The organism is Bradyrhizobium sp. 76 (genome assembly GCF_023073025.1).
Taxonomy (GTDB): domain Bacteria; phylum Pseudomonadota; class Alphaproteobacteria; order Rhizobiales; family Xanthobacteraceae; genus Bradyrhizobium.
This window is the reverse complement of the sequence record NZ_JADPIS010000102.1, coordinates 56615-279396: the sequence shown is the minus strand read 5'-3', so window position 1 is coordinate 279396 and position 222782 is coordinate 56615. Positions and strand designations below refer to the sequence as shown.

Here is a 222782-nt window from a genome sequence, read left to right as displayed (position 1 = left end):
GATCCTGACCGGCATCGCCTCATTGCTGATCGTCGCGATCTACCCGTTCATGAAGCGCATCACCTGGTGGCCGCAGATCGTGCTCGGGCTCGCGTTCTCCTGGGGCGCCTTGATGGGATTTGCCGTCACCTTCGGGCGCATCGACGTCACCGCGCTCGTGCTCTATGCCGGCGCGATTTCCTGGGTGATCGGCTATGACACGATCTATGCGCATCAGGACGCCGAGGACGATGCGCTGATCGGCATCAAGTCCACCGCGCGCCTGTTCGGTGCGCATACGCACCAGGCGCTGATCCTGTTCTACGGCCTGGCGGTGCTGCTGATCGGCGTGGCGCTGGCGTCGGGCGATGCGCGCTGGCCGGCTTGGCTCGGACTTGTGGCCTTCGCCGTGCATCTGGCCTCGCAGATCGCGCGGCTGAATATCAGCGACGGCGAACTCTGCAAGCGCCTGTTCTATTCGAACCGCGACGCGGGGCTGTTGTTGTTTGCGGGCTTATTGGCCGACGCGGTGATGCGGGCGGCTTAACTCCGCGCGATGATCTCGCGCTCATCGCGATGCACCGACAATTCCCGTGCGACACCGGTGCGGCGGCGCATCAGAAATTTCGGACGGCGGTCGCGGATCGCGTTGGCGCGGCGGCGGCGCGGCGCGGGCCTGCGTGCGCCTTCGTCCAGCTGCGGAAGCGCGAACAGCTCGCTCCAGATCGCCCAGGCCTCAACGAGTTCGTCGCCATCGGCGCTGACCAGCAGCGGAATGGAGAGCGAGGGATCGCGATGCACCAGGACGAGGGTCTGGGCCTCGTCGTTACCGCGCAGCGCGACGCCGATGAAGTCGCTGACGCGGACGTTGATCGCCATCTGCATGCCGCGGACGGCACGGCGCAGCACGACACGTTCGCGATGAAGCTCGATCTGCCGGACATAACCGTCGGCGCGCGGATCATGCGCATCGAAGCGGACCGGAAGGGAAAGGGGGTCGAGCCGCAGGGAGCGGCTCGACCCGGCGGGAGCGATCCCGCTTGTTGCTGTTTGACGCCTCACGGCTTTAGTTCTCCCCGCCGGGATTATGTTCCCGGTCGATGTGAGGACCTTAGCGCGAGCCTTTCCGAAACCGCTTAAAAAGGCTGGTTAATCCAACCTCACCGCCGCTCATGATTGACAAGACCTTGGCACGCATGATTGACGAGACGTTGCGCGCAAGCTGCGAATCTGAGCTTTTGGTGGGCTGAAAATGCTTGAAGTCCGCGCGATCAGGGCACATCTGTGGGTTCCGGTCCCGCAGCCCGCCCCAACAGGATTTCGTTTGTGAACCCTTCACCAAGCTCGACGCTTTCGCCCAAGGATTCGTCCACAGCCGGTCGCGACCTGTTCGATCAGTCTGCGCTCTCCGATCTCGCGCAGCGGCTGGTGGAGGCTGCCCGGCGCGCCGGCGCGGATGCGGCCGATGCGGTCGCCGTGCGCGGCGTCTCGCAAGGCGTCGAGGTCCGCGACGGCCGGGTCGAGGAATCTGAACGTTCCGAGGGTGACGATGTCGGCTTGCGCGTGCTGGTCGGCCGGCGCCAGGCGGTGGTCTCGACCAACGACGCCAGCGGCGATGCCGTGACCAAGCTTGCCGAGCGAGCGGTTGCGATGGCGCGTGTTGCACCCGACGACAAATATGTCGGCCTTGCCGATCCCGCACTGCTCGCGCGCGACTTCCCCGATCTCGATCTGCTCGACCCCGACGTGCCCGCGACCTCGGAACTCGAGCGCCGCGCGCTCGAAGCCGAGGCTGCGGCGCTCGGTGTGAAGGGCGTGACCAAATCCGGCGGCGCCTCGGCCTCCGCCGGCATGGGCGGCATGGTGCTCGTCACCAGCACCGGCTTCCACGGTTCTTATCTACGGTCCAGCCAGGGCATCTCCGCCACCGCCATTGTCGGCGACGGCACAGGCATGGAGCGCGACTACGATTTCACCTCGGCGCCGCATGGTGCCGACCTCTTGTCGCCGGAGATCGTCGGCCGTTCCGCGGGCGAGCGCACCGTGGCGCGCGCCAATCCGCGCAAGGTCGAGACCTGCAAGGTGCCTGTGGTGTTCGATCCGCGCGTCGCGGGCTCGCTGGTCGGTCATGTCGTCGGCGCCATCAATGGCGCTTCGATCGCGCGCAAGACCAGCTTCCTGAAGGACAAGCTCGGCCAGCAGCTGTTCGCCAAGAACATCCGCATCATCGACGATCCCCTGCGCAAACGCGGCCTGCGCTCGCAGACGTTCGACGCCGAAGGCGTTGCCGTGAAGAAGATCGCGCTGATCGACGAAGGCGTGCTGACGACGTGGCTGCTCGATTGCGCCACCGCGCGTGAGCTCGGTCTCACCACCACCGGCCACGCCCATCGCGGCGTCTCCTCCTCGCCGTCGCCGGGGCCGTATAATCTGCACCTTGAACCCGGCACGCCCACCCCGGCCGAGCTGATCTCCGACATCAAGCAGGGTTTCTACGTCACCGATTTGATCGGCTCGGGCGTCAACGGCGTGACCGGCGATTACAGCCGCGGCGCCTCCGGCTTCTGGATCGAGAACGGCGAGCTCACTTATCCCGTGAGCGAGGTGACGATCGCCGGCCATCTGTTCGAGATATTCAAGTCGATGCAGCCGGCGAACAATCTCGAGTTCCGCTACGGCGTCAATGCGCCGACGGTGCGCATCGAGGGTTTGACGCTTGGCGGACGTTGACGCGAACGCAACAGGCGAAGCCATCCTGACGCGCGACGCGGCGCTGCTGCAAGAGACGGTGCGGGAGGCGGGCGCACTCGCGCAGTCGATGTTCCGCACCGAGCTGAAGAAGTGGACCAAGGGCGCGTCCTCGCCGGTCTCGGAAGCCGACATTGCCGTCAACGATCTCCTGGAAGCTCGCCTGCGCGCGGCGACGCCCGACTATGGCTGGCTGTCGGAGGAGAGCGCCGACGACGAGGTGCGGCTGTCGCGGCGACTGACCTGGATCGTCGATCCCATCGACGGCACCCGCAATTACCTCAACGGCCATGACGAATGGTGCGTCAGCGTCGCGCTGGTCGAGGACGCCTCGCCGGTGCTGGCCGCGGTGTTCGCACCGACGAGCGATGAGTTCTTCTTCGCCGCCCGCGGCCGGGGCACGACCCTCAATGAGGTGCCGGTGCGGGCGACGGCGGGATCCGAGCTCGACTTCTCGCGGGTCGCGGGTCCGAAGCCCCTTGTTGAGCGCCTGAAGCCGTCACTGGGCGAGATCAAGCTGCATCCGCGAATCGGTTCGCTCGCGCTGCGTCTGTGCCGGGTCTCCCATGGCGCGCTGGATGCGGCTTTTGCGGGCGGCAACAGTCATGATTGGGACCTTGCGGCGGCGGATTTGATCGTGCAGGAAGCCGATGGTAGGATGAGCGATCTCTCCGGAGATCCCATCCTCTATAACCGCCGGCAAGTCACGCATGGGGTGCTGGTGGCAGCGGGTCGCGATCGTCATGCGAACATTGTCTCGCATTTTCGAAACCGCCCCTTGCCGTGAAGCGCTTTCTCGTGCTTGTCGAACACTGCTTTGCCGGGCAGCCCGTTAGGAACAGAACCGATGCCAGATAGTGCCCCGCAACAACTGCTCCACCTCGTCGTCGGCGGCGAGCTCGTCGATCTCGAGCACAACACCTTCAAGAACCTCGACGACGTCGAGATCGTCGGCCTCTATCCGAACTATGCGACCGCCCACGCCGCCTGGCGCGCCAAGGCGCAGAGCACGGTCGACAACGCGCAGATGCGCTATTTCATCGTCCATCTCCACCGGCTGCTCGACCCGAATCAAGAACCGGCGCGTTGAAAAAGCTGCTTCGCAATACGCTGAGGAGCAGCTTCGTCCAGCGTGCCGTCGGAATCCTGGCGGCCGAATATCTGCGTCTGGTCTGGCGGACGAACACATTCACGTTCGATCCGCCTGACGTCTATGACCGCGTCGAACCGCAGATCCCGGCGATCTTCGCGTTTTGGCACGGCCAGCATTTCCTCACCCCCTTCATCAAGAACAAGGACTGGTACAAGGCCAGGGTCCTGATCTCCCGTCACCGCGACGGCGAGTTCAACGCGATTGCCGCCGAGCGGCTCGGCATCGGCACCATCCGCGGGTCCGGCGACCATGGCGGCGCGTTTCACCGCAAAGGCGGGGTCGGTGCCTTCAAGGAAATGGTGCGGACGCTCCAGGACGGTTGTAATGTCGCGCTGACCGCCGACGTCCCCAAGCGCTCGCGCGTGGCCGGGCTCGGCATCATCATGCTGGCACGGGAATCGGGGCGGCCGATCATGCCTTTTGCGATGGCGACCAGCCGCTTCGTCCGGCTCCAGAACTGGGACCGCACCACCATCAACCTGCCGTTCGGGCGGGGCGCGTTGGTCGGCATCAAGGAAATCCACGTTCCGCCGGATGCGAACGCCGCCACCATGGAAGCGCTGCGGCTCGAGCTGGAGGAGACCTTGAACGAGGCGACTCGCCGCGCCTATGCGCAACTCGGCCGGCCGGGACCTGCAGATGCCTAAATCGCTGCCCGGCTCGCTGCCGTTGACGCTGCGGATGTACCGGCGCCTGGCGCGCGGCCTGGTGCCGCTCGCGCCTGTGCTGATCAAGCGGCGCCTGAAGCAGGGCAAGGAAGATCCCGCGCGCGTCGGCGAACGGCGCGGCCTGTCCCGGGACGTGCGGCCGCACGGTCCGCTGGTCTGGATTCACGGCGCCAGCGTCGGCGAGGTCCTCGCCGCGGCGGCATTGATCGAGCGCTTGCGCGATCTGAACCTGCGCATTCTGCTCACCTCGGGCACGGTCACGTCGGCCGCCATTGTCGCAAAGCGCTTTCCACCCGACGTCATCCATCAATACGTGCCGTATGATTCCCCGCGTTATGTCGCGCGCTTCCTCGATCATTGGAAGCCGTCGCTGGCGCTGTTCATCGAATCCGATCTGTGGCCGAACCTGATCCTGGCCGGCGCCGCGCGCCGCGTGCCGATGGTGCTGATCAACGGGCGGATGTCGCCGCGCTCGTTCCCGCGCTGGCGCCGCATGCAAGGCACCATCTCGGCGCTGTTGTCGCGGTTCGACATTTGTCTGGCGCAGTCGAAGACCGATGCCGAGCGCTTCTCGGCGCTCGGCGGCCGCGACGTCGTCACCACGGGCAATCTCAAGCTCGACGTGCCGGCTCCGCCGGCCGATCTCGCCAAGCTCGAACGGCTGCTGGCGATGACGCGCGGGCGTCCGATCATCGTGGCGGCCTCGACCCATCCGGGCGAGGAGGAGATGCTGGTGGCGGCGCATCGCAGCCTCAGCGGTTTCTTCCCGCAGCTCTTGACCGTGATCGTGCCGCGCCATCCGGATCGCGGCTCCTCGATCACGGGCCTGATCACGGCGTCCGGCCTGAAGCCGGCCCTGCGCTCGCGCGACGAGCTGCCGACGGCGGCCACCGACGTTTATGTCGCCGACACCATGGGCGAGCTCGGACTGTTCTATCGCCTCTCGGACATCGTGTTCATGGGGGGATCGCTGATCCACCATGGCGGCCAGAATCCGATCGAGGCGATCAAGCTCGGCGCGGCCATCGTCCATGGTCCGCACGTCTTCAATTTCGCCGACGTCTACGAGGCGCTCGATCACAGCGGCGGCGCGCGCCAGGCCGACACCCAGGAGCTGCTGATCAAGCAACTCGGCCAGCTGCTTGCCGATCCCGCCCTGCGCCAGAAGATACAGCGATCGGGCGCCGGCGTGGTCGAGGATCTCGGCGGCGCACTCAATCGCACCATGACCGCGCTCGAGCCTTATCTTCTGCAGTTGCGGATCGAGATGGGGGCCGCCAATGCGTGAGCCGGCCTTCTGGTACCGGCCACGTTCCCTCGAATCCTACGCATTGGGGCCGCTGGGTGCGCTCTATGGCGCGATCACGGAACGGCGGATGCTGCGCGAGGGCGTCGATGCCGGCATCCCCGTGATCTGCGTCGGCAACTACCATGTCGGCGGCGCCGGCAAGACGCCGACCGTGCTGGCGCTGACGAAGCTCCTGCGCGAGCTCGGCGAGACGCCGGTGGTGCTCAGCCGTGGCTATGGCGGCAGCCTCAAGGGCCCGGTGATGGTCGACCGCATGCGTCACACCGCGTCCGACATCGGCGACGAGCCGCTGATGATGGCGCGCGACATCCCTGTTGCAGTTGCGCGCGACCGCCTCGACGGCGTCGTGCTGGCGAAGTCCCAAGGTGCCACCGTGATCCTGATGGACGACGGTTTCCAGAACCCGCGTCTTCTAAAGGACACCTCGCTGATCGTGATCGACAGCGAACGCGGCCTCGGCAATGGCAAGGTGTTTCCGGCCGGTCCGCTGCGTGCGCCGCTGAAGGCGCAGCTCGCGCGCACCGACGCGCTGGTCCTGATCGGCGGTGGCCGTGCCGCCGACGATGTCGCGGCCGAGCTTGCCAGGCGCAACAAGCCGGTGCTGCGCGCGCGGCTGAAACCCGACGCCGGGTCGATCGCAAGACTGTTGGGCAAGCCGGTGTTCGCGTTCGCCGGCATCGGCGATCCCGAACGGTTTTTTCGCACGTTGCGCGCCAGCGGTATCGAGGTCGCGGCTACGCGGGCCTTCGCCGATCATCACATGTTTTCGAACGACGAGATCGCAACCCTCGCCGCGGAGGCGCAGCGCGAGCAGCAAACATTGGTGACGACGGAAAAGGATCTCGCCCGTCTGCACGGCCGCGAAGGCGTGCCCGATGGTATCGTGCCGTTTGCCGTCCAGCTCGAGTTCGACGACCCGGCTGCGCTCCGGCAATTGATCAGCGATCATCTCTACACGGCGCGCGAGCGGCGCTTTTCAAGGCGCTGAAACCCACTGTCGTCCTGTCAGGGCGACGAGGACATTCAGGCGCCATTCATCGCAAGCTCCTATCGTTTTCAGACGATCAGGAGAATGCGATGAAGTTGCTGCTTGCCGCCTCACGCCTGCGGCTTGGGCGCGCCCGGGTAATGCCGCTCGAGCACGGCGGCGGGCGTGGCGTAGGCTTCCTGCAAATCCACGCTCCAGTATTTCAACTCGTCGAGCGGGATCCGCGTATCGGTGATCGCGCAGCGCACGAAAGTCCCCGGCGAGATCACGCGGAAATCGCCGTCGAGATACTGCACCTGGGCTTCGCCATGGCCCGAGGGGCCGAACTTGTTCAGCACGGTCGAAAGTCTCCGTGGAAGGCCGCTCCGGGATCACATGGGAGGGCACGATGTGTTGGACGGGATGTAGCATAGATAGGGTGGCTTGTCCGCCCGGTAAACCCACCGGTTTGTGATGTTTTGGCGCCGTTTCCGCGTGATAGTGCTGGAGCGAAGGATCCAACGGCAAAGTTCGATGCGCCTTCCGTTCACCGCCCTGTTCCTGACGTTGCTGATGTCGGCCGCGCAAGCGTCGCCGGCGCCGCAGCCGGTCGAGATTCCGCTGGCGTCCGGCGTGCTGCATGCGCAGCTCTACAAGCCTGAAGGCACCGGGCCGTTTCCGACCGTGATCGCGCTGCACGGCTGCGGCGGGCTCGGTGGCCATTCCGATTCCGTCCTGCCGCGCTATCGCGAATGGGCCGAGCGGCTGCTCAAGTCCGGTAACGCCGTCCTGCTTCCTGACAGCTACGGCTCGCGCGAGCTCGGGCCGCAATGCCGCGTCAAGGAGATCCACGTCAAGGCGCGGCGCGAACGCGTCACCGACATCGCGGCGTCGCGCGCCTGGTTGATGCGGCAGAGTTGGGTTGCGCGCGACCGCGTCAGCCTGATGGGATGGGCCAATGGCGCCAGCGCGCTGCTCTGGGCCGTGCGTCCGCAGAGCCTTGCGCGCGAGGTGGGTCCCGATTTCCGCGCCGCGATCGCGTTCTATCCGGACTGCAGGATTTCCGCAGGGCTAGGGTGGAGCACACGGGTGCCGACGCTGGTGCTGATCGGCGGCAATGACGACGTCTCGTCGCCGCCGGCCTGCCGCCAGATGGTCGATGGTGCGCATGGCCGCAGCGCGCTCGCGCGCATCGTGGTCTATCCCGGCGCCTATCACGATTTCGACCGCGCCAACACGCCGCTGCATGCGGCTGCCGGCAGCCTTGATGCCGCCGCGCCCGAGCACGGCCATCTCGGCACCGATGCGGCAGCGCGCGCGGAGTCGCAGAAGGAAGTCGCGGAGTGGCTGGCGCGGTAGGCTTGGGATGAGGGCTCGCCGCGCCGTAGCTCGTGAGAGCGAAGGCGGGGCCGCCCGAGGGAACAACAGCGGACAGCCCCGCATCGACCACCGCCCTGCACGGAGAATGGCCGACAGTGAATCTACGGATCGCGCGCCGTGGTGGTTTCAACCCGTGACGACGCCATCATTCGACCACGATATCGATTAAACGCAATCCCATGCGCAACCGCTTCGTCCTGTTCTCCTCCGCCCTGATCGTCTTCACCGTCGCGGTCTTCCTGTTCGAAGCCCATCTGTTCGAAGCCCATGCCGGCGCGCCAATGCGTGCGCCGGAACATTGCGGCTTCTGGACCACGATCGACGCGGGCTTGTCCTGCCGGTAGGCGGACTGCTGCCACACCGTCATTGCGAGCGCAGCGAAGCAATCCAGAGTCCCACCGCGGAAAGATTCTGGATTGCTTCGCTGCGCTCGCAATGACGAGGTTGGCGCTGCACGCGCATGCCACACACTCACTGTCATCGCCCGGCTTGACCGGGCGATCCAGTACACCGAGGCGGCTGTGATTCATGGAGAAGCCGCGGCGTACTGGATTCCCCGCTCCATTGCGCAATTGCGCACAAGGCGGGGAATGACGGCGAGGGTGGCGCGACGCCCTCCGCCTCAGAACAAATTCCCCTGATCCACCGGCTTGCCCACGCGCTTCGGCGCGGGCTTGGAATCCTGCGTCGCCGCCCTGGCTTGCGATGGCGCGCGCTTCGCTGCAGCCGCCGGCCGATCCGCATCCGCGATCGCACCCACACGGCCATCCGCAAACTCGATCTCGACCCTTGCACCAGGCCCGATCGCGTCCGCTGAATGCAGGGGATGGCCGGCCTCGTCGCGCACCAGCGCAAAGCCGCGCGCGAGCACGCCGCGATAGGACAAGGCGGAGAGCAGCTTGCCGCTGTTCTCGACGCGGGCATCGAGCCGCTGCAACAGCGTCACCAGCGCGCGGCCCGCGCGCTCGGCCAGACGATGCGTGCGCTCGCGCTGGCGCGCAATCGCGTTGCGCTGCGCCTGCGCATTGGAGAGCTTTGAGGCGCGCAAGCGCACCTCCAGCCCGGCAAAGCGGTCGCGTCGCCGCCGCAGCAGCGAGCGCGTGGACAGCCCGAGCCGCTCGCCGCACACCGTGAGGCGATGATCGGCCTGCGAGATCTGGCCATGCAGCACCCGCAGCGTCAGCTTGGCGCTCGCGGCGGTGAACCTTCGGAAATGCGCGTGGGTGTTGGCCTTGAGGCAGCGGGGCAGGGACGCACCCGCCGAATCCAGCCGCTGCCGCGGGATCGCCAGCAAATCGCCGGCGGCCGGCAGCGCGCGCGCGGCCGCACGCAACTCGCTGCGGCGGCTCTCCTGGCCGCGTTGCCAGCAGGACCGGGTGCGTCGCCCGAGATCGCCGACCTCGACAAACAGATCGCTGCGCACCGGCACGGCCATCTCGGCCGCCGCCGTCGGCGTCGGCGCGCGCTTGTCGGCGACGAAATCGATCAGCGTGATGTCGGTCTCGTGCCCGACGGCGGAGATCAGCGGAATCATGCTCTCGGCGGCTGCCCGCACCACGATCTCCTCGTTGAACGACCACAGATCCTCCAGCGAGCCGCCGCCGCGCGCGACGATCAGCACGTCGGGCCGCGGAATCTTGCCGCCCTCCGGCAGCGCATTGAAGCCGCGGATCGCGGCCGCGACCTGCTCGGCCGAGCCTTCGCCCTGCACCTTGACCGGCCACACCAGCACGTGGCGGGGAAAGCGGTCCTCCAGCCGATGCAGGATGTCGCGGATCACGGCGCCGGTCGGCGAGGTCACCACGCCGATCACCTCCGGCAGCCACGGCAGCAGCTGCTTGCGCGCCTCGTCGAACAGGCCTTCGGCGGCGAGCTTCCGCTTGCGCTCCTCCATCAGCGCCATCAGGGCGCCGATGCCGGCCGGCTCCAGCGCCTCGATCACGATCTGGTATTTCGAGGAGCCCGGATAGGTCGTGAGCTTGCCGGTGGCGATGACCTCGAGCCCCTCCTGGGGCTTGAAGCGCATGCGGCCGTGCACGCCCTTCCAGATCACCGCCTCGATCTTGGCGCTCTCGTCCTTGAGCGCGAAATAGCAATGGCCGGAGGAATGGGCGCCGCGGAAGCCGGAGATCTCGCCGCGGACCCGGACATGGCCATAGGTGTCCTCGACCGTCCGCTTCAGGGACTGCGAGAGCTCGGAAACGGTGAATTCGGGGGTGTTGAGCAGAGGCTCTGCAGTCGGCATCGGCAAACGATTCGGCATTTTGGGGTCAGACCCGACGTTAAGGATTTTCGCAGCGCGGCGCCAATCCGGGGATTGATCAAAAGAGTACTCTGTATTATAGAGTTCTCTATACTTAATCGATTTGAGGGGAGTAGATCATGGCAATCCGACTGCTACGCGGCGTTTTGAGCGGACTGAAATGGGCCTTGTGTGCGGTCGGCGGTGTCGCGCTGATCCTGGCCGCGATGATTGCAACGCCGCTGGAGCGACCGCCGGAGATGCGATCGGTCTCCGACTCCGCCAAGGGCATCGACTGGTCCACGCTGCCGGCCTTGGAGCGCTTTCAGGCCCGCGACGGCACCTGGATCGGTTTCCGCCACTACGCCCCCATTGGAGCCGCGACGGGCCGTGGCGCGATCTTCATCCACGGCTCCTCCGGCTCCAGCGGCACGGTCAATCATGCCCTGACTTATGCGATCGCCTCGCGCGGGGTGGAGACCTGGGCGCTCGACATCCGCGGCCATGGCGGCTCCGGCACGCGCGGCGACATCGGCCATGTCGGCCAGCTCGAGGACGACCTCGTCGACTTCGTCGCCGAGCTGCGCAAGAGCGCGCCGGAGCTGCCGATCACTTTGATCGGCCATTCCGCCGGCGCCGGCTTCTCGCTGCGCGTCGCCGCGACACCGATCATGCAGGACATGTTCGTCCGCACGGTGCTGCTGGCGCCCTACCTCGGCTATGACGCGCCGACCAACAAGCCGCGTGCCGGCGGCTGGGCCAATTTCGACCTGCCGCGCTTTCTTGGGCTCGCCACCCTGCGCAAGCTCGGCATCGACTGCTGCGCGCAGCTTCCGGTGCTCGCTCTCGCCGTGCCGGCGAGTTCGGCAAAGTATCTCGTCTCCACCTATTCCGACCGCCTGACGCGCAATTTCGGCACGCGCGGCTATCGCGTCGATCTTCCGGCGGTAACGCATCCGATCACGATCTTCGGCGGCGCCGAGGACGAGATGATGATCTCGGATAAATACGCGGAGACCGTGCAGGCCATCAAACCGTCGGTCGACGTCAAGATCATCGACGGCATCAACCACATGGGCATCGTCACCAACCCGAAGGCGATCTCGATCATCGCCGAGGATGTGGCAACGCGCGGGGCAGGGCAGTCATGATCGACAGCAAGGAGGCGTCCGCAGCGCTGGCCGATATCGACGACATCGTCCAGCGCGTGAAGCAATCGCAGCTCTACGAGCTGGCGAGCCATGCTGCCGTCTGGTGGGGCGTCCTGGTGTTCGCGGGCAATCTCGCGACCTGGCTCTGGCCGGTCTATGCCGTCTACGCCTGGGTTGCCGTGGATGTTGTCGGCGTTGTCGGTATGGTTGTGCTCCGCCTGGTCAATCCGCCGCGCCACTCCCATGGTCGCGGCTTCGACATCAGACTGCTTCTGCTGTTCCTGCTGTTCTTCGCCTTCGGCTATCTCTGCACCAACGTGCTCGGTCATTTCGGTCCGCGCCAGCTGGGCACGTTCTGGCCGCTCTACTTCATGCTGTTCTATTCGCTGGCGGGTCTCTGGTTCGGCTATGCCTTCATTGCGATCGGTCTAGGCATCTCCGCGCTGACGCTGATCGGCTATTTCTACATCGGCGAGGCTTTTCCGCTCTGGATGGCCTTCGTCAATGGCGCCGGCCTGATCCTCGGCGGCTTCTGGATGCGGCGGATCTGATGGCCGATCTCGACGACATCATCCATCAGCCACTGCGGCTGAAGATCATGGCGGCTTTGAACGCGCTGCCTGCGACGGCAGGTCTGGAATTCTCCCGACTGAAAAAGCTCACCGGCGCGACCGACGGCAATCTCGGCGCGCATATCGAGACGCTGGCCAAGGCCGGCTACGTCTCGGTGGAAAAAGCCTTCGTCGGCAAGAAGCCGCAGACCACGGTGACGGCGACGGCCGCCGGCCGCGGCGCGTTTGCGCGGCATGTCGCGACGCTGCAGGAGATCATTGCGGGGAAGCAGGGGTAGGCCGTCGGCCAAGCCGTACCGTCGGGCGGCACCACGAACTAACGACGTCGGCATCGAAAGGAGTAGCGAGCTTGCGTTTCGCGTCGGGTCTTTTCCGTAGCGAGAGTCTTCATTTTGCCAGACGTCTCTGCGAACCCTTGTCCGGTGCGCGCTATGCCGAGGGCTCCGCGCCTCGCCCCGTTGCTCCACCGAGCCCGATGGCAACTCACTCGATCGCGTCCTTGAGAAGCAGTAATACTTGAGGGGGGGGACTGCCCGTACTCTCACATAACTTGCTCATCGCTTGCATCGTCGATAGTTATTTCGGCCACGGGTTGCCTGGCACTGTCGTTTCTTTGCCAAGCTTTCAAGAGCGCTGAGGCCTTTCTACGAGTCGCGCGCGGACGACCTGCGTTTGCCAACACTTCCAAACGCGAGAATGCCTCTCCCTTATCGAGGAAAAGTCCGACGACATCGTCGCGCAGCGGATGGGTTACGCCCGTGTCTGAGCTGCTTTGCCAACCGCGCATTGCCTGGAGAGCACTTAAAAAGCCCCCATCGTCACGAGTTGCTGCAGCGATATACTGCCTCGCAATGGACGCGTTGCCGAGCTGAACCCAGCAATAGAGTGCGTCCAAGGGGCTCGGCAGGGTGATTATCCTCTTCACACCGAACGTTTCGTATCGTCGGGTGATGAATATTACAGATTCATCAAGCGCCTCACGGCTGAGCCATTGGTTTTCAGGGTAGGATCTGTTGCCCTTCGGTAGGCCGTGGGCAAAGCCCAGATCGCGGACCAAATGGGACAGCCAATTGATGGCTTTCCCTCTGGTTACGATGTCGGAGAAATTCGACGGCTTATTCTTCTCCACCAAATGAACTGCTTTGCGCCAGAGTTCACTCCTCCCAAATTCCTGGATGCCCACGGTCTCGACCGCCAACTCGTCCATTGTCAGCGCAAATGCCCAAGCCATGCCATCTGCTTCGGACGTCGAAAGTGAGCCCGCGGGTTGATCCAAAAGTCGATCCAGCAGTAGGTCAACGAAGTGCCCTCTTCGTTCATGCTCTCGCTTTAGCAACTCTAACAGGAACGCCTTGGCTCTTCCTCCGCTGGTCGCGCATGCTTTGCGAAATGAGACAAGATCGCCATCCTTCAGCGCGTATGATGGTGCTTCAAAGGCAAAATATTGCCGCCAGTGGCTCGGACTTCCCAATCTGTGTTTGGCTTCGAAATTTCCCAGCTCGTCACGCGTAAAGTCAAAGACCTTTCGCTTACTCTCATCATCAAATGCGAACGAACCCACGCCGGGGAGAAAGCTATTGATACCAGAGATATATGCGCGGCTTGCCCAGCCATGCTTCTCCATCAGCATTGATAGAGATTGAGCCATTTCGCCAGGCTGGGTGTCTCCGGCGCGGCCCCCGTCGCGATATGCACCGACATTTTGAAGATACTCGCGAGTCCAGGTATACAGCTCGTACGATTTGAGTTTCAGCAATTGCAGCCACAGAAAATCGCAGAAGTCCGACTCGAGTGGCAGCAGAGGCCAGCTTAAGGCAACGGCATCGAATAGCCGGGCGACGTCCCGCGGTGTTGCTAGAAAAGTACCACCCCAAACATCAAAGAACAGATGCTGCCGGTACTCTGCATCGCGGTCTCCCTGAATCCTCTCAAACTCCTTAGGAAAAGCTTGCTTGAGTTTCCTCTTGAGGGCCCTTCGGAGAGCGAAAGGCTCTTGCGGCGGGATGTGAATGACTTCCTGAAGTATCTTTTCGGTATAGCGACGGCCATCCTCAACCTGCAACGTATGGCGGACCTGTTCCGACAACACGTTGGAGTCGTAGCAGATCAGGTACGTGATGCAGGGAAAATCGGCCACCTTTTGCACCATGCGTAAGACCTCTACAGCCTCTTCAGGAGGCAGACGATCCACGTCGTCAATGACGACGGTAAACCTGATTTCCGGATGCGTTCGCCGCAGCTCTCTCAGCCCTTGAACGATTTCGGCCTTCAGTTTTTCGAGCGGGACCGCATTTCCGAAGAACGGTATAAGCCTATCAAGCCCCTTGAGCCCTATTGCCGCCAGTGCAGTGGTGCCGCTCGGATCTAGCGATGCGGCGCCGCCAACAGGTCCCGCTAACGCTCCGATATATCTCCCGTACTTCCGAATAGACTTAGACAATTTTGTTCGGGCGCGGCGCAGTTGCCAGGACGTGAAAGACGACCCGAATTCGGATGATTCTTCGATCCTATCGATCTCGGTCGCCAGCAAACTAAAGAACGCGGCAATAAGCGCGCTTTTGTCGCCGATGAGCCACGGCTCGAAGCGAAGCACACGTTGCCCTGAGATTCTCTCCAGCCGCTCGCTTATAAAATTGACGAATGTGGATTTTCCGCTTCCCCATGAGCCTTCAATGCCGAGCGCGTATCCGTCGCCGCGAACCATAGTCGCGAGCGTATTGGACAATCGAGCAATGGTTTCATTGAGCCCAAACTCGTCATCATCTATCGAGACAAGGGCCTTGTTGCCGGTTAGGGGCGGGCGCGATGCTTGCACGCTTTGGGCATCCATCAACAATCTCGGACGTCAGACCGACAACTTAAACGATCACCCGAGGCTACGGCTTTGCCTACCGTGAGTCACGCCCAAATGACCTGCCAGACGACGGCATTGCTGCGGCGCGCTCGTAGCTTCAATGACCGAGCCAACCATCAGTTCAGCTAAGGGCTTCTCCTCACTGCCAAATCGCGCCATCATCGCTCGATTACGGTTTACGGTGACAGTGCACTAAACCATGTCGACTGACGCTTTGGCTTTTGAAGTTAGTTCGCGCTTGCTTGATCGACTCGGGCGCTAATTGAAAACGCCTGTTTCCTGCCAGTGTCCACATAGAAGGCAACTCCCCGCGCTGGTCACCGTCTCAGTTTCACATTGATCGCAGCGCATAAGAAATCCGTCGGAGGCCTTCGTTGCGATGCGAGCACTGTGCGCTTGCGCGAATTCGTGAGCCTGCTCAATCAACATGCGCCATGTGTCGTCGTTCTTAAATTCGGCCGACAGGTCTATCCCAAGATGCTCTTCGGCGAACCCCAGCGCGAAGCTTAGGGCGTTGCCCACGATGATTTTCGCCTCCGCTTCTGAAGCGTGCCACTCATAATGTTCGATAGCGTTCCGCGTCGTGCGGAGAGCGAGAAGGCTCGTTTTATCTGTTTCTGAGAAGGTAACATTGCATAATGTAGTCAGGCGGCTGACGGCAGTTTCTGGGGTAACAGTAAGAGCCTGAAGGCTACGAAACTTATCGACGTTTTGCCAAATGAACGCGGGATGTTCGCGGCGCAGGCGCTCTTTCAGCAACAGTTCGATTGTGTGAGCTGCATTAGTAATGGCGTGTTTGAGTCTAGCGTGGTCGGAGGTCATATCGCCCCAAGCCATTAACTCCACGGCCCGCTTAAGGGAGTCCCTAGCGTTGCTGAGAAGGTCAAACTGTATGGGGCCTTTTGCACTCATCGTCGCGAGGCCACTGCGGGAGCAGACTTTATCTGCCTAAACGGGCCGCAGCAAAAATGAATCGCCGATTCCAAAGACGTCCTATTCGTTGCCTCTCGACCTCTGTTCGTTCGGTGTTCAATTCGGATTACGGTGGCAGTGCTGTCACATAATTCCATCAAACTCGTCGCTCATTGTTGAATGCCATATTCAGCCATCCTTGCGGCGTGTGTCTCCGGATCGAGCAAATTGTATGCTCGCATCATCATACCCAGAAAATCCTTCACATCGTTGAAGTAATTTCTGAATGCTGACTTTACTTCTTCGACGTTTCTGGCGCCCACTAAGACGATGTTGTCTTCCGGAAATTCCTTCTCAAGTTCAAGCAGCCTGGAAGACGCCTCCAATTCCAGGTCGAACTGATAAAGTTTAAATCCGTTCTTCTTGCCGATATGCAAGATGATATGGTCTGCCTCTATATGGTCTCCAACCCAATCGTTGATCACCAAATTGACAAGCATATGCATCACACCAATTTCGCCATTTAGCTTCTCGAACGCGGCATACAATTCTTTGTTGCTTAGATCTGCAAACAATCGTGGTGGGCATTCCTCCAGGGTCCTAGCAAGCATCTCGCTGGCTAGCCGAAATAACTCGACATAGCGTCGGTCGCCACGATCGAATTTTGGCTCATGCTCAGTGACCTCAGTTACGACCTCGACGGCTGTAGACCATGCATGTTGAATGCTCGTTCGGTACTGAATTTCAATGAGAAGGCCGTCGCACCTCGGATTCCCCTTTTTTGACTTGGATCTGTGTTCGTAGATGTCGTGGATACCACGGTAGCCGCGATCCGAAGGTCTCTCTATGTAGTTGTATTTATCTTTCTCGTTTTTGCGGATGTGCTTGAATTTTGCATGATGGACCTTGGAACGAAATTCGTGGAGCATTTTGATACTAGGAAATATCAACCGGCAACCAGCCACGTCATCCATGCGAGCAAGCTGCATCCCGTCATGGCGAGACAGTTTGTCGATAATCGTTGAGCGGCGCTTCAATCGTTGCGCCACCTGCACATCCAAGTCCTTAGCTCTGGCCCGCAAGAGCGATTGAAACGAGTTGATCACATCGCGATGGGCCATCCTCCACGATTCTAGAATAGCCGCATGTCCTCGCTCCAACTTACCGCCTCGGAGCGCTTCGCCAGCGCGATTAATCGCACCCTTTGAGCCCCAATGGGGAAATTCTTCCTGCTTCGCCATGGTCTTTAATGCTGCCTCAACAGACCCGCTTTCGGTCCACTGCCGGAGCACATCGAGGGGGACGCGTTCTCCGTGTGGGAGGCGCGTTATAAACCTGTGGTCATGTGTATTCAAAGTGATAGCTCTCCTCGCGGGAAGGAGCGGCGATGTCGACAGATGCTGGCTCACGTGGGCGAGGCGCCAGCCGCGGTGTCTGTGTGATTTCGGGATAATAGCATTATGCACCTGTTTTGCCCGACGCATCAAGCCGAATTACGGGGGATATACGGTAACAGTGCACTAAACGGCGCCAACTGACGCTTTGGCTTTGGAATTTGATGCACTGTCACCCGTAATTCTGCGCAGTCATTCCGGGCGTCGCGAAAGCGGTGAGCTCGAACCCCGCGAACCACCAAAAATGCCGTTCAAATGGATTGCAGTTCGTGCTCCGCGCCCCGGAATGACGGGGAGTTCGGGCCGTTTCCCCTTGAGCCCCACCCCGATTCATGCGACCTCCGCCCCCAGCAAAACCCCTCATTTCGAGCCTTCGATGCACATTCTCCTGCTTGGTTCCGGCGGCCGCGAACATGCCCTGGCGTGGAAGATCGCAGCCTCTCCCCTGGTGACCAAATTCTGGTGCGCGCCGGGCAATGCCGGGATCGCGCGCGAGGCGGAGTGCGTGGCGCTCGATGTCGCCGACCATGCCGCCGTGATCGCCTTCTGCAAAAAGAATGCGGTCGAGCTCGTGGTGGTCGGCCCGGAGACGCCTCTGGCGGCCGGTATCGTCGATGACCTCACCGTCGCCGGCATCAAGGCGTTCGGGCCGAACAGGATCCCCGCCCAGCTCGAAAGCTCCAAGGGTTTTACCAAGGCGCTCTGCACCGAATTCGGTATTCCGACCGGCGCCTACAAGCGATTCACCAATGCCGCCGATGCGCGTGCTTACGTCCAGAGCCAGGGCGCGCCGATCGTGGTCAAGGCCGACGGCCTTGCCGCCGGCAAGGGCGTCGTCGTCGCCAAGACCGTGCGCGAGGCCGAGGACGCCATCGCCATGATGTTCGAGGGCGCCTTTGGCGAGGCCGGCGCCGAGGTCGTGATCGAGGAGTTTTTGCCGGGCCGCGAGATCAGCTTCTTCGCGCTGTGCGACGGCGAGACCGCCATTCCGCTGGCGTCCGCCCAGGACCACAAGCGCGTGTTCGACCATGACGTCGGCCCGAACACCGGCGGCATGGGCGCCTATTCGCCGACGCCGCTGGTGACGCCGGCGATCCACGACGCGATCATGGCCAAGATCATTCTGCCGACGGTATCAGGCATGAAGCAGCGCGGCACGCCGTTCCGCGGCATCCTCTATGCCGGGATCATGCTGACGACGCAGGGCCCGAAACTGTTCGAGTTCAACGTGCGCTTCGGCGATCCCGAGTGCCAGGTGCTGATGCTCAGGATGATGTCGGACATCGTGCCGGCCTTCCTCGCCGCCTGCGACGGGCAGTTGAAGAACTTTGACCTCCGCTGGCATCCGGAGGCCGCGCTCACGGTGGTGATGGCGGCGAAGGGCTATCCCGGCGACTATCAGAAAGGCACGCGGATCGAGGGGCTCGACGCCGCCGCCAAGGTCGAGACCGCCGAGATCTTCCACGCCGGCACGGTCGAGAAGGACGGCGCCATCCTCGCCAATGGCGGCCGCGTGCTCAATGTCTGCGCGCTCGGCAAGACCGTGACGGAGGCGCAGGTGCGCGCCTATCAGGCCGTCGACCGCATCATCTGGCCGGAAGGTTTTTGCCGCCGCGACATCGGCTGGCAGGCGGTGGACGCCGAGAAGTCCCGAGGCTGACAGGCTTTTTTCGCACGCGCGCGCAATTTCGGCCCGCGCCGTCGGCACTCCGAAATTGTGTAGGCGGCTGTTGAACTTAGCTACTGTGCATGGGGTTGTTTTTCGACTTTTTGTTTTGGGGCACCTCAAGACCGAGCAGATCCCGCGCTGACAGATAAGGATGCAGAAGATGTCCGATCTCGCCGACCTCTATCCCGGCTTCGCCTCCGAATGGATCAACACCTCCTTCGGCCGCATCTTCGCCCGCGTCGGCGGCAAGGGACCGCCGCTGCTGCTGCTGCACGGCTTCTCCGAGACCAACGTGATGTGGCACCGCGTCGCGCCGCAACTGGCCGACCAGTTCACGCTGATCATCGCCGATCTGCCCGGCTATGGCTGGTCCGACATGCCCGAGAGCGATGCGCTGCACATCCCCTACAGCAAGCGGGCGATGGCGAAGGCCATGGTCGAGGCGATGGAGCAACTCGGCCACGTGCACTTCGCGCTCGCCGGCCACGATCGCGGCGGCCGCGTCTCGTACCGGTTGGCGCTCGATCATCCTGGCCGGCTGTCGAAGCTCGCCGTGCTCGATATCCTGCCGACCTATAATTACTGGGAGCGGATGAACCGCGCCTACGCGCTGAAGATCTATCACTGGACGTTTCTGGCGCAGCCCGCGCCATTGCCGGAGACGCTGATCGCGAGCAATGGCGAGTTCTTCCTGCGCTTCAAGATGGCGAGCCAGACCGGGTCGAAGACGTTGGAGGCCATCGACGCGCGCGCGCTCGAACATTACATCGCCCCGTTCCGCGATCCCGCCCGCGTGCACGCGATGTGCGAGGATTATCGCGCCGGCGCCTATTTCGACTACGATCTCGACAAGGCCGATTTCGAGGCCGGCAAGAAGATCACCATTCCGATGCTGGCGCTGTGGGGCAATGCCGGCGTGGCGCAAGCCGCCGCCACCCCGCTCGATGTCTGGAAGCAATGGGCCACCAACGTCGCTGGCATGCCGGTGGATTCCGGACACTTCCTCACCGAAGAGAACCCCGATGTCACCGCCAAGGCGTTGCGCGAGTTCTTCTCGGTCTAGGCCCCGCTGTTCGCCACACACTCAACTGTCATCGCCCGCGAAGGCGGGCGATCCAGTACTCCGAGGCGGTCATGATTGAGTCGGCAGGCCTCGGCGTACTGGATGCCCCGCCTTCGCGGGGCATGACGGCGGAGTGTGGAGCAATCAGCGCCGCTCCCGAAAGAAGTCCTTGAGCAGCCGCGCCGCTTCGCTTTCGCCAACCCCGGAATAGACATCCGGAACGTGATGGCAGGTCGGCTGCGTGAAGAACCGCACGCCTGATTCAACCGCGCCGCCCTTGGGGTCGGCGGCGCCGTAATACAGGCGCCTCACCCTTGCAAACGAGATCGCGCCCGCACACATGGTGCACGGCTCCAGCGTCACGTACAGGTCGCAGTCGACCAGGCGCTCGCTGCCGATCTTTTTGGCCGCCTCGCGCAGCGCAACGATCTCGGCATGAGCCGTGGGGTCGTAGTCCGTCAGCGTCCGGTTCGCCGCGGTGGCGATGACCTCGTAATTGCGGACCACGACGCATCCGATCGGAACTTCGCCCGCCTTTCCGGCGTTTTCGGCCGTTTTGAGCGCCAAATCCATGAAAGAGGGGGCTTTCAAGCCTCGTATCATCCCGAGAAACCTGCTAGTAGCTGCGCCTTCAGCAGAAGTGCTTACCGATTTTGCCTGAGCATGCGGCTCGAGACGAGCGCGCACAATGCTTTCTGGCCACCCCCTGAGTGAGATTATTCATGCCTCGCGACAGCGACAAAGACAACGATTCCCGCGGCCGGCGTGATCGCGGCCCGGCCAAGGGCGGCCCCGCCAAGGGCCGCTCCGGCAAGCCACGCGGACCCGACAAGAAGTTCGCCAAGCGCGGCCCTGCCGGGGACAAAGGCGACGCCCGCCCGCCCCGCGGCGACCGCGACAGCCGTCCCTTCCGCCGCCGCGAGGAGGGCGATGCCCCGCGCCGCGACTTCAGCGACCGCCCGAAGTTCAATCGCGAAGACCGGCCGCGCCAAGACCGGCCGCGTGAAGACCGGCCGCGCGGCGAGGATCGTGGCGAGCGCAGCTTCAAGCCGCGTGGCGATCGTCCCTTCAAGCCGCGTGAAGACCGTCCGTTTTCCGATCGTCCGTCGCGCGACGGCGAGAAGCGCCCGTTCAAGCCCCGTGGCGACCGCCCATTTTCTGATCGCCCCTCGCGCGATGGCGACAAGCGGCCGTTCAAGCCGCGCGGTGATCGCCCGTCCTATGGGCGTGATGACCGTCCGCCGCGCAGGGATCGCGACGATTCCCGTCCGGCCGGCCGAACCGGTGACGCGAAGTTTGGCGACAAGCGACCTTACGCGCCGCGTGGCGACCGTCCAGAACGCAAGTTCGACGGCGAGCGGAAGTTTTCGCGCGGCGCACCGGACCGCAATCGCAGCGAGCGCAGCGATTCGAAACCCTGGCAGAAGCGCGATGCGGCCCCGCGCGGCGACCGGCCGCCGCGCAAGGACTTCAGCAAGGGTCCGCGCAAGGATTTCGGCGGCAGCGACCGCGGTCAGGACAAGCCCTGGCAGAAGCGCGATGATCGGCAAGGCGGCGGCGACGACCGTCCCCGCTTTTCGCGTTCGCGCGACGATCGTCCATCGGGTGATCGTCCGTTCCGCGAGCGGCCCAAATTCGATCGTCCCAAGTTCGATCGTCCGCGCGATGATCGTCCGAGGTTCGATCGCGGCGGCGATCGCCCGAAATTCGATCGTCCGCGCGAGCGTTCCGAGGGCCGTTCCGACTGGCACGAGCATCCCCGCAGCGAAGCGCCTTCCGGCGATCGTCCACGTCGCGAAAACGAGGATGAGAGCAGGATCTTCGAGAAACGTCCGGCCTTCGGTGGTCGCGGCGCCTATCGCGAGCGCGATCGTGATTCCGAGCGGCGGCCGCGCCGCGAGGAAGAGGTCAAGCCGAAGAAGGCCGGCGAGCGTATCGCCAAGGTGCTGTCGCGTGCGGGCCTCGCCTCGCGCCGCGATGCCGAGGAGATGGTCACGCAGGGCCGCGTCAGCGTCAACGGCCGCGTCATCAACTCGCCGGCGCTCGATATCACCTCGAACGATGTCGTCACCATCGACGGCAAGCCGTTGCCGGAGCGCGAGCGCACGCGGCTGTTCCTCTATCACAAGCCGCGCGGCCTGATGACGACGCATGACGATCCCGAGGGACGTCCGACCGTGTTCGACAATCTGCCCGACGGTCTGCCGCGGCTGATCAGTGTCGGCCGGCTCGACTTCAACACCGAAGGCCTGCTGCTGCTCACCAATGATGGCGGGCTCGCGCGCACGCTCGAGCTGCCGGACACCGGCTGGCTGCGCCGCTACCGTGTCCGCGCCCATGGCGACGTCACGCAGGCGCAGCTCGACGAGCTGAAGAACGGCATCGAGATCGAGGGCATCAAATACGGTCCGATCGACGCCACGCTGGAGCGTGACCAGGGCGCCAATGTCTGGCTGGTTTTCGCGATCCGCGAGGGCAAGAACCGCGAAGTGCGCAACGTCTGCGCTCATCTGGGACTCGAGGTGAACCGGCTGATCCGGGTCTCCTACGGCCCGTTCCAGCTCGGCGAGGTCCCCGAAGGCCAGGTCGAGGAGATCAAGTCCCGCGTGCTGCGCGACCAGCTCGGCGAAAAGATCATCGAGAAATCGGGCGCGCAGTTCGACGTGCCGCAGAAATCTGCCTCGCATGAGGGAGACGACGCGCCGCGCGAGAAGAAGCCGGCGACCAAGCGCGGCGTGATCAACGACCGCAAGGGCCGCCGCGTGCTGGTGCAACGCACCGGGAGCGAGGAAGCGCGCGAGCGCAACGAGGCTGAGGCGAGCGGCTACGGCCCGCCGCGCCGTCCCAAGCGCGGCTACCACGGCAAACGCGATCTGGCGCCGAAGGAGGACTGACGTTGCGCGTCGTCGGCGGTCGCTTGAAGGGGCGCAATCTGGCCTCACCGTCCTCGCGCGACATCCGCCCCACGGCGGACCGCCTGCGCGAGTCCGTGTTCAACATCCTCGTGCACGCCTATGACGATCCGATTGCGGATGCGCGCGTGCTCGATCTCTTCGCCGGCACCGGCGCGCTCGGCATCGAAGCGTCGTCACGCGGCGCGAAATTCGTGCTGTTCGTCGACAACGGCGCGGAAGCGCGCGCCCTGCTGCGGAATAATGTCGAGACGCTGGGCTTGGGTGGCGTGACAAAAGTCTATCGCCGCGATGCGACCGATCTTGGTCCTGCGCATCCGGTCGAGCCGTTCTCGCTGGTGTTTCTCGATCCGCCCTATGGCAAAGGGTTTGCGGAGAAGGCGCTTGCGAGCTTGCGCGACGGCGGCTGGCTGACGCCGGGCGCGCTGCTCGTCGTGGAAGAGGCAAAGGTTGCGCAGTTCGTCACGCCGGAGGGCTTCGAGGAATTGGAGCGGCGCGCTTATGACGACACGGAGTTCGTGTTTTTGAAGCGGCCGTAATTTCGAACGTTACCTCCGCCCGAACAGCTTCTCGACATCCGACAGCTTCAGCTCGACATAGGTCGGGCGGCCGTGATTGCACTGGCCGGAGTTCGGCGTGTCCTCCATCTCGCGGAGCAGGGCGTTCATCTCCTCCGGCCGCAGCCTTCGGCCGGCGCGCACCGAGCCGTGGCAGGCCATGGTGGCGGCGACGTGCATCAGGCGGCGCTCCAGAGGCAGCGCCTCGTCCCACTCAGCCATGTGCTCGGAAAGATCGCGCAAGAGCCCGCCGGCGTTGGTCTTGCCGAGCAGCGACGGCGTCTCGCGCACCGCCACCGCGCCGGGGCCGAAGGATTCGATTGCAAGGCCGAACGACGCCAGCTCCTCGCTGCGCTCGAGCAGGCGCTCCACCGTGGCCTCATCCATCTCGACGATTTCCGGGATCAGCAGGATCTGCCGCTGCACGCCGTTCTCCGCCAGCGAGGCCTTCAGCCGCTCGTAGACGATGCGTTCATGCGCGGCGTGCTGGTCGACGATGATTAAGCCATCGCGGGTCTGCGAGACGATATAGGTCTCGTGGATCTGGGTGCGCGCAGCGCCGAGCGGGCGGTCGACCAGATCACTGACCGGCTGGGATTCGATCCGCACGTCCGCGCTGGGTGCGCCGACGTCGAACGCCGCTTGGGCGCGTTCGGTAAATGCCGGCACGGCGGAGCCGTCGAATGACGGCATCGGCGCGACCGGGGCGGATGGCGACGCCCGCCAGTCCCAGCTTGCCGGGCGCGGCGTGAATGCGGGGCGGAACGACGACAGCGCACTTTCGCCGCTATTGGCCGCCGTACGCCGGCCCTCCCGTGCAAGCCCTTCCTTCAATCCGTGCACGATCAGCGCGCGGACGAGGCCGGCGTTGCGAAACCGCACCTCGGTCTTGGCCGGATGCACGTTGGCGTCGACCTCGCGCGGATCGAGCGTGACGAACAGCGCCAGTACCGGATGGCGGTCGCGCGGCAGATAGTCGGCATAGGCCCCGCGCACTGCCCCTAGGATCAGCTTGTCGCGCACCGGGCGGCCGTTGACGAAGAGATATTGCCCGAGCGCGTTGGCTTTGGTCAGCGCCGGCGCTGCGGCATAGCCAGCGACCACCACGCCCTCGCGCTCGGCATGGACCTCGATGGCATGGCTGCGGAACTCTGCCCCCAGAATGTCGCCGAGACGGGTCAGGCGACCGGCGACGCCGGGCAGCGCCGCAGCCCAGGTCACCGGCGCGCGCTCTTCGCCCGCGAGCGTGAAGGCGATTTCGGGCCGCGCCATCGCGAGGCGCCGCACCACCTCACGGATCGCTTCCGCCTCGGTCCGGTCGGTCTTCAAGAACTTCAGCCGCGCCGGCGTCGCGTAGAAGAGGTCATTGACCTCCACGCGCGTGCCGTGGGCCAGCGCCGCCGGCATGATCTCGGATTTCTCGCCGCCCTCGACATTGAGCGCCCAGGCGTGCGGCTCGCTGGCGTGCCGCGTGGTGATGGCGAGCCGCGCCACGGAGCCGATCGAGGGCAGTGCTTCGCCGCGGAATCCGAGCGTGCGGATCTGCAGCAAGTCCTCGTCGTCGAGCTTGGAGGTGGCGTGACGCTCGACCGCCAGTGACAGGTCCTTGGCGGTCATGCCGCCGCCGTCGTCGGTGATGCCGATCCGCCGGCGCCCGCCGCCATCGGTAAAGACGTCGATCCGGCTCGCACCGGCATCGATGGCGTTCTCGACCAGTTCCTTGACCACGCTCGCGGGACGTTCGACCACCTCGCCGGCGGCGATGCGGTTGACGACCTGTTCGGGTAATTGGCGGACGGGCATGAGTTCGATTTCAGATTCGGGACGCTATTCTAGGCCGTGTTGCGTCAAAAGCATGTGTTGGGCAACAGGAACGTGGCGGGCTGGGGAAAAGGGCTGTCTATCGCATTGATGGGATTGGACGTTCGAGAAAATCGCGCAACCGGGATGGATCGATCTCCGGCTGCCGTCCCGATTGTGGGGTACCGGGCTGCGGTGTAGCATCGCGAAAAAACGGCAACAGGACGGGAGGACGCCATGTGCCATCTCTTCGCGCATCAGCCCCAACGCGACTATGAATCCCAGACCCGCTCCTTACGGATCGGTGGGCATTGCACCTCGATCCGTCTGGAAATGGCGTTCTGGGACACGCTGGAGGAGATCGCGGCCAAGGAGAACATGAGCGTCGGCAAATTCCTGACGACGCTCTACAACGAGGTGCTCGACCATCACGGCGAGGTCAACAATTTTGCCTCGTTGCTGCGCTGCTCCTGCCTGATCTATCGCTCCCGGAGCTTGGCGCCGGTACGGGATTTCAAGGTCGCCGTCGCACCCATTCTTGATGCGGCTGAATAGCCCCTCCGTCATTGCGAGGAGCTCTTGCGACGGAAGCAATCCAGACCGTCACCGCGGTGGGATTCTGGATTGCTTCGCGTCGCTCGCAACGGCGGGGAGGGAACGGTGTGCTCCATTCCGAGCCGATGGACGTCGGGCGTCAGATCTCTTTCTTCTGCATTGCGCCGGCAATGTAATCCGCCTGCCGGATCGCCAGCGAAACGATGGTCAGCGTCGGATTGCAGGCTGCGCCGCTGGTGAACTGGCTGCCGTCGGAGACGAACAGGTTCTTGATGTCGTGGCTTTGCCCGAACTTGTTGACCACGCCATCTCTGGGCTTCTCGCTCATCCGGTTGGTACCGAGATTGTGCGTGCTGGGATAGGGCGGTGTCGGATAACTCACGGTGGCTCCGACGGCATCGTAGACCGCAGCGCCCTGCTTGTACGCGTGCGCGCGCATCGCGAGATCGTTGGGATGATCGTCGAAGTGCACGCTTGCGACCGGCTGGCCGAACTTGTCCTTCACGGTCGGATCGAGCGTGATGCGGTTGGTCTCCTGCGCCATGTCCTCGCCGACCAGCCACATGCCGGCCATCCTGGGATAACCGTCGAGCGCTGCGGTGAACGGACGTCCCCAGGCGCCGGGGTTGAGGAACGCCGCCATGAAGGGCAGGCCGATCGACAGTGTCTCCATCTCGTAGCCGCCGACGAAGCCGCGCTTCGGATTATTTGCGGCCTCGTCGCGGATGATGCCGGCCATGGTGGTGCCGCGATACATGTGCACCGATTTCTCGAAGACGGCGTAGACGCTGCCGGTCACGTGGCGCATGTAGTTGCGGCCGACCTGGCCCGATGAGTTGCCGAGGCCGTCGGGAAACATCGTGGATGCGCTGTTCAACAGCAGCCGCGGGCTTTCGATCGAATTGCCGGCCACCGCAACGATGCGGGCCTTCTGGCGCTGCATCGCGCCCGTCTCGTCGGCGTACACCACGCCGGTGACCTTGCCGCCTGCGTCATGCTCGATCTTGACCGCCATGCTCGCGGGACGGACCTCGAGATTGCCGGTCGCCTCGCCTTTGGGTATCTCGGTGTAAAGCGTCGACCATTTCGCGCCGGACTTGCAGCCCTGGAAGCAGAAGCCGATCTGCTGACAGGCGCCGCGGCCGTCGCGTGGCTGGCTGTTGATCGCCATGTTGCCGGTGTGCACAGTCTTGTAACCGAGCTTCTTTGCGCCCGCCTCCATCACTCTGAAGTTATTGTTGCCGGGAAGTCCGGGAATGCCGTTGGTGCGGGTCACCCCCATCTTGTTCTCGGCCTTGGCGTACCACGGCTCCATCTCCGCGAGCGTGACCGGCCAGTCCAGCAGGTTGGCGCCGGGAATGTTGCCGTAGGTGCTCTTCACCTTGAACTCGTGTTCGTCGAAGCGCAGCGACGCGCCCGCCCAATGGGTTGTGGAGCCGCCGACCGCCTTGACGATCCAGGCGGGAAGACCCGAGAAGTCTTTTGCGACGCGCCATGATCCTGATGTGGTGCGCGCATCGGTCCAGGCGAGCTGCGAGAAGCTCTCCCACTCGTCATTGACGAAGTCCTGATTCTCGATGCGGGGACCTGCTTCGAGAATGACGACCTTGACGCCCTTCTGTGCGAGCTCGTTGCCCAGCGTGCCACCGCCGGCACCGGAGCCGACGATCACCACAACACTGGAGTCGTTCAGATCGAATTTTGCCATATGCGTTCTCCTGAACTGTTGGGTGAGCGTTAAGCCTTCGGCAGCCAGTCGATGTCGGCGAAGCCGCGGTTGATGTAACCGCCGTGCTCGGCGGAGGAGCCCTCGTAGCCGAACCGCGGCCAGACCTCCTTCTGGTTGTAGAGAGAGACGATGAGGTCGCCGCGCACCTTCTGGAAGAAGTCGCTCTGCTCGATCTCCTTCAACAGCACCACGCGATCGGCTTCCCAGGGCACTTCAGCGTAAGCCACCTTGTGGCGATCACGCGCATTCTGATCGAGCCGTGTGATGCCGTCGCTGATCAGCGACTTGACGGCGGAATCCTTCGCCGCCTTGCCGTCCCACGGCTTGATCGCGGTGATGTAATAGCTGTCGCCGAGGACGTCGTGCGGATAGATATCGCGTGCGACCCTCAGCAGCGTCTTCATCGTCGCGGGCGAAAGCGCGCTTGTCTCGTCAGCCCATGCGCCCTCGATGCTGACGGCGACGCTGGTCGCGACTGCCGCGACCGGCACGGCGGTCGCGGCGCCTTTGAGAAAGACGCGGCGGCTGTGCTTGCTTCGACGATCGACTTCTCTCATGGCATTCCTCCTTCGATTTTTTGGGATTGGAATTCTTGTGGTTCGATCAGTTGAAACGTCCGCCGCGCTGGATCACCTCGATCTTGTAGCCGTCGGGGTCGCTGACGAAGAAGAAGCGCGCCAACGTTTTGCCGTCGTGCTTGAAGTCGCGCAGCTGACCCGGTGCGAGCTTCTCGCGCTCGAAGCGGGCATGTTCGGCATCGAGATCCTCGACAACCACGGCGAGATGTCCGTAGCCGTCGCCGAGCGCATACGGCTCCTTGCGATCGAAATTGACCGTCAGCTCCAGCTCGAAGGGTGAGGAGGGGTGACGCAGATAGATCAGGGCAAAGTCTGCGAACTTCAGACGCTCGGTGACTTCCAGGCTAAAGGCCCGTCTGTAGAAGTCGAGTGAGCGCGCCTCGTCGCGTGCGCGGATCATGGAATGGACCGGCTTTGCCATTCAGTTCTGCTCCTTAAGAAAGGCGATGATGGCGGCGCGCGTCTCCGGTTTCGCCTGCCGGTACACCATGACCACGCCGGGAATCACGGCTTGCGGATTGGTCAGCCATGCGTCGAGCTTCGTCTCGTCCCAGGCGAAGGCTGCTTTTGCGAGGGGCTCTGAATAGTGAAAGCCCTCGACCTTGCCGGCGGGCCGCCCGACGATCCCGACCAGCGGCGGACCCTGCCGCACCGGTTCTGACAGGTTCGTGGTGTGGCACACCGCGCATTGCTGCTTGAACAGTGTTGCGCCATCCGGCGGCTTTGCAGCCGGCAAGGGCATCTGCGCCTCGGCCACCCGCACCAGCACCATCGCGGTGCACAATCCCAGCACGATCGCGCGCATCGTCAAAAGTCCGCCCGTCCACGTCAATTCAGCGTGCGCAAACTCTAGGCGCGGCAAAACATGCGGTGGTAGTAGCGGGCTGTTTCGCTGCGTGCGGAGGTGCACGCGGGTGCGTTGTTCCGCGCTGCCGTATATGCGGAAGACAATTCCGCGAAACCGCCGTCAAATCCCTAAACGATCACCACACGAGACAGGTTGCATTGCGGTCGCGCCGTTCGAGCTCGTAACGCGATGGATTGGTTCGGCTCAGGCGGACGGCGCATCAAGCCGCCGAACCGATCATCGCGAAAATCCAGGAGAAATGGATGAAGTTGGTGAAGACCTCCGCAATCGCATGCGCCGTCTCGGCCCTCATTGTGACACCTGTTCTCGCGCAAGGTACGTCGTCTGGCGCCAAGCCTAGCGGCACCGTGCAAAGCAAACCCATGCAAGGCAGCACGATGGGCAGCGGCGACGAGGAGATGAACGCCCAGCCGGGCACGGCGGGCGAGACGACGGGCATGAAGCCGACGAAGGGCACCAGGGGCACGGTTGGCACCACGGGCAGTGCTGCACACAAAGGGACCGCCGACGATTCCGCGCCGGGCGGTGCAGCCACGGGCAAGCGCTACTAGCCAATGGAGTGAGACGGCAGAACTCCGGTCGCCCTGCGGCCGGAGTTCTTTTGCAGTCTCTGCTAGTCGTCGAAACCGCGCCCGCGCTTCGACTTGATGTCGCTGCGGTGTTTCTTGCCCTCGAGCCGGCGCTGCTTGGAGCCAAAGGTCGGCTTTGTCGCGCGCCGCGGCTTCGGCCGGATCATGGCTTCTCCGAGCATCTCCGTAAGACGGTCGATGGCGTCCTGGCGGTTGCGCTCCTGGGTGCGGAAGCGTTGGGCCTGGATCACGATGACGCCGTCCTTGGTCATGCGCTGCCCTGCGAGCCGGGCGAGGCGCAGCGCGGCATCCTCCGGAAGCGTCAGCTTCCGCGTGTCGAAGCGCAATTGCGCCGAGGTCGCCACCTTGTTGACGTTCTGCCCGCCCGGGCCGGAGGCGCGGACGAAGCCGATCTCGATGTCGTCCTCGTCGATGACGAGATCGCGGGATATCCGCAGCATGGTGGCACCATTCGTGATGCCCGGACATATCCCGGACGCCCAAGTTCGGCAATGGCGCCCCGAAATGCAAATGGCCGGGCGAGCCCGGCCATTTCAGGAAGCGTATGGAAGACGTCAGTTCGACTTCGTCGCCGGTGCGGCTGCGGGTTGCGCCGCGGCCTGCGGAGCGCGGCCGACGACGACGGTCAGCAGGCCCTGGCCCCAGAGGCGCTTTGCGGCCGCCTTGGCGTCGTCCATGGTGACCGCATCCACGACGGCGTTGCGCTTCTCGATATAGTCGATCGGCAACTTGTCCTGCTGATATTGCAGCAGCGCCTGCGCGAGCTTCGAGGAGGTGTCGAGCGCCAGCATCTGCGAGCCCTTGAGGTAGGACTTGGCCTCGTCGAGCTCCTTCTGCGTCGGGCCTTCCTCGGCGATCCGGCGCACTTCCTTGTCGATGGCGTCGATGGTGTCACCGGCACGGTCGGCGCGGGTGCCGGTATTGCCGATGAAGACCGCCGAATGCTCCATCCAGAGCAGCGATTCGAACACCGAATAGGCCAGTCCGCGCTTCTCGCGCACCTCGCGATAGAGCCGCGAGGACAACCCGCCGCCGCCGAGGATGTGGTTGACAACATAGGCCGCCATGAAGTTCGGATCGCTGCGCTTCACTCCGGGGCCGCCGAAGGTGATCACGGTCTGGGGCACGTCGAGCGTCACGAAAGCGCGTTGCGGCGGCTTGGCGGCCTCAACGTCGGGGACCGGCACGAGATTGGCCTTGGCGGGCAGGCTGCCAAACGTGTGGTCGAGCAGCTTGCCGAGCGTATCGGCATCCACGTCGCCAACCACTGCAATCTTCAGCGTGTCCTTGGCGAGCACGCGGCCGACATAATCCTTCATGTCGGCGACCGTGATGGTCGGAACGCTGTCGAGGTTGCCGTTGGACTGCCGACCGTAGGGATGATCGCCGAAGGCGAGCTCCAGGAATTTGCGGCTCGCCAGCGAGGTCGGGTTGGTGGTCTCGCGGCGCAGGCCCGAGATCACCTGCGAGCGGATGCGCTCGACATCGGCGGTTTCGAAATGCGGCGAGGTCAGCGCGCTTCGCAGCAGGTCGAAGGCTTCGTCCTTGTTGTCGCGCAGCATGCGCAGGCTGCCGCGGAAGGTGTCGCGGGTGGCGCTGAAGGAGAGCTCGATGGCGCGGCGGTCGAGCCGCTCATGGAAAGTCTTGGAATCGAGATCGCCGGAGCCTTCGTCGAGGAGATCGCCGACCAGATTGGCGACGCCCGACTTGTCCTTGGGATCCTGGGCCGAGCCGCCGGCAAAGGAATATTCCATGGCGATCAGCGGCACAGTCGCATCCTGTACGAACCAGGCCTCGATGCCGCCCGGCGAGGTCAAATGCTGGATCTTTGCCGCCGCCTGCGACGGCGAGACGGTAGCAAGCGCGAGTGCCGCGCCGGTGACGAGGGAGAATGAGACACGTCGAAGGAAGGGATAGGTCACGAACGCTTCTCCTCGCGCTTGGCGGCGCCGGTGTCCTTGATCAGATAGCCCGTCACCGAGCGCTTCTTCTCGAGCCATTTCTGCGCGACGGTGCGGACCTGCTCGGCGGTAACGGCGCGGATGCGATCGGGCCAGCTCCGGATGTCCTCGATCGACAGGCCCGTGGTCAGTGCGCCGCCATACCAGCGCGCCAGCACCGCCTGGTTGTCCTGGGCGTAGATCGCCTCGGCGATGAGCTGGGTCTTGACCCGCTCGAGATCCTCGGCGCGGATCGGGTTCTGCGCGATGTCGGCGATGACGCCGTCGACCACCTGCTCGACCTCGGCGAAGCTGACGCCGGATTTGGGCGAAGCCGAGATCGCGAACTGGGTCGGGTCGAGCGAGATGCTCGAATAGCTGGCGCTCGCGGAGACCGCGAGCGGCTTGTCCACCACCAGCGCACGGTAGAGATAGGAATTGCTGCCGCTGCCCATCAGTTGCGCCAGCACGTCGAGGGCCGCGCTTTCGCCGGCCGCAGCCGTCGTCGCCGAGGGCACCAGGTAATAGCGTCGCAGGCCGGGCTGCTCGACGCGCGGATCGGCCAGCGTCACGGTGCGCGGCGCCGCGGGCTCGGGCTCCTGCGGGCGGACGCGGCGCGCCGGGATCGCGGGTTGAGCCGGGATGGAGCCGAAATTGCGCTCGACCAGCGGGCGGATGTCGGCGGGCTCGACGTCGCCGGCGATCACCAAGATCGCGTTGTTCGGCGCGTAGAAGCGGCGGTAGAAGGCGAGCGCATCCTCGCGATCGAGCTTCTCGATCTCCTGGTGCCAGCCGATCACCGGTCGGCCGTAGGGATGGTTGAGATAAAGCGCGGCCATGATCTGCTCGTTCAGCCGTGCGTCTGGATTGTTGGCGACGCGCATGTTGTATTCTTCGAGCACGACGTCGCGCTCGGGCAACACGTTCTCGTCCTTGAGGATCAGGCCGGTCATACGGTCGGCCTCGAACTCCATCATGGTCGGCAACTGCTCGCGCGGCACGCGCTGGTAGTAGTTGGTGTAGTCGACCGAAGTCGAGGCGTTCTCGTTGCCGCCGACGCGGAGCACGGTCTGGGAGAATTCGCCGACCGGATGCTTCGATGTGCCCTTGAACATCAGGTGCTCGAGGAAGTGCGCGAGCCCGGACTTGCCCGGCGTCTCGTCCGCCGAGCCGACCTTGTACCAGATCATTTCCGTGACGACGGGCGTGCGGTGGTCGGGAATCACCACGACCTGCATGCCGTTTCCGAGCGTGAAGCTGGCGGGCGGAGCCGATGTCACCGTGGTCTGCGCAAGGGATGCGCCGGCCGTGAGGACACTCGTCGAAAGCAGCGCGGCAAGGAGGCGGGCAGCCGATCGGTAAGAGGACATTATGATCCTTATGAAAGGCCGAGCCCGGATGTCCGGCTCGGAGGCACGGCATGGTACACCGTGCGGCAAACGCTTCGCGTCACGAAGCAGAGAACTCAACTCGGGCGCAAGTTACTGATAAGCAATTAAGGACCGCGTCCGGCGCGCACGAGCCGCCGGCGCGGGACCACGTCTGTCGGGATGTCGCAAACGGGCAGGAGGTTATTGTTCCTTGTCCTTGCCGGACATGATGTCGAAATAGGTCCGCCGTGTCTTGTCCTCTCCGGCGCCATAGGCGTAGCTCGGCGACGGCGTCTGGTAGCCCGGCGGCGGCTCGACCAGCGACTGGCGCGGCGGCTCGGTCGTGAATTGCTTGGCCTCGCCTTTGTTGTTCGACATCATGCCCCACAAACCGCCGGTGAAACCGAGCTGGGCCGGGCTGAGCGACGGATTGCCGTTGGTGCCCGGCTGAATAGGATCATTGCTGGTGCGCTCGGGTGCGGCTGTCCTGCCGACCTCCATCTCGGCGGGCGACAACGCCCGGCCTGCCTGCCAGCTCTCGGTGGCCTTGACGGCCTTCTTCCGCTGCGCGATGGCCTCCTTGCGGCGTCTCTCGTCAGGGTCCTTCGGCCAGTTCGGCGCGTTCTTGGCTTCAACGCCGGCGGGCGGCGGCAGGTCGAGCTTGGGCGGCACCACCAGCGGCGACCGCTCGCGGTATTCGATACCCTTCTTCTCCATGCTCTTGGCGCCGATGCCCGACATCAGATTGTCGATGAGCTTCTCTTCGAAGGTCATGTCGTCGTCGTCCTCGCCGTCGTCACCGGCGCGGGCGGCGCCAGCCGACATGACGAGACCGATGCCGAGCGCGACAGCGGACAATTTCAACGCCCGCCAGAACCCCTGCCGGGGGTCTTCAACCATCGAACCGCTGGTCTTCGAGCTGCGCATCACTGTACCTGTTCCAAAATGTGGCAGTTTGCCGCTCTCGCGCGGCATAATCCCTCGCAACAGCAAGGTTCCGCCTGCCGGTCCGTATCGGCCGGGATCAGGGCGCTTTTGCGGCGGGTACCCCCAGGAAGGAATCATACAATAGCGCCGCCACGCCAGCAACGATGGCCACGTCCGCGAGGTTGAACACGTACCAATTATAGGTATTTCCGCCGATATTGATGTGAAACAGCGCGAAATCGACCACCGCGCCATAGGCGAGGCGATCGATCCCATTGCCGATGGCGCCGCCAATGATCAGGCCGAGCGCGATGGTTGCCAGCAGGGTGTGGGAGCGGGCCATCCAGATCGCCAGCGCAACCACCGCGAGGACCTTCACGGCCATCAGCGCCATTTGCGCAGCCTGACCGTCGTTCTGGAGCCAGCCGAAGCTGATGCCGATGTTCCAGGCCAGCACCAGGTCGAAGAACGGGGTCACCTCGACCGCGCCGCGACGGGCGAGGTCGAACACGTTCAGCAGCCAGAGCTTTGAGGCCTGGTCGGCCACGAGCGTGACCAGGGCCGCGAGGATGCCGGCACGGAGCGGGGTCATGGGCAGGCGGCCACAACACGCTCCGTCGTCGTCCTGGCGAAAGCCAGGACCCATACGCCGAGGCGGTCGTTGTTTGAAAGACTTGTGGTCATCAGCCTTCGGCGCAATTGGCGGCGGTGGTTATGGGGCCTGGCTTTCGTCAGGACGACGGTGAGACCTAGATGCTGACCCCCAGCGCCTTCCATTCGCGCAGCGCCTGGGCATCGCGCGGGGTGACGTCGGGGTATTCGGGGTCGTCACCCACCGTCGGCGAAATCTTCCAGGAACGGGCGCATTTGGTGCCGACCGCCTTCTCCACCACGACAGCGACGCCTGGAACGGCATCGAGACGGAATGCGGAAGCCGGCGCCTCGCCCTCGCGCACCTCGTAGTTCGAGGTGATGCAGATCTCGGCGAGGTCGGTGTCGAACAGCGTCGCAAGCATGTCGCGGTCCGCGACATAGATGACCGGTGATGCCTCCAGCGACGAGCCGATGTTCTTGGCGGCGCGTTCGAGCTCCAGCGCACCGGTGACGACGCGGCGGACGTTGCGGATCGCTTCCCACTTCGCGGCGAGCTTGTCGTCGCGCAGGCTTTCGAGGTCGTCGGGAAACTGCGTCAGGTGCACCGAGGGCTCGGCGTCAGGCCTGTACATGCGCCAGGCCTCCTCCGCGGTGAAGCTGAGGATCGGCGCCAGCCATTTCAGGATCGAGCTGCACAACAGGTCGATCGTGGTCAGCGCCGCCTTGCGCGTCGGCGAGGACGGCGGATCGCAATACAGCGTGTCCTTGCGGATGTCGAAATAGAACGCGGAGAGCTCACTGTTCAGGAAGGCGGACAAGGTCGCGACCACGGTCTTGTAGTCGAACTCCTGATAGGCCTTGCGGACGACGGCAGCACGGACCGCGAGCTCGTGCAGCATCAGCCGTTCGAGCTCAGGCATGTCGGCGGGCGCGACTGCGTCGGCCGGCTTGTAGTGATCCAGCGTTCCCAGCATCCAGCGCACAGTGTTGCGCAGTTTGCGATAGGTCTCGATGGTGTTCTTCAGGATCTCCGGGCCGATGCGCTGGTCGTCGGCATAGTCGGTGGCGCAGACCCACAGGCGCAGGATATCCGCGCCCGAATCCTTGATCACCTTCTGAGGCTCGACGGTGTTGCCGATCGACTTCGACATCTTGCGGCCGTTCTCGTCGAGCGTGAAGCCGTGGGTGAGCACGATGTCATATGGCGCGCGGCCGCGCGTGCCGGCGCTTTCCAGCAGCGAGGAATGAAACCAGCCGCGATGCTGGTCGCTGCCTTCCAGGTACATCACGGTGTCGTCGCCGCCATCGACCTTGCGGACGATGTTGCCGAGCTGCGGGAAGTTCTGGCGATCCTCGAGCACGAAAGCATGTGTGGAGCCGGAATCGAACCAGACGTCGCAGATGTCGTCGATCTTCTTCCAGTCTTCCTTCGCGCGCGATCCAAGGAAGCGCTCGCGGGTCCCTTCCATGTACCAGGCGTCAGCGCCTTCCTCCATGAAGGCCTCGGCGATGCGCTGATTGACGATCTCGTCCTGCAGGATCTCGGCCGAGCCGTCGCTCTTCTCGCGCACGAACACGGCGATCGGAACGCCCCAGGCGCGCTGGCGCGAGATCACCCAGTCCGGACGATTGGCGATCATGCCGTTGATGCGGTTCTCACCCGACGGCGGCACCCATTGCGTGACCGAGATCGCCTGCAGCGCGCGGGCCCGCAGCGTATCGCCCTTCCTGGCGTGGCCATTCTCGCTGACATCCTTGTCCATCGCGATGAACCATTGTGGCGTATTGCGGAAGATCACCGGCTTCTTCGAGCGCCATGAATGCGGGTATTGGTGCTTGAGGCGGCCGCGCGCGAGCAGCTTGCCGGCCTCGATCAACGCCTTGATGACGGCCTCATTGGCATCGCCCTTCTCGCCCTTGTCGTTGAGCACGCGCTTGCCGGTGAAGCCGGGGGCCTGCGCAGTATAGGCGCCGTTCTCGTCGACAGTGTAGGGGATCGCGGTCGAGATGCCGCGTTCATCGAGCTCGCGGGTGTTGGCCATCCAGACGTCGAAATCCTCGCGGCCGTGGCTCGGCGCGGTGTGCACGAAGCCGGTGCCGGTATCGTCGGTGACATGCTCGCCGGCGAGCAGCGGCACGATAAACGTGTAACCGCCATCGAGGCCGCGCAAGGGATGGGCACACTCCACGGCGTCCAGCGTGTCGCCGGGAATGTCGCGCACCTTCTCATAGGCCGTGACGCGCGCCTGCTTGAACACCTCTGCGGCAAGCGCATCGGCCAGGATCACGAGATCGCCGGTCTTCGCCCAATTGTCCGCGGCCGCATCCGTGACCTTGTAGAGGCCGTAGGCGATCTTCGGCGAGAACGAGATCGCGCGGTTGCCGGGCAGTGTCCAGGGCGTGGTCGTCCAGATCACGACCGAAGCATTGGCGAGCGCGCCATGTGCCGGAGACGTGACGGGAAACTTCACCCACACCATGTCGGAGATGTAGTCCTCGTACTCGACCTCGGCCTCGGCGAGCGCGGTCTTCTCGACCACGCTCCACATCACCGGCTTGGAGCCGCGATACAGCGTGCCGTTGGCGGCGAACTTCATCAGCTCGCGGGCGATCTGCGCCTCCGCGGGATAGCTCATCGTCTGATAGGGATGATCCCAGTCGCCGATGATGCCGAGGCGCTTGAATTCCTCGCGCTGCACGTTGATCCAGTGTGTCGCATAGGCGCGACATTCCTTGCGGAACGCCACCATCGCGGCGGAGTCGCGGAAGTCGGGCTTCTGCTTGCCCTTGGAGCGGTAGTTCTCTTCCTCGATCTTCCATTCGATCGGCAGGCCGTGGCAGTCCCAGCCGGGCACGTAGTTGGAGTCGAAGCCGAGCATCTGCTGGCTCTTGGTCACGACGTCCTTGAGGATCTTGTTCAGCGCGTGCCCGATATGGATGTTGCCATTGGCGTAGGGTGGGCCGTCATGCAGCACGAATTTGGCGCGGCCCTGGGCTTCCTGGCGCAGTCTGTCGTAAAGGCCGATGTCGTTCCAGTATTTCAGCAGCTCCGGCTCGCGCTGCGGCAGGCCGGCGCGCATCGGGAATTCGGTCTGCGGCAGGAACAGGGTTTTGGAATAGTCTTTGGCTTCGGATTTTTGGGATTTTTGTGGCTTGTCGGACATGAGGCTGACTGGCTCGGAAAGGCGCGGGAACGGATGGCGATGCGGAATCGCGGGTGAAACGACAACATCCCGGTCTTGCGCCGAGCCGAAAGCTCAGGCGGAAGCCGGGCCGCTAATCCCTATGATGCGCCGCGCAAACATGGGCTCTCCATAGCAGGGGGGCGGGGGAAGCGCAAAAGGTTCGGCGGGCCGGTTTCCGACCTCAATCGATGACGCCAAGCCTCGGAAACGCGTCCGGGGCGGCGGCGAGCATGGCGCGGGCGCAGGCGGAATCGTCGTCCATCTGGCGGATCAGGGCCTCCAGGCTGTCGAATTTCAGCTCATCGCGGATGAAGCGGATAAAGGCGCAGTCGAGCGTCTGTCCGTAAAGATCGCCCTTGAAGTCGAACAGGAAGATTTCCAGCAGCGGCGCGCCATTATCAAACGTCGGGCGGCGACCGAAGCTTGCCACCCCGTCCAGCCGCTCCGCGCCGCGGCCGACCCGCACCGCATAGATGCCGTGCTTGAGGCCGCAATTGGCATCGAGACGGATGTTGGCGGTGGGATAACCGAGGTCGCGGCCGCGCTTCTCGCCGTGGATGACCTCGCCGGTGATGAACCAGGGCGCGCCGAGCATGGCCGTGGCCTCGTCGAGTTGGCCTTCGGCGAGCGCGATCCGGATCGCGCTGGACGAGACCGGCCGCTCGTCGATATCGACATGCGGCTGCACGTCGACCTCGATGCCGAGCCGGGGCGCCTCGTTGACGAGGAGGCTCGGCGAGCCGACCCGACCCTTGCCGAAGTGGAAGTCGTAGCCGACTGCGATCCCGCCGATGCCCAGGCGCCCGATCAGGTCATGGTGAATGAAGTCTTGCGCGCTGGTCCCGGCGCGGGACTTGTCGAAGGTCATGACCACGGCGCCGTCAAGTCCGGTGCCGGCCAGAAGCCGCAGCTTGGCCCGCTCGTCGGTCAGGCGGAATTGCGGGGTGTTGGGGCTGAAAAACCGGCGCGGATGCGGCTCGAAGGTCAATGCCAGCGCCGGGCGGCCATGGATCCTGCCCATTTCCATGGCTGCGGCGATCACGGCGCGATGGCCGAGATGAACGCCGTCGAAATTGCCCATCGCGACCACGGCACCCCTTGCAATGGCGGAGTCCGGCGTGGTGTCGCGGATAACGGTAAAATGCGGAGCCATCAGGGGAATTCTCAAACCGGCGGGACCGGCCGGGACCGTGGCGCGACGGGCCGGATGAAGTCAAGCGGGAGGGGGCGGCCGCATCGAAAGCGATTTCAGTCCACCGGGGGCGTTCCCAGTTAACGCGCTGTTTAACGCCTTGGTGCTAGTCCTTGGGCGTGGAACCGCGGGGCTCCGGCCCGGCAGGTCCGATCGTAAATATTTCCTGGGTTTGCGTTGGGGGAGTCGAGATGGCGGTTGATTTGTCGATGTCGGTTCTGGTGGTTGACGACTACAGCACCATGATCCGTATCATCAGGAACCTCCTGAAGCAGCTTGGCTTCGAGAATATCGATGATGCAAGCGACGGTTCGGCAGCGCTGAACAAGATGCGCGGCAAGAAGTACGGGCTCGTGATTTCCGACTGGAACATGGAGCCGATGACGGGTTACGACCTGCTGCGCGAAGTGCGCGCAGATCCGAACCTCGCCACCACGCCCTTCATCATGATCACGGCCGAATCAAAGACCGAGAACGTGATCGCGGCCAAGAAGGCCGGCGTGAACAACTACATCGTCAAGCCGTTCAACGCGGCGACGCTGAAGACCAAGATCGAGGCGGTCTTCCCGGACATGGCAAGCGCGTAAGGCGTGATCGAAGCCATCGGTTGAATTCGGAAGGCCCGGGCGATTGTCCCGGGCTTTCTGCGTCGGGTTCGTCGTTCCGGAATCGATGCCCCATATCAAGCGGGAATGACGATCAACTCGCTACCACTTCAGTTCGCGCATCAGCGCCTTCGGCGGATGACCGAACAATTCCAGCACCGAAGCCGGGTCGAGCTGGTCGAGACCCTCGAACTCCTCGGCATGGATGCCGCGGGTCACGAACAGGCAATCGATGCCGAACTCGCGCGCGCCGGTGAGGTCGGTCCGGACGGAATCGCCGATCGCGAGCACCTTTTTGCGGTCGATCTGGTGGCCCTGGCGTTCGCCGGCGAGCGCCATCGCGCGCTCGTAAATCGGCCGGTGCGGCTTGCCGTAGAAGATCACCTCGCCGCCGAGCTCGCGATAGAGCTCCGCGATCGCACCGGCGCAATAGATCAGGCGGTCGCCCTTTTCCACCACGATGTCGGGGTTGGCGCAGACCAGCGTCAGCTTGCGCTCGCGCGCCTTGAGCATCATGCCGCGATAATCTTCTGCCGTCTCGGTCTCGTCGTCGTAGAGACCGGTGCAGACGATGTAATCCGCCTCCTCCAGCGGCGCGATCACCGCATCGAGGCCGCGGTAGATCGAGTTGTCGCGCTCCGGGCCGAGCCAGAACATCTTGCGGCCGGGATGGTCGGCGACATAGAGCCGCGTCAGGTCGCCTGAAGACACGATCGCATCATAGGTCTCGTCGGCCACGCCAAGCTTGCGCAATTGCCGCTGCACGGAGTCGGCCGGGCGCGGCGCGTTGGTGATCAGGATGACCGTACCGCCGCGGCTGCGATAGGTATGCAGCGCCTCGCAGGCTTCGGGGAAGGATTCGAGGCCGTTATGGACCACGCCCCAGATATCGCTGAGCACGACATCCACGCCCGCCACGAGTTCACGCAGGCTTTCAGCGAAATGCAGCGTGGTCATGATACGTGCGGCCGATCAGATGCGGCGCGCGAGCGCGGCGTTGCCGGTGACGCGCTGTGGCGCAGACGCAGCCGACGTTGCGCTTGAGCTGGGTGTGCCGGAGCCATTGGATCCCTGAGTGTCCTGTGCCTGGTTCGGCGCGGCGGTAGCAGATGGCCCCTCCGGCCGCAATGGCCGGGGCGGCGCGAACAGGAACCCCTGGCCGAACCGCACGTCATAATCGAGCAGGTCGATCACGGCGCGCTCGCCCTCGATCCGCTCGGCGATCAGGTCAATGCCGAAGCGGCCGAGCAGGTCGGAAAGGTCGGAAGGGTGGATGTCCGAGGCCGAAGCCTGCCTGGGGTCGAGCAGCAGCGAAGCCGGCACCTTGATGAAGCGCACGCCGCGATCGGCGAGCTCGCGCGGTTCGATGCGCAAATCGGTGACATGGTCGATCGAGAAACGGAAGCCGCGCTGGGCGAGCGCGGCGAGATTTTCGGTCTCGGCCGGACCGAGATTGCGGAAGGTCGATTGCTTGAATTCCAGCACCAGCGACGGCGCCAGCGCCCGGTTGGCTTCGAGGAAATCGAGGTATTGCGCGAAGGTCGTGGAATTGCCGAGCGTGGAAGCCGCGACGTTGCAGAACACGCCGACCTCCTTGTTGCGTACCATCAGGCGCCGCAGCACCTGGACGCAGCGCAGCATCACCATGTTGTCGATGCGCCCGATCAGGCCGGAGGCCTCCGCGATGCTGATGAACTCCTCCGCCGCGACCAGCTGGTCACGCTCGTCGCGCAGGCGCGTCACCGCCTCGTAGAAGCGGACCTTGCGCTGCGGTAGCGACACCATCGGCTGGAGAAAGATGTCGATGCGGTTCTCGTCGATCGCGTTGCGGAGCGTCGCCAGCAATTGGGTCTGGTTGCGGCCGTTGGAGGTCTGAACCGGATTGGCGGTCTGGGTCTGGATCGCCGGTGCTGCCGGCCGCAACGGCGGCGGCGCGGGAAGCGGGGGAGGAGCAGCCGGCCGCTCCTCCTCAAGCGTGGCCATTAGGTCGAGCGGCGCCTCCGGCTCCTGCCTTGCGACCGGCGTGGGGGCCGGCACCGGCGCGTTGCCGGCCATCAGATCCTCGTGGGCCGACACGGTGGTGGCGAGTTGCCTGACCAGTCCGCCGAGCTCGTTGATCTCGCCGACCACCGACTGGATGCGGTCGGAGTTGGCCGAATTGGAAGAGGCGATGCGTGCTTCGATCGTGGCGAGCCGGCGGCCGAACTCGGCGACCTGACGGGCGAGATCGGCGGTGCCGCGCGAAAGATCGGCGATCTGGCCGCCGACGTCGCTGCGGTCGCGCAGTCGCATCGACACTGCATTGTAGAGGATCAGGAAGGTCAGCGCCGTCAGCGCCACGATCGCGGATTCGGTTCCGCTGATGCCGGCGACCGCATAGAGCACGAGCCCAAGCGAGGCGGCGACCAGAACCATGCAGATGGCGATGAAGATCGTCGAAATACGAATCATGCCGCGCGCTACGCCTCAAGAGCTGACTGCCTGACCGGGAAAACACGGGTGGCGTCTCGATCCCGTCACGCCGCATGCTCCCCCAAGCGGCATGAGCTTAACATCATTGTTGATTCGAGGGGATAGCGGCCCGATCTCGGAGTCAGGATGGCGCCGCAGCGCCGACCGTGTCGGCTGAGACCGCCTCGCGGGTGCCAAGCGGCTTGGGCGCCCCGGCGGTCGTGTCGCGCAGGGTCTGCCGTTCGATCTCCGAATTCAGTTCGGCCCCGAACATGATGACGATGGCCGACATCCACATCCACATCATCAAGCCGATCGCAGCGCCGAGCGAGCCGTAGGTCGCATTGTAATTGGCGAATTCCGAGAGATACCAGGACAGCAGCGCCGAGCCGGCGATCCAGAGGATCGCCGCCGTTACCGCTCCAGGGCTCAGCCATTGCCAGCGCGGGGCGTCGCGGCTGGGCGCGAAGCGGTAGAGGATGGCGAGCGCCGCAAGGAGAATGACGAACAGCACCGGCCATCGCGCCAGCGCCACGATCAGCTTGCTTTCGGGCGCCATGCCGAGGTGGTTGAGCGCAAGCGGGAAGGCGACAACGGTGCCCACCATCAGCAGCAGGGCAACGATGCCGCCGACCGTGAAGGCCAGCGAAACCGTGTTCAGCCGGATGAAGCTGCGCTTTTCACGCTCCTCATAGGCGACGTTGAGGGCGTCGAAGATGGCTTTGACGCCGGCATTGGCGCTCCAGATCGCGAGCACGAGTCCAAACAGGAAAGTGACACCAAGGGTGGCGCCGCCGTTCGACACGACGCGCGCCACCTGGTCCTCGACGATCTGGAACGCGCCCTCGGGCAGCATCATCGCGAGAGAATGCAGGTTGGAACTGATCGTCGAGGGATCGGCGAACAGGCCATAGAATGAAACCAGAGCTGTGATGGCGGGAAAGATCGCGAGCAGCCCGAAAAAGACGACGCCGCCGGCGGTCGCGAGCAGGCGATCCTCGTCGATGCGCTGATAGGTGCGCCAGAGGATGTCCTTCCAGCCTGCCCACGGGATCGCGAACGGGCTTTTCGCACGGCGGCCGCGGCCGGGCTGCGAGGCTGCGCCCGTCGGGCTCGTTTCCGGCGAATTCGCCTCGCCGTTGCGGTGGTCTTGCGGAGGTCCCGGCCGGATCAGGCCAGAATCCTGGAAATACCGTTCCGCGGTGAGCACGAACACGGTCGTGGCTGCCACTAACAGCCAGCTGTCGAATTGCTCGGCGCGCCGCAGAGGCATTTTCAGGTATCCGCTCCGTGGCCGTGACGCCGCCGGCGCGCGGCCGTCAGCCCGACCAGCCCAACGGCCGCGAGCATCAGCCCGAGTTGCACGGGCCGGTTGGACCGAGCCGGCCACGTGCTGCCGCCATGTCCTCGGTCTTGTCCCCGTTCGCCCGGCGCGAGCGGCGCGAGGGGAATTGTCGTCGCGACCTCTTTCACGGCCTGCTTCACCGTTCCGCGCGGGATGCGCGGGGTGGCGATCGCCACCCGTAGGCGGCTGGCAAGCGGCAAGATCGGCTTGGTCTTGCGCTTCATCTGAGCCATGGCCACGCCGGCGCAGGCGGCGGCCAGGACCAGGAGGACACCGCCGGCGGCGCCGAATCCCCAGAATTGCCCGTAATGGATCGCAACCCAGCGGTACAGGGCGATCAATCCGACAAAGAAGGCTGCGACGACGAACAAGCCCGCAACGGCGAGCAGTCCGGCCGCAGTCGCGTAAGACGTCATGCGCCCCGTGGCTTGATTGCTCCGGTCGCGGGCATAGGATTGGGCGGCGCGCTTGAGATGGTTGAGCTTGAGCGCGACGCCGGCGCGCAGCAATTCGCCCGATGGCGCAAGCATGCGGTGATCCTCCGAGTGCGAGAAAATTCGTCGGGGGATGAACGTGGCGGTATTTGACTTGTTCCGACGAGGTCTGCCCGTCGTGATCGATCAGCCGAGATCGGCTGCCGCGATCCAGAACACTTCGCCCTCGGAGTCCTCGGTGTCGAGCCAGAGCAGCGGTAGTTCAGGAAAGGCCTCGTCGACGAGCTCGCGGCCGCGGCCGATCTCGCAGATCAGCCCGCCATCCGGCGTCAAATGGCCGGGCGCGTCGCGCAGGATCCGGCGCACCACGTCGAGACCGTCGGCGCCGCCGTCAAAGGCGAGCTTCGGCTCGGCCCGGCACTCCGGCGGCAGCGCCGCCATGCCTTCGGCATCGACATAAGGCGGGTTGGTGATGATCAGGTCGTATTTGGCGTCACCGAGCGGGGTGAACAGGTCGCCGCGATGCAGGCTGATCCGGTCATCGAGCCCGTATTCGCCGACATTTCGTCTGGCGACGTCGATCGCGCCCTTGGAGATATCGACGGCGTCGATCGTGGCATTCGGAAAATGATGCGCTGCGAGGATCGCGAGGCATCCCGACCCAGTGCAGAGATCGAGCACGCGTTCGACCGCGCTGGGGTCGTCGATCAGCGAGCCGGCTTCGCCGTCGCCGCCGAAATGCGATTCCAAGAGCTCGCCGATAAAGGAGCGGGGAACGATGACGCGCTCGTCGACATAGAACGGCAGGCCGCGCATGTAGATCTTGTTGACGAGATAGGCGGCCGGTTTGCGGGTGGTGACGCGCTGATGGATGAGATCGATGATGGTCCTGCTCTCGGCGTCCGCGACTCGCGCGTTGGCAAAAATCTCGAACTGCTCGGGATGCAGATGCAGGGCTTCACAGACCAGGAAGGCCGCTTCCGCGACCGGATCGGGTGTGCCATGGGCAAAGGCGAGCTTGGCCTCGTTGAAGCGGCTCACCGCATAGCGGACGAAATCGATCAGCGTGAGAAGCTCGCCGCGCCCCACTTTCGCGAGCTTTGGCGCGGCGCGGCCGCGCACGGTCTTTTTGGATGTCGTTGCCATCAGGATCGGGTCCAGCGTGCGGCGGCTTCATCGTCGCGGGCCTGGGCCTCGACCCAGCCGGTGCCGGTGGCGCTCTCTTCCTTCTTCCAGAACGGCGCGTTGGTCTTCAGATAATCCATCAGGAACTCGGCTGCCTGGAACGCTGCCTGGCGGTGCTGCGAGGCGGTCAGCACCAGCACGATGTTCTGGCCGGGCATGAAACGGCCGACGCGATGGATCACCGTGACGCCGTTGAGCGGCCAGCGCGAGGTGGCCTCGTCGGCATGGCGCCTGATCTCTTCCTCGGCCATACCCGGATAATGCTCGAGCGAGAGCGCGGCGATCTTGGCGCTGTCCTCGTCACCGCGGCAGATGCCGGAAAAGCTCACGACTGCACCGATGTCGGTGCGGTTCCCGGTCAGCACCGCGATCTCGCGCGCGATGTCGAAATCGTCTTGCTGGATACGAATGGTGACGGGACAGGTGGTGGCGGGCATGGTCTAGCCGCCGGTCATCGGCGGGAAGAACGCGATCTCGCGAGCGCCCGCGATCGCGGCGTCCGACTTGACGTGGGCATGGTCGATCGCGGTGCGGATCACCTTCGGCTTCTCGAACGCGTAGGCGTAGGCTTCGCCTTGGCCAGACAGCCAGGCGATCAGCTCTTCCACCGTGTGCACGGTCGCGGGCGGCTCGATGGTCTCCTCGGCCTTGCCGACGCGCTCGCGCACCCAGGCGAAGTACTTCACTTTCATCCCTCATCCTCCTTGATGAGGTGATGGATGCCGGCGCCGAAATAGTCGTAGCCGGTGTACATGGTGAGGATCGCCGAGGCCCAGAGCAGCGCCAGCCCGGTCATCGAGACCATGGGCACCACCTCATCGCCGGCGGGACCGGCCAGCAGGAAGCCGATGGCGATGAGCTGAACCGTCGTCTTCCACTTCGCAAGCTTGGTCACGGGCACGCTGACGCGCAGCGCGGCAAGATATTCGCGCAGGCCCGAGACCAGGATCTCGCGGCACAGGATCACGATGGCGGCCCACAGCGACCAGCCGTGAATGATGCCGTCGGCGGCCAGCATCAGCAGGCACGAGGCGACCAGAAGCTTGTCGGCGATCGGATCGAGCATGCGGCCGAACGCCGATTGCTGATTCCAGATCCGCGCGTAATAGCCGTCGAGGTAATCAGTGACCGCAGCCGCGATGAAAATGGCGACGGCAACCCATCGCAGCCACAGCGGACCGTCCATGATCGACTGTGCGTAGATGCACCCGACCACGACCGGGATCGCGGCGATCCGGCCGTAGGTCAGGATGTTCGGGAGGGACATCGCGCGGCTGGTGGTCCCTCGTGTCGTGGCGATGTTCATCCGTCCTACCAATACCGCTGCAGCCTCAAGGTCAACCGTTCCGCTCCCAAATGGGGTGCGGGATGCGACGACCATATGACCGCGGCCCCCTTTTATTTCATCTCGGCTGAGGGTGGAAATACTCGAAAATCCTGCGGGCGCTCTCGGCGCTCACCCCCGGAACCTTGCCGAGATCGGTGATCGAGGCCCGTTCGATCTCCTTCAGGGTTCCGAAATGATGCAGCAAGGCACGTTTGCGTGACGGGCCGATGCCCGGAATCTCCTGCAAGCCGGCCTCGCGGATGTCCTTCTTGCGCAGCTTGCGGTGCGAGCCGATGACGAAGCGGTGCGCCTCGTCCCGCAGGCGCTGGATGAAATAGAGCACGGGGTCGCGCGGCTCCAGCTTGATCGCCTCGCGCTCCGGCATGAACAGGGTCTCGCGGCCGGCATCCCGGTCCGGCCCCTTGGCCACGGACATCAGCGCCACCTGGGTCAGGCCGAGATTTGCAAAGATCTCCCGGACCGCGTTGAGCTGGCCGCGGCCGCCGTCGATGATCACGAGATCGGGCCATTGCGGGAAGTCGTCGTCCTTGGTTTTGGCCGCGCCCTCTTCGGGCGGATTGATCAGGCGCTTGAAGCGGCGCTCCAGCACTTCGCGCATCATGGCGAAGTCGTCGCCCGGCGTGATCCCTTCCGACTTGATGTTGAACTTGCGGTACTGGTTTTTGACGAAGCCATCGGGGCCGGCGACGATCATGGCGCCGACCGCGTTGGTGCCCTGGATATGGCTGTTGTCGTAGACTTCGATCCGCTTCGGCGCATGCGGCAGGCTCAGGGTCGTGGCCATGGCGTCCAGCAGGCGGCTCTGCGTCGCGGTGTCCGCGAGCTTGCGGCCCAGGGCCTCGCGCGCGTTGGTGAGCGCGTGGGTGACGAGCTCCTTCTTCTCGCCGCGCTTCGGCGTGGACACCTCGACCTTGCGGCCGGCCTTGATCGACAGCGCGTTGGCGAGCAGCTCGCTCTCCTCGATCTCGTGCGAGAGCAGGATGTTCCTCGGCGGCGGCTTGTCGTCATAGAACTGGGCGAGGAAGGAGCCGAGCACCTCTTCCGGCGTATACGTCTTCTCCGCGCGCGGGAAATAGGCGCGGTTGCCCCAGTTCTGCCCGGTGCGGAAGAAGAACACCTCGACACATGAGAAGCCGCCCTCCTGGTGGATGGCGAACACGTCGGCTTCTTCCACCGTGCGCGGATTGATGCCCTGCTGCGACTGGATCGCGGACAACGCAGCGAGGCGGTCGCGGTAGAGCGCGGCGCTCTCGAATTCGAGCTCACCGGAGGCCTTCTCCATCTCGGCGGCAAGCTCCTGTTTCACCGCATGGCTCCTGCCGGACAGGAAGTCGCTCGCCTCGCGCACCAGGGTCGTGTAGCCGGGGAAGTCGATCTCGCGGGTGCAGGGGCCGGCGCAACGGCGGATCTGGTAGAGCAGGCAGGGCCGCGAGCGGCTCTCGAAGAAGGAATCCGTGCAGGAGCGGATCAGGAATGCGCGCTGCAACGCGGTGATGGTGCGGTTGACGGCGCCGGCCGAGGCGAACGGGCCGAAATAGCGACCGGGCCGCGTCTGCGCGCCGCGATGCTTCAGGATCTGCGGCGCCCAATGGTCGCCCGTGATCAGGATATAGGGAAACGACTTGTCGTCGCGCAGCTGCACGTTGAAGCGCGGCCGAAGCTGCTTGATGAGGTTGGCCTCCAGCAGCAGCGCTTCGGTCTCGGTGTGGGTCGAGATGATTTCCACGGTAACTGTGGCGGCGATCATGCGCAGGATGCGCGCCGGCTGCGGCGCACTCTGGCGCGCATAGTTCGACAGGCGCTTTTTGACGTTCTTGGCCTTGCCGACATAGAGCACGTCGGCATTCCCATTGAGCATGCGGTAGACGCCGGGCGAGGTGGGGGCGAGGCGGACCGCGCGTTCGATCGCCTCGTGGCCGGTCGCCAGCGGCTCTTCGCCGACCGTGCCGCTCTCTTCCAGGATGTCCGGCAGCCGTGCGTCGTCCTCGTCGTCCCCGTTTGCTGTGGCGGGATCGAGGTCGGGCGGCGCCGCTTCCGTCTCCTGGGGCGGGACGTCGGGCGCGTTGCCGCGCGCGGGTTTGCGCGCACGTGCGTCGTCCGGATTGTCGGTGGAATCGTGAACCATGGTGCGAATTTAGGCGTTGCGGGTGCCGATTTGAAGTTCCGGCGGTGCGGCACGCACAGGATGGCGGCGCAGTTCCCGGTAACGCTTGCTTAAGCCTGTTAACAGCGCGGTAACCCGGCTTAACAGGCCTTTAACTTAAAACTCTCGATAAATGTTACGCGAAATAGTGGTGGTTCCGTAACCATGCGGTTTTGCCTCGCGCGGCGCAGGCATCGCGCCGGTGACGGCAGTTGCGTTGGAGTATGTGATGAAGAGGCTCGTTGTGGGCGCAGCCGCGTTGGCTGCAGTCGGCTGGACGGCTTCGGCAGGGGCCGCCGATCTCAATTACGGGCAGCGTGCGCCCTACACGGTCAATCAGCCGCTCAACGCCTATAGCTGGGCCGGTCCGTATCTCGGTGCCAATCTCGGCTACGAATGGGGCTCGGTGAACAACAATCCCGCAAAACCGTCGGGCTTCGTCGGCGGCGTTCAGGCCGGTTACAATTTCCAGACCGGCCCGTGGGTGTTCGGTGTCGAAGGTGACATCCAGGCCGCCGGTGCCGACGATACCTTCGCGCCGTGGAAGTTCTCCAATCCGTGGTTCGGCACCCTGCGCGGCCGCGCGGGCTATGCCCTCAGCAACGTGCTGTTCTACGGCACGGCGGGCCTCGCCTTCGGCGAGCTGCGCGCGCAGACGTTCGGCTGGACGGAGTCGCATACCAGCGCCGGCTGGACCATCGGTGCCGGCGCCGAAGTTGGTTTCGCGCCGAACTGGAGCGCCAAGCTCGAATATCTCTACATCGATCTGTCGACGAGTCAGTTCGCGATTACAGGCGTGTCAAACGGCTATAGCGCCAGCGTTGTGCGCGCAGGCGTGAACTATCACTTCTGATACCCAAAGAAGAAAATACCGGACTACAGCCTCCCGGCCGCTCGCGGCCGGGATTTTTTTTGCGCCGGTGTTTCGCGTCGGACTCGCTAGGGAAGGATGACCAAATCGACCGCCTTCGGCCCCTTGCCCTTCTTGTCCGGTTCGACTTCGAAAGTAATACGCTGTCCTTCGGCAAGGTCCTTCAGTCCGGCCCGCTCCACAGCAGTAATATGCACGAAGACGTCGCGGCCCCCGTCGTCCGGTTTGATGAATCCGTAGCCGCGCTCACCGTTGAAAAACTTGACCGTTCCCGTCATGGCCATCGGGAAACTCCCCCTCATTGCTCCTCCGTCGTGACGCAGACGCACGTCACGACATGACCGGGCCTTACGAAGCCCGGGAGCTGGCCATCCTTGGGCAGACCATTCGGTCCGACTGGATCTTTCTTAGGCCTTCACTCCGCCGCAACCATTCGCGGAAGCGGAACGTAAAGCCAGTCACCGCAACAGCATAATACGGTTCTCTGCAGATTGACCACCGCTCCTGCATATTTTTCCCAAGATGCCGGAGTGTTACGGCCTTGGTACCTCTAATCGGAATCTGGCAGCGCCCCCCTGGCCGAGCGGCATTTCCAACTCGGGCAGGATCGTCTTGAGCTCGCCGTGCAGTGTGTAAGGGGGATTGACGATCAAGAGCCCGCTGGAGGTGAGGGCTGCGCCGTCGGCTTGTGGCGCCACGCTGAATTCGAGGCGCAGGCATTTTCCCGGCGGTTTTGCTGCGGCTGCGAGCCGCGCCACTGATTGCACCAGTGCGTCGGTGGCGCGCCGGCTCTTGGCGGGATACCAGATTACATAGATACCGGTCGGCCATTTCGCGAAAGCCGTCGAGAAGGCCTCTTCGAGCTTTTCGAACTCGTCCTTCGCCTCGAACGGCGGGTCGATCAGCACGAGCCCGCGCCGTTCCTTCGGCGGCACGAAAGCCGGCAGCGCCATCCAGCCGTCGAGGTCGACCACGCGGGCCTGTTCGTCGTGGCGCAGCACGCCGATCAGCGCCTTGCGCGCCTTCGGCTCGAGCTCGCAGAGCAAGAGGCGGTCCTGCGGCCTCAGCAGGCCGCGTGCGATCAGCGGCGAGCCCGGGTAAGCCTTGAGCTCGCCCTTCGGATTGAAGGCGCGGACGATGTCCAGATAGGGCTTGGTCAGCGCCATGGCGTCGTTCGACAGCCGCGCCTGCATCAGCCGCGCAATGCCCGTCAGCCACTCGCCGCCGCGACGCGCCTCGTCGCTTTCGAGATCGTAGAGGCCGGCGCCGGCATGGGTGTCGATGACGCGGAACGCGCCCGGCTTGTCCTGGAGATAGGTGATGATGCGCGCCAGCACGATGTGCTTGATGACATCGGCGAAGCTGCCGGCATGGAAGGCGTGGCGGTAATTCATGCAAGAGCACTACGCCACGTGACGGCCTGAGCAAAGAGGCACGACGCCTGGGCTACCCACCCCGGATCGGCGGCATCGCCACCTGGTCGCGACGGCAGGCGCGGCGGTCGATCTCCTCGCAGGCGCGGAATTGCAGGTCCTTGCTGAGGCAGATGCGGACTTCCGATAGCCGCGTCCGGTTGCAGGTGATCGAGACGGCGGCATTGCTGAGGCCCGGGTTGGCCTTGATGAAGGCTTCCTCCACCTCTGCCGGCGCCACCGTCTTGGCCTGCGACAAATCGAGATATTCGGCCGGAATCTTGATTGCGGCGCGCGCCTTCCGGATCGTCTCGAAATAGCTGCGGTCGGCGAGCCCCGAGCAGGTGCCGTGCTTGTCCCATTCGTTGAAGATCAGCCCCGGCGCCGGCATCAGATCGAGCATGGACGAGACGATGCTGCGGTTCAGCCGCGGCGACGGCCGCTGACAATATTCCGGAAAACCATTCTCATATTGCGGCCACAAACCGTGCACCACGAAAGCGTAGGGCCGTCCGCTGCACTGGGTCTGCGAGCGGCCGCCGCGCTCCGCCGCCTCTTCGCAGAAGGAGGGCGACCACGACAGCGACAGCACATAAAAATCGAACTCGCCGGGCGTGTTCTGCCGCTTGTCCTGGGCCTTTGCGCCGCCGGCCAACGCAGCCAGCCCGGTCGCAAGCGTCAGCGAGATCATCAGGCGGGAGAACGAATGCAATCTGGAATGAAACATGGCGACGCCCCTCAACTAGACTGTGCAGACGAGCCTAGCAGGCGATAGGAACATTTCAAGAACAAATTTTGGGCGACCATCGTTGGGCCGCCTGATCGGTCCGGATCAGAGCAATTATTGCTTGGCGGCGCGGCAGGCCGGGTTGTAGGCCCAGTTGCGGTCGAGCCCGACCACGCACCATTCGACGCCCTGGCCGTAGCCGGCGAAGCCGCCATCCTCGACGATGGAGAAGTGCACCTTGCGCATCTTGCCGTCCGTGAGCATGGCCTCGCCGGTGCAATAGCGGCGAGGGATGTTGTCCGATGCCCAGGGCCGGAACGCGGTCTCGTGAACCGCGGCGAAGCCGGTGATCTTCAACGAGGAATTCCAGAACGAGCTTTCTTTCTCCCAGAACTGGCTGGCGATCGTCGGCAGCGCCCGGTCGCATTCGGAGACGTTGCCGTCATAACGCGGCCCGCTCAGCCAGAAATTCAGCTCCAGCGGATTGGCGGCCCTGGCCTCACCGAGCGACAGCGCCCCGAACAGGAGGCCGAGCACGGCGGCAAAGCGGAGCGATTTCAGGAAGGTCGAGGCGCGCATGGATGATCCAGACAGCATGATCTGCAAGGGTCGGACGGTGCCGTGAAGGCCGGAGGAGGTCAAGTGCAGCGCGGCAACACTTGCCGACGAGTTGACCGCAATGCTGCGTTGGACCGGCCATCCGTTCTTTCCACCGCCGCGCCGACACCGTAAACTGCCGCCAACCAATCGGAGTGACGGGAATGCGAATCATTGCGGCCGCGGGCCTACTTGCCTTGGGTATGATGGCGAGCCAGTCGGCGCGCGCCGATCTGCTTCCGGTGCCTCCGTTCAAGGGCAACGACACTGGCGGAATCATCGCCTATTCGATGGCAACCCAGGTCGATGCGCGGCAGGTCGCGGTCGATCACTGCGCGCGCTACGGGAAGGTCGCCAAATTCCTGGCGGTGCAGGCCTATGAGGGCGGCTACATCTCGTTCTCCTGCCGCTGGGTGCCCTATGGCGCCGCCGACCAGCCGATCCGCACGCTCTACTGAGGCGCTTTCGCAACGCCGCCATCGCAGCCGGGAGCTTCCGTCATGACGCGCAAACTCGCTTTGCTCGGCTCCGCACTTTGCCTCGTCTTGTCGGCAGCCAGCGCCCGCGCTGACGACCTGCCGGTGCGCAAGGCGGGCCTGTGGGAATTGAAGATGGTCAGGACCGGCACGCCGGTGCCCGAGATGACCATGCAGCACTGCACCGACGAGACCGTCGACAAGGAGATGAACAACAACATCTCCCCGATGGCGAAGCAGATCTGCGCCAAGCAGGACATCAAGAAGACCGCGACCGGTTATGTCAGCGATTCCGAGTGCAATGTCGCCGGCATCAGCACGACCTCGCATGCTGAGATCACCGGCGATTTCAATTCGGCCTATACGGTGAAGACGTCGTCGCACGCGCAAGGCGGCGCCGCCGGCGCGGCAGGCCGCGACACGACCATGCAGCTCGAAGCGAAATGGCTGGGCGCCTGCAAGCCGGACCAGAAGCCCGGCGACATCGTGATGCCCGGCGGCTTCAAGATGAACGTGCGTGACATGGACAAGCTGAAAGCGCTGTTGCCGAAGTAGGTGAGATCGCCGCGCAAACACGTGCACTCCCTCGCCCCGTTCTTACGGGGGCGTGAAGTCCCGCGCCTACACCGGTATCCGCACGCTCGCTCTTAATCCGCCCATCGGACTGTCGCCAAGCGTGATGTCGCCGCCGTGCGAACGGGCGATGTCGCGGGCGATCGCGAGGCCAAGACCCGTGCCGCCTTCGTCTTGGTTGCGGGCGTTGTCCAGCCGCAGGAACGGCTTGAACACCTCTTCGCGCAAATGGGCGGGAATGCCCGGCCCGTCGTCGTCGACCGTCACGGTCAAATAACGGTGATCGCGCTGGCCGGTGATGGCGATGCTTTTGCCGTAGCGGGCGGCGTTGGTGACGAGGTTGGCGAGGCAGCGCTTGAACGAGGCCGGCTTCACCGTGACCACGGGCAGCCCGTTGAATGCGACCGTCGCCGTGTGGCCGTGGCGTTCGGCGTCGCTACGCAGCTCCTCGAGCGCCTGGGCCATGTCGGTTGGCTGCGACTGCTCGCCGGAATCGCCGCGGGCAAACGCGAGGTAGTCCTCGAGCATCATCGACATCTCGTCGACGTCCTTGCGCATGCCTTCCATTTCTGGGCTGTCGCCGATCAGCGCCAGCTCGAGCTTGAACCGCGTCAGGATCGTGCGCAGATCGTGGCTGACGCCGGCGAGCATCGCGGTGCGTTGCTCCATCGTCCGCTCGATGCGCGACTTCATTTCGAGGAAGGCGACCGACGCGCGCCGCACCTCGCGCGCGCCGCGCGGGCGGAAATTCGGCGCCTCGCGGCCCTTGCCAAAACTTTCAGCGGCGTCGGCAAGTCGCAGGATCGGCTTGATCTGGTTGCGCAGGAATAGCACCGCGACGATCAGCAGGATCGAGGACGTTCCGACCATCCAGAACAGGAAGATCTCCGAGTTCGAGGCATAGGCGGCGCTGCGCTGCGCGAACACGCGCATCACGGCGTCGTCGAGCTGGATCCGGATCTCGACCAGATTGGAGCGGCCGACCGTGTCGATCCAGAAGGAGCGCCCGATCTGGCGGCCGAGCTGCACCGACAGCGTCTGGTCGAGCAGCGAGAAGAACGGCTTGGGTCCCGGCGGCGGCATGTCGCCGGCCGGGAGGAAATCGACGACGAGGCCCAGGCGCTGCTGCGCGATGCGGCGGATCTGGTCGCGATCCTTGTCTTGCGGATAGCCCTTGTAGACGTCGATCAGCGCGGCGATGTCCTGCACCACCGCGGCCGACAGGCGCCGTGTCACCGTGTTCCAGTGCCGCTCCATGAACACGAAGGCGACAACCGATTGCAGGATCACCATCGGCACGATCATGATCAGCAGCGCACGCGCATAAAGGCCGGTCGGCATCCAGCCCTTGAACGCATTGCCCATCCAGCCATTGGCGGCGGAGACGCGGCCGGCGGCGCTCTTCAAAAGCGTCAGGCCGCTATCGATCGTGCTCATCGGTGGCGCTTCACTCTTTATGGCGAGGCTACCAGCCGGTAGCCGATGCCGCGCACGGCCTGGAGGAACAGCGGATTGGCGGGATCGGTTTCGATCTTGCGCCGCAGGCGGTTGATCTGCACGTCGACGGCGCGCTCGTTGACGCTGCCATTGCCGGTCAGCGCGCTGCGCGGCACGGTCTCGCCCGGTGTCTCCGACAGGATCCGCAGCATCTCGCGCTCGCGGTCGGTCAGGTGAATGACGTCTTCGCCTTGGCGCAGTTCGCCGCGGTCCAGGTGATAGATGTACGGGCCAAACGCGATCTTCTCCACTGCAGCGGCCTGCGGCGGCGGCGCAGCGCGCTTGAGGATGTTGTTGATGCGTAGCGCAAGCTCGCGCGGCTCGAACGGCTTTGCGACGTAATCGTCGGCGCCGATCTGCAGGCCCTCGATGCGCGCTTCGGCTTCATGCCGCGCCGTCAGCATCACGATCGGCACCGAGGACGAAGTCCGGATGAAACGGGCGAGATCGAAGCCGGTCTCGCCGGGCATCATGACATCCAGGATCAAGAGGTCGAAGTGCAGGCCCAAAAGCTTGGAACGGGCGTCGCTGGCGCTGGCTGCGGTCGAGACCCGATAGCCTTCGCCGGCAAGGAAGCGCGAGAGCAGGTCGCGGATGCGGCGGTCGTCGTCAACCAGCAGGAGATGCGGAGCATCGTCGGCGGGGCGTGCCGGCGGGCGTGCGAGCGTGGCAGCGAGCGGCACGGTCACTCCTTGTCCTGATTGACGGTGGCGAAGATCGTTTCGAGCACCTTGTCGGGATCGTCGCGGTCGATCATCGCGCGCAGGAAGCGCTTGACAGTTTCGGCATCCTGCGGCGCCATCTCGGCGAGCGCCTTGGTGATGCGCGTGGTCTGGAGACCGGCGAGCTTCTGCACCAGCGCCTCGCCCTTCGGTGTCGCAAACAGCAGGCGTTGGCGGCGATCATTGTCGCCGGTCTTCTGGACGATATAGCCCTCGTCCAGGAGCTGCTTGAGCACCCGGCCGAGCGATTGCTTGGTGATGCGCAGGACGTCGAGGAGGTCGGCGACCTTGAGGCCGGGATAACGATAAACAAAGTGCATGACGCGGTGATGGGCCCGGCCGAAGCCGAACGCCTCCAGCTCCTGGTCGGGATCGCCGACGAAATCGCGATAGGCGAAGAACAGCAGTTCGATGATATCCCAGCGCAAATTGCCTCCGTCGTCTGCGGCCGGCCGCGGCCCGGCAGCGTCTTGAGAAGGAGTCGCGAAATTTATGTCAGGCATATTGACGTATCTTGGTCTCAATGTTACAAAACGATCGGCCCGTACGAAATTTTAGATCGTTTCGCGTCGGGTGGGCATCGAAGCAAGGCGGCCCCAGTGGGCCAGACAGGCGGCGACGGCCGGAGCAGATCAACCGTGCGATTGTCGAACGGCATTTCGGCAAAACATACTGGACTTCCGTCTTCCGCAAAAGCATGTCCTCGGTGACATGCTGGCCACGGAAACCGGCCGTAACAAGGCTGGCGGCGGTCCGGCCAGAAACCAATCGAGCCAGCCGGGCCCAAATCGGGGCAGGTGGGTGCCACAACGGCGCCGCCACCGGCAGCGGGAGGCAAGGACATGAGCATGAAATTCGACATCCAGCCCGCATCCAATCCGACCCCCGAGAAGGATCGGGTCGCCAAGCTGGTGGACCCCGGCTTCGGGCGGGTCTTCACCGATCACATGGCGGTGGTCCGCTACAACCAGGCCAAGGGCGGCTGGTACGAGGCGCGTGTCGAGGCCCGCGCCAATTTCCAGCTCGATCCGGCCGGCGCCGTCCTGCACTACGCCCAGGAAATTTTTGAAGGCCTCAAGGCCTACAAGCGCGACGACGGCGGCGTGAACCTGTTCCGCCCCGACGCCAATGCGCGGCGCTTCAAGGACTCGGCGGATCGCATGGCGATGGCGCAGCTCCCCGAAGACGTCTTCATCGAGGCCGTCGAGCAAATCGTGCGCATCGACCGCGCCTGGATGCCGGGCGGCGAGGGCAGCCTTTACCTGCGCCCGTTCATGATCGCGAGCGAGACCTTCCTCGGCGTCAAGCCGTCGTCCGAATACATCTTCGCGGTGATCGCCTCGCCGGTCGGCTCCTACTTCAAGGGCGGCCCCGCGCCAGTCTCGATCTGGGTGTCCGAGAACTACACGCGCGCTGCCGTCGGCGGCACCGGCGCCGTCAAATGCGGCGGCAACTATGCCGCAAGCCTGCGCGCCCAGGCCGAAGCGATCCAGCACGGCTGCGACCAAGTCGTGTTTCTCGATGCGATCGAGCGCCGCTACATCGAAGAGCTCGGCGGCATGAACGTGTTCTTCGTGTTCGACGACGGCTCGCTCTCGACGCCGCCGCTCGGCACGATCCTGCCCGGCATCACGCGCGATTCCATCATTGCGCTGGCCAAAGACGCCGGCAAAACCGTGCGCGAGGAGCCGTATTCGCTCGACCAGTGGCGCAAGGATGCGGCAAGCGGCAAGCTGAAGGAGGCGTTTGCCTGCGGCACGGCCGCCGTGATCTCGCCGATCGGCACGGTGCGCTCAGTGAGCGGCGATTTCGAGATCAGCGGCGGCGCCGCCGGCCCCGTCGCCATGGGCCTGCGCAAGCAGCTCGTCGACATCCAGTACGGCCGCACCAACGATCCGCATAACTGGATCCGCAATCTGTCTTGATTTTTGCCCTCTCTCTCTCCGCTCGCGCGGAGAGAGAGGCGCAATGAACGCGACACGATGATCGTGCGACAAAGTCCGAGACCTCGAATACCTGGACATCGAGTTTTCCGGACATTGCGATCATGACATCCACTCTTCCCCAGTCCCTGAAATGGGTCGTTCTCGCCGCAATCACCGGCGTCACCGTCTTTGGCATCCTGACCATCGGCCCCAAGCTGGACGTCTCCGCTGAGGGCCGTTCGCCCGTCATCGACGTGCGCAACACCGATCCGGAGATGAACACCGCGATCGCGCGCGCCCGCGGCACGCTGCCGACCTTCTGGGCCTCCTACGAGGCGCCGAAACCGTCGGAAACGGGGCACGCCCTGAAGGTGCACTTTTCGACCCGCAAAGGCGGTGAGCACATCTGGATGGCCGAGGTGAAGAAGCTACCCAATGGGGGCTATTCCGGCCTCTTCGCCAACGAGCCACGCGATCTGCCGGGCAAGCGGGCAGGCGACAAGGTCGAATTCACTGAAGCCGACATCTCGGACTGGATGTTCATGCGCAACGGCAAGATCGTCGGCGGCGAAACCATCAAGCCAACGCTGAAGTCGCTGCCGAAAGCGGATGCCGATGCGCTGCGGGCACGGATGGAGCAGCCGTAAGGGCCTACCCGGCAGTTGCCGCTTCGCGCGTCGGCTGGTAAATGCCGCGCATGGCCGAAAAATCCAAAAAACCCCAGAAACTGAAGGCGCGCCTGCCGCGCGGGCTCGAGGATCGCGATCCCGCCGCGATCCGGGCGACGCGCGAGATGGTGGAAAAGATCCGCACCGTCTACGAGCTCTACGGGTTCGAGCCTGTGGAAACGCCGGCGATGGAATACACCGATGCGCTCGGCAAGTTCCTGCCCGACCAGGATCGTCCGAACGAGGGCGTGTTCTCGTTCCAGGACGACGACGAGCAGTGGATCTCGCTGCGCTACGATTTGACCGCGCCGCTCGCCCGCTACGTCGGCGAGCGATACGGCACCGACGCTCTCGTGTTGCCCTACCGCAGCTACCGGGTCGGCTACGTCTTCCGCAATGAAAAGCCGGGTCCCGGTCGCTTCCGCCAGTTCATGCAGTTCGATGCGGACACGGTGGGCTCGGCAACGCCGGCGGCCGATGCCGAGATCTGCATGATGGCGGCCGACACAATGGAGGCGCTGGGCATTGCGCGCGGCTCGTATGTTGTGAAGGTGAACAACCGCAAGGTGCTCGACGGCGTTCTGGAAGCCATCGGGCTCGGCGGCGAAGAGAACGCAGCGCGTAGGCTCACCGTGCTGCGCGCAATCGACAAGCTCGATAAGTTTCCCGCCGAGGAAGTTCGCAAGCTCCTCGGTCCCGGCAGATGGGATGGAGGCGAAGAAGGCAAGGGCGACTTCACGAAGGGCGCCAATCTAAGCGCGTCGGAAGCTGACGTCGTTCTCGCCATCACCAAACCGCGCGACGATTGGAAAGAGGCCATTGCCGCGGCGGAAACCTATCTCACCAAGAGCGAAGTCGGTCAGGCCGGCGTGAGCGAGCTGGAAGAGATCGCGAAACTAGTGACGGCGTCGGGTTACGGTGCGGATCGCATCAAGATCGACCCCTCTGTCGTGCGCGGCCTCGAATATTACACCGGCCCCGTCTACGAGGTCGAACTACTGCTCGAGACCAGGGACGACAAGGGCCGACCGGTGCGCTTCGGCTCGGTCGGCGGCGGCGGACGCTACGATGGTCTCGTCTCGCGCTTCCGCGGCGAGCCCGTGCCGGCGACCGGTTTCTCGATCGGCGTGTCGCGGCTTCAGGCCGCGCTGACGCTGCTCGGCAAGCTCGACACGAAGCCCGGGTTCGGCCCCGTCGTCGTCACCGTGTTCGACCGCGACCGCGTCGCCGACTATCAGAAGATGGTCGCATCGTTGCGAACCGCCGGCATCCGCGCCGAGCTCTATCTCGGCAATCCCAAGAACATGGGCAACCAGCTCAAATATGCCGATCGCCGCAATGCGCCCTGCGTCATCATCCAGGGCTCGGATGAAAAAGCGCGTGGCGAGGTGCAGATCAAGGATCTGATCGAGGGCGCGAAGGCGGCAGCCGCGATCGCTTCCAACCAGGAATGGCGTGAGAGCCGCCCGGCGCAGTTCTCGTGCAGCGAGGCCGATCTTGTCGCCAAAGTTCGCGAGGTGCTAGCGCGCCATGACGTGAGCTGGGGCTAGCTATTCGCTGACGCCGCCATGCCCGGGCTTGTCCCGGGCATCCGCCTCCTGTTTGATGGCGCCCGTCAATGGCCGGTGTTCGGCCCAAGGGAGAGAAAAATGCCTGAGATCACTGTCAGCATGGCCGAAGGCCGCACCGACGAGCAGAAGGCCGGCATGATGCGCGACATCACCCAGGCGCTGGTGAAGAATCTCGGCGTCGATGCCGACGCCGTCGTCATCCAGATCAATGAAGCCCCGCTCCGCCACAAGATGAAGGGCGGCAAGACGTTCGTGGAGCGCGCGGCGGCTGCGAAGAAGTAGCCAGCGCTCTAGCTGCAAACGCAACTGTCGTCCTGGCGAAAGCCACGACCCATTACCCCCAGCGGCAGTTGTTACGGCGGGTCGTGGTTTAGGCCGCTCATGACAATGTTCAGTCGGGGTAATGGGTCCTGGATCGGCGCTTCGCTTCGCTGCGCTTGTCCAGGACGACGGGGGGAGGCCCCATGGACGCACGCGACTTCATCAAGGTCGGCATGAGCGCCGAGCGCACGCTGGTGGTGCCGGTGGAGCGCACGGTCGGGCATTTCGTGCCCGGCATGCCGATGGTCTATGCGACGCCGATGATGATTCTGGAAATGGAGATGACGTCGGGCGATGCGATCCGCAGCGTCCTTCAGCCCGGCTGGGTCACGGTCGGCACCGAGGTCGATATCCGCCATCTTGCAGCAGCCCTTGTCGGCGCGACGGTGCGGACTACCGCGAAGGTCATTGCGGTAGAGCGCCGCGTCATCCGCTTCGAGGTCGAGGCCGTCGAGGGCACGCGAAAACTCGGCGAAGGCCGCCACGCGCGCGGGCTCGTCAATGTCGCGATGTTCAACAAGCGGCTGGGGACGAGCTAGGAGCCCCTTGCTCTGCCCTCATCCTGAGGAGACCGCGCAGCGGTCGTCTCGAAGGATGGCCACAGGCGAGAGCCGGGCCTGCATGGTTCGAGACGGCCCTTCGCGCTCCTCACCATGAGGGGATAGCTTCCTTACTTCGCCAATTCCTTCGACCGCTGCGTCGCCGCCGCGATCGCGCGGATCATCAGATCGCGCAGGCCTGGTTCGCCCATCAGCACGCCGAGTGCCGCGGCCGTGGTGCCGCCGGGCGAGGTGACGTTCTGGCGTAGCGTGCCGGAGGCAAGCTCCGACTGGTGGAGAAGTTCACCCGAGCCGGCGACGGTTTCGCGCGCGAGTTTCGTTGCCAGCGCCTCGGGCAAGCCCGCCTCGACACCGGCGCGCGCGAGCTCTTCGGCCAGCAAGAACACATAGGCCGGGCCCGAGCCGGACACCGCGGTCACCGCGTCCATCAGGCTCTCATCGTCGACCCATTCGACCGAGCCGGTGGCGCGTAGCAGCGCATCGGCCACAGCGCGTTGCTGTGCGCTGACGTTGTTCGCGGCGACAGCCACCGTGATGCCGCGACCGATCGCGGCCGGCGTGTTCGGCATCGCGCGCACCACCACGCCGCCGCAGACCTCTTCGAGCGAGGCGATCGTGGTTCCCGCCATGATCGACACCACCGAGGTCTTGTCGGAGACGAATGGCTTCAGCTTGGCGCCGGCCTCGCGGAACATTTGCGGCTTCACCGCGACGATCAGCGTCTCGACCTGGCCTGCCGTCGTCACATCAGGATTGAGCGCAACCCCCTTGGCGGCAAGTGCGGTGATCTCGGCCGAGATGTGTGGATCAATCACCGCGACGCGGCGCGGATCGAGTCCGCCCGAAAGCCATCCGGTCAGCATCGCGCCGCCCATCTTGCCGGCGCCGGCGAGCAGGATAGTGCCGGTGATGTTTTCGAGAGTGCCGTTGCTCGTCATAGCCGTTACCACAAACTCAGTGTTGTCCCGGCGAAAGCCGGGACCCATAACCACAACCGGTTTTAGTGGATGGAGGTGTTGGCAACAAGCAGCGTGCCACAAGCGAAATCACGCGGTAGGGGTCCCGGCCCCCCGTGCGCAATTGCGCACTAGGCCGGGACGACAAGAAAACTACGCCTCGCCCACCGTGTCGAACATCGCCGCGTCCATGGCTTCCGACGTGGACTTGCCCGCCCACACCACGAACTGGAACGCCGGGAAATAGCGCTCGCAGGCGTGGATGGCGCCGGCGAGCATGGCTTCGCATTGCCCGGTGGAGGCGGTGAGCCCGCCCGGCAGCACGAGGGCCTGCCGGTGCATGATCATGCCGGTGGTCGTCCACAGGTCGAAGTGCCCGACCCACAACTGCTCGTTGACGGAGGCGACGAGCCGCTGCACCTCCGGTCGCCGCGCAACCGGAATCTTCATGTCGAACGCGCAGGCCAGATGCAGCGCCTCGATCTCGCCCATCCAGGTGAAGGAGATCTGGTAGTCGGTCCATTGTCCCTTGGAGACAATCGTGAGTTCGTCTTCGCCGGAGCGTTCGAACGGCCAGTTGTTGCTGGCAGCGATATCCTCGACCACCGCGAGCGGATGGTTTTTGGAATCGATAGTGCCTTCGAGCAGGGACATGCCGTCTCGACCTCTTGCCTTTTTGTTGTCTTTGATACGCACGCGGTTGGTCCGGCGCGCGCTCCCTTAATATTGGTAAGGCGATCCGTTCGGATCAGCGCGGGCTTGTCGCGGATCAACTGATGTGATTTGCGGAATCTGCGCAACTGGCTGCCGAGTCCGTCCACAAGTCAGGACTCGTTCGTCCACAGCTCATCTCCGCCACAATTATTAACGCGGGGGAGGCCGAGCCGGACGGAAAAGAACAAACCGGAATCGGATTCGCCGATAGCCCTCCAATCGTTATTTCCGCCCCGTACGGACTGGACCACTATAGCGGCATGGGACCATGCGGTTTTCCCATGCGGAACCCGCTTGCCGCGGCCCCCAACCGGCGTCATATTTCGGTCAGGCCGTTCATTCCGGGCGGCCGATGTTCTCAGGGCGGGGTGAAAGTCCCCACCGGCGGTAAGGGCCGTAAGGCCTAAGCCCGCGAGCGCCTTCCTCAAAGTCTGTTGCTGAGGGGAAGGGTCAGCAGATTCGGTGCAACTCCGAGGCCGACGGTTAAAGTCCGGATGAAAGAGAACGGTCGGTGGCAGACGCATCGCAGGATGCGGCTGTTTGTCGTTCCGTGTGCCCTGATTCTGGTCCTTAACTGAGGAAAGCCATGAATCAGATGTTGCAAGATACCCAAGTCCAAACTTCCAAAGCCGAAACATCCCAACCAACCCAAACGCCACCGCCGGTTCCACACGAGCCGGCGCCCGACCATCCGCGCTTCGCGAAACCGCAGCGGGTGGCCTTCGTGCAGGCCTGCTGGCACCGCGACGTGGTCGAGGAGGCCCGTATCGCCTTCGTGAAGGAGGCAGAAGCGCGCCACCTCAATCACGTCGACGTGTTCGAGGTGCCGGGCTCGTTCGAGATCCCGCTGCATGCGCAGATCCTCGCCAAGACACGGCGCTACACCGCGATCGTCGCGGCCGGCCTCGTCGTCGACGGCGGCATCTACCGCCATGAGTTCGTGGCCGACACCGTGATCAAGGCGTTGATGGACGTGCAGCTGCGCACGGAGGTGCCCGTGTTCTCCGCGGTGCTGACGCCGCAGCAATTCCACGAGACCGAGGTGCACTACGATTTCTTCCGCAGGCATTTTGCGATCAAGGGCGTCGAGGTGGCGGCCGCCTGCGCGGAGACGTTGCTCGGGCTCGAACGCCTGCGCGGCCAGGTCGCCGCGGGAATCGTGTAACGCAGCGCAACGACCATCCCTCATCCCGAGGGGCGCGAAGCGCGTCTCGAAGGATGAGGGGCGATCGTCGCGTCATCACCCCAGTGACACTCCTGCCTTGGCGCGGCTGATCCCGAGGGCCAGGATGCGCTGCAGGAGAGCCGGATATTTGAGCCCGTCATGTAGAGCGGCCGTCGCGAACTCCTGGCTCTTGGCGATCTCGGGATTGGGATTGGCTTCGATGAAATACGGCGTGCCGTCGGCGGTGAGACGAAAATCGATGCGCGCGTAACCGTCGAGGCCAAGCGCCCGGTAGATGCGTTTCGCGGCTCGCTGGATCCTGGCGGTCACTTCCGGCGCCAGATCCTTCGCAGGCCCGTCGACGATGCCGACCTTCTCCTGATAGTCGGTGTCGTGCTTGGCCTTCTCAGTGGCGATATGCCGTGACGAGCGGCCGCCCATGCTGCCGAATTTCAACTCCCAGATCGGCAGAACACGTAAGCGGTTGTTGCCGAGCACGCCGACGTAAAGCTCTCGCCCCTCGATGAACTGCTCGGCGATGGCGGCGGATTCGACCCGCTCGTGGATGAAGGCAACCCGCTCGGCCAGCTTTTCGTCGGTGTCGACGATCGAGGCTTGCGAGATGCCGAACGAGCCATCCATGTTCAGGCTCTTGACGATCAGCGGCAGCGCAAGACGCGTCGGGCGTTTCACTTTGCGGCGCATCGGGAAGACAGCGAAGGCCGGCGCGGCGATCCGGCGGTGATGCACCAGCGTCTTGGACAGATCCTTGCCGCGGGCCAGGGTCAGGCCGCGCGGATTGCACCCGGTATAAGGGACCTTCATCAGTTCGAGATAGCTCGCGATGTGCTGGTCGAAGGCGACGTTGTTGTGGAATTCCTCCAGCAACGTGAAAACCACGTGCGGCTTGAACTCCTCGATCGCCTCGCGCACCGGCCTGATTTCCTCCTGCGCGCCGAGCGGTCGAACCTCGTGGCCGGCGGCACGCAAGGTGCTCACCACGTCGTACTCGGTTTTCCACGCATTGATCTCCTGCGGGCTGTATCCGTCGGAGGAGTCCGGAGGCAGGAAGTCCGGATGCATGAGAACCAGAATGCGCAGACGTCTCATAGCGCGATCCATTTTCGTCGAGACGGGCCAAACATCGTGTGCATCGTCTTGGCGGTCACGAGGACGATGAAGTCGAGAACGAGCTTCTGTTCAGGGCCGACGGCACGCAGATCGAGCTCGCGACAGCGAGAGATCATCTCGTCAAGCACGGCATCGAGCGTAAGCTGATTCTCGCCGGTCCATCGCGAGACCAATTGCCTGATCTGGGAGCGGTGGCGCCTGATCAGGGCCGAAGCCGGCTTTGAGCGGTGATGCCGTGGATCGGCTGAAAACAGCCGGGAGAGATCGCGGTCGTAGGTCTTGGGGGGTGTGAAGGCGTAGAACGCCTGCTTCTTCTTGTAGTGCTCTTCGAGCGTCTGGCTGAGCCGACCCAGCGTATCGACACGCTCCCGAGTCGCGATCGGCGGCCGCTTTCCCGCGATCTCGCCCATCAGCTCGTCGACATATTCGAGCTTCTTCAGCGCCGGCCAACCAGCATATCGCGTCCGCCAGTTCGAACGGGGCCGCAGCCACACCGCAAAGGTCTCGGCGAAATCCTCGTCCGGATGGCTCTGCGCATACCACAGCCGCAGATGCTGGACGTAACGCCTGCTCGCCGGATTGGGCCGGTAGTAGCGCGGGTAGTGTTTCGACGACGGGCCGAACAGCTGTTGCCAGCGCCGCCGGCGCTGCAGCTGGTAACCGTGCTGGATCGCGTGGCCCGCTTCGTGACGGAGGATGGCCATGCACTCGCGCCATGTTCCGCCCTCGACGTCGAACATCATCTTCTTCTCGAGCTTCATCAGGCGGGGATGAGCGAGATAGAACGGAATGGCGATGCCGGGAACGCCGCCCGGACTGAACCATTCGCTCGACATCCAGGTGTGCGGCCGCAGCCGGATATCCCGTTCTTCCAGCTCCTCATAGAGCGTGCTGACGCAATCCTCGAGCCAGGTGCCTTCGACCGTAACCCTCAGGCTGGAGAGGCGTTGCTTGAGCAACTCGTCATCCGACAGCTTCTCCCAGGCAAATTTCCGGCGTGGCATCGGGCATCCAGAGGGCAGAGATGACTCGGGATTCGGATGATGTCATGGGCGGTCGTTGGCAACAACCCGGGGGCTGCCTCGTAAGGGACGTAGACGCTCGCACTCCCTGTCCCTGCAAGCGGGGCAAGGTAAGAAACCTCAGTCGAACAGGCTCGACACCGACTCTTCCGCCGCGGTGCGCGCGATCGCGTCGGAGATCAGGCTGGCGATCGGCAGCGTGCGGATGTTCGGCGCCTTACTCACCGCCTCGGTCGGCAGGATCGAGTCGGTGATCACCAGCTCCTTCAGCCTGGAGTTTGTGATCCGGGCGGCCGCGCCGCCGGAGAGCACGCCGTGGGTGATGTAGGCGTAGACGTCCTTGGCGCCCTTGGCGATCAGCGCGTCGGCGGCGTTCACCAGCGTGCCGCCGGAGTCCACGATGTCGTCGATCAGGATGCAGGTGTAGCCGGCGACGTCACCGATCACGTTCATGACCTCGGATTCACCCGCCCTCTCGCGGCGCTTGTCGACGATCGCGAGCGGGGTGTTGATGCGCTTGGCGAGGCCGCGTGCGCGCGCCACGCCGCCGACGTCGGGTGAGATCACCATCGTCCTGGAGAGGTCGAACTTGTCCTTGATGTCGCGCACCATCAGCGGCGCGGCGTAGAGGTTGTCGGTCGGGATGTCGAAGAAGCCCTGGATCTGGCCGGCATGCAGGTCGAGCGTCATGACGCGGTCGACGCCGGCCTGCGTGATCAGATTGGCGACGAGTTTTGCCGAGATCGGCGTGCGCGAACCCGATTTGCGGTCCTGCCGGGCGTAGCCGAAATAGGGCAGCACAGCGGTGATGCGGCGCGCCGAGGAGCGGCGCAGTGCGTCGGTGATGATCAGCAATTCCATCAAATGGTCGTTCGCCGGGAACGAGGTCGACTGGATGACGAAGGCATCCGAGCCGCGCACGTTCTCCTGGATCTCGACGAAGATCTCCATGTCGGCGAAGCGCCGTACCACCGCTTTGGTCAGCGGCAGGTCGAGACCTTGCGCGATGGCCTGCGCGAGAGCCGGATTGGAGTTGCCGGCGACGAGCTTGATGGAGCCGTTCTTGGCCGACATGGACGCTTCCTCCCGCGCTTTGCTGGACACGATGTTCAACATCAAACAATACCCACTGGAAGCACGGTTACGACGGGCGAGGAAATATCAGGCCGGGGGCTGCAATGGCAACCCGGGACGCTACGTTTTCCCTGCGAAATCCCGAGTCCGGCCAACGGTTTGGCCGGAAATTGGGGCCGTGGTTTCGCGGGGGTTATCGCTCGGCATAGCCCAGCGCCGAGGCCGGCATCTCGGCCGCCGGAGCCTCCGGGATCACGCTCGCCACGGCCGGCCCGCGCAAGCCGGGAGCCGAGTTCGGCGCATCCGGCGTGCCGTTGATCATGTTGGAAAGTCCGCTGAATCCGGCCTGGGCGATCTTCCGCAGCACGAGGTCGTCGGCCGCGCTCCAGGGATCGCGGCCGCCCTTGGCCGCGGTCGGTTCCTCGCCGGAAAGGCGCAGCGCCCGCTGCTGGTTGGCGTCGTAGACGTCCCAGACCCAGGCGATCACGGTCTTGCCGCGCACGATCTGGGCGGAGAGGTAGCTGCGCACGCGGTAGGCAGCCGTCCCCTCGCGGGAGACCACGGACAGGCTGCGCAGCTTGGATTCGGTGTCGAGCACGCCGACCATGCGGTCGAACACTTGTGGTGGCGGCCCGTCGATCGATTCGAACGCCACTGTCGCGCCGGAGCCGGCGCTCGGCGCCATCGCATAGGAGTTCGCGGCACCACCGCCACCGGCACAGCCGCCAAGCGCGGTCGCAGCCGTCAGCAGCATGACCGCCAGCACGCGCGAACCCGCGCGGCGCAAGATGAATGACGCGTCCCTCATTATGGAGGGCAGCGATATCGTTAAAATCGATTAAGGTCTAGGGCGGGTGCGCCACAGGCCACTGTCATCGCGCGCAGGCATCGCCCCGGAATGACACGGGGTTGCCCTTGTGTTCACGCTTCGAGCGCGATCGCGTGAACGTGGCGGCCGTAATCCGGCTCCTTGCGATGCACCGAGCGGCGGTAGCTGAAGAAGCGTTCGTCGGCGTAGGTGTCCAGACCGAGATCGTCGATCATCAGGATGCCCGCGGCTTCCAGACGCCTGCGGATAAAGCCGGCGAGGTCGAACATCGCGTGGCTTTCGCGCACCGACGGGATGAAGAACATGGCGTTGTCCGCATCCGCCTCGATGAAGCGCGCCACGAACTCGTTGCCGACTTCATAACTGTCCTGGCGGATCAGCGGGCCGATCGCGGCGATGATGCCGCTGCGCGAGGCGCCGAGTTTTTCCATCGCTGAAATGGTCTGCTCCAGTACGCCGGTGAGCGCGCCCTTCCAGCCGGCATGAGCGCCCCCGATCACGCCCGCCTCGGAATCGACGAACAGCACCGGCCCGCAATCGGCGGTGGAGACGCCGAGCGCAATGCCGGGCACCTTCGTCACCAGCGCATCGCCCTTGGGCCGCGGCCCGCTCGGCCACGGAGCGTCGGCCACGAGCACGTCGGGCGAATGGATCTGGTGCAGGCTGAGAAAGCGTTCCGGCGCGACGCCGACACGCTCGGCCATGCGACGGCGGTTCTCCGCGACAAGGGCCTGATCGTCGTTGGAGCCGAGCCCGCCGTTCAGCGCGGAATAGATGCCGCCCGAGACGCCGCCCTCCCGGGTGAAGAAGGCGTGGCGCAGGCCCGGCACCGCCGACAGCAGCGAGGAGGCAACCGTCATGAACCGTCTCCGGCGCGTTCGAGATCGCTGAGGCCCGCAAGCCCCGTCAACCGCGGCTCGGAGATGCCGAGCACCTTGAACATCGAACCCATGCCGCTGCGCCCGGTTTCAGTCAGTCGCTTGAGCGCGATTGAAATGTCGGTGGAGACGTCGGGCGCCGCCTTCTGCATCAACGCGCCTGCACGGGTCTCGATGCCGACGCGTTTGAGGAAATCGCCCTGGGTCACCGGCCCGTGCACGCGGGCGCCCACGTCCTCCGCCCCGCGCGCGAGCGCCTGGAAGTCGACATGGGCCGTGACGTCGGCCTGGCCCGGCGCCTTCAGGGGATCGGTGAAGGTGTGGCGCGCGATCGCCTGGAAGGTGTCGCCGGCATCGCTGCGCAGATGACCGTAATCGATGATCAGCGTCGCGCCGTCCTGGTCGCGCACGCGGCTGGCGAGCTTCATGATCTCCGCATCGGGCCGCCATTCGAACACGGCCCCGACGGGCGCGGCGCGTACCAGAGGCGGCAGCAGCACCTCGAAGCGCGGCGTCGGCTCGGCCGCCGCGCCGAATTGAAGTTTTCCGTTGGCGTCGACCTCGATCACGCGCTCGTGCCAGCCGTTCTCGTGACGGACCATCTGGTGGATCGGCAGCACGTCGAAATACTCGTTGGCGAGGATGATGCTCGGTCCGTCCGGCACGTCGTCGATGCTGTCATGCCAGGCGATGTTGCGCACGCCCGACAGCGTCGCACTCTGCCGCTCGCGCAGGACCGGATTGACCTCGACCATGTGGATGTGGAGTGCCTGATAGAGCGGCGGCAGCACGCGGAGCGCACGCAGCGCATCGGCCATCATGGTGCCGCGGCCGGGGCCGAGCTCGATCAGCCGCAGGAATTGCGGTGACCCCATCTGCTTCCACACCGAGGCGGTCCACAGGCCCAACAGCTCGCCGAACATCTGGCTGACCTCGGGCGCGGTGGTGAAGTCGCCTTCTCGTCCCAACGGATCGCGCGAGACGTAATAGCCATAGCGCGGATGCATCAGGCACAGTTCCATGTACCGCCAGACCGGCATGGGGCCTGAGGATTTGATCAGCGCCTTGATCTCGTCGAGTAACGGCTGGTCGGTCACGGCCTATCTTCTCAAAAGGAATTAACGAATAGCCCCTGCGGGCTCGGGCGCACCGCGCCTCACTGCCAATACAATAAGTACGAGGCCGACAATAAGCATCGGGATCGACAACAGCATGCCCATGGTTAATCCGCCCCAGAGGAAGCCGAGCTGGACGTCCGGTTCGCGGAAATGCTCGCCGGCGATCCGGCTCAGACCATAGATCAGGATGAAGGCGCCGAGGATCATGCCCGGCCGCTTCAGGGCGCCGAAGCGGATCATGATTGCAAGCACCGCGAACAGCAAAATGCCCTCCATGCCGGCCTCGTAGAGCTGGCTCGGATGGCGCGGCAGCTGGGCGGGATCGTTGGGGAAGATCATCGCCCAGGGCAGCTCCGGGTCGGCGGCGCGACCCCACAATTCGCCGTTGATGAAATTGGCGATGCGGCCGAGCAGCAGCCCGACCGGGGCGACGGCGGTGGTGATGTCGCCGAGCGACAGGATCGAGATGCGGTTGCGATAGGCGAACCACATCACCGCGACGACGCAGCCGAGGAAGCCGCCGTGGAAGGACATGCCGCCTTCCCACAGCCTGAAGATCGCGGCGGGATGATCGATGAAGAAGGGCAGATTGTAGAACAGCACATAGCCGGTGCGGCCGCCGAGGATGATGCCGAGCGTGACCCACAGGATGAAGTCGTCGATCTGCAGCAGCGACATCGGCGCCGGGCCGCCCCACAGCCGCTCCTTCTTCAGGAGCGAGCGCGCATAGAGCCAGCCGAACACGATGCCGCAGATATAGGCCAGCGCATACCAGCGGATCGCGAACGGGCCGATCTCGATCGCGATCGGCTTGAAGGCGGGAAAGTCGATGAGCAGAAAGGGCATCGCGCCTTCTATGTCTAGACGAGATTGCGGCGATAGAGCGCCAGCAGGCGCTCCCAATGCCGCTCGGCGGCGTCGCGGTGATAGACCGGACGCTTGGGGAAGGCGAAGCCGTGATGGGTGCCGGGATAGATCTCGACTTCAGCTTTGGCGCCGCTCATGCCCTGCTTCACCTTCTCGATGATCTCGGCGGGCGCGTATATGTCGGTCTCGGCGCAGGCGAAGTAGAGCTCGGCCTTGGTCTTGGCTGCCGCGAGATGCGGGCTGTCGTCCTGGTCGGTTGCGAGCTGCGTGCCGTAGACCGAGGCGGCGGCCTTGACGCGATCGGGGAAATGCGTGGCGGCGTTGACGGCGTAGCGGCCGCTCATGCAGTAGCCGACGGTGCCGATCAGTTTGGTGTTCGCGGCCGCCTGGCCCTCGGCATAGGTCAGTAGCGCGCGCGTGTCATCCATGATCATGGGGATCGTGAGCGATCCCATCAGCGCGAACATGCGCTTCCGCTCCGGCGCGTTCGGATCGGCCGGCAGCGCGCCGAGCTCCATCACCCCGGAGCGGTAATAGAGGTTCGGCAGCATCACGTAATAGCCCGATGTCGCGAGCCGGCGCGCCATGTCGCGCAGCTCTTCGCGGATCGCCGGCGCGTCCATGTAGAACAGGATGACCGGAAACGGCCCGCCGCGTTCGGGATGGCTGATGAAGGTTGCGGTGTGACCGTCCTTGGTGGGGATCGCGATCTGCTGGTCGATCATCTCGAGCGCCTTTTGTGATTCTTCTTATGCAGGGACGTTGAATACGATTGCAAGGAAACCGGGGCATGACAAGGATACCGCCGATCGGCCCTTGAACCGGCCCAAACGGATTGCCATTGTCTTCCCGCGCGTTCGCGCAGAGTTCATCGAAAGCCGCCAGGAGACCGACATGACCCAGACCAACAACCGGTTTTTCGACGAGATCGGCCGCCTGATGAACGATGCCGCCGGTGCCGCGCAGGGCGTCAAGCGCGAGTTCGACACGGTGATGCGCACCCAGGCCGAAAAATTCCTGCGCGACATGGACCTGGTCAAGCGCGAGGAGTTCGAGGCGGTCAAGGACATGGCGCGCCTGGCGCGTGAGGAGAACGAGGCTCTGAAGGCGCGCATCGCGGCGCTGGAGGCCAAGCTCGGCGGGTAGGGAGGGAATCGTAGCCCGGATGGAGCCAACGGGTCGGCGCGAAGCGCTGCCCGATGACAGGCTTCGCGCAATCCGGGGTGTTCCAGCGGCGTAGGTCCCGGATCACGCTGCGCTCCGTCCGGGCTACCGACACCTTCCGGCAGCCCATTCTCCTTGTCATTTCCGCGTCTTCCGGGTAAAAGCCCGCCACGTCCGCAGCCCCCGCACCCCTGGAGGCTTGCTGCGGCGTATGCCATGGGCCGCGTTGCGGCCCATTAACTTTTGCAAAAACAAGGACTTAACGTTATGGCGACCGTCAAGGAATTGAAGGCGACCGCACGTCCGAAGAGCGGCAAGGGGGCCGCCCGGGCTGAGCGTCGCGCCGGGAGAGTGCCCGGAGTGATCTACGGCAACAACCAGCCCCCGCTGACCATCTCGGTTGACGATCGCGAACTGCGCTCGCGCATCCTCGCCGGCCGGTTCCTGACCACGCTGGTCGACATCGACCTCGAAGGCAACAAGCACCGCGTGATTCCGCGCGACTACCACCTCGATCCGGTCAAGGACTTCCCGATCCACGTCGACTTCATGCGGCTCGGCGAAGGCGCCACCATCCGCATCAGCGTTCCCTTGCACGTGGTGAAGGCTGAAGGTTCGCCCGGCGTGAAGCGCGGCGGCGCCGTGAACATCGTTGCGCACGCGATCGAGCTCGAGTGCGGCGTGGAGAACATCCCGCAGTTCATCGAGGCCGACGTCGGGTCGCTCGAAATCGGCCACTCGCTGCATCTCTCCGACATCAAGCTGCCGGCCGGCGTGAAGGCGCTGACCGCCGAGGACGCGACCCTCGTCACCATCGTGCCGCCGTCCGGCTACGCCGAAGAGCAGAAGGCCGCGGCTGCTGCTCCGGCTGCGGGTGCTGCTGCTCCGGCGGCTGGTGCTGCTCCGGCTGCGGGTGCTGCTGCTCCGGCAGCGGCTGCCAAGGCTCCGGCTGCCAAGGCTCCCGCCGGCGGCGACAAGAAGAAGTAATCTCTCAAAGCTGGCGCGCGGTCCCTGACCGCGCGCCGAGCGAGGGGCGCGCCGCGTCATGCGACTGTTTGTTGGGCTCGGCAATCCCGGCCCGAAATTCGCACGTAACCGGCACAATGTCGGCTTCATGGCCGTCGATGAGATCGCGCGGCGTCATGGTTTCGCGCCTTGGCGCCGCAGGTTTCAGGGCGAGACCTCGGAAGGCACGCTCGGCACCGAGCGCGTGATCCTGCTCAAGCCGATGACCTACATGAATGAGTCCGGCCGCAGCGTTCAGGAAGCGGCAAGCTTCTTCAAGATCGCGCCGGGCGACGTCACCGTATTCCATGACGAACTCGAACTGCCGCCGGGCAAGGTGCGGGTGAAGATTGGCGGCGGCATCGCCGGCCACAACGGCCTGCGTTCGATCTCCGCCCATATCGGCAACGAGTACCGCCGGGTGCGGCTCGGCATCGGTCACCCCGGCGTCAAGGAATTGGTGCACGGCCACGTGCTGTCGGACTTCGCCAAAGCCGACAACGACTGGGTGGCGACGCTCTGCGACGCGGTGGCCGAGCACGCGGCACTGGTTGCCAAAGGCACCGACGCGACTTTCGCCAACAGGGTGCACCTCGCCATGCAGGCGAAGGGATTTTTGACCAAGGACGACAACGGCAAGGAATAACGCTCGTGGGATTTAAATGCGGGATCGTCGGGTTGCCCAATGTCGGCAAATCGACCTTGTTCAACGCGCTGACCGAGACGGCCGCGGCGCAGGCGGCGAACTATCCGTTCTGCACCATCGAGCCGAATGTCGGCGAGGTCGCGGTACCGGATCCGCGGCTCGACAAGCTCGCAGCGATCGCCAAGTCGGGCCAGATCATCCCGACCCGGCTGACCTTCGTGGATATCGCCGGCCTCGTGCGCGGCGCGTCCAAGGGTGAAGGTCTCGGCAACCAGTTCCTCGCCAACATCCGCGAGGTCGACGCCATCGCGCATGTCGTGCGCTGCTTCGAGGATTCCGACATCACCCATGTCGAGGGCAAGATCGCCCCGCTCGCCGACATCGAGACCATCGAGACCGAGCTGATGCTCGCCGATCTCGACAGCCTCGAGAAGCGCGTCGACAATCTGTCCAAGAAGGCCAAGGGCAACGACAAGGACGCCAAGGAGCAGCTCGACCTCGTCAATCGCACCCTGGTGCTGCTGCGCGAGGGCAAGCCCGCGCGCTTGGTCGAGCGCAAGGCGGAGGAGGAGCGCGCCTTCGGGATGCTCGGCCTGCTGTCGTCCAAGCCCGTGCTCTACGTCTGCAACGTCGAGGAAGGCTCGGCCGCATCAGGCAATTCGTTCTCGAAGGCGGTGCAGGACCAGGCTGCCAAGGAAGGCGCCATTGCCGTTGTCATCTCGGCAAAAATCGAATCCGAGATCGCCACCATCTCACGTGACGAACGCGCCGACTTCCTGGAGACGCTGGGTCTCGAAGAGGCCGGCCTCGATCGCCTGATCCGCGCCGGCTACACGCTGCTCGACCTCATCACCTATTTCACGGTGGGCCCGAAGGAAGCACGTGCCTGGACCATCTATCGCGGCACCAAGGCGCCGGGCGCGGCCGGTGTGATCCACACCGACTTCGAGAAGGGGTTTATCCGCGCCGAGACCATCGCGTATGAGGACTACATCACGCTCGGCGGCGAAGCCGGCGCCCGCGATGCCGGCAAGCTCCGCCTCGAAGGCAAGGAATACGTCGTCGCCGACGGCGACGTGATGCATTTCAGGTTCAACACGTAAGATTCCGGAGTTCGTGCCCCGGACGCACCGTCCGGGACACGGAAGCCTCACCGTACCCCGCCGCCCTGATCCCTGATCGCGCCGAGATGCTCGTTGATGCGGAAAATGATCAGGATCAGCTCCGCGATGATGCGCGAGAACACGATCCCGACGACGACGCTCGCGATCGACGACAGCAGCATCAGGAAGCCGCCGAACGGGCTGATCGCCATCATCGCGAGGCCGGAGAAGATGCCGGAGAGGCCGAACAGGCAGATCAGCGCGATCACCAGCCAGTAGAAGGTCTTGATGATCGTCGGCGTGATGAAGCGGTCCCATTGAAACAGGTCGCTGAATGAAAACATTGCTCTCCCCAGGGCAATTCAGGTGTTGTCGGGCCTTGCAAATGGATCGCGGCCCCTGCTCGATCCGACTCAAGACCAACGCCGTGCGCCGAATGTAGCACGAGCCATGCGGGCCGGCGGGTTGAGATTGCCGCAAAGTGCGGCCACAATCTGTCATTCCCTCAAACCTTTCCCAAGATGACCCTGACCTTCGAAGATTTCCCGCCCGGCCGGTTCGGAACGTTCGGCCCGCGCCATGTCACGCGGGACGAGATCGTGGCCTTTGCCGCCGAGTTCGATCCGCAGCCGATGCACCTCGACGAGGAGGCCGCCGGCAAAAGCATGCTGCGCGGCCTGTCCGGCTCGGGCTGGCATCTCTGTTCGCTGATGATGCGGATGATGGCCGACGGTTTCATTACCCGCGCCGCTTCGCTGGGATCTCCCGGCGTCGATGAAGTGCGCTGGCTGTCGCCGCTCAGACCCGGCGACGACCTCATGCTCGACGTCGACGTCGTGGAGGCCCGCACCTCGAAGAGCCGGCCGGAGCTCGGCATCGTCAAGTTCAAATGCACCGTGCGTAACGCCAGGGGTGAGGCGCTGTGCGAGATGACGTCTCCGATCCTGATCAAGCGGCGCGAGGGAGCGGTCTGATGCCGTTTTTCGAGGAGATCGAGATTGGGCATCGCCGCGAGATCGGCGCCTATACGTTCACGGCCGAGTCGATCAAGACATTCGCCGCAAAGTTCGATCCGCAGCGTTTTCACCTTGACGAGGAGGAGGGCAAGAACTCGCTGTTTGGCGGGCTCGCGGCCTCGGGCTGGCATGTCGGCTCAGCCTGCATGAGCCTGCTTGTCGCCGACGGACAGCGTCTGGCGCGGGAAGCCGCCTCGCGCGGCGAGGAGGTCGCGGTATGGGGCCCGTCGCCGGGCTTTCGCGACCTGCGCTGGATCAGGCCGGTGCTCGCCGGCGACATCGTCACCTACGTCAACGTCGTCATCGACAAGCGCAGCTCCGCCTCGCGACCCGGCTGGGGCATCCTGACTGCGCGCACCACCGGCACCAACCAGCGCGGCGAGGACGTCTACGCCATCACCGCCAGTGCTTTCGTGCCGATGCGTGCGAACGGCGGTTAGATTCGTTCCAGGATGAACGGCAAAAACAGCGCGCGAGTGTTGCCCCCGCGCTATGGACGCGATTCCGGGTGGCTGCCATAAGCCTGCGCAACATGGTTTTCCCGCGAAGCAGTTGGGGGAACCATCGAGTTGCTAACCAATTATGAACCTGTCGCTGTCTATTTGAACGAACTGGGCAGAGTACAGGGGACGAGGACCATGGCAGACCGCGGCGCACTCAAGCTGGTCGGATTCATCTTTGCTACCGCGACGCTGGCCGTGATGCTGGTCGCGGGCATGGTGGTGAAGGGCTATGCCGACGGTGCCTACACCCTGGAAGCTTCGACCGTGGAAGCCGCCCGGTAAGACTTCGTTAACTCCGCGGGGCCGCAACGCGGCCTCCGCCTCAGCGGCTATAGACGAACGCCAAGATCGCGATCGCAACCGCCAGCAATCCGACAAAACGCAACATGATCGTGCCGAACTGGTTCGGCGCGGGCCGCAGCGGTATCGGGTCCGTGGTGTCGGGCCGAATGCTTTCCATGACATGTCCCCAGGCCCGGCCGCGATGGCAAGAGCGCTTGGCGTTAGTCGCTGGGGGGATGCGGCAAGTTCAAAATCCTCCGCTGTCGTGCCCCGCGAAAGCAGGGCATCCAGTACGCCGGGGGCTCTCGGTTCTAGCCTCGCTGCCTCTGGAATACTGGATCACCCGCTTTCGCGGGTGAAGACACTTTTCATGGGGCGCGTGCGCACCGTCGCACACCCTCGAATCAAAACCGCCGCGCCCCTTTCGGAACGCGGCGGCTGGTGATGCGTGATGTCAGCGATCAGCTGTTGCGCAGGCCGTCGGCGGCGCGCTTCCACTGCGAGACGTTGTCGGCGATCATGCGGGTCGACTTCATCGCGGCCTGGCTGAGCTGGGCGTAGCCGGAGATCTCGCGCTGGACGCGCTGGCCTTCGGCGTGGAGCAGGTCGCGCAGGCTCTCGAGCTCGGAGATCAAATTCTCGATCTCGGCGAGGGAGGTGCCGGCGACGCGCTGGATCAGCGAGTTGACGTTGGTGACGGTGGCCTCCGCGCTCGGGTCGAGCGGCGGCGCGTCCGTGGCGGTCGCTGCCGGACGGCGCAGATAGGCGATGTCGTTGCGGACGAAGTCACGGATGCCGGCTTCGACTTCCGTCACTGCGGCGAGGTTGGTGTCGATGGTCTCGGTCTCGGTGCCTTCGGTCTTTTCCGGACGCATGGCGTTCATCGTTGTTCCCCTGTTCGCGTTGAGCGCAGCGCGAGTGTTCCCCGCACGACGACGTCAGTCTGGGACTAGGGCGTCGGATTTTGGCCGCAACTTGGCCGAGGTGCGGCAAGGGCGGTCCATTCGTGGGCTTTGCCGTGGCGTATGGTTACGGGAGTCTGAATGCTGTCCGCGGAGAAGGAACCAATCTCCTCATGGTGAGGAGCGCGAAGCGCGCGGCGGACGGCGCTGCGCACCGCCGCGAGAACCATGCAGGCCCGGCTGTCGCCGCGAGGGCCTCGATCCTTCGAGACGCGCGCAAGCGCGCTCCTCAGGATGAGGAGAAAGATTCGCGCCGACCTACCAGCTCTTCTTGAAACCCGCCGTCAGGCTCTTGTTGATCGCCCCTTGCGAGGTTTCGCCGACCGAGCCGGAGACGGTGACGTTGTCGAAGAGCTTTTGTTCGGCGCCGACCTTGCGCAGCCATTTGTCGTCGGTGGTCGACAGCGACTGGCCCGCGGTGATGCTGGTGCCGGTGTCGGTGAGGGTAACCTTGGCCGACTGGTCGGTCTCGTAATTGCGCGTGACGCGACCACCGACGCCGGGGAGCGCCGTGGTGCCCTGCTGGTTGACGCTGTAGCCGTTCTGCAGCGTCAGCGACGTGTCGCCCATCAGCGGCACCGACTTGGTCAGCGAGGCCCCGAGCTTGCTCTGTTCGGCCCCGGGATCGACGCGGGCCTCCACAGCGGTCTTGTCCCAGATCGCGCCCGCGCCGGGCGCGGGCGCGGCCGCCCAGGCGCTGCCGGACGACTGAGGCACGCTGCCGCCATTGGTGGCCTTCTGCGCCAGCAGCTCGGACATCGTCCGCGGCTCGCTCGTCACCGTCATGTCGGCGCCGATGCGGGCGTCCCAGAATGAGGATACCGACTGCTTCACCGTCACCGCCGAGGAGCCGTTGGCGTTGGCGTTCGTCGCCCAGTTCAGCCCGTCCTTGGCGGCGGCCTGGGCGCGCTTCTTGGCGGCGATGATGTCGTTGAGCGTGCCGGCGTCGATCGCGAGCTGGCCCCAGTCGAGCTTGTCGACGTCGATGCCGCTCAGCACGTCGGGGTCGTTGACGTCGGGGGCCTCCGCCGTCTCGGCCTCGTCGTCGGGCGCTGCGGCCGGGCCGGGGGAGAAGGGCGGAATGATCTGCGCCGACACCGTCAGCACCGAGCCCAAGATCAAAGCGGCCGCCAGCATCGGCAGCCTGGTCCAGCCAAACCCTGTCGCGAATTCCATCGTCCTGCCCGTCAGCCCAGTTCCCGCCGAGGATGCGGAACCATCGTTGCGAAATTGTGGCGGTTCCGTCAAACGCGAACCAACGGGCCGCGCGAAAGGCGCGCGCCCGATGGCGAGCTTCTCCACGATTGCATCCGGCGGGGCTGGAGGCCAGGACGCGTCGCGGAGAGCATCAGCCATCGGTCCCGAACAGCGGGGCCCGTTGGTGTTCCGTTCAGCCGACGCTGGTCATCTTCGGCAGATGAATGGCGCGGCCGAGTGCCTGCTCGACCAGATCAAACGTGTCGATCAGCACGCGCATGCTGGTGAGCTTGCCCGCCCTGAACTGGGCGAACTGCGCCACCCGCAAGCTGATTGGCTTGCTGGAATCCAGCGCGGTCAGCGAATAGCGCAGCATCGAGGCGGCGGAATCAACGCCGAGCATGATGCTCTCGCGGTCGAAGCGGCGGACCTGGAAGTTGTCGGCGAACTGGCGGATGACGTCGAGCACGGCGTCCTTGCCCTGGCGCGCGCCGAGGAACGGAAACATGTCGATCGGGCCGTAGAGCGCCCACTCGACGTCCTCGTCGATCAGGGCCTCGATGTCCTCGAAATGCCGGTCGTTGATCGCGCGGTGCAATGCTCGCGAGAAACGCCAGAGGCTGTGCTCTGTCATTTTGGGCAGTCCTGAAGCTGGCTTGCGAAAAAACGAAAAACAACCCCAAGCGCACAGGATAGGTGCCGCGGGATCGCTCAACTCATTTGTATACGAACAAAATACGCCAATTCGGCCAAAACGCAATTCACGTTTTCGCAATGCACAATTGATCGCGGCGTGTGAGATTTACAATAGAACCCCGTATTTTCCCGGTCCGGGCCGGTCTGGAGAGAGCTAGGCCCCGTCCACCCGCTCGCCCACGATCAGCGGGCCGATCTCACGTTCCAGCACCTGCTGCACCAGGTCGTAGGAATCGATGATCTCGCGGATCTGCGCCACCTGGCCGTTGCGGAAAGTGTAGAATATGGCCATGTCCACCTGAATGATGCGGTCGTTGCTGCGCTTCCTGAAGAACACGCGCAGATAGGCCGCGACCGCGTCGCCTTCGGCGATGATCTGCTGCACCTCGTAGCGGATCTCGGCGTATCGCTCCTGCACGGTGCGCCAGAATTCGCCGAGCTCCTGTTTGCCGTGGCAGGGGCCCATGTGGGGCAGCACGTCGATCGGCGCGTGGGTGAGGAAGTCGACGTCGTCGGTGCAGCACGACAGCGCCGCCTCGAGATCGCTGCGCGCGACCGCGTCGAGCAGATGCAGCACACGCTGGCGATTGAGCTTCTCGACCGTCATTCCGCCCGTCCTCATTGGCCGTGTGGAGCTTACGCCGAGCTAACGCGCGGCCTCGGATACCGGCAATCCGCAAAACCACAGGGGATATTGCAGACCATATGACGCGCAAGCGCAATGCCAGGTTCATGGCTGCAATTAAGGATTGAGCGACCGGGCGCCTGCACGAATTCGCGTGGCTGGGGTGGACGCAGGAAGCGAACGCGGAACCGGGACGGGCCCGTGCCCGTTGAGGTCGCAACACCGCATCCGGAGACATCGATCCATGAAATCCCTCGCCGCCATCGCAGCCGTACTTCTCATCTGTGGCGCGACTTCCGCCGCCAACGCCAAGGGCTGCATCAAGGGCGCCGTCGTCGGCGGTGTCGCCGGCCACTATGCCGGCCATCACGGCGTCCTCGGCGCCGCCGCCGGCTGCCTCTACGGCCGCCACCATGCCAAGGAGCAGCAAGAGCAGGAGAGGCGGCAGCAACAGCAGAGCCAGGTGAACGGGCAGGGCAAGCTGTAATCGCTGGTCATTCGGGGCGCGCGCGCCTTGTTCCCGCAGAGGAAATGGGCGTGACGCATCTCACATCAGGCCCTCCTGATGGCGGCTAGATTCATCCGCATGTCCTCAGGGAGACGTGCCATGGCCGCCATCGCCAGAGTCAGAAAGTCCAGCCTGCATAACGCGCTCGAAGGCCTCGCGCTGACCGCGACGCTGCAAAGCTTCCCGACCTTCGCCGCCGCCGCCTTCCTGCTCAAGCTGGTCGGCAATCACGACCTGGTCGGCGATCCCGGCGTCGCCATCTTCGTCGCCATCGCTTCGCTCGCCCATGCGCTGCTTGCGGTGACCTTCGGGCCGAGCTTCCCGACCTTCTTCAAGACCGTCTACGAACCAAAGTTCTTCGAGGCCCATCTGTCGCTCACCGACAAGATCACGGCATGGCGAACCCAACCGGTCGCCTCGTTGCAACTCATGACCATCGTGCTGCTGCTGTCAGTGATGGCCGTGGTGACGGCGAGCGTGGGGTGATCGCATCATGCCCTTCATCATCGCGTCGAAATCGGGCCCGCTCAACTGGCTCGAAGGCTTTGCGCTCACCGCGATCCTGCAGGGATTTCCAATCTTTGCCGCGGCGTCCCTGATGGTGAAGCTCCTGGGCAACCATCATGGCGGCAATCCCATGCTCACCATCACCATGGCGACGACCTTCTACAGTTTCCTCTCCATCTGGGCAGGATCGACATTCCCGGGATTTGCAAAGAACGCCTACGAACCGCTGTTCTTCGACGCCAGCCTGTCCTTCTCCGACAAGATCGCCCGCTGGCGCGCCAAGCCCGCGACGTCGATGCAATTGGTGGCCTCAGTGCTGCTGTTGTCGCTGCTGGCGGCAAGCGTGGGGTGAGCTCGCGTTCTCATCATTCTCGCCGCCATGAACAACCATCGGCGGCGCCGGCGCTCTGCGTCCCCTACCTCTTCTTCCACCCACCCCTATGCCCCGGCGCCCCTCCGCTCGACCGCGGCGATGGCCCGAACTCCGGCCCCGACTGCCTTGAGTCCGTCGGCTGGATGATGCGGCTTTCGCCGCCGAACGGCTTTGACGGCAGCGCGCGGTCGGCGCGATAGGGCAGGGATTCCGGGCCGTGCATCTCGTCGAGATGCGGCTTGTGCACCTTCGAGCCGCTGCCGCCGCCGCTCGCCTTCAGCGCGGAGCTCACGGTCTTTTTCTTCATGGCGCTGACCGGCAAATTGGCGGCGTCGCCGTATTTCTTCGCTCCCGCATAGGCGCCGGCCTTGCCCTGCACCGTGCGCTGCTTGACGGTGGGATCGTCGACCACCGCGAGCTCGGTGGCGCGCAGGCGCTTGACCTCGTCGCGCAGGCGCGCGGCTTCCTCGAAGTTCAAATCGGCGGCGGCCTCGCGCATTCTCGTTTCGAGATCGCCGAGCACGGCCTCGAAATTGTGGCCGATCGAGATGACGTCGTCGGTCATGTCATGGCCGCCGATCTCGACCAGCACATGATCGCGCTCGTAGACGCTGTTCATGATGTCGCCGATCGACTTCTTGATGCTCTCCGGCGTAATGCCATGCGCCGTGTTGTACTCGACCTGCTTCTCGCGACGGCGATCGGTCTCGGCGATGGCGCGCTCCATCGAGCCCGTCATCTGATCGGCATAGAGGATCACCTTGCCGTCGACGTTGCGCGCGGCGCGGCCGATGGTCTGGATCAGCGAGGTCTCGCTGCGCAGGAAGCCTTCCTTGTCGGCGTCGAGGATCGCGACCAGCGCGCATTCGGGAATGTCGAGGCCTTCGCGCAGCAAATTGATGCCGACCAGCGCGTCGAACGCGCCGAGGCGCAGATCGCGTATGATCTCGATGCGCTCGATGGTGTCGATATCGCTGTGCATGTAGCGGACGCGAATGCCCTGCTCGTGCAGATATTCGGTGAGGTCCTCCGCCATGCGCTTGGTCAGCACCGTGATCAGCGAGCGGTAGCCGGCCTGGGCCGTGGCGCGGACCTCGCCGACGAGATCGTCGACCTGGGTGCGGGCCGGACGGATGTTGACCGGGGGATCAATCAGTCCGGTGGGGCGGATCACCTGCTCGACGAACACGCCGCCGCTCTCGTTGATCTCCCAGGCGCTGGGCGTGGCCGAGACCGCGACCGTCTGCGGCCGCATCATGTCCCATTCCTCGAAGCGTAGCGGGCGGTTGTCCATGCAGGAGGGCAGCCGGAAGCCGTATTCGGCGAGCGTCGCCTTGCGGCGGAAGTCGCCGCGGAACATGCCGCCGATCTGGGGAACGGTGACATGGCTCTCGTCGGCGAACACCAGCGCGTTGTCGGGCACGTATTCGAACAGCGTCGGCGGCGGCTCGCCGGGCAGGCGCCCGGTCAGATAGCGCGAATAGTTCTCGATACCGGCGCAGCTTCCGGTCGCCTCCATCATCTCGAGGTCGAAGGTGGTGCGCTGTTCCAGCCGCTGCGCTTCCAGTAGGCGACCCTGGTCGTGGAGCTGGTCGAGCCGCATCTTCAATTCGGATTTGATCGACTTGATTGCCTGCACCAGCGTCGGGCGCGGCGTCACATAGTGCGAATTGGCGTAGATCTTGATGAATTCGAGCTCGTCCTGCTTGTGGCCGGTGAGCGGGTCGAACTCCTCGATGGTCTCGACGGTGTCGCCGAACAGGTTCACGCGCCAGGCGCGGTCTTCATAGTGCGCCGGAAAGATGTCGATGACATCGCCGCGCACGCGAAATGTGCCGCGGGTAAAATCGGCCTGGGTGCGCTTGTATTGCAGCGCGACGAGGTCGGCGATGAGCTGGCGCTGGTCGATGCGCTCGCCCTTCTTCAGGGCAAAGGTCATCGCGGTGTAGGTTTCGACCGAGCCGATACCGTAGATGCAGGACACCGAGGCGACGATGATGACGTCGTCGCGTTCGAGCAGCGCGCGCGTCGCCGAGTGGCGCATGCGGTCGATCTGCTCGTTGATCGAGGAGTCCTTTTCTATGTAGGTGTCGGTGCGAGGGACATACGCTTCCGGCTGGTAATAGTCGTAGTAGCTGACGAAATACTCGACCGCGTTGTCGGGGAAGAAGCTCTTGAACTCGCCGTAGAGCTGGGCGGCGAGCGTCTTGTTCGGCGCCAGGATGATGGCGGGGCGCTGCGTGGCCTCGATCACCTTGGCCATGGTGTAGGTCTTGCCGGAGCCGGTGACGCCGAGCAGCACCTGAGAGCGGTCATTGCGATTGATGCCCTCGACCAGCTCGGCGATCGCGGTCGGCTGGTCGCCGCGCGGCTCATAGTGCGACTTGATCTCGAATCGCACGCCGCCTTCGGACTTTTCCGGGCGCGGCGGCCGATGCGGGGTCCACACCCTGGTGGAGCCGTCGTCCTTGCGGAACTCCGGCCGGCCCTCGCGGATCAGCGATTCCAGCGCGTCAGCGGTCGCCTTGACGCCGAGCGCCTCCATCTTGCTGCGCGGCGGACGCGCCAGGGCTTCGGCATCGTCCTCTTCCGTGGGAAGACCGAGCTGACGCGCCAGCTCCGGATCGAGCGTCGGGATCGTGGCCGCGGTTCCGTAATTGGCCTGCGGCGCCTCATCGAAGCCTGCGTTGCGAGCGCCGGGCGGCTGCGGATTGGGCCGCAGCGGCATCGGCCTCTTATTGTCCTGCGGAAACTCCTTCGGCGTCGAAGCGCGCGCGCGATGCGCGGCGGCCTCGCCCCCGGAGCGCCGGTCGCGCGAATTGTCCGGCGGCGGCTGCAAGCCGGTGCCCGATCCGAGCCCGGCATCGCCGCGATTGATTGCGGGATTGAGCAGCTCGGCCAGCGCCGGCCCGATCGGCTGCACGTCGGGGCGAGACGCCTTGGAATTGGGCGCCTTCGCGTTCGGAGCCTTGGTCTTGGGGGATTTCCCGGATTTTTCGGAGGATGCAGGTTTCTTCGCCATGCTCCGAATATGGGGCGAGTCCGCCTCGCAATAAAGAGCGAATGCCCCTCCCGGATCAGACTGCTGACAGCAGGTTGGCAGCAGGATTGGATCGCCGGATCTTGCGATCAGGCCGCCGGCGACGGTCCCTCGTCGTCCCCGGCCGCCTGACGTGGCTCGAGGATGTCGAGGTGGATGCCGCCGCAATCGGTGCAGCGCATGGCCCAATACTCGCATCCGGCACGGCCGCCGATCACGCGGAGCACCGTGAGATCGCCGTCGCATTCCGGGCAGCTGGACAGCACATTGCGGGAGTAAATCCTCGGCCGCGACGTGTCTTCGAATTCGATGACTGACATGACCGGTTTCCCCTTTGACCTTGCGCCGTTCCTTGGTCGCCTGCAGTCCCGCTCGCCTATTCGTCGTCGCTGTCGTCGGCCCGTCGGCGGAAGCGATCGATGTGATGCTTGGCATGGGCAATCGCGGCATCGGGATCGGGCCAGGCGAAGCCGACTTCCATGGCCGGAAACAACACGCCGTCGATGGCAACCGGGCTGAAATCGGCACGCCGGATCCGGGCGTGCCAAAGTCCCTTGCCCGCTTCGAAGGATTCGATGTCAAAGCCGTCGTAGAGGGTGGTCATTGCAGTCCCCAAGATGTTTTGTTCGAGCGCCTTGTTGGAGGGTCAGGGGACCACATTTGCGGATTTCGGGATGTGAAGCCGTTCACAAGCGGCGGGCTTTTTTGCCCAAAGGGCGGCTGCAGCGTCAGTTCCGCGCGCTGGTGCGGCCGGTCCGCCGGACCGGACGGGCGGCGGGTTCCGACGCGGCGCGCATGATCCAGCGGCGGAACGCGGCAAAGTCGCGCTGCTCGGTCTGGAAGCTGCGATAGAGCAGGTACCAGCGCATGCCCTTGGGCACCGAGAGGTCGAATGGCGCGACCAGCCGACCGGCGGCGAGATCGTCGTCGATATAGGGCCGGATGCCCATGGCGATGCCGAGCCCGTCGGCGGCAGCCTGAAGCGCCTGGCCGTAGAACTGGAACTCCGGCCCCCGCGCGTTGATGCGCGCGAGGTTCGCGGCCTTGAGCCAGATCGGCCAGTCCTCGGGCGAATGCGCGACGCGGATCAGGCTCGGTCCCCTAAGATCGGCCGGGCGCTTCAGCGAGGAAGCCAGGCGAGGCACGCAGACCGGCGTGAGGTCGCCGGCGAACAGCGGCTCGGCCACCAGCCCGGGCCAGTCGCCGGTCCCGAGCTGGATGCCGCAGCTCCAGTCTTCGCCGAACGGCACCGACGCGCCGCCGGTGGTGAAGCGCACCTCGATGTCGGGCTCCTCGTTGCGAAACTCCGACAGGCGCGGGATCAGCCAGCGCATCGCGAAGGTGTGGCCGATGCCGATGGTGAGCACGCGGACGCTCGAGGGCGCCGTCACCTGGGCGGTGAGGCTTGCGAGCGCGTCGAAGATCGGGGTCAGCCCGCTCTGATAGGCGCGGCCCGCCTGCGTGAGCAGCAGCTTGTTGGCCTTGCGCTCGAACAGCGCGACGCCGAGCCGTTCTTCCAGGATATGCACCATGCGGCTGACCGCCGCTGCCGATACGCTCAGCTCGAGGCCGGCCGCGGCAAAGCTGCCGGCCCGCGCCGCGGCTTCGAATGCCTTGATGCCGTTGAGAAACAGCAAGCGCCGCAAATGACCGACCCTCAGGAAAGCTGATGCCAGGCCAAGATAACTCAGTTTGCGCGCTGGCGGCAAGCGGGGCACGTTCCCTTCGCCTCTCCCCGCGTGCGGGAAGGAGGCAAACAGGAGATTTTCGTGACGCCCATCATGATCGCTGCCCTTGGATTGCTGATGGTCGGCACCGCGTTCCTGTCAGGGCTGTTCGGGATGGCGGGCGGGCTGATCCTGATCGGGGTGCTGCTGGCCCTGATGCCGCTGCCGACCGCGATGGTGTTGCATGCGATCACGCAGATGGCCTCAAACGGCTGGCGGGCCTTTCTCTGGCGCGCGCATATCCGCTGGCGGCCGGTCGCAAACTACATGGTCGGCGCGGCTGTCGCGCTCGCGGCGTGGTCGCTCACGCGCTACGTACCCGACAAGCCGGTCGCGCTGCTGCTGCTCGGCATCACCCCGTTCATGGCGCGGCTGCTGCCCGCGAACATCAAGCCGGATCCCGACCGTCTCTGGCAGGGCACCGTCTACGGCACGATCTGCATGGGCCTCATGCTGATGACCGGCGTGTCGGGACCGCTGCTCGACACCTTCTTCCTCGGCGGCGATTTCGGCCGGCGCGAGAAGGTGGCGACCAAGGCGATGTGCCAGCTCGTCAGCCATTTCACCAAGCTGATCTATTTCGGCGGCGTGATCGACCAGGCCGCGACGCTCGATCCCGTGCTCGCGGCCGTCGCGATCGCAGCATCCATGCTCGGCACCACGCTGGCGCGGCGCATCCTCGAAGCCATGACCGACCAGCAATTCGTGGCCTGGTCGATGAAGCTGATCACCACCATCGCCTGCTACTACGTCGCCTATGGCAGCTGGCTGCTGGTCCGCACGCCCGTGCTGGCGGCCTTCGACAAGGGAGGTTTGCAATGAGCGAGACTGCCGACCCGCTGGTGCTGGACTTCGTCGAATGGGTTGCGCGCGAGCCGCGCGCCCATGCCGAGGTGATCGCGACCTGGAAGACCTCGTGCCCGCGCCTCACCATCTGGGAAGACGCCGCCGACCGCGGCTATGTCGCGCGCGAGACGCTCCCCGGAATGGGGCTGGTCATCGCGGTGACGGAAGACGGCGAGAAGCTGCTGCGCACGAACGGGCGCTAGCTCTCGCCACATCCGTCATTGCGAGCGCAAGCGAAGCAATCCAGAATGTTTCCGCGGCGGCAGTCCTGGATTGCTTCGCTTCGCTCGCAACGACGGAATACCGGGAGACCCTTTCTATGTCGCTCAAATTGTTCGAACTCGTCGGCACCGACGCCTCGCGACCGTTCAGCCCGTTCTGCTGGCGCACGCGGATGGCGCTGGCACACAAGGGCCTTTCGGCGGAAACGCTGCCCTGGCGCTTCACCGAGAAAAGCGCGATTGCGCCGCACGGCTCGGAGAAGGTGCCGGTGCTGCTGCATCACGACCAGCCGGTGGTCGATTCCTGGGCGATCGCGACCTATCTCGAAGACAAGTTTCCGGACCGTCCGTCGCTGTTCGGCGGCGAGGGTGGCCGCGCCATGGCGCGCATGCTCAACGCCTGGGGCGACATCGCCATCGTCGGCGGCATCTTTCCGCTGATCATCGCCGACATCCCGAAGAATCTGGACGAGGTGGACGCCGCCTATTTCCGCCAGTCGCGCGAGGCGCGTTTCGGCGGCAAGACGCTGGAAGAGATTATGGCCAGCCGCGATGCCGGCGTGGTCGCCTTCCGCAAATCGCTTGAGGTGATGCGGCAGACCCTGAAGAAGCAGCCCTTCATCGGCGGCGCCGCACCGAACTATGCCGACTACATCGTGTTCGGCGGTTTTCAATGGGCGCGCGTGACGAGCCCGTTCAAGCTCCTGGAAGCGGACGACCCTGTCTACGCCTGGCGCGAAAAGCTGCTGGAGGCGTTCGACGGCATGGCCCGGAAGTCACCGGGGCACGCTGTCTGAGCGAGCGCAGGCTTTTATCCCGCGCAGGCGTTCCCCGTCACGCGCTCATTCCTCACCACGGCTTCGACCATCTTGCGCGCGACGTTGTTCAAATCAGCGAGCGCCAGATAGTCTTGCGCATACGCTTCTTGAGTCAGGCGATCGATGCGCAGGTCCTCCCCCGTCGTCCATTGCTTCGCGATGTAATCGGCGCCGGGTTTGCCGAATGTTTCGGGATAGCGCTCCATCTGATTTTGCCGCTGATAATAGTATTCGTCGAGGCCGCTGATGAACCGCTGTCGGCCCTCGCCCGCGCAACGTGCGCCATAGGGCCGTTCCAGCGTGGCGATGGCGCTCTCACGCTGTCTCGCCCTACCGTCCACCGAGTATTTTTCATTTGTGCCATACCCCGGTCCGTCCATCGGGGCGGCTTGCCGAGCCTTCGGCTCGGGCGCGAACGCCCACGCTGCGACCTGCCAGATGATGATTGCCCAGACGACGAACCAGATACGGCTCATCTGGGGCTCGCCGTCGCAAGTTGCCGTGGCAGGCTCACGGGCGATGGATCGGACCATAGGCCCGGACCGGCGAAGGCCAGCACTGTAAGACGGATTTCCGCTGGGAAATCCTCTTGAACGACACCCTTCTGTTCAAAGGCTTCCGCGAGCGCAGCCTTGACGCGTACGTCGAGCGGCGTCGAATACGCCGCGTTGGCTTGGTCGCGCTTCTTTTCGCTGCAGAACATTCCCATGGCCGGGGTCGGACAGTCGTAGATCTTCATATAGCCACGCGCATAGGCTGACGTGGCCGCAATGAGGTTGGCTTTCATCGTGTCATCGCAAGGCGACATGGCGTAGGCGGTGCCGGCCTGCAAAGCATCCATTCGCAGCGCATCGAGCTTTGGATCCTTGTCGCTCTGGGCGGTGTGCTCCGCCTCCCACATCTTGCGTTCATAGGCTTTGGCGCTGTCGTCACCGAATGTCGCTTTGAGTGTCGGCTTCAGCTCGCTGATCAGCGAAAAGGAATAGGTGGGAAATCCACGCAACGCCCACGAGAAGCCGACGAAAGTCGTGACGAAGGCCATGCAGGTGAATAAAATGAACCGGCTCATGTGGGTGCTCGAATCGACGCCGCGCAACCTAACCGTGTCTGGTTAAGGCTTGCATTAATCCGCGAATTCCAGCCCGAGAAGGTAAAGGCAGTCTAAAGAGATCATGCGATTTTGGGGTTCCGCCCAAACGGCCGACGGAAAGAGCGTGGATGTTTGGTCGGGAACGTCTCTGGCGTTGCGGACCTGAATCTAATGTTGGCCTTCGGAGTGAGGTGACCGCCCGCAATGACGGTAGCCAAACGCGCTACCTTTGGTCACTTGCCAGCTCCGACGGCCGCCTCACGCAAGCACGCCCGGCACAGGCAATCCTCGCCCTTGACCGGCATCGGCAATCGCGCCGTTTCTTCCGCGCACCAGCAGGCGCCTGAGAGGTCGCAGCCGAACTCAGTGCCGCAGCGGGAGCAGGCGAGGCGTCGCGGCTCCTGCACCGGAATGTCTTGCGGATTTGTCATGATTTGCGCAAAAGCCGGGCTGTCATTTTCATGCCGGGTTCATCTCCCGCTGCGGTATATTAGGCCTCGCGCACGTATCAGGAAAGCGGTTGGCAACGCGCGAAGGACACATCGATGGCCCGCGATTCGCAAGCCGCGCTCGTCGCGCTCAACCGTTTCGGCTTCGGCGCCCGCGGCGGCGCATCCGGCGATCTCATCAACGCGGCCTCCGATCCTCGCGGTTTTGTGAAGGCGGAACTCGCCCGCCCCAACGCTGTGCTGCTGGAGTCGCCGGGCCTGCAATCCACGCCGCAGCTCGGGCAGGCCGTGTTCGCCTATCAGGACCAGGCCAAGCAGGCGCGCGAGGCCGCCGCCAAAGCCGGCGCGCCGGCCGAGGCGCCGTCGCAAGCGCCGGTCGATCAGAAGCCCGGACCGCGCCGCAATCTCTCGCTGAACGCCTTGGCAACCGAGATCGCCGGCCAGATGGCTGAGTCCAAGCCTACTGAAAATAAGCCGATTGATAACAAGCCGGCGGACAATATGGCCAAGCCGGACAGCATGCAGCCCAACGCGGCCGCGCCGGCTGCCGCAAAACCCGCCCCGCAGCCGCTCAACGTCATCCAGAAGACCTTTCGCGCCGAGGCGTTGGCGCGGTTGCAGCGCGCGACCCTGGTCGAATGCGGCTTCACCGAACGTCTGGTCGTGTTCTGGTCCAACCATTTCTGCATCTCCGCCAGCAAGGGCGAGCTGGCACGGATATGGGCCGGCGCGTTCGAGCGCGAGGCGATCAGGCCGCACGTGCTCGGGCGTTTCGCCGACATGCTGAAGGCGGTGGAGCAGCATCCAGCGATGCTGTTCTTCCTCGACAACCAGCAATCGCTCGGACCGGACTCGCGCGCGGGCCAGAACCGCAAGCGCGGGCTCAACGAAAATCTCGCGCGCGAGATCATGGAGCTGCATACGCTCGGCGTCGGCGGCGGCTACACGCAGGACGACGTCACCTCGCTCGCGCGCATCATCACCGGCTGGACCTTTGCCGGCCGGCAGGGACAGCTGGGGGTGCCCGGTTCGTTCGTGTTCAATGTAAACGCGCACCAGCCCGGGCCGCAAATGCTGCTCGGCAGGACCTACGAGCCGACCGGCCTTGCGCAGGGCGAAGCCGCGCTTGCGGACATCGCACGCCATTCCTCGACCGCGAATTTCATCGCCACCAAATTCGTTCGCCATTTCGTCGCCGACGATCCGCCGCCGGCGCTGGTGGCGCGATTGCGCGATGTCTTCATCAAGACCGACGGGGATCTCAAGGCGCTCGCAACCGCACTGGTCGATTCCGACGAGGCGTGGAAGGCGCCGCTGACGAAGATGCGGAGCCCCTATGATTTCCTGGTCGCGAGCGGCCGGCTGCTCGCGCGCGTGCCGGAGGATCCCGGCGCCTATCTCAACAACCTCAATCTGCTGGGCCAGCCGCTGTGGTCGCCGGCGGGACCGAATGGTTTCGCCGATACCAGCGCCGCGTGGGCGGCGCCCGAAGGCATCAAGCTCCGGCTCGACATTGCCGCGCAAATGGGCGCGCGGCTTGGGCCCAACATCGATCCGCTCGATTTGTTGGAATTTGCCGCCGCAGATGCGGCCTCGATCGAAACGCGGCGCACTATCGAGCGGGCGGAGTCGCGGCAGCAGGCGCTGGCGCTGCTGTTGATGTCGCCGGAAATGCAGAGGAGATGATGATGATCGACTGCGTCGAGAACCGGCTCCTCACCTCGCGCCGCGGCCTCCTGCTCGGCGGTGCCTCTTTTGCGGCGTGGGCTTATTTGCCGAAATTCGCCCGCGCGGCTGATGGCCGGGATCCCCGGCTGATCGTGGTGATCCTGCGCGGCGCGCTTGACGGGCTTTCGACCGTCGCGCCGGTCGGCGATCCCGATTATGCCGGCTTGCACGGGGCGATCGCGCTGACGGCGGACGGCGCCCATCCCGCGATCATGCTCGATACGTTCTTTGCGCTGCACCCGGCGATGCCCGAGTTCGCACGCATGTATCGCGATAGGCACGCCGCGGTGATCCACGCGGTCGCGACGCCCTATCGCGACCGCTCGCATTTCGACGGCCAGGACGTGCTCGAAAGCGGCTACGCCGGCCCGGGGCGCGTGCAATCCGGCTGGCTCAACCGCGCGCTGGAAGCGCTGCCGCGCGGCGAGCGGGTATCGAGTGCTCTTGCCGTCGGCCCGACCACGCCGCTGGTGCTGCGTGGCAATGCGCCAACCGTCGGCTGGGCGCCGGTGGCGCTTCCGCAAGCCGATGACGACACCGCGATGCGTCTGGTCGAGCTCTATCGTCACCGCGATCCCGCGCTGGCCGCCGTGCTGTCGCAGGGCCTTCAGCTGGAAAAGGCCGCAAGCGGCGACGACATGAAGCCGAAGCCCGGCAATGCGGTCGCGCAGATGCGGCAAGTCGCGCGCGGCGCCGCAAAACTGATGGCGTCCGACGACGGCCCGCGCATCGCAGCGCTCGCTTTCGACGGCTGGGACACTCACGCCAATGAAGGCGGGCCGATCGGTCGCCTCGCCTTCCTGCTCGGCGGGCTCGACGGTGCGCTCGCCGAATTCGAAGGCGGCTTAGGCGAGCGCTGGCGCGACACCGCCGTGGTGGTCGCCACTGAATTCGGCCGCACCGCGCGCATCAACGGCACCGACGGCACCGATCACGGCACGGGAACGATCGCGCTGCTCGCCGGCGGCGCGGTGAAGGGCGGCCGCGTCATCGCCGACTGGCCCGGCCTCAAGCCCGCCAACCTCTTCGAGGCCCGCGATCTCAAGCCCACCACCGATCTGCGCTCCGTGATCAAGGGCGTGCTGCAGGGGCAGTTCGGCCTGTCGGATCGCGTGCTGGCCGAGACGGTGTTTCCGGATAGCGCAAGCGCACGTCCGATGAAGGGGCTGGTTACCTGACTGCCATTCCGGGCTCGCGCCTTGCGGCGCGTCCCGGAATGACGACATGATTAGCCGAACATCAGGAGACCTCCCCATGTACATCGCCATGAACCGCTTCCGCGTCGTCAAGGGCTCCGAGGCCGCCTTCGAGCAGGTCTGGCTTTCGCGCGACACTCATTTGGACAAGGTACAGGGTTTCGTCGAATTTCATCTGCTGCGTGGGCCCGAGCTCGAGGACCACACGCTGTACGCCTCGCACACGATCTGGGCCAACCATGCCGCTTTCGAAGCCTGGACCAAATCGGATGCTTTTCGTGCCGCGCATGCGCGGGCCGGCGACACCAAGCCGACCTATCTCGGCCATCCCCAGTTCGAGGGCTTCGAGGTGATCCAGACGGTCGGACATGGCGCCAAGTAGCGCGCCACTTCGCAACGATCAGCCCAGCGTGATCTTATCGATCTCCGCCATCTCCTCCGCACCGAGCTTCCACGCAATCGCCCTCACGTTCTCCTCGACCTGCTCGACGCGGGTGGCGCCGGCAATCACGCTCGACACTTGCGGGCGCGCGGCGAGCCAGGAGAAGGCGAGCTCGAGCATGCTGTGGCCGCGCGCTTTCGCGAATGCCGTGAGCTTCTCGACGATGTCCTCATTGCGCGGCGTGACGTAGCGGTCGCGTAACGCCGGTACCTTGCCGAAGCGCGTATCGGTCGGGGCCGCCGCGCCGCGCTGGTACTTGCCGGTGAGGAGCCCACTTGCAAGCGGGAAGAACGGCAGGAGGCCGAGCTTGTACTCCTGTGCGGCCGGCAGCAGGTCCTTTTCGATGTCGCGCACCAGCAGGCTGTATTCATCCTGACACGAGACGAAGCGGCTGACATTCATCGCGCGCGCGGTGAATTCGGCTTCCGCCATGCGCCAGGCCGGAAAGTTGGAATTGCCGATGTAGCGCACCTTGCCCTGACGGATGAGATCGTCGAGCGCGCGCAGCGTCTCCTCCATCGGCGTCAGCGGGTCGCAATCGTGCTGCTGATAAAGATCGATATAGTCGGTCTTGAGCCGCGTCAGGCTCGCCTCGACTGCGTTCATGATGTAGCGGCGCGAAGCGCCCTGCTTGGTTCCGTCGGTCGCCATCGGCTTTGAGTATTTGGTGGCGAGCACGATCTCCTTGCGGCGGTCGCCGAGCACGGTGCCGAGCACCGTTTCCGAACCGCCCATGCCGGCATAGATGTCGGCGGTGTCGAACAGCGTAATGCCGAGATCGAGCGCGCGATGGATCACCTTGCGCGAGGTCTCCAAATCCGTGCGCTGGCCGAAATTGTTGCAGCCGAGCCCGACCGCAGACACGCGTAGGCCGGAGGCGCCGAGATTACGAATTTCCATGGGAGATCCCTGTCGGAGATAGGCAGGGGCGCATTGTGACTGCGCTGCGCCGCTGCAGCAAGCCGCGCGCCGCGTTGCTGCCATGCTGACAAGGAACTGCGGACAACGACTGCCGACAAAAAAATGCGGCCCCTGTCAGACGCGGCGACTGACGGGGACCGCTTTGGGGCGCTTGATCGGTGACGGGGGGTTGATCAGACGCAGCTGCAGCCTAGTCCCGCTATGTTACGCGCGGGTGACAGGCAAAGTTATCCACAGGCCCCGCGTCGCGACGATCAGAAGATCTTGCGATAGACGATGAACCCGGAACGCTCGGCGACCTTGTCGTACAGACCCTGCGCCGTGACGTTGGTCTCATGCGTTTGCCAGTACACGCGCGGGGAGCCTGCGAGCTTCGCGCGCTCGTAGACGCCGTGGATCAGCGCCGAGCCGACACCTTTGCCGCGTGCGTCCTCGGTCGTGAACAGGTCCTGCAGATAGCAGGACGGCTCGATCGCGGTGGTGCTGCGGTGAAACAGGTAATTCGTCATCCCGAGCAGGCGGCCATCGCTCTCGGCGACCAATCCGTGCACCGGCTCATAGGCATCGAAAAAGCGCTGCCATGTCACGCGCGTGATTTCGGGCGAGAGCGCGGTCGGGCCGGAGCGGCCGTAGAAGGCGTTGTAGCCGTCCCACAGCGGCAGCCATTGATCGTAATCCTGCCTGGTGACGGGGCGAATGGTGAGCGACATATGAAATTCCCGCAATCGATGAGGCGTCCTTCATACGTGATGAGGGGCGTGCCGATCAATCGCGCATCACTCCGCGACGCGCAGATAACGGATCAGCTTGCGGCCTGCGGGATCGCGCAGTGAGCGGTAGTAGTCGGCGCGGGACGGCGCATCGGTGTGGCGCACGAGGTCGGTCACGGGCGTGTAGCTCAGCATGCGCCCGCCATCGGGCAGCGCGGCACAGACGAAGCGCAACACCTCGCCATTACGCAAGGCGATGTTGATCGGCGTGGCATCGCCGATCCGCACCATCTCCATGCGCTGTGCGATGAAGGTGCCGAGCTCGTCCTCGGGCAATTCGAACGCGCCGGTGTCGCGGCCGTGATACATCAGCGCGATGAACGGCGGCTTGCCGTCGGCGATGTCGTCCGGCACCGCAAAATAATGGCGGAACGCGCGGTTGATGAATTCGGCGCGCGTCTCGGCGTCGAGCAGCACGATGCCGATATCGACCTGGTCGAGTGCGGCCGACAGCCGCGCGGCGATGGCGTGGCTCCGACGCTCGGCGGCAAACGTGCCGAGCAGCCGCTGGCGCATCAGGCCGGTGATGCCTGCGGTGCCCGCGGCGGCCGCCGCCAGGAGGCCGAGCCGGATCATATCCGCCGTGGTCAGGCCTGAAACGCCGTGCTGGCTGAGGAGCAGCAGTGCCGCGCCGATGACGGCGATAGCTGCGCTGGCGACGGCGGAAGCGGGACCCGAGAGCGCGCCGGCGAGCGCCACGATGCAGACGAGCAGCGGCGCGGGCGAGGGAATGGGGACAAAGCGATCGAAAAACATCGCCAGCAGCAAAGTCGCTGCCGTCAGCGCCGGACCGGAGATCGCACGCCATCCCAACCGCATGGGCCTGTCTCGCTCCTTCCTGAACGAGGTAAGGCGGCAACACTGACCGAACATTGCGCCATTGCGATGCGGTTTCGCGCGGTGTGCTTAAGGTGCGCTTTGGCTCACGCGCAAAGCTTTCGGATGATTTTAGACCAAATGCGCGTGCCTGAGACGTTGTTGCAGCGCGGGCGCATTCAGCGTCGACGTCCCTTGGCCCTTGCGTGTGCCGACGAAGATCAACAGCGATGCCGCGACCAGGATGGCCGCGGTCAGGGTGATTGCAACGATGACCACAGGTGATTTCATCGAAATCCTGTCGCGATGCCGGTCGGTGCGGGCCACGCGGCGCCTTGAAGGCGGGTCCAGGATGAAGCGGGAATCAGACCGGCAGGCCCATCGCCATGGTCGCCTTGGTCGACAGCACCGTCAGGGTGACGATCAGGCACAGCGAGAGCGCGGCGACGGCGAGCGAGGCCGCGACCGCGTTGGTCAGCCGGGAAGACGAAACGGTAGCGGGTGGGCCCTGAAAGCCTGCCGTGCCGGACACCCGAATCATGGTCTAAATCCTTCAACGCGCGAGCGAATCACCCGCGACATCGAACAATTTCACTGTTGCAATCGGCAATATTGCGGCGGCCGATCAAGCGAAAATGGCGAGATTGCGGCAATGGTGATCCTTATGCCCGCTATTCGCCAGAGCGCGATCGCCCCCCCTCAGGCGCCAGCGGCGATGCTGGCGGGGTCCTCGATGTCGGCCGGCCGCCAGTCCATTGCGACGAAGCCGGGCGCAGCTTCCACGCGCTTGAGCCAGTCCCGGATCGCCGGGAAGGTCGAGAGGTCGAAGTCGCAGCGGTCGGCGAGGTGGGTATAGCCGTACAGCGCGATGTCGGCGACCGTGAGCTGGCGGGCCGCAAAATAGGCGTTGGTCTTGAGGTGATTCTCCATCACCTGGAGCGCGCCATAGCCGCGCTCCATCCAGTCCTCCAGCGAATGAGTCTGCAGGTCGCGGCCGCCCCTTACCAGCGACAGCCAGAAATAGGCCGCGCCGATGTTCGGCTCCAGCGCGTGCTGCTCGAAGAACATCCATTGCAGCGCGTCGGCGCGATCGATGCGGTTCTCCGGCGCGAGCGGCGTGCCGACGGCGACGTACCAGAGAATGGCGTTGGACTCGGCGAGATAGCGATCGTCGCCGACCTCGAGCAGCGGCACCTGACCGGATGGGTTCTTGGCCAGGAAATCCGGGGTGCGGCTCTCGCCGCGCAGAATGTCCACCTCGACCGCTTCGTAAGGCAAGTTCAGCAGCGCCAGCGCAAGGCGGACCTTGTAGCTGTTGCCCGAGCGCTGCATCGAATAGAGCTTGTACATTCTGAGGATGATTCCGGAAGACGGGAGGGCGCGGCGCTTGTTGCCTCGCAACGCGGCTAAACAATGATGCCGATGCGAATCCGCCGCAAGACCCGGCCAATAGAAAAACTCGAAAACCCTACCGCATTGCAATGCGGCGGAAGATCATTTCCGTGCGACCATCCAACTCAGTTCACGCTTGCGTCACCACGCGGAATGCAAGGCGCCTGCATTGGTGTAGCGCAAGCGCTCGCGTTTCGTCGTGGCCGGGCTTGACCCGGCCATCCACGTCTGAGCTACGCAGCAGAAGAACGGATGCCGGGCCTTCGCCGCGCCGAAGCGGCTTCGGCCGCGCAGGCGGGACAAGCCCGGGCATGACGACGGTCTGGATTTCGCGGCGATCAACCCGCCCAAATTGCTCCGAGGACACGCCTTGTCGGATATGTGGGATTTGCCTGGCAAAGTTGCGGAAAATTGCGGGAATCACGGCTTGATGCGCGCCAGACACGTAAACTTTTGCGGGATCGGACCGAAGTTTCTTGCGGTGCAACGGCACTCGTTTTAGGGTGGCTCATTCCCACAATCGGAGTCGTGAAGCCAAAGGGTTCACGACGCTTGTCAGGAGATGACAATGTCCTTCCTTGCCGCTGCGCTCGACCGTGTGAAGCCGTCCGCGACCATCGCGGTCACGGATAAAGCACGTGCGCTGAAAGCGGCGGGCCGCAACGTCATCGGCTTAGGTGCCGGCGAGCCCGACTTCGACACGCCCGCCAACATCAAGCTGGCCGCGATCCATGCCATCGAAGCGGGCAAGACCAAGTACACCGCGGTCGACGGCATTCCCGAGTTGAAGGAAGCCATCATCGCCAAGTTTCAGCGCGAGAACGGCGTCGTCTACAAGGCGAACCAGATCATCGTCGGCACCGGCGGCAAGCAGGTGCTCTACAACGCGCTGATGGCAACCATCAATCCGGGCGACGAGGTGATCATCCCCGCGCCGTACTGGGTCAGCTATCCCGAGATGGTGGCGCTGGCCGGTGGCGAGCCGGTGCCGGTGGTCTGCACCGCCGCGACCGGCTTCAAGCTCCAGGCCGAGGCGCTTGAGCGCGCGATCACGCCGAAGACCAAATGGGTGATCCTGTGCTCGCCGTCGAATCCGACGGGAGCTGCCTACACCAGGACCGAGCTCAAGGCGCTCACCGACGTGCTGGTCAAGCATCCCCACGTCTGGGTGATGACCGACGACATGTATGAGCATCTCGTCTATGACGACTTCCAGTTCACCACGGTCGCGCAGGTCGAGCCGAAACTCTACGACCGCACGCTCACCGTGAACGGCGTGTCGAAGGCCTATTGCATGACCGGCTGGCGTATCGGCTATGCCGGCGGCCCGGCGCAGCTGATCAAGGCGATGTCGACGATCCAGTCGCAGTCGACCTCGAACCCGTCGTCGATTGCGCAATGGGCCGCGGTTGAGGCGCTGAACGGTCCGCAAGACTTCATCCCCGCCAACAACAAGGTCTTCAAGGAGCGCCGCGACCTCGTCGTCTCCATGCTCAACCAGGCCAAGGGCATCGAGTGCCCGCGTCCCGAGGGTGCCTTCTACGTCTATCCGTCCTGCGCCGGCACCATCGGCAAGACCGCGCCGTCGGGCAAGGTGATCGACAATGACGAGACGTTCGTGACCGAGCTGCTCGAGACCGAAGGCGTCGCCGTGGTGCAGGGTTCGGCCTTCGGCCTCGGACCCGCGTTCCGCATCTCCTACGCAACCAAGACCTCGGACCTCGAAGACGCCTGCAAGCGCATCCAGCGCTTCTGCGGCAATCTGCGCTGAACTCGCAGACATGAAGTAACATCAAAGGGCCCGCGCAATGCGGGCCCTTTTTCTTTCAAGTCTGCGCGATCTGGCGCCACCGGAACTGTTATGGCATAGACCATCGCGCGGCGTGTGCCGCGCCCCATGCTCGCATCGCATTCATCGCCGGAGATTTTCATGCGCCGTTCACTCCTCCTCGCCGGGCTTGCCGTTGCGAGCCTCGTTGCCTCGGTTGCGGGCGCCAGCGCGCAATCGCGGATGGTGCAGGTGGGCGTGCTCGAATGCCGCGGCGGCGCCAGCGTGGGCTTCATCGTGGGATCGGTGACCCATCTCGGCTGCGTGCTGCGAGTCGATGGTTTGCCGGACGACCGTTACGTCGCGACCATCCGCAAGGTCGGCCTGGATATCGGCATCACCCAGGAGACGGCTTTGGCGTGGGGCGTGTTCGCGCCGGTGAACCGACTTGGACCGGGCGACCTCGCCGGCAACTACGCCGGTGCGCAGGGAAGCGCCTCCGTTGGTGTCGGCCTCGGCGGCAACGTGCTGGTCGGCGGCTCCAACAATTCGATCGCGCTCCAGCCGCTCAGCGTGCAGGGTCAGGTCGGCCTCAACATCGCGGCCGGGCTCGAGAGCCTGGAACTTCGCCCCGGTCGTTAAGAGCTGGCCGTTAAGACCTGATCTCACCGACGACGCACCGCAGCGACGTTTGATGCTTGCCAAATCTCGGGGACGGGCAGAGCATCGGCGTTTGCCGACCCAATCATGGGCCGAGCTCCACACCAAGGAGGCGGCGAATGGGACAAGACGTCAGAAGTCCCCGAGGTCCACGGTGCATCGCGCTGGTGGGCCCTTTCCAAAGCGGTAAAACCACACTTCTCGAAGCGATCATGGCACGAACCGGCGCAATCCCTCGCGCCGGCAGCGTCGATGCCGGAACCTCCGTCGGCGACGCCACGCCAGAGGCCCGTCATCACAAGATGACCGTCGGGCTGACTGCCGTCACCACGAGTTTCATGGGCGACAGCTACACCTTCCTCGATTGTCCCGGTTCCGTCGAATTTGCCCACGACATGCGCGCCGCGCTGCCCGCGGTCGATGCCGCAATCGTGGTCTGCGAAGCCGACGAGAAGAAGCTGCCGCAGCTTCAGATCATCCTGCGCGAGCTGGAGGAGCTGAAGATCCCGCGTTTCCTGTTCCTCAATAAGATCGACCGCGCCAACAAGCGCATCCGCGAGACGCTCGAGATGCTCCAGCCCGCCTCTCGCGTGCCGCTTGTGCTGCGCCAGATCCCGATCTGGAAGGACGAGCTGATCGAGGGCTTCGTCGATCTCGCGCTGGAGCGCGCGTTCATTTACCGCGAGCACAAGGCCTCCGAAGTGGTCGCGCTTCAAGGCGGTGATCTCGATCGCGAGAAGGAGGCCCGCTTCTCGATGCTGGAGAAGCTCGCCGATCACGACGATGCGCTGATGGAGCAGCTGCTCGAGGACATTCCGCCACCGCGCGATGCCGTGTTCGACGATCTCGCCCGCGAACTGCGCGACGGGCTGATCTGCCCCGTGCTGCTCGGCGCCGCCGCACGCGAAAACGGCGTGCTGCGTTTGATGAAAGCGTTGCGCCACGAGGCGCCCGGTATCGCGGAGACCGCAAAACGTCTCGGCGTTCCCGAGACCAGGGACGCCCTCGGCTTCGTCTTTAAGACGCTGCACTCGCAGCACGGTGGAAAGCTGTCGCTGACACGGATGCTCGCTGGCCATCTCGACGACGGTGCCACCCTGCAATCCTCCTCCGGCGGAGCCAGCCGCATCTCCGGCATCCTCGCCGTCACCGGAGCCTACGACACCAAGCGTGCCGCGGCGGAAGCCGGCGACACGGTGGCGCTCGCCAAGCTCGACCCGATCAAGACCGGCGACACGGTCTCGAACGGCAAGACCCAGCCGGCAGCGCTCGCCGCCAGCGAACCCACTCCGCCGGTGCTCGCGATCTCGGTTGCGGCCACCGACCGCAAGGACGACGTCAAGCTCGGCCAGGCGCTGATGCGGCTGCACGAGGAGGATCCCTCGCTCGTCTTCGTGATGAACGCGCAGACTCACGACACCGTGCTGTGGGGGCAGGGCGAGATGCATCTGCGCGTCGCGAGCGAGCGGCTACGCGACCGTTTCGGCGTCAAGGTCGCCTCGCATCCACCCGCGATCGGCTATCAGGAAACCATCCGCAAGCCGATCGTCCAGCGCGGCCGCCACAAGAAGCAGTCCGGTGGGCATGGCCAGTTCGGCGATGTCGTGCTCGACATCAGGCCGCTGCCGCGCGGCGAGGGCTTCAGGTTCGCCGAGAAGGTGGTCGGCGGTGCGGTGCCCCGCAACTATATCGGCGCGGTGGAAGAGGGCGTCGTCGACGGGCTTGCGCGTGGCCCGCTCGGTTTCCCGGTCACCGATTTGCAGGTGACGCTGACCGACGGCTCCTATCACAGCGTCGATTCCTCCGACCTCGCCTTTCGCACGGCGGCACGGGTCGGGCTCAACGAAGGCCTGCCGCAATGCCAGTCGGTGCTGCTGGAGCCGATCCACGTGGTCGAGATCGTCTGCCCGACCGACGCCACCGCCAAGATCAACGCGATCCTGTCGGCGCGGCGCGGCCAGATCCTCGGCTTCGACACCCGCGACGGCTGGAGCGGATGGGACTGCGTCCGCGCCATGATGCCGGAAGCCGAGATCGGCGAGTTGATCGTCGAGCTGCGTTCGGCCACGGCAGGCGCCGGCAGCTTCACCCGCCAGTTCGACCACATGGCCGAAGTCACGGGGCGCGCCGCCGACCAGATCATCGCTGCGCATCAGCACGCGGCGTGAGCTGCCTCTCGCAGTGAGGCACGTACTGCTCTCGCCCTCTCACCGCTCGTACGGGGAGAGGGCGACGCGGAGCACGTGGCGGCGAGGGCCCTCTTGCGTTCGGCTCAATTTGATGTATTTTACATCATTGTGCATGCTCCAGACATCACTTATAATCGTTCATACGTGAGGCCAAGGTGATCACGTCGTTCCAGATGCGGGCAGCGCGCGCGCTGCTCGGCATTGACCAGAGGGCCTTGGCGGAGCTTGCAGGCGTATCGCTGCCGACCATTCAGCGGATGGAGGCGAGCACCGGCAACGTCCGTGGCGTGGTCGAGACCTTGATGAAGGTGGTCGAAGCCTTTGATCGGGCCGGCGTCGAGCTGATCGGCGAACAGGCGCGCAGCGAAGGCGGCGGACGTGGCGTTCGGCTCAAGGAGCCGGGGCCGCCGCGTCGGGTGGGGGCGTGATCCCGCAAATGATCATGCTCGGAAGCAGTCTTAACTAACGCACCGTCGCGCCCCGATACGCGGCCGCACGATGCATCGGAGCGTCGTGGGCAGCGGAGCATTTTGCTGAAATGAGCATCACAGGCGAACACGCAGGCAAGCTGCACCAGCTTCGTCGGCCGACCTTCACCGAACTCTATCTGCCAAAGCTCGTCACCGTATGGCGCGAGGGCTACGGCTGGTCGGATTTCCGCGCCGATGTGTTCGCGGGCCTCACGGTTGCGATCGTCGCGCTGCCGCTGTCGATGGCGATCGCGATCGCCTCGGGTGTGACGCCGGACCGCGGACTTTACACCGCTGTTGTCGGCGGCTTCATTGCGTCACTGCTCGGCGGCAGCCGGTTCCAGATCGGCGGTCCTGCCGGCGCCTTCATTGTGCTGGTTGCGGCGACCGCCGACCGTCACGGGGTCGACGGCGTGATCCTGGCGACGCTGATGGCGGGCCTGTTCCTGATCGCTGCGGGCTTCCTGCGGATCGGCACCTATATCAAGTTCATTCCGTATCCGGTGACGGTCGGCTTCACCGCCGGCATCGCCGTGATCATCTTCGCCAGCCAGCTGCGCGATCTCGGCGGGATCACGCTCCTCGCGAAGGAGCCGAGCGAGTTCGTTCCGAAACTGATCGCGCTTGCCGGCGGCCTGCACACCGTCAATCCGTCGGCCGTCGCGGTCGCGATCGTCAGCATTGCCATCATCGCGGGCCTGCGACGTTGGCTGCCGTCCTGGCCGGGCATCCTGATCGCGGTCGTGCTCGCGGCGGTCGCATGTGCCGTGCTGTCGCTGCCGGTCGAGACCGTCGGCTCGCGCTTCGGCGGCATTCCGCGCGAACTGCCCTCGCCGGCCTTGCCTGCATTCTCGCTCGCGAAGGCGACCGCCGTGCTGCCCGATGCGATCTCCTTCGCGCTGCTCGCCGCCATCGAATCGCTGCTGTCGGCGGTGGTGGCCGACGGCATGACCGGTCGCCGTCACCGCTCCAATTGCGAGCTGGTGGCGCAAGGCGCCGCCAATGTCGGCGCGGCGCTGTTCGGTGGCATCTGTGTCACCGGGCTGATCGCGCGCACCGCGACCAACATCCGCGCCGGCGCGCGGGGACCGCTCGCGGGCATGCTGCATTCGGTCTTCCTGCTGCTGTTCATGCTGATCGCAGCGCCGCTCGCGAGCTACATCCCGCTGGCCGCGCTCGCCGCCGTGCTCGTCGTGGTGGCCTGGACCATGGCGGAGAAGCACGAATTCGCGACGCTCCTGCGCTCGTCATGGGGCGATGCCGTCGTGCTGCTCGCAACCTTCCTGCTCACCATCTTCCGCGATCTGACCGAAGGGATTCTGGTCGGCTTCGCGCTCGGCGCGGTGCTGTTCATCCATCGTATGGCGGAAATGACCGGCATCGAGGAACGTTCGCCGATGGTGGCCGCCGATCGTCCCGACGACGAAAATGGCGAGCGCGTGCCTTACGACCCCGCGCTCGCGGTCGATCGCGACGTGCTGGTCTATCGCATCACCGGCGCGTTCTTCTTCGGCGCGGCCTCGGCGATCGGCAGCGTGCTCGACGGCATCGCCGACAAGCGCAAGGGATTCGTGGTCGATTTCGCCGCGGTGCCGTTTTTGGATTCGACCGCGGCCAACGTGCTCGGCCGCGTCGCCGCCAAGGCCCACCGCCAAGGCATCCGGCTGTTCATCACGGGGGCGTCGCCTGCGGTGCGCCGCGCGCTGCTCACCCATGGCGTCACGCCGCCACGCGCCCGCTATCGCGAGACCATCGCGCGTGCGGTCGCCGACATCAAGGGTGGCGCGGCGCAGCCCGCGGCCGGTGAGGCGGGCACGACCTGACGTCGAGCCTCTCCCGAGACGGCCCGTGCGCTTGACAGGGCTTGCGGGACGCGAAATGGATCGCCTCCGAAACGACCCCAGGGGAGGACGACCGTGACCAAGGCTCCCGCAGCCTGTCTGATCGGATGGCCGGCCGCGCATTCGCGCTCGCCGCTGATCCATCGTTATTGGCTGCGCACGCTCGATATCGAGGGCGGCTATGTCATCGAGGCGGTTCCACCCGATAATCTGCGCGATTTCGTGCTGCGGCTGTCGCTGCGCGGCTTCGTCGGCGCCAACGTCACCATCCCGCACAAGGAGGGCGTGCTTGAGCTCTCGACGCCCGATGCCCGCGCGCGGGCGGTCGGTGCGGCCAACACGCTGTGGTTTGCGGACGGCGAGCTGCACTCGACCAACACCGACGTCGAGGGCTTTATCGGCAATCTCGATGCCAGCGCGCCCGGCTGGGACGCAGCCGAAGAGGCGCTGGTGCTGGGTGCCGGCGGCTCCTCGCGCGCCATCGTGTTCGGGTTGCTCGAACGCGGCATCAGCTGCGTCCATCTCGCCAATCGCACCATCGCCCGGGCCGAGATGCTTGCAAGGCAGTTCGGGCCGAACGTGCATCCTGTTGCGTGGGACAGCATCCACGACATTCTGCCGCGTGCAAACCTTCTCGTGAACACGACCTCGCTCGGCATGGACGGCCAGCCTTCACTCGACCTTGACGTGGCGCGCCTGGCCGATGGCGCCGTGGTCGCCGATCTCGTCTATGTCCCGCTGGTGACGCCGCTGCTCGCGGCCGCACAGGCGCGCGGGCTGAAAACCGCCGACGGGCTTGGCATGCTGCTGCATCAGGCGATCCGCGGCTTCGAGCTGTGGTTCGGCCAGCGGCCGCAGGTCACGGCCGAGCTGCGCGCGCTGGTCGAGGCCGATCTCACAAAGACTTGAGAGAATAGCGCGTAACCTCCGGAGTTCTATGTCCGTAGGGACAATAGGGCGCAATCGGAGACCATCATGTCTGTTCAACGTGCAACTTTCACACGTCCGCTCATCGCCGTCGCGATGGTGGCCGTCTCGACCCTTTCGGCACTTGCGCAAAGGGCGCCGGTGCCGACGCGCGTGCGCGGCACGATCGAAAGCGTCAATGGTGACACGATGCAGGTCAAGGCGCGCAGCGGCGAGGACGTCAAGCTGCACATCGCCTCCGACGTGAACGTGTCGGGCATTACCAGGATTTCACTTGCCGACATCAAGCCCGGCTCCTTCGTCGGCGCCACCACCGTGCCGGGACCGGACGGCGGCGCGAACGCGGTCGAGGTCCACGTGTTTCCGGAGAGCATGCGCGGCACCGGCGAGGGCTCGCGCCCCTATGACCTCAAGCCCAACTCCAGCATGACCAATGCGACCGTGTCGGAGAGCGTGGTCGGCAATGACGGCCATACGCTGCTGGTCAAGTACAAGGACGGCGAGAAGAAGGTGTTCGTCGCCGACAATACCCCGGTGGTGACCTTCGTGCCCGGCGACAAATCCGATCTGAAGGCCGGCGCCAAGGTGATCGCCTTCATGAAGCAGCTGCCGGACGGCTCGTTCGAAACCAACCGCGTCAGCGTCGGCCGCGACGGCCTGACGCCGCCGATGTAAATGGAGCACAACAACATGTCGAAGAGAAGCTGGATATCACGCGTTGGCGTGGCTGCATTCGCCGCCTGCATCGTCACGTCATCCGCCCTGGCGCAGCAGACGCCGACGGTCCGCATCCGCGGCACCATCGAGAGCGTCGACGGCAACACGCTCGGCATCAAGACCCGCGAAGGCAGCGACGTGAAGGTGCGCATGACCGACAACGTCGCGGTCTTCGCGGTGGTGAAGACGTCGTTGTCGGAGATCAAGGACGGCTCCTATATCGGCGTCACCGGAATGCCCGAGCCCGACGGCACCCAGAAGGCGATCGCGGTGCACATCTTCCCTGAAAACCAGCGCGGCGCGGCCGAAGGTTTTCGTCCCTGGGATGCGCGCGCCAACTCGACCATGACCAATGCCACCGTGGCGCAGACGGTGAAGGGCACCGACGGCCAGAACATCACGGTCAAGTACAAGGACGGTGAGAAGAAAGTCGTGGTGCCCCCGGACACGCCGATCGTCACCTTCGTGGCCAGCGACAAATCCGAGCTCAAGCCCGGCGCCAAGCTGATCATTTTCGGTGCGGTGAAGAAGGACGATGGTTCGCTGGAAGCCAACCGGGTCAACGTCGGCCGCGACGGAGTGACGCCGCCGATGTAAGGGTGCTGCTGCGGCGGCATCTTCAGTGTCGTCCCGGCTGAGGCCGGGACCCATACCGCGTGATCTATCGTTGGGCGCAGGTCTCAGTACCGCGCGAAGGTTGAATAACTACCAATCTTCGCCAAACTACTCGCTGTGGCTATGGGTCCCGGCCTTCGCCGGGACGACGGCTGAGTTTGAAGCGGTTGCTTTTTGCCACACCGCTGCGGTCACATCGCGATGATGTGCTCGTCGATCTCGTCGATCCTGTTGACGCCGCACAGGCCCATGGTGGTGAGCAACTCCTTCTGGATGATGTCGATCGCCTTGGCGACGCCCGCCTGGCCGCCGGCGCCGAGGCCATAGGCGTAGGCGCGGCCGATCATGCAGGACTTTGCGCCGAGCGCGAGCGCGCGCATCACGTCCTGGCCGGAACGAATGCCGCCGTCGAACATGATCTCCATCCTGTCACCGACCGCCTCGGCGATCTCGGGCAGCACCTCGATCGATGACGGCGCGCCGTCGAGCTGACGGCCGCCATGGTTCGATACGACGAGCGCCTGCGCGCCGGTCTTGGCGGCTTCCTCGGCGTCCTCGACGTCCAGAATGCCCTTGATGATCAGCTTGCCCGGCCAGATGCTGCGGACCCACTCGACGTCCTTCCAGTTCAGGGACGTATCGAATTGCGACGCCGTCCACTCCGCGAGGCGATTGAGGTCCCCGGTGTTCTTCACATGGCCGGCGATGTTACCGAAGGTGCGGCGCTTGCCTTGCAGCACGCCGGAGACCCAGGCGGGCTTGCTGGCGAAATCCAATAGCTTCGAGAGCGACCATTCCGGCGGGACCGTCATGCCGTTCTTGATGTCCTGGTGGCGCTGGCCGATCACCTGGAGATCGACGGTCAGCACCAGCGCGGAGCATTTCGCCGCGATCGCGCGCTGGATCAATTCCTTGATGAAGCCGCGGTCCTTCATCACGTAGAGCTGGAACCAGAACGGCTTCTCGACACTGGCCGCGATGTCCTCGATCGAGCAGATCGACATCGTCGACTGCGTGAACGGGATACCGGCGGCTTGCGCGGCGCGGCAGGCATGGATCTCGCCGTCGCCATGCTGCATGCCGAGCAGGCCCACCGGCGCGAGCATCAGCGGCATGGTCGAGGGCTCGCCGAGGATCGTGGTCGCAGTGTCGCGCTTGGAGACGTCGACCAGAATGCGCTGGCGGAACTTGATCGCCTGCATGTCGTCGCGGTTGGCGCGCAGCGTTTCCTCGGCGTAGGAGCCGCGGTCGCAATAATCGAAGAACGCCTTCGGCACGCGGCGCTGATGCAGTGTGCGAAGATCGTCGATACAGGTGATGTGCTTCATGAACGTTTCCCCGGCCCGTCTTGTATCGGAAGAGTCTGCATCGGAAGTAGCGGATGAGTCTTGCATCGGAAGATCGAGGGGTCATCTAGCATGGTTGGATGCACAGCCAAATCGTTTGCAAATCCTTTGTGGAGAGGAGGGCGCCATGACCAGGCCGCACACCGGACCGACGCCGGAGGAGATCAAGGAGAAGCATGATCTCGAGGAAGCGCTGGAGGAAGGTCTGGAAGAGACCTTTCCGGGCTCCGATCCCGTCAATGTCACCCAGCCGGCGCCGAGCCGCGGGGACGGCCATGTGAAGCGCTCGAACTAGGCGCGAGTTCCGCCCTGTTCCGGCGTCCTCGCTGGAAATATAATGTTAACAAGACGTTATCAGCGCCGGGGCCTGCCCGGTTCCGTAATGATTCATCATATTTTTTGAAGCCAAGTTAGCCGCGATGGCTTTATAAGACCTCAGCAAATCAGGAATGCGGGTCCCGCCAGGGCACCCGCAGGTTGTATTGGGGATCCCTGGTTGTCGCGTGGGGGACGATATGAGCCGCAAATATTTCGGGACGGACGGGATCCGGGGCCGCGCCAACGGACTGATCACGCCGGAGCTCGCGCTCAAGGTCGGCCAGGCCGCAGGCCTGGCGTTTCAGCGCGGTGACCACCGCCACAGGGTCGTGATCGGCAAGGATACCCGCCTGTCCGGCTACATGATCGAATACGCCATGGTGGCGGGCTTCACCTCGGTCGGCATGGACGTGCTGCTGGTCGGCCCGATGCCGACGCCGGCGGTCGCGATGCTGACCAAGTCGATGCGCGCCGATCTCGGCGTGATGATCTCCGCCTCGCACAATCTGTTCGAGGACAACGGCATCAAGTTGTTCGGCCCGCAGGGCTTCAAGCTCTCCGACGACGTCGAGAAGCAGATCGAGCAGCTGCTCGACGAGCCCATCGACAAGCGTCTCGCCCAGAGCGCCAGTCTCGGCCGCGCCCGCCGCATCGACGGCGTGCATGACCGCTACATCGAATTCGCCAAGCGCACGCTGCCGCGCGATCTGTCGCTCGACGGCTTGCGCGTCGTGGTCGATTGCGCCAATGGCGCCGCCTACAAGGTGGTGCCGGAAGCGCTGTGGGAGCTGGGCGCCGACGTGATTCCGATCGGGGTCGAGCCCGACGGCTTCAACATCAACAAGGAATGCGGCTCCACCTCGCCGGAAGCGCTGTCGAAGAAGGTCCGCGAGATGCGCGCCGACATCGGCATCGCGCTCGACGGTGACGCCGATCGCGTCATCCTGGTCGACGAGCGCGGTCACATCGTCGACGGCGACCAGCTGCTCGCGGTGATCGCGCAGAGCTGGAAGGAAGACGGCCGGCTGTCGCGATCGGGCATCGTCGCCACCGTAATGTCGAACCTCGGGCTCGAGCGCTTCCTCAATGCGCAGGGCCTCGATCTCGTGCGCACGCCGGTCGGCGATCGCTACGTGCTCGAGCAGATGCTGAACGGCGGCTACAATCTCGGCGGCGAGCAGTCCGGCCACATCATCCTGTCCGACTACGCCACCACCGGCGACGGCTTCGTTGCCGCGTTGCAGGTGCTTGCCGTGGTGCAGAAGCTGCGCCGCCCGGTGTCGGAAGTCTGCCACCGCTTCGATCCGCTGCCGCAGATCCTGAAGAACGTTCGTCACAAGGGCGGCAAGCCGCTCGACAATTCCGACGTCAAATCGGCGATCTCCGACGGCGAGCAGCGGCTCAACGGCCACGGCCGCCTGCTGATCCGCTCCTCCGGCACCGAGCCGGTGATCCGCGTCATGGGCGAGGGCGAGGATCGCATCCTGGTCGAGGACGTCGTCGATACCATCGTCTCGGCGCTCGGGCAGGCCGCGGCGTAAGCTCTTCCTCGACCACAGTATCGTAGGGTGGGCAAAGCGAAGCGTGCCCACCGCTTCTGTGCGCTGTCGGTCGATGGTGGGCACGGCGCAAGTGCGCCTTTGCCCACCCTACGATTCCGGACTCGCGGAGAGGTAAGAGATGCATCGCAGCCATTTGCGATTGGCGGTGGTTCCACCACTCCCTGCATCGTAATGAGCTTGTCGCGGCAATCTGCCGCGCCCGCCGGGATGCTCCAGTGAACAAGCCTGTCGTCGTCTCAGAGGAAGCGCTGACCGAACCCGTCATCGTCAGCGACGTGGCACAAGCAGCCAAGGCCGCGGGGCCGGCCTATGTCGTGCTGGCCGGCATCAGCTTCTCGCACTTCCTCAACGACACCATGCAGTCGCTGATCGCCTCGGTGTATCCGATCCTGAAGGACACCTACGCGCTCGACTTCGCGCAGATCGGCATGATCACGCTGGCCTTCCAGTTCACGGCCTCGCTGCTCCAGCCGGTGGTCGGCCACTACACCGACAAGAAGGCGCAGCCTTATTCGCTGTCGATCGGCATGGCCTCGACCTTCTTCGGTCTGTTGCTGCTCAGTGCCGCCCACCAATATCTCGTTATCCTCGTTGCCGCCGCGCTCGTCGGTCTCGGCTCGGCGGTGTTTCATCCGGAGTCGGCGCGCATCGCGCGGCTGGCCTCCGGCGGCCGCTACGGCTTTGCGCAGTCGGTATTCCAGCTCGGCGGCAGTTTTGGCACCTCGATGGGACCGGTGCTGGCCGCGCTCATCGTCGTGCCCTTCGGGCAGGGCAGCATCGCCTGGTTCTCCTCGATCGCCTTCCTCGCGATCCTCATCCTCTGGCGCATCGGCTGCTGGTACGAACCGCAGATCAAGGCGAAGAAGACCGCGGTGGCTCAAGCCCATCCCGACGCGCCGAGCTCGCGTCGCGTCGTCGTCGCGCTCCTCGTGCTGGTCGCGCTGCTGTTCTCGAAACAGCTCTACGTCTCGAGCCTGTCGAGCTACTACATCTTCTATCTGATCGACCGGTTCGGCGTGTCGACGCAAGCCGCGCAGATGTATCTCTTCATTTTCCTCGCGGCGAATGCGGTCGGGGCTTTTCTCGGTGGTCCCCTGGGCGATCGCTTCGGCCGCAAGATCGTGATCTGGATCTCGATCCTGGGGGCGCTGCCGTTCACGCTGGCGCTGCCATATGCCGGGCTCTATGCGAGCGCGGTGCTGTCCGTGATCATCGGCCTGATCATCTCCTCGACGACGTCGTCGATCATCGTGTTCGCGCAGGAGTTGGTTCCGCATCGCTTCGGCATGATCTCCGGCGTGTTCTTCGGTGTCGCGTTCGGCATCGGCGGCCTTGGCGCCGCCGTGCTCGGCAAGCTTGCCGACCACACCTCGATCGAATTCGTCTACCAGGTCTGCGCCTATCTGCCGGCGATCGGCCTGCTTGCGGTGTTCCTGCCCAAGCTACCGCGGCACGCGCGTTAACATATCCTGTCTTGCTGCAGCGCGGCTTCATACATCGTTAGGACATGCGGCGACGGCGTCGCATTTGCGCTGCATTTTTGCAACGCTCGCCCCGCATGCGCGTATGCGGTTAGAAAAAATCAACCTTAAAAATTAGGGTTAAGTGGCGCTTAAACATTTGCTGGCATCGTCCGGGCCGTGAGTTTCCAGAACGTGAGGCGCCGTATTGCCTCACCGGCCAAAAGGACGAAGCCAATGCGTAGCGTTAAGTCTCTCCTTGCCGCGGGTGCGGCAACCCTGATCTCCTCGATGGCGTTCGCCGCCGACATGCCGATCGCGGCGCCCCCTCCGATGTACGCGCCCCCGGCTCCGCCCGCCGACTTCGGCGGCTGGTATCTGCGCGGCGACGTCGGCATGACCAACCAGCGCGCCAAGAGCATCGAGGGCGCCGTAGCGCCTGGGTTTACGAAGGCGACGGAGGGACTCGGCTTCGATTCGGCGACGCTGTTCGATCTCGGCGTCGGCTACCGCTTCAACAACTGGTTCCGTGGCGACGTGATCGGCCAGTACCGGGGCAGGGCCAATCTGCACGGCAGCGACAACGTCATTGGACCCGGCTTCGTCGGCGTCAACAATTACAGCGGCAGCAAATCCGAGTGGGTCGTCATGGCGAATGCCTATGTCGATCTCGGCACCTGGTGGTGCATCACCCCGTTCATCGGCGCCGGTGTCGGCGGCTCCTACAACAAGATCAGCGGCTTCCGCGACGACGGCGTGTCGTACAGCCCGGGGCTCAACAACAGCGTCGCTTACTTCGCCGACAACGGAAAGTGGAACCTCGCCTGGGCCGCCCACGCCGGTCTCGCCTACAAGGTCAATCCCGGGTTCACCGTCGAACTGGCCTACAGCTACATGAACCTCGGCGACGCGGCGCCCGGCAACTATCGCTTGTTCGACAACAGCGCCTCGGGTCCGTCAACGATCAAGATCAAGGAGCTCACCTCGCACGACGTCAAGCTCGGCGTGCGCTGGGATCTCAACAGCCCGCCGGCCTACATGCCGCCGCTCGTCACCAAGGGCTGATCGACAGCCTCATCGGTTAGGACTTCTTAACGGCGCGGGACCATCCCGCGCCGTTTTGCTTTGCGTATTTTTCATGGCTGCACCGCGACGAAAGCCCCCGACGCAACCATTGGTTAAGGTTAACGAGCCATGATCACGAGCGAAAGTTCGAGTTCGATGGAGCGTTCGATGCGTAGGCTTTTGTTGGCGACGGCGATGTTGGGGATGGTCTCTGCCGCGAACGCGGCCGACATGCCGGATCTGCCGATTCTGCGCGGCAGCTTCACCGAGGGCCTGAGCACGTCCAACGTCAACTGGCAGGGCTACTACATCGGCGGCCAAGGCGATTACGGCACCGTCACGTCGAAGGTATCGTCCACTATCAACAGCGACATCCAGTCCACCTTCGTGACGCCCGGCCCGGCCTACAACTGGCAGCCGCTCGCGGCCGCGCACAGCAGCAATGGCGGCTATGGCCTGTTTGCCGGATACAACGGTCAATGGGACGACGTGGTGCTTGGAATCGAGGCGAACTATATTCACGGCGGCTTCAAGTCGACCACGAGCTCGACAGGACAAACATTCGATAACGTCAATGCTGTGATTGCCACCACGACGACATCTGCAGTCGTCGGCGTGTCGGACTTTGGATCGCTGCGCGCGCGCGCCGGCTATGCCTGGGGATGTTTCCTGCCCTACGCGTTCATCGGCGGTGGAGTTGGCAGCCAGACCGTCGAGCGGTACGCTTCGGCGTTTCCTTCGTCGGTGCGGCCTGCGACGGCGTTCGCAAGCAAGAGCAAGCTGGTCTATGGATATTCCGCCGGTATTGGCTTCGACGCCATGCTCGTCGGCGGGCTGTTTTTCCGTGCTGAATATGAATTCCAGCGCGTGGCTTCGGACGTCGAATCCAGCATCAACACCGTTCGCGCCGGTCTCGGCTACAAGTTCTGACGCGCCGGCGCGCGGCGCCGATTGACAGGCCGCCTCCGTCCTGATGCTCTGTCGCCGAATGCGCGGGGGGCAGCGATGCGGATCTACGGCGATACCAATTCCGGCAATTGTCTGAAGGTGAAGTGGGTCTGCGACAAGCTCGCGCTGCCTACCAGTGGGTCGAGATCGACACTCGCAAGGGCGAAAGCCGCACGGCGCAATTCCTCGAGATGAATGGTGCCGGCCAGGTGCCCACCGTCGCTTTCGACGACGGCCGCACGCTGGCGCAATCCAATGCCATCATCCGCTATCTCGCGCGCGACAGCGTGCTCATTCCGCGCGATGCTTTCACCGCCGCCAAGATGGACGAATGGCTGTTCTGGGAACAATACAGCCACGAGCCCTACATCGCGGTGTGCCGCTTCCAGCTCGTCTATCTCGGCAAGGACGCCTCCGAGCTCGATCCTGAAAAGGTCAAGCGCGGCTATGCGGCGCTTGACCGCATGGAGCAGCATCTCGCCGGCAGCCGTTTCCTCGCCGGCGATGCCGTCTCGCTCGCCGAGGTGTCACTGCTCGCCTATACCCGCGTTGCGCATGAAGGCGGCTTCGATCTCGGCCGCTTTGCCGCCGTCCGCCGCTGGATCGCCGAAGCTGAGACCTTTCTCGGGCTTCCCAAGGTGCGCTAAGGCGCGCTGAGGCAGGAGTAACTTCATGAACGCCGAATCCGTCTCCATTCGTCCCGCGCGCCGCGAGGACGTTGCTGCGATCGTGGCGATGCTCGCCGACGATCATCTCGGGCGCGCACGCGAGCGCGTAGAAGACCCGTTGCCTGCGTCCTATTACGAGGCATTCGCGCGGGTCGAGCGCGATCAAAATATCCAGCTCGTGGTTGCGGAGAGCGAGGGCAGGGTGGTCGGCTGCCTGCAGCTCGCGATCCTGCCGGGTCTCAGCTCGCAAGGCGGCCGGCGGGGTCTGCTCGAAGACGTCCGCGTTGCTTCCGATTGCCGCAGCCGCGGCATCGGCGAGCAATTGGTGCAATGGGCGGTGACGGAAGCGAAAGCGCGCGGCTGCAATCTGGTCGAACTGCTCACACATCAGACGCGAACAGATGCGCAGCGCTTCTACAAGCGGCTTGGGTTCACCGCGAGTCACGTCGGCATGACTGTCCGCTTTTGACGCAGCGCGCCATGAGCCTTGCGCGATCAGCGAAATCGGATCGCGCATACGTTCATGTTAAGAGCTGATAAACTACCCGTTCGACGTTCACATGGAACCAGGAACGAACGGTGCTACGCGAGCGTCTGAAACCGGGCTCGATCGGTTCGGGGATTTCGATGACAAGCTATTCGATGATCAAGGTCGGCAACGACTACGTCGTGCAGGCCAATGACAAATGCATTTTGAAAGTAGGCAGCCGCCGCCGCGCCGCGCAATTGATCAACGATGCCACGGACTTGCTGAACGCGCTGGCCGTGGTCGAATCCCCCAAAATCGCACCGGAGGCGCCATCACTCGCGCGTGAGGCTCCGGAACTTCCTTGACTGGTCTTCCCGATTCCCGTATCTGCCGCGGCGGGACACCTCCCCCCAACGGGAGGCTTACTATCTGGAAGGGTAGACGATGACTGTAGCGAAGCCCGCTTCGCGGCCGAACGTGCCGCATTTTTCCTCCGGTCCCTGCGCCAAGCGCCCCGGATGGAATGCCCAAAATCTCAAGGACGCAGCGCTCGGCCGTTCGCATCGCGCGAAGGTCGGCAAGACCAAGCTCAAGCTCGCGATCGATTTGACGCGCGAGGTGCTCGAAGTGCCCGCCGATTATCGCATCGGCATCGTGCCGGCCTCCGATACCGGCGCTGTCGAGATGGCGCTGTGGTCGATGCTGGGGGCGCGGCCCGTCACCACGCTCGCCTGGGAATCCTTCGGCGAGGGCTGGGTCAGCGACATCGTCAAGGAATTGAAGCTCAAGGACGTCACCAAGCTCAACGCGGCTTACGGTGAGATCCCCGACCTCTCCAAGGTCGATCCGAAGTCCGACGTCGTCTTCACCTGGAACGGCACCACCTCGGGCGTGCGCGTGCCTAACGCCGACTGGATCAGCGCCACTCGCGAAGGCCTGACCATCTGCGACGCCACCTCGGCCGCGTTCGCGCAACCGCTCGACTGGGCCAAGCTCGACGTCGTCACCTTCTCCTGGCAGAAGGCGCTCGGCGGCGAAGCCGCGCACGGCATGCTGATCCTGTCGCCCCGCGCCGTGGAGCGGCTCGAAACCTACAAGCCGGCCTGGCCGCTGCCGAAGATTTTCCGCATGACCAAGGGCGGCAAGATCAACGAAGGCATTTTCGTCGGCGAGACCATCAACACGCCGTCGATGCTCTGCGTCGAGGATTATCTCGACGCGCTGAACTGGGCCAAGTCGATCGGTGGCCTCAAGGCGCTGATCGCGCGCGCCGACGCCAACACCAGGGTGCTCGCCGACTGGAAGGCGAAGACGCCCTGGATCGACTTCCTCGCCAAGGACGCCGCGATCCGCTCCAACACTTCGGTGTGCCTGAAGTTCACCGATCCCGCGATCACCTCGCTCTCCGAGGACGCGCAGGCCGACTTCTCCAAGAAGCTGGTGGCGCTGGTCGAGAAGGAAGGCGCGGGCTACGACTTCGCCTACTACCGCGATGCGCCCGCCGGCCTGCGCATCTGGTGCGGCGCCACCGTCGAGGCCAGCGATGTCGCGCTGCTGACCCAGTGGATCGACTGGGCCTTCGCCGAGACCAAGGCCACGCTCGCCAAGGCGGCGTAAGCAGGCTTCGCTCGTCGCGTTATCTCATCTCGTCATGGCCGGGCTTGACCCGGCCATCCATCAAACAGAATGGATCCGCGGGTCAAGCCTGCGGACGACGGTCTCAGATTTATCGACCATCAGGGATCTTTCCCATGACCAAACCCAAAGTTCTCATTTCCGACGCTCTCTCTCCCGCCGCCGTTCAGATCTTCAAGGACCGCGGTGTCGAGGTCGACTTCCAGCCCAATCTCGGCAAGGACAAGGACAAGCTCGCCGAGATCATCGGCAATTACGACGGCCTCGCGATCCGCTCGGCGACCAAGGCGACCGCGAAGATCCTCGAGAAGGCGACCAATCTCAAGGTGATCGGCCGCGCCGGCATCGGCGTCGACAACGTCGAGATTCCCGCCGCCACGGCCAAGGGCATCATCGTGATGAACACGCCGTTCGGCAATTCGATCACGACCGCCGAGCACGCCATCACCCTGATGCTGGCGCTGGCGCGCGAAATTCCGCAGGCGGACGCTTCGACCCAGGCCGGCAAGTGGGAAAAGAACCGCTTCATGGGCGTCGAGATCACCGGCAAGGTGCTCGGCGTCGTCGGCTGCGGCAACATCGGCTCGATCGTCGCCGACCGCGCGCTCGGCCTGCGCATGAAGGTGATTGCGTTCGATCCGTTCCTGTCGCCGGAGCGCGCCAGGGACATCGGCGTCGAGAAGGTCGAGCTCGACGACCTGCTTAAGCGCGCCGACTTCATCACGCTGCATACGCCGCTCACCGAGAAGACCAAGAACATCATCGACGCAGCCGCGATCGCCAAGATGAAGAAGGGCGTGCGCCTGATCAACTGCGCCCGCGGCGGCCTCGTCGACGAGCAGGCCGTGGTCCACGCTTTGAATTCCAAGCACATCGCAGGCGCCGCCTTCGACGTCTTTGTCGAGGAGCCCGCCACCGCGAACGTGCTGTTCGGTCATCCCAACGTGATCTGCACGCCGCATCTCGGCGCGTCCACCACGGAAGCGCAGGAGAACGTCGCGCTTCAGGTCGCCGAGCAGATGTCGGATTACCTGCTCACCGGCGCGATCTCGAATGCCGTCAACTTCCCCTCGATCACGGCGGAAGAGGCGCCGAAGCTGAAGCCGTTCATCGCGCTCGCCGAAAAGCTCGGCTCGTTCGCGGGTCAGCTCACCGAGAGCGGCATCCTCAAGGTGGAGATCACTTATGAGGGCCACGTCGCCGAGATGAAGATCAAGGCGATCACCTCCGCCGTGCTGTCCGGCCTGCTGCGGCCGATGCTGGGCGAGGTCAACGTCGTCTCCGCGCCCGTCGTCGCCAAGGAGCGCGGCATGGTGGTGGACGAGATCGTCCGCGCCGCCCAGAGCGACTATGAAAGCCTGATCACCGTCACCGTCACCACCGAGCGGCAGGAGCGGTCGGTCTCGGGCACGGTCTATGCCGACGGCAAGCCGCGCCTGGTCGACATCAAGGGCATCCGCGTCGACGCCGAATTTGGCAAGTCGATGATCTACGTGACCAACGAGGACAAGCCGGGCTTCATCGGCAAGTTCGCGAGCCTGCTCGGCGATGCCAAGATCAACATCGCGACCTTCCATCTCGGCCGCGTCGCGCCGGGCTCCGATGCCATCGCGCTGATCGAGGTCGACGGCGCGGTGCCGGCCGATCTGCTCGCCAAGGTGCAGGCCCTGCCGCAGGTCAAGCAGGTCAAGGCGCTGACGTTCTGATACGCCGACATATTCCGACGCGCGGAACAACGCCGCCCTCTCGCGAGGGCGGCGTTTTTATTTCTCCCGCGACCGCTGCACTTTGTGTACCAATGGCGCCGAGAAGACGTCGACCGACGCTCCGTTCAAATCGTTCGAAAAGGGAGAAGACAATGCGTGAAGCCGTCATCGTTTCCTATGCACGCACGGGCCTCGCGAAATCCGGCCGCGGCGGGTTCAACATCACCCCGCCGATGTCGCTCGCGGCCCACGCCATTCACCACGCGGTCGACCGCGCCGGCGTCGAGAAGGACTATGTCGAGGATTGCTATCTCGGCAATTGCGCCCATGGCGCGCCGAACATCGGCCGCCAGGCCGCGCTGCTGGCGGGAATGCCGAAATCGACCGGGGGCGTCTCGGTGAACCGGTTCTGCTCGTCCGGTCTCCAGACCATTGCGATGGCCGCCAACTCGATCCGCTCGGACGGTTCCGACTGCATCGTCGCAGGCGGGGTCGAGAGCATCTCGATGCCGGGCGGCGGCACTCCGAAAGAATCGATCGATCCCGAGCTGCTCAAGACGGCGCCGGCGATCTTCATGGCGATGATCGACACCGCCGATATCGTCGCCGAGCGCTACAATCTCAGCCGTGAATATCAGGACGAATATTCGCTGGAGTCGCAGCGCCGCATGGCCGCCGCGCAGCAGGCGGGCAAGTTCAAGGACGAGATCGTCCCGATGAAGACCAAGATGAAAGTGGTCGACAAGGCGACCAAGGCCGAGTCGATCGTCGACTACGTCGTCGACCGCGACGAGTGCAACCGGCCCGAGACCACGCTGGAAGGTCTCGCCAAGCTCGAGCCCGTCAGGGGCCCCGGCAAGTTCGTCACGGCGGGCAACGCCAGCCAATTGTCGGACGGTTCCGCGGCCGTGGTGCTGATGGAAGCCAAGGACGCGGAGAAGCGCGGCCTCAATCCCATGGGCCGCTTCGTCGCCTGGGCGGCCGCGGGGTGCGAGCCGGACGAGATGGGCATCGGCCCGATCTTTGCCGTGCCGAAGCTGTTGAAGCGTCACGGCCTGAAGATCGACGACATCGATCTTTGGGAGCTCAACGAAGCCTTCGCCAGCCAGTGCCTCTATTCGCGCGACAAGCTCGGCATCGATCCCGCCAAGTACAACGTCAACGGCGGCTCGATCGCGATCGGCCATCCCTTCGGCATGACCGGCGCGCGCCTCACCGGCCACATCCTCCAGGAAGGCAAGCGCCGCAAGGCCAAGTGGGGCGTCGTGACGATGTGCATCGGCGGTGGCCAGGGCGGCGCGGGACTGTTCGAGATCTATAGCTGAGGCGATCGCCTCATTGAATGCGAAGGGCACGGCGCCGCAAACGCCGTGCCTTTTGCTTTCTGGCGTGCTTGGGGATACGCCCGCGGCAACTCAACCGTTCTTCTCGATTGCGACAGGTCGGAACACCCATTCCCGCCAGACCACCAGCAAGGCTGACATGATCACCGGGCCTAAAAACAAGCCCAGGAGGCCGAAGGCAGCCAGGCCTCCAAAGATCCCGACGAACGCGAACAGAAACGGTAGCCGCGCCGAGTCGCCGACCAGGGTCGGCCATACGAAATGATCGCCGGCCAACATGACGATCGCGCCCCAGAAGAAGACGCCCGCGGCTGCGAAGCCGCTGCCTCCGCCGGAGATCAGGACCAGCGCCGCGGCGGTGAAGGCCAGCCAGGCGCCGAACGGAAGCATGGCGAAGGCCGTGGTCAGGATCGTGAATACGATGGCATGCGGCACGCCCGCGACGAAATAGGCGACGCCGATCAATAATCCCTCGCCCGCGGCGACCAGCACCGTGCCGTTCACCGTGCCGCGGATCGCATCGACCATTTGCTCGGCGAGACCCTCTCCCGCCTCGCCGAAAAGTCGATCGCAGGTTTCCAGCACGCGGCCCGAGATCGACCGGCCGTTGCGCAGCAGGACGAACAAGGCCACTAGCGAAAAGAACAGAAGAAACAGGCGGTGAAGCAGCTGTCCGCCGAACGTTCGAAACAGTTCCGATGCGTTGTCTGCATTGACGCTTTTCAGCCATGCGGTCGCGGCTTTGGGATCGGAAAGATTGCTGCGCCACCACTGCTCCATGCTCCCTGCGGCGATCGGAAGCCGCGCGAGCCAATCGGGCACTTCGATCCCGCTCTCTCCGGCCTGTTTCATCCAGCCCACGAGCAGATCGCCTTGTTGCGCGATCTGATAGACGGCAAGCGACATCGGCGTAAACAGGATGAGGGCGACGACGAGCGTGAAGACCAGCGGGGCCAGGCTGGACCGGCCGGAGCTCACGCGTGCCGCAAACTTGGTGTAGAGCGGCCACAGGCTGGTTGCGAGAATCGCGGCCCAGATCAATGCGGGGAGAAATCCCGCCGCCGTCCACAACGCCAGTGCGACGAGCGCGAGGGCAAGCACGACCCGTGCGTTCATGCGTGCGCCCGCACCCGTGGGCAGCGGCTTTCGCTCGGTCGTGTTCGGGCCGCCTTCGCTCCGCACGGCGTCGCTCCGCTTGGGCGAACGCTGCTTCGGTGCCACGGATTTCGCTCGTTCGGCCATTTGAGATCACTGGGGTGCGGGAGCTGCAGTGTCGAACTGATCAGCAGGAGAAACGCTGGGTCCCGGCTTCAAGCCGCAACAAGGGGCTTCAGTTCCGCCCGGGAAGAAGTTGCAGTGAGGTGGCGCCCTTCGTCGGGCGCGGCTCGGCCGAAGCCGCCCGGCACGAGGCCGCCCGCAGCGTGGCCGCGGGCGTGCACCGCGGGCAGGAAATCGCGTTCGCCGCTTACGCCTGCGCCAGCGCCGGTGCGAACACCACCTCGATCAGCGAGCCGGAGTTCGCCGCGCTCTTGATGTTGAAGCGGGCGCGGTTGGCTTCGACCAGGGCCTTGGTCAGCGACAGGCTCAGCGCCGAATTGTCCTCGGCATCGCCGGGCGGCGGGGTGCGGAACGGCTCCATCGCGGCGGCGACTTCGCGCTCGCTGAGGCCGTGGCCGGTGTCGCGGATGCGAAGTGCGACCTCGCCGCGGTCGGTGAGTGCGGTGGAGACGATGACCTGGCCGCCGGCGCTGGCGAGCCGGATCGAGTTCGAGATCAGGTTCATGGTGATCTGCCGCATCGCGCGCGCATCCGCGCTCACCTGCGGCAGCGCATGGCCGAGCGAGGTGCGGATGATGATGCGCTCGCGATTGGCCTGCGGCTGCATCACCACCACGCAGGCCTCGACGAGGTCGTTGAGGTTGAGGTTGGCGAAGTTGAGGTCGAGCTTGCCGGTCTCGATCCGCGACAGCTCCAGCAGGTCGTCGATGATGGCGATGACGCGCTCACCGGAGGCGCGGATGTCCTTCATGTACTCGCCGTAGCGCTCGTTGCCGAGCGTGCCGAAGCGCTCCGAGATCATCACCTCCGAGAAGCCGATGATGGCGTTGAGCGGCGTGCGGATCTCGTGGCTGATCCGCGCCAGCATGTCGGCCTTGGCGTTCGCCGTGCCTTCGACGAGGCGTCGCGCCTGCGTCAACTCGCTCTCGCCCTGCTTGCTGTGCGAGAGGTCGCGGAACACGGCGAAGAAGTTCGGGCCGTCGGGCCTGGTGCGGCCCATGATCATGGCGAGCGGAATGACGCCGCCCTTCTTCTCGCGCCCCAGCACCTCGCGGCCGTGGTCGAGCAGGCTCGCGATGTCCTGGCTCTTGAGGTTTTCGAGATAGTCGATGACGACATGCTGGCTCTCCGGCGCGAACAGCGTCACCAGATTCTGCTGCATCAGCGTCTCGCCGTCATAGCCGAACAGCGCCTCGGCGCTGCGGTTGCAGGCGTGGATGTTGCCTTCGGCATCGAACATGACGATGCCCTCGGCCGTGGTGTCGAGGATCGCAGCGAGATCTTCCGCGGCCGCCTCGCCGGCGTCGGGCTCGGGCGCGGTGGGCAAGATCTCGGGGACAATGGTCTCGGCGGCGACGGTCTCGGCGGCGACGGTCTCGGCGATGACGGACGCAGCGGGTGCTGCCTGCGGCAACGCGCAGATCAGCGCGTGCGCGCTCTCGCCGTCCCAGTCGATCGCGTGCAGATGCGCCTCGGTGGTCGGCAGCGGCGCTTCGCCATTGGCGAGCGTCGCGCTGATCGTGACAGGCGTGCCTGCTTGCGATGTGCTGCTGGCCGCGGACACGCCCGGCTCGACATAGAGCGCGTCCAGCCCGCCGGCGTTCTCCAGTGCGCTCAGGCTGGCATAGCCCATGCGCGCGAGAAACGCCGGGTTGGCGTAGAGCAGGCGGTCGAGCCGATAGATCAGGATGCCGGTCGGCAGCAGGTCGAGCAGCGCGCGGTCGCGCATGCTGTGGCCGTGCGCGGGCGGCGCGGGCTCGCTCAGCCATTCGGCCGGCGCGTGCGGTGTCTCAGGCTCCGGCGTCGGCGCCTCGGGCGTGATCTCGGCATCCGGCGGTTCGGCCGATGCCGCGATGGTTTCCTTGTCGCGTTCGAGGCGCTCGGACAATTGCCGGGCGAGCTCGTTGAACGCGCTGTTCTCGACCGGCGTCAGCGTCGGCGATCGCGTGTCGCCGGGCGCGCGGAACGGCAGGACATTGGGAGGCGTTTCCACTGGCGTTTCCGGATCGGTTGGATGTGAATTCGCGTCGGTTGTGGGTTCGGGCAGTTCGGCTTCAGGCTCAGGCTCAGGCTCAGGCTCAGGCTCAGGCTCAGGCTCAGGTGCGGGCGGCTCGATCGGCGGAGGCGGCGGCGCCTCCAGCACTGGCTGGGGCTCGGGTTCAGGCTCCGGCTCGACCACATCGGCGGACAGGCTTTGCGGCGCCGCCGGTTCGGCCAACAGCTCGAAACGCCTGAGCGCATCGAGCCGGTTGAGGCCGTCGAGATCGCGGCAGACGCCAAAACCCCTGAAGCCCGCGAAGTTGCGTTCGCCGTCATAAACCGGAAGTCCGGCAAGCTCGACCGGCAGATGCTCGCCGCCGTCGGCTGGCCAGTTCACGGTGATCCCAGCCCAGGTGTCCTTGCTCGCAAGCGCCTGCGCCACGCGGCTTTCAGGATCGAGCGCGAATGCATCGGCGATCTCGCGCCAGGAGCGGCCGAAGCCGGCGGCCGTGTGCGGACCGATCAGGTGGATGAATTCGTCTGACAGAAGCACAAAGCGGCTCTCTGCATCCATCTTCCAGAGGAGGCGCAGCGGATGCTGACGCGGTGCGGGCGGCTCTTCATGGCCCGACGGCGGCTCGACCATGCCTGTTACGGTCGGCGCGGCCTGCGGCGACACCATGGCCTCGGCCGAGTTTTCAACCGGAGTCTTCGGTTCGACCTCGGCAGGCACGGCTTCGGCCGCTTCCTCGACGGCCTGCTGAATCGTCACGATCTCTGTTGCCGGCGCATCGAGCGGCTCGGCAAAGGCGTCGAACAGCGCGATTTCGGATGGCGCCTCATGCGACGGCGCTGCTTGCACATGCTCTGGCACGGGGGCGGGAGCAGGGGGCGGCGCAGGCTCAGGCCGAGCGACGTCTTCGCGCGCGACCTCTTCAGCTGCCTCGGCTTTAACGTCGTCAGTCGCAGGCGCCGCCTGCTGCGCGGCAGGCTCGATCAGCGCGACCAGGCCGACATCGGCGCCGCTGCCGACCCGCTGCAGCACCATCTGGCCGATGCCGATCGGCGTCTCGGCGCGGCCCTGGCGAAGCGCATCGCTGCGCGCCTGTTCGAGGCCGCCCTCGGTGAGATCGCGGAAGCCGAGCAGGGTGCGGGCGGTTTCGCTGGCGCCGACGAACAGGCCGTCGGGCGCGAACGCCGCCATCGGCGTCTTGGCGCCGTCGACGAGACGAAGCAGGCGTTCGACCAGGGGCATGGTGCGCAAGCCCGGGTCCATCGCGGTGACGAGCACGGCAGATCCTTGGAAGAATTGGCCGCCATCGGCGAAGTCGAGCCGGGCACAGGCGCAGGTCATCAGCGTGCCGAGCCGCGCCCCGAAGCCGCGCAGCCGTTCGAGCCGGATTGCGCCGTTCGCAGGCAGCCGGCCGGCCAGCCGGATGATCTGGCGGCGGTGGCTGTCGGTGGGCCCGAAGATCTTCTCCGCCAGCGCCGTGGCATTGGCCGCGCCGAACAGCCTTGCGCCGACCGGATTGGCCCAGAGCACGCGCGTGCCGTCGATCGACCAGAGCCAGACTGGCAGCGGCGAGGTCGCGTGCACGGCCAGCCGGGGATCGCCCACGCCTCGCAACTGGAAATCCGAACTCGTCATCCGACCGGCTTCGCGTCCCACTTGTGCGCACAGGCTGCCGGAATGACAGCCTTAAGAAAGGGTTAGTATCGCCCGCAGCCGCGGGCAGGTCCACGGCCCCAGCCTACGGGGCAAGGCCTAAAGCCGCGATAACCTTAATGTGGCGAGGCCCGCAAGCCGTAGCCCGGTCGCATCCCCATCCTTCAGATGCCGCGTCGGGCAGCACCTATGCCGCCCAGCCAATCCGCGCAGCGGTCGTCTCCAGGACAAGGCGGGTGCTCAGAGGCCACCCGATTACCTCAACCACCGGTTCCCCAGCCCGGGAACCTCATCCTCGCCGCGATTAAATTTGCGCAATGCATCCCAAAACCCGTTGCGCTGCACAATGTTGACATTTTAGGCAGGCATGGTCCTCGCGCTGGGCGAGCCATCATTCGTTTTATGTTTCCAGTCTTCGCTTCCGTCACCCAATTGGCCGGCGGGCGCGGCCGAAAAGGCTCACTCCGTTTTTCCATTTAGTGTGAGGGATACCCCATGACAGGTACGACTGATCCATTCTCCGCCTCCGTCATTCCGTTCGAAGTTCCGGAGCAGATGCGTGCGTTCGCCGAAAAGGGCGTGTCGCAGGCCCGCGAGAGCTATGCCAAGTTCAAGGACGCCGCCGAAACCCACAACGGCACGGTCGAGGCCGTGTTCGCGTCCGCCCACAAGGGCGTCAGCGAATACACCGCCAAGCTGATGGAGTTCGCGAAGGCCAACACCAAGGCCCATCTCGACTTCACCCAGGAGCTGTTCAGCGTGAAGGCGCCGCAGGATGCGTTCGCGCTGTGGACCAACCATTCCAGGACGCAGCTCGAGACCTTCCAGGCCCAGGCCCGGGAGCTCGCCGAGATCACCCAGCGCGCGGCCACTGCCGCCGCCGAGCCGATCAAGGCCTCTGCCGCGAAGCTCTACACGCCTGCCGCCTGAGCGGATCGGCTGTTGAGATTAAGAAACCCGGGCCTAGAGCCCGGGTTTTGCTTTGGAAATAACGTTGTCCGAGGCGCGATTTCAGGGTTTTGCGGCCTTGCCAAAAACGGCCGTTGCACCTAGTTTCCGCCCCGTCCAGCCCCCCTTAGGTCACGGCCCGTTCAGGGCGCCCAGAGGCGCGGCTCGCAAGGATGCAGTTGTAGCTCAGTTGGTTAGAGCGCCTGTCTGTGGAACAGGAGGTCGGTGGTTCGAGCCCACCCAACTGTACCAGCGCAGTTAAATTCTCCTGCGTATCCGGCATCTTACTGATAGACCTGACGTATTTGCGCCGCCTAAAATACAAAAGGCGTCACAAATGGCATTGCGGATGGTTGCGTTAGGTCGGGCTTCTAATGGTCGATGGTTTGCCCGTAAGGGTACCCTAGAGCGCGGATGACTGACCAAGCCAGGCGAAAAAGATCGTGAGTTTCTTCGAGCGTCTCAAGACAGCAGCATCCGTTGAGTGGCGGGCCTACACCGAGCATCCCTTCACGAACGGATTGGCAGACGGCTCGCTGCCCGAAGCGGCGTTCCGTCACTACCTCGTTCAGGACTATTTGTTCCTCATCGAGTTTGCGCGCGCCTACGCGCTCGCGGTTTACAAGTCGCCCAGGCTTGCCGACATGCGTGAAGCAGCGGCCGGCCTTTCGGCCATCCTCGATGTCGAGATGAACCTGCATGTGAAGCTCTGTGCCGATTGGGGTCTGTCCCCGACCGACCTTGAACAAGCCCCTCCGGCGGCCGAGATGCTGGCCTATACACGCTATGTGCTCGACGCGGGCATGCGCGGCGACCTGCTGGCACTCAAGGTCGCGCTTGCCCCCTGCGTGATCGGGTACGCGGAGATCGCAACGCGGCTCGCCTCGCTCCCCCTCGCGGACGCTGCGACGAACGCCTACCGCGTCTGGATCGCCGAGTACGCCGGCGCGCCGTACCAGGAGGTCGCTGCCAAGGCGCGGGCCCACATGGAGCATCTCGCCGATCTCTACGCCACGCCGGCCCGCGAGGCAGAGCTGATCGCGATCTTCAAGGAAGCCACCCGCCTCGAGGCGGACTTCTGGGAGATGGCCTGGCGCGAGCGCCAGCGGGTTCAATAGCTCTTTCGGCAGTCAGGATGGGGGCGAGGGCTCAGCACGCCACGACGCAGGATCGGTCGCTTTCGTTCCCCCATTTCAGGAGAAATCGGCATCAAGCAAGGCCGAACCTTTTCATGACCTGGAGTGTTTGTACCTGCGGCAGGGCTGACAACGCTGAGGAGCCAAGACATGAACGGAATTATCTATCTGGTCGGACTCGTCGTCGTGATTGGTGCGGTGCTCTCGTTTGTGGGCCTGCGCTGATTGGATATTCGGGAGGTGGTGCGGCGCGCTCCAAGCCTCTGACACCTCACCTCGCCACCACCCACACCACCACCGGCAATGTCACCGCCGCCAGCAGCGTGCCCAGCGCCACCGCGCCCGACACCGGGTTCACCAGCCGCTGGTACTGAACCGCGAAGATGTACGCGTTGGCGCCGGTCGGCATTGCCGCGAACAGCACGACGACGCCGGCCGCGACCGGCGGCAGATGCAACAGCTTGGCGAGCACGAAGGCGGCCGCCGGCATCGCCAGCAGCTTGAGCGCGGACATGACGGCAATGCCGAGTTTCTCGCCCTTGACCTCGAAACGAAAAAGATTGATGCCAAGCGCGATCAGCGCGGCCGGCGATCCCGCCTGCGCCAGCAGCTCGATGGTCCGGTCGACGACGGGATTGAGACCGAGGCCGGTAAAACGCCAGACGACGCCAAAACCGATCCCCAGCATTAGCGGATTGCGCGCGAGATCCGCGAGCACGGGACGGATCACCGCCAGAGGCGAGCCGGCTTGCTTGCGGTTGACCAGCTCCATCTGCAGGATGCCGCAGAGCCAGAGCAGCGGCGTGTTCACCGACAGGATCAGCGCCATCGGCCCCGCCGCTTCGTTGCCCAGCGCCGAGAGCGTCAAGGGAATGCCGAGCATCACGATGTTGCCGTAGACCGAGCCGATCGCGAACACGACGCCGTCCTCGCGGTCTTCGTGCCGCGCGCGCAGCAGGGCCGACAGCGCCAGCGCCGCGAGCCAGGTGATGGCCAGCGCGCCATAATAGGCGCCCCACATCCTGTAGGGACTGACATCGGGGAATTCCGACACCACGATGGTGCGGAACAGCAGCGCGGGAATCGCAATGCTGAAAGCGAATTCGGAGATGCCCTTGTGCGCGCTCTCGCTGACGAAGCGAAACAGCACCGCGGCATAGCCGGCCGCGATCAGCGCGAATACCGGCGCGACGATCAGCACGGTGGCCATGCGCCGCTACGATCCCATCTCGATGATCCGGCGCGCCATGCGGACATTGGCATAGTCGATCATCTTGCCGTCGAGCGTCACCGCGCCCTGGCCCTGCGCCTCGGCCTGCTCCATGGCCGCGACCACCCGCCGCGCGTGCGCCAGCTCAGTGTCGGACGGGACGAACGCCCGCAGCGTCGGTTCGATCTGGTCGGGATGGATCACCTGCTTGCCGTCAAAACCCATCGCCGCGGCCTTGAGCGCGCTGCTTTCCGTCAGTCTGGCATCCCGGAACGCGCCGCACGGGCCGTCGATCGCGCGCAGGCCGAACGCGCGCGCGGCCACCAGCAGGCGCATCATCGGGTAGGCGAAGAGATCGAGCGGGGCGGAGGCATAGCCGCTCTGGGCGGAGCCCACGTGGCGGTAGCCGTCCGGCGATGCGCCGATTTCCGAGGAGCGGGCGCCGATCGAGGCGGCGAAATCGCCGACACCGAGATGAAGCGCGCCGACACTTTGGTGCGCGGCGGCGAGCGCGTCGACATTGACGAGACCAAGGGCCGTCTCGATCAGCAGGTCGAGCGTCACAGGCGAGGGGCGAGCGGGCGCGGCCGCGCGCAGCTGATCGGCAATGGCGGCGATGTCGCTCGCGCGCTCCGCCTTCGGCACGATCACCGAATCCAGCCTGGGCAGCGCAGCGAGCTTGCGGATTTCCTGCGCGATGAAGGGGCTGTCGACGGCGTTGATCCTGACCGCGACGACCTTGCTGCCCCAATCCAGCGCGGACAGCGCCCCTGCAGCTTCCTCCAGTGCCATGCTCTTCTCTGACGGCGGCACCGCGTCCTCGAGGTCCATGAACACCGCATCCGCCGCCGAGGCAGCCGCCTTGGCGACGAGACGGGAGCGATGCGCGGGAACGGCCAGATAGACCCGCGTCGGCCGTTGAGGGGCCATCGTCATGTCTCCTTTGCGAGACCGAGTTCGCGCAGGATGGATGGGTTGTGCTGCCCGACGCCGGGGACCGGATCCATCCGGGGCGACAGGCCCGGAATGGTGAGCGCGGGCAGGAAGCTCATCACCGGTCCGCACGGAGAGCCAACCGTTTGCACCCGGTCACGGGAGCGGAGCTGTTCGTGCTCCAGGAAAGCCTCGACCGAATTCAGATGCGCGTTGGCAATCGAGGCCTCGTCGAGCAGCCGTAGCACCTGTTCAGTGGTCATCGCCGCAAAACGCTGCTCGATATGGACTTGCAGATCGTCCCTGTTCTGCATGCGCAGCGGATTGGTGCGGAAGCGGGGATGGTCGGCAAAGGCGGCCTCGCCAAGCACAATGGCGCACAGCGATCGCCATTCCCGGTCGTTCTGGATGCCGAAGAAGATCGTGTTGCGGTCGCCGACGCGGAACGGGCCATACGGCGCTATCGTTGCGTGCCTTGCCCCGGTGCGCGGCAGCGGCCGGCCGGTACTCTGCGTGTAGAAGGCGGGATAGCTCATCCAGTCCGTGATGGAATCGAACAGCGAGGCCTGGAAGGCGGTGCCCTTGCCGGTCCGCTCGCGGCGATACAGCGCCATCAACACGCCGTTGAGGATGTACATGCCGGTGGCGATATCGACCACGGAAAGTCCGACCTTGGCGGGCTCCGCCTCGGTGCCGTTGATGGCGAGGACGCCGGCCTCGCACTGGACCAGGAGATCGTAGGCCTTCTTGTTGCTGTAGGGTCCGCCCGCACCATAGCCCGACACGTCGCAGGCGATGATCCGGGGAAACTTCCTTAGCAGCGATGCGGCATCGAGGCCCAGCCGCTCCGCCGCGCCCGGCGCCAGGTTCTGGATGAAGACGTCGGCCTGCGGCAGCAAGGCCTCGAGCACCTTCTGGCCCTCAGGGCTCTTGATGTCGATGGCGAGGCTTTCCTTCGACCTGTTGGTCCAGACGAACTGGCTCGACATCCCGTTCATCACGTGATCGTAGTCGCGGCAGAAATCGCCATCGCCCGGCCGCTCGATCTTGATGACGCGTGCGCCCCAGTCCGCAAGATGCCGGCTGGCAAGAGGAGCCGCAATCGCCTGCTCGAGCGAGACCACCGTCACCCCCGACAGCGGCAGCTCCGCCTCATTTCGCTCCATGCAATCGTCTCCGCTCCCGCTCACGCTTTCGACCAGCGCAGGAGACAAGCCGACCACCCCACGCACGTTCTGTGATGATGGCATCATGCCCCTGTTTTGCCCGATGAGTCAAATCGATTTCGTAAAATCCGCAAATCGCGATCCGCAAAGTTCAATGCCAACATGGACTTGGCTACTGTGCATGGGGTTGTTTTCGCGGTTTTTGTTTTAGGGGGCCCTGTTGCCGAGACCGCACACGTCCCGGCTTTCGCATCTCGCCTCGGTTGCCAACGAACCCCCGTTCACCCACTATCGTCTCCGACTCGACATTTGGGGGGATCGATGCCGGCGTTCCGTTTCAAGAAATCTTTCGCTGCCGCGATCACGGGGATGGCCCTGGCCGTCCTGATCCACCCGGGTGAAGGCTTCGCCTACTCCCAGGAGGAGCAGCAGGCCTGCACGCCCGATGCGATGCGGCTGTGCGGCGACTTCGTTCCGAACGTCGACGCCATCACCGCCTGCATGATCCAGAAGAAGTCGCAGCTCTCGCCGCAGTGCCGTGCGTTCTTCCGGCCGGGACCGGAGCCGGGCATGGCGGCCGCGCCCCGCGCCGGCAAGCCGACCAGCATCGCGCCCAAGAGCTCGGCCCGGACGGCGAAGAAGAGCACCAAGCCGGCCAAGAAGAAGAAAGCCAGCGAAGGCTGAGCGCGAGCACGACGTTCCCTTTTTGAAACTCGATCATGCCCGGGCCACAGCGCGGGCATCAGCCCCACACCAGCCACCGGACTCGTTTTGTTCGCCTTCGCGTGCGGATGCTTGCGACAATTACGACCGCGCGGGGATGGAAACGAGTCGCGGAACGGTTTGCCCGGCGAGGTTGCATTCCGTTTTTTCCCGCCGCACTGCTCAAAAAACGCACGATTGCTGGCGTGAGGCCGTCGTCGCACGCAGCAGTGTGACTCAAAAGCCAACGCGCTTTGTTATTTCATGGCGCCAGCATAACTTATGATAAATTTTTCTTTCCCGAATCACCGCGGTGATTCATTTTCGCTGCCTGGGGTCAATCTGGAGGCAGAGGTATGAACGTTATTGTTTTTGCATCGCGTAAAGGTGGCTCGGGCAAGAGTACGCTGGCCGCGCATCTTGCCGCGCAGATCAAGGCGACCAAGCCGATCCTGCTCGTCGATGCGGATCCGCAAGGCTCGCTCACGCTGTGGCACAAGCTGCGTGGCACCAACGAGCCGCCGATCAAGTCCGCGGTGAACTCGGTCAGCGGCATCGTCTCCGCTGCCAAGCGCGACGGTTATGAATGGGTGTTGATCGACACGCCGCCGAACCTGTCGGCGGTCGTCGACGACGCCATCCGCAATGCCACCATGGTGGTGATTCCCGCCCGTCCCGGCGTGTTCGACGTCAACGCGGTGCAGGAAACCATCCAGATGTGCCGTGCGGCGCGCAAGCCCTACGCGGTCGTGCTCAACGGTGCGCCGGCGCGCCGCGATGAGTCCGAAAGCCCGATCGTCACCATCGCCCGCGAGGCGCTGGCGAAGTTCCGTGCTCCGGTGTGGGGCGGCCAGATCACCAACCGTTCGGATCTGCTGATGGCGTTGAGCCACGGCGAGGGCGCGCGGGAATATCAGGCCGAGAGTCGTGCGGCTCAGGAAATCGCAAGGCTGTGGGCGGCGATCGAACGTTCGGTGAAGGCTATTCGCGGCACGGCGTCGGCATCCGGCGCAATGCACAAGCAGGCGGCGTAATTTTTCATAAATCATTCCCCGGACGAAAAACGCGCGGACCTCCGCGCGTTTTGCGTTTCTGGGCGAGCACGATCCGGAAAAGTGTGAAGCGGTTTTCCGATAAGATCGTGCTCTAAAGAGTGGCTGGAAAGTTATGCCACCATCAGCATGTAGAACACGATCACCGGCGACAAAGTGAGGATCACCGACCAGATGCCGGCGGCCCAGAGAATGTCCTCGGTGGTGAAGCCCTGCTGTTCGACGTCGTAATGCGACGCCATTTCGTTATGACTATTCACAAACGCCCCCGCGATTTCTTCGCTTATGGGCATGAACGCTACACGGGATGTTTTAAAAATCCGGGCCGCAATCTCGCGCGCTTTCGAACATAGGTGCTACCACGGATTAACCATCCGGACGCGCTTGCGTCAGGCCAGCCAGACCCGAAACACCAGCACCGGCATCAGGCCGAGCATCACCGCCCAGAAACCGAACGACGACACCACAACAATTCCCCGCAAGAAATCAGCGGACGCGAACATGTCTGCCGCCGTCGGGCGGATGCGTTGCCCCATGATCATTCCCCCATTTGAAAGACTTTGAATGAAGACGATAGGCGCGATTGCGTAAACGAGCCGTGGACGCGCCATGTGGCAGCAGCGAAGGCCGTTGGGGCGCGGTTAACCACGCGCTCCGCTCTCCCACTCCCTCTCCTCGTTCTTACGGGGAGAGGGTGGGGTGAGCGGCTGTCAGCTACGCCGCGACTTGCATGCGTCGCTCGATCTCGCGGTCGAGCTGGACGGTGAGTTCGCCGCCGACCTCCACCATCGGCAGGCGCACTTCGGGGCTGTCGATCAGGCCCGTGCGCCACAGCCAGTACTTCGCCGGCGCAGGACTGGGCTCGGTGAACAACAGGCGCGTCAGGTCCGCGATCGCCTGCCAGCGCGCCAGCGCCGCATCGTGATTGCCGCGCTTCAGCTCGGCATGGACGGCCGCAAACGTCGCGGTCTCGAGGTGGGCTGACAGCACGATGCCGCCGTCGGCACCGTCGCTGAGCGCCTCGAAATAATTCGCATCCTCGCCGGTCAGCACGCGAAAGTCCGCGGGCCTGTCGCGCAGCAACGCGATGGATTGCTCGCGGCTCGCGCCGCAATCCTTCAGGCCGATGATGTTCGGATGCCCGGCAAGCCGCAGCAGCGTCTGGTTGGTGATGTTGACCGAGGTGCGATAGGGGATGTTGTAGAGCGCGAGTGGCCAGGCGGCGTGATCGGCGAGCGCCTCGAAATGCGCCAGCAACCCGCGCTGCGACGGCCGCACATAATACGGGCTCGCGATCAGATAGCCATCGATCGGCCAGTCCGCGGTCGCGTCGAGACGCTCCTTCAGCCGCGACGTGTCCGCGCCTGAAAGTCCAAGGCAGATCGGAATCTTGCTGTGGCCGATGGCCAGCTCGTCGCGCACGATGGCGACGAGGCGTTCGAGCTCGGCGCCGCGTAGCGTCATGCCTTCACCGGAGGTCGCCCCCAGGATGAAGCCGTCGACGGCCTGTCCGCTGTAATGCCGTGTCAGCCGCCGCAGCGACCTCTCGTCGAGGGCGCCGTCGCGAAACGGCGTCACCAGCGGCAGCCAGAGCCCGTGCAATTGTTCCTGTAGTCCGGTCATGTTCCATCTCCTTCTCGGGAAAAATCCTGAGACGGGGCACATGAAAAAACCCCGTCCAGGCGGCGGGGTTTTCGAAGTTTCGGCTCGCGATGACGAAGGCTGTTAGCGCGCGCAAAAATCCGAGGTCCCCAGATGGGGGCCTTTTTTCGAGGCGACTGCCTGCGACGAGATTGCGCACGACTTCGTGATCATTCGCAAATGATGCGGGGTAAGCATGGAACTGTCAATACACGCGGAGGGCGATGGCCGGATCCGCAAAAAAAAAGCCGGGCTCGATCGAGCCCGGCTTAAGGTATTGGCCACGTGAGGCCGACACAATCACCTTCCAAGAGGGATTACTGAACTCCCGCGCCACTGGAGGAGGGGGACAAATGCGCAACGCGAAGGCTCAGCGTGAAGAGATTATGGGCTAGCTTCGCGCCATGCATCAAGCGTCCAAGCCGCATGTCAGACATGCGGAAATCAGGACGGCCAGCGCTGCGCCTTGCTCACCACGAAGTCGCGGAACACTTGCACGCGCGCGACCGTCTTCAGCTCTTCCGGATAAACAAAATACGTGTCGAGCTGGATCGAATCCGATTCGCCGAACAGCTGCACGAGGCGGCTCTGTTCTTCGATCAGATAGTCTGGCAACGCGGCGATGCCGAGACCCTGCTGACAGGCGCGGACGAGGCCGAGAATGTTGTTGACCCTGAAATAGGCTTCGCGCGGACCCGAGCCGTTGCGCCCCGCTTCGACCAGCCAGTTGCGGTTCTGAAGATGCGGCGCGAAGTTGCCGTCGGAGAGCGTGATGATGCGGTGGGAGTCGAGCTCCTCCAGCGTGCGCGGCGTGCCGAAGCGCTTGATGTAATCGGGCGAGCAATACGCGTGGAAGCCCATCGCGAACAGCTTGCGCTGGATGAGATCCGGCTGCGTCGGCTTGCGAGTGCGGATCGCGACGTCGGCCTCACGCATTGACAGGTCGAGCTCCTCGTCGGTGACGATCAGCGAGATCCGGATCTCCGGATAGAGCGCGGTGAATTCGCCCAGCCGGGGGATCAGCCAGTTGATGCCGACGCCGGGCGTGGTGGTGATCTTGAGATCGCCGCTCGGCCGCTCGCGGCTGTCGGTCAGCTTCGCGCGCGCCGCCTGCAGCTGCATGAACACGTCATGGGCGGTGCGGAACAGGAGGTCGCCCTGTTCGGTGAGGATCAGGCCGCGGGCGTGGCGGTGGAACAGCGAGACCGAGAGCTCCTGCTCCAGTGCCGAGACCTGGCGTGACACTGCCGATTGCGACAGGCCGAGCTGCTCGCCCGCGTGCGTGAAGCTGCCCGCTTCCGCCGCGGCGTGAAACACCTTCAGCTTGTCCCAGTCCATATCCGTAAATCCGTCGCGTGTTCTTGCCATGATGTCTATTCCGCTGCCGCGCGCTCGCTGGCGCGCAGGGCCAAAAATCGTTCCGCCTCGAGCGCCGCCATGCAGCCGAGGCCGGCCGCCGTCACCGCTTGACGATAGGTCTCGTCGGCGACGTCGCCGGCGGCGAACAGTCCGGGCACCGAGGTGGCGGTCGAGTTCGGGGCGACCTCGACATAGCCCGACGGTTTCAGCTTGATCTGTCCGGCTACGAGCTCGGTCGCCGGGGCATGCCCGATGGCGACGAAGACGCCGTCGGTCGGCACATCGGTCAACGCGCCGGACTTGACGTTCTTCAGTCGCACATGGGTGACCTTGTTCGGGTTCTCGGTACCGCAGATCTCGTCGACGGCCGAGTCCCAGATCACCTTGATCTTCGGGTGCTTGAACAGGCGCTCCTGCAGGATGCGTTCGGCGCGGAAGTGATCGCGACGATGCACGATGGTGACCTGCGAGGCGTGGTTGGTGAGGTAAAGCGCTTCCTCGACCGCCGTATTGCCGCCGCCGACCACCACGACTTGCTTGTTGCGGTAGAAGAAGCCGTCACAGGTGGCACAGGCCGACACGCCGCCGCCCTGGAATTTCGCTTCGGACGGCAGCCCGAGCCAGCGCGCCTGGGCGCCGGTGGCGAGAATGACGGTGTCGGCGAGATAGACATCACCGCTATCGCAGGTCAGGCGAAAGGGGCGTTGCGAGGTGTCGAGCTTGGTCACCAGATCGGTCTTGATCTGGGTGCCCACATGCAGCGCCTGCTTCTCCATCTGCTCCATCAACCAGGGGCCTTGGATCACGTCGGCGAAGCCCGGATAGTTCTCGACGTCGGTGGTGATGGTGAGCTGGCCGCCCGCCTGGATGCCCTGGATCAGGATCGGCTCAAGCATCGCGCGCGCGGCGTAGATCGCCGCTGTGTAGCCGGCGGGGCCGGAGCCGATGATGATGACCTTTGCATGGACAGCGGCGGACATTTCGACAGATGCCTTTCACGGGGGACTGCAGCGCGGGCGCGGAACGTGCCGGGAGGCCTCGCGGAGGCGCTGAAATATCAGAGGTAATCTAAGCCTTCTGGTGAGCTATGCAAGAATTGCATTCCCTGTCGGCGGATTTTTCCAACAGGGAACAAAAGTCGATTGCGCTGCACGCGCAATAAAATTGCGCCGAGTGCGTGGTCTGCGCTATGAGGATTGCGACAGAGCCACCAATACCGCCGGAAAGGCCAGGAGTTCCAATCACGTGTCGCGGAACCTAGACGAGATCGACCTGAAAATTCTCACCGAGATTCAGGCCGACGGTCGAATCACGAATGTCGAGCTGGCCAAGCGCGTCGGCATTTCGCCACCGCCCTGCCTGCGCCGAGTCCGGGCGCTGGAGGAGGAGGGGTATATCCATGGCTATCGCGGGCTCTTGGACGCGCGCAAGCTCGGCTTCGACGTCACGGTGTTTGCCGCAGTGCACCTCTCCAGCCAGGCCGAGGCGGATTTGCGCGCCTTCGAGGAGTTCGTCCGCGCCGAGCCGCTGGTGCGCGAGTGCTGGATGCTGTCGGGCGAAGTCGATTTCATCCTGAAATGCGTCGCACCCGACATGGCCACCTTCCAGGATTTCGTCACCCATTTGACCGCCGCCCCGCACGTCCGCAACGTGCGGACCTCGCTGGTGCTGCACAATTCGAAATACGAGGCGGCCGTGCCGCTCGACGTGAGGGGACGAAGGTAGCGTCTCCTCCGTCATTGCGAGCAACACGCAGATACAGAAAAGGCCGCGCAGTGCGCGGCCTTTTTCAAATCACACGCAACGGCAAATCGTTACCGCCACTCCACCTTGGTAATCTCATAAGCCTTGGCGCCGCCGGGTGCGTTGACCTCGACGGTTGAACCCTTCTTCTTGCCGATCAGCGCGCGCGCGAGCGGCGAGGTGATGGAGATGCGGCCCTTCTTGGCGTCGGCCTCGACCTCGCCGACGATCTGCCACACCGTCTTCTTTTCGGTGTCCTCGTCGACCAGTGTCACGGTCGCGCCGAACTTGATGGTGTCGCCGGACAGCTTCGAGATGTCGATGATGTCGGCGCGCGCGAGCTTGTCCTCGAGCTCGGCGATGCGGCCTTCATTGTGGGACTGCTCTTCCTTCGCGGCGTGGTATTCCGCGTTCTCCGACAGGTCTCCGTGCGAGCGCGCCTCGGCGATATGCTCGATGATCCGCGGACGGTCCTCCGACTGGCGCTTCTTCAGTTCTTCCCCGAGCGCGGCAAAGCCGCCCGCAGTCATCGGTACCTTTTCCATCTCTTCTCTCGTCCTTCGGTCGCGCGCGCCCTGACATGTCAACGCGCACGCAACTTGATTCGTCAGTCTGTCCGGGGGCTCAACGCGCGTGCCGCCGAACGTTCATATGGGCTTGGCGCCGGAACAGAACAACCATATGGCCGGACAGTTCCTCCGGCCATAGTGGCTTCATCGCCAATCACTTAGCGGAAGGTTGGGCCTCCCGCTCGCGATCAGGTTTCCGAAAAGTAGCTCTGCAGGGTCCGAACCTCAAGGTCCCCGCCCAGATAGGCGTGGATGCCCTGCGCGGCCGCCACGGCCCCGGAAAGAGTGGTGTAATACGGCACTTTATGCAAGAGGGCCGCGCGCCGCAGAGAACGGCTGTCGGCGAGCGCCTGCGGGCCTTCGGTGGTGTTGAAGACGAGCTGGACCTCGCCATTGGTGATGGCGTCGACGATGTGCGGCCGGCCCTCCAGCACCTTGTTCACCTTCTCGGTCGGGATGCCCTGGTCGGTCAGGAAGCGGGCCGTGCCCGATGTCGCCAGCACCTTGAAGCCGAGCGAATGCAGCTCGCGAACGGCCTCGGTGATGCGCGTCTTGTCGCTCTCGCGAACCGAGACGAACACCGTGCCCTTGCGCGGCACTCGTGTGCCGCCGCCGAGCTGGCTCTTGGCGAACGCCACCGCGAAGGAGCGATCGATGCCCATGACCTCGCCGGTCGAGCGCATCTCGGGGCCGAGCACGGTATCGACGCCGGGGAAGCGGGCGAACGGAAACACCGATTCCTTCACGCCGACATGGTCGAATTTCGCCTTCTTCAGCTTGAAATCGGCAAGCTTCTCGCCGGCCATGATACGCGCCGCGATCTTCGCGACCGGCGTACCGACCACCTTGGCGACAAAGGGCACCGTGCGCGAGGCGCGCGGATTGACTTCGAGCACGTAGATCTCGCCGTCCTTGATGGCGTATTGCACATTCATGAGGCCGACAACGTCGAGGCCGAGCGCCAGCTCGCGGGTCTGCCGCTCCAGCTCCTCGATCATCTTGTCGTCCAGCGAGTGCGGCGGCAGCGAGCAGGCGCTGTCGCCGGAATGGATGCCGGCTTCCTCGATGTGCTCCATGATGCCGACGATGAAGGTGTCCTTGCCGTCGCAGAGGCAGTCGACGTCGATCTCGGTCGCATCGGACAGATAGCGGTCGAACAGCAGCGGATTCTTGCCGAGCACGGTGTTGATCTGGCCGGTCTTGTCGTTCGGGTAGCGCGCCTTGACGTCCCCCGGCACCAGTTCCGGCAGCGTGCCGAGCAGGTAATCGCTGAGCTGGTTCTCCTCGCGGATGATTTGCATCGCGCGGCCGCCGAGCACGTAGGACGGGCGCACCACCAGCGGCAGGCCGAGATCGGTTGCGACCAGGCGCGCTTGCTCGACCGAATACGCGATGCCGTTCTTCGGCTGCTTCAGCCGCAGCTTGTCGAGCACCCGCTTGAAGCGGTCGCGGTCTTCCGCAAGGTCGATGGCGTCGGGCGAGGTGCCGAGGATCGGCACTTCGGCGGCTTCCAGCGCGCGCGCGAGCTTGAGCGGGGTCTGGCCGCCGAACTGCACGATTACGCCATGCAGCGTGCCGTTCGTGCGTTCCTTTGCGATGATCTCCAGCACGTCCTCGGCGGTGAGCGGCTCGAAATAGAGCCGGTCCGCAGTGTCGTAGTCGGTCGACACCGTCTCCGGGTTGCAGTTGACCATGATGGATTCGTAGCCGGCGTCGTGAAGCGCGAAGCAGGCGTGACAGCAGCAATAGTCGAATTCAATGCCCTGGCCGATTCGGTTCGGGCCGCCGCCGAGGATGATGACCTTCTTCTTGTCGGACGGCGAGCTCTCGTCCGCAGGCGCGCCCGCGAACGGCGCCTCATAGGTCGAGTACATGTAGGCCGTGGGCGAAGCGAACTCGGCCGCGCAGGTGTCGATGCGCTTGTAGACCGGGCGAACGCCGAGCGCGTGGCGCTTCGCCGTGACCTCCGCCTCCGTCGTCTCCGCGATCACCGCAAGCCGGGCATCGGAGAAGCCCATGGCCTTGAGCGTGCGCATGCCGAAGGCGTTGCCCGGCAGGCCGTTCTTGCGGACCTTCGCTTCCATATCGACGATGCCGCGCATCTCACCGAGGAACCACGGATCGATCTTGCAGGAATTGAAGATCTCCTCGTCCGACCAGCCGAGCCGCATCGCCTGCGCGACCTGGAGCAGCCGGTTCGGTGTCGGCGTGCCGAGCGCGGCGCGGATCGCATTCTTGTCATCGTCGCGGCCGAGACCTTCGATCTCGATCTCGTCGAGTCCGGTGAGGCCGGTCTCGAGCCCGCGCAAGGCCTTCTGAAGGCTTTCCTGGAAGGTGCGGCCGATCGCCATCACTTCGCCGACCGACTTCATCGACGTGGTCAGCGTGGTGGAGGCGCCGGGGAATTTCTCGAACGCGAAACGCGGCACCTTGGTGACGACGTAGTCGATCGTCGGCTCGAACGAGGCTGGCGTGGCGCCGCCGGTGATGTCGTTGGCGATTTCGTCGAGCGTGTAGCCGACCGCAAGCTTGGCGGCGACCTTTGCGATCGGAAAGCCGGTGGCTTTCGAAGCCAGGGCGGAGGAACGCGACACGCGCGGATTCATCTCGATGACGACCATGCGGCCGTCTTCGGGATTGACGCCGAACTGCACGTTGGAGCCGCCGGTCTCGACGCCGATCTCGCGCAGCACCGCCAGCGAGGCGTCGCGCATGATCTGGTATTCCTTGTCGGTCAGCGTCAGCGCCGGCGCCACCGTGATGGAATCGCCGGTGTGCACGCCCATCGGATCGAGGTTCTCGATCGAGCAGACGATGATGCAATTGTCTTTCTTGTCGCGCACCACCTCCATCTCGTACTCTTTCCAGCCGAGCACGGATTCTTCGATCAGCACTTCGTTGGTGGGAGACGCATCCAGGCCGCGCTCGATGATATCGAGGAACTCTTCCTTGTTGTAGGCAATGCCGCCGCCGGTGCCGCCCATGGTGAAGGACGGGCGGATGATCGCGGGCAGGCCGATCTCGGAGAGCGCCATCAGCGCCTGGCCGAGCGCATATTCCTGATAGCGCTTGCGGCGGTCGCTCTCGCCGAGCGTCCACTGCCGCTCGAGTTCTTCGAGCGCAGCGCCCGATGCCTTTGCGCGATCGGCCTGGTACTTGTCGCGGAAGGACTTCTTCAGGGCGGAGGCGTTGGCGAGCCGCGACTTCGGCGTCTCGAGCCCGATCTTGGTCATGGCCTCGCGGAACAACTGGCGGTCCTCGGCCTTGTCGATCGCGTCCGCGGTGGCGCCGATCATCTCGACATCGAACTTGTCGAGCGTGCCTTGCTGGCGCAGCGACAGCGCGCAGTTCAGCGCGGTCTGTCCGCCCATGGTCGGCAGCAGCGCGAAGCCGCCGGGAATGACGTGACGTTCTTTCTCGATGATTTTCGCGACGATCTCGGGCGTGATCGGCTCGATATAGGTCGCATCGGCCAATTCCGGGTCGGTCATGATGGTGGCCGGATTGGAATTGACGAGGACGATGCGATAGCCCTCTTCCTTCAGCGTCTTCACCGCCTGGGTGCCCGAATAGTCGAACTCGCAGGCCTGGCCGATCACGATGGGACCGGCGCCGATGATCAGGATGGTGGTGATGTCTGTACGTTTGGGCATCAACTCTCGCCGAAGTGGAATTTGGGCACAAAAAAAGGGCGCGCCTGCTGCGCGTCCCTTTGGCCGAGAGCGCGTTGGTCCCCCTCGCGCGCGGGGTGGGTCTTAGACCAGTTTTCAGGGCGGCGAAACCCCGAAAAACGCCCATCAACCGGCAATTTTGACGGGTTTTGGCCGGGCCTGCCAGCCGCGGGCGAGATGGACCAGAAGAGCCGCCGAAACGCTCAATCCGCCGACCCAGCCCAGATCCGCCGGGCTCCACGCCGCAAGCACGGCGCCGCCCAAGGCTCCGCCGATCGCAAAGCCGAGATACATGGCCGAGGCGTTGAGCGAGAGCGCGATCATCGAGGCCTGCGGCTCGATCCGGATAATGCTGGCGACCTGAGCCGGGTAGAACGCCCATCCCGAGATGCCCCAGAGGAAGATCGCGCCCAGCACCGCATAATGCGCCTGTCCCGGCATCAGCTTCAGGACCAGCGAATGCAGGATCAGCGCGCTGGCCATGCCGGCAAGCCCGAGACCTGCTGTGGCGAGCGTGCCGAGCCGGTCGGCCAGGACGCCGCCGAGCATGTTGCCGATCGCGGCCGCGCCGCCGAACACCAGCAGCGCGAGGCTGATCTGCGAGGCGTCGAATCCAAGGCCGTGCAGCGGGACCGCGAAATAGGTAAACACGGTGAAGCCGCCGAGCGCCCATAAAATCGTGATTAGAAGCGCCGTCAGGACGTTGCGGTGACGCGCCACCGCCAGCCGATCGCTGAGCGAGGCTGTGTTGCGCGGCAGGCCGCGGGGCAGGCCGAGCAGGAGGCCAGCGAGCGCAACGGCGCCGATCAGGGCGACCATGGCAAAGGTCGCGCGCCAGCCGAGCAGGCTGCCGACGAGATTGCCGAGCGGAACGCCGATGACGGTCGCAACCGTGAGGCCCGAGGTGACGAGTGCCACCGCGCGGCCGCGCCGCTCCGGCGCGGCGACGGCCACGGATACGGCCAGCGCGGTCGGCATGCACAGCCCGGAGCCCAGCGCCATCAGCATGCGCGAGGCCAGCAACAGGGCGTAATTCGACGCCACCATGGCCGCGAGGTTTCCGGCAATGAAAGTCGATAGCGCCAGGGCCAGCACGGTGCGGCGGTCGATATTGTTCAGCGTCACCGCCAGGATCGGCGAGCCGACCGCGTAGGTGAGGGCGTAGGCCGTGACCAGCTGGCCGGCGGCGGGGACGGAAATCGCCAGGTCGGTTGCGATAGAGGGCAAAAGCCCAGCAATGACAAAGCCTTCCGTGCCGATCGCAAAGGCCGCCAGGGCCAGCCAGAATACGCTCATCAGGAAAGTCCCTATGTTCAACGTTTATTGAACTATCGGTCGGACCGGGTCGAGAGTCAATTGGTTCAAGAACTATTGAACATTGAGGCCATTTCGCTATGATCTCAGACCATGAGCCGCACGCCTCCTCACCCCACCCGCGAGCAGATCGAACTGCCGATGGTCCTGGATTGCCTGAGCGATCCGATCAGATTGGCGATTGTGTATCAGCTCGCCCAGCAGGAACCTGTCAGCGGCGAGCTGTGCTGCGGCGACTTCAACGCGCTCAGCGGCAAGTCGAATCTTGCCTATCACTTCGCCAAGCTACGCGAATGCGGCCTGATGCAGACCCGCGTCGCCGGCACCAACCGGTTCGTGCGGCTGCGCCGCGCGGATCTGGACGCACGCTTTCCAGGCCTGCTCGATGCAGTCATCACGTCCGCGGCGAAGGATGCCGACCGGCTGCGGCTGCTGTCGGAGCACGATCTGGTTGATGCTGATTGAGGATTGGGCGTGGCTGCGTCACGCGTAGCCCCGCAGGGGCGAAGCGTGGAGACCCGGCCTGGATTTGAACCAGGATAAAGAGCGATGCATCGCCCTCGCGTAGACACTTCCGCCACCGGGCCGCGGCGATCATTACTGATCGGGGTGCGACAAGCCACCTCAGGCAGACGTTATGCTTAACGAACTCAGGAAGCTTATCGAATCCGACAGGTTTACCGAACTAATGGCGGCCGCGCGACGAACGTCATGCGCCAGCTATTGTGGCCGATATTGCGGTGAGCGCGCTGGACCGTGAAGCCGGCTGTCTTGAGCTTGGCGGTGATCTCCTCCTCACTGTAGCGCTGGAGCCCGATGCGCGTGCGCAGCTGACGGTAATCCGACAATGCGGTGCTGATCAGCCCGATCAGCGCATCTTTCAGAAAGCCGTGACGAAGGCCGAAGCTGAGTAGCGCTGTGACGTCCCTGAACATGCCGACATTGGGCTGGAGGATGTCGCCGAGCACCAGCTTGCCGGAGGGCTTCAGGATGCGACGGAAGTTGAGGAGCGCGGCGTCGAGCTCGTCCGGCGCCATGTATTGCGCGACCGAGTTCATCACGACGAGATCGATCGACTGCTCCTGCATGTTGTGGACGTCGTCGAGCGAGCGGACGCGGATTTTCGTGTTCGGGGCAAACCGCGCGATCAACCGGCCGCGCACGCCGGGCGCGGGCTCGGCCAAGATCAGCTTGCCGCAGACAGCCGCGACCTGGCTCGCCGACAGCGCCTCGCCGCAGGCATAGTCGAGCACGGTCGCCTCGGGCGAAGAAATGTAGCCGATGATGTCCCGCGCGATGATCTGGAAGTGCAAGTCGCGATGCAGCTTGCTCACATAGATCGTGTGCGTCGAGTCGTAGTAATCGATCCAATCGTCCATGATATTCGAGGGCCCCGGCCAAACGGTTCCGCTGAAGGAACCGGCGCTGCCCGCCTGCGTTAGGGGTGCGGCGGCGCGCCGTCAATGTCTGCGTCCTAACAGGAAGGTTTCCCGTGAGCAAAGCCCCACAAAAGGTCTCGCCCGACCTCGATACACCCACCGATCTGTCGTCCCAGGCGGTCAACAAGGTTTCGGAGGCGCTCAACGTGCTTCTGGCCGACGCGTTCGCGCTGTATCTGAAGACCAAAAATTTCCACTGGCACATCAGCGGCCGGCATTTCCGCGATTATCATCTGCTGCTTGACGAGCAGTCCGACCAGATCTTCGCCACCACCGACCAGCTCGCCGAGCGCGTCCGCAAGATCGGCGGCACCACGCTGAAATCGATCGGGCAGATTGCCAAGCTCCAGACCATCAAGGACAACAACGAAGACTATGTCCCGCCGCGCGAGATGCTGCGCGAGTTGATGCAGGACAACAAGCATGTCGCCGCCGCAATGCGCAAGGCACACGAGGTCTGCGACGACGCCGGTGACGTCGCCAGCGCCAGCATCCTCGAAAACTTCATCGACGAGACCGAACGCCGTACCTGGTTCCTGTTCGAAGCCACAAGACAGGAAGGTGCGAACGAGGCGTAGGTGACGCTGTCGTAGGGTGGGCAAAGGCGCGCTCTTCGCGCGCCGTGCCCACCATCTATCCGCAGTTCAAACTGTTTGGTGGGCACGCTTCGCTTTGCCCACCCTACTGCACCGTCTTTGTAGCTACCGCCACAACCGCATCAACGCCCCATCCTTCCCCGTCACCGGATCGGCCGGCGGCAGCGCGACGTTTGGAATCGTCTTCAGCGCTTTCGCGTGGTTCTCCGGCGTTGCGCGGGTGACCTCCATCTTCGCACCCGGCGGATAAGCGCCGATCACGCAGAAATCCTCGCTCGCCTTGATGCGTTGGTGACCTGTGCCGGCGGGCAGGATCGCGACGTCGCCGGCCTTGATCTCCAGCTCCTGGCCATGGTCGCCGCCGAAGCGAACGCGCGCGCTGCCACGCGCAACGCCGAGCACCTCGTGCACCGTCGCGTGATAATGCAGATAGTCGAAGACGCCATTGCGCCACGTGCCGCCCCAGCCGTTCGCTTCGAACAAGCGTTCGATCGTCTCTTCCGGCTGTCTGGAATCGAGCTTCACCGCGGCCTGGTAGACCAGGAAGGGGAGGATATTGTTCGGCACGAGCCCGTCATCCTCAAACACGATGGCGAGCGGCTCGGCATTGTCGCGGACGACGGACATAAGGGGCTCCTGCGTGAGCGTAGCAGGGATCAACGAAGGGAGCTAAGCGGTGTTCCTTTGACAAAAAGCCCAGGACTTGGCCCGGGCTCTTTGTCATGACGTTAATTGCGAAAGAGCGCGCGCCCTACGCGGTCTTCTTCTGCCGCATCAGATCCGCAAAACGCTGGAATAGATAGTGCGAGTCGCGCGGACCCGGGGAGGCCTCGGGGTGGTACTGCACCGAGAACACCGGCTTGCCGTCGAGCTGGATGCCGCAATTGGAGCCGTCGAACAGCGAGATGTGGGTCTGCGTCGCGCCGGTCGGCAGGGTGCTCTCGTCCACGGCAAAGCCGTGGTTCATCGAGGTGATCTCGACCTTGCCGGTGGTCTCGTCCTTCACGGGATGATTGGCGCCGTGATGGCCCTGGTGCATCTTCTTGGTCTTGGCGCCGACGGCGAGGCCGAGCATCTGATGGCCGAGACAAATTCCGAATGTCGGCGTGCCCGACTTGATCACGTCCTGGATCACGGGCACGGCATATTTGCCGGTCGCGGCCGGATCGCCGGGACCGTTCGACAGGAACACGCCGTCCGGTTTCATCGCCAGGATGTCCTCGGATGACGTCGTTGCCGGCACCACCGTCACCTTGCAACCGACGCCGGCGAGCAGGCGCAGAATGTTGCGCTTGATGCCGTAATCAATGGCGACCACGTTGAACTCAGGCTTGTCCTGACGGCCAAAGCCCTTGTCCCAGAGCCAGGGCGTCTCGTCCCACGTGAAGCGCTGGCCGGAGGTGACCATCGGCACGAGGTCCATGCCCTCGAGGCCGGGCCATTCGCGCGCTTCTTCCTTCAGGCCGTGCAGGTCGAACTCGCCATCCCTGGCGTGTGCGATCACGGCGTTGGGCATGCCCTTGTTGCGGATCAGCGCGGTCAGCGCGCGGGTGTCGATGCCGGACAGGCCGATGATGCCGCGGGCCTTCAGCCACTGGTCGAGGTGCTTGGTGGCGCGGTAGTTCGAGGGATCGGTGATCGCGGTGCGCAGGATCACGCCGCGCGCGCCGGGCGTCGCGGCCATGTTCACCGTCTCGATGTCGTCGTCGTTGGTGCCGACATTGCCGATATGCGGGAACGTGAAGGTGATGAGCTGGCCGGCATAGGAGGGATCGGTGAGGATCTCCTCGTAGCCGGTCATCGCGGTGTTGAAGCAGACCTCACCGACGGCTTGGCCTTCGGCGCCGAGGCCAAAGCCTTCCAGCACCGTGCCATCGGCAAGCACCAACAGCGCGGTCGGTTTGTGGTCCGGCCAGGCGTGATCGTTATCATGTTGTGTCATGAGCCCGGTTCATAGTCCCCGCGGGCGCCGACGTCAAAGCGGAGATGCGCCGATTCACATGCGTTTTGCATATTTGACAGGTCGCCTTGGGCCCCTAAGCTCCGCGGCACAATTTCCGACCAATTCCGGGGCTTGGGAGGCAATAATGGACCAGACGACACCGATTCTGCTGGTTCCGGGATTAGCCTCCTCGGCCCGGATCTATGCGCCGGTCATCCCGTCGCTGTGGCGGTTCGGCCCGGTGATGGTCGCCAACCATATTCGCGATGACAACATGGCGGCGATCGCCCGGCGGGTGCTGAGCGAGGCGCCGCCGCGCTTCGCGCTCGCCGGCCATTCCATGGGCGGCTATATCGCGCTCGAGATCATGCGCCAGGCGCCCGAGCGGGTGGCCAGGCTGGCATTGATCAACACTCAGGCGCGGCCCGACACGGAGGAGGCGACCGCGCGCCGCCGTGGCCTGATGGAGCGGGCCAGGCGCGGCGAGCTGCGTGCCGCGCGCGAGGAGATGTTTCCCGAACTGGTGCATCCGTCGCGCCGCGACGATGCCGGTATTCGCCAGCTCGTGCATGAGCAGGGCGAGGACGTCGGCGTCGAAGGCTATCTGCGACAGCAGACCGCGATCATCGCGCGGGTGGATTCACGGCCGACGCTTGCGACGATCAAATGCCCGACATTGGTGCTGACGGGCGATGCGGACAACACGATTCCCAACGCACTCTCGAAGGAGATGGCGGAGGGCATTGCCGGTGCAAGGCTCGTCGTTTTGGAGGATTGCGGACACCTGCCGCAGCCGGAGCAGCCCGCGGCGACGGTACGCGCGCTGGTCGAATGGCTGGGCCCCCCCGGTTGTCTCAGGGCCGCGAACGGCCTAGATCAGGCCTCGGATATGCTAGGGGAGCACGATCATGCTGCGCGACGACATCAACAATGCGGTCAAGGAGGCCATGAAGGCCAAGGAAGAGCGCAAGCTGTCCACGCTGCGCATGGTCAATTCGACCATCAAGAACGCCGACATCGAGGCGCGCGGCAGCGGCAAGCCGCCGCTCTCGGACGCGGACCTGCTCGGCGTGTTTCAGAAGATGATCAAGCAGCGCCAGGAATCGGTCGAGCTCTACGAGAAGGGCGGCCGTGCCGAGCTCGCGGCGCAGGAGCGCGAGGAGATCGCGGTGATCTCGGCGTATCTGCCGAAGCAGATGTCGGACGACGACGTCAAGAAGGCGATCTCGGATGCCATCGCCGAGACCGGCGCCGCCGGCATGAAGGACATGGGCAAGGTGATCGCCGTGCTGAAGACGAAGTACGCCGGCCAGATGGATTTCGGCAAGGCTTCCGGTTTGGTGAAGGCTGCTCTGACGGGCTAGTTCTTGCCCTCTCCCCTTGTGGGAGAGGGGGATCGCCGCGTAGCGGCGAGACGGGTGAGGGGGCTCGCTCCGCGTGTGCCACTCTCACGACAAGAATTGCCGACAGAAACCCCTCATCCGGCGCTTCGCGCCACCTTCTCCCACAAGGAAGAAGGGTGCACCTTTGATGCGGCGCCCGTTCGGTCTACTCTCTCCCATAGACAAATCGGGAGCAACCGATGACTGCCATCAAGCCGTTTCGCATCGCCATCAGCGACGACATTCTCACCGACCTCAAATCGCGCCTCGCCCGCACGCGCTGGCCGGAGGCGGAGCTGGTCGACGACTGGAGCCAGGGTGCGCCGCTGAAATGGATCCAGGAGATCTGTGCCTATTGGGCTGATGGCTATGACTGGCGCGCGCGCGAGGCAAAACTCAACCGCTTCGAGCAGTTCACCACCGAGATCGACGGGCTCGACATCCACTTCCTGCATGCGCGCTCGAAGGAGCCGTCGGCGCTGCCGCTGATCATCACCCATGGCTGGCCCGGCTCGATCGTCGAATTCCAGAAGGTGATCGCGCCGCTGGTCGATCCTGTCGCGCATGGCGGCAATCCCGCCGATGCTTTCCACGTCGTCTGTCCGTCGCTGCCGGGCTTTGGGTTCTCCGGCAAGCCGAACACCACCGGCTGGGGCGTCGATCGTATCGCCGCGACCTGGGCCAAGCTGATGGACCGGCTCGGCTATATCAGTTATGGCGCGCAGGGCGGCGACTGGGGCTCGGCGGTGACGACCTCGCTTGGCATGCAGGATGACGAGCATTGCACCGGCATCCACATCACGCTCGCCTTCAACGCCGCGCCGAAGGTCGAGGGCGAACCGACACCGGAAGAGAAACGCGCGCTCGCGGGCCTCAAGCATTACGTCGACCTCGACTCCGGCTATTCGAAGCAGCAATCGACGCGGCCGCAGACACTCGGCTACGGTTTAACCGATTCGCCGAGCGGACAGGCGGCCTGGATTCTGGAAAAATTCTGGGCCTGGACCGATTGCAACGGTCATCCCGAAAACATCTTCACCAAGGACGAACTGCTCGACAACGTCATGCTCTACTGGGCGACGGAGACGGCGACCTCGTCTGCGCGGCTCTATTGGGAAAGTTTCGGCAAGCGCCGGACCTCGCCGGTCGTCAAGGTGCCGACGGGCGTGGCTGTCTTCCCCAAGGAGATCATCACGCCGGTGCGGCGCTGGATGGAGCCGAATTTTCACAACATCACGCATTGGAGCGAGATGGAGAAGGGCGGGCATTTCGCCGCATTCGAGCAGCCGGAGCTGTATGTCGGCGAGGTCAGAAAGTTCTTCCGGACGGTGCGCTGAGACGCATTCTCCGTCAGGCCCGGGCTTGTCCCGGGCATCCACGCCCTTAAACTCAGGTCAAACAAGAACGTGGATGGCCGGGACAAGTCCGGTCAAGACGACGCTGCCGGGAAACGACCATGCTCACTGAAGCCAACACCTATGACGAACTCTACAGCAATTTCCACTGGGAGATCCCGGCGCGCTTCAACCTGGCGGAGGCTTGCTGCGATCGCCACGCCGACGGCACCGGCCGGCTCGCGTTGGTCTATGTCGACGAGAACGGCGCCATCACGCGCACATCCTTTGATGAAGTTGCGGAGATGTCGCGCCGCTTCGCCAATGTGCTGAAGGCAGATGGTCTTGCCCGCGGCGACCGCGTCGCGGTGTTCCTGTCGCAGTCGCTGGAGCTGCCGATCGCGCACATGGCCGCGTTCCGTTCGGCGATGATCTCCATTCCGCTGTTCGCGCTGTTCGGCGAAGACGCGCTGGAATTCCGTCTGTCGAACTCGCAGGCCAAGGCGATCGTCACCGACAAGGCGGGCTGGGAGAAGCTTTCGAAGATTCGCGACCGCCTGCCGGAGCTGAAGAATGTCTACATCGTTGGCGAACGAACGCCGACGGGCACGACATCGTTCTGGGATTCGGTCAAGGCGGCATCGCCCGACTTCACGCTGGTGGACACGTCTGCAGACGATCCCGCGCTGATCATCTACACCTCGGGCACGACAGGCAATCCGAAGGGCGCGCTGCACGCACACCGCGTCGTGCTCGGGCATCTCCCCAATGTCGAGATGTGCCACAACTTCCTGCCGCGCCCCGGCGATCTGATGTGGACGCCGGCGGATTGGGCCTGGATCGGTGGCCTCATCAACGGCCTGTTCGCGTTCTGGTATCACGGCATTCCCCTGGTCGGCCACCGCGCGCGAAAGTTTGAGCCGCAAGCGGCGATGCAGATGATGGCCGATCTCGGCGTGCGCAATGTCTTCCTGCCGCCGACCGCGCTGAAGCTGATGCGGCAGGCCGGCGTGACGCATTCCGGAGTCAAGCTGCGCAGCATCTTTACCGGCGGCGAGTCCCTCGGCGGCGAGCTGCTCGGCTGGGTGCGCGAGACTTTCGGCGTCGACGCGCACGAGGTGTTTGGCCAGACCGAATGCAATCTCGTGATCGGCAGCAACGCGAATCTGTTTCCGATCCGCCCCGGTTCGATGGGCAAGGCGACGCCGGGTTTCGATGTTCGCATCGTCAACGACAGAGGCGAGGAGCAGCCACGTGGCCAGCGCGGCATCATCGGCGTGCGCCAACCCTGTCCTTGCACGATGCTCGAATACTGGCGCAATCCGGAGGCGACGGCGAAGAAATATGCTGGCGAGTTCCTGCTCACCGGCGATCTCGGCGTGCAGGACGAGGACGGTTACTTCTGGTACGTGAGCCGCGAGGACGACGTCATCACCACCGCCGGTTATCGCGTCGGTCCTTCCGAGATCGAGCACACGCTGATGAAGCACCCGGCGGTGGCGATGGCGGCGGTGGTCGGCATTCCCGATCCGATCCGCACTGAATCGATCAAGGCCTGGATCGTGCTGCGCCCGGGCTTCGCCGCCGGCGACGCACTCGCGCGCGAGATCCAGGAGTTCGTCAAGGTGCAACTCGCCGCCCACGAATACCCGCGCTTCGTGGAGTTCGCGGAGACACTGCCGATGACCGCCACCGGAAAGGTGCTGCGGCGCGAGCTGCGAGCGCTCGGGTAGAGCACATCGTCATCTCACCGCTGCGGCGTCGACAGCGCGGATCGCAGCATCGCGGCGAGGTCTCGCCGCCGGAACGGCTTGGTCAGGATGCGGGCATCGCCGATCCCGTCGGGCGCCTTGACCGGATTTTGGCTGTAGCCGGAGGTGAAGAGCACCTTGAGCCCGGGCCGCAACTGGATTGCTTGCCTGGCAAGCTCCGGCCCGAACATGCCGCCGGGCATCACGACGTCGGTGAACAGCAGGTCGATGTCCGCGGACTGGCGCAACAAGTCGAGCGCCGCCGGGCCGCTTGCGGCCGTGATGACGCGGTAGCCGAGCGCCTTCAGCTCGCTTTCGACATAAGTCCGAACCATGTCGTCGTCCTCGACGACGAGAATGGTCTCGCTTCCTTCGCGCGTGACGATCCCTTCGGCGGGTGAGGCGTCCTCGTTTGGCGGTGCCGCCAGGCGGGGAAAGAACAGCCTGACGGTGCTGCCTTGTCTCGGTGCGGACTGCATCTGCACCAGCCCGCCGGACTGCCGAACAAACCCGTAGACCATGCTCAGGCCGAGCCCGGTCCCCTTGCCGACCTCCTTGGTGGTGAAGAACGGCTCGAACGCCCGGCTCGCCACCTCGGCGGTCATGCCGCTGCCGGTGTCGGTCACGGCCACCATGACATAGTCGCCCGGTCGCGGCTCGCCGTTGATGTCCAAGTCGGATTCACCGAGCGAGACGTTGCGCGCCTCGATGGTCAGCCTGCCGCCCAACTGCATGACATCGCGCGCGTTGAGCACGAGATTGAGCAGGGCCGTCGTCAGCTGGCCGGGATCGACGCTGGTCAACCCCACATCCGGTTCGAGCGCGAAGGCGCATTCGATGTGCTCGCCCAGCGGCCGGCGCAACAACGCCTCCATCTCCTGAATCTTCTCGCTAATGTCGATGTCTCGCGGCCTCAGGGGCTGCTTGCGCGCGAAGGCGAGCAGGCTCCGCGTCAGGTCGGAGCCGCGCTCGGCGGCTGTCGCGATGTCGCCGGCGATCCGGTGCAACTCCTTGTTTCCCGCCAGCCTGTCGGCAAGGTGCTCCGAATTGCCGAGAATGACGGTGAGGAGGTTGTTGAAGTCATGCGCCACGCCGCCGGTGAGCTGGCCCATGGCCTCCATTTTCTGGGATTGGCTGAGCTTCTGGTTGAGGTCCGCGATGGCCGCGCGTTGCTGCTCGAGCGACTCGGCAGTGCCATTGAGCAGGGTCATCAATCCCCCCAGCTCGCCGCGCGGATGGGGTGGAGAAATTCGCGCGCTGAGATCGCCGAGCCCGAGTCGCTTCGCCATGCTGGCGAGTCGCCCGACCTGGCGCCCGACGCTCACGGTTGCGAGGATCCATACGCCGGCCAGCAGCAGCAGCAAGGCCACCGCGAGGATCGCCATGTCCTCGTAGAGCCGGCGATTCGCCGCCGCGACCAGTCCGTCCTTGGACCGTCCGACCAGGATGAAGAGGCCGGCATCACGGCTCGAAGGCGAGTGGGCGACGGCCCAGACCTGCGTGCGGCCGTCGCGATCGGTCACTTCCTGAAATGCCTTTTGATCGGGAGCCGTCGCGAAGCGGAGCAGGTCGGATCCCGCAATCGACGCGCCCACGGGCGCGGTCCAGCCGGCTGTCGAGGGGGCGACGAGAACGGTGCCCTTGGCGTCGATGAGCAGGACATCCTTCTCGGCGAGCAGCCGCTTGTGGTGATACTCGGCGAATTTGCGCAGGTTGAACGAGGCGAGCAGCACCAGCTTCAGAGCGCCCGCCTCCGATCGCACCGGATATGCAATCTGGAGCACCGATATTCCGGTCAGCCGGCCGAATACCGGCTCAACCACGACGCTGCGCGAGACCAGGGCCTGCTTGAAATAGGTGCGATCCCTCAGATCGAGGGTGCGGTTGGTCCGCAGCGAGTCGCAGAACAGGCTGCCGTCCGGGTCGATGGTCAGGATTCCCGTGAACTGAGGGTATTCCTCGCGCACGTCCGATAGAAACGCCGAGCACGCCGCCTTGTCGCGCGTGTCGAGGTCGCGCGCGCGCGCCAGTCCGTAGTGAAGCTGCGCGGTTCCTTGAATCTTCTCACTCAGATCGCTGGCAATGTCGTCGGCCGAGGCCGCCAGATTGGCCAGGGCGGCGTTGATTTCACTGCTCCGGTTCTGCACGAAACGGAGCCCGACGAGGCTCGCCGGCACCAGCATGGCCGCGATGACGAGTATCAGTAGCCGGGTACGCAAGCTCATCGGTCGGACGGTCCAATCTGGTCATCGCGCGCTCGTTCAAGGACCCAATTTGCGGCACCACCCTCCGCTCAGTCCATAGGCAACGGGCCGAAAAAGTCCTCGACGGGGAAAGATTTCGAGCTAGTTGCAGCACGGATGAGCTTCTCGAAAGGAGCGCCGCCGACGGCGCGATGGCTTTCCCGGGTCTGCGCCGGTGGCCTCGGGATACCGTCGTCCGGCCGTCAACTCCCGCGTGCGCGCCGGCCGCGGGGACGCTAAGATCGAGGTCATCCGCGTGCGACGGAGATCGCACCGGCTAAGGAGGAGGGAGCTGATGTCCATTTCGGGCAAGGTCGATCCGGTGGTGCGTCCCGTCGCGGCGACCGACATCGCCGAGGCGCTGGTCGAGGGCCTGCGTGATTTCCAGGCGCTGCCGCTTTACGGCCTTTGCTTCGGCGCGCTCTACGCCACCGGCGGCATCGCCATCATGCTGTGCTTCACCGCGTTCGGCATGGTCTATCTGGTCTATCCGCTGGCCGCCGGCTTCGCGCTGCTCGGGCCATTCGTGGCGATCGGGCTCTATGAAGTCAGCCGTCGCCGCGAGCGCGGCGAGCCCGTCTCGCCCGGCGCGATCTGGTCGGCCGTGCGCGCGCGCAGCGAGATCGGCTGGATGGCCTTCGTCACGCTGTTCGTCTTCGTGGTCTGGATGTACCAGGTGCGGCTTCTGATCGCGCTGCTGCTCGGCCTGCATGCCTCGTTCTCGAGCCTGCAGGAGTTCATGACGGTGGTGCTGACCACGAACGAGGGCTTGCTGTTCCTCGGCATCGGCAACGCGGTCGGCGCGGTGCTGTCGCTGATCTTATTTTCGCTGACCGTGGTGTCGTTTCCGCTGCTGCTCGACCGCGAGGTCGATTTCGTCACGGCGATGGTGACAAGCGTGCGCGCGGTCGTCGCCAGCCCGCTGCCGATGATTGGCTGGGCCGCGGTGATCGTGATGGTCCTGATCGTCTCGGCGCTGCCGTATTTTCTGGGGCTGGTGGTGACGCTGCCCGTGCTCGGGCACGCGACCTGGCATCTTTATCGGCGGATCGTGGTGCCGGTGGCGTAACAGTGAGCCGGACGCAACGGCAGCGAACTATTCGCCCGTTGCCAGCCGGCGCTCGCCTGATGAGGTCAGTTCGAGTTCACCGAGGCGCCTGACCGCATAACCGAGGTTGGTCAGCCGCTCGCCGTGCGCTTGCGGAATTTCGCCTTGCGCCTTGCCCTTGCCGATCTCGGCCAACGACGCAAATTCATCGGCGCTAAGGGTAACGCTGCTGTCTGTCATCAGGCAACCTCGTCGGTCCATACTTTGAAATTGAGCAGCTTATTCGGACCGAAGGTCTGGGTGATCGGGACGTCCGCGGCATCGCGTCCTTGCGCGATCAGCACGCGGCCGATCCGCGGCGTGTTGTTGCGGGGATCGAACATGTGCCAGCTTCCGCCGAGATAAGCCTCGAACCATCCGGCGAAATCTCCCACGGCCCAGGGCTTCGGCGTGCCGATGTCGCTGAGATAGCCGGTGCAGTAGCGCGCCGGGATGTTCATGCAGCGGCAGAACGCGATGGCAAGATGAGCATAGTCGCGGCACACACCCTTGCCTTCGTCGTAGACTTCCCGCGCCGTCTTGGTTGCCCGCGCGTGCTCATAGCCGAAGGCGATGTGACGATGAACGAAATCGCAGATGGCCTGGACCCGCGCCCAGCCGGGCGGCGTGTGCTCGAACAATTTCCATGCGATATCCGACAGGCGATCGGTCTCGCAGTAGCGACTGCCGAGCAGATAGACGAGCGTGTCGGTCGGCAGCGCCTCGACGGCGTGCTGAACTGCGTTCGGAAACACCGGGTCGGGCAGGCCGCTGTCACTCACGACCCCATCGCCGGCAAGGCGAAAGGTTCCGGCCGGCGCTACGATGCGGCTGCACCAATTGCCGAAGAGGTCGCGATAGGGAGTGATTGGCACCGAGGGTCTGGTGGTCACCAGGTCGGGCACGATGACATCGGAGGCGCGGGTGAAGTGCGTGCCCAACACCATGATCATAGGCGTGGGCTGCGGGAATTCGTACAGCATCTCAAACCCGACGCGGAGCTTCATACGTTTTTCCCTTGGCTAAGCTCCCAACATGGCTACGAAGCGGCCGATCACAAGGCTTCGACGGCTTATTCGGTCGCGAACGGCAATTTGCGCTTCAAAAGCGCGGCACGGGCGAGAAAACGATAGCTAATTGCGGCGATTGCGCGCACGGTGCCGACAACGTCGGAAAGAACCTGTCGTTTCTGCGCATATGCAGCGCCACGACTATTCGCGCGACGTGAAGCGCCTCATTCCCTCGCACTGGCGGAGCCGACTCATCGCGACGTCGCAACAGCGGTCGTTGCGCATATTGCCCGCTCCAGCGGTGAGGCGGACGCGGCACGCCCGTGCCGCGGACGCCTGAAGGTTTCATCGCGATTCTACCATGAGATCGAACGCCAACCGAAAGCACCCGATGCAAACTCAACCGATGCAAGCTCTCTCGCCACGGCACGTCAAGACAGAAGAAGCGCTCCGGCTCGGCGTCGAGTCGGGCTGGTACGCGATCAAGGTCAGCGGGACCTTTGTCTCGGGCCCGCACGTTTCGGAAGCAGATTGCAGTCGCAAGATCGACGAGATCAATCCGCCGGTGAAGAAGAAGCGGTGACGGCGCAGGGTTCGTCCGCTACGGCGTCTTGATCCCCATCGCCCTCAACGCTTCCAGCATCTGCGCCGGCGGCGCCATCTTGATCTGCGGCGCCTTGCCCGTTTCCAGCAGGCTCTTCAGCCCCGACAGGATTGCGGGCCAGCCGGTGCGGCCGCCGGAAAGGATGTCGTCGCTGAGCGGGCGGTCGTGACGTTCGCTCATGGTGAGGCGGACGGCCTCGCCGGCTTGATCGATCTCATAAGTGACAAGCGTGGTGCCGAGCTTCGCGACGAGGTCGGGCCAGTTGACGTTCCACGTCACCGTCAGCCTGTTCGGCGGATCGTATTCGAACACATCGCCCGAGATGTGTTCCGATCCGTCAGGCGCGCGCACGATGAATTTGCCGGCGAGTCTGGGCTCCATCTCAACCGCAAAGCCGGAAAAGTATTTGCGGCTGAACTCGGCGGAGGTCAGCGCCTCCCACACCTGCTCCGGCGTCGCGGCGATGTAAATCGTGTAGACGGTGAGCGGCTTGAACTGATCGAGGTTCATCTTGCATCGAATCCCTTGTTGAGGGCTGCGCGCGGAATGGCCAGCACTTTGCCGCGTTCCAGCAGGCTCTTGAGACCGGACAGGATCGCCGGCCAGCCGTTGGAAACGGCGCCGAGATATTTGCCGCCTTCGACGAAGCCGTCATGCAGCACGGTCAAACGCACGAGCGAGCCGAACGGTTCGATGGTGAACACGACGCGCGAGATCGGTTCGCCGCGCAGCTCTTCGTATTTCTGGTGCTTGAAGCTGTAGGACAACCGCCGCGGCGGATCGGCTTCGAGGATTTCGCCGGAATCGGTGGTCTCGCCGTCCAGCGGCAGCGCGAAAGGGGAGCCGATTTTCCAATCGGACCTGACCTCGGCGCCGAACCAGTATTGCTTGCTGAACTCGCTCGACGTCAGCGCCTCCCACAGCCTCTCCGGAGTGGTCTCGATGTAGGTGACATAGACGAATTGCGGCTTACTCATCACGCTTCTCCAACTGGCGTTTCAACTCGCCGAGTGCGGCGAGCTTGCCGCGCTCGAATTTCTTGATCCAGCGCTCGCCGATCTGATGGATCGGAACCGGATTGAGATAGTGCAGCTTCTCGCGGCCGTGCCTGATGGTCGTGACCAGGTTGGCGTCTTCCAGAATGGCAAGGTGCTTGGTCACCGCCTGGCGCGTCATCGCGAGGCCTTCGCAGAGCTCGTTCAGCGTCTGGCCGTTCCTGGTGTGAAGCCTGTCGAGCAGCGACCGTCGTGACGCATCGGCGAGCGCTTTGAAGACCTCATCCATGGCGACGATAATAGGCAACCCAATGGTTGCTTGTCAAGGCGGTGATGCATCGTGCGCGGCTCGTGTTCCTGCAGACACCGGAGATGAAGACGTGGGGCTGCGGCGCTGGACGGACATTGAGTGTCATGCATTAATGCTCCAAACCGCTCTCAGCGAGTCCTCCCCATGATGTCTCTGCAAGCCTATCTCGCCTTCCTTGCCGCCTGCATCGCGCTGGCGCTGCTGCCGGGGCCGATCGTCACTCTCGTCATCGCCAACGGGCTGCGCCACGGCACGCGTGCGGCGCTGACCAATGTGGCCGGTGCGCAGGCCGGTCTCGCCATCGTCATCGGCATCGTCGCGGTCGGGCTGACCTCGCTGATGGCGACCATGGGCTACTGGTTCGACTGGGTGCGCTTTGCCGGCGCCGCCTATCTGGTCTGGCTCGGCATCAAGCTGATCTGGGCACCGGTCGAGGGCGTCAATGTCGACCAGCCGCCGGCGCCGCCGCGCGGCGGATTCTTCCTGCAAGGTTTCCTGGTGCTGCTGTCGAACCCGAAGGTGCTGGTGTTCTTCGGCGCCTTCATCCCGCAGTTCATGGACATGAATCGCGACCACTTCCCGCAGGTCGCGCTGCTGGGTGCAACCTTCATGGTCACTGCGGTGATGACGGACGCGCTCTACGCCATCGCCGCGGGGCGGGCCCGAAAGTTCTTTTCGGCTCGCCGCACCCGCATGATGTCGCGCATCTCCGGCGGGTTCATGATCGGCGGCGGCATCTGGCTGGCGTTGACCAGGGCAAAATAACCGCCATCGGGCTAGTCGATAAGCCTCTCTGCCCGCAGCTCCAGCTCGATCTCCGCAAAAATCCTCGCCAGCCGCTCGGCCCATTGTTGCTGGCCGGACTGGTCCGCGATCAGATCCTGGCGGATCTCGATGCCGGTGTTGACGAGGCCGCGGGCTTCGCCGTGGACGGGGATGGTGTAGTCGGTGAGGTCGTTGACCGCGTAGGGCTCGTTGTCGCCGACGACGAGATCGCTCTCTCTGCGCAGATGCCTGAGCAGCAGCTGCGGCAGCACGGTGTCGCGATTGTAGAGCGCGCCGATGTGCCAGGGGCGCGCGACGCCGGCGTAAACGGGGGTGAAGCTGTGCAGCGAAACCAGCACTGTCGGCCGCTTGTCGTGCACGCGGCGGTCGATCGCGGCCTCGATACGGCGGTGGTAGGGCTCGAAGATCTCGCGCCGGCGCGCTTTGCGCTCCTGCTCCGAAATTCCCTCGTTGCGCGGGATCGCGGTTGCTTCGGAAATCAGGGGGATAGAGCTCACGGCGCCGGGCGGGCGGTTGCAGTCGATCACCAGCCGCGAATAGCGCTGGGCGATCAGATGTGCGCCCAGCATCTCTGCGAGCCGGTCGGCGACCCCCGCAATGCCGATGTCCCAGGCGATATGCCGCGTCAGCTCGCCTCCCGCGACGCCGAGATCGCCGAGCGCACGCGGCAGGACCCGTCCGTAGTGGTCCGAGGTGAGCAGAAAAGGCGATGTCCCTTGCGCATTCACCTCGTGCACTGGGGGGACGTCACCCTCCCTGAGGAGTTGATTGGTCGCCTCGATTGTGTCTAAAGCCATCCTGATTGCCTAATGAAACAGCAGTCACCCCGAAGAATCGGGCGGGATTGCTATAGATTGGTCCGCCCGACCTCACCATGATTGCCTGACGATGCCGCTGCTGACGATTCATCACAAGACCGAATATCGCTACACCCGCCCGGTGGCGTTCGGCGAACACAGGATCATGCTGCGTCCGCGCGACGGGCATGATCTGCGCGTGCTCGACTCCAGGCTCGAGATCTCGCCCGAGCCGATGTCGCTGCACTGGATCCACGACGTGTTCGGCAATTCCGTCGCGATCGCGAATTTCGACGAGCGCGCGGACACGCTGGTTTTCGATTGGCACGTCACCGTCGAGCACAATCCGGTCGAGGAGTTCGCGCTGACGCCGGACGACTCGGCCTATTTCTATCCGTTCGCGTATGATGACGAGGAATTTCCCGACCTCGTCCACTACATCACGCCGCAATACACCGATCCCGACGGCGAGATCGCGGAATGGGCGCGCGGCTTTCTCGACGAGGACGCGCCGACGCCGACCTTCAAGATCCTGAGCGGCATGACCCACGGCATCCGCGAGCGGTTCAAGTACCGCAAGCGCCACGAGCTGGGCACGCAGCATCCGCTCGACACCTTGCAGTCCGGTAGCGGGACCTGCCGCGATTACGCGCTGTTCATGATCGAGGCGCTGCGCCATCTCGGCATCGCCGCACGATTCGTCTCCGGCTACATCTTCCTGCCGGAGGATATCGAGCAGCGCCATGTCGGCGGTGGTTCGACGCATGCCTGGGTGCAGGTCTACCTGCCGAGCGCGGGCTGGATTGAATTCGATCCGACCAACGGCATCGTCGGCACCCGCGACCTCATCCGCGTCGCGGTCGCACGCGATCCGCGCCAGGCGATCCCGCTGCACGGCGTCTATATCGGCGCTGCGGGCGCGTTCGACGCCATGGACGTCACCATCAGGGTGGTGTCGGACGAGCAGCGCAGCGGTGAGAAACTCGAGGCTGAGGCTTCGTAGATCTGCTGCGATTTGCACGCTGCCGATTGACGGTTATAGAAGGCCATGACCTCCGATCGTCTTTTCGTCTACGGCACGCTGATGCGCGGCTTCGACCATCCGATGGCGCGGTTGCTTGCGGGCCATGCGGATTTTCTGGGTGAAGCGACCTGCCGCGGCCGGCTCGTTCTGGTGAAGCATTATCCGGGGCTGCTGCTCTCCGATGTGCCGTCCGACCGCGTCCACGGCGAACTCTTTCACCTGGGCGTGCCCGACGAGCTGTTGCGCGAGCTCGACATGTACGAGGCCTGCGGCGAGGGCTTTCCGGCGCCGACCGAATATCTGCGCCGGCTGGTCGACGTAACAGGCCCGGACGGCGCGACGGCACCGGCCTGGACCTACATCTACAACTGGCCCGTCACCGATCTGCCGCGCATCGAATCCGGCCGCTTCCTCGATCACTAGGCCGACAGCGCTTCCTTCACCGCGCGCACGTCCACCTCGCGCTCGACATAGGCCCACTCCTCCGTCCGCCTCAGGATCGCAACCAGCTCCTCGAACAGCGAGGCGTGCGCGGGCGCGAATTCGAACCAGGTCAGGAAATCGAAAGGCCCGCCGAGGTCGCGGCAATGATAGAGCTGGCGCGCGATCGCAGGCAGGAAGCGCAGGCTGCTCGCGATGTGGTGCGACTTGTCCTCGAAGATCCTGCGGCGCTCTTCCTGGGTCAGATCCCACCAGGCCTGCGACTTGCGGATCGGGATCAGCGCCGCGCTGGTCGCTTCCAGCCGGCCAAGGCCGGCCTGCACGGCCGCGAGCTGCTGCTTCTCGGCGCGCTCGGTGTAGCGCAAGTTGCTCACGGCGCCGACCAGCCGCCAGGCATTGCGCGAGGGCACCAGGGGCAATGCGATGGCCTCGCTGTCGGTGACCGACAGCGCCGGCATGAAGGGGAGGGGTTCGCCCGTCACAGGCGAAATCGAGGTGATGCGCCAACCCCCACTCTGGCCGCCTCGGAAGGTCCTGAACATCGCCCATGGAAGCGTGGAACCGAGGCGGGTTCAAGGCCTCTGGCAGTCGGGCTCACACTCCGCGGGCCCCGGGATGACCGAAGGGCTGTGAACAGCGCGTATAAGCCTGACAAACCTGACTTCTGGACGGGCCGTCCCTATATCCCTGATCCCTTCGCCCGACTCACACGGTTTCGCGTTACACAGAGCCCATGCGCTTCACGCCCCAATTCCTCGACGAGCTGCGTGCCAGGCTTTCGGTCTCCGAAGTCGTGGGCAAGCGCGTCAAGCTGAAGAAGGCGGGGCGGGAGTGGAAGGGGCTGTCGCCGTTCCAGCAGGAAAAGACGCCGTCCTTCTACGTCAACGACCAGAAGGGCTTTTACCACGACTTCTCCTCGGGCAAGCACGGCGACATCATCAGCTTCATGATGGAGACCGACGGCCTGCCGTTCGCGGAGGCCGTGGAGCGACTCGCCAATATGGCGGGCCTGCCGCTGCCGGCGGTGACGCCGGATGCGGCGCGTCAGGAGCAGCGCCGCCGCTCGCTGCACGACGTGATGGATCTCGCGGCGAAGTTCTTTGCCGAGACGCTGGCCTCGCGCGTCGGCGCCAAGGCGCGCGGCTATCTCGCCGACCGTGCGATCTCGCCGGCGACGCAATTGCAGTTTCGGCTGGGCTATGCGCCACCAGATCGTTTCGCGCTGAAAGAGCATCTCGGTAAGCTCGGCGTCTCCGTCGACGACATGGTCGAGACCGGCATGCTGGTGGCCGGCAACGACATCCCCGTGCCCTATGACCGCTTCCGCGACCGCGTGATGTTTCCGATCACGGATTTGCGCGGCCGCGTCATCGCCTTCGGCGGCCGCGCGCTGGAGAAGGACGTTCCGGCCAAGTACCTGAATTCGCCGGAGACGCCGCTCTTCCACAAGGGCGACAATCTCTACAACCACCAGACGGCGCGCAAAGCCACCCATGACGGCAGCGCCCTGGTCGTGGTCGAGGGCTATGTCGACGTCATTGCCATGGTCACCGCGGGCTTTGCCGGCAGCGTGGCGCCGCTCGGCACCGCGCTTACCGAAAACCAGCTCGCGCTGCTCTGGAAGATGGCGGATGAGCCGATCCTCTGCTTCGATGGCGACCGCGCCGGCCAGAAGGCGGCGTATCGTGCCGCGGACCTCGCCTTGCCCTTCCTCGCGCCCGGCAAGAGTCTTCGTTTTGCGCTGCTGCCGGAAGGGCAGGACCCCGACGATCTCGTGCGCTCCGGCGGTCGCGGCGCGATCGAGGAGGTGATCGCGGCGGCGCGTCCGCTCGCCGAGATGATCTGGTCGCGCGAGCTCGAAGGCGGCAATTTCGCCACGCCCGAGCGCCGCGCCGCGCTGGAGGCGCGCATCAAGGAGCTCTCCAACGGCATCCGCGACGAGGTGGTGCGGCGCTATTATCGGCAGGATCTTGCCGAGCGGCTTCAGCGCGCCTTTGCCCCCGAAGGCGGGCGCGGCGGCTTTGGCGGCCGTGGCAATTTCCGCCCCGGCTCGGCCGGCCGTCAGTTCCAGCCCCGCGGCGGGGGAGGCGCGAATCGATTCGGCGGCCAAGGATTCGGCCAGGGATTTGGCGGCCGCCGCGGCCCGCCCGGTCCGATCCAGCTGCCCTCGGGGCCCTATCAGGCGGCGAGCGCGCAGCTCGCGGCAAGCCCGATCATGCGCGGCCAGCGCAGCGCCATCTCCCGCCGCGAGGCCCTGATCCTGCAGATCCTGATCAACCACCCCTGGCTGCTGCACGATCACCTCGAGGAAGTCGCGGCCCTGGAGCTCGCCCATCCCGAGGTCCATAAGCTCAGGGCCGGCATCATCGCCGCATTTGCCAACGACCATCACCATTCGCCGGACCCCGGCGAGCTGGCCGAGAAGATGCGCAGCGACCTCGAGAAGGGCGGATTTTCGCAGGCTCTTCAAAGGGTTGAGGGCGGCATCACGACGGCGGCGGTGTGGGGCGCCCGCGAGGGCGCCGCACGGGACGACGTTCTCTCCACCTGGCATCAGCTGGTCGCCTTGCATCGGCAGTACCATTCACTACTTAGAGAGCTGAAAGACGCTGAGCTGGCCTTGGGGGATGATCCCAGCGAGGCCAACATGGCGTGGCTGCGCGACGTCAAGGCTCGGATAGGCGAAGTCGACGGCACCGAGGCCCTGATCGAGGGTTTTGGCGAGCTGTCAGGCCGGTTCCAGAAGAGCGTGTGATGAAAGAATCATGCGGACGGCCGAGGCCTGAACCGCTAAAAGACTCGCCAAATCCGAGGTTTGGCGGCAAAAACAGGGTTAATCGAGGCTTAACGGTCTTGTAGCACTTTGGCCACCAGGCGGCCGCAGGCAGAACAGACGCGTCAGGAATGAATCCGCGCAATTGCTGTTGGCACTACACCTGCATCCGCTGCGACAAAGAGGCTCTACGAAGCGTTAGGCAAATCCGGCGAGTGAAAGGTCGGGGGTGGCGACAAGAGGTCCGCGCCGCCCTTTCCGTGTCGAGATCTGACGAAGCGAGAGCATCGAGCAACAGGTTCAAGTGATTTCACGCGGGCGCGGCGAACGTCTGTGTGAAACGCGTTTAGGAGCAATGGATGGCCACCAAGGCAAAGACGCTGCAGGCGAAGGACAAGGAAAAAGACGACAAGGCAGCGGACGCGCCGGAGAAGGACTCCCAGGACGCGCCCTCGCCGTTGCTCGATCTGTCCGACGCGGCCGTGAAGAAGATGATCAAGCAGGCCAAGAAGCGCGGCTTCGTGACCTTCGATCAGCTCAACGAAGTTTTGCCGTCCGACCAGACCTCTCCCGAGCAGATCGAGGACATCATGTCCATGCTCTCGGACATGGGCATCAACGTCACCGAAGCCGACGATAGCGAAGGCGAGGAGGACAAGGACGAGGGCGGCGAGGACGAGACCGACAACGAGCTCGTCGAAGTCACCCAGAAGGCCGTCACCGAGGTCAAGAAGAGCGAGCCGGGCGAGCGCACCGACGATCCGGTGCGCATGTATCTGCGCGAGATGGGCACCGTCGAGCTGCTGTCGCGCGAAGGCGAAATCGCGATTGCCAAGCGCATCGAGGCCGGCCGCGAGGCGATGATCGCAGGGCTGTGCGAAAGCCCGCTGACCTTCCAGGCTATCATCATCTGGCGCGACGAGCTCAACGAAGGAAAGATCTTCCTTCGTGACATCATCGATCTCGAAGCCACCTATGCCGGGCCCGATGCCAAGGCCGGCATGAACAATGCGATGATCGCCGGTCCGAACGGCGAGACCGGTGAAGCGACGGCCGAAGGCAGCCAGGCCACCGGTGCCGCGCCCGCGCATGTCGCCCCGCCCGCCGCACCGCCGGCGCCGACCCCGTTCCGCGCCGCGCCTGCGCCCGGCAATGCCGGCGACGCCGCGAAGGATCCGGCGGAGTCCGCCGCCGAAGCCGACATGGACGAGGACGACGAGTTCGAGAACCAGATGTCGCTTGCGGCGATCGAGGCCGAGCTCAAGCCGAAGGTCGTCGAGATCTTCGACAAGATCGCCGACAGCTACAAGAAGCTGCGCAAGCTGCAAGAGCAGGACATCCAGAACCAGCTCGAGAGCACCTCGCACGGCCCTTCGCTCTCGCCGCACCAGGAGCGCAAATACCGCAAGCTCAAGGACGAGATCATCGTCGAGGTGAAGTCGCTGCGCCTGAACCAGGCGCGTATCGATTCACTGGTCGAGCAGCTCTACGACATCAACAAGCGCCTCGTCTCGCATGAGGGCCGCCTGATGCGCCTTGCCGACAGCCACGGCGTCGCGCGCGAGGACTTCCTGCGCAACTACACCGGCTCGGAGCTCGATCCGCGCTGGCTCAACCGTGTCTCGAAGCTGTCGGCCAAGGGCTGGAAGAACTTCGTCCATCACGAGAAGGACCGCATCAAGGACCTCCGCCACGAGGTGCATCAGCTCGCGGCGCTGACCGGCTTGGAGATCATCGAGTTCCGCAAGATCGTGCACTCGGTGCAGAAGGGCGAACGCGAGGCCCGTCAGGCCAAGAAGGAGATGGTGGAAGCCAACCTCCGTCTCGTGATCTCGATCGCCAAGAAATACACCAACCGCGGCCTGCAGTTCCTCGACTTGATCCAGGAAGGCAACATCGGCCTGATGAAGGCGGTCGACAAGTTCGAGTATCGCCGCGGCTACAAGTTCTCGACCTACGCCACGTGGTGGATCCGGCAGGCGATCACCCGATCGATCGCCGACCAGGCGCGCACCATCCGCATCCCCGTGCACATGATCGAGACGATCAACAAGATCGTGCGCACCTCGCGGCAGATGCTCAACGAGATCGGCCGCGAGCCGACCCCGGAAGAGCTCGCCGAGAAGCTCGGCATGCCCCTGGAGAAAGTGCGAAAAGTCCTCAAGATCGCCAAGGAGCCGCTCTCGCTGGAGACGCCCGTCGGTGACGAGGAGGATTCACACCTCGGCGATTTCATCGAGGACAAGAACGCGATCCTCCCGATCGACGCCGCGATCCAGTCCAACCTGCGCGAGACCACCACGCGCGTGCTGGCCTCGCTCACCCCGCGCGAAGAGCGCGTGCTGCGCATGCGCTTCGGCATCGGCATGAACACCGACCACACGCTGGAAGAAGTCGGTCAGCAGTTCAGCGTGACGCGCGAGCGTATTCGCCAGATCGAGGCGAAGGCCCTGCGGAAGCTGAAGCATCCGTCGCGGTCAAGGAAGCTGCGGAGCTTCTTGGACAATTGATCGCGAACATCGATTCAAAGCAAAACGGCGGGCCAAGGCCCGCCGTTTTTGTTTTAGCTTCCGCTCTCGCCCGTCATTGCGAGCGAAGCGAAGCAATCCATCGCGCAGCATGTGGAGACGTGGATTGCTTAGCAATGGCGGGGATGGGGCTGAACCTACTTCTTCTTCGCGCCGACCCGCTCGAGGTTCTTGATCTCCAGCGCCGGTCGGCCGGATTTTTCGGCGATCTCGCGGTCCTGCTCCATGATGTAGGCGCGGGCCGGCTCGTCGCCGTCGAGGCCGCCGAGCAATTCGGCGGGGACGCGCCGGTTGGAGCGTTGGGAGCCGTCTTCATAGAAGACGTTGAAAAAGGCGAATTCGCCCTTGGGATTGGTTCCGGGTTTTTTGGCCATGGCCGGCTTTTCGTCGATCAGGGGGCCATAGTCAAATGACTTTGGCAGGCTTCCGGAGGCCGGTGCCCGGCCCTGCAGCGGCAGAACCGCCTGCCATCGATCGACGAGCCCGTTTGCGAGGCGCCTTGGCTGTCGGATGGAACGTCCAGCGCTTCGTAAAACCCGATGCGCTCCTTCGAGGAGACCCTTGTCTCACCCTTGCCTCAACAAACGGCGGGCCGCGAAGCCCGCCGTTTATTTTGGTCTTCAGTGTCGCCCGGGGCTGGCGGGGCGACAACCTAGAATAGAAGTTTATAACCGGCGCCATGCCGTGGCAAGGCAAATCGTTGGCGCTGCGATGTCGTAGCGAATGCATCAGATATGCAGCGGTCGCGACATCGCGTACGATCAGCGCCAAAGCAATTCTTGGATGGCCAAATCACTTTGTTCATATTTCCTGCTCGCGCAATGAGACCCACGCGCGCCTGTTAGAAAACGCGTTTGCCTGCACTATTTCCGCGTGCGTGCAGAAGTTGCGCTGACTAACATATGTTAATCCGTTTTCGCCTTCACATTGTTCCCATCATGCTGCGCGCGCAGCATGCACCAATCTCACGGCGCCACCAGCTCCACGCGCCGATTGAGCGCGCGGCCGGTGTCCGTTGCATTCGGGCCGACCGGCGCCAGCAATCCAACGCCGGCTGTGCGCAATCGCGTCGGCGCGATGCGAAAGTTCTTCACCAGCTCGGCTGCGACGGCTTCGGCGCGGCGCTTCGACAGGTCGAGATTGTACTCATAGGCGCCTTGGCTGTCGGTGTGGCCGACGATGAAGACGTTGAGCTGCGGCTGGTTCGTCAGCAGCTTTGCGATCTGCTCCAGCGTCGGGCGGCTTTCCGGTTTGAGCACGGCCTTGTCCGTGTCGAAATAGATGCCGTAGAGCGCGATGTGGCCGGTCTCGCCAAGCCCTTTCGCCATTGCGGCGGCATCCACCATCTTGTTCGCGATGGCGCCGAGCTCGGCGACGGTGACCTGCGCCGTGATGTCCTGATTGTTCTGGCTGACCAGGACGCTGGCAAAGGTCTCGCGCCCGCCCTCGGTCTTGCGGCCGGCGTAGTAACGATAGTTGAAACCATCGACCCACATCTGCGGGACCGGCAGCGTGTCGACGGCTTCGGTAAAGGGAATGGCGCCGCAGGCATCGGTGTCGCAGGCGAGCAGGGTCTCGAAGCCGGCTTTAGCAAGCTGCGTCTCGAAATTGCGCGACACTTCCAGGATCGAGGGGCCGGGATTGGTGCGATAGGCGATGCGAAAGACGCGGCCCTCGAGCCGCCGCGCATCGACGGGCTGGCCGTCCCTGAAGGGAGCCGCCTGCATCCGCACCGCGTCAAAATCCTTCATCACATAGCCGGTGATGACGCTGCCGGCGAACCGGCCGATGCCGGGATAGTCGCGGCTGCCGGCGACATCGCGCGTCTGCGCGGAAGCGGCCATCACGGTGAGGCAGAGCAAGGCGAGGACGGCGAGCATCCGGCGCGACATGGACATGAGCATGGAGATCCGCATAGGCATGGTCATCTCGATCGGTTGGGGAGGGGGCGAGCGCATTTGATTTGTCGCAGGCAGGCAGCGATCGGTTCTGGCGAGGATTTGCCGCTTTGACGCGAATCCGGTTCCCGGGCATGATCGCGCGCTGCTCCCCCGCCCATTCCCTGTAGGATTCATCCGAATGTCGAAATACGCCTTGGCCATCGCCTTCATCGCCTGTCTGGCCGGCGGATCGGCGCAAGCCGCGCGCTGCGGCGGCGACTTCAACAGCTTTGTCGCCAGCATGACCGCAGAAGCGCAAGCTGCCGGCGTCTCGGCGAGCGTGACCAGTGCGGCGCTCAGCGGTGTGCAGCAGGATGGCGCGGTGCTCGCCTTCGACCGGCGCCAGCGCTACACCTTCAACAAGAGCTTCGAGCAGTACGTCTCGACCCGCGTCGGCCCCGGCCGCATCAATGGCGGCAAGGCACTGCTGCAGCGCCACGCCGCGCTGCTGTCCCGCATCGAGCAGCAGTTCGGCGTGCCCCGCTATATCCTGGTCGCGATCTGGGGGCTGGAGAGCGATTTCGGCAAGGGCGACATCGGCAAGCTGCCGGTGGTCCGCACCCTGGCGACGCTTGCGCACGACTGCCGCCGCACGGAGCTATTCCAGGGCGAGCTGCTTGCGGCGCTGAAGATCGTGCAGCGCGGCGACCTGCCGCTGCGCGACCTCATCGGCGCCTATGCCGGCGAAATCGGCCAGACCCAGTTCCTGCCGTCCTCCTATATCAAGTACGGCGTCGATTTCGACGGCGACGGCCACGTCGATCTCCGCCACAGCGTTCCCGACGTGCTCGCCTCCACCGCGAACCTGCTTCACACCAGCGGCTTCAAGATGGGCCAGTCCTACGGCGAAGGCACCGCAAATTTCGAGGCCATGCGCGAATGGAACAGGGCGGTGATCTATCGCAAGACGATCGGGTATTTTGCCGATCGGCTGGCGGGGCAGTGAGGGGGAGCTAACCACAGTCGTCATTGCGAGCGCAGCGAAGCAATCCAGAAACTTTCCGTGGAGACAGTCTGGATTGCTTCGTCGCTGCGCTCCTCGCAATGACGAGCGGAGACAGTGCCGCGCCCCTGACCTACTTCGTCGGCCCCTTCGCCATCCTCTCCAGCTTGCGCTGTAACGGCGCCCAGTACGTTCCCGGGCGGAAGCGCTGCAGGAGGTCCATGAAGCGGGCATCGTTGCCGATCAGGATGCGCGGCTCGTTTCTCTCGATGCCCCTGATGATGCGCAGCGCGGCGTCTAGCGGCGTGGTCTTGGCCGCGTTCTCGAACCGCTCGATCGATTGCGACCGGCGTGCGTTGTCGGTGACGCCGATCCCGGTGCGCGAATTGCGGGCGATGGCGGTAGCGACGCCGCCGGGATGCACGACCGACAGCCTGACAGGGCTGCTTGCGACTGCAAGCTCGTGCCGCACGCTCTCGGAAAAGCCGCGCACCGCGAATTTCGCCGCAGCATAGGCCGACTGTCCGGGCGGGGCGATGATGCCGAAGATCGAGGACAGGTTGACAATGTGCGCCTCGCCCAGCGTCTTCAGATGCGGCAGGAAGGCGCGCGTGCCGTGCACCACGCCCCAGAAATTGATGTCGAACAGCCAGTCCATCTGCGCCTGGTCGATCTCGTCGAACGAGCCCATCAGCGCCACGCCGGCATTGTTGACGACGATGCCGAGCGCGGGATGCGCGGCGGTCGCCTGCCGCGCGAACTGCGCGATGTCCTTGGGCTCGCTGACGTCGACGCGGTGCAGGCTGACCTTGCATGCGGCTCCGATCTCGGCCGCGAGCGTCTTCAGCCCGGCCTCCTCGCGATCGGCGAGCGCGAGATCGCAGCCGCGCCGCGCAAGCTCGATCGCCAGCGCGCGGCCGATGCCGCTTGCGGCTCCGGTGATGGCGGCGGCGCCGCGGATTGCAGTCATGATGATCCCCCGTCGAGCCTCTCGAGCGGAACTATGATTTACATTTTTTCATATTGGAACCGAACCGCATGGCGGTTCCCACCTTAACCTACGTTACTTGATGAAAACAGGCAGCATTGGGAGCCGCCGATGGGACAAGCACAGCCATTTCGCGCCACCGCACTGATCGTGGAAGACGACCTCATGCAGAGGGAGATGCTCAGTCTTCTTCTCGAAGAAAGCGGCTACGACGTCATTCAGTGCGAGAGCGCCGAGGCGGCCGAGCTTGTGCTGGAGAAGAGCGCAGGCGCGCTCTGCCTGATGATGACCGACGTGCAACTCGCCGGCCGCATGAACGGCGTCGAGCTCGCGCATGTCGCCAAGGACCGCAACCCCAAGCTCGACGTCGTCGTCACCTCCGGCCGCCCCTTGATGCAGCCCCTGCCGAACGGCGCAAAGTTCTGGGCCAAGCCCTGGGCGCCGCTCGACGTGCTCCGCGAGGCCGAGATCGCGCAGCTGTCCTGACGGTCGATCCGGCAGGCCGGCTTTCGTGGTCCGGGGCGCGGTGATAAGGTCGGTCCATGACCTTGTCCTTCCTGCTCACCTCGCTCATCGTCGTCGCCTCGCCTGGCACCGGCGTGCTCTACACGCTGGCGGCCGCGCTGACCCGCGGCTCGCGCGCGAGCATCGCGGCCGCGTTCGGCTGCACCCTCGGGATCGTGCCGCACATGACGGCCGCGATGCTGGGGCTCGCCGCCGTGCTCCACACCAGCGCGCTCGCCTTCGCCACGCTGAAATGGTGCGGCGTCGCCTATCTGCTCTACATGTCCTGGCAGGCGCTGCGCGAGACCGGGGCGCTGGCGGTCGATGGCGAGATCCGCGAGCGTTCGGCCGGCCGGGTGATCGTGACCGGCTTTCTGATCAACATCCTCAATCCGAAGCTGTCGATCTTCTTCCTCGCCTTTCTGCCGCAGTTCATCGCCGCGGACGAGGGCCATGTGCTGGCGCGGATGCTGGAATTGAGCGGCGCCTTCATGGCGATGACGTTTGCGGTGTTCGTGGTCTACGGGCTCTGCGCAGCCTCGGTGCGCGAGCGCGTCATCTCCCGCCCGCGCGTCATGGCCTGGCTGCGCCGGAGTTTTGCCGCCGGCTTCGCCGCGCTCGGCGCCAAGCTGGCCTTCGCGGAGCGATAGCTTCTCCAGCCAATCAACGCGGGAGCCAATAAAAAAGCGGGCCTTGCGCCCGCCATCTTCCAACTCAGAACTCCCACCCGACGCCCGGGCGGAGCGAGCTCCACCCGGGCAAAGAATAAGAAGCCTCGTTACTTCTTCTTCGCTGCCTTCTTGGCCTTCTTCTTCGTCGCCTTCTTCGCCTTCTTCGCTTTCTTAGCCATAGGATCCTCTTCAGGGTTAATGGTGAAACGCGACACGAGGGATGCTCGGCGGAGGGCCAGCCTCGCAACATCCTCGATGACAAGCTCAGCAGATTCGCGCGCTTCTGCCCCGCGCTGTCACATCGGTGTCATCGCGTTATCCACAGCTCAGATGCATTTTCGGGTGATTTTGGCTCGCGAATCCGGCGGCGTCGGCATGCCTAACGATCCGACAATGCGCCGGCCGTTCATGAATCCAAAACCAAAGGCATGCTTTCGCGGATCGCAGTGAGACTCCGTTAAGCGCGACGGCCGCATTGTCTCCGCAAGAAAACGGGGACGGGTCATGGACGGACAGCTGGCAGGGACAGAGGGCGCGATGCTGCGCTTGTGGCGCGCGCCATGCTGAACGTGCCGACACTCTGGACCGTGTTCGTCGTCAACTTCCTGGCGCTCGGCCTGATCTGGGCCTACGTGACGCGCTCCTATCCGAAATTCGCGGCCGCGCGGTTCTGGATGGCATCGTGCTTCGTCGGCGCGACCGGCACGATGGCGGCCTTGATCCGCCTTTTCGTCGTCTCGCCTGTCCCGCTTCTGCTCGGAGCCGCCGGCGTCATCGCGGCGAGTTGCCTTGCCGCCATGGGCATTCAGCGCTTCTACGGGCAACCGGTGTCTTGGCGCGTCATGGCCGCGACGGGAATTCTCAGCCTTGGCGGCGTCGTGTTCTTCATGGTCGCATACGATCACATGCAGCTGCGCATGCTCAGCTACTCGCTCGGTCAGGGGCTGCCGCTGGCGCTGTCGCTGCGTTTGCTGCTGTCGCCGCCGGAAGGCCGCGCCAGCCCGGGAGCCCGGCTCTCCGGCATCGTGATCATCACCATCATCGCGATCTTCGCGGCCCGTGCGATCGGCAATCTGCTCGGCGGCGATTTCTCGTCGGTCGCCGGCGGGCAGTCTCATGCCGTCATGGTGCTGGGCCTGCTGTTCCTGTCAATGACGCTCAATTTCGGCTTCCTGCTAATGGCGATGGACCGCCTGCGCAACGAGGTTGCCGACCTCGCGCTGCTCGACGATCTTACCGGTGTCGCCAACCGGCGGCATCTGTTGCAGCGGCTGGGTGAAGAATGCGCCCGCTCCGAGCGCAGCAGCGAGCCGTTCTCGCTGCTGGTGATCGATCTCGACGGCTTCAAGACCATCAACGACACCCATGGCCATGCCGCGGGCGATGCCTGCCTGCAGCACTTCACCCTGATGGCGCAGACGCGCTTGAGGCCCGGCGACATGCTCGCCCGCACCGGTGGCGACGAATTCTGCGTCGTGCTGCCGTCGTCGACCTTGCGCGAGGCGGCTGCGATCGCCCGCCGCGTGCTCGAGGTCTGCCGCCAGGATGCCGTCAACTGCACCGGCATCGACATTCCGATCGCGATCTCGATCGGGGTGGCGCAGTGGGACCGCGGCGTCGGCCAGTTTCCGGACCGCCTGATCGCGCATGCCGACCACGCCCTCTATGCGGCCAAGAAGAACGGCAAGAACGACTTTGCCGTCCACGATCCGGCGCCGCCGCTCATGCCTGACCCGGTCGGTCCAGGCGAGGCCTTGCGCAAATTCGCGTAAGGGCGTGCTAACGTCAGGTCCGCACTGGACCCGCATGATGATCTCTCGCCTGCTCGCGGCCGTTCTCGCCGCTCTCATTCTAATCGCACCTGCCGCTGCGACCGACGCCGAGCTCGCTCAGCTCGCGCGCGCCTCCGGCACGCCCGACATTCCCGGCCTGAAGATGGTGTGGCTGGCGCCATGGGGCGACGTAGGCAACGCAAAACCGTGGCGTAACATCATCGTGCACCAGACCGAGGGACCGGCAGGCTCGGCGCGCGGCGGTGCCGAGGTGCAAGCGAAGAATCCCACGCGTCGCGGCGTCACATTGTGGGTCGAGACCGACGGCACCGTCTATTGGGCGGTCGCGGAAAACCTGGTGCCGACCCATGGCGACGGCGCCAACCGCAACGACAACAAGTACATCGACAACAAGCCGACCTATCGCCAGGTGGTGCGCGACAATTCGATCGGCGTCGAGTTCGCCGGCAACTATCCCGACGTCACGACGGGCCCGACCGCGGCGCAGGTCGCGGCATGGAAGATCCTCGTCCAAATTCTGCGCGCGCGCTACGGCATCCCGCTCGACCGCGTCTATGCGCACAACTGGATCGACTACAAGGACGCCCGCTATTGCGAAGGCTGCTGGCTCGCGACGCTGGCGCGGGTTTGGGGGGAGTGACGAGCTACACCGGTTGCGACATCCAGCCGAGCAGCCGCCGGATCAAGCCCGGTCGCCGCGGCAGTTCCGGTGGGTCATCCACCGCCAGCACGCGTTTGAAGAAGTAGTCCAGGAACACCATGTCGTTCGGCTCAGTGACCGTGAATGTCTCGTCGCCGAAGTAGACGCTGTAATTGAAGAAGAACGGACCCATGAGCGGGATCGTCGCGGTCGAGGCGTAGTCCTTCGAGATCACGAACTCCGACGGCTCGAGCCCGTGGTCGCGCATGGCCTGCTCGACCAGCGGCAGCTTGCGCATGAACTGGGCGGAGAAGCCGCCGACGGTGGATTGCAGAATGATCGACACGGGTGGTGTCCGTTCTCTTGATGCTGTCGGCCCGATGCTTTTGGTCGGTCGACCGGCAGCGCGGGTTCAAGATGCCTGGTCCGCGTCCCCGCGAACATGCTGCGCCTCACACGCAAACAAAAAAGCCGGCGTTGCCGCCGGCTTTTTGTCTCTTGTCGATCCGCCAATCTCTGGCGCTAAAAACCTCGCGCTTAGAGCGCGGCTTCCAGCGCGGCCTGTTCGGCCTTTGCGATCGTGCCCTTGACCGCGGACTGCACCTTCTCGAAGGCGCGGACCTCGATCTGGCGGACGCGCTCGCGCGACACGCCGAACTCGGCAGCAAGGTCTTCCAGCGTCATCGGCTCATCGGCGAGGCGGCGCGCCTCGAAGATGCGGCGTTCGCGCGGGTTGAGCACGCCCATGGCGCCGTTCAGGGCGTCACGGCGATGATCATACTCCTCGTGCTCGGCCAGCATGGCTTCCTGGTTGGGCGAATTGTCGACCAGCCAGTCCTGCCATTCGCCGGCCTCGCCGTCGTCGCGGATCGGAGCGTTGAGCGACGCGTCGCCACCGAGGCGGCGGTTCATGTCGACCACGTCCTGAGCCGTGACGCCGAGACGCTTGGCAATGATGGCCACCTGGTCGGGGCGGAGATCGCCTTCGTCCAGTGCGGAAATCTTGCTCTTCGCCTTGCGCAGGTTGAAGAACAGCTTCTTCTGGTTCGCGGTGGTGCCCATCTTCACGAGCGACCACGAACGCAGGATGTACTCTTGAATCGACGCCTTGATCCACCACATCGCGTAGGTAGCGAGACGGAAGCCCTTCTCGGGCTCGAACCGCTTCACTGCCTGCATCAGGCCGACATTGCCTTCCGAGACGACCTCGGAGATCGGCAGGCCGTAGCCGCGATAGCCCATGGCGATCTTGGCCACGAGACGGAGATGGCTGGTGACGAGTTGATGCGCGGCGTCACGATCATCGTGCTCGCGCCAACGCTTGGCGAGCATGTATTCCTGCTGGGGTTCCAGCATCGGAAACTTGCGGATTTCGCCGAGGTAACGGGAAAGGCCGGATTCGCCATTAAGGACCGGCAGGGTAGCTGTACGGGCCATAGTGCGCCCTCCAAACAGGTTCAGGCCCCCGATAGCGGCGGGCCAGGCAGACGACCGCTTGGTTAAAGCCGATCGGTGCTGCGATGTTCCGCGTTGGTCTTCAACGCAAGCGCAATATACTCCATCGGGAGGCAAAAAGGGAAGGATTGCTGACGTCACGTCCCCGTGTGGCAGCTATAACTTTTTGTAATGTAAAGCATTTCTGAAGCGGCCTGCGTCATAGCGCCGCTTTCAGGGCCCCCTGGAGGAGAAGTAAATCCTCCGGCAGAGGCGCCTCCCAGTGGAGTAATTCTCCAGTCCTCGGGTGCTCCAATACCAGCAGGTAAGCGTGCAGGGCCTGCCGGCCCAGCGCAGCCAGGACGGCCTGCGACTCGGGGCTCAGCTGGCTTGCCTTGGTCTTGAAGTGCGGGCCGTAGACGGCGTCGCCCATCAGGGGGTGGCCGATATGGGCGAGATGGACGCGGATCTGGTGGGTGCGCCCGGTCTCGAGCTCGCAGGCGAGCAGCGTCGCGATCGGCTTGCCGTCGCGCCCGGCAAAACTCTCCAGAAGCTCCCAATGCGTCACCGCCTCGCGGCCGCCCTGGCGCACCGCCATCTTCTCGCGCGCATGCGGGTGGCGGTCGATCGGCGCGTCCACGGTGCCGCGATGGCGGCCCGGCAGCCCCCAGGCGAAAGCCATGTAGCCGCGCCGCATCGGCCCGGTGCGGCCGTGGTCGGCGAATTGCGCGGTGAGCGAGGCATGCGCGAGGTCGTTCTTGGCGACCACCATCAACCCCGTGGTGTCCTTGTCCAGCCGGTGCACGATGCCGGGCCGGCGGACGCCACCGATGCCCGACAGCGATGAGCCGCAATGGGCGATCAGCGCATTCACCAGCGTGCCGGTCTCGTGGCCGGCCGCAGGATGCACCACCAGCCCCTTCGGCTTGTTGAGGACGACGATGTCGTCGTCCTCGAACACGATGTCGAGGGCGATATCCTCGCCTTTCGGCTCCGGCGGGGCCGCTTCCGGCACGTCGATTGTGATCGTATCGCCGGATGCGACGTGATAAGCGGGGTCCCGGATCGCGGCGTCCCTGAGGCTCACCGCGCCCGCCAGAATCAGGGCTTTCAGCCTCGATCGCGACAGTTCGGCAAGGTGCGTCGCCAGCACGCGGTCGAGCCGGGTCGAGCCCTCGGAGCCTTCGACGACAACCTCCAACCTTTGCGCAGAGCCAGAATTTTCCATGACGACGTCTGATACCGTTGTTCCCGAACCGAGCCCCGAGCAGGCCGCGCTGTTCGCGCGGGTGCGGCGGATGATGCTGATCGCGGGGCTGACCACGGCGCTGGCAATCTGCGCCGTCCTGATCGCGGTGGGCTACCGCCTTTTCAAGTCGGAGGGAAGGGCGCCCGAGCCGGCAGGCGACGTCATTGCCACCCTGCCGAAGGGCGCCAAAATTGTCTCGAGCGGCGTCGCCGGCGACCGGCTCGTGATCACGCTCGACGTCGGCGGCGTCACCGAGATCCGCACCTTCGATGCCCACACCTTGCGGCCGGCCGGAACGCTGAAATTCGCCAATGAGCCGTAAGGCGGAAGCTGCGGCGCGGAACCCGCCTCCTCCGTCGTCCTGGAGAAGGCCAAGACCCATAACCACCGAATCCGGTTGCACGAACGAGATCGTCGTTCCGATCTGCCTTAACCATCCCCATTCGGGGTAATGGGTCCTGGCTCCTGTGCGCAATTGCGCACGAGGCCAGGACGGCGGCGGAGAGCGTGTCTAAAACCCCTCGATCCCCGCTTGCCGCCGGCAAAATTCGAGGCTATGTCCTCTCCCTCAACGCTCCCTTCGTCTAGCGGTTAGGACGCGGCCCTCTCAAGGCTGAAACAGGGGTTCGATTCCCCTAGGGAGCGCCATTTTTCCTGCCAGACTGGGCACTTCGAAAACCGGCCATTTCCGCTTGTAGCCCCAACCGGCGTGCGCAGTTCGCACGGCTCGGCGCGGGCGCTCTCCTAAGCGATCGTGCCGTCGATCGAGCGGCGGATCACCCGCTGTACCTCTGCATTCGACAGAAACAGATCGTGGTTGATGATGCCCCAGCCCTCCTGCGAAGCATCGACCACGCGCACACCGAGCTGCGCGATGACGGCTTTCTCGGCGGCGCCGACCCTGGTCATTCCACCTGCGATCTGTCCCGACAGGGCCAGGGCGCGATCGTTCGTGGAGGCGATCACGGTGATCTTGCCGGCAAGCGGACCGATGCGGTGGATCGCCGACGAGAACACGTCCATGTCGATATCGGGCGCGGCAAACACCACCGCGCCGATCTTGCTCGTCACTGTGTCGCCGTATCGCGCATAGAGCTGACGCAGGCTTTCGAGCGACAGCATGGTTCCCATGCTGTGCGCAACGATGTTCACGCGGCCGGTGCCTGGCGCCGACACGAGTGCGGAGAGCACGTGCTCAAACTCGTCGCGGGACCACATCGCACTGTCGCGGTCATAGGCATAGTCGAACAGTCCTGCCTTGGAGGGCCAGGAGAACACCATGGTCCGACCGCGGAACTTGATCCCATCGGAGAGATGGGCGCCATCCAGCACCGCCGTCTCGAACGTCTGCTTGAAGCCGTGCACATAGATCAGCACGTCTCCTCCGCCGGCCTGGGCAACGAGATCGCCAACGTCGGTCGACACCGGTTCGACCCGGTCAAGGCGCCAATCGCCAAGTCCAACCGAGGCCAGAGAAAGGCGGCTCTCGTCCGGCGCCACCAGCTTCGCCCGCGCGACTGTCATGGTCGTCGCGCGCTCCGGCCCGAACCAGGGCTTCGTGCGACCGCCGTTCACCGGCTTGCGCGTGGTGGTGACGAGCAATGTGGGGTCAAGGGATAGCGATGACGCGTCGAAACGTGCCCCGGTTGCTCCCAAGCCGGCGCATCCGCCGAGCGCGAGGGCGGTCCCTGCCGACATAAATCCGCCGAGGAGAGCGCGGCGCGAAACAGGACGACAGGGGTCGCGTTGCGGAAGACGTCGAACGATCACACGAAACCTCTGGGAACTTTGTCCACCGTAGCGCCCCACTACATCCCTGAATGACAATGGGGGCGAGAAGACGGCGGAGCTGCTTCGCGGTCCATTGCACGGTCGTGGCGTCCGTCGTCTCCGACGGCCGGACGAAACAGACGCAAACGCAAGTCAACCCGTCATATCAAAATATTACGATTTACCGAAATTCGGAATTGTCGTATATGTCGGCGATCCCGGCCCACAAAAGGGGCGGTCGTACGTCGTCACGAACGCGGGTTGGGAGTTGCGGTGGACGCGGGCGGCGTTGAAGGCGGGTGAGTAGCGTGCAGGGCGAGATGAACCTCGTGAGCATGTCACCAACCGCATCGACGGACGGCGCCCATGCCTGCGAAGTCTTTACCGAAGCAGGACCATGTCCTGCGAAGCCTCAGGCGAAGCAGGATGCCTGCGTACGGCGAAACCGTGTGGTCCTGGCCGTCGTCGGTCAAGCCTTTGCGAAGGCGTCAGCGCGTCAACCGGCGCGGTGCCGTGCATTTCGTGGAGGTGACGGAGGCAAGAAGGAGCTCGTTTCCGGGGAGAGCGCGGCATAGGCCGTCAAACCATCGCGCAGGGAAGGCCTGGTCTCGGCTGCCCTGTGTCTCCCCTGTGCATTGCGTGAGCAATCAGTTCGCATGGGGTTTTTTATGGGTGCCAGCCGGCGCCCGGTCTTCCCTGCGCCCTTTCTTCTCGAGGGGTGAAGCGAGAAGCATAGCTCGGGCAAACCTGCCGCGAGACTGCGAGCGCGTATCTGCGACCCGCATGTGAATTGACCTCCCTTCGAGCCTCCCTTTCGAGCCTTCCTTGCGAGCATGATGCATCGGCATCGGTGGAGGTGGTCGTACCTCACGGAATCTGCCTTGATGCGAATTCAGCGTGAGGGAGTGACGATATGAGCGGCTTGGTGATCTCTGGCGGTCGGGTGGTGGATCCCGCCAGCGGAATGGACGCGATTGGCGATGTGGCGGTGGTGGACGGCAAGGTCGCCGCGGTCGGAACGGGGCTCGGCAGTGCCGAGCGGGTGATCGACGCGACGGGGCTCGTGGTTGCGCCCGGCTTCATCGACCTTCATGCGCATGGCCAGTCGCTCCCCGCGGATCGCATGCAGGCGTTCGACGGCGTCACGACGACGCTCGATCTCGAAGCCGGCGTGCTCCCGGTCGGGTCCTGGTATGAGCGCCAGGCGCGGAAGGGACGCGTGCTGAATTACGGCGCCGCCACCAACTGGGCTTTCGCGCGCATCGGCGCGATGACGGGCTCCAACGCCGAGAGCTCGCTGGAGGCGTTCGGCAACGCCATGCGCGATCGCCGCTGGATGGACAACGTGGCGAGCGATGCGGAGGTCGCCGGCATTCTCGAGCGCCTTTCGCGCGGCCTGAACGAGGGCGGCATCGGCATCGGCATCTTGAACGCCTATGCGCCGGGCGCCGGCGTGCAGGAGCTGACCGCGGTCTGCCAGCTCGCGGCCGCGCAGGACGTGCCGACCTTCACCCACGTCGCCTACATGTCGCGCGTCGATCCCGAGAGCGCGGCGGAAGCCTATATCCGCCTGATCGGCTACGCCGGCGCCACCGGCGCGCACATGCACATCTGCCATTTCAACTCGTCGAGCAAGACCGACGTCGAGCGCTGCCGCGTGCTGATCGCGAAAGCGCAGGCGCTGGGCCTGCCCATCACCGTCGAGGCCTATCCCTACGGCACCGGCTCGACCGTGCTGGCGGCTGCGTTCTTCAGCGACCCCGAATTCGTCGAGCGCAACGGCACCGGTTACGATTCCGTGCAGCGGGTCACCGACGGCCATCGCTTCAGCGATCGCGAGGAGCTCTTGAAGGCGCAGGCGGAAGAGCCGTCCTCGCTGGTGCTGTGGCACATCCTCGACACCGAGAACAACGCGCATCACCGCGACCTCCTCGACATGTCGGTGCTCTATCCCGGCGGCGCCATCGCCTCCGACGCGATGCCGTGGACGACGTCGGACGGCAAGACCTACACCGGCGATGCCTGGCCGCTGCCGGATGACGCCACCTCGCATCCGCGCTCGGCCGGCTGCTTCACGAAGTTCATCCGCGAATGGGTGCGCGAGCGCAAGACCGTGTCGCTGCTCGAAGGCGTGCGCAAATGCGCGCTGATTCCGGCGGAGATCCTGTCGCAGAGCACGCCCGCGATGCGCGCAAAGGGCCGGCTCGCGAAGGATGCCGATGCCGACATCGTCGTATTCGACTACGAGAAGCTCTCGGATCGTGCGACCTTCACGGCGATGAACCGCCCGTCCGAAGGCGTGCGGCATCTGATCGTCAGCGGCGAGATACTAATCAGCGATGGTGTGCTGGACGTGGCGGCGCGGCCCGGCCGTCCCGTGCGCCGTCCCGTCGTCGGGGGCTGAGACATGCCGGTCCCCATTCTCCTGGTGACGGGCTTTCTGGGGGCCGGCAAGACCACTGTCGTCAACCATCTGCTGGCGCATGCAGAGGGGCGGCGGATCGCCGCTGTGGTCAATGATTTTGGCGCGATCAACATCGATGCCGAGCTGATCGCGGGTGCGAGCGACGGCGTGGTCAGCCTCGCCAATGGCTGCATCTGCTGCTCGCTCGAAGGCGACCTATTGCGCACCCTCTCGACGCTGCTGCGGCGTGATCCGAAGCCGGAATACATCGTCATCGAGACCAGCGGCGTCGCCGATCCCGCCGAGATCGTCCGCAATTTGATGGATCCCGTGATCCTGCGCGAAGCGCCGCTGGAAACGGTGCTCTGCGTGATGGACGCGGCGACACCGCCAGCCGCTCTCGACGATGCGCTGCATCGTTCGCAGCTGCGCGTCGCCGACATCGTGGCGCTGAGCAAGCTGGATCTGGCGGACGAGAGCGCGGGCTCCCGGATGCGCGAGGCCATCCGCGGGCAGCGCGTTCCTGCCGTGGTGGTCGATGCGCCGCACGGCGAGATTCCGTCCGCGCTGCTGTTTCCCGCGACCGTCGATCGGGCCCCCGCGCGACGCGAGCCCGGACCGCGACGGCCGGCAGAGCAACGCTTCGAAACGCTGAGCTGGACCTCGGACCAGCCGATCTCGCTGCCCCGCCTGCAGCAGGCGATCGGCCGGCTTGCGCCAAAACTCGCGCGGGCAAAAGGCCTGTTCGAGACCGTCGAGCAGCCCGGGCGCCAGATGGTGTTTCAATTCGCCGCCGGCCGCGCCACGCTGGCGCCGGGTGAAGCCGGGCTCGCCGTTGGTGATGCCACCGCTCTGCCGCGCGCGCGGATCGTCTTCATCGCCGAGCTCGGGGTGCTCTCGAAGGCGGAGCTCGACGGGATCATGGAGACGTGCGTTGGATCGGTGAAGCTATAAGCTCAAGCGAATTGCGCAACGCCGTGGCCGACGGACCAGTTCTCCGCGGGCGCATCGAGGACGTTGACGAACACGTCCTCGGGGCGGATGCCCGGGTTTTCGCCGAGCAGATCCGCGATCCGCCGGTACAGGGCCTTCTTCTGCTCGGGTGTGCGCGAGGCGAATACGGTGATCTGGATCAGCACGGCATCGTCGCTGCGGGTGACGCCGTAGGCGTTGCCGCAGCGGAAGTTCGCGGGCGAAAGCTCGCTGATGGTCATGAACTCGTCGCCTTCGGGGACGTTCAGCGCCTCGCGCATGGCGCGGTAGAGGCCGTCGAGGATCGCCTTCCGGTAGGCTTCCGGCTTTCCGGCGCGCATCGAGATGTGGAGGAGAGGCATCGCGAATTCCTCATTGACGAAAGGCTGCGTAGGCCCCAGTTTGTTTTTGACGCGGCGTCAAGAAAACATGTTTTTGACATCGTGTCAAATATGCCTGACGGGAGCAAAAGCTTGAGGCCGCGCGAATTCGACCATGACGATGTCCTGCGCATCGCCTTCGACCAGTTCTGGCGCAAGGGCGTGCGCGGCACCTCGCTGTCGGACATCGCGCGCGACGCCGGTGTGCAGCGCGGCAGCCTCTACAACGCCTTCGGCAGCAAGGAGGCGCTATTCCTGCAGGCGTACGAGCGCTATGCGGGAGACTATCTCGTCGCTTTGCAAAAGGCGCTCGGTGCGGGCAGCTTGCGAAAGCGCCTCACCGCGTTCTTCGACCTGACCATCAGCAACTTCCGCGCGGGCTCGCCGCCGCGGGGATGTCCGACCACGCGCGGCTTGATGGAGCTCGGCGCGGCCGAGGGCGAGGGGCTGGACGAGGAGGCGCGGCAGGCCTTCGCGAACCTCATCTTGCGCATCACTGTTCTGGTTCAGGAGACGTTGTCGGCGGGTGCGGCGCGCGGCGAGTTCAGCGGCAATTCCGCGGCCGCGGCACTGCACATCATCACCGTGACGCGCGGCCTCGCCGTGCTCGAACGCGCCTTCGGCGACGAGCCGCAGCTGCGCAAGATCGCGTCTCACACCATCGATCTCGTGCTCGGCAAGAAGGGCGGCTAGATGTCAGCAGACCGCGAGCGCGTTAACCGCCCTGGTTGTCGCAATCCCGTTCTCGTCGCCGACGAACTGGCAAACGGCAGATTCGAGCTCACCTGGCTGGTTGCCGCGCGCCACCGCCAGCAGCCGCATCAATTCCGCCTCGTCCTTCGACAGGCGCCGGCACGACGGCGGCATGAAGCACAATTGGCAGGGCCGACCGCTGCGCAGGATTCTGACCAGTGCGGCAACGCGTGCGACCAGCAGCGGGCGGTCGGCGATGCCAGGCGCCTCGTCGGCAAAGCGATAGGCCGCCTCCCAGCAATCGGACGCGCCGGTCGCATAGGCGGCTGCGATGAACAGCAACAGCGAGAGTGTGACGCGGCCAAAATCATCGTAGCTCTCGAAGTCAGGCCGCGTCGCAAGCGCGACCCGAAGCGGACAGAGCCGCGCCTGGCCGGCTTCCGTGACAGACACAGCGCCGCAACTGTCCTGCATCATGCGCGATCTCGTCAGTGCAACGTGGGGCTTCCGACCAGCCAGCTCTTCATCGCCATTGTCCGGTCGTGGTCGAAAGACGGAACGTGTCGGTCGGGCAGGATGCGACCCGCCATGCGGAAGATCGTTGCAAGCCCGCGCACGGGTGCGAGAGCCCAATCGGCGCCGACCGGCGGCAGCCAGCATTCGAACTGTTCGCGCGCGATATCATCGCGCTCTTTCTGCGCGGCGGCGATTGCCCGCAACATCCCGTGCTCGCTGTCGGACATGCGCGGGCAGGTCGGGCAGTGCACCGCGATCGCCGTATGCGCCGTGCAGGCAAAGATCTCGATGATGGATTCCAGCGAGGGCACGGCGTCGCCCACGCGAAAATGGTCGTACACTTGCTGGATGTCGGCCGCGGTGGGAACAGCGCTTCCGCTGCGTGCCTTGGCCCGAAATCCCCAGATGAAGAGCCGCTCCGCCGCGCTCAGCGCCGGAAGATCGAGAGACCCTGTCGATGTCGATTGATGCATTCTAGCCTCTGGCCTCCGGCTGCGCCCGCGCCCCGGGCTGGCGCTGATGATCTACGCCGATCGTTCCGTCAGAGCCCCCTGCAAGTCAACGCTCGGAGGGGCGATGTCGAGGTCTTCTAGTTTTGAAGAGTTCGCATCTCGGATGCAGCCCGCCTCGTGAACCTGCGAGGCCGTCCGGGGCATGCCGGTAGGATCCTACGGAGTTTTGCGGGACTTGGGGGAACCCGAATGCTTAAAGCTTTGCTAAGGGACGCGGGATAAACTGGCATATCAGCCCTTCCAAATCTTGCGAGCACCGATGTTTTTCTCCCGCATCAGTTTCAAGCTGGTCCTGATTGTCGGCATCAGCCTCCTTGGCATGATCGCGCTGGCGCCGATCGCGCTTTCGACCCTGCGCGCGCAGATGATCGCGGACCGTGAGGCCAAGACGCAGCACATGGTCGACGTCGGCTACGGTATCCTGGCGCACTACCAGAAGCTCGAGAGCGAAGGAAAGCTGCCACGCGAGCAGGCGCAGGCCGCCGCGATCGCGGAGATCAAGAGCCTGCGCTACGACAAGGTCGAATATTTCTGGCTGAACGACATGACCCCCAAAATGGTCATGCATCCGATCAAGCCGGAGCTCGACGGCAAGGATCTCTCCGGGATGAAGGATCCGTCCGGCAACGCGCTGTTCGTCGGCTTCGTTGACGTCGTCAAGAAGCAGGGGGCGGGCTTCTACAGCTATCTCTGGCCGAAGCCCGGCTTCGACCAGCCGGTCGGGAAAATCTCCTATGTGAAGGGCTTTGCGCCCTGGGGCTGGATCATCGGCACCGGGATCTATCTCGACGACGTCGACGCCGTCTTCCGCCAGAATGCGATGACCTTCGCCCTGGTGTGCCTTGTCGTCTTCGTGCTCGTGCTCGCCGCCTCCTTCGTGATCGGCCGCAGCGTGACGCGGCCGCTTGCGAAGATCACCGCGCTCACCGAGCGCCTCGCCTCCGGCGACAGCGCGTTCGACGTGCCCCATACCGACCGTCGCGACGAGATCGGCGGGCTCGCCAAGGCGCTCGCCGTGTTCAAGGACAATGCTGCGGAGGTCGGCCGGATGCACACCGAACAGCAGGAGACGAAGCAGAAGGCCGACGAGGAGAAGCGCAGGACGATGACCGATCTCGCCGGCAAGTTCGAGGCGAACGTTCAGGCCGTCGTCCGCGACGTCTTCAATGAGGCGCGCGCGATGCAGCAGGCCGCGCAGGGCATGTCCGAAACCGCCAACAAGGCGACCGTCCGCGCGAGCTTCGTCGCCACCGCCTGTCAGCAGGCTTCGAGCAACGTGCAGACGGTGGCCTCCGCCGCCGCGCAGCTGTCGTCCTCGATCACCGAGATCAGCCAGCGTGTCGCGCAGGCTGCAACCGTGGCCGACAAGGCCGCTGCCGACGGTCAGCGCACCAACGACACGGTGCAGGGGCTGGCGGCGGCCGCGCACAAGATCGGCGAGGTCATCGACCTCATCAACCAGATCGCCTCGCAGACCAATCTGCTCGCGCTCAACGCCACCATCGAGGCAGCGCGCGCCGGCGAGGCCGGCAAGGGCTTTGCGGTGGTGGCAAGCGAAGTGAAGTCGCTGGCGAGCCAGACCGCGAAGGCGACCGACGAGATCGGCGCGCAGATCACCGCGATCCAGGCCGAGACCAACCAGGTCGTCGGCAACATCGAGAGCATCCGCAGCACCATCATGGAGGTCAACGAGATCTCCTCGTCGATCGCCGCAGCGGTCGAGGAGCAGGGCGCCGCGACCGCGGCGATCGCCCACAGCGTGAGGGAGGCCGCCTCCGGCACCGACCAGGTTTCGCAGAACATCTCGGGTGTGACCGATGCGACGGCGGAGACCGGCCAGGCCGCCGGCCTCGTGCTGCAATCGAGCGGCCGGCTGTCGCAGAAGCTGCAATCGCTGGAAAACGAGGTCAGCGCTTTCGTTGCGGGGGTGCGGGCGGCTTAGTATAGCAGGGGGATGGGCCAAACTTCCGATCGGCGCGCGCGCATTCTCCTGATCAATCCAAACAGTTCCGTGGCGACCACCGAGATGATGGTCGCCATCGCGAGGTCTGCCGCCGGCGACGGCTTCGAGATCGACGGCGCGACCGCAACGCGCGCGCCACAAATGATCGTGACGCCGGATGCGTTGGATGCAGCTTCCACCGAAGTTCTGGAGATCGCGCAGTCGAACCGGCATGCATGCGACGGCATCATCGTCGCGGCGTTCGGCGATCCCGGATTGGCCGGGATCAAAGCTGCGATAGAATTGCCCGCGGTCGGCATCGGTGAGTCCTCGATGCTCGCAGCTGCCGAGAACAGCCGCCGCTTCGGCGTGGCGACCACGACGCCGCTGCTGGAAGCGAAGATCGACGCCTTGCCGGAAGCGCTGGGGCTGCGATCGTATTACACCGGCGTCCGCTTCGCGGAGGGCGATCTGCAGGAGCTGATGCGCGATCCGGCGCGGCTGCGCACAGCGCTCGCCGGCGCGGTCGAGGCCTGCATCGCGCAGGATGGCGCGGAGGCCGTCATCATCGGCGGCGGGCCGCTGGGCGAAGCTGCGCGCGAGCTTCAGCCGATGTTCACCGTGCCGATCATCGCCCCGATCCCGTCTGCCGTGGCGCGGATTATTCGCCTCATCACGGCGCAAGCGACCGACTGAAATTCCGGCCCGCGGGAACGGTCGTCGCGACCGGCGTTCTTGCCCTTGACGGCCTCGGTTAAAGTGACGAAGCAGAACCATCGGACCTGCCGACCCGCGCCTGGGCACGCGGGCATGGAGACGCTGCATGTCGTTCAAGAAGCTCCTGATCGCCAATCGCGGCGAGATCGCCATCCGCATCGCGCGCGCCGCAGCCGATTCCGGCCTCGCAACGGTTGCGATCCATCCCGCGGACGATGCGCTGTCGCTGCATGTGCGGGTTGCCGATGAGGCCGTTGAAATCCCCGGCCGCGGCGCACGGGCCTATCTCGACATCGAGGCCGTGGTGAAGGCGGCAATGGCGTCCGGCTGCGACGCCGTGCATCCCGGCTACGGTTTCCTCAGCGAGAACGCTGCATTCGCCACGGCCTGTGCCCACGCTGGCCTTGCCTTCGTCGGGCCGAAGCCGACGGCGCTCGAACTGTTCGGCGACAAGGTGGCGGCACGGCAACTGGCAAAGCGCTGCGGCGTGCCGATCATTGCCGGCACCAGCGGGCCGTCCTCGCTGGAGGACATCGCGGCGTTCTTCGCCTCGCTCGGCAGCAACGCGGCGATCGTGATCAAGGCGATGGCCGGCGGCGGCGGGCGCGGCATGCGCGTGGTCGAGCGCGCTGCCGATCTGGCGGAGGCCTACGCGCGCTGCCAGTCCGAGGCCAAGGCCGCGTTCGGCTTCGACGGCGTCTATGCCGAACGGTTGATCCGGCAAGCGCGCCATATCGAGGTACAGATCATCGGCGACCGCCACGGCGCGATCTCTCATCTTTGGGAACGCGAATGCACCATCCAGCGCCGGCACCAGAAGCTGATCGAGGTGGCGCCGAGCCCGTCGCTCAGCGACGGCTTGCGTGGCCGTATCATCGAGGCGGCGAAGCAACTCGCCGTGGCCGCGTCGTACGACAATCTCGGCACGTTCGAGTTCCTGGTCGACGGCGCCGCCGAAGACAGCTTTGCCTTCATCGAGGCCAACCCGCGGCTTCAGGTCGAGCACACAGTGACCGAGGAGGTGCTCGGCCTCGATCTCGTCCGCGCCCAGCTTGCGGTTGCTGCCGGTGCCTCGCTTGCCTCGCTCGGCCTGGCGCAAGGCTCGATCCCGAAGCCGCGCGGTTATGCCATGCAGCTCCGCGTCAACATGGAGACGCTGGACGAGCTAGGGGCGACGCACCCGACCGGCGGCGTGCTTGCCGTGTTCGAGCCGCCGTCAGGCCCCGGCGTGCGCGTCGATAGTTTCGGTTATGCCGGCTACAAGACCAGCGCCGCCTTCGACTCGCTGCTGGCAAAGGTCATCGTGCATACGTCCGGTGAAGCCTGGCACGAGGTCGTTGCCAAGGCTTCGCGCGCCTTGCGCGAGTTTCGGATTGACGGCGTCGTCACCAATATCGGCTTCCTCCAGGCCGTGCTGGCGCATCCCGACTTCCGCTCCAACCGCATCGCGACAGACTTCATCGATCGCAACATCGGCAAGCTCGTCGAAGCCGCGGATGGCGCGGCCAAACCACTCTATTTTGCAGCGACGGAGCGAAGCGGCGGTCCCGGCACCGAGGCGCATACGGCACAGACCGTGCCCGAAGGCACGGTGATGGTCGCGGCGCCCCTGCAAGGCACCATTGTCACTATTCAGGTGAAGGAAGGCGAGGTCGTGCGTCCGGGCCAGCAGCTCGCCGTGATCGAATCCATGAAGATGGAGCATCTCGTCATGGCCGAGCAGGGCGGTCGCGTCATGCAGCTACTCGCTGGCGACGGTGTCACGCTGATGCATGGCGAGCCGATCATGTATCTGGAGCCGCTCGAGGTTGCGGCTGATGCGTCGGCAACGGAAACCGATATCGATCTCGACCACATCCGTCCCGATCTCGCCGAACTGATCGCGCGCCAGGCCAACACGCTCGACGAAAATCGCCCTGCTTCGGTCGAGCGCCGCCGCAACACCAATCAGCGCACCGCGCGCGAGAATGTCGCGCAGCTCGTCGACGACGGCTCGTTCATGGAGTATGGCAGCCTTGCGATCGCGGCGCAGCGGCGGCGGCGCAAGCTCGACGATCTCGTCAAGAACACGCCGGCTGACGGCCTCGTCATGGGTGTCGCGACCGTCAACGCCGCGAAGTTCGGCCCCGAGGGCGGTCGCTGCATCGTCGTGGCCTATGACTACACCGTGCTCGCGGGCACGCAGGGCCACATGAACCACAAGAAGATCGACCGCATGCTGACGCTCGCGGAAGACTGGCGCGTGCCGTTGGTGTTTTATGCCGAAGGCGGTGGCGGGCGGCCTGGCGATACCGACCGGCTCGGCATGACCGGCCTCGACGGCCCGTCCTTCGTGCAGTTCGCACGGCTCTCGGGTCTCGTGCCGGTCATCGGCATCGTCTCCGGCTATTGCTTCGCCGGCAATGCCTCGATGCTCGGCTGCTGCGACGTCATCATCGCGACCAAAAACGCCTCGATCGGCATGGGTGGCCCCGCGATGATCGAGGGCGGCGGGCTCGGCGTCTATCACCCGGCCGAGGTCGGGCCTGTTACGTTCCAGTCGCCGAACGGCGTCATCGATATCCTCGTCGAGGACGAGGAGGAGGCGACGCGTGTTGCGCAAAAATATCTGTCTTATTTCCAAGGGGCGGTGACGGACTGGCAGGCCGCCGACCAACGGCTGCTGCGCCGCGCCATCCCCGAGAACCGCCTGCGCGTCTACGACATCCGCAGCGTGATCGACCTCGTCGCGGACAAGGACTCCGTGCTGGAGCTGCGCCGCGATTACGGCGTCGGCATGATCACCGCGTTGATCCGCATCGAGGGCAAGCCGTTCGGCCTGATCGCCAACAATCCGCGCCATCTCGGCGGCGCGATTGACGCAGATGCCGGCGACAAGGCCGCGCGCTTCCTCCAGCTCTGCGACGCCTTCGATCTGCCTATCGTCTCGCTGTGCGACACGCCCGGCTTCATGGTCGGTCCGGAAGCCGAGAAGACGGCGATCGTACGCCACGTCTCGCGCATGTTCGTGACAGGCGCGAGCCTGACCGTGCCGCTGTTCGGCATCGTGCTGCGCAAGGGCTATGGGCTCGGAGCGCAGTCGATGATCGGCGGCGGCTTCCATGCCTCGTTCTTTACCGCGGCCTGGCCGACCGGCGAGTTCGGCGGCATGGGCCTGGAGGGTTACGTCCGCCTCGGCTTCCGCAAGGAAATGGAGGCGATCGCCGAGCCCGCCGAGCGCGAGACTTATTATCGCAACAAGGTCGCCGAGCTCTATGCCAACGGCAAGGCTGTCTCGATCGCCTCCGTGTTCGAGATCGACAACGTCATCGATCCCGCCGAGACGCGGCGTTGGATCATGGCGGGCCTGCGCTCGGTGCCGAAGCCGCCGGCGCGGAATGGGAAGAAGCGGCCGTGCATCGATACGTGGTGAGGGCGGTGCAGCAATTCCGATTTGCGCTTCGCCGCCTTCCTGGTTCCCGATTGACATCCCCGCCTGCGGTGCCAGACTTTGCACAATAATATAGGGTGGAGACGTCCGCGATGGCCAGCCTTTCGGCCTCGAACCATGTCGCCCGCGTCTTGTCCGTCGCCAATCACGTGGCCGACGTCGATGCCTCTTCGCGCATTGCCAATTCCTGGCGGCGTTGCCTGGTCAGCCACAAGCTCGATCCCGCCCGTCAGGGGCCGCCGCAGACGCTCACCGAAGCCGAGATCCGTCACGTCGCCGAACCGATGGAAGAGACGATCCGGCTCGCAACGCCGGAGCTCGACGACCTCGCCCGGGTGCTGCGCGATGCCGGCTATTGCGTCAATCTGGCAGACGTGAACGCAACCATGCTGTTCAGCCGTCTGCCCGGCGAGGCCGACGCAAGACTGTTCATGGACTGGAAGATCTACACGGGGTCGAATTTTTCCGAGGCTTTTGAAGGCACCAACGGGCTCGGTACCGCGCTCGCCGAGCAGAAGCCGATCCTGGTGCATCGCGACGAGCATTTTCGTGCGCAGTGGCACATGTTCTCCTGCGCCGTGACGCCGCTGTTCGACCAGGCCGGACGGCTCGCAGGCGCCGTGAACATCACCTCCTGCCGCGAGGACCTCGAACGCACCGCGCATCAGCTCGCGCTCGCGGTGACGATGGAGGCGACGCGGCGCATGGAGGGTGCGATCTTCCGCGGTCATTTCCGCAACGCCTGGATCGCAACCGTACCGGGCGATGGCGGCAGCGGCCTGCTCGCCTATGACGACGATCGCCGCATCGTCGGCGCCTGCCGTTCGGCGCGCGCGCTGTTGGGTCTCACCGACGGCTTGATCGCATCCGGCATCGATCTGTCGCGCTACGTCAAGTTCGACCATCCCGCCGCGCGCGACGCGGACGATCTCGTCGAGCTGCGCCGGGCCGATGGCACTCCGTTGGGGCATGGCCATGTCGCGCCGCCGCTGCGAGCGAGGGTCTCGAGCCGTCCGCTCGCGCCGCGCCGCGATGCACAGGTCGATCGCTTCGATGCTCTGCAGCGGCTCGCCGGCCGCGATCCCGGCCTGATCAGGAGCGTGAAGCGACTTAGAAGCATCGGCGATCGCAATCTGCCGGTGCTGCTGCACGGCGAGACCGGCGTCGGCAAGGATGTGTTCGCCCGTGCCATTCACGCAGCCGGCAATCGCGCGCGCCACAACTATGTCGCACTGAACTGCGCGGCGATGCCGGAAAGCCTGATCGATGCCGAGCTGTTCGGTTACGAGGCCGGTGCCTTCACCGGCGCGCGCCGCGACGGCTCGAAGGGTCTGATCGTGCAGGCCGACGGCGGGACGCTGTTCCTCGACGAGATCGGCGACATGCCGATCGCGCTGCAGACGCGGCTGTTGCGCGTGCTGGAGAACCGCGAAGTGTGGCCGCTCGGCGCGCTGAAGCCCGTGCCGGTCGACATTCGCCTGATCAGCGCCACCCATCGCGATCTCGGCCACATGGCCGAGGAGGGCGCCTTCCGCGCCGACCTCTATTTCCGTCTGCGCGGCATGGAGGTGCGGCTGCCGGCCTTGCGCGAGCGTGCGGACAGGGATGACATCGTCCGCCAGATCGCGCGCGAGGAAGCGCCGAACTGCTCCCTCTCGGACGAGGCCTGGGCGCAATTGGCGGCCTATCCCTATCCCGGCAACATGCGCCAGCTCCGACATGTGCTGCGGCTCGCCGGCTGCACGGCGGAGGACGGCGTGATTACCTATGCCGATCTCGATCTGCCCCCGTTTGGCGGAAGGGCGGTGGAAGCGGATCTGGCCGCGGCGGAGCGCGCCACGATCGTGGAGACATTACGCAAGCATGGCGGCCGTGTAACTGAAGCGGCGCGCGCACTGAGACTCAGCCGGGCCACGCTGTATCGTAAGATCAAGCTGTTGAAGATCGAGACGACGCAGTAGTCCTCAACTGCGTGCGGCGCACATTCGTCCTTCTCCCGCAAGAGGAGAAGGACGAGCGCACCATCAACGCCGCCGCTCCTACGAAAAATCGCTCCAGCTCAGATGTCGTGAGTCGAGATCGCCGACGGTTACGGTGCCGCGGATTTCGTGAGGGACGTGGAAGCTGCTGCGCAGATACACCAGCGGCGCCGCGCCGTCGGAATGCGATGCGCCGCGCACCTCGCCGACGAAGATCGAATGCGTCGTCGTCTCGAATTCCTGCGCCAGCACGCAGTCGAATGCGGCGACCGCGTCGCTCAGCACCGGCGCGCCGGTCACCCCGCGCGTCCACTCCCCGAACGCAAAACGGTCGTCGCCATTGACGCCCTTCTGGCCGCTGAAGGTGAGCGCGAGGAGAGCGTGGTCCTCATGCAGGAAGTTGATCGCGAACGCGCCTTCCTCGCGGATACGCGCGTGCGCACTGGCGTTGCGGTTGACGCAGACGATCAGGGCTGGCGGTGAGTCCGACAGTGAGCAGGCCGAGGTGACCGTCAGCCCCGTGCGCTTACCGTGCTCGGCACCGACCGTCACCAGCGCCACGGCGCCCGCGCACTGGCGCATCGCCTGCTTGAATTCCTTTGCGTCCACCGTCACGCGGAAATCTCCGAAATGGATGCGGGTGCGGCACGATCGCGCCGCACCCGCGTCGGGTCAAGCCGCCTTCTGCGCGGAGCCGAGATGCTTCAGGCGCGGCATCACCTCGTTCCTCAGCAGCGACAGCGAGTGATGCCAGGCTTCCGCCTTGTGCTTGTAGTCGAAGCCGAACACCAGCAGCACGCCGAAGCCACCGACCTCCTCGTAGATCTTCTCGATTTTCTCGGCGACGGTCGCGGGCGAGCCGACGATCCAGTTCCGCTTGGCGCAATATTCGACGGTGACATCGCTATCGGGCACGTCGGGCGCGTGCTTCAAATAGTCCTTGAACCCGAAATGCCCGAGCAGCGGCAGGAAGTACTCGCCCATCATCCGGCCCATCATGTCGCCGGTCGAGAGCCTCCACGCTTCCTCGTCGGTATCGGCGACGAACACCTCGCGCACCAGCCGCCAATCCGCGCGGTCCGGCTTGCGTCCGGTCTTGGCGGCACCTGCTACGACCGAATCCCAATGACTGCCGACATAGGCGGGGTTCAGGTTGAGGCTCATCGGGATGAAGCCGCGCTCGCCGGCGAGCTTCAGCGTGTCCGAATTCTTCGAGAGTCCGGCGACGCCGATCGGCGGATGCGGCGTCTGCAACGGCTTGATGTGCGGCTTGAGGAAGTCGAACATCGTGTCCGGCTTGGTCACCGTCCAGAACTTGCCCTTGTAGGTCCAGGGCGCGGGATCGCTCCACATCTTCAGAATGATCTCCAGCGCCTCGCGCGTCATGTCGCGGTTCTGTCCGCTCATGCCGTCGACGTTGAACATGGCCCAGTCGCTTGGCAGGCCGCTGGCCGCAACTCCGAAATTGAGTCGTCCCCCGGAGAGGTGATCGAGCATCGCGACGCGGTTGGCGAGCTCGGCCGGGTGGTGATAGGGCAGCAGGAAGCCGCCCGGTCCGATGCGGATATTCTTGGTCTGCATCAGCGCCTGTGCGATCAGCAGATCCGGCGTGGGATTGGGTTCCCAGGGCGCGGTGTGGTGCTCACCGACCCAGGCCTCCTGATAGCCGAGCTCGTCGAGCCAGCGCATGACCTGCAGGTCCCAGTCGTTCCCTTCCTTCAGGCCGCACTCCGGCGGGTGCGAAGGCATCGTGAAATAACCGATCTCCATGGGTTTCCTCATCTGATGTTGACGCGTCTTGTTGCGCGGTTCACGGACGTGAGCGGGAACGCTTTAGCAAGCGGTGTGCCACCTCTTCGCAAGCGGTGTGCCACCGCGAACGGCGCCCCAGACCCGCGAAAAAAGGCTGGTTTGCGGCAGCAATAGCCGATATCCCGGGGCAGATTTGCGGGGCCCCGTCTCATTGTCGCGAGACGGCGTCTCGGCGGTGAGACGAGGATACGCGTTGAGATGACCGAACCTGCCTATGTCGCGGTGGACTGGGGCACCAGCAGCTTCCGGCTCTGGCTGATCGACCGCGCCGGCGAGGTGCTCGCTGAGCGCCGCAGCGACGAGGGCATGCTGGTGGCCGCGAAGGCCGGCTTTGCCGCCGTGCTGCAATCGCATCTCGCGGCAGTCGAGGCGCCCAATCATCTGCCTGTCCTCGTCTGCGGCATGGCCGGCGCGCGTACCGGCTGGATCGAGGCCGGTTATGTCGATACGCCCGCGCCACTCTCCGCTGTTCTGAAGCAGGCGGCGCGCGTGTCCGGCGAAGCGCGCGACATCCGCATCCTGCCGGGTATCGCGCAGCGCGATGCAAAAGCACCGGACGTGATGCGCGGCGAGGAGACGCAGCTGCTCGGTGCGCTCGGGCTTGATGCCGCCGGTGAAGCGCTGGTCTGCATGCCCGGCACGCATTCGAAATGGGTGCGCCTGAAGGACGATACGGTCGCGCATTTCTCTACCTTTATCACCGGCGAGCTCTTCAGCGTGGTGTCGCGCGAGACGATTTTGTCGCTTGCGGTCGCGGGCGCCGAAGACGCCGAGGATGTCACGAGCTTCCAGGCTGCGGTGAAGGCCGCGTACGAAGCACCGGCCTTCGCCGCCAATTTTCTGTTCGGCGCGCGGTCGCGTCAGCTCCTGTTCGGGGGCACACCGGCCGCGGCGCGCGAAACGCTGTCAGGCACGTTGATCGGCGTCGAACTGGCGGCAGGGCTCTCCGGCGCGATGCCGAAAGCTGGAATCACGCTGATTGCCTCGGGGCGGCTCGCAATGCTGTACAGGCTGGCTTTCGACGCGCTGTCGGTCACCGTGAAGCCGGTCGATGCCGATGAAGCCGTCCGCCGCGGTCTGTCGATGGCGGCTGGCGCGATCTGGACGAAATGAGAGGATAGTCGAGATGAGTGTTCCCTTTCCGGCGATGAAACGGCCACTGGTCGCGATCCTGCGCGGCATCAAGTCGGAGGAAGCCGAGGCCATCGTCGGCGTGCTGATCGAGGCCGGCATGACCGCGATCGAAATCCCGTTAAACTCGCCCGATCCGTTCCGCTCAATCGCCATCGCCGTCAAGCTCGCGCCGGCCGGCGTGCTGATCGGCGCCGGCACGGTGCTGACCACAGCGGATGTCGATCGGCTCAACGATGTCGGCGGCAAGCTGATGGTGTCGCCGAATGTCGATACACAGGTGCTCACGCGTGCGCACCAATACGCCATGATCACGCTACCGGGCGTGTTCTCGCCGACCGAGGCGCTGCTGGCCGCGCGCTCCGGCGCCTCTGGCCTGAAGTTCTTTCCGGCCAGCGTGCTCGGCGCGTCCGGCATCGCCGCGATCCGTGCCGTGCTGCCGGCCGGCGTGATGATCGCCGCCGTCGGCGGCGTCTCCGACCAGAATTTCGCGGAGTATATCAAGGGCGGCGTCACCGCGTTCGGGCTCGGCTCCAGCCTCTACAAGCCCGGCATGACGGCAACGGACGTTGCCGCTCGCGCAAAATTGACGATCGCGGCCTACGATCGGGCGATTGCGAAAGACTGAAGCAGCAATAAACAAGCCGTGATGCCGTCACTGTTGCGCGTTATCCTATCTTGTCGCAGAAGCGAGATCAGGAGACCGACATGGCAATCAACAACGTGGCCGATCTGTTCGTGGCAACGCTCGAACAGGCTGGCGTCAAGCGCATCTACGGCATCGTCGGCGACAGCCTGAATGCGTTGACCGAAGCGCTGCGGCGGCGCGGCACGATCGAATGGATCCATGTCCGGCACGAGGAGGTCGCGGCCTTCGCCGCTGCCGGGGAAGCGGAGATGACGGGCAGCCTTGCGGTATGCGCGGGCTCGTGTGGTCCGGGCAATCTGCATCTGATCAACGGCCTGTTCGACGCCCATCGCAGCCGCGTTCCCGTGCTGGCGATCGCCGCGCAAATCCCGACGGCCGAGATCGGCAGCGGCTATTTCCAGGAGACGCATCCGCAAAACCTGTTCCGTGAGTGCAGCCATTATTGCGAGCTGGTCTCCGATCCGAGCCAGCTGCCCTATGTGCTGGAAAACGCGATCCGCGCGGCGGTCGGCATGCGCGGCGTTGCCGTCGTCGCCATGCCCGGCGACGTCGCCTTCCGCAGCCCACCCAAGCGCGCGCTGTCGACGGCGCGTGGCCTTGCACTGTCGGCGCCGAAGGTCGTGCCGCAGGCCGATGAGTTGAAGGCGCTCGCAGACCTCTTGAACGGCGCCGAGCGCATCACCTTGTTCTGCGGCCGCGGGTGCGCCGGCGCGCATGCGCCGTTGATGCAACTCGCGGAAGCCTTGAAGAGCCCGATCGTGCATGCGCTCGGCGGCAAGGAGCACGTCGAATACGACAATCCCTACGACGTCGGCATGACCGGCTTCATCGGCTTCTCCTCCGGCTATGCCGCCATGCACGCCTGCGACGCGCTGGTGATGCTCGGCACTGATTTTCCCTACAAGCAGTTCTTCCCGACTGATGCGAAGGTCGCCCAGATCGACATCCGCCCGGAGAATCTCGGTCGTCGCTGCAAGATCGATCTCGGCCTCGTCGGCGACGTCAAGCTCGCCATCGAGGCGCTGCTGCCGCTGCTCAAGGCCAAGACGCAGCGCAGGCATCTCGACGATGCGATCGCGCACTACAAGAAAGCGCGCGAGGGCCTGGACTCGCTCGCGAGGGGCACGCCGGGCAGCAAACCGATCCATCCGCAATATCTCGCCAAGGTCATCAGCGACCACGCCTCTGATGATGCCGTGTTCACCGCCGATGTCGGTACGCCGACGGTGTGGGCCGCGCGCTATCTCGAGATGAACGGCCGCCGGCGGCTGATCGGCTCGTTCGTGCACGGCTCGATGGCCAATGCCATGCCACAGGCGATCGGCGCGCAGGCCGCGCAGTCCGGCCGCCAGGTGATTTCGCTCTCCGGCGACGGCGGCTTCACCATGCTGATGGGCGATCTGATCACGCTGACGCAGATGAAGCTGCCGGTGAAGGTGGTCATCTTCAACAACGGCGTGCTCGGCTTCGTCGCACTGGAGATGAAGGCGGCCGGTTTCGTCGACACCAATGTCGATCTGGAGAATCCGGACTTCGCGGCAATGGCGCGCGCCATGGGCATCTTCGCAAGGCGCGTCGAGGATCCCGGCGAGCTCCCGGGCGCGATGAAGGAGATGCTGGCCCACAACGGACCGGCGCTGCTCGACGTGGTCACCGCCAAGCAGGAGCTGTCGATGCCGCCGACCATCACGCCCGAACAGATCAAGGGCTTCAGCCTCTGGGTCTTGCGCGCCGTGATGAACGGCCGCGGCGACGAGGTCGTCGATCTCGCCAAGACCAATTTGCTGCCGCGCTAACCCCGCTTGACCGACGGCACGGGCAGCCGCTCATGGCGGCGCTGGAAGCGTTGCCAGTGCAGCACGATGCCGATCAGCAGCGCCGGTACGAAGCCGAGCGCGATCAGGAAATGCGGCAGCTGCGCCGGGGAGATGAACGCGATGCCGATGTCGGAGATCAGCCACAGCGCGGCGAACATCACCGCGAAATCGGTGCGCGGGCAGCGCAGATAGTAGAACACGGCGGTGATGACGACGGCGGGTCCGATGGCGATGCCGATCATCACCGTCGTCAGCTCCTTCGGAGTCAGCGCGTCGAGCACCATCGCTGCCAGCAGCCAGAGCGCGGCGAACATGGCGACGATGTCGAGCGGATGCCGCAACCCAATACCTCTCGCGGGAACATGCTATCGTTGTGGCCCAGACCCTGGCCGTCAAGGGAAAATGCGCCTATTCCTCGTCGTTTCCGGGCGTCGGCCGCAGCATGAAATGGCCGAAGGCGGTGGCGATCGGCTTGTTCGCATCATCCTGCCAGGCCCGCGCCTCGAAGGCGACGATGCGCCGGCCCTGCTTCACGATCGAGACGTTGGCGAAGGTGTCGAGCGCGCGGCCCGAGCGCAGATAGTTGACGGTCAGTCCGATCGGCTTGGGCAGCGCGGCTGCGCCGAGTTCGCGCGCCACTCCGAAGATCGCGGTGGTCTCGAGGAAGGCGCCGGTCATGCCGCCATGGATCGCAGGCAGGATCGGGTTGCCGATGATCTTTGGCGAGAACGGCATCGTCAGTGTGTCGTCGTCGTTGACGCGAATGCCGAGGCAGCGCGCGAACGGGCTGTTGGCGAACGGGCCGTCCGGATCGTCCGGCGCCTCCAGCGTCGGGATGTTGCGGGAGTCCATCCTGCGGTCTGCGAGCATGTTGGTGCGGTTGGCACCGATCATGAAGCAGGCGGTGGCGGTCGCGACCGGATCGTCCTCGGAGTCCTGATAGGCGGTCGAGCGCACGAAGGCGATCGAACGCGTGGTGCGGTAGCAGACCGAATGCGCCTTGATGTCGAGGCCCGGCGTCGCCGGCTTCTGATAGTCGATGCGCAGATCGAGCGTCGCGATCGCGCTCGTGCCGTCGAGCGCAAGTTGCACCGCCATGCCGCAGCTCTCGTCCAGCATCGCGGTGACGACGCCGCCATGCAGCACGCCGGTCTCGGTATCGCCGACGAACACGGGCCGGTAGGGCAGGCTGGACCAGGCCTCGCGAGGCGCGAAGCGGTCGAGTTGGAGCCCGCTGATCTGGCCGTAATCGGAGCGGCGACCCTTGATCGCCTCGGCGAGGTCCTCGAACGAAAGTGTGGTCGGTGAGCTGGACATGAGGACGTTCTAGACCAGTGGCGGGCGCGGCGCAAAAGATGCGCGTCCCACGGCAGGTGCCGGGGCGGTTTGGCCTCGACAGGGCGGGCCGAAGCAACGATGGTGGGCGCCTCGTTCGTTCGACTAGCCGCAAGGAGTGCCCATGGCCGATCCCGAAACGCCCGCCACCAGCCAGGGGCCCGTCATTATTTCGACCTCGAGCTCGGAGCGGGCGCCGATCATCTATTTCGACGGTGCATCCTGCTTCGGCCACCACAACGGCGCGATCCAGATCGAGCTTGCGGCCAATTTGTTGATGCCGGTCGGCGCCGCCGTCAGGGTCGACGTCGTTCAGACCGCGCATCTGCGTTGCAGCGTGGCCGCCGCGCTGGCGCTGCGCGAAGCGCTCGAAAAGGCGCTGGCAATGTACCAGCAGGGCCAGCAGCAGCCCCGGCCGGAGGAAATTCCCTCGGTGAAGAACTGAGGCAGTTAGCGGATCGCAAGTTAATGCGATCAACTCACTCAGCTCACATGCACCTTCGGCTTCCTGCCGTCGTTCCACTTGCCGTCGAGCGCGCGCTCGATCTGGGCGGCGAGTTGCAGCAGCAGGCCGTCATTGGCCTGTTTCGCAATCGCCTGGATGCCGAGCGGCAGGCCGTGGTTCTGCGTGGCCATCGGCATCGAGATCGCCGGCATGCCGCAGAGATTGGCGAGTGGCGTGAAGGCGAAGAAGCGCCAGAGATTGCCGAACCAGTCGAGCACGTCAGGATTGTCGGAGATGGTGAGATACTCCCGGGTGCCCACCTTCGGCGTCGGCAGCGCAGTGATCGGGGTCAGGATCACGTCCCACTGCTCGAAGAAAGCGCCGAAGGCGCGCGAGGTCGTGTTGAACACGCCTTGCATCTTCGCCCGCTCGGCGAAGCTCGTATGCCGGCCGGCTTCCCAGATCCTGATATTCATCGGCTCGATGAGGTCTTCCGGCGGCCGTTCCAGTCCGCGCGCGGCGAGCATGTTCGAGATCACCACCGCAAAATTCGAGATGTAGCAGGTGGTCTGCGCCTCGAACGCGGCGCGGAAGTCGAGCTCGGGCAGGGCGTAGTCGACGTGATGGCCGAGGCCTTCGAGGAAGCGGCCGGCCTTCGCCAGCTCGGCGGCGATCTCTGGCGTCGCGGTGTAGTCGCCCCAGCTGTGCGACAGCGCGATGCGAAGCTTTGACGGATCGCGCTTGATCATCTCGGAATAGGGCTGCGCCGTGGTCCAGAACGGCATGAACTCGCCCGGCGCCGCTCCCCTTGCATGATCGACGAAGGCGGCGGTGTCGCGCACCGAGCGTGACTGGCAGCCCTGGATCGAGACCAGGCCGGTGAGATCGGACATGTGCGGTGCGAGCGAGAATACGCCGCGCGAGACTTTCAGGCCGATATTGCCGTTGACGCCGGCGGGAATGCGGATCGAGCCGCCGCCGTCGGTCGCATGTGCGATCGGCACCACGCCGGCCGCGACCATCGCGGCGCTGCCGGCCGACGAGCCGCAGGTGGTGTAGTCGGTATCCCAGGGATTGCGCGTGACATAGGCGGCCGGATTGTCGGCCGAGCTGCAGACGCCGAATTCCGGCGTCGTGGTGCGTCCGATCAGGTTCAGTCCGGCCTGGCGGAATTTGCCGGTCAGGAACGTGTCTGCGCCGGCGCGATTGCCGCGCATCAGCAGCGAGCCCATCTCCTGGAGCCGGCCCTTCATGGTCGGGCCGAGGTCCTTCATCAGGAAGGGCAGGCCTGCGAACGGGCCAGCGAGATTGGCGCCGTCCTTGGCCGGATCGGCGATCACGTCATCGAACAGCTCGACCACGCCCGACAGTGCCGGATTGACCTTGGCAACGCCCGCGGCGGCCTGGCGCGCCAATTCCTTTGCCGTGAGCTCGCCCTTGCGGACGCGCGCCGCCAGCCCCACGCCATCGTGCTGCGCCCATTCGTTCCAGCTCATCGGGAAAGTCATGCGATCCAAACCTCTTCGTGCGGCGCCATCTTAGTTTCGCACGGAAACACTTTAATCAACTGAGGCGGCGCGAAGGGCAGGGTTGCGCCGGATGGAGAGGTAATCCCGCATTGCATGCGCGCGCATCAATTCGAGAGCTTTGCGATCACCGCGACCGGCCCGCCGCCGGCGGGGCCCTGATGCTCGGCGCCGCCGGAGACATAGACTGCCCCGGTGCCGGCAAGGCCGGCAATCAACCCGCCAACGGCAGCCCGGGCGTGGCGCGTCGAGCTGATATCGGTATCTTCCAGCATGGTGTGGCGGAAGCCGCGCACGCTGCCGTCAGGCGAGGCCTCGGCCTTGGCGAAAATGTTGACGAACTCGCGGCCGGTCGTCGTCTGCGGCGCGGCACGGAGCCCAACGCTCTCCAGCGCCGCGAGCACGGCGGCAGCGTCGATCGCATCGCTCATCACGGCATGTCCGATCTCGAATTCGCTCGTCGAGGACATCGAATTGCCGAGCACGATGACGACGTTGTGCATCAGCTCGATTCCGGATGAGGTCGAGGCGACGTTCGAGAACAGATCGTAGCGTCGCAGCATGTCTTCGTCGCGTATGTCGGTTGCGATCTCGCCGAGCGCGACCGCAACGCCGAGCGCGGAGGCGCCACGCGAATAGGCCATCGAACTGTAGGCGCTGGTCGTCGCCGTCTTGTGGCCGCGCGCGTTCGCCGCCGCGACGCGCTCACTGGTGAGCAGCGGGCACTTGATCTGCACGAAGTGGACGTCGGCGGGATCGGCGATGCCGGCATCCGCCATCGCCGCCTTCACGGCCTCGGCTGTCTCCGTGATCTGAGCGGAGCGCCCGAGCTCTTCAGGGAGAAAATCCCGCGTCTGCGCCATGCCGATGCTCAGGCGCTTGCCGGAGATGCCTGCCGGGCGCTGCGGGACTTCCCTGCGCGTGAACACTGTAATGTGCGGGCTGAGCACGCCCTCGGTGCCGCCGGACATCACGAAAGCAATGCGTTGCTCGACCTCCTGCGGCGACAGCCCGAGCCGTGGCGCCAGCGCCGTGCACAGCGCGGCAACGGCATATTCCCGGGTAAAGTCGTTGACGCCGCCATTGCCTTCGGTCTTGCCGAGGATCGCCAGAATGGATGCCGGATCGATCGCGCCGGAGCCGATCATGCTGATCAATCCGGAGACGTCGCCAGGGCCTTTGGTGGCGATTCTAATGACGCCGACCGACGTGGTACGCATTATAGCCCTCACATGGGGTTCAGGAGCCCGGCGGACAAAACAGCCGTTGAACGAGGGTGTCTGTCAAGGTGTCAAGGCAATCCCCATCGTCGTCCTGGCGAACGCCAGGATCCACTACCCCAGGGGTGAGTTTGGCGAAGGCTCGTCGTCCGGTACGCCTGCCGCCCACAATCGATGAATCACGCGGTATGGGCCCTGGCTTTCGCCAGGGCGACGACGGAGTATGTGCGCCGTCTGCGTCGCACCCACGATTGTGGCGAGATCGCATCGCTTCGACAAAAAATCCCTTGTCGACGGTCGTCCGCTGCACCTTGATGAATCAACCCCGATTGGTCCATAAGCGGCGTCCCGCAGCCGGTGGTTCGCCTCCGCGATGCGTGCTTGGATAGAGGGGTTCTCGCGTGGCAAATATCAACCAGAAAATTGCGCAGGAGCTTGGGGTTCGGGCGGAGCAGGTCGAGGCGACAGTGGCGCTGCTCGACGGCGGCGCCACGGTTCCCTTCATCGCCCGCTACCGCAAGGAAGCGACCGGTGCGCTCGACGACGCGCAATTGCGCACGCTGGAGGAGCGCCTGGGCTACCTGCGCGAGCTCGAGGACCGCCGCAAGGCCATCCTCGAATCGGTCCGCGAGCAGGGCAAGCTCGATGCCGCGCTGGAAGCCTCCATTCTCGCCGCCGACAGCAAGGCGCGCCTCGAAGATATCTATCTGCCCTTCAAGCCGAAGCGCCGCACCAAGGCGGAGATCGCCAAGGAAGCCGGCCTCGAGCCGCTCGCCAATCAGCTCATGGCCGAGCCCACCAACGATCCGAAGCTCGTCGCCGAAGCCTTCGTCAATGCAGAGAAGGGCGTTGCGGATGCCGCTGCGGCACTCGACGGCGCCCGCGCCATCCTGGTCGAGCGTTTCGACGAAGACGCCGATTTGATCGGCGCGCTTCGCGAGGAGGTGTGGACCAATGCGCGCATGGCATCCAAGGTACGCGACGGCAAGAAGACCGAGGGCGAAAAGTTTGCCGACTATTTCGAGTTCTCCGAGCCGCTGACGAAGCTGCCCTCGCACCGTATCCTCGCGATGTTCCGCGGGGAGAAGGAAGAGATCCTCGATCTCCAGATCCAGGCCGAGACCGAAGCATCGCCGCCGGGCGTGCCGAGTGTCTATGAGCTGAAGATCATGAAGCGGTTCGGCATCGCCGACCTCAAGCGCGCCGGCGACCGCTGGATGATCGATACCGTGCGCTGGGCCTGGCGCACCAAGATCCAGGTGCATCTCAACATCGACCTGCGCATGCGGCTGTGGAATGCCGCCGAGACCGAGGCCGTGCGCGTGTTCGCGTCCAATTTGCGCGACTTGCTGCTCGCGGCGCCAGCCGGCACCCGCGTCACCATGGGCCTCGATCCCGGCTTCCGCACCGGCGTCAAGGTCGCCGTCACCGACGCGACCGGCAAGGTGGTGGATACCGCCGTGATCTATCCGCACGAGCCGCAGCGGCAGTGGAACGAGGCGCTTGCGATCCTTGGCAAGCTCGCGCTGAAACATCGCGTCGAGCTGATCGCGATCGGCAACGGCACCGCCTCGCGCGAGACCGACAAGCTCGCGGCCGACCTCGTCAAGGGCCTGCCCGACTTGAAGATGACCAAGATCGTGGTGTCGGAAGCCGGCGCGTCGGTTTATTCAGCCTCCGCTTTTGCCTCGGAGGAATTGCCTGATCTCGACGTCACCTTGCGCGGCGCGGTGTCGATCGCGCGGCGGCTTCAGGATCCGCTCGCCGAGCTGGTCAAGATCGAGCCCAAGGCGATCGGCGTCGGCCAGTACCAGCACGACCTCGGCCAGGCCAAGCTCGCCAAATCGCTCGACGCCGTGGTCGAAGACTGCGTGAACGCAGTCGGCGTCGACGTCAACACCGCGTCCGCTCCGCTGCTCGCGCGCGTATCGGGTGTCGGCTCCGGCCTCGCCTCGAGCATCGTGGCACACCGCGACGCCAACGGGCCGTTCAAGTCGCGCAAGGCGCTGAAGGACGTGCCGCGGCTCGGCCCCAAGGCGTTCGAGCAGTGCGCGGGCTTCCTGCGCATCCTCGGCGGCGAGGATCCGCTCGACGCCTCCGGCGTGCATCCGGAAGCCTATCCGGTGGTGCGCCGGATTCTCAGCGCCACCAAGAGCGACATCAAGGCGCTGATCGGCAGCAGCGACATCGTTCGCACGCTGAAGCCGAAAGACTTCGTGGACGAGACGTTTGGTCTGCCGACCGTCACCGACATCCTGCGCGAGCTCGAGAAGCCCGGCCGCGACCCGCGTCCGGCATTCAAGGCCGCTGTGTTCATGGATGGCGTCGAGGAGATCAAGCACCTCAAGAAGGGCATGATCCTCGAGGGCACCGTGACCAACGTCGCCGCGTTCGGCGCCTTCGTGGACATCGGCGTGCACCAGGACGGCCTGGTGCACATTTCGGCGATGTCCAGGACCTACATCAAGGATCCGCGCGAGGTGGTGAAGCCCGGCGACATCGTCAAGGTGAAGGTGCTGGACTTCGAGGTCGCGCGCAAGCGCATCTCGCTGACACTGCGCCTCGACGACGAGGTCGGCGCCAAGAAGGACGCCCCCGGCATGCAGCGGGACAACAGCCCACGCAACCCCTCCCGCATGACGTCGTCGGCCCCGCGCCAGCAGGAATCTTCCGGCGGCGGCGCCCTCGCCGAAGCGCTGCGCCGCGCAGCCGAGAAGAACGGCGGCAAGCGGGCGTAGCTTCTAACCTCTCCCCGCTCTTCTGCGGGGAGAGATCGGAGCGTCTCCGTGCGTTGAGCTGCTCGATGTATTAAGAGTTCTATCCGCGTCGTCATTGCGAGCGCAGCGAAGCAATCCAGAATCGTTCCACAGCGGGACTCTGGATTGCTCGCAAGGGTTCCTCGCAATGACAAGGAGAGAGCGGGTCCACTCCCTAACACCGGCGTCAGAATCTGGCGCGTTTGTAAGTTGAAGGCGCCTGTCCCTTGCTCTCATCTGATCCTTCTCGCGCGGTAGAAATATCGCCGCGCAGCACGGAGGATGCTTCGATGGACAACAGGCTTCTCAAAGGCCTCACCGCGGTGACGATCGCAGCGGTGATGGCGCTCGCTTCACCGGTGCTCGCCAGAGGTGGCGGTGGTGGCGGACATGGCGGCTTCGGCGGTGGCGGACATTTCGGCGGTGGTGGGCATTTCGGTGGCGGTATGCACGCCGGTGGCTTCGGCGGCATGCATGTGGGCGGCATGGGCGGTGCGCGCTTTGCCCATGTTGGCGGAGCAGGCTTCGGTGGACCGCGCTTTGCGCATGGCGCGATCGGACCACGTTTTGCCGGTGCCGGCTGGCACGGCCACCATGCCTTCCACCACCATCACTTCCGTCGTTTCGCCGTCTTCGGTGCGCCCTATTACTATGCCGGCTACAATGACGGCTGTTGGCGCAGGAGCTTGACGCCGTATGGGTGGCAATGGGTCAATGTGTGCGGAGACAGTTGGTACTAGCATCGCCGTACCGCACCATTGTCGCGATCGTCATCGGGCGGTTCCGCTCAGCCCCGGAACGGGATAGTCTGGTGGCGATCGTCGCGCGGAGTTTGTCATGTCCGGAGGTCACCGCCGCATTCTGGTCGTCGAGGACGATGCGGAAACCGCAGGCCAACTCGTCGAGGAGCTGACGATTTCTGGCTACGACGTCGATCTCGCCGCCACGGGGCGCGAAGCCCTCAGCCACGGCGCCGCGCGCGACTATGCCGTGATCACCATCGACCGCATGCTGCCCGACATCGACGGCATCAGCGTGATGCGCCAGTTGCGCGACGACGGCATCGCCGCGCCGTTCCTGATCATTTCCGCACTTGGCGAGGTCGACGATCGCGTGCGGGGCTTGCGCGCCGGCGGCGACGATTATCTCGTCAAGCCGTTCTCCTTCACCGAATTGCTGGCGCGGCTGGAGGCACTCGGCCGGCGCAGCGACACCGTTGCCAAGGAGACGATCCTGCGGGTCGGCGATCTCGCCATCGATCTGATCGCGCGGAGCGCGAGCCGCCGCGGCCGGAAGATTCCGCTGTTGCCGCGGGAATTCCAGCTGCTCGAATATCTCGTCCGCAACGAGGGCCGCGTCGTCTCGCGTGCGATGCTGCTCCAGCATGTCTGGGATCTGCACTTCGATCCCTCCACCAACATCATCGACGTCTATGTCGGTCGCGTCCGCCGCAAGGTCGATGATGCCCAGGCCTATCCACTGATCCACACCATCCGCGGCATCGGATATTGTCTCCGTGCTCCTGGCTAAAACGCTCCGCTCCTCGACCTTCCGCCTGGCGCTGATCGCGATCGCGGCGTTCGGGCTGATCGTCGCGGCGATCATGGCCTATGTCTATTTCGGCACGATCGCCTATGTGCAGAACCGTGTCGGCGATGCCGGCGATCACAGCGGCTTCACCGCGATGATCGAGCTCGCAATGGTCGCTGTCGCGGTGCTGATGCTGGTGCTCGCGGGGCTCGCCGCGGTGCTGGTGACGCGCCGCACGGTCGGGCGAATCGAGGAGATCAACGCCACCAGCCGCGCCATCATGATGTCCGGCCTCGACCAACGCATTCCCTTGCGCGGCAGTCACGACGAGTGGGACCGTGTCGCCGAAAACCTCAACCAGATGCTCGACCGCATCGAGACCTTGATGGGCGAGGTCAAGCAGGTCAGCGACAACGTTGCCCATGATTTGCGCACGCCGCTGACGCGCATGCGCGGCCGGCTGGAGAAGGCCTATCACGCCCCGCGCAATGGCGAGGCCGACGCGGTCTTGATCGGCGACACCATCGCCGATCTCGACGCCGTGCTCGGCATGTTCGCCTCCATCACCCGCATCTCGGAGATCGAGACCCGCGCCCGCCGCAGCGCGTTTCGCACCCTCAATCTCGCCGAAATCGCCGGCGAGGTCGTCGAGCTCTACGATGCCGCCGCCGAACAGGTCGCGACGCGGCTCAGCCTGGGCGGCGACCGCGAGGTGGCGATTATTGGCGATCGCGACCTGCTGTTCGACGCCGTCGCCAATCTCGTCGATAACGCGATCAAGCACGGCTGCAAGGGCGGGCAGGTGACCGTCACCTGCCGCAGTACCAACGAGGGGGCAGTGATCGCGATCGTCGACGACGGTCCGGGCATTCCGGCGGATCAGCGCGATCACGTGTTCAAGCGCTTCTACCGGCTCGAGCAGAGCCGCTACACCCCGGGTAACGGCCTCGGCTTAAGCCTGGTCGCCGCGGTCGCTCGCCTCCATGGCGCCGAGATTGCCCTGCACGACAACGCGCCGGGCCTGTCGGTCCAGCTCAGCTTCCCGCCGCACCCGCCCTAGAGCTCGATCACGCCGCGGCGTGCCGCATGTGCCACCGCATCGGTGCGGCCGGTGGCATCCAGCTTGTCGAGCAGCGAGCCGACATGGAATTTCACCGTGTGGACAGAAATGCCGAGCTGACGCGCGATCATCTTGTTGGAGCCACCCTCCGCCATCAACGCCAGCACATCGAGCTCGCGCTGTGTCAGCGCGATGTCCTCAGGCATGATGCGCGGATCGCGCGTGACGATCGCCGCTGCGGCCTTCTCGCCGGGTTCGGCGAGGCGAAGCCCGGCGATATTGCCGAGCAGAGCAGCCAGGCGATCGGCGAGAGCGGGATCGTCGATGTCCAAAGCCAACACGATCTCGGGCGCGATGTCCTCGCTCACGCCGCCGGCCTCTCGCCGATCGTAACCTTGAAGCTGACCAGCTCGCCGCCCCGGCGCGCCGCGATATCGACCACCGCGCCCACGCTCGCCGGACCCAGCGTCCGCGACAGCGCGCGTACGCCGGACAGCTTCTGGTCGTTGACGGCGACGATGACGTCGCCCTGGCGGATGCCGGCCGCGGCCGAAGGGCCGGCCTTGTCGACATTCATCACCATCGCGCCGACGCCGTCGTCGAGCCGGACCGGCTGCAGCCCGAGGCCGAGATATCCGCGTGCGATACGGCCGCGGGCCTCTAACTGGGCCGCGACCCGCTCGATCGTCGCCGTAGGGATCACCAGCACACGTCTCGGGCCGAGCACGGCCATGCCGAAGGCTTCGCCCGATGCATCGAGCGCGAGGCCGCCCTGCTGGCTGGAGCGCAAGCGGACGTCGAGCTCGATCCGCGCATCGATGTCGCCGCCGCGCAAGGAGCGCCAGCTCTTGCCGGATAGCGAAACCATGCCCAGCGCGGCGCTCGGGGCATCGCGGTTGGTGGCGACGACGACCGACAACGCGCCGAGGGGCGGGACAATTGTGGCCAGCTTGACCGGGGTCAGCGCCGTATCGACGCGCAGCAGGGCGATATCCGTCGTATGGTCGCGGCCTGCAATCGTGGCGGCTGCGGTGCTGCCGTCGGGGAGGCCGATCTCGACGTCTCCCTCGTCGGCCAGCGCCTCGTCGGCGGTGACGATCAGGCCGGGTTTCCAGACGAAGCCGGTGGCGCGGGAGCGATGCGAATGGACGGCGACGACGGACGGCGCGGTGCGCGCCACGACGTCCGCGAGCGCGGACGACAGCGAGGTCAGGGGAGTTGAGGCGGTCATGGCAGGCTCCTGTAAGCTGACCTCAATCTGGGATGTCGCGGGCGATCGCGTAACTGGCCGCTTGGCCAGGAAATGAGCAGGGAAGCTGGTCTGTAAGACCACCGCCGACGAACATGTGATTGGGAGCCGCTCACGGGAACGTGTAGCAATCGCGAAATTGCGCCGTCTTCACGATTTTCAGCGAGCCTGACCGATGACCATCGACCTCACCCGCCGCACCCTGCTCGAACTTGCCGGCGCCGCCTCGCTGGCAATGGCGGCGGCGGGCGCGGCGCGCGCCGAGGGCGCACCACAGGGCGGTGGGCCGACCTATGCCAGCCGCACGCCGATGCGGGTCGGGATGGTGACGCTCCGCGTGAAAAATCTCGACAAGGTTGCGGACTACTACCGCGACGTCATCGGGCTCACCGTGATGGAACGCTCGGCAACTGCCGCAAGGCTCGGCACGGCCGGCATCACGCTACTGGTGCTGGAGGCCCGTCCTGATGCCGAGATCGAACCACGCAACGCCGCCGGCCTCTACCACACCGCCTTCCTGATGCCGACCCGCAAGGACCTGGCGCGCTGGCTGGTGGCAGCCGCTTCGCATCGCGTGCCGCTTTCGGGCTTCGCCGATCACCTCGTCAGCGAATCCGTCTATCTCGACGATCCCGAAGGCAACGGCATCGAGGTCTATGCCGACCGCGATCCCTCGCAATGGCAGTGGAGCGAGGGCAGCGTGAAGATGGCGGCCGACGAGCTCAACATTCCCGACCTGCTGTCGCTGACCAATACGCGCGTGGCCGATTATGCCAGGGCACCGGACGGTCTGCGCATCGGCCACATGCATCTGCGCGTCGGCGATCTCGCGCAGGCCGAGCTCTTCTATCACGGTGCCATCGGCCTGGACCCGACCCGCAGCCGCAACGGTGCCGCGTTCCTGTCGTCGGGCCGCTACCACCATCACCTCGGCATGAACGTCTGGCAGAGCCAGGGTGCCAGCCAACGCGACGATCAGGCAACAGGGCTCGCCTGGTTCTCGCTGGTGACGGAGAAGCCGGACCTGCTTGCCGCGCAGGACGAGCGCCTGCGCAAGGGCGGTGCGAAAGTCACGGCGCTGGCCAATGGCGTGGAGGCGATCGATCCCTGGGGCACGCGGGTGCGGCTGATCAGGGTTTGATCGCCTGCGCCGGCGTTGCTAAGACCCGTCAGGTGCAAATCAGTCTCCGGGTCCCCTGACATGCCCGATTTTCGCGGTGTCTTCCCCTATCTCGTATCGCCCGTCGATGCCGACGGCGCGGTGCGGAAGAACGTCCTCGCAAAGCTCTGCGACGATCTGATCGGCGCCGGCGTCCATGGTCTGACCCCGCTCGGGTCGACCGGCGAGTTCGCCTATCTCAACGCCGCCCAACGCACCGCGGTGGTGCAGGCCACGATCGAAGCGGCAAAGGGACGTGTGCCTGTGGTTGCGGGCGTTGCCTCCACCTCGACGGCTGACGCGGTGGCGCAGGCGATAGCGTATCAGAAGCTCGGCGCCGACGGCATTCTGGCGATCCTGGAAGCGTATTTCCCGCTCGCCGACGCTCAAATCGAATCCTATTTCCGCGCCATCGCCGATGCCGTGGACATCCCGGTCGTCATCTACACCAATCCCCAATTCCAGCGCTCTGATCTCACCCTCGACGTCATCGCGCGCCTCGCCGAACATCGGCGCATCGGCTACATCAAGGACGCCTCGACCAACACCGGCCGGCTGCTCTCGATTATGAACCGCTGCGGCGATGCCTTGCGGGTGTTCTCGGCCTCCGCCCACATCCCGGCTGCCGTGATGCTGATCGGCGGGCTCGGCTGGATGGCGGGGCCCGCCTGCATCATCCCGCGCCAGAGCGTCGCGCTCTACGACCTCTGCAAGGCCGGTCGCTGGGACGAGGCGATGGCGCTCCAGCGCAGGCTATGGCGCATCAACGAGGCTTTTGCCCGCTTCAACCTGGCGGCTTGCATCAAGGCCGGATTGGCCTTCCAGGGCTACGACGTCGGCGATCCCGTCCCGCCGCAGGCCGCACTCACCGCCGATGCGCGCAAGATCGTGGAAGCGGCCCTGCGGGAGTTAGGCTAGGCGTCCATAGGACGGCTTCGCTTCCGCTCGCCTATGCCCCGGCATGACGAAATCGTGGATATACCGCCCAAAACCGCGGCTGGCCTCGCATGCCTCGATCCGCTAAAAGGCGGCCGCATTTGAGAGATTAAGGGACCCCACGGAATGAACATTCTTCCCGGCAATTTGCGTTTCGGAGCGGGGCAACCCGTCAAGCGTTTGGAAGACCAGCGGCTGCTCACCGGGAAGGGGCAGTTCATCGACGACAAGCCGGAAGATGGCGCGCTGTGGCTGTACCTGCTGCGCTCGCCGCATGCCCACGCGAAGATCGTCTCGATCGACACCGGCGCCGCCACTGCGATGCCCGGCGTGACCGCGGTCTACACCGGCGCCGACCTCATCAAGGACGACATCGGCGTCATCCCGACCTTGAGCATCTTCAAGCGCCCCGACGGCAAGCCGATGACGGTGCCGCCACGCCGCCTGCTGGCGCACGAAATCGTGCGCTATGCCGGCGAGGCCGTGGCCGCCGTAGTGGCCTCCTCGCGTGCCGACGCGCAGAGCGCAGCTGAAGCGATCGTGGTCGAATATGACGTGCAGCCGGCGGTGGTCGATCCCGTCGAGGCGGTCAAGCCCGGCGCGCCATTGGTGTGGCCGGAGGCGCCCGACAACGTCGTCGGCGCGATGGCTTACGGCGATGCCGCCAAGGTGGACGAAGCTTTTGCCAGGGCGGCGCATACCGTCGAGCTCGATCTCGTCAGCCAGCGCCTGGTGCCGTCAGCCATGGAGCCGCGCTCGACCATTGCCGAGATCGACAAGAAATCCGGCCGCCTCCTGCTGCATGTGCAGTCGCAGACGCCTGCCTCGACTCGCGACGTGCTGGCCGAGGCCGTACTGAAGCGTCCGAAGGACAGCGTTCGCGTGCTGGTCGGCGATATCGGCGGCGGCTTTGGCCAGAAGACCAACCTCTATCCCGAAGACGGTATCGTCGCCTATGCCGCAACCAAGCTGAACAAAAAAATCCGCTGGCGCGGGGACCGCACCGACGAATTCGTCAGCGGCACCCATGGCCGCGATCTGACTTCGACCGCTTCCTTCGCACTCGACGAGAAAGGCAAGGTGCTGGCTTATCGCGTCAGCTCGATCGGCTGTACCGGCGCGTATTCCTCGGGCGCGGCCAACATCATTCCGCTGGTGCTGGGGCCGTTCGTGCAGACCGGCGTCTACGATTTGCCGCTGGTGCATTTCGAGGTGAAGTCGGTGATGACTCACACGGCGCCGGTCGGTGCCTATCGCGGTGCGGGCCGGCCCGAGGCCGTGTTCATCGTCGAGCGCCTGTTCGACGCGGCCGCGCGGAAAATCGGCATGGATCCACGCGCGATCCGCAAGGCGAATTACATCAAGCCGGCACAGCTGCCATATACCAATGCTGCCGGCCAGGTTTACGATTCCGGCGCCTTCGCGCACATGCTCGACCGTGCCGTGAAGCTCGCCGACTGGGACGGCTTTGCCGCGCGCAAGAAGGCGGCGAAGAAGAAGGGCCTGCTCTACGGCCGCGGGCTCACCTCCTATATCGAATGGACCGGCGGCCGCGCTCACACCGAGAAGGTCAGCCTGCACGCGACGTCGGAAGGTCGCGTCGTGCTGCATTCCGGGACCATGGCGATGGGGCAGGGGTTGCAGACCACCTACACTCAGATGATCTCCGACACGCTCGGCATTGCCATGGACAAGATCGACGTGGTCCAGGGCGACACCGATCTGGCGACGGGCTTTGGCAGCGTCGGCTCGCGGTCGCTGTTCGTCGGCGGCACGGCGGTCGCGGTCTCCTCCAACGATCTGATCCAGAAGGCGCGCGAGAAGGCGGCGAACGTGCTGGAGACCTCGATCGAAGACATCGAGTACCAGGGCGGCATGCTCACCGTGGTCGGCACCGACCGCCGCATCAGCCTGTTCGATATTGCAGAGAAGGAGAGCGGCGCAAAACTCAGCGTCGATTCCGAAGGCGAGGTCGATGGTCCGAGCTGGCCGAACGGCACGCATATCTGCGAGGTCGAGATCGATCCGGAGACCGGCGTCTCCAAGGTCGTGCGCTACACGACCGTCGACGACGTCGGTGTCGCCGTGAACCCGATGCTGGTCACCGGCCAGATCCATGGGGGTGTCGCACAAGGCATCGGCCAGGCGCTGTATGAGGGCGTGTCCTATGATGCCGACGGACAGCTGCTCACCGCAAGCTACCAGGACTACTGCATCCCGCGCGCCGACGACGTTCCGCCGATCGTGGTGACGCTCGATGATTCCGCGCCCTGCCGCACCAATCCGCTCGGCGCCAAGGGCTGCGGCGAATCCGGCGCCATTGGCGGCCCCCCCTGCGTCACCAATGGCGTGATGGATGCGCTCGCCGAGCTCGGCATCACCCAGCTCAACACGCCCTTGACGCCGCAGAAGATCTGGCAGGCGATCAAGGACGCGAAGGTGGGGTAGGTGTAGCCCGCGCTGTGGCGGCGATTTCCGCCGTCGTCCCGGCCTAGTGCGCCATTGCGCACGGGGGGCCGGGACCCATAGCCACCGAGTCTAATTTGGCGACGGCTGGTGGTTACCAGCTACGCACGCCAACTTCGTCACGGCGTATGGGTCCCGGCCTTCGCCGGGACGACATTGAGTTTGTGATGCGTGCGTTGCCAAATTGCTCGCCGGTTCAAATCCCCAACATCATCTTCGCAATAATATCGCGCTGGATCTCCGAGGTGCCGCCGAAGATCGTGTAGGCGCGTCCGTTGAGATATTCCGGCACCACCGTCAGCATCTCCTCCGGCATCGCCGGCTCATGGTTGAGCCTGTAGAGCGGGCGCATCGGCTCGACCGCGAGGGCGTCATGGCCGATCACGTCGGCGCCGAGCCGGGTCACGGCCTGCCGGATCTCGCTGTTGCGCAGCTTCAGGATCGACGACACCGCGCCGGGATTCTGTCCGGTCTGCAGCGCCGACAGCACGCGCAGCTCGGTCATCTCCAGCGCGTCGATGTCAACCTCGACCTCGGAGATGCGCGTCGCGATATCAGGACTGTCGATCGCGCGGCCCGTCAAGTCGGACTCGGCGAGACCCGCGATCGCCTTCAGCCCTTCGCGCAATTTTGCCGACGCAATGCCGGAGCCGCGCTCGAACTCGAGCAGATACTTGCCGTAGGTCCAGCCCTTGCCTTCCTCGCCGACGCGGTTCGCCACGGGAACGCGCACGTCGTCGAAGAATACCTGGTTGACCTCGTGGTCGCCGCCGATGGTGAGGATCGGGCGCGTCGTGATGCCCGGCGTCTTCATGTCGATCAGGATGAAGCTGATGCCGTCCTGCTGCCGCGGGCCGTCGCTGGTGCGCACCAGCGCGAACATGCGGTTGGCGTGATGGGCATGCGTGGTCCAGATCTTGGTGCCGTTGATGATGTAGTCGTCGCCGTCGCGCACCGCGCGCGTCTTCAGCGAGGAGAGATCGGAGCCGGAGCCCGGCTCGGAATAGCCCTGGCACCAATAATCCTCGCCGGACAGAATGCGCGGCAGGTAGAAGTTCTTCTGCTCCGCCGAGCCGAAGCCGATGATGACGGGGCCGACCATCTTCACGCCCATCACGTTGACATTGGGCACGCCGGCCCGCGCGCTTTCGGTCTCGAAGATCCAGCGCTGCGCCGGCGTCCAGTCGGGACCGCCATGCTCGACCGGCCAGCCCGGCGCGCCCCAGCCTTGCTTGTGCAGCGTGCGCTGCCAGGCCATGCCGATATCGGGGTCGGAGAACACCGACGGCGTCAGCGCGGTCGCGCGCTTCATCTCCTCGGTGAGATTCTTGGCAATGAAGCCGCGCACCTCGTCCTGGAAGGCGCGCTCCTCGGCATTGAACGACAGGTCCATGATGCGCTCCTTGTGTCAGGCCGGCACGGTGCCGCGGCCAAGCAGGGCGTGGCGGCCATAGTGGTGCGCGCTGCCGCCGAACAACGTGTCGAACGCGACCAGCCGCTTGAAATAAGCGCCGACCTCGAGCTCCTCGGTGACGCCCATGCCGCCGTGAAGCTGGATCGAATGCTCGCCGACGAAACGCGCGGATCTGCCGATCTTCGCCTTCGCGCCCGACGCCGCCCGCGCGCGCTCGACCGGATCGGCGTCGACCTTCAGCGCGGCGCGCAGCGCCATCGAACGCGCTTCGTCGACCTGCACCGCCATGTCGGCGAGGCGGTGGCGGATCACCTGATTGGCCGAGAGCGGCCGGCCGAATTGCTTTCGGATCTTTGTGTACTCCAGCGTGGTGTCCAGCAGCACCTGCATGATGCCGACGGCCTCGGCGCTAAGCGCAGCCATGGCGCGGTCAACAGCCCATTCGATGGCCGGCAGCGCGTCGTGCCCGTTGCCGAGCAAGGCATCCTCCGGCAGTTGCGCATCCGACACCTCGATGTTGCAGGCGCGCCCGCCGCCGAGCCGCTCGTAGTCGGAGATCGCGACACTCGGAGTCGTCGCCGGCAGCAGGAACAGGCCGATGCGGCCGGAGGGGCCCTGATGATCATGGATATGCGCGGAGACGATGATCTCGTCGGCGGCGTGGCCGTCGAGCACGGCAATCTTGCTGCCGGCCAGGCGCCAGCCTTGCGCCGTCTTGTGGGCGGTGGTTGCGACCTTGGCAAGATCGAACCGCGCCGCGCGCTCGGAATGCGCGAGCGCAAGCTTCAACGATCCCTCCGCGATCTTCGGCAGGATTGCCTGCTTCTGCGCCGTGCTGCCGCACCGCTCGATCAACGCAGCGCCAAGCACGACCGTCGCGATATACGGCTCCGACACCAGCCCGCGACCGAAGGCTTCCATCAGAATGCCGATCTCGACCGCGCTGCCGCCGAGCCCGCCAAACTCTTCCGCAATCGGCAGCGCCAGCCAGCCCAGTTCTGCGAATTGTTTCCACACCGCCGGACTGAAGCCGAGCGGATCGTTCGCCATCTTGCGGCGGTGATCGGCATCGTAGCTTTCGGCCACGAAGCGCCCCGCGCTTTCGCGCAGCAGCCGTTGCTCGTCGGTGAGATTGAGATCCATCGTATCTACTCCGCGGCCGCCGGCGGCTTGCGCACGGAGGGGTGCAGGCCGGATGGATCGACTACCATGCCGAATTCCTGAAGATTATGCGCGTGACAGAGCTGATGCAGCGTAAAGGCCTGGTCGATTGCGGCCGGTTGGCCCATCACGTCAACCGAACGATTCACCGCCTCCTTGGTCAGCTTCAGCGCAAAGGACGGTTTTGACGCGATTTTGCGCGCCAGCGCCAGCACGGCGGATGACAGCTCTGCGCGCGGCACGACCCGGTTGACCATCCCGAGTTGATGCGCCTCCTGCGCGCTCCAGCTATCGGCCGTGAACAGAAATTCCTTGGCCTTGCGCGGGCCGAGCTCCCAGGGATGCACGAACCATTCGACGCCGCAGACACCCATGGTGACCACGGGATCGCAGAACTGCGCATCGTCGCTGGCGACGATGAGATCGCACGCCCAGGCCAGCATCAGGCCGCCGGCGATGCATTTGCCGTGCACCTCGGCAATGGTCGGCTTGGCGAGGTTGCGCCAGCGCCGCGTGATCTGGAGATAGATCTCCTGCTCGCGCGCGAAGCGGCCATGAGCGTTTGCTTCGGCGAAGCCGCCCCAATTTCCGATCGGCGGAAAATCCACGCCCGCTTCATTCTTGCTGCCGGGTCGCAGGTCATGGCCTGAGGAGAAGTGCGGACCATTGCCGGCCAGAATGATCACCTTGACCGCATCGTCCTGCACCGCCTGATCGAAGGCGGCGTTGAGATCGTAGGTCATTTGCAGGTTCTGCGCGTTGCGCGCGTCGGGCCGGTTCATCACGACCCGGGCAATCGCCGGCTCCGGCCTCTCCACGAGGATGGTCTCGAACGAGCTCATCGCGTTCCCCTGGCGTTCCCGACCTGGCATTATTGTTCCCTCAAGTTGACTATTACAGCCGGGATTAAGCAAGAGGCTTGCGTACATCGGCTGCTTTTCACAGGCCACGGCCGGGACGCAAGATGTCTGGCATCTCGCGCGCGCAATCTGGTAGCTTGCGCCCGATTCCACCGGGAGAAATTTGATGCGCAAGATCCTGACCGTGCTGGCGGCGCTGGCCTCGTTGAGCCTCACCAATTGCGGCTATAACGCGATCCAGAGCGAGGACGAGCAGATCAAGGCCAACTGGTCCGAGGTCGTGAACCAGTATCAGCGCCGCGCCGATCTCGTGCCCAACCTCGTCAACTCGGTGAAGGGTTTTGCGCAGCAGGAGAAGGACGTGCTGCTTGGCGTCACCAATGCTCGCGCCAAGGTCGGCAGCATCCAGGCGACGCCCGAGGTGCTGAACGATCCCGCCGCATTCCAGAAATTCCAGGCGGCCCAGGGCGAGCTCTCCGGCGCGCTGTCCCGGCTGCTCGTGGTCACCGAGAACTACCCGCAGCTCAAGTCGGACGCGCTGTTCAAGGATCTGATGTCGCAGCTCGAGGGCACCGAGAACCGCATCACGGTGGCGCGCAACCGCTACATCAAGGCGGTGCAGGACTATAACGTCACCATCCGTTCGTTCCCGAGCAATGTCACCGCGATGGTGTTCGGCTACAAGGAGAAGCCGAACTTCTCGGTCGCGAACGAGAAGGAAATCTCGACCGCACCGAAGGTCGATTTCAATCCGGCGCCATCGAAGTAAGTGCCTTCGACCCCGATGCATACCCCACCCACCACTGTCATTCCCCGCGAAAGCGGGAAATCCAGTACGCCGCGGCTTCACCATATCCCGCTGGCGTCTCTGGAATACTGGATCGCCCGGTCGAGCCGGGCGATGACAGCGAGTGTGTGGTGGCGTGTTGCCATCACGGTCGCGCTCCTGTTCACCTTTGCGCTTCCCGCCTCAGCCGATGTCGCCATACCCCAGCTCACCGGCCGCTTGGTCGATCAGACCGGCACGCTCTCCAGCGGCGACATCGCCGCGCTGTCGCAAAAGCTGCAGGACTTCGAGACCCGCAAAGGCAGCCAGCTCGTCGTCCTGATCGTGCCGACGACGGATCCGGAGACCATCGAGCAGTTCGCGATCCGCGTTGCGGAGGCCTGGAAGATCGGACGCAAGAAGGTCGACGACGGCGCCATCCTCGTGGTGGCCAAGAACGACCGGCACCTCCGCATTGAGGTCGGTTACGGCCTCGAGGGCTCGCTCACCGACGTCACGTCGCGGCGCATCATCGACGAAGCCATCACGCCGAAATTCAGGAGTGGCGATTTCGCCGGCGGCATCACGGCGGGCGTCGATCGCATGATCCGCGTCATCGATGGCGAGCCGCTGCCGACGCCCTCGCGGAGCGTGAATTTCGGCGATTGGAACGACATCGAGCCGCTCTTTTTCTTTCTGCTGTTCGGCCCGCTGGTCATCGGCGGTACCCTGCGCTCCATGTTCGGGCGGCTGTTCGGTTCGGGGATAACCGGAGCGATCGTTGGTGTCATCGCCTGGTTCGTGATCGGCTCTGCGATCATTGGACTAGGTGTCGGTTTGCTCGGCGCTGTTCTGACGTTTATTGCCGATCTGTTTGGGGCGGGATCGGGCACGGGATCCTCGCGTCGCGGCTCGTGGTCGAGCGGCTCGTCATCCGGCGGCTGGAGCAGCGGGTCGTCGTCGAGCGGCGGCTTCAGCGGCGGTGGCGGCAGCTTTGGCGGCGGCGGTGCTTCGGGGAGCTGGTAGGTCATGAGCATCAGGCGCATCACCCGGCATCTGCTCCAGCATCATTGGCGTGCCAAGCAGGTGTTTCCGAAAGACGTGCTCGACCGCATCGAGCAGGCGATCAAGCGTGGCGAAGCCATGCATTCCGGCCAGGTGCGGTTCGTGATCGAAGGCGCGCTCGATGGCGGCCCGCTGTTTCGCAATCAGCCGGCGCGCGAGCGGGCGCTCGACGTGTTCTCGCAGCTGCGCATCTGGGACACCGCACACAACAACGGCGTCCTGATCTATCTCCTGCTCGCCGACCGCGATGTCGAGATCATCGCCGATCGCGGTATCGATGCGAAGGTTGGCGCCGAGGGCTGGGAGAGCATCTGCCGCGCGATGGAGGCGGAGTTCAGGTCAGGGCAATTCGAGCGCGGCGTGATCGGCGGGATCGAGGCGGTGTCCCGCGAGCTGGCAAAGCATTTCCCGCCGCAGGGCCCGCATGCGAACGAGTTGCCGGATGCGCCGGTGGTGATGTAGTCCCGGCTGGTAACCCTACACTCCGTCATTGCGAGCGTAGCGAAGCAATCCAGACTGTCTCCTCCGTGGGACTCTGGATTGCTTCGCTGCGCTCGCAATGACGATGCTGAAGCGCCGTGCTTCTTCCGCAAAGAGTCACACGCAGCCGCCAGCCCACCTAATCATCCAGCTTGTTCAGATCCCGCACCGACTGCATGATCGGCTCGAAGTTCGAGCGCGCATCAAGCGCGTCGAACAGTTGCGCGGTGTCGTCCAGCAATCCATGCGACCTAGCAATCGCGATGCGGACGTCTTGCTGCGGTGTGTCCGACAGGCGCCCGTGCCCAGACAGCAGGATCTTCGAGTCCAGCCCCTTCAGCCGCTCCAGCGATTCGATGTAGTCGGCGATGCTTCCCGAGCCGAACACGCCGCCCATCACGCCGCCGGGCATGAGCGTATCGGCGGCGAACAACAGCCCCTTGTCCTGGTCGAACAGCGTGATGCAGGCCGAGGTGTGGCCGGGCGTGTGCATCACGTTGAGACGGAAATTGCCGAGGTCGATCAGATTGCCCTCCTCGAGCCAGATGTCGATATTAACAGGCACGTTCGGCTCGTTGAACATCTTTCGCAGCATCGAGAAGTCGTCGCGCAGCATGATCTTGTTGGCGGCGAGGCGATGGGCGGCGACGAAGGTGCGGCGCTCGTTGAAGTGCCAGGCCGCGCCGATATGGTCGAGATGCTCGTGGCTGAGCACCACCATGTCGATCTTCTCCGGCGGGCAGCCGACGAAGTTCAGGCATTCGACCATCGCCGCATAGTTCGAGGACAGCCCGGTATCGATCAGGATGGTCCGCGCCGAGCCGCGCACGAGATAGACATTGGCGGCGCGATTGGAGAAACGGATCTGGTAGACGTCGTCCGCCGCCTGGATCAGCGAGCAGGTGTCGTTCTTCATCAGGACCGGAAAGGCCGTCGGCTTGCCGTCGCTCATGATTGGGCCGCCCGGTAGCTGACCGCGTTGGCGGCGCGCAGGCGCTTCGACAGCGCATCCATCACCATCAGCGCAAACGCCGGCTGCTGGCTGACGAGATAGACGAAGCGGGCGTGGTTGACTCTCATCACCTTCGTGTTCGGCGCCGCCGCGATCGCGGTCGCCGAACGTGCGGAGCCGTCGATCACGGCCATCTCGCCGAAGAATTCGCCCTTGCCGAGTTTGATGATGCTGGTCTTGCTGGCGCCGCTGAACTTGGCGATCTCGACCTCCCCGTCGAGGACAACGTACAGCTCGCGGCCGGTCGAGCCTTCCTCGAAGATGATGTCATCGACGCCAAACTCGTTGATGCACTTCTCGATCGTCATGACACCCCCCAAGGGCCTCTGCAGCCGTTCTGGCTGACAGGCAGTCATGTTAGCGGGGTAACAGGGGCGGGCAAACAGCCTGTTCTGGCGGGAGCGTGCCCTACCGCAGGGCAGCATCGGCTGACGATTTGTTGCACGCCGTCACACCGGTTCCACTTTCCCGGCCCAATTCGGCCCCGGATGAGTTCCTAAAATTTTGGTAAGCGGGTCCGCAGGTAAGGAATTCGCAAGCAATGAAAGTTACCAAAAGGTCAACCGAGACTGGAGTATTTGAGCCGTGAGCGAACCAATGCCCGAGCAGGCCGCCCAGGATACTGGCGTCGTCGTAGCCGCAGCGACCGTGCCGCAGGCCATCGAGGCTGCTGCCGGCATCGAGGCCCCCTCGATTGCCCCCGACCACGAGACGCCGCCGAAGCCTGATCCGGTCAAGCCCGATCCAATCAAGGTCGAGCCCCCAAAAATCGAGGCATCGAGGATCGAGACGCCGAAGTTCGAAACCAAAGCCGAGCCCAAGCCAGAAACCAGGTCCGAGCCAAAGCCCGGCAAGCTCATCGTCATGGCACCCGCGGAGCGGTCTTGGGGCGGCGAGGAGTTTGCGCCGCATGTGAAGGCGGACGAGCCGCGCGAGACCGGCGGCAAGCGCCGCCTGTCGGCGATGGCCGCGGTGGTGGCGATTGCGGCCAGTGTCGGCGCCATCAGCGGCGCGCTCGCGACCGCAGGGATGATGCACTTCGCAAGCCCCGCGCCGGCACAGGTCGCCGACACCAGCGCGCTGGAATCCTCGGTCGCCCGGATCGATGCCGATGTCGTCGCGCTCAAGGCCAATGTCGAGCACACCTCCAAGACCGGCCTCGGCCAGTTCAACCGGACCAACGACCGCCTCGACAAGCTCGAGAAGGCGCAAGCCGAGCCGATGGCCAAAATCGCGAAGCTGTCCGAGACCGTCGACAAGCTCCGTGCCACTCCGCCGGCGGCGCCCGCCCAGGCCGCAGCCGCCGTGCCGGCCCGTGAGACCACCGGCTCGATCGCTCCGGCCCAGGTTGCGACCGCAGCAGCTGCGCCGGCTCCCGCCGCACCCAAGACCGAGGTCGGCAGGCTGCCGACGGTCGAAGGCTGGGTGCTGCGCGACGTCTCCAACGGTGGTGCACTGGTCGAGGGCCGCGGTGGGCTCTACGAGGTTTATGCCGGTGACCCCATCCCAGGGGTTGGCCGTGTCGATGCGATCCGCCGCCAGGACGGCCGCTGGGTGGTCGTCACCAGCAAAGGGCTGATCGTCGCGCGCTGAGCCGCTCATCATCCGACTTTCGAAGAGGCGCTTCACCACCAGGTGAAGCGCCTTTTTGCTTGAATAGTCGTCCCGGCGCGGTGTTACCTGAGGCATGAGCCGCGCCTCGCGAATTCTCGTTGCTACTGCCGTATTTTTCGGCGGCATCGTGTCGTCATTGGCCGCGGAGAACGCGCAATTGGCGCGCGGCACGGCGATCACCGATCCCGATCTCCTGCGCGAGCTCGACGAGCACGACGCATTCACGATCTCGCGCCTGTTGTGGCCGGAGCGGAACGCGAACTTTCCCCTGACGACCGATCTGATGTTTTCGTGGCTGTCGCAGCTCAAGGAAATTCGCCCCGCAATCGACGCCGAGATCGACCGCTACGTCGCGCGGCAGAAGGCGGCGTATCCGACCGAGACCATCGGCGTCGGCGAGGGCTTCGACGTACAATTGTTCGATCGCGCCAATCTGAAATCCCGCGACACCCGTTTCGTGCTGGCCGGCATCGTCAACCGCATGGACCGGGCCTATGTCTCGGAAGACTCCTGCGGCGAGATCAGGCTGATCTATCGTCTCGCGCGTTTCGAGACCAAGCCGGATAGCGGCAGGACAGCCACGCGGCTGCCGATGACGCTCAATCTGGTGATGAAGGCGCGCGACGCGCGCCAGATGGACGGGAACGGCAAGCCGATCACCTGTGCCGAGGTCGCGCGACGCTGGCTCGGCAATGGCGACTGGCAGGGGCTGATCGGCGGCGACTTCTTCCCTTACGATGCGATGCTCGATCGCATCGAGACCAACGTTCAGATCTCGGTTGCAGCGAAATCGGCGCTGCACGATTTCCGCTCCGACTATCTGCTCAAGGTGTTCAAGTACGACGCCGTCTCGAAGACGTTCGCGGAATCGACGCTGGAGAACCAGATCGACCGCGACCGCATTCTCGCCGACAATGATCTCCGGCGCGACTTCAGGGATTGGCTGCTTGCGCCCGACCATCTTCGCGACTTCGATCGCGGGACGGTGCTGATCCCGGAGAAATTCCTGGCCAAGGCTGCAATCGTGCCGACGCCCGCCGGCCTCGATGCTTCTCCGTTGCAGCCGGAGTTCGGGATGATGCAAGGGGAGGGCAACGGAGAGGGACAAGGCGAGCCGGTCTTCTCCGACAACGACGTGGTTGGTGCGCTGAAGCAGGCTGCGGCGCGTGGCATCGATCTGCAGAACGTCCGCTCGGTCGCGGGCTTCCAGCGCCGCCTCAATGACGTCACCTGCGCCGGGTGCCACCAGACCCGCGGCATCGGCGGCTTTCATTTCCCCGGCGTCGATTGGCTCGCGGACAAGCCGTCCAATGCGACCATCGTGCCGGCTTCGCCGCATTTTCTTGGCGACCAGGTCCGCCGCCGCGACATCCTGACCGCGATGGCCGGAGGCAAACGTCCTGATTTCTCACGCGGATTTGCCAGCCGGCCGCAGACCCGCGGCAGCACTGAGCTGGCCGGGACCGAATATCAGGACGGCTGGGGCGCGCATTGTTCCCTGGAAAATGCGGGATCGGGATCGGCCGACCGGAGTTTTACGTCATGGAACTGTGCTAAAGGATTGACCTGTCAGGCTGCCGCGGCCTCGCGCCGCATCGGCATGTGCTTCATCAAGACGCGTTAGCGCGTGATCCGGACCCGGAGGGCCGCGCCAGCGCAAAGTGTGCAGCGGTTTTCCGAAGATCACGCGCAAGATAAAGCCCACAACCGGTTTGGATGACCCATGACGGACTCCAGCGAAGCCAACAAGGAGCGCAATCGCGAGATCGCGCAGAATGAAGAGGCCAAGCAGGTCACCGGCAGCATCCGCGTCAGCACCTGGGCTGTCACGGTCGTCGTCATCATCGGTGGAATCCTGTTCACGCTCGGCTGGCTGGCGCTGAAGTAGTCGGCGCGCTCACTTCGCGTAGTTCGTCATCCGCTTGCCGGGCAGCAGCTCGTAGGCCGGCTTCCACCTGGGCAGTGCCGCCATGCGGCCAAGCCAGGCGTGGATGGCGGGATAGCTTTCCGCGAAATCGAAGCCGTGCTCGTCGCTCGGATAGTGCAGATAGGCCATCATCGAGATGTCCGCGACGGTCGGCCTGGTGCCGATCGCGAATTCATTGTGCTGGAGATGGCCGTCGAGAATGCCGAGGAAGTCTTCGAGCCGCCTGCGAAAGTGTTTCAGCACCTGCGGATCGTTGCTTTGCGTGAAGGCGCGCATGAAGCGGTAGGTCGCCATGTAGCCGGTGAGCTTGTGGTTGTCCCAGAACAGCCAGCGCAGCAGCTCGAACTTTTCCTCCTCGGTCTCGGCACCGAAACGCCCGTACTGCTCGGCAAGCTTGAGCAGGAGAGGCGCGGTCTGCGTCATCTTCACACCGTCGACTTCGAGCACGGGAATCTCGCCCATCTCGTTCACGCTCTTGCGCCATTTCGGCGTGCGCGTGACGCCGCCGGCAAAGTCGGTCCAGACCGGCTCGAACCTCTCGCCGCAAAGCGTCAGCATCAGCGCCAGCTTGTAGCTGTTGCCGGATTCGGGGAAGTAGTGCAGGCGGTAGCTGGGCATGGGACCTCGCGATTACTTTGCCGACTATTATACCGCGATCTCCTGACATCGTCATTGCGAGCGTAGCGAAGCAATCCAGCAATGCGTCCGCGGCGGGATTCTGGATTGCTTCGCTGCGCTCGCAATGACGGGGTTGTGGCAGCGTATTGCCTACCCCACCGCCCCCTGCGACCGCAGCTGCTTGATCGCGGCCTCGTCGTATCCCGCGCCGCGCAAAATCTCGTCACTGTGCTCGCCGACGCCGGGCGGCTTGCGCGGCTGCACTTTCTTGGCGCCGTCGATCCAGATCGGGCTGGAGATGGTGAGCATGGTGTCGTTCTCGAACGGCACCAGCACCTCGTTGTCGAGCATCTGCTTGTCGTTCGGGATGTCGTCCAGGATGCCGACGATGCCGAACACCAGCCCGTTGCCGTCGAGGATCTTGCGCCATTCGGCGAGATCCCTGGTCGCGAAGGTCTCGTCAAAGATCTTGATCAGCTCGACGGAGCGGGCGTGGCGGTCGGGTTTGGTAGCGAAACGCGGATCGGTGATGAGGTCTTCGCGGCCGAGACACCTGGCCAGCGTCGGAAACTGCTTCTCCTCGCTCAGCAGCGACAGGATCAGCCAGCGACCGTCCTTGCACTGATAGTGGTTGGCGACCGCGTTCAACGCGCGTTCGCGCGGCCGCCGCTCGGCGAACTTGGCGCCGCAGAGCGTTGCCTGCGCCAGCACGCTCGCAGCCCACACGCCGTTTGCCATCAAATTGGAGGCGACATGCGAGCCCTTGCCGGTCTTCTCGCGCTGGTACAGCGCGGTGACGATGGCGCCGTAGAACGCCATGGCGCAGGGATGGTCGCCCATGCCGGCGACCGAGCGGGCCGGCGTCGTGTCGGTGTCGGCGCGGACGAGGTCCATCAGGCCGGAGCGTGCCCAATAGGCGTTGCTGTCGAAGCCGGGCTTGTTGGCCTCTTCGCCCTTTTCGCCATAGCCGGTGAAGGAGGCGTAGATCAGGCGATGATTGAGATGGGCGAGGTGGTCGTAGGTGATGCCGAGCTTGGTGCGCACCGGCGGCGGCATGTTGGTGATGAAGACGTCGGCCTCTTCCACGAGCTTGTAGAGCACGGCCTGCGCCTCCGGCTTTGCGAGGTCGAGCGCGATGCTCTTCTTGTTGCGGGCCTCCAGCAGCCAGGCGAAATTGTGCTCGCTGGTCGGATAGCCCGGAATGTTGGGCAGGTTGCGGTAGGGATCGCCGGCACCGGGCGGTTCGATCTTGACGACGTCGGCGCCGAAATCCGACAGCACGGTCGCGGCCGCTGGCGCTGCGATGAAGCTCGCGCAATCCAGCACCTTGAGCCCTGCAAAAATGCCCTTTTCCATCGCGGAATTGCTCCCTCGCTCGGGTTGTTTCCCGCGCGCTGGAATTGGCGAGGGCCACGTCACGGGCAGCATTAGACCGATGTTTCGGCGGGATGCAACGCTCCTCGCCGCGCCTCACTCATCCCCTGCGAGCAGGGCAGCGTTGCCGCCGGCTGCTGCGGTGTTGATCGTCACGGTCTGCTCGGTCGCAAAGCGCGCGAGGTAGTGCGGGCCGCCGGCTTTCGGGCCGGTTCCGGACAGGCCGTTGCCGCCGAACGGTTGCACGCCGACCACGGCGCCGATCATGTTGCGGTTGACGTAGATGTTGCCGATCTGGACGCGGTCGACGATCGCCTCGATGGTGTCGTCGATGCGGGAATGGATGCCGAGCGTCAGCCCGTAGCCGGTGCGCTCGATGGCTTGCAGGACGTGTTCGAGATTTTCGGCAGGGTAGCGCACGACGTGGAGGATCGGGCCGAACACCTCCTCGGTCAGCTGGCCGGCATCCCCAAGCTCGAAAATATGCGGCGCCACGAAGCAGCCCTTCGGCGCAGTGCCGGCAAAGTGCAGCCGCGCCTCTCTCTTCATTCGTGCGATATGCGCATCGAGGCGCTGCTTGGCGTCGCCATCGATCACCGGGCCGATATGAGTCGCGACGTCGCTGGGGTCGCCGATCTTCAACTCGCGCGCCGCGCCCGCGATCATCTCGATCATGCGGTCGGCGACGTCCTCCTGCACGAACAGCAGCCGCAGCGCCGA

224 protein-coding genes, 2 tRNA genes, 2 pseudogenes and 1 riboswitch (2 of these 229 running past the window's edge) are annotated in these 222782 nt (G+C 64.7%); of the genes and pseudogenes, 113 read left to right on the top strand and 115 right to left on the bottom strand.

Annotation, left to right across the window (positions count from 1 at the left end):
- Window positions 1-526: the 3' portion of a 4-hydroxybenzoate octaprenyltransferase gene (gene ubiA, locus IVB48_RS25270; RefSeq protein ID WP_027565431.1), read on the top strand. It extends 407 nt beyond the left edge of the window; 526 of the gene's 933 nt are visible here — the last part of the coding sequence; the start codon falls outside the window, past its left edge; the stop codon is at window positions 524-526.
- Here ubiA and IVB48_RS25265 read toward each other — a convergent pair.
- On the bottom strand, window positions 523-1041 hold the full coding sequence (locus IVB48_RS25265) for a DUF6101 family protein (protein WP_247357935.1): 519 nt from the start codon (window positions 1039-1041) through the stop codon (window positions 523-525). The genes ubiA and IVB48_RS25265 overlap by 4 nt on opposite strands.
- A 264-nt stretch (window positions 1042-1305) precedes the next feature.
- Here IVB48_RS25265 and IVB48_RS25260 point away from each other — a divergent pair, with 264 nt between their 5' ends.
- From IVB48_RS25260 to lpxK, 6 genes are read left to right on the top strand one after another with little or no spacing between them, the layout of a single operon-like run.
- Window positions 1306-2709 carry a TldD/PmbA family protein gene (locus IVB48_RS25260; protein ID WP_027565429.1) on the top strand — a complete coding sequence of 468 codons (1404 nt, stop codon included), beginning with the start codon at window positions 1306-1308 and terminating at the stop codon, window positions 2707-2709.
- Window positions 2696-3514 (top strand): 3'(2'),5'-bisphosphate nucleotidase CysQ, encoded by an 819-nt coding sequence (locus tag IVB48_RS25255; protein WP_247403968.1) that lies wholly within the window; start codon window positions 2696-2698, stop codon window positions 3512-3514. Before IVB48_RS25260 ends, IVB48_RS25255 begins: the two co-directional genes overlap by 14 nt.
- A 60-nt stretch (window positions 3515-3574) precedes the next feature.
- A complete protein-coding gene (locus IVB48_RS25250) occupies window positions 3575-3817 on the top strand; it encodes a DUF4170 domain-containing protein (RefSeq protein ID WP_007596929.1) in 243 nt (80 codons plus the stop codon).
- Entirely contained in the window at window positions 3814-4527 is a 714-nt protein-coding gene (locus IVB48_RS25245) for a lysophospholipid acyltransferase family protein (protein WP_247357938.1), read from the top strand. Before IVB48_RS25250 ends, IVB48_RS25245 begins: the two co-directional genes overlap by 4 nt.
- The gene (locus IVB48_RS25240; protein WP_247403965.1) at window positions 4490-5836 is read left to right on the top strand and encodes a 3-deoxy-D-manno-octulosonic acid transferase; all 1347 of its coding nucleotides are present in this window, start codon (window positions 4490-4492) and stop codon (window positions 5834-5836) included. The genes IVB48_RS25245 and IVB48_RS25240 overlap by 38 nt, the downstream gene beginning before the upstream one ends.
- Window positions 5829-6845, top strand: coding sequence for a tetraacyldisaccharide 4'-kinase (lpxK, locus tag IVB48_RS25235; RefSeq protein WP_247403963.1), 1017 nt, complete (start codon window positions 5829-5831; stop codon window positions 6843-6845). Before IVB48_RS25240 ends, lpxK begins: the two co-directional genes overlap by 8 nt.
- 110 nt (window positions 6846-6955) lie before the next feature.
- Here the strand turns inward: lpxK and IVB48_RS25230 are convergent, their stop codons facing one another.
- Window positions 6956-7183, bottom strand: a complete 228-nt coding sequence (locus IVB48_RS25230; RefSeq protein WP_007596922.1) for a DUF2093 domain-containing protein — start codon at window positions 7181-7183, stop codon at window positions 6956-6958.
- 175 nt (window positions 7184-7358) lie between these two features.
- On the opposite strand from IVB48_RS25230, the gene IVB48_RS25225 reads away from it, so the two are divergent.
- Together IVB48_RS25225 and IVB48_RS25220 are read left to right on the top strand one after the other, a co-directional pair.
- Window positions 7359-8183 carry a dienelactone hydrolase family protein gene (locus IVB48_RS25225; RefSeq protein ID WP_247403959.1) on the top strand — a complete coding sequence of 275 codons (825 nt, stop codon included), beginning with the start codon at window positions 7359-7361 and terminating at the stop codon, window positions 8181-8183.
- A gap of 200 nt (window positions 8184-8383) precedes the next feature.
- On the top strand, window positions 8384-8548 hold the full coding sequence (locus IVB48_RS25220; protein WP_106941443.1) for a hypothetical protein: 165 nt from the start codon (window positions 8384-8386) through the stop codon (window positions 8546-8548).
- Between the two features lie 278 nt (window positions 8549-8826).
- On the opposite strand, the gene xseA is transcribed toward IVB48_RS25220, so the two are convergent.
- Window positions 8827-10449 (bottom strand): exodeoxyribonuclease VII large subunit, encoded by a 1623-nt coding sequence (gene xseA, locus IVB48_RS25215; protein ID WP_247403956.1) that lies wholly within the window; start codon window positions 10447-10449, stop codon window positions 8827-8829.
- A gap of 137 nt (window positions 10450-10586) precedes the next feature.
- Between xseA and IVB48_RS25210 the strand changes: the two genes are divergently transcribed.
- From IVB48_RS25210 to IVB48_RS25200, 3 genes are read left to right on the top strand one after another with little or no spacing between them, the layout of a single operon-like run.
- Window positions 10587-11597 (top strand): alpha/beta hydrolase, encoded by a 1011-nt coding sequence (locus IVB48_RS25210; protein ID WP_247403954.1) that lies wholly within the window; start codon window positions 10587-10589, stop codon window positions 11595-11597.
- Window positions 11594-12148: a hypothetical protein gene (locus IVB48_RS25205; protein ID WP_247403952.1), complete on the top strand. Its 555-nt coding sequence runs from the start codon at window positions 11594-11596 to the stop codon at window positions 12146-12148. Before IVB48_RS25210 ends, IVB48_RS25205 begins: the two co-directional genes overlap by 4 nt.
- Entirely contained in the window at window positions 12148-12447 is a 300-nt protein-coding gene (locus tag IVB48_RS25200) for a transcriptional regulator (protein ID WP_247403950.1), read from the top strand. The genes IVB48_RS25205 and IVB48_RS25200 overlap by 1 nt, the downstream gene beginning before the upstream one ends.
- A 263-nt stretch (window positions 12448-12710) precedes the next feature.
- Here the strand turns inward: IVB48_RS25200 and IVB48_RS25195 are convergent, their stop codons facing one another.
- From IVB48_RS25195 to IVB48_RS25185, 3 genes are all read right to left on the bottom strand, one after another.
- Entirely contained in the window at window positions 12711-14999 is a 2289-nt protein-coding gene (locus IVB48_RS25195) for a P-loop NTPase fold protein (protein WP_247403948.1), read from the bottom strand.
- 282 nt (window positions 15000-15281) lie between these two features.
- Window positions 15282-15845: a hypothetical protein gene (locus tag IVB48_RS25190; RefSeq protein ID WP_247403946.1), complete on the bottom strand. Its 564-nt coding sequence runs from the start codon at window positions 15843-15845 to the stop codon at window positions 15282-15284.
- A 260-nt stretch (window positions 15846-16105) separates the two neighbouring features.
- Window positions 16106-17176: a RelA/SpoT domain-containing protein gene (locus tag IVB48_RS25185; RefSeq protein ID WP_247403944.1), complete on the bottom strand. Its 1071-nt coding sequence runs from the start codon at window positions 17174-17176 to the stop codon at window positions 16106-16108.
- A 529-nt stretch (window positions 17177-17705) separates the two neighbouring features.
- Here IVB48_RS25185 and purD point away from each other — a divergent pair.
- Complete coding sequence (gene purD / locus IVB48_RS25180; protein WP_247403942.1) at window positions 17706-18989, top strand: phosphoribosylamine--glycine ligase; 1284 nt, start codon at window positions 17706-17708, stop codon at window positions 18987-18989.
- Between the two features lie 169 nt (window positions 18990-19158).
- On the top strand, window positions 19159-20061 hold the full coding sequence (locus tag IVB48_RS25175; RefSeq protein WP_247403940.1) for an alpha/beta hydrolase: 903 nt from the start codon (window positions 19159-19161) through the stop codon (window positions 20059-20061).
- Window positions 20062-20205: 144 nt separating this feature from the next.
- Here the strand turns inward: IVB48_RS25175 and IVB48_RS25170 are convergent, their stop codons facing one another.
- Window positions 20206-20664, bottom strand: coding sequence for a nucleoside deaminase (locus IVB48_RS25170; protein ID WP_204512384.1), 459 nt, complete (start codon window positions 20662-20664; stop codon window positions 20206-20208).
- Window positions 20665-20783: 119 nt separating this feature from the next.
- Here IVB48_RS25170 and IVB48_RS25165 point away from each other — a divergent pair, with 119 nt between their 5' ends.
- Together IVB48_RS25165 and rsmD are read left to right on the top strand one after the other, a co-directional pair.
- A complete protein-coding gene (locus IVB48_RS25165; RefSeq protein WP_247403937.1) occupies window positions 20784-22955 on the top strand; it encodes a pseudouridine synthase in 2172 nt (723 codons plus the stop codon).
- Window positions 22956-22957: 2 nt separating this feature from the next.
- Window positions 22958-23512 carry a 16S rRNA (guanine(966)-N(2))-methyltransferase RsmD gene (rsmD, locus tag IVB48_RS25160; protein ID WP_247284559.1) on the top strand — a complete coding sequence of 185 codons (555 nt, stop codon included), beginning with the start codon at window positions 22958-22960 and terminating at the stop codon, window positions 23510-23512.
- 9 nt (window positions 23513-23521) lie between these two features.
- Here the strand turns inward: rsmD and mutL are convergent, their stop codons facing one another.
- Complete coding sequence (mutL, locus tag IVB48_RS25155) at window positions 23522-25333, bottom strand: DNA mismatch repair endonuclease MutL (protein WP_247403934.1); 1812 nt, start codon at window positions 25331-25333, stop codon at window positions 23522-23524.
- 234 nt (window positions 25334-25567) lie between these two features.
- Here mutL and IVB48_RS25150 point away from each other — a divergent pair, with 234 nt between their 5' ends.
- The gene (locus IVB48_RS25150) at window positions 25568-25885 is read left to right on the top strand and encodes a ribbon-helix-helix domain-containing protein (protein WP_027565409.1); all 318 of its coding nucleotides are present in this window, start codon (window positions 25568-25570) and stop codon (window positions 25883-25885) included.
- A gap of 139 nt (window positions 25886-26024) precedes the next feature.
- Here IVB48_RS25150 and IVB48_RS25145 read toward each other — a convergent pair whose 3' ends face one another.
- The 4 genes from IVB48_RS25145 to IVB48_RS25130 are packed head-to-tail and all read right to left on the bottom strand — an operon-like array spanning window position 26025 to window position 28997.
- A complete protein-coding gene (locus IVB48_RS25145) occupies window positions 26025-27593 on the bottom strand; it encodes a GMC family oxidoreductase (RefSeq protein ID WP_247403932.1) in 1569 nt (522 codons plus the stop codon).
- A 29-nt stretch (window positions 27594-27622) separates the two neighbouring features.
- Complete coding sequence (locus IVB48_RS25140) at window positions 27623-28171, bottom strand: gluconate 2-dehydrogenase subunit 3 family protein (protein ID WP_247403929.1); 549 nt, start codon at window positions 28169-28171, stop codon at window positions 27623-27625.
- A 46-nt stretch (window positions 28172-28217) separates the two neighbouring features.
- Window positions 28218-28613, bottom strand: coding sequence for a VOC family protein (locus IVB48_RS25135; protein ID WP_247403926.1), 396 nt, complete (start codon window positions 28611-28613; stop codon window positions 28218-28220).
- Complete coding sequence (locus IVB48_RS25130) at window positions 28614-28997, bottom strand: c-type cytochrome (RefSeq protein WP_247357955.1); 384 nt, start codon at window positions 28995-28997, stop codon at window positions 28614-28616.
- Window positions 28998-29302: 305 nt separating this feature from the next.
- On the opposite strand from IVB48_RS25130, the gene IVB48_RS25125 reads away from it, so the two are divergent.
- A complete protein-coding gene (locus tag IVB48_RS25125) occupies window positions 29303-29611 on the top strand; it encodes a hypothetical protein (protein WP_247284547.1) in 309 nt (102 codons plus the stop codon).
- A gap of 62 nt (window positions 29612-29673) precedes the next feature.
- On the opposite strand, the gene arfB is transcribed toward IVB48_RS25125, so the two are convergent.
- From arfB to IVB48_RS25090, 7 genes are all read right to left on the bottom strand, one after another.
- A complete protein-coding gene (arfB, locus tag IVB48_RS25120) occupies window positions 29674-30090 on the bottom strand; it encodes an alternative ribosome rescue aminoacyl-tRNA hydrolase ArfB (RefSeq protein WP_018453479.1) in 417 nt (138 codons plus the stop codon).
- 114 nt (window positions 30091-30204) lie between these two features.
- Window positions 30205-31572, bottom strand: a complete 1368-nt coding sequence (locus IVB48_RS25115; RefSeq protein WP_247403924.1) for a pitrilysin family protein — start codon at window positions 31570-31572, stop codon at window positions 30205-30207.
- Window positions 31569-32960, bottom strand: coding sequence for a pitrilysin family protein (locus IVB48_RS25110; RefSeq protein ID WP_247403920.1), 1392 nt, complete (start codon window positions 32958-32960; stop codon window positions 31569-31571). The genes IVB48_RS25115 and IVB48_RS25110 overlap by 4 nt, the downstream gene beginning before the upstream one ends.
- Before the next feature lie 201 nt (window positions 32961-33161).
- Window positions 33162-33887 (bottom strand): hypothetical protein, encoded by a 726-nt coding sequence (locus IVB48_RS25105; protein WP_027565401.1) that lies wholly within the window; start codon window positions 33885-33887, stop codon window positions 33162-33164.
- 97 nt (window positions 33888-33984) lie between these two features.
- Entirely contained in the window at window positions 33985-34479 is a 495-nt protein-coding gene (lspA, locus tag IVB48_RS25100) for a signal peptidase II (protein ID WP_247320846.1), read from the bottom strand.
- A 157-nt stretch (window positions 34480-34636) separates the two neighbouring features.
- Complete coding sequence (ileS, locus tag IVB48_RS25095) at window positions 34637-37645, bottom strand: isoleucine--tRNA ligase (RefSeq protein WP_247403918.1); 3009 nt, start codon at window positions 37643-37645, stop codon at window positions 34637-34639.
- Between the two features lie 202 nt (window positions 37646-37847).
- Window positions 37848-38819 carry a bifunctional riboflavin kinase/FAD synthetase gene (locus IVB48_RS25090; RefSeq protein WP_247357959.1) on the bottom strand — a complete coding sequence of 324 codons (972 nt, stop codon included), beginning with the start codon at window positions 38817-38819 and terminating at the stop codon, window positions 37848-37850.
- Window positions 38820-39049: 230 nt separating this feature from the next.
- Here IVB48_RS25090 and IVB48_RS25085 point away from each other — a divergent pair, with 230 nt between their 5' ends.
- On the top strand, window positions 39050-39445 hold the full coding sequence (locus tag IVB48_RS25085) for a response regulator (protein ID WP_007596883.1): 396 nt from the start codon (window positions 39050-39052) through the stop codon (window positions 39443-39445).
- Between the two features lie 120 nt (window positions 39446-39565).
- Here the strand turns inward: IVB48_RS25085 and IVB48_RS25080 are convergent, their stop codons facing one another.
- From IVB48_RS25080 to uvrC, 9 genes are all read right to left on the bottom strand, one after another.
- Entirely contained in the window at window positions 39566-40420 is an 855-nt protein-coding gene (locus tag IVB48_RS25080; RefSeq protein WP_027565397.1) for a TIGR01459 family HAD-type hydrolase, read from the bottom strand.
- A 15-nt stretch (window positions 40421-40435) separates the two neighbouring features.
- Window positions 40436-41914 (bottom strand): EAL domain-containing protein, encoded by a 1479-nt coding sequence (locus IVB48_RS25075; protein ID WP_247403915.1) that lies wholly within the window; start codon window positions 41912-41914, stop codon window positions 40436-40438.
- A gap of 142 nt (window positions 41915-42056) precedes the next feature.
- A complete protein-coding gene (locus IVB48_RS25070; protein ID WP_247284520.1) occupies window positions 42057-43187 on the bottom strand; it encodes a YihY/virulence factor BrkB family protein in 1131 nt (376 codons plus the stop codon).
- A gap of 2 nt (window positions 43188-43189) precedes the next feature.
- Window positions 43190-43789 carry a phage holin family protein gene (locus tag IVB48_RS25065; protein ID WP_247403912.1) on the bottom strand — a complete coding sequence of 200 codons (600 nt, stop codon included), beginning with the start codon at window positions 43787-43789 and terminating at the stop codon, window positions 43190-43192.
- A gap of 90 nt (window positions 43790-43879) precedes the next feature.
- The gene (prmB, locus tag IVB48_RS25060) at window positions 43880-44839 is read right to left on the bottom strand and encodes a 50S ribosomal protein L3 N(5)-glutamine methyltransferase (RefSeq protein WP_247403909.1); all 960 of its coding nucleotides are present in this window, start codon (window positions 44837-44839) and stop codon (window positions 43880-43882) included.
- Complete coding sequence (locus IVB48_RS25055) at window positions 44839-45315, bottom strand: molybdenum cofactor biosynthesis protein MoaE (protein ID WP_027565392.1); 477 nt, start codon at window positions 45313-45315, stop codon at window positions 44839-44841. Before IVB48_RS25055 ends, prmB begins: the two co-directional genes overlap by 1 nt.
- A 3-nt stretch (window positions 45316-45318) precedes the next feature.
- Window positions 45319-45570, bottom strand: coding sequence for a molybdopterin converting factor subunit 1 (gene moaD, locus IVB48_RS25050; protein WP_247403906.1), 252 nt, complete (start codon window positions 45568-45570; stop codon window positions 45319-45321).
- Window positions 45567-46184, bottom strand: a complete 618-nt coding sequence (gene pgsA, locus IVB48_RS25045) for a CDP-diacylglycerol--glycerol-3-phosphate 3-phosphatidyltransferase (protein ID WP_027565390.1) — start codon at window positions 46182-46184, stop codon at window positions 45567-45569. Before pgsA ends, moaD begins: the two co-directional genes overlap by 4 nt.
- Before the next feature lie 97 nt (window positions 46185-46281).
- Window positions 46282-48351 (bottom strand): excinuclease ABC subunit UvrC, encoded by a 2070-nt coding sequence (uvrC, locus tag IVB48_RS25040; RefSeq protein ID WP_247403903.1) that lies wholly within the window; start codon window positions 48349-48351, stop codon window positions 46282-46284.
- Between the two features lie 247 nt (window positions 48352-48598).
- On the opposite strand from uvrC, the gene IVB48_RS25035 reads away from it, so the two are divergent.
- Window positions 48599-49222: an outer membrane protein gene (locus IVB48_RS25035; RefSeq protein WP_027565388.1), complete on the top strand. Its 624-nt coding sequence runs from the start codon at window positions 48599-48601 to the stop codon at window positions 49220-49222.
- An 86-nt stretch (window positions 49223-49308) separates the two neighbouring features.
- Here IVB48_RS25035 and IVB48_RS25030 read toward each other — a convergent pair whose 3' ends face one another.
- The 4 genes from IVB48_RS25030 to IVB48_RS25015 all read right to left on the bottom strand — a co-directional run bounded on the left by IVB48_RS25030 (window position 49309) and on the right by IVB48_RS25015 (window position 51958).
- Window positions 49309-49524, bottom strand: coding sequence for a cold-shock protein (locus tag IVB48_RS25030; RefSeq protein ID WP_007614865.1), 216 nt, complete (start codon window positions 49522-49524; stop codon window positions 49309-49311).
- Between the two features lie 249 nt (window positions 49525-49773).
- Window positions 49774-50634: a 23S rRNA (adenine(2030)-N(6))-methyltransferase RlmJ gene (gene rlmJ / locus IVB48_RS25025; RefSeq protein WP_247403900.1), complete on the bottom strand. Its 861-nt coding sequence runs from the start codon at window positions 50632-50634 to the stop codon at window positions 49774-49776.
- Between the two features lie 52 nt (window positions 50635-50686).
- Entirely contained in the window at window positions 50687-51379 is a 693-nt protein-coding gene (locus IVB48_RS25020; protein WP_247403895.1) for a ribonuclease T2, read from the bottom strand.
- A 114-nt stretch (window positions 51380-51493) separates the two neighbouring features.
- Window positions 51494-51958, bottom strand: coding sequence for a hypothetical protein (locus tag IVB48_RS25015; RefSeq protein WP_027565385.1), 465 nt, complete (start codon window positions 51956-51958; stop codon window positions 51494-51496).
- Between the two features lie 182 nt (window positions 51959-52140).
- Here IVB48_RS25015 and IVB48_RS25010 point away from each other — a divergent pair, with 182 nt between their 5' ends.
- Both IVB48_RS25010 and IVB48_RS25005 read left to right on the top strand, forming a co-directional pair.
- Window positions 52141-52434, top strand: a complete 294-nt coding sequence (locus tag IVB48_RS25010; RefSeq protein WP_027520377.1) for a hypothetical protein — start codon at window positions 52141-52143, stop codon at window positions 52432-52434.
- A 42-nt stretch (window positions 52435-52476) separates the two neighbouring features.
- Window positions 52477-53007, top strand: a complete 531-nt coding sequence (locus IVB48_RS25005) for a DUF3617 family protein (RefSeq protein ID WP_247284451.1) — start codon at window positions 52477-52479, stop codon at window positions 53005-53007.
- Window positions 53008-53073: 66 nt separating this feature from the next.
- Here the strand turns inward: IVB48_RS25005 and IVB48_RS25000 are convergent, their stop codons facing one another.
- From IVB48_RS25000 to IVB48_RS24990, 3 genes are read right to left on the bottom strand one after another with little or no spacing between them, the layout of a single operon-like run.
- Entirely contained in the window at window positions 53074-54462 is a 1389-nt protein-coding gene (locus tag IVB48_RS25000) for an ATP-binding protein (RefSeq protein WP_027520375.1), read from the bottom strand.
- Between the two features lie 17 nt (window positions 54463-54479).
- Window positions 54480-55211 (bottom strand): response regulator transcription factor, encoded by a 732-nt coding sequence (locus IVB48_RS24995; protein WP_018453502.1) that lies wholly within the window; start codon window positions 55209-55211, stop codon window positions 54480-54482.
- The gene (locus IVB48_RS24990; RefSeq protein WP_007596846.1) at window positions 55208-55747 is read right to left on the bottom strand and encodes a MarR family transcriptional regulator; all 540 of its coding nucleotides are present in this window, start codon (window positions 55745-55747) and stop codon (window positions 55208-55210) included. Before IVB48_RS24990 ends, IVB48_RS24995 begins: the two co-directional genes overlap by 4 nt.
- 339 nt (window positions 55748-56086) lie before the next feature.
- Between IVB48_RS24990 and IVB48_RS24985 the strand changes: the two genes are divergently transcribed.
- The 5 genes from IVB48_RS24985 (at window position 56087) to IVB48_RS24965 (ending at window position 60268) form a co-directional block, all read left to right on the top strand.
- The gene (locus IVB48_RS24985) at window positions 56087-57169 is read left to right on the top strand and encodes a branched-chain amino acid aminotransferase (protein WP_027565383.1); all 1083 of its coding nucleotides are present in this window, start codon (window positions 56087-56089) and stop codon (window positions 57167-57169) included.
- 122 nt (window positions 57170-57291) lie between these two features.
- Entirely contained in the window at window positions 57292-57816 is a 525-nt protein-coding gene (locus IVB48_RS24980) for a DUF2314 domain-containing protein (protein ID WP_247403893.1), read from the top strand.
- A gap of 50 nt (window positions 57817-57866) precedes the next feature.
- Window positions 57867-59387, top strand: a complete 1521-nt coding sequence (gene hisS, locus IVB48_RS24975) for a histidine--tRNA ligase (protein ID WP_027565381.1) — start codon at window positions 57867-57869, stop codon at window positions 59385-59387.
- Window positions 59388-59405: 18 nt separating this feature from the next.
- Window positions 59406-59690 (top strand): tautomerase family protein, encoded by a 285-nt coding sequence (locus tag IVB48_RS24970; protein WP_256378942.1) that lies wholly within the window; start codon window positions 59406-59408, stop codon window positions 59688-59690.
- A 182-nt stretch (window positions 59691-59872) separates the two neighbouring features.
- Window positions 59873-60268 (top strand): hotdog domain-containing protein, encoded by a 396-nt coding sequence (locus IVB48_RS24965; RefSeq protein ID WP_247403890.1) that lies wholly within the window; start codon window positions 59873-59875, stop codon window positions 60266-60268.
- Window positions 60269-60399: 131 nt separating this feature from the next.
- Here the strand turns inward: IVB48_RS24965 and proC are convergent, their stop codons facing one another.
- Window positions 60400-61227: a pyrroline-5-carboxylate reductase gene (proC, locus tag IVB48_RS24960; RefSeq protein ID WP_247403888.1), complete on the bottom strand. Its 828-nt coding sequence runs from the start codon at window positions 61225-61227 to the stop codon at window positions 60400-60402.
- A 171-nt stretch (window positions 61228-61398) separates the two neighbouring features.
- The gene (locus IVB48_RS24955; protein ID WP_247403885.1) at window positions 61399-61899 is read right to left on the bottom strand and encodes a YbjN domain-containing protein; all 501 of its coding nucleotides are present in this window, start codon (window positions 61897-61899) and stop codon (window positions 61399-61401) included.
- Window positions 61900-62309: 410 nt separating this feature from the next.
- Window positions 62310-62469: riboswitch (FMN riboswitch) on the top strand.
- 76 nt (window positions 62470-62545) lie between these two features.
- On the opposite strand from IVB48_RS24955, the gene IVB48_RS24950 reads away from it, so the two are divergent.
- A complete protein-coding gene (locus IVB48_RS24950) occupies window positions 62546-63124 on the top strand; it encodes a 6,7-dimethyl-8-ribityllumazine synthase (protein WP_247403882.1) in 579 nt (192 codons plus the stop codon).
- Window positions 63125-63199: 75 nt separating this feature from the next.
- Here the strand turns inward: IVB48_RS24950 and IVB48_RS24945 are convergent, their stop codons facing one another.
- From IVB48_RS24945 to IVB48_RS24910, 8 genes are all read right to left on the bottom strand, one after another.
- Window positions 63200-64234 (bottom strand): ATP-grasp domain-containing protein, encoded by a 1035-nt coding sequence (locus IVB48_RS24945; protein ID WP_027565376.1) that lies wholly within the window; start codon window positions 64232-64234, stop codon window positions 63200-63202.
- Entirely contained in the window at window positions 64231-65259 is a 1029-nt protein-coding gene (locus IVB48_RS24940) for a putative zinc-binding metallopeptidase (protein WP_247403879.1), read from the bottom strand. The genes IVB48_RS24945 and IVB48_RS24940 overlap by 4 nt, the downstream gene beginning before the upstream one ends.
- Window positions 65260-65397: 138 nt before the next feature.
- A complete protein-coding gene (locus IVB48_RS24935; protein ID WP_007596822.1) occupies window positions 65398-66351 on the bottom strand; it encodes a ribose-phosphate pyrophosphokinase in 954 nt (317 codons plus the stop codon).
- 193 nt (window positions 66352-66544) lie between these two features.
- A complete protein-coding gene (locus IVB48_RS24930; RefSeq protein WP_247403876.1) occupies window positions 66545-67159 on the bottom strand; it encodes a hypothetical protein in 615 nt (204 codons plus the stop codon).
- 113 nt (window positions 67160-67272) lie between these two features.
- Window positions 67273-68040, bottom strand: coding sequence for a peptidoglycan editing factor PgeF (gene pgeF / locus IVB48_RS24925; protein ID WP_247403873.1), 768 nt, complete (start codon window positions 68038-68040; stop codon window positions 67273-67275).
- Window positions 68037-69155, bottom strand: a complete 1119-nt coding sequence (locus IVB48_RS24920) for an SAM-dependent methyltransferase (protein ID WP_247403870.1) — start codon at window positions 69153-69155, stop codon at window positions 68037-68039. The genes pgeF and IVB48_RS24920 overlap by 4 nt, the downstream gene beginning before the upstream one ends.
- Window positions 69156-69176: 21 nt before the next feature.
- The gene (gene lgt / locus IVB48_RS24915) at window positions 69177-70022 is read right to left on the bottom strand and encodes a prolipoprotein diacylglyceryl transferase (RefSeq protein ID WP_247403867.1); all 846 of its coding nucleotides are present in this window, start codon (window positions 70020-70022) and stop codon (window positions 69177-69179) included.
- 14 nt (window positions 70023-70036) lie between these two features.
- On the bottom strand, window positions 70037-70768 hold the full coding sequence (locus IVB48_RS24910) for a dienelactone hydrolase family protein (RefSeq protein ID WP_027565370.1): 732 nt from the start codon (window positions 70766-70768) through the stop codon (window positions 70037-70039).
- A gap of 169 nt (window positions 70769-70937) precedes the next feature.
- Between IVB48_RS24910 and IVB48_RS24905 the strand changes: the two genes are divergently transcribed.
- The 4 genes from IVB48_RS24905 to ychF all read left to right on the top strand — a co-directional run bounded on the left by IVB48_RS24905 (window position 70938) and on the right by ychF (window position 73961).
- Entirely contained in the window at window positions 70938-71189 is a 252-nt protein-coding gene (locus IVB48_RS24905) for an accessory factor UbiK family protein (RefSeq protein WP_007596812.1), read from the top strand.
- Between the two features lie 285 nt (window positions 71190-71474).
- Complete coding sequence (locus tag IVB48_RS24900) at window positions 71475-72194, top strand: 50S ribosomal protein L25/general stress protein Ctc (protein ID WP_027565369.1); 720 nt, start codon at window positions 71475-71477, stop codon at window positions 72192-72194.
- A gap of 58 nt (window positions 72195-72252) precedes the next feature.
- On the top strand, window positions 72253-72858 hold the full coding sequence (gene pth, locus IVB48_RS24895; RefSeq protein WP_007614831.1) for an aminoacyl-tRNA hydrolase: 606 nt from the start codon (window positions 72253-72255) through the stop codon (window positions 72856-72858).
- 5 nt (window positions 72859-72863) lie between these two features.
- Window positions 72864-73961 (top strand): redox-regulated ATPase YchF, encoded by a 1098-nt coding sequence (ychF, locus tag IVB48_RS24890; protein ID WP_027565368.1) that lies wholly within the window; start codon window positions 72864-72866, stop codon window positions 73959-73961.
- A gap of 47 nt (window positions 73962-74008) precedes the next feature.
- On the opposite strand, the gene IVB48_RS24885 is transcribed toward ychF, so the two are convergent.
- Complete coding sequence (locus tag IVB48_RS24885; RefSeq protein ID WP_007596805.1) at window positions 74009-74305, bottom strand: DUF4282 domain-containing protein; 297 nt, start codon at window positions 74303-74305, stop codon at window positions 74009-74011.
- Between the two features lie 177 nt (window positions 74306-74482).
- Here IVB48_RS24885 and IVB48_RS24880 point away from each other — a divergent pair, with 177 nt between their 5' ends.
- From IVB48_RS24880 to IVB48_RS24870, 3 genes are all read left to right on the top strand, one after another.
- Window positions 74483-74935: a MaoC family dehydratase gene (locus IVB48_RS24880; RefSeq protein ID WP_247403862.1), complete on the top strand. Its 453-nt coding sequence runs from the start codon at window positions 74483-74485 to the stop codon at window positions 74933-74935.
- On the top strand, window positions 74935-75417 hold the full coding sequence (locus IVB48_RS24875) for a MaoC family dehydratase (RefSeq protein WP_027520354.1): 483 nt from the start codon (window positions 74935-74937) through the stop codon (window positions 75415-75417). Before IVB48_RS24880 ends, IVB48_RS24875 begins: the two co-directional genes overlap by 1 nt.
- A gap of 198 nt (window positions 75418-75615) precedes the next feature.
- The gene (locus IVB48_RS24870; RefSeq protein ID WP_007596790.1) at window positions 75616-75762 is read left to right on the top strand and encodes a hypothetical protein; all 147 of its coding nucleotides are present in this window, start codon (window positions 75616-75618) and stop codon (window positions 75760-75762) included.
- Between the two features lie 40 nt (window positions 75763-75802).
- Here the strand turns inward: IVB48_RS24870 and IVB48_RS24865 are convergent, their stop codons facing one another.
- From IVB48_RS24865 to IVB48_RS24845, 5 genes are all read right to left on the bottom strand, one after another.
- The gene (locus IVB48_RS24865) at window positions 75803-75940 is read right to left on the bottom strand and encodes a hypothetical protein (RefSeq protein WP_007614812.1); all 138 of its coding nucleotides are present in this window, start codon (window positions 75938-75940) and stop codon (window positions 75803-75805) included.
- Between the two features lie 283 nt (window positions 75941-76223).
- Window positions 76224-76646 (bottom strand): hypothetical protein, encoded by a 423-nt coding sequence (locus IVB48_RS24860; protein WP_007614810.1) that lies wholly within the window; start codon window positions 76644-76646, stop codon window positions 76224-76226.
- Between the two features lie 336 nt (window positions 76647-76982).
- Window positions 76983-77900 (bottom strand): hypothetical protein, encoded by a 918-nt coding sequence (locus tag IVB48_RS24855; RefSeq protein ID WP_247403860.1) that lies wholly within the window; start codon window positions 77898-77900, stop codon window positions 76983-76985.
- 214 nt (window positions 77901-78114) lie between these two features.
- Window positions 78115-78555 carry a nuclear transport factor 2 family protein gene (locus IVB48_RS24850; protein ID WP_018453530.1) on the bottom strand — a complete coding sequence of 147 codons (441 nt, stop codon included), beginning with the start codon at window positions 78553-78555 and terminating at the stop codon, window positions 78115-78117.
- 216 nt (window positions 78556-78771) lie between these two features.
- Window positions 78772-79224, bottom strand: a complete 453-nt coding sequence (locus IVB48_RS24845; protein ID WP_247403857.1) for a nuclear transport factor 2 family protein — start codon at window positions 79222-79224, stop codon at window positions 78772-78774.
- 262 nt (window positions 79225-79486) lie between these two features.
- On the opposite strand from IVB48_RS24845, the gene IVB48_RS24840 reads away from it, so the two are divergent.
- The 3 genes from IVB48_RS24840 (at window position 79487) to IVB48_RS24830 (ending at window position 80609) form a co-directional block, all read left to right on the top strand.
- Window positions 79487-79729, top strand: coding sequence for a hypothetical protein (locus IVB48_RS24840; protein WP_247357983.1), 243 nt, complete (start codon window positions 79487-79489; stop codon window positions 79727-79729).
- Between the two features lie 120 nt (window positions 79730-79849).
- Window positions 79850-80236 carry a hypothetical protein gene (locus IVB48_RS24835; protein ID WP_027565364.1) on the top strand — a complete coding sequence of 129 codons (387 nt, stop codon included), beginning with the start codon at window positions 79850-79852 and terminating at the stop codon, window positions 80234-80236.
- A 7-nt stretch (window positions 80237-80243) separates the two neighbouring features.
- A complete protein-coding gene (locus tag IVB48_RS24830; RefSeq protein ID WP_247403854.1) occupies window positions 80244-80609 on the top strand; it encodes a hypothetical protein in 366 nt (121 codons plus the stop codon).
- Between the two features lie 64 nt (window positions 80610-80673).
- On the opposite strand, the gene uvrB is transcribed toward IVB48_RS24830, so the two are convergent.
- From uvrB to IVB48_RS24810, 4 genes are all read right to left on the bottom strand, one after another.
- On the bottom strand, window positions 80674-83652 hold the full coding sequence (gene uvrB / locus IVB48_RS24825; protein WP_247403851.1) for an excinuclease ABC subunit UvrB: 2979 nt from the start codon (window positions 83650-83652) through the stop codon (window positions 80674-80676).
- 107 nt (window positions 83653-83759) lie between these two features.
- Window positions 83760-83990, bottom strand: a complete 231-nt coding sequence (locus tag IVB48_RS24820; protein ID WP_247403847.1) for a hypothetical protein — start codon at window positions 83988-83990, stop codon at window positions 83760-83762.
- Window positions 83991-84046: 56 nt separating this feature from the next.
- Window positions 84047-84274: a hypothetical protein gene (locus IVB48_RS24815; RefSeq protein WP_007614796.1), complete on the bottom strand. Its 228-nt coding sequence runs from the start codon at window positions 84272-84274 to the stop codon at window positions 84047-84049.
- 124 nt (window positions 84275-84398) lie between these two features.
- Entirely contained in the window at window positions 84399-85316 is a 918-nt protein-coding gene (locus IVB48_RS24810) for a LysR substrate-binding domain-containing protein (protein ID WP_247282556.1), read from the bottom strand.
- 123 nt (window positions 85317-85439) lie between these two features.
- Here IVB48_RS24810 and IVB48_RS24805 point away from each other — a divergent pair, with 123 nt between their 5' ends.
- The 3 genes from IVB48_RS24805 (at window position 85440) to IVB48_RS24795 (ending at window position 87261) form a co-directional block, all read left to right on the top strand.
- Complete coding sequence (locus IVB48_RS24805) at window positions 85440-86219, top strand: sulfite exporter TauE/SafE family protein (RefSeq protein ID WP_247403845.1); 780 nt, start codon at window positions 85440-85442, stop codon at window positions 86217-86219.
- On the top strand, window positions 86216-86446 hold the full coding sequence (locus tag IVB48_RS24800; RefSeq protein ID WP_247403842.1) for a hypothetical protein: 231 nt from the start codon (window positions 86216-86218) through the stop codon (window positions 86444-86446). The genes IVB48_RS24805 and IVB48_RS24800 overlap by 4 nt, the downstream gene beginning before the upstream one ends.
- Window positions 86447-86562: 116 nt before the next feature.
- Window positions 86563-87261 carry a glutathione S-transferase family protein gene (locus IVB48_RS24795; protein WP_027565357.1) on the top strand — a complete coding sequence of 233 codons (699 nt, stop codon included), beginning with the start codon at window positions 86563-86565 and terminating at the stop codon, window positions 87259-87261.
- A gap of 14 nt (window positions 87262-87275) precedes the next feature.
- Here the strand turns inward: IVB48_RS24795 and IVB48_RS24790 are convergent, their stop codons facing one another.
- The 3 genes from IVB48_RS24790 to IVB48_RS24780 all read right to left on the bottom strand — a co-directional run bounded on the left by IVB48_RS24790 (window position 87276) and on the right by IVB48_RS24780 (window position 88803).
- Window positions 87276-87758 (bottom strand): hypothetical protein, encoded by a 483-nt coding sequence (locus tag IVB48_RS24790; protein ID WP_247403839.1) that lies wholly within the window; start codon window positions 87756-87758, stop codon window positions 87276-87278.
- Window positions 87755-88351 (bottom strand): hypothetical protein, encoded by a 597-nt coding sequence (locus IVB48_RS24785; RefSeq protein ID WP_247403836.1) that lies wholly within the window; start codon window positions 88349-88351, stop codon window positions 87755-87757. Before IVB48_RS24785 ends, IVB48_RS24790 begins: the two co-directional genes overlap by 4 nt.
- Window positions 88352-88605: 254 nt before the next feature.
- Window positions 88606-88803 carry a cysteine-rich CWC family protein gene (locus IVB48_RS24780; protein ID WP_247403833.1) on the bottom strand — a complete coding sequence of 66 codons (198 nt, stop codon included), beginning with the start codon at window positions 88801-88803 and terminating at the stop codon, window positions 88606-88608.
- Between the two features lie 114 nt (window positions 88804-88917).
- Between IVB48_RS24780 and IVB48_RS24775 the strand changes: the two genes are divergently transcribed.
- The 3 genes from IVB48_RS24775 (at window position 88918) to IVB48_RS24765 (ending at window position 92127) form a co-directional block, all read left to right on the top strand.
- A complete protein-coding gene (locus IVB48_RS24775; protein WP_247403830.1) occupies window positions 88918-90507 on the top strand; it encodes a DUF1800 family protein in 1590 nt (529 codons plus the stop codon).
- Between the two features lie 2 nt (window positions 90508-90509).
- Complete coding sequence (locus IVB48_RS24770; protein WP_247403826.1) at window positions 90510-91727, top strand: DUF1501 domain-containing protein; 1218 nt, start codon at window positions 90510-90512, stop codon at window positions 91725-91727.
- 76 nt (window positions 91728-91803) lie between these two features.
- Entirely contained in the window at window positions 91804-92127 is a 324-nt protein-coding gene (locus IVB48_RS24765) for an antibiotic biosynthesis monooxygenase (RefSeq protein ID WP_247282547.1), read from the top strand.
- Between the two features lie 18 nt (window positions 92128-92145).
- Here the strand turns inward: IVB48_RS24765 and IVB48_RS24760 are convergent, their stop codons facing one another.
- The 6 genes from IVB48_RS24760 to IVB48_RS24735 all read right to left on the bottom strand — a co-directional run bounded on the left by IVB48_RS24760 (window position 92146) and on the right by IVB48_RS24735 (window position 96044).
- Window positions 92146-93087: an aldo/keto reductase gene (locus tag IVB48_RS24760; RefSeq protein WP_247403823.1), complete on the bottom strand. Its 942-nt coding sequence runs from the start codon at window positions 93085-93087 to the stop codon at window positions 92146-92148.
- A 275-nt stretch (window positions 93088-93362) separates the two neighbouring features.
- Window positions 93363-93818: a GNAT family N-acetyltransferase gene (locus tag IVB48_RS24755; RefSeq protein ID WP_247282546.1), complete on the bottom strand. Its 456-nt coding sequence runs from the start codon at window positions 93816-93818 to the stop codon at window positions 93363-93365.
- A 66-nt stretch (window positions 93819-93884) separates the two neighbouring features.
- Window positions 93885-94697: a PAS-domain containing protein gene (locus IVB48_RS24750; RefSeq protein ID WP_247403820.1), complete on the bottom strand. Its 813-nt coding sequence runs from the start codon at window positions 94695-94697 to the stop codon at window positions 93885-93887.
- Window positions 94698-94826: 129 nt separating this feature from the next.
- Window positions 94827-95021 (bottom strand): hypothetical protein, encoded by a 195-nt coding sequence (locus tag IVB48_RS24745; RefSeq protein WP_155809328.1) that lies wholly within the window; start codon window positions 95019-95021, stop codon window positions 94827-94829.
- A 37-nt stretch (window positions 95022-95058) separates the two neighbouring features.
- Window positions 95059-95235 (bottom strand): hypothetical protein, encoded by a 177-nt coding sequence (locus IVB48_RS24740; RefSeq protein WP_197031094.1) that lies wholly within the window; start codon window positions 95233-95235, stop codon window positions 95059-95061.
- A gap of 158 nt (window positions 95236-95393) precedes the next feature.
- Window positions 95394-96044 carry a glutathione S-transferase family protein gene (locus tag IVB48_RS24735; RefSeq protein WP_007596746.1) on the bottom strand — a complete coding sequence of 217 codons (651 nt, stop codon included), beginning with the start codon at window positions 96042-96044 and terminating at the stop codon, window positions 95394-95396.
- A 610-nt stretch (window positions 96045-96654) separates the two neighbouring features.
- On the opposite strand from IVB48_RS24735, the gene IVB48_RS24730 reads away from it, so the two are divergent.
- The 8 genes from IVB48_RS24730 (at window position 96655) to IVB48_RS24695 (ending at window position 105255) form a co-directional block, all read left to right on the top strand.
- The gene (locus tag IVB48_RS24730) at window positions 96655-97857 is read left to right on the top strand and encodes a pyridoxal phosphate-dependent aminotransferase (protein ID WP_007596745.1); all 1203 of its coding nucleotides are present in this window, start codon (window positions 96655-96657) and stop codon (window positions 97855-97857) included.
- A 159-nt stretch (window positions 97858-98016) separates the two neighbouring features.
- On the top strand, window positions 98017-98496 hold the full coding sequence (locus IVB48_RS24725; RefSeq protein ID WP_247403817.1) for a DUF992 domain-containing protein: 480 nt from the start codon (window positions 98017-98019) through the stop codon (window positions 98494-98496).
- Window positions 98497-98633: 137 nt separating this feature from the next.
- Window positions 98634-100682, top strand: coding sequence for an elongation factor G (locus IVB48_RS24720; protein WP_027565350.1), 2049 nt, complete (start codon window positions 98634-98636; stop codon window positions 100680-100682).
- A gap of 176 nt (window positions 100683-100858) precedes the next feature.
- Window positions 100859-101131: a helix-turn-helix transcriptional regulator gene (locus IVB48_RS24715; protein WP_007614761.1), complete on the top strand. Its 273-nt coding sequence runs from the start codon at window positions 100859-100861 to the stop codon at window positions 101129-101131.
- Window positions 101132-101241: 110 nt separating this feature from the next.
- Entirely contained in the window at window positions 101242-102996 is a 1755-nt protein-coding gene (locus IVB48_RS24710; RefSeq protein WP_247403813.1) for a SulP family inorganic anion transporter, read from the top strand.
- 93 nt (window positions 102997-103089) lie between these two features.
- Window positions 103090-103923, top strand: coding sequence for a shikimate dehydrogenase (locus tag IVB48_RS24705; RefSeq protein ID WP_247403810.1), 834 nt, complete (start codon window positions 103090-103092; stop codon window positions 103921-103923).
- 66 nt (window positions 103924-103989) lie between these two features.
- Window positions 103990-104616, top strand: coding sequence for a hypothetical protein (locus tag IVB48_RS24700; protein WP_007596731.1), 627 nt, complete (start codon window positions 103990-103992; stop codon window positions 104614-104616).
- A gap of 15 nt (window positions 104617-104631) precedes the next feature.
- Window positions 104632-105255 (top strand): hypothetical protein, encoded by a 624-nt coding sequence (locus IVB48_RS24695; protein WP_027565346.1) that lies wholly within the window; start codon window positions 104632-104634, stop codon window positions 105253-105255.
- Between the two features lie 209 nt (window positions 105256-105464).
- On the opposite strand, the gene IVB48_RS24690 is transcribed toward IVB48_RS24695, so the two are convergent.
- Entirely contained in the window at window positions 105465-106601 is a 1137-nt protein-coding gene (locus IVB48_RS24690) for an alpha-hydroxy acid oxidase (protein ID WP_027565345.1), read from the bottom strand.
- Window positions 106602-106746: 145 nt separating this feature from the next.
- On the opposite strand from IVB48_RS24690, the gene IVB48_RS24685 reads away from it, so the two are divergent.
- The 11 genes and pseudogenes from IVB48_RS24685 (at window position 106747) to IVB48_RS24635 (ending at window position 117775) form a co-directional block, all read left to right on the top strand.
- On the top strand, window positions 106747-106914 hold the full coding sequence (locus IVB48_RS24685) for a hypothetical protein (RefSeq protein ID WP_247403807.1): 168 nt from the start codon (window positions 106747-106749) through the stop codon (window positions 106912-106914).
- A gap of 220 nt (window positions 106915-107134) precedes the next feature.
- The gene (gene glmM, locus IVB48_RS24680; protein ID WP_027565344.1) at window positions 107135-108478 is read left to right on the top strand and encodes a phosphoglucosamine mutase; all 1344 of its coding nucleotides are present in this window, start codon (window positions 107135-107137) and stop codon (window positions 108476-108478) included.
- A 236-nt stretch (window positions 108479-108714) separates the two neighbouring features.
- The gene (locus tag IVB48_RS24675) at window positions 108715-109962 is read left to right on the top strand and encodes an MFS transporter (protein ID WP_247403804.1); all 1248 of its coding nucleotides are present in this window, start codon (window positions 108715-108717) and stop codon (window positions 109960-109962) included.
- Between the two features lie 234 nt (window positions 109963-110196).
- Complete coding sequence (locus IVB48_RS24670) at window positions 110197-111024, top strand: outer membrane beta-barrel protein (protein ID WP_247403801.1); 828 nt, start codon at window positions 110197-110199, stop codon at window positions 111022-111024.
- A gap of 156 nt (window positions 111025-111180) precedes the next feature.
- Complete coding sequence (locus IVB48_RS24665) at window positions 111181-111954, top strand: porin family protein (protein ID WP_247403799.1); 774 nt, start codon at window positions 111181-111183, stop codon at window positions 111952-111954.
- Window positions 111955-112029: 75 nt separating this feature from the next.
- A pseudogene (locus IVB48_RS24660) lies at window positions 112030-112619 on the top strand (glutathione S-transferase family protein).
- Between the two features lie 25 nt (window positions 112620-112644).
- Window positions 112645-113109: a GNAT family N-acetyltransferase gene (locus IVB48_RS24655; protein WP_027565339.1), complete on the top strand. Its 465-nt coding sequence runs from the start codon at window positions 112645-112647 to the stop codon at window positions 113107-113109.
- Between the two features lie 173 nt (window positions 113110-113282).
- Entirely contained in the window at window positions 113283-113474 is a 192-nt protein-coding gene (locus IVB48_RS24650) for a hypothetical protein (protein ID WP_245286332.1), read from the top strand.
- Between the two features lie 79 nt (window positions 113475-113553).
- Complete coding sequence (locus IVB48_RS24645) at window positions 113554-114726, top strand: phosphoserine transaminase (protein WP_247403796.1); 1173 nt, start codon at window positions 113554-113556, stop codon at window positions 114724-114726.
- A gap of 134 nt (window positions 114727-114860) precedes the next feature.
- Window positions 114861-116450 (top strand): phosphoglycerate dehydrogenase, encoded by a 1590-nt coding sequence (serA, locus tag IVB48_RS24640; RefSeq protein WP_247403793.1) that lies wholly within the window; start codon window positions 114861-114863, stop codon window positions 116448-116450.
- Between the two features lie 152 nt (window positions 116451-116602).
- Window positions 116603-117775: an acetyl-CoA C-acyltransferase gene (locus tag IVB48_RS24635; protein WP_247403790.1), complete on the top strand. Its 1173-nt coding sequence runs from the start codon at window positions 116603-116605 to the stop codon at window positions 117773-117775.
- A gap of 90 nt (window positions 117776-117865) precedes the next feature.
- Here IVB48_RS24635 and IVB48_RS24630 read toward each other — a convergent pair whose 3' ends face one another.
- Window positions 117866-119014, bottom strand: a complete 1149-nt coding sequence (locus IVB48_RS24630; RefSeq protein ID WP_247403787.1) for an AI-2E family transporter — start codon at window positions 119012-119014, stop codon at window positions 117866-117868.
- A gap of 244 nt (window positions 119015-119258) precedes the next feature.
- Entirely contained in the window at window positions 119259-122699 is a 3441-nt protein-coding gene (locus IVB48_RS24625) for a PAS domain-containing protein (protein ID WP_247403784.1), read from the bottom strand.
- A 513-nt stretch (window positions 122700-123212) separates the two neighbouring features.
- Between IVB48_RS24625 and IVB48_RS24620 the strand changes: the two genes are divergently transcribed.
- The 3 genes from IVB48_RS24620 to tenA all read left to right on the top strand — a co-directional run bounded on the left by IVB48_RS24620 (window position 123213) and on the right by tenA (window position 124783).
- The gene (locus IVB48_RS24620) at window positions 123213-123647 is read left to right on the top strand and encodes a phasin (RefSeq protein ID WP_247358007.1); all 435 of its coding nucleotides are present in this window, start codon (window positions 123213-123215) and stop codon (window positions 123645-123647) included.
- 193 nt (window positions 123648-123840) lie between these two features.
- A tRNA-His gene (locus IVB48_RS24615) sits at window positions 123841-123917 on the top strand.
- Between the two features lie 191 nt (window positions 123918-124108).
- Window positions 124109-124783, top strand: a complete 675-nt coding sequence (gene tenA, locus IVB48_RS24610) for a thiaminase II (RefSeq protein ID WP_247403781.1) — start codon at window positions 124109-124111, stop codon at window positions 124781-124783.
- 289 nt (window positions 124784-125072) lie between these two features.
- On the opposite strand, the gene IVB48_RS24605 is transcribed toward tenA, so the two are convergent.
- Genes IVB48_RS24605 through IVB48_RS24595 form a run of 3 tightly spaced genes read right to left on the bottom strand, consistent with a single transcriptional unit; the run spans window position 125073 to window position 128110 of the window.
- The gene (locus IVB48_RS24605) at window positions 125073-126011 is read right to left on the bottom strand and encodes an AEC family transporter (protein ID WP_247403778.1); all 939 of its coding nucleotides are present in this window, start codon (window positions 126009-126011) and stop codon (window positions 125073-125075) included.
- 6 nt (window positions 126012-126017) lie between these two features.
- Complete coding sequence (locus IVB48_RS24600; RefSeq protein ID WP_247403775.1) at window positions 126018-126941, bottom strand: CoA ester lyase; 924 nt, start codon at window positions 126939-126941, stop codon at window positions 126018-126020.
- Between the two features lie 2 nt (window positions 126942-126943).
- Window positions 126944-128110 (bottom strand): CaiB/BaiF CoA-transferase family protein, encoded by a 1167-nt coding sequence (locus IVB48_RS24595; RefSeq protein ID WP_247403772.1) that lies wholly within the window; start codon window positions 128108-128110, stop codon window positions 126944-126946.
- Between the two features lie 321 nt (window positions 128111-128431).
- On the opposite strand from IVB48_RS24595, the gene IVB48_RS24590 reads away from it, so the two are divergent.
- Window positions 128432-128794, top strand: a complete 363-nt coding sequence (locus tag IVB48_RS24590) for a hypothetical protein (protein WP_027565324.1) — start codon at window positions 128432-128434, stop codon at window positions 128792-128794.
- Between the two features lie 374 nt (window positions 128795-129168).
- A complete protein-coding gene (locus tag IVB48_RS24585) occupies window positions 129169-129846 on the top strand; it encodes a ParA family protein (RefSeq protein WP_007596685.1) in 678 nt (225 codons plus the stop codon).
- A gap of 131 nt (window positions 129847-129977) precedes the next feature.
- Here the strand turns inward: IVB48_RS24585 and IVB48_RS24580 are convergent, their stop codons facing one another.
- The 5 genes from IVB48_RS24580 to trxB form a co-directional block, all read right to left on the bottom strand.
- On the bottom strand, window positions 129978-130157 hold the full coding sequence (locus tag IVB48_RS24580) for a hypothetical protein (RefSeq protein ID WP_247403769.1): 180 nt from the start codon (window positions 130155-130157) through the stop codon (window positions 129978-129980).
- A 96-nt stretch (window positions 130158-130253) separates the two neighbouring features.
- Entirely contained in the window at window positions 130254-130400 is a 147-nt protein-coding gene (locus IVB48_RS24575; RefSeq protein ID WP_166517545.1) for a hypothetical protein, read from the bottom strand.
- A gap of 178 nt (window positions 130401-130578) precedes the next feature.
- Entirely contained in the window at window positions 130579-131487 is a 909-nt protein-coding gene (locus tag IVB48_RS24570) for a 4-hydroxy-tetrahydrodipicolinate synthase (RefSeq protein ID WP_247403766.1), read from the bottom strand.
- Between the two features lie 462 nt (window positions 131488-131949).
- Window positions 131950-132873, bottom strand: a complete 924-nt coding sequence (locus IVB48_RS24565; protein ID WP_007614700.1) for a LysR family transcriptional regulator — start codon at window positions 132871-132873, stop codon at window positions 131950-131952.
- Between the two features lie 5 nt (window positions 132874-132878).
- Window positions 132879-133844, bottom strand: coding sequence for a thioredoxin-disulfide reductase (trxB, locus tag IVB48_RS24560; protein WP_247403763.1), 966 nt, complete (start codon window positions 133842-133844; stop codon window positions 132879-132881).
- A gap of 265 nt (window positions 133845-134109) precedes the next feature.
- Here trxB and IVB48_RS24555 point away from each other — a divergent pair, with 265 nt between their 5' ends.
- The gene (locus IVB48_RS24555) at window positions 134110-134589 is read left to right on the top strand and encodes an Lrp/AsnC family transcriptional regulator (protein ID WP_007596676.1); all 480 of its coding nucleotides are present in this window, start codon (window positions 134110-134112) and stop codon (window positions 134587-134589) included.
- 89 nt (window positions 134590-134678) lie between these two features.
- Here the strand turns inward: IVB48_RS24555 and greA are convergent, their stop codons facing one another.
- From greA to IVB48_RS24540, 3 genes are all read right to left on the bottom strand, one after another.
- Window positions 134679-135152 carry a transcription elongation factor GreA gene (gene greA, locus IVB48_RS24550; RefSeq protein ID WP_007596674.1) on the bottom strand — a complete coding sequence of 158 codons (474 nt, stop codon included), beginning with the start codon at window positions 135150-135152 and terminating at the stop codon, window positions 134679-134681.
- A gap of 212 nt (window positions 135153-135364) precedes the next feature.
- A complete protein-coding gene (gene carB / locus IVB48_RS24545) occupies window positions 135365-138829 on the bottom strand; it encodes a carbamoyl-phosphate synthase large subunit (RefSeq protein WP_027565320.1) in 3465 nt (1154 codons plus the stop codon).
- Window positions 138830-138973: 144 nt separating this feature from the next.
- Window positions 138974-140143 (bottom strand): MFS transporter, encoded by a 1170-nt coding sequence (locus IVB48_RS24540; RefSeq protein ID WP_247403761.1) that lies wholly within the window; start codon window positions 140141-140143, stop codon window positions 138974-138976.
- A gap of 111 nt (window positions 140144-140254) precedes the next feature.
- Here IVB48_RS24540 and IVB48_RS24535 point away from each other — a divergent pair, with 111 nt between their 5' ends.
- On the top strand, window positions 140255-140626 hold the full coding sequence (locus IVB48_RS24535) for a helix-turn-helix transcriptional regulator (protein ID WP_247403759.1): 372 nt from the start codon (window positions 140255-140257) through the stop codon (window positions 140624-140626).
- A gap of 212 nt (window positions 140627-140838) precedes the next feature.
- Here the strand turns inward: IVB48_RS24535 and IVB48_RS24530 are convergent, their stop codons facing one another.
- Entirely contained in the window at window positions 140839-141540 is a 702-nt protein-coding gene (locus IVB48_RS24530) for a class I SAM-dependent methyltransferase (RefSeq protein ID WP_247282519.1), read from the bottom strand.
- 113 nt (window positions 141541-141653) lie between these two features.
- Between IVB48_RS24530 and IVB48_RS24525 the strand changes: the two genes are divergently transcribed.
- Window positions 141654-142178, top strand: coding sequence for a DNA starvation/stationary phase protection protein (locus IVB48_RS24525; RefSeq protein WP_007596666.1), 525 nt, complete (start codon window positions 141654-141656; stop codon window positions 142176-142178).
- Window positions 142179-142301: 123 nt separating this feature from the next.
- Here the strand turns inward: IVB48_RS24525 and IVB48_RS24520 are convergent, their stop codons facing one another.
- Together IVB48_RS24520 and carA are read right to left on the bottom strand one after the other, a co-directional pair.
- Window positions 142302-142823 carry a hypothetical protein gene (locus IVB48_RS24520; protein WP_247403757.1) on the bottom strand — a complete coding sequence of 174 codons (522 nt, stop codon included), beginning with the start codon at window positions 142821-142823 and terminating at the stop codon, window positions 142302-142304.
- 124 nt (window positions 142824-142947) lie between these two features.
- Complete coding sequence (gene carA / locus IVB48_RS24515) at window positions 142948-144138, bottom strand: glutamine-hydrolyzing carbamoyl-phosphate synthase small subunit (protein WP_247403755.1); 1191 nt, start codon at window positions 144136-144138, stop codon at window positions 142948-142950.
- A gap of 145 nt (window positions 144139-144283) precedes the next feature.
- Here carA and IVB48_RS24510 point away from each other — a divergent pair.
- The 4 genes and pseudogenes from IVB48_RS24510 (at window position 144284) to IVB48_RS24495 (ending at window position 148587) form a co-directional block, all read left to right on the top strand.
- Window positions 144284-145013 (top strand): annotated as a pseudogene (locus tag IVB48_RS24510) (alpha/beta hydrolase).
- Window positions 145014-145046: 33 nt separating this feature from the next.
- Entirely contained in the window at window positions 145047-145502 is a 456-nt protein-coding gene (locus IVB48_RS24505) for a GatB/YqeY domain-containing protein (RefSeq protein WP_007614677.1), read from the top strand.
- A gap of 218 nt (window positions 145503-145720) precedes the next feature.
- Complete coding sequence (locus IVB48_RS24500) at window positions 145721-146857, top strand: epoxide hydrolase family protein (RefSeq protein WP_247403753.1); 1137 nt, start codon at window positions 145721-145723, stop codon at window positions 146855-146857.
- A 119-nt stretch (window positions 146858-146976) separates the two neighbouring features.
- Window positions 146977-148587, top strand: coding sequence for an acyl-CoA synthetase (locus tag IVB48_RS24495; protein ID WP_247403751.1), 1611 nt, complete (start codon window positions 146977-146979; stop codon window positions 148585-148587).
- A gap of 14 nt (window positions 148588-148601) precedes the next feature.
- Here IVB48_RS24495 and IVB48_RS24490 read toward each other — a convergent pair whose 3' ends face one another.
- Window positions 148602-150830 carry an ATP-binding protein gene (locus IVB48_RS24490; protein ID WP_247403747.1) on the bottom strand — a complete coding sequence of 743 codons (2229 nt, stop codon included), beginning with the start codon at window positions 150828-150830 and terminating at the stop codon, window positions 148602-148604.
- Between the two features lie 313 nt (window positions 150831-151143).
- Between IVB48_RS24490 and IVB48_RS24485 the strand changes: the two genes are divergently transcribed.
- Complete coding sequence (locus IVB48_RS24485; protein ID WP_247403744.1) at window positions 151144-151917, top strand: DUF2189 domain-containing protein; 774 nt, start codon at window positions 151144-151146, stop codon at window positions 151915-151917.
- Window positions 151918-151944: 27 nt separating this feature from the next.
- Here the strand turns inward: IVB48_RS24485 and IVB48_RS24480 are convergent, their stop codons facing one another.
- Together IVB48_RS24480 and IVB48_RS24475 are read right to left on the bottom strand one after the other, a co-directional pair.
- Window positions 151945-152136: a hypothetical protein gene (locus tag IVB48_RS24480; protein WP_247358024.1), complete on the bottom strand. Its 192-nt coding sequence runs from the start codon at window positions 152134-152136 to the stop codon at window positions 151945-151947.
- Window positions 152136-152942 carry a transglutaminase family protein gene (locus IVB48_RS24475; protein ID WP_247403741.1) on the bottom strand — a complete coding sequence of 269 codons (807 nt, stop codon included), beginning with the start codon at window positions 152940-152942 and terminating at the stop codon, window positions 152136-152138. Before IVB48_RS24475 ends, IVB48_RS24480 begins: the two co-directional genes overlap by 1 nt.
- 409 nt (window positions 152943-153351) lie before the next feature.
- Here IVB48_RS24475 and IVB48_RS24470 point away from each other — a divergent pair, with 409 nt between their 5' ends.
- Window positions 153352-153528, top strand: a complete 177-nt coding sequence (locus IVB48_RS24470; protein WP_197031093.1) for a hypothetical protein — start codon at window positions 153352-153354, stop codon at window positions 153526-153528.
- Window positions 153529-153546: 18 nt separating this feature from the next.
- Here IVB48_RS24470 and IVB48_RS24465 read toward each other — a convergent pair whose 3' ends face one another.
- From IVB48_RS24465 to IVB48_RS24455, 3 genes are read right to left on the bottom strand one after another with little or no spacing between them, the layout of a single operon-like run.
- The gene (locus tag IVB48_RS24465; protein ID WP_247403738.1) at window positions 153547-154059 is read right to left on the bottom strand and encodes an SRPBCC family protein; all 513 of its coding nucleotides are present in this window, start codon (window positions 154057-154059) and stop codon (window positions 153547-153549) included.
- Complete coding sequence (locus tag IVB48_RS24460) at window positions 154056-154526, bottom strand: SRPBCC family protein (RefSeq protein WP_247403734.1); 471 nt, start codon at window positions 154524-154526, stop codon at window positions 154056-154058. Before IVB48_RS24460 ends, IVB48_RS24465 begins: the two co-directional genes overlap by 4 nt.
- Entirely contained in the window at window positions 154519-154833 is a 315-nt protein-coding gene (locus IVB48_RS24455) for a metalloregulator ArsR/SmtB family transcription factor (RefSeq protein WP_219683740.1), read from the bottom strand. The genes IVB48_RS24460 and IVB48_RS24455 overlap by 8 nt, the downstream gene beginning before the upstream one ends.
- 165 nt (window positions 154834-154998) lie before the next feature.
- Between IVB48_RS24455 and IVB48_RS24450 the strand changes: the two genes are divergently transcribed.
- Complete coding sequence (locus IVB48_RS24450; protein WP_081747781.1) at window positions 154999-155619, top strand: LysE family translocator; 621 nt, start codon at window positions 154999-155001, stop codon at window positions 155617-155619.
- An 11-nt stretch (window positions 155620-155630) separates the two neighbouring features.
- Here IVB48_RS24450 and IVB48_RS24445 read toward each other — a convergent pair whose 3' ends face one another.
- On the bottom strand, window positions 155631-156437 hold the full coding sequence (locus IVB48_RS24445) for an N-formylglutamate amidohydrolase (protein ID WP_247403731.1): 807 nt from the start codon (window positions 156435-156437) through the stop codon (window positions 155631-155633).
- 91 nt (window positions 156438-156528) lie between these two features.
- Between IVB48_RS24445 and IVB48_RS24440 the strand changes: the two genes are divergently transcribed.
- Window positions 156529-157440, top strand: coding sequence for a transglutaminase family protein (locus IVB48_RS24440; RefSeq protein ID WP_247282505.1), 912 nt, complete (start codon window positions 156529-156531; stop codon window positions 157438-157440).
- Window positions 157441-157485: 45 nt separating this feature from the next.
- Window positions 157486-157884: a gamma-glutamylcyclotransferase family protein gene (locus IVB48_RS24435; RefSeq protein WP_247403728.1), complete on the top strand. Its 399-nt coding sequence runs from the start codon at window positions 157486-157488 to the stop codon at window positions 157882-157884.
- Here the strand turns inward: IVB48_RS24435 and IVB48_RS24430 are convergent.
- Window positions 157881-158444 carry a chlorite dismutase family protein gene (locus IVB48_RS24430; RefSeq protein WP_247403724.1) on the bottom strand — a complete coding sequence of 188 codons (564 nt, stop codon included), beginning with the start codon at window positions 158442-158444 and terminating at the stop codon, window positions 157881-157883. The genes IVB48_RS24435 and IVB48_RS24430 overlap by 4 nt on opposite strands.
- 191 nt (window positions 158445-158635) lie before the next feature.
- Between IVB48_RS24430 and dnaG the strand changes: the two genes are divergently transcribed.
- On the top strand, window positions 158636-160657 hold the full coding sequence (gene dnaG / locus IVB48_RS24425; protein ID WP_247403721.1) for a DNA primase: 2022 nt from the start codon (window positions 158636-158638) through the stop codon (window positions 160655-160657).
- A 377-nt stretch (window positions 160658-161034) separates the two neighbouring features.
- Complete coding sequence (gene rpoD / locus IVB48_RS24420) at window positions 161035-163185, top strand: RNA polymerase sigma factor RpoD (RefSeq protein ID WP_027565297.1); 2151 nt, start codon at window positions 161035-161037, stop codon at window positions 163183-163185.
- 155 nt (window positions 163186-163340) lie between these two features.
- On the opposite strand, the gene IVB48_RS24415 is transcribed toward rpoD, so the two are convergent.
- Window positions 163341-163577 (bottom strand): hypothetical protein, encoded by a 237-nt coding sequence (locus tag IVB48_RS24415; protein WP_007614643.1) that lies wholly within the window; start codon window positions 163575-163577, stop codon window positions 163341-163343.
- Window positions 163578-164168: 591 nt separating this feature from the next.
- The gene (locus IVB48_RS24410) at window positions 164169-165107 is read right to left on the bottom strand and encodes an OmpA family protein (RefSeq protein WP_247403717.1); all 939 of its coding nucleotides are present in this window, start codon (window positions 165105-165107) and stop codon (window positions 164169-164171) included.
- Window positions 165108-165282: 175 nt separating this feature from the next.
- Here IVB48_RS24410 and IVB48_RS24405 point away from each other — a divergent pair, with 175 nt between their 5' ends.
- Window positions 165283-166089 (top strand): lytic murein transglycosylase, encoded by an 807-nt coding sequence (locus IVB48_RS24405; RefSeq protein WP_027565294.1) that lies wholly within the window; start codon window positions 165283-165285, stop codon window positions 166087-166089.
- A 130-nt stretch (window positions 166090-166219) separates the two neighbouring features.
- Here IVB48_RS24405 and IVB48_RS24400 read toward each other — a convergent pair whose 3' ends face one another.
- Window positions 166220-167056: an SDR family oxidoreductase gene (locus tag IVB48_RS24400; protein ID WP_247403714.1), complete on the bottom strand. Its 837-nt coding sequence runs from the start codon at window positions 167054-167056 to the stop codon at window positions 166220-166222.
- A 129-nt stretch (window positions 167057-167185) separates the two neighbouring features.
- Between IVB48_RS24400 and IVB48_RS24395 the strand changes: the two genes are divergently transcribed.
- The 4 genes from IVB48_RS24395 (at window position 167186) to IVB48_RS24380 (ending at window position 170682) form a co-directional block, all read left to right on the top strand.
- Window positions 167186-167560 (top strand): response regulator, encoded by a 375-nt coding sequence (locus IVB48_RS24395; RefSeq protein ID WP_247403712.1) that lies wholly within the window; start codon window positions 167186-167188, stop codon window positions 167558-167560.
- A gap of 56 nt (window positions 167561-167616) precedes the next feature.
- The gene (locus tag IVB48_RS24390) at window positions 167617-168228 is read left to right on the top strand and encodes a LysE family translocator (RefSeq protein ID WP_247403709.1); all 612 of its coding nucleotides are present in this window, start codon (window positions 167617-167619) and stop codon (window positions 168226-168228) included.
- A 581-nt stretch (window positions 168229-168809) separates the two neighbouring features.
- Window positions 168810-170021, top strand: a complete 1212-nt coding sequence (locus IVB48_RS24385; RefSeq protein WP_247282500.1) for a GGDEF domain-containing protein — start codon at window positions 168810-168812, stop codon at window positions 170019-170021.
- 34 nt (window positions 170022-170055) lie between these two features.
- Entirely contained in the window at window positions 170056-170682 is a 627-nt protein-coding gene (locus IVB48_RS24380; protein WP_247403705.1) for a peptidoglycan recognition family protein, read from the top strand.
- Between the two features lie 4 nt (window positions 170683-170686).
- Here the strand turns inward: IVB48_RS24380 and IVB48_RS24375 are convergent, their stop codons facing one another.
- The 3 genes from IVB48_RS24375 to IVB48_RS24365 form a co-directional block, all read right to left on the bottom strand.
- The gene (locus IVB48_RS24375) at window positions 170687-171028 is read right to left on the bottom strand and encodes a hypothetical protein (RefSeq protein ID WP_247403702.1); all 342 of its coding nucleotides are present in this window, start codon (window positions 171026-171028) and stop codon (window positions 170687-170689) included.
- Window positions 171029-171219: 191 nt separating this feature from the next.
- Window positions 171220-172119 (bottom strand): RNA polymerase sigma factor RpoH, encoded by a 900-nt coding sequence (gene rpoH, locus IVB48_RS24370; RefSeq protein ID WP_007596598.1) that lies wholly within the window; start codon window positions 172117-172119, stop codon window positions 171220-171222.
- A gap of 217 nt (window positions 172120-172336) precedes the next feature.
- Window positions 172337-173344, bottom strand: coding sequence for an RluA family pseudouridine synthase (locus tag IVB48_RS24365; RefSeq protein ID WP_247282498.1), 1008 nt, complete (start codon window positions 173342-173344; stop codon window positions 172337-172339).
- On the opposite strand from IVB48_RS24365, the gene IVB48_RS24360 reads away from it, so the two are divergent.
- Window positions 173343-173687 carry a hypothetical protein gene (locus tag IVB48_RS24360; protein WP_247403699.1) on the top strand — a complete coding sequence of 115 codons (345 nt, stop codon included), beginning with the start codon at window positions 173343-173345 and terminating at the stop codon, window positions 173685-173687. The two genes, IVB48_RS24365 and IVB48_RS24360, sit on opposite strands and share 2 nt — an antisense overlap.
- 251 nt (window positions 173688-173938) lie before the next feature.
- A tRNA-Glu gene (locus IVB48_RS24355) sits at window positions 173939-174013 on the top strand.
- Window positions 174014-174109: 96 nt separating this feature from the next.
- Here the strand turns inward: IVB48_RS24355 and IVB48_RS24350 are convergent.
- A complete protein-coding gene (locus IVB48_RS24350) occupies window positions 174110-175063 on the bottom strand; it encodes an alpha/beta hydrolase (RefSeq protein ID WP_247403697.1) in 954 nt (317 codons plus the stop codon).
- A 985-nt stretch (window positions 175064-176048) separates the two neighbouring features.
- Between IVB48_RS24350 and IVB48_RS24345 the strand changes: the two genes are divergently transcribed.
- Window positions 176049-177539: an amidohydrolase family protein gene (locus IVB48_RS24345; protein ID WP_247403694.1), complete on the top strand. Its 1491-nt coding sequence runs from the start codon at window positions 176049-176051 to the stop codon at window positions 177537-177539.
- Between the two features lie 3 nt (window positions 177540-177542).
- The gene (locus IVB48_RS24340; RefSeq protein WP_247403692.1) at window positions 177543-178493 is read left to right on the top strand and encodes a GTP-binding protein; all 951 of its coding nucleotides are present in this window, start codon (window positions 177543-177545) and stop codon (window positions 178491-178493) included.
- 2 nt (window positions 178494-178495) lie between these two features.
- Here the strand turns inward: IVB48_RS24340 and IVB48_RS24335 are convergent, their stop codons facing one another.
- Window positions 178496-178873: a tautomerase family protein gene (locus tag IVB48_RS24335; RefSeq protein WP_027565272.1), complete on the bottom strand. Its 378-nt coding sequence runs from the start codon at window positions 178871-178873 to the stop codon at window positions 178496-178498.
- Window positions 178874-178984: 111 nt separating this feature from the next.
- Here IVB48_RS24335 and IVB48_RS24330 point away from each other — a divergent pair, with 111 nt between their 5' ends.
- Window positions 178985-179584 carry a TetR/AcrR family transcriptional regulator gene (locus IVB48_RS24330; RefSeq protein WP_247403689.1) on the top strand — a complete coding sequence of 200 codons (600 nt, stop codon included), beginning with the start codon at window positions 178985-178987 and terminating at the stop codon, window positions 179582-179584.
- A gap of 3 nt (window positions 179585-179587) precedes the next feature.
- Here the strand turns inward: IVB48_RS24330 and IVB48_RS24325 are convergent, their stop codons facing one another.
- The gene (locus IVB48_RS24325; protein ID WP_247403687.1) at window positions 179588-180061 is read right to left on the bottom strand and encodes a hypothetical protein; all 474 of its coding nucleotides are present in this window, start codon (window positions 180059-180061) and stop codon (window positions 179588-179590) included.
- An 11-nt stretch (window positions 180062-180072) separates the two neighbouring features.
- Complete coding sequence (locus IVB48_RS24320; protein ID WP_247403685.1) at window positions 180073-180573, bottom strand: hypothetical protein; 501 nt, start codon at window positions 180571-180573, stop codon at window positions 180073-180075.
- A 298-nt stretch (window positions 180574-180871) separates the two neighbouring features.
- On the opposite strand from IVB48_RS24320, the gene IVB48_RS24315 reads away from it, so the two are divergent.
- The 4 genes from IVB48_RS24315 to IVB48_RS24300 all read left to right on the top strand — a co-directional run bounded on the left by IVB48_RS24315 (window position 180872) and on the right by IVB48_RS24300 (window position 188662).
- The gene (locus IVB48_RS24315) at window positions 180872-182554 is read left to right on the top strand and encodes a cache domain-containing protein (protein ID WP_247403683.1); all 1683 of its coding nucleotides are present in this window, start codon (window positions 180872-180874) and stop codon (window positions 182552-182554) included.
- Between the two features lie 12 nt (window positions 182555-182566).
- A complete protein-coding gene (locus IVB48_RS24310) occupies window positions 182567-183250 on the top strand; it encodes an aspartate/glutamate racemase family protein (protein ID WP_247403680.1) in 684 nt (227 codons plus the stop codon).
- A gap of 127 nt (window positions 183251-183377) precedes the next feature.
- Complete coding sequence (locus IVB48_RS24305; RefSeq protein WP_247403678.1) at window positions 183378-186683, top strand: carboxyl transferase domain-containing protein; 3306 nt, start codon at window positions 183378-183380, stop codon at window positions 186681-186683.
- 110 nt (window positions 186684-186793) lie between these two features.
- The gene (locus IVB48_RS24300) at window positions 186794-188662 is read left to right on the top strand and encodes a sigma-54-dependent Fis family transcriptional regulator (RefSeq protein WP_247403675.1); all 1869 of its coding nucleotides are present in this window, start codon (window positions 186794-186796) and stop codon (window positions 188660-188662) included.
- Between the two features lie 78 nt (window positions 188663-188740).
- Here the strand turns inward: IVB48_RS24300 and IVB48_RS24295 are convergent, their stop codons facing one another.
- Window positions 188741-189295 (bottom strand): flavin reductase family protein, encoded by a 555-nt coding sequence (locus IVB48_RS24295; protein ID WP_247403672.1) that lies wholly within the window; start codon window positions 189293-189295, stop codon window positions 188741-188743.
- Window positions 189296-189352: 57 nt separating this feature from the next.
- Window positions 189353-190450 carry an LLM class flavin-dependent oxidoreductase gene (locus tag IVB48_RS24290; protein WP_007596571.1) on the bottom strand — a complete coding sequence of 366 codons (1098 nt, stop codon included), beginning with the start codon at window positions 190448-190450 and terminating at the stop codon, window positions 189353-189355.
- 240 nt (window positions 190451-190690) lie between these two features.
- On the opposite strand from IVB48_RS24290, the gene IVB48_RS24285 reads away from it, so the two are divergent.
- The 3 genes from IVB48_RS24285 to poxB all read left to right on the top strand — a co-directional run bounded on the left by IVB48_RS24285 (window position 190691) and on the right by poxB (window position 194068).
- Complete coding sequence (locus tag IVB48_RS24285; RefSeq protein WP_247282489.1) at window positions 190691-191605, top strand: 2-dehydro-3-deoxygalactonokinase; 915 nt, start codon at window positions 190691-190693, stop codon at window positions 191603-191605.
- A 13-nt stretch (window positions 191606-191618) separates the two neighbouring features.
- Complete coding sequence (locus IVB48_RS24280; RefSeq protein ID WP_247403668.1) at window positions 191619-192251, top strand: 2-dehydro-3-deoxy-6-phosphogalactonate aldolase; 633 nt, start codon at window positions 191619-191621, stop codon at window positions 192249-192251.
- A gap of 80 nt (window positions 192252-192331) precedes the next feature.
- The gene (poxB, locus tag IVB48_RS24275) at window positions 192332-194068 is read left to right on the top strand and encodes a ubiquinone-dependent pyruvate dehydrogenase (protein WP_247403666.1); all 1737 of its coding nucleotides are present in this window, start codon (window positions 192332-192334) and stop codon (window positions 194066-194068) included.
- Here the strand turns inward: poxB and IVB48_RS24270 are convergent.
- Both IVB48_RS24270 and IVB48_RS24265 read right to left on the bottom strand, forming a co-directional pair.
- Complete coding sequence (locus tag IVB48_RS24270) at window positions 194065-194430, bottom strand: hypothetical protein (RefSeq protein ID WP_027565260.1); 366 nt, start codon at window positions 194428-194430, stop codon at window positions 194065-194067. The genes poxB and IVB48_RS24270 overlap by 4 nt on opposite strands.
- A gap of 67 nt (window positions 194431-194497) precedes the next feature.
- Entirely contained in the window at window positions 194498-195406 is a 909-nt protein-coding gene (locus IVB48_RS24265; RefSeq protein ID WP_247282486.1) for a PaaI family thioesterase, read from the bottom strand.
- 142 nt (window positions 195407-195548) lie between these two features.
- Between IVB48_RS24265 and IVB48_RS24260 the strand changes: the two genes are divergently transcribed.
- Window positions 195549-195869 carry a hypothetical protein gene (locus tag IVB48_RS24260; protein ID WP_027565258.1) on the top strand — a complete coding sequence of 107 codons (321 nt, stop codon included), beginning with the start codon at window positions 195549-195551 and terminating at the stop codon, window positions 195867-195869.
- A 38-nt stretch (window positions 195870-195907) separates the two neighbouring features.
- Here IVB48_RS24260 and IVB48_RS24255 read toward each other — a convergent pair whose 3' ends face one another.
- Window positions 195908-197377, bottom strand: a complete 1470-nt coding sequence (locus IVB48_RS24255) for an amidase (protein WP_247403664.1) — start codon at window positions 197375-197377, stop codon at window positions 195908-195910.
- A 125-nt stretch (window positions 197378-197502) separates the two neighbouring features.
- A complete protein-coding gene (locus IVB48_RS24250) occupies window positions 197503-198615 on the bottom strand; it encodes a ring-opening amidohydrolase (protein ID WP_247403661.1) in 1113 nt (370 codons plus the stop codon).
- A 401-nt stretch (window positions 198616-199016) separates the two neighbouring features.
- On the opposite strand from IVB48_RS24250, the gene IVB48_RS24245 reads away from it, so the two are divergent.
- The 4 genes from IVB48_RS24245 to IVB48_RS24230 all read left to right on the top strand — a co-directional run bounded on the left by IVB48_RS24245 (window position 199017) and on the right by IVB48_RS24230 (window position 203961).
- Window positions 199017-201353, top strand: a complete 2337-nt coding sequence (locus tag IVB48_RS24245) for a Tex family protein (protein WP_247403660.1) — start codon at window positions 199017-199019, stop codon at window positions 201351-201353.
- A 308-nt stretch (window positions 201354-201661) separates the two neighbouring features.
- Window positions 201662-202111: a hypothetical protein gene (locus IVB48_RS24240; protein ID WP_247358050.1), complete on the top strand. Its 450-nt coding sequence runs from the start codon at window positions 201662-201664 to the stop codon at window positions 202109-202111.
- A 97-nt stretch (window positions 202112-202208) separates the two neighbouring features.
- Window positions 202209-202901 carry a response regulator transcription factor gene (locus IVB48_RS24235; RefSeq protein WP_007596553.1) on the top strand — a complete coding sequence of 231 codons (693 nt, stop codon included), beginning with the start codon at window positions 202209-202211 and terminating at the stop codon, window positions 202899-202901.
- The gene (locus tag IVB48_RS24230; RefSeq protein WP_247403657.1) at window positions 202888-203961 is read left to right on the top strand and encodes a HAMP domain-containing sensor histidine kinase; all 1074 of its coding nucleotides are present in this window, start codon (window positions 202888-202890) and stop codon (window positions 203959-203961) included. The genes IVB48_RS24235 and IVB48_RS24230 overlap by 14 nt, the downstream gene beginning before the upstream one ends.
- Here IVB48_RS24230 and IVB48_RS24225 read toward each other — a convergent pair.
- On the bottom strand, window positions 203958-204329 hold the full coding sequence (locus IVB48_RS24225) for a helix-turn-helix transcriptional regulator (RefSeq protein ID WP_247403653.1): 372 nt from the start codon (window positions 204327-204329) through the stop codon (window positions 203958-203960). The genes IVB48_RS24230 and IVB48_RS24225 overlap by 4 nt on opposite strands.
- Window positions 204326-205192 carry a S1C family serine protease gene (locus tag IVB48_RS24220; RefSeq protein WP_247403651.1) on the bottom strand — a complete coding sequence of 289 codons (867 nt, stop codon included), beginning with the start codon at window positions 205190-205192 and terminating at the stop codon, window positions 204326-204328. Before IVB48_RS24220 ends, IVB48_RS24225 begins: the two co-directional genes overlap by 4 nt.
- A 193-nt stretch (window positions 205193-205385) precedes the next feature.
- Here IVB48_RS24220 and IVB48_RS24215 point away from each other — a divergent pair, with 193 nt between their 5' ends.
- From IVB48_RS24215 to IVB48_RS24205, 3 genes are all read left to right on the top strand, one after another.
- Complete coding sequence (locus IVB48_RS24215; protein ID WP_247403649.1) at window positions 205386-206351, top strand: VOC family protein; 966 nt, start codon at window positions 205386-205388, stop codon at window positions 206349-206351.
- A 60-nt stretch (window positions 206352-206411) separates the two neighbouring features.
- Window positions 206412-207287, top strand: a complete 876-nt coding sequence (locus IVB48_RS24210) for a dihydrodipicolinate synthase family protein (RefSeq protein ID WP_247403647.1) — start codon at window positions 206412-206414, stop codon at window positions 207285-207287.
- A gap of 144 nt (window positions 207288-207431) precedes the next feature.
- The gene (locus IVB48_RS24205) at window positions 207432-209753 is read left to right on the top strand and encodes a xanthine dehydrogenase family protein molybdopterin-binding subunit (protein WP_247403645.1); all 2322 of its coding nucleotides are present in this window, start codon (window positions 207432-207434) and stop codon (window positions 209751-209753) included.
- A gap of 214 nt (window positions 209754-209967) precedes the next feature.
- Here IVB48_RS24205 and IVB48_RS24200 read toward each other — a convergent pair whose 3' ends face one another.
- From IVB48_RS24200 to IVB48_RS24190, 3 genes are read right to left on the bottom strand one after another with little or no spacing between them, the layout of a single operon-like run.
- Window positions 209968-211164, bottom strand: coding sequence for an acyl-CoA dehydrogenase family protein (locus IVB48_RS24200; protein WP_247403643.1), 1197 nt, complete (start codon window positions 211162-211164; stop codon window positions 209968-209970).
- A 15-nt stretch (window positions 211165-211179) separates the two neighbouring features.
- Complete coding sequence (locus IVB48_RS24195; protein WP_247403641.1) at window positions 211180-212328, bottom strand: acyl-CoA dehydrogenase; 1149 nt, start codon at window positions 212326-212328, stop codon at window positions 211180-211182.
- A 5-nt stretch (window positions 212329-212333) separates the two neighbouring features.
- Window positions 212334-213188, bottom strand: coding sequence for an enoyl-CoA hydratase (locus IVB48_RS24190; RefSeq protein WP_247403639.1), 855 nt, complete (start codon window positions 213186-213188; stop codon window positions 212334-212336).
- Between the two features lie 184 nt (window positions 213189-213372).
- On the opposite strand from IVB48_RS24190, the gene IVB48_RS24185 reads away from it, so the two are divergent.
- The 3 genes from IVB48_RS24185 (at window position 213373) to IVB48_RS24175 (ending at window position 215499) form a co-directional block, all read left to right on the top strand.
- Window positions 213373-213975 (top strand): LemA family protein, encoded by a 603-nt coding sequence (locus IVB48_RS24185; protein ID WP_027565244.1) that lies wholly within the window; start codon window positions 213373-213375, stop codon window positions 213973-213975.
- A gap of 132 nt (window positions 213976-214107) precedes the next feature.
- On the top strand, window positions 214108-214998 hold the full coding sequence (locus IVB48_RS24180) for a YgcG family protein (protein ID WP_247403637.1): 891 nt from the start codon (window positions 214108-214110) through the stop codon (window positions 214996-214998).
- A 3-nt stretch (window positions 214999-215001) separates the two neighbouring features.
- Window positions 215002-215499 (top strand): TPM domain-containing protein, encoded by a 498-nt coding sequence (locus IVB48_RS24175; RefSeq protein WP_247403634.1) that lies wholly within the window; start codon window positions 215002-215004, stop codon window positions 215497-215499.
- 157 nt (window positions 215500-215656) lie between these two features.
- On the opposite strand, the gene IVB48_RS24170 is transcribed toward IVB48_RS24175, so the two are convergent.
- Complete coding sequence (locus IVB48_RS24170) at window positions 215657-216469, bottom strand: MBL fold metallo-hydrolase (RefSeq protein ID WP_247282469.1); 813 nt, start codon at window positions 216467-216469, stop codon at window positions 215657-215659.
- Window positions 216466-216837 (bottom strand): Crp/Fnr family transcriptional regulator, encoded by a 372-nt coding sequence (locus IVB48_RS24165; RefSeq protein ID WP_027520234.1) that lies wholly within the window; start codon window positions 216835-216837, stop codon window positions 216466-216468. Before IVB48_RS24165 ends, IVB48_RS24170 begins: the two co-directional genes overlap by 4 nt.
- Before the next feature lie 289 nt (window positions 216838-217126).
- Here IVB48_RS24165 and IVB48_RS24160 point away from each other — a divergent pair, with 289 nt between their 5' ends.
- From IVB48_RS24160 to IVB48_RS24150, 3 genes are all read left to right on the top strand, one after another.
- Window positions 217127-218122: a hypothetical protein gene (locus IVB48_RS24160; RefSeq protein WP_247404358.1), complete on the top strand. Its 996-nt coding sequence runs from the start codon at window positions 217127-217129 to the stop codon at window positions 218120-218122.
- A gap of 94 nt (window positions 218123-218216) precedes the next feature.
- Window positions 218217-219767 carry a hypothetical protein gene (locus IVB48_RS24155; protein ID WP_247403631.1) on the top strand — a complete coding sequence of 517 codons (1551 nt, stop codon included), beginning with the start codon at window positions 218217-218219 and terminating at the stop codon, window positions 219765-219767.
- Window positions 219768-219866: 99 nt separating this feature from the next.
- Complete coding sequence (locus tag IVB48_RS24150) at window positions 219867-220031, top strand: hypothetical protein (RefSeq protein WP_197031092.1); 165 nt, start codon at window positions 219867-219869, stop codon at window positions 220029-220031.
- A gap of 9 nt (window positions 220032-220040) precedes the next feature.
- On the opposite strand, the gene IVB48_RS24145 is transcribed toward IVB48_RS24150, so the two are convergent.
- The 3 genes from IVB48_RS24145 to putA all read right to left on the bottom strand — a co-directional run.
- Window positions 220041-220688, bottom strand: coding sequence for a glutathione S-transferase family protein (locus IVB48_RS24145; RefSeq protein ID WP_247403628.1), 648 nt, complete (start codon window positions 220686-220688; stop codon window positions 220041-220043).
- Between the two features lie 150 nt (window positions 220689-220838).
- Window positions 220839-222044, bottom strand: a complete 1206-nt coding sequence (locus tag IVB48_RS24140; RefSeq protein ID WP_247403625.1) for a CoA transferase — start codon at window positions 222042-222044, stop codon at window positions 220839-220841.
- A gap of 114 nt (window positions 222045-222158) precedes the next feature.
- Window positions 222159-222782, bottom strand: the final stretch of a protein-coding gene (gene putA / locus IVB48_RS24135; protein ID WP_247403623.1) for a bifunctional proline dehydrogenase/L-glutamate gamma-semialdehyde dehydrogenase PutA. 2388 nt of this gene lie beyond the right edge of the window; only the last 624 of its 3012 coding nucleotides appear in the window; its start codon lies off the right edge, out of view; it ends in the stop codon at window positions 222159-222161.

Coding starts and splice junctions, on each gene's coding strand:
- IVB48_RS25250 (WP_007596929.1), top strand. CDS start 3,575: ATGCCAGATAGTGCCCCGCAACAACTGCTCCACCTCGTCGTCGGCGGC.
- IVB48_RS25240 (WP_247403965.1), top strand. CDS start 4,490: ATGCGCAACTCGGCCGGCCGGGACCTGCAGATGCCTAAATCGCTGCCC.
- lpxK (WP_247403963.1), top strand. CDS start 5,829: ATGCGTGAGCCGGCCTTCTGGTACCGGCCACGTTCCCTCGAATCCTAC.
- IVB48_RS25225 (WP_247403959.1), top strand. CDS start 7,359: ATGCGCCTTCCGTTCACCGCCCTGTTCCTGACGTTGCTGATGTCGGCC.
- IVB48_RS25220 (WP_106941443.1), top strand. CDS start 8,384: ATGCGCAACCGCTTCGTCCTGTTCTCCTCCGCCCTGATCGTCTTCACC.
- xseA (WP_247403956.1), bottom strand. CDS start 10,449: ATGCCGACTGCAGAGCCTCTGCTCAACACCCCCGAATTCACCGTTTCC.
- IVB48_RS25210 (WP_247403954.1), top strand. CDS start 10,587: ATGGCAATCCGACTGCTACGCGGCGTTTTGAGCGGACTGAAATGGGCC.
- IVB48_RS25205 (WP_247403952.1), top strand. CDS start 11,594: ATGATCGACAGCAAGGAGGCGTCCGCAGCGCTGGCCGATATCGACGAC.
- IVB48_RS25200 (WP_247403950.1), top strand. CDS start 12,148: ATGGCCGATCTCGACGACATCATCCATCAGCCACTGCGGCTGAAGATC.
- IVB48_RS25195 (WP_247403948.1), bottom strand. CDS start 14,999: ATGGATGCCCAAAGCGTGCAAGCATCGCGCCCGCCCCTAACCGGCAAC.
- IVB48_RS25190 (WP_247403946.1), bottom strand. CDS start 15,845: ATGACCTCCGACCACGCTAGACTCAAACACGCCATTACTAATGCAGCT.
- IVB48_RS25185 (WP_247403944.1), bottom strand. CDS start 17,176: ATGGCGAAGCAGGAAGAATTTCCCCATTGGGGCTCAAAGGGTGCGATT.
- purD (WP_247403942.1), top strand. CDS start 17,706: ATGCACATTCTCCTGCTTGGTTCCGGCGGCCGCGAACATGCCCTGGCG.
- IVB48_RS25175 (WP_247403940.1), top strand. CDS start 19,159: ATGTCCGATCTCGCCGACCTCTATCCCGGCTTCGCCTCCGAATGGATC.
- IVB48_RS25170 (WP_204512384.1), bottom strand. CDS start 20,664: ATGATACGAGGCTTGAAAGCCCCCTCTTTCATGGATTTGGCGCTCAAA.
- IVB48_RS25165 (WP_247403937.1), top strand. CDS start 20,784: ATGCCTCGCGACAGCGACAAAGACAACGATTCCCGCGGCCGGCGTGAT.
- mutL (WP_247403934.1), bottom strand. CDS start 25,333: ATGCCCGTCCGCCAATTACCCGAACAGGTCGTCAACCGCATCGCCGCC.
- IVB48_RS25150 (WP_027565409.1), top strand. CDS start 25,568: ATGTGCCATCTCTTCGCGCATCAGCCCCAACGCGACTATGAATCCCAG.
- IVB48_RS25145 (WP_247403932.1), bottom strand. CDS start 27,593: ATGGCAAAATTCGATCTGAACGACTCCAGTGTTGTGGTGATCGTCGGC.
- IVB48_RS25140 (WP_247403929.1), bottom strand. CDS start 28,171: ATGAGAGAAGTCGATCGTCGAAGCAAGCACAGCCGCCGCGTCTTTCTC.
- IVB48_RS25135 (WP_247403926.1), bottom strand. CDS start 28,613: ATGGCAAAGCCGGTCCATTCCATGATCCGCGCACGCGACGAGGCGCGC.
- IVB48_RS25130 (WP_247357955.1), bottom strand. CDS start 28,997: ATGCGCGCGATCGTGCTGGGATTGTGCACCGCGATGGTGCTGGTGCGG.
- IVB48_RS25125 (WP_247284547.1), top strand. CDS start 29,303: ATGAAGTTGGTGAAGACCTCCGCAATCGCATGCGCCGTCTCGGCCCTC.
- arfB (WP_018453479.1), bottom strand. CDS start 30,090: ATGCTGCGGATATCCCGCGATCTCGTCATCGACGAGGACGACATCGAG.
- IVB48_RS25110 (WP_247403920.1), bottom strand. CDS start 32,960: ATGTCCTCTTACCGATCGGCTGCCCGCCTCCTTGCCGCGCTGCTTTCG.
- IVB48_RS25105 (WP_027565401.1), bottom strand. CDS start 33,887: ATGCGCAGCTCGAAGACCAGCGGTTCGATGGTTGAAGACCCCCGGCAG.
- lspA (WP_247320846.1), bottom strand. CDS start 34,479: ATGACCCCGCTCCGTGCCGGCATCCTCGCGGCCCTGGTCACGCTCGTG.
- ileS (WP_247403918.1), bottom strand. CDS start 37,645: ATGTCCGACAAGCCACAAAAATCCCAAAAATCCGAAGCCAAAGACTAT.
- IVB48_RS25090 (WP_247357959.1), bottom strand. CDS start 38,819: ATGGCTCCGCATTTTACCGTTATCCGCGACACCACGCCGGACTCCGCC.
- IVB48_RS25085 (WP_007596883.1), top strand. CDS start 39,050: ATGGCGGTTGATTTGTCGATGTCGGTTCTGGTGGTTGACGACTACAGC.
- IVB48_RS25080 (WP_027565397.1), bottom strand. CDS start 40,420: ATGACCACGCTGCATTTCGCTGAAAGCCTGCGTGAACTCGTGGCGGGC.
- IVB48_RS25075 (WP_247403915.1), bottom strand. CDS start 41,914: ATGATTCGTATTTCGACGATCTTCATCGCCATCTGCATGGTTCTGGTC.
- IVB48_RS25070 (WP_247284520.1), bottom strand. CDS start 43,187: ATGCCTCTGCGGCGCGCCGAGCAATTCGACAGCTGGCTGTTAGTGGCA.
- IVB48_RS25065 (WP_247403912.1), bottom strand. CDS start 43,789: ATGCTTGCGCCATCGGGCGAATTGCTGCGCGCCGGCGTCGCGCTCAAG.
- prmB (WP_247403909.1), bottom strand. CDS start 44,839: ATGGCAACGACATCCAAAAAGACCGTGCGCGGCCGCGCCGCGCCAAAG.
- IVB48_RS25055 (WP_027565392.1), bottom strand. CDS start 45,315: ATGCCCGCCACCACCTGTCCCGTCACCATTCGTATCCAGCAAGACGAT.
- moaD (WP_247403906.1), bottom strand. CDS start 45,570: ATGAAAGTGAAGTACTTCGCCTGGGTGCGCGAGCGCGTCGGCAAGGCC.
- pgsA (WP_027565390.1), bottom strand. CDS start 46,184: ATGAACATCGCCACGACACGAGGGACCACCAGCCGCGCGATGTCCCTC.
- uvrC (WP_247403903.1), bottom strand. CDS start 48,351: ATGGTTCACGATTCCACCGACAATCCGGACGACGCACGTGCGCGCAAA.
- IVB48_RS25035 (WP_027565388.1), top strand. CDS start 48,599: ATGAAGAGGCTCGTTGTGGGCGCAGCCGCGTTGGCTGCAGTCGGCTGG.
- IVB48_RS25030 (WP_007614865.1), bottom strand. CDS start 49,524: ATGGCCATGACGGGAACGGTCAAGTTTTTCAACGGTGAGCGCGGCTAC.
- rlmJ (WP_247403900.1), bottom strand. CDS start 50,634: ATGAATTACCGCCACGCCTTCCATGCCGGCAGCTTCGCCGATGTCATC.
- IVB48_RS25020 (WP_247403895.1), bottom strand. CDS start 51,379: ATGTTTCATTCCAGATTGCATTCGTTCTCCCGCCTGATGATCTCGCTG.
- IVB48_RS25015 (WP_027565385.1), bottom strand. CDS start 51,958: ATGCGCGCCTCGACCTTCCTGAAATCGCTCCGCTTTGCCGCCGTGCTC.
- IVB48_RS25010 (WP_027520377.1), top strand. CDS start 52,141: ATGCGAATCATTGCGGCCGCGGGCCTACTTGCCTTGGGTATGATGGCG.
- IVB48_RS25005 (WP_247284451.1), top strand. CDS start 52,477: ATGACGCGCAAACTCGCTTTGCTCGGCTCCGCACTTTGCCTCGTCTTG.
- IVB48_RS25000 (WP_027520375.1), bottom strand. CDS start 54,462: ATGAGCACGATCGATAGCGGCCTGACGCTTTTGAAGAGCGCCGCCGGC.
- IVB48_RS24990 (WP_007596846.1), bottom strand. CDS start 55,747: ATGCCTGACATAAATTTCGCGACTCCTTCTCAAGACGCTGCCGGGCCG.
- IVB48_RS24985 (WP_027565383.1), top strand. CDS start 56,087: ATGAGCATGAAATTCGACATCCAGCCCGCATCCAATCCGACCCCCGAG.
- IVB48_RS24980 (WP_247403893.1), top strand. CDS start 57,292: ATGACATCCACTCTTCCCCAGTCCCTGAAATGGGTCGTTCTCGCCGCA.
- hisS (WP_027565381.1), top strand. CDS start 57,867: ATGGCCGAAAAATCCAAAAAACCCCAGAAACTGAAGGCGCGCCTGCCG.
- IVB48_RS24970 (WP_256378942.1), top strand. CDS start 59,406: ATGCCCGGGCTTGTCCCGGGCATCCGCCTCCTGTTTGATGGCGCCCGT.
- IVB48_RS24965 (WP_247403890.1), top strand. CDS start 59,873: ATGGACGCACGCGACTTCATCAAGGTCGGCATGAGCGCCGAGCGCACG.
- proC (WP_247403888.1), bottom strand. CDS start 61,227: ATGACGAGCAACGGCACTCTCGAAAACATCACCGGCACTATCCTGCTC.
- IVB48_RS24955 (WP_247403885.1), bottom strand. CDS start 61,899: ATGTCCCTGCTCGAAGGCACTATCGATTCCAAAAACCATCCGCTCGCG.
- IVB48_RS24950 (WP_247403882.1), top strand. CDS start 62,546: ATGAATCAGATGTTGCAAGATACCCAAGTCCAAACTTCCAAAGCCGAA.
- IVB48_RS24945 (WP_027565376.1), bottom strand. CDS start 64,234: ATGAGACGTCTGCGCATTCTGGTTCTCATGCATCCGGACTTCCTGCCT.
- IVB48_RS24940 (WP_247403879.1), bottom strand. CDS start 65,259: ATGCCACGCCGGAAATTTGCCTGGGAGAAGCTGTCGGATGACGAGTTG.
- IVB48_RS24935 (WP_007596822.1), bottom strand. CDS start 66,351: ATGTCGGCCAAGAACGGCTCCATCAAGCTCGTCGCCGGCAACTCCAAT.
- IVB48_RS24930 (WP_247403876.1), bottom strand. CDS start 67,159: ATGAGGGACGCGTCATTCATCTTGCGCCGCGCGGGTTCGCGCGTGCTG.
- pgeF (WP_247403873.1), bottom strand. CDS start 68,040: ATGACGGTTGCCTCCTCGCTGCTGTCGGCGGTGCCGGGCCTGCGCCAC.
- lgt (WP_247403867.1), bottom strand. CDS start 70,022: ATGCCCTTTCTGCTCATCGACTTTCCCGCCTTCAAGCCGATCGCGATC.
- IVB48_RS24910 (WP_027565370.1), bottom strand. CDS start 70,768: ATGATCGACCAGCAGATCGCGATCCCCACCAAGGACGGTCACACCGCA.
- IVB48_RS24905 (WP_007596812.1), top strand. CDS start 70,938: ATGACCCAGACCAACAACCGGTTTTTCGACGAGATCGGCCGCCTGATG.
- IVB48_RS24900 (WP_027565369.1), top strand. CDS start 71,475: ATGGCGACCGTCAAGGAATTGAAGGCGACCGCACGTCCGAAGAGCGGC.
- pth (WP_007614831.1), top strand. CDS start 72,253: ATGCGACTGTTTGTTGGGCTCGGCAATCCCGGCCCGAAATTCGCACGT.
- IVB48_RS24885 (WP_007596805.1), bottom strand. CDS start 74,305: ATGTTTTCATTCAGCGACCTGTTTCAATGGGACCGCTTCATCACGCCG.
- IVB48_RS24880 (WP_247403862.1), top strand. CDS start 74,483: ATGACCCTGACCTTCGAAGATTTCCCGCCCGGCCGGTTCGGAACGTTC.
- IVB48_RS24875 (WP_027520354.1), top strand. CDS start 74,935: ATGCCGTTTTTCGAGGAGATCGAGATTGGGCATCGCCGCGAGATCGGC.
- IVB48_RS24870 (WP_007596790.1), top strand. CDS start 75,616: ATGGCAGACCGCGGCGCACTCAAGCTGGTCGGATTCATCTTTGCTACC.
- IVB48_RS24865 (WP_007614812.1), bottom strand. CDS start 75,940: ATGGAAAGCATTCGGCCCGACACCACGGACCCGATACCGCTGCGGCCC.
- IVB48_RS24860 (WP_007614810.1), bottom strand. CDS start 76,646: ATGAACGCCATGCGTCCGGAAAAGACCGAAGGCACCGAGACCGAGACC.
- IVB48_RS24855 (WP_247403860.1), bottom strand. CDS start 77,900: ATGGAATTCGCGACAGGGTTTGGCTGGACCAGGCTGCCGATGCTGGCG.
- IVB48_RS24850 (WP_018453530.1), bottom strand. CDS start 78,555: ATGACAGAGCACAGCCTCTGGCGTTTCTCGCGAGCATTGCACCGCGCG.
- IVB48_RS24845 (WP_247403857.1), bottom strand. CDS start 79,224: ATGACGGTCGAGAAGCTCAATCGCCAGCGTGTGCTGCATCTGCTCGAC.
- IVB48_RS24840 (WP_247357983.1), top strand. CDS start 79,487: ATGAAATCCCTCGCCGCCATCGCAGCCGTACTTCTCATCTGTGGCGCG.
- IVB48_RS24835 (WP_027565364.1), top strand. CDS start 79,850: ATGGCCGCCATCGCCAGAGTCAGAAAGTCCAGCCTGCATAACGCGCTC.
- IVB48_RS24830 (WP_247403854.1), top strand. CDS start 80,244: ATGCCCTTCATCATCGCGTCGAAATCGGGCCCGCTCAACTGGCTCGAA.
- uvrB (WP_247403851.1), bottom strand. CDS start 83,652: ATGGCGAAGAAACCTGCATCCTCCGAAAAATCCGGGAAATCCCCCAAG.
- IVB48_RS24820 (WP_247403847.1), bottom strand. CDS start 83,990: ATGTCAGTCATCGAATTCGAAGACACGTCGCGGCCGAGGATTTACTCC.
- IVB48_RS24815 (WP_007614796.1), bottom strand. CDS start 84,274: ATGACCACCCTCTACGACGGCTTTGACATCGAATCCTTCGAAGCGGGC.
- IVB48_RS24800 (WP_247403842.1), top strand. CDS start 86,216: ATGAGCGAGACTGCCGACCCGCTGGTGCTGGACTTCGTCGAATGGGTT.
- IVB48_RS24795 (WP_027565357.1), top strand. CDS start 86,563: ATGTCGCTCAAATTGTTCGAACTCGTCGGCACCGACGCCTCGCGACCG.
- IVB48_RS24790 (WP_247403839.1), bottom strand. CDS start 87,758: ATGAGCCGTATCTGGTTCGTCGTCTGGGCAATCATCATCTGGCAGGTC.
- IVB48_RS24785 (WP_247403836.1), bottom strand. CDS start 88,351: ATGAGCCGGTTCATTTTATTCACCTGCATGGCCTTCGTCACGACTTTC.
- IVB48_RS24780 (WP_247403833.1), bottom strand. CDS start 88,803: ATGACAAATCCGCAAGACATTCCGGTGCAGGAGCCGCGACGCCTCGCC.
- IVB48_RS24775 (WP_247403830.1), top strand. CDS start 88,918: ATGGCCCGCGATTCGCAAGCCGCGCTCGTCGCGCTCAACCGTTTCGGC.
- IVB48_RS24770 (WP_247403826.1), top strand. CDS start 90,510: ATGATCGACTGCGTCGAGAACCGGCTCCTCACCTCGCGCCGCGGCCTC.
- IVB48_RS24765 (WP_247282547.1), top strand. CDS start 91,804: ATGTACATCGCCATGAACCGCTTCCGCGTCGTCAAGGGCTCCGAGGCC.
- IVB48_RS24760 (WP_247403823.1), bottom strand. CDS start 93,087: ATGGAAATTCGTAATCTCGGCGCCTCCGGCCTACGCGTGTCTGCGGTC.
- IVB48_RS24755 (WP_247282546.1), bottom strand. CDS start 93,818: ATGTCGCTCACCATTCGCCCCGTCACCAGGCAGGATTACGATCAATGG.
- IVB48_RS24750 (WP_247403820.1), bottom strand. CDS start 94,697: ATGCGGTTGGGATGGCGTGCGATCTCCGGTCCGGCGCTGACGGCAGCG.
- IVB48_RS24740 (WP_197031094.1), bottom strand. CDS start 95,235: ATGATTCGGGTGTCCGGCACGGCAGGCTTTCAGGGCCCACCCGCTACC.
- IVB48_RS24735 (WP_007596746.1), bottom strand. CDS start 96,044: ATGTACAAGCTCTATTCGATGCAGCGCTCGGGCAACAGCTACAAGGTC.
- IVB48_RS24730 (WP_007596745.1), top strand. CDS start 96,655: ATGTCCTTCCTTGCCGCTGCGCTCGACCGTGTGAAGCCGTCCGCGACC.
- IVB48_RS24725 (WP_247403817.1), top strand. CDS start 98,017: ATGCGCCGTTCACTCCTCCTCGCCGGGCTTGCCGTTGCGAGCCTCGTT.
- IVB48_RS24720 (WP_027565350.1), top strand. CDS start 98,634: ATGGGACAAGACGTCAGAAGTCCCCGAGGTCCACGGTGCATCGCGCTG.
- IVB48_RS24710 (WP_247403813.1), top strand. CDS start 101,242: ATGAGCATCACAGGCGAACACGCAGGCAAGCTGCACCAGCTTCGTCGG.
- IVB48_RS24700 (WP_007596731.1), top strand. CDS start 103,990: ATGTCTGTTCAACGTGCAACTTTCACACGTCCGCTCATCGCCGTCGCG.
- IVB48_RS24695 (WP_027565346.1), top strand. CDS start 104,632: ATGTCGAAGAGAAGCTGGATATCACGCGTTGGCGTGGCTGCATTCGCC.
- IVB48_RS24690 (WP_027565345.1), bottom strand. CDS start 106,601: ATGAAGCACATCACCTGTATCGACGATCTTCGCACACTGCATCAGCGC.
- IVB48_RS24685 (WP_247403807.1), top strand. CDS start 106,747: ATGACCAGGCCGCACACCGGACCGACGCCGGAGGAGATCAAGGAGAAG.
- glmM (WP_027565344.1), top strand. CDS start 107,135: ATGAGCCGCAAATATTTCGGGACGGACGGGATCCGGGGCCGCGCCAAC.
- IVB48_RS24670 (WP_247403801.1), top strand. CDS start 110,197: ATGCGTAGCGTTAAGTCTCTCCTTGCCGCGGGTGCGGCAACCCTGATC.
- IVB48_RS24665 (WP_247403799.1), top strand. CDS start 111,181: ATGGAGCGTTCGATGCGTAGGCTTTTGTTGGCGACGGCGATGTTGGGG.
- IVB48_RS24655 (WP_027565339.1), top strand. CDS start 112,645: ATGAACGCCGAATCCGTCTCCATTCGTCCCGCGCGCCGCGAGGACGTT.
- IVB48_RS24650 (WP_245286332.1), top strand. CDS start 113,283: ATGATCAAGGTCGGCAACGACTACGTCGTGCAGGCCAATGACAAATGC.
- IVB48_RS24645 (WP_247403796.1), top strand. CDS start 113,554: ATGACTGTAGCGAAGCCCGCTTCGCGGCCGAACGTGCCGCATTTTTCC.
- serA (WP_247403793.1), top strand. CDS start 114,861: ATGACCAAACCCAAAGTTCTCATTTCCGACGCTCTCTCTCCCGCCGCC.
- IVB48_RS24635 (WP_247403790.1), top strand. CDS start 116,603: ATGCGTGAAGCCGTCATCGTTTCCTATGCACGCACGGGCCTCGCGAAA.
- IVB48_RS24625 (WP_247403784.1), bottom strand. CDS start 122,699: ATGACGAGTTCGGATTTCCAGTTGCGAGGCGTGGGCGATCCCCGGCTG.
- IVB48_RS24620 (WP_247358007.1), top strand. CDS start 123,213: ATGACAGGTACGACTGATCCATTCTCCGCCTCCGTCATTCCGTTCGAA.
- IVB48_RS24605 (WP_247403778.1), bottom strand. CDS start 126,011: ATGGCCACCGTGCTGATCGTCGCGCCGGTATTCGCGCTGATCGCGGCC.
- IVB48_RS24600 (WP_247403775.1), bottom strand. CDS start 126,941: ATGGCCCCTCAACGGCCGACGCGGGTCTATCTGGCCGTTCCCGCGCAT.
- IVB48_RS24595 (WP_247403772.1), bottom strand. CDS start 128,110: ATGGAGCGAAATGAGGCGGAGCTGCCGCTGTCGGGGGTGACGGTGGTC.
- IVB48_RS24590 (WP_027565324.1), top strand. CDS start 128,432: ATGCCGGCGTTCCGTTTCAAGAAATCTTTCGCTGCCGCGATCACGGGG.
- IVB48_RS24585 (WP_007596685.1), top strand. CDS start 129,169: ATGAACGTTATTGTTTTTGCATCGCGTAAAGGTGGCTCGGGCAAGAGT.
- IVB48_RS24580 (WP_247403769.1), bottom strand. CDS start 130,157: ATGCCCATAAGCGAAGAAATCGCGGGGGCGTTTGTGAATAGTCATAAC.
- IVB48_RS24575 (WP_166517545.1), bottom strand. CDS start 130,400: ATGGGGCAACGCATCCGCCCGACGGCGGCAGACATGTTCGCGTCCGCT.
- IVB48_RS24570 (WP_247403766.1), bottom strand. CDS start 131,487: ATGACCGGACTACAGGAACAATTGCACGGGCTCTGGCTGCCGCTGGTG.
- IVB48_RS24565 (WP_007614700.1), bottom strand. CDS start 132,873: ATGGCAAGAACACGCGACGGATTTACGGATATGGACTGGGACAAGCTG.
- trxB (WP_247403763.1), bottom strand. CDS start 133,844: ATGTCCGCCGCTGTCCATGCAAAGGTCATCATCATCGGCTCCGGCCCC.
- greA (WP_007596674.1), bottom strand. CDS start 135,152: ATGGAAAAGGTACCGATGACTGCGGGCGGCTTTGCCGCGCTCGGGGAA.
- carB (WP_027565320.1), bottom strand. CDS start 138,829: ATGCCCAAACGTACAGACATCACCACCATCCTGATCATCGGCGCCGGT.
- IVB48_RS24540 (WP_247403761.1), bottom strand. CDS start 140,143: ATGAGCGTATTCTGGCTGGCCCTGGCGGCCTTTGCGATCGGCACGGAA.
- IVB48_RS24535 (WP_247403759.1), top strand. CDS start 140,255: ATGAGCCGCACGCCTCCTCACCCCACCCGCGAGCAGATCGAACTGCCG.
- IVB48_RS24530 (WP_247282519.1), bottom strand. CDS start 141,540: ATGGACGATTGGATCGATTACTACGACTCGACGCACACGATCTATGTG.
- IVB48_RS24520 (WP_247403757.1), bottom strand. CDS start 142,823: ATGTCCGTCGTCCGCGACAATGCCGAGCCGCTCGCCATCGTGTTTGAG.
- carA (WP_247403755.1), bottom strand. CDS start 144,138: ATGACACAACATGATAACGATCACGCCTGGCCGGACCACAAACCGACC.
- IVB48_RS24505 (WP_007614677.1), top strand. CDS start 145,047: ATGCTGCGCGACGACATCAACAATGCGGTCAAGGAGGCCATGAAGGCC.
- IVB48_RS24500 (WP_247403753.1), top strand. CDS start 145,721: ATGACTGCCATCAAGCCGTTTCGCATCGCCATCAGCGACGACATTCTC.
- IVB48_RS24495 (WP_247403751.1), top strand. CDS start 146,977: ATGCTCACTGAAGCCAACACCTATGACGAACTCTACAGCAATTTCCAC.
- IVB48_RS24490 (WP_247403747.1), bottom strand. CDS start 150,830: ATGAGCTTGCGTACCCGGCTACTGATACTCGTCATCGCGGCCATGCTG.
- IVB48_RS24485 (WP_247403744.1), top strand. CDS start 151,144: ATGTCCATTTCGGGCAAGGTCGATCCGGTGGTGCGTCCCGTCGCGGCG.
- IVB48_RS24480 (WP_247358024.1), bottom strand. CDS start 152,136: ATGACAGACAGCAGCGTTACCCTTAGCGCCGATGAATTTGCGTCGTTG.
- IVB48_RS24475 (WP_247403741.1), bottom strand. CDS start 152,942: ATGAAGCTCCGCGTCGGGTTTGAGATGCTGTACGAATTCCCGCAGCCC.
- IVB48_RS24470 (WP_197031093.1), top strand. CDS start 153,352: ATGCAAGCTCTCTCGCCACGGCACGTCAAGACAGAAGAAGCGCTCCGG.
- IVB48_RS24465 (WP_247403738.1), bottom strand. CDS start 154,059: ATGAACCTCGATCAGTTCAAGCCGCTCACCGTCTACACGATTTACATC.
- IVB48_RS24460 (WP_247403734.1), bottom strand. CDS start 154,526: ATGAGTAAGCCGCAATTCGTCTATGTCACCTACATCGAGACCACTCCG.
- IVB48_RS24455 (WP_219683740.1), bottom strand. CDS start 154,833: ATGGATGAGGTCTTCAAAGCGCTCGCCGATGCGTCACGACGGTCGCTG.
- IVB48_RS24450 (WP_081747781.1), top strand. CDS start 154,999: ATGATGTCTCTGCAAGCCTATCTCGCCTTCCTTGCCGCCTGCATCGCG.
- IVB48_RS24445 (WP_247403731.1), bottom strand. CDS start 156,437: ATGGCTTTAGACACAATCGAGGCGACCAATCAACTCCTCAGGGAGGGT.
- IVB48_RS24440 (WP_247282505.1), top strand. CDS start 156,529: ATGCCGCTGCTGACGATTCATCACAAGACCGAATATCGCTACACCCGC.
- IVB48_RS24435 (WP_247403728.1), top strand. CDS start 157,486: ATGACCTCCGATCGTCTTTTCGTCTACGGCACGCTGATGCGCGGCTTC.
- IVB48_RS24430 (WP_247403724.1), bottom strand. CDS start 158,444: ATGTTCAGGACCTTCCGAGGCGGCCAGAGTGGGGGTTGGCGCATCACC.
- dnaG (WP_247403721.1), top strand. CDS start 158,636: ATGCGCTTCACGCCCCAATTCCTCGACGAGCTGCGTGCCAGGCTTTCG.
- rpoD (WP_027565297.1), top strand. CDS start 161,035: ATGGCCACCAAGGCAAAGACGCTGCAGGCGAAGGACAAGGAAAAAGAC.
- IVB48_RS24415 (WP_007614643.1), bottom strand. CDS start 163,577: ATGGCCAAAAAACCCGGAACCAATCCCAAGGGCGAATTCGCCTTTTTC.
- IVB48_RS24410 (WP_247403717.1), bottom strand. CDS start 165,107: ATGCTCATGTCCATGTCGCGCCGGATGCTCGCCGTCCTCGCCTTGCTC.
- IVB48_RS24405 (WP_027565294.1), top strand. CDS start 165,283: ATGTCGAAATACGCCTTGGCCATCGCCTTCATCGCCTGTCTGGCCGGC.
- IVB48_RS24400 (WP_247403714.1), bottom strand. CDS start 167,056: ATGACTGCAATCCGCGGCGCCGCCGCCATCACCGGAGCCGCAAGCGGC.
- IVB48_RS24395 (WP_247403712.1), top strand. CDS start 167,186: ATGGGACAAGCACAGCCATTTCGCGCCACCGCACTGATCGTGGAAGAC.
- IVB48_RS24390 (WP_247403709.1), top strand. CDS start 167,617: ATGACCTTGTCCTTCCTGCTCACCTCGCTCATCGTCGTCGCCTCGCCT.
- IVB48_RS24385 (WP_247282500.1), top strand. CDS start 168,810: ATGCTGAACGTGCCGACACTCTGGACCGTGTTCGTCGTCAACTTCCTG.
- IVB48_RS24380 (WP_247403705.1), top strand. CDS start 170,056: ATGATGATCTCTCGCCTGCTCGCGGCCGTTCTCGCCGCTCTCATTCTA.
- rpoH (WP_007596598.1), bottom strand. CDS start 172,119: ATGGCCCGTACAGCTACCCTGCCGGTCCTTAATGGCGAATCCGGCCTT.
- IVB48_RS24360 (WP_247403699.1), top strand. CDS start 173,343: ATGACGACGTCTGATACCGTTGTTCCCGAACCGAGCCCCGAGCAGGCC.
- IVB48_RS24365 (WP_247282498.1), bottom strand. CDS start 173,344: ATGGAAAATTCTGGCTCTGCGCAAAGGTTGGAGGTTGTCGTCGAAGGC.
- IVB48_RS24350 (WP_247403697.1), bottom strand. CDS start 175,063: ATGTCGGCAGGGACCGCCCTCGCGCTCGGCGGATGCGCCGGCTTGGGA.
- IVB48_RS24345 (WP_247403694.1), top strand. CDS start 176,049: ATGAGCGGCTTGGTGATCTCTGGCGGTCGGGTGGTGGATCCCGCCAGC.
- IVB48_RS24340 (WP_247403692.1), top strand. CDS start 177,543: ATGCCGGTCCCCATTCTCCTGGTGACGGGCTTTCTGGGGGCCGGCAAG.
- IVB48_RS24335 (WP_027565272.1), bottom strand. CDS start 178,873: ATGCCTCTCCTCCACATCTCGATGCGCGCCGGAAAGCCGGAAGCCTAC.
- IVB48_RS24325 (WP_247403687.1), bottom strand. CDS start 180,061: ATGATGCAGGACAGTTGCGGCGCTGTGTCTGTCACGGAAGCCGGCCAG.
- IVB48_RS24320 (WP_247403685.1), bottom strand. CDS start 180,573: ATGCATCAATCGACATCGACAGGGTCTCTCGATCTTCCGGCGCTGAGC.
- IVB48_RS24315 (WP_247403683.1), top strand. CDS start 180,872: ATGTTTTTCTCCCGCATCAGTTTCAAGCTGGTCCTGATTGTCGGCATC.
- IVB48_RS24310 (WP_247403680.1), top strand. CDS start 182,567: ATGGGCCAAACTTCCGATCGGCGCGCGCGCATTCTCCTGATCAATCCA.
- IVB48_RS24305 (WP_247403678.1), top strand. CDS start 183,378: ATGTCGTTCAAGAAGCTCCTGATCGCCAATCGCGGCGAGATCGCCATC.
- IVB48_RS24300 (WP_247403675.1), top strand. CDS start 186,794: ATGGCCAGCCTTTCGGCCTCGAACCATGTCGCCCGCGTCTTGTCCGTC.
- IVB48_RS24290 (WP_007596571.1), bottom strand. CDS start 190,450: ATGGAGATCGGTTATTTCACGATGCCTTCGCACCCGCCGGAGTGCGGC.
- IVB48_RS24285 (WP_247282489.1), top strand. CDS start 190,691: ATGACCGAACCTGCCTATGTCGCGGTGGACTGGGGCACCAGCAGCTTC.
- IVB48_RS24280 (WP_247403668.1), top strand. CDS start 191,619: ATGAGTGTTCCCTTTCCGGCGATGAAACGGCCACTGGTCGCGATCCTG.
- poxB (WP_247403666.1), top strand. CDS start 192,332: ATGGCAATCAACAACGTGGCCGATCTGTTCGTGGCAACGCTCGAACAG.
- IVB48_RS24265 (WP_247282486.1), bottom strand. CDS start 195,406: ATGTCCAGCTCACCGACCACACTTTCGTTCGAGGACCTCGCCGAGGCG.
- IVB48_RS24260 (WP_027565258.1), top strand. CDS start 195,549: ATGGCCGATCCCGAAACGCCCGCCACCAGCCAGGGGCCCGTCATTATT.
- IVB48_RS24255 (WP_247403664.1), bottom strand. CDS start 197,377: ATGACTTTCCCGATGAGCTGGAACGAATGGGCGCAGCACGATGGCGTG.
- IVB48_RS24250 (WP_247403661.1), bottom strand. CDS start 198,615: ATGCGTACCACGTCGGTCGGCGTCATTAGAATCGCCACCAAAGGCCCT.
- IVB48_RS24240 (WP_247358050.1), top strand. CDS start 201,662: ATGGACAACAGGCTTCTCAAAGGCCTCACCGCGGTGACGATCGCAGCG.
- IVB48_RS24235 (WP_007596553.1), top strand. CDS start 202,209: ATGTCCGGAGGTCACCGCCGCATTCTGGTCGTCGAGGACGATGCGGAA.
- IVB48_RS24220 (WP_247403651.1), bottom strand. CDS start 205,192: ATGACCGCCTCAACTCCCCTGACCTCGCTGTCGTCCGCGCTCGCGGAC.
- IVB48_RS24215 (WP_247403649.1), top strand. CDS start 205,386: ATGACCATCGACCTCACCCGCCGCACCCTGCTCGAACTTGCCGGCGCC.
- IVB48_RS24210 (WP_247403647.1), top strand. CDS start 206,412: ATGCCCGATTTTCGCGGTGTCTTCCCCTATCTCGTATCGCCCGTCGAT.
- IVB48_RS24205 (WP_247403645.1), top strand. CDS start 207,432: ATGAACATTCTTCCCGGCAATTTGCGTTTCGGAGCGGGGCAACCCGTC.
- IVB48_RS24200 (WP_247403643.1), bottom strand. CDS start 211,164: ATGGACCTGTCGTTCAATGCCGAGGAGCGCGCCTTCCAGGACGAGGTG.
- IVB48_RS24195 (WP_247403641.1), bottom strand. CDS start 212,328: ATGGATCTCAATCTCACCGACGAGCAACGGCTGCTGCGCGAAAGCGCG.
- IVB48_RS24190 (WP_247403639.1), bottom strand. CDS start 213,188: ATGAGCTCGTTCGAGACCATCCTCGTGGAGAGGCCGGAGCCGGCGATT.
- IVB48_RS24185 (WP_027565244.1), top strand. CDS start 213,373: ATGCGCAAGATCCTGACCGTGCTGGCGGCGCTGGCCTCGTTGAGCCTC.
- IVB48_RS24180 (WP_247403637.1), top strand. CDS start 214,108: ATGACAGCGAGTGTGTGGTGGCGTGTTGCCATCACGGTCGCGCTCCTG.
- IVB48_RS24175 (WP_247403634.1), top strand. CDS start 215,002: ATGAGCATCAGGCGCATCACCCGGCATCTGCTCCAGCATCATTGGCGT.
- IVB48_RS24170 (WP_247282469.1), bottom strand. CDS start 216,469: ATGAGCGACGGCAAGCCGACGGCCTTTCCGGTCCTGATGAAGAACGAC.
- IVB48_RS24165 (WP_027520234.1), bottom strand. CDS start 216,837: ATGACGATCGAGAAGTGCATCAACGAGTTTGGCGTCGATGACATCATC.
- IVB48_RS24160 (WP_247404358.1), top strand. CDS start 217,127: ATGCCCGAGCAGGCCGCCCAGGATACTGGCGTCGTCGTAGCCGCAGCG.
- IVB48_RS24155 (WP_247403631.1), top strand. CDS start 218,217: ATGAGCCGCGCCTCGCGAATTCTCGTTGCTACTGCCGTATTTTTCGGC.
- IVB48_RS24150 (WP_197031092.1), top strand. CDS start 219,867: ATGACGGACTCCAGCGAAGCCAACAAGGAGCGCAATCGCGAGATCGCG.
- IVB48_RS24145 (WP_247403628.1), bottom strand. CDS start 220,688: ATGCCCAGCTACCGCCTGCACTACTTCCCCGAATCCGGCAACAGCTAC.
- IVB48_RS24140 (WP_247403625.1), bottom strand. CDS start 222,044: ATGGAAAAGGGCATTTTTGCAGGGCTCAAGGTGCTGGATTGCGCGAGC.